At 56.6% G+C, this 218,439-nt stretch carries 192 protein-coding genes, 5 tRNA genes, 1 other RNA gene, 3 pseudogenes and 1 riboswitch (1 of these 202 running past the window's edge); of the genes and pseudogenes, 90 read left to right on the forward strand and 111 right to left on the reverse strand.

Translation table 11 applies throughout. The features are described from left to right. The 5 genes from eno to rlmD all read right to left on the reverse strand — a co-directional run. Positions 1–1,270, reverse strand: partial view of a phosphopyruvate hydratase gene (gene eno / locus BV390_RS09175; RefSeq protein ID WP_004124327.1) — the 5' portion only. 29 nt of this gene lie to the left of the window's left edge; only the first 1,270 of its 1,299 coding nucleotides appear in the window; its start codon is at positions 1,268–1,270; its stop codon lies beyond the left edge, outside the window. A gap of 80 nt (positions 1,271–1,350) precedes the next feature. Beyond that, a complete protein-coding gene (pyrG, locus tag BV390_RS09180) occupies positions 1,351–2,988 on the reverse strand; it encodes a glutamine hydrolyzing CTP synthase (protein ID WP_032690952.1) in 1,638 nt (545 codons plus the stop codon). 223 nt (positions 2,989–3,211) lie between these two features. Further along, positions 3,212–4,003: a nucleoside triphosphate pyrophosphohydrolase gene (mazG, locus tag BV390_RS09185; RefSeq protein WP_032690951.1), complete on the reverse strand. Its 792-nt coding sequence runs from the start codon at positions 4,001–4,003 to the stop codon at positions 3,212–3,214. Between the two features lie 137 nt (positions 4,004–4,140). Then, positions 4,141–6,378, reverse strand: a complete 2,238-nt coding sequence (relA, locus tag BV390_RS09190) for a GTP diphosphokinase (protein WP_032690950.1) — start codon at positions 6,376–6,378, stop codon at positions 4,141–4,143. 109 nt (positions 6,379–6,487) lie between these two features. Then, positions 6,488–7,792, reverse strand: a complete 1,305-nt coding sequence (rlmD, locus tag BV390_RS09195) for a 23S rRNA (uracil(1939)-C(5))-methyltransferase RlmD (RefSeq protein WP_032690949.1) — start codon at positions 7,790–7,792, stop codon at positions 6,488–6,490. A gap of 167 nt (positions 7,793–7,959) precedes the next feature. Here rlmD and barA point away from each other — a divergent pair, with 167 nt between their 5' ends. Next, on the forward strand, positions 7,960–10,713 hold the full coding sequence (barA, locus tag BV390_RS09200; RefSeq protein ID WP_032696754.1) for a two-component sensor histidine kinase BarA: 2,754 nt from the start codon (positions 7,960–7,962) through the stop codon (positions 10,711–10,713). A gap of 89 nt (positions 10,714–10,802) precedes the next feature. Here barA and BV390_RS09205 read toward each other — a convergent pair whose 3' ends face one another. From BV390_RS09205 to syd, 8 genes are all read right to left on the reverse strand, one after another. Continuing rightward, a complete protein-coding gene (locus tag BV390_RS09205; protein WP_032690947.1) occupies positions 10,803–11,942 on the reverse strand; it encodes a glycerate kinase in 1,140 nt (379 codons plus the stop codon). 70 nt (positions 11,943–12,012) lie between these two features. After that, on the reverse strand, positions 12,013–13,353 hold the full coding sequence (gene gudD / locus BV390_RS09210; RefSeq protein WP_032696753.1) for a glucarate dehydratase: 1,341 nt from the start codon (positions 13,351–13,353) through the stop codon (positions 12,013–12,015). A 15-nt stretch (positions 13,354–13,368) separates the two neighbouring features. Next, the gene (locus tag BV390_RS09215) at positions 13,369–14,724 is read right to left on the reverse strand and encodes an enolase C-terminal domain-like protein (protein WP_032696875.1); all 1,356 of its coding nucleotides are present in this window, start codon (positions 14,722–14,724) and stop codon (positions 13,369–13,371) included. Between the two features lie 2 nt (positions 14,725–14,726). After that, positions 14,727–16,079: a galactarate/glucarate/glycerate transporter GudP gene (gene gudP / locus BV390_RS09220; RefSeq protein ID WP_032690945.1), complete on the reverse strand. Its 1,353-nt coding sequence runs from the start codon at positions 16,077–16,079 to the stop codon at positions 14,727–14,729. Positions 16,080–16,569: 490 nt separating this feature from the next. Then, positions 16,570–17,013: a flavodoxin gene (locus BV390_RS09225; RefSeq protein ID WP_032690944.1), complete on the reverse strand. Its 444-nt coding sequence runs from the start codon at positions 17,011–17,013 to the stop codon at positions 16,570–16,572. A 2-nt stretch (positions 17,014–17,015) separates the two neighbouring features. Then, positions 17,016–17,810 (reverse strand): tRNA pseudouridine(65) synthase TruC, encoded by a 795-nt coding sequence (truC, locus tag BV390_RS09230; RefSeq protein ID WP_032690943.1) that lies wholly within the window; start codon positions 17,808–17,810, stop codon positions 17,016–17,018. Then, the gene (locus BV390_RS09235) at positions 17,810–18,139 is read right to left on the reverse strand and encodes a YqcC family protein (protein ID WP_032690942.1); all 330 of its coding nucleotides are present in this window, start codon (positions 18,137–18,139) and stop codon (positions 17,810–17,812) included. The genes truC and BV390_RS09235 overlap by 1 nt, the downstream gene beginning before the upstream one ends. A gap of 804 nt (positions 18,140–18,943) precedes the next feature. After that, positions 18,944–19,489: a SecY-interacting protein gene (syd, locus tag BV390_RS09240; protein WP_032696751.1), complete on the reverse strand. Its 546-nt coding sequence runs from the start codon at positions 19,487–19,489 to the stop codon at positions 18,944–18,946. Between the two features lie 68 nt (positions 19,490–19,557). Between syd and queF the strand changes: the two genes are divergently transcribed. The 5 genes from queF (at position 19,558) to BV390_RS09265 (ending at position 26,249) form a co-directional block, all read left to right on the forward strand. After that, on the forward strand, positions 19,558–20,403 hold the full coding sequence (gene queF / locus BV390_RS09245; protein WP_032690940.1) for an NADPH-dependent 7-cyano-7-deazaguanine reductase QueF: 846 nt from the start codon (positions 19,558–19,560) through the stop codon (positions 20,401–20,403). A gap of 111 nt (positions 20,404–20,514) precedes the next feature. Further along, complete coding sequence (ppnN, locus tag BV390_RS09250; RefSeq protein ID WP_004867006.1) at positions 20,515–21,882, forward strand: nucleotide 5'-monophosphate nucleosidase PpnN; 1,368 nt, start codon at positions 20,515–20,517, stop codon at positions 21,880–21,882. Positions 21,883–22,443: 561 nt separating this feature from the next. Continuing rightward, positions 22,444–23,733 (forward strand): HAAAP family serine/threonine permease, encoded by a 1,290-nt coding sequence (locus BV390_RS09255; RefSeq protein ID WP_032690939.1) that lies wholly within the window; start codon positions 22,444–22,446, stop codon positions 23,731–23,733. 55 nt (positions 23,734–23,788) lie between these two features. Further along, positions 23,789–25,156 (forward strand): L-serine ammonia-lyase, encoded by a 1,368-nt coding sequence (locus BV390_RS09260; protein ID WP_032690938.1) that lies wholly within the window; start codon positions 23,789–23,791, stop codon positions 25,154–25,156. Between the two features lie 154 nt (positions 25,157–25,310). Continuing rightward, positions 25,311–26,249 (forward strand): aliphatic sulfonate ABC transporter substrate-binding protein, encoded by a 939-nt coding sequence (locus tag BV390_RS09265; protein WP_032690937.1) that lies wholly within the window; start codon positions 25,311–25,313, stop codon positions 26,247–26,249. Positions 26,250–26,289: 40 nt separating this feature from the next. Here BV390_RS09265 and BV390_RS09270 read toward each other — a convergent pair whose 3' ends face one another. The 8 genes from BV390_RS09270 to ssuD form a co-directional block, all read right to left on the reverse strand. After that, complete coding sequence (locus BV390_RS09270; RefSeq protein WP_032696749.1) at positions 26,290–27,513, reverse strand: acyl-CoA dehydrogenase family protein; 1,224 nt, start codon at positions 27,511–27,513, stop codon at positions 26,290–26,292. Positions 27,514–27,523: 10 nt separating this feature from the next. Beyond that, positions 27,524–28,945: an MFS transporter gene (locus BV390_RS09275; RefSeq protein ID WP_046853509.1), complete on the reverse strand. Its 1,422-nt coding sequence runs from the start codon at positions 28,943–28,945 to the stop codon at positions 27,524–27,526. Between the two features lie 171 nt (positions 28,946–29,116). Continuing rightward, positions 29,117–29,995 carry a MetQ/NlpA family ABC transporter substrate-binding protein gene (locus BV390_RS09280; RefSeq protein WP_032696747.1) on the reverse strand — a complete coding sequence of 293 codons (879 nt, stop codon included), beginning with the start codon at positions 29,993–29,995 and terminating at the stop codon, positions 29,117–29,119. Next, entirely contained in the window at positions 29,992–30,690 is a 699-nt protein-coding gene (locus BV390_RS09285; RefSeq protein WP_032690933.1) for a methionine ABC transporter permease, read from the reverse strand. Before BV390_RS09285 ends, BV390_RS09280 begins: the two co-directional genes overlap by 4 nt. Then, on the reverse strand, positions 30,687–31,706 hold the full coding sequence (locus BV390_RS09290) for a methionine ABC transporter ATP-binding protein (protein WP_032696746.1): 1,020 nt from the start codon (positions 31,704–31,706) through the stop codon (positions 30,687–30,689). The genes BV390_RS09285 and BV390_RS09290 overlap by 4 nt, the downstream gene beginning before the upstream one ends. Next, on the reverse strand, positions 31,703–33,109 hold the full coding sequence (locus tag BV390_RS09295; protein WP_032690931.1) for an LLM class flavin-dependent oxidoreductase: 1,407 nt from the start codon (positions 33,107–33,109) through the stop codon (positions 31,703–31,705). Before BV390_RS09295 ends, BV390_RS09290 begins: the two co-directional genes overlap by 4 nt. Positions 33,110–33,181: 72 nt before the next feature. Continuing rightward, positions 33,182–34,579: an FAD/NAD(P)-binding protein gene (locus BV390_RS09300; RefSeq protein WP_032696745.1), complete on the reverse strand. Its 1,398-nt coding sequence runs from the start codon at positions 34,577–34,579 to the stop codon at positions 33,182–33,184. A 46-nt stretch (positions 34,580–34,625) separates the two neighbouring features. Further along, positions 34,626–35,798 (reverse strand): FMNH2-dependent alkanesulfonate monooxygenase, encoded by a 1,173-nt coding sequence (gene ssuD / locus BV390_RS09305; protein ID WP_032696744.1) that lies wholly within the window; start codon positions 35,796–35,798, stop codon positions 34,626–34,628. 271 nt (positions 35,799–36,069) lie between these two features. Between ssuD and BV390_RS09310 the strand changes: the two genes are divergently transcribed. Then, on the forward strand, positions 36,070–38,013 hold the full coding sequence (locus tag BV390_RS09310; protein WP_085396853.1) for a sigma-54-dependent Fis family transcriptional regulator: 1,944 nt from the start codon (positions 36,070–36,072) through the stop codon (positions 38,011–38,013). 120 nt (positions 38,014–38,133) lie between these two features. After that, positions 38,134–38,895 carry a flap endonuclease Xni gene (gene xni / locus BV390_RS09315; protein WP_032690927.1) on the forward strand — a complete coding sequence of 254 codons (762 nt, stop codon included), beginning with the start codon at positions 38,134–38,136 and terminating at the stop codon, positions 38,893–38,895. Between the two features lie 44 nt (positions 38,896–38,939). Here the strand turns inward: xni and fucO are convergent, their stop codons facing one another. Further along, a complete protein-coding gene (gene fucO, locus BV390_RS09320) occupies positions 38,940–40,088 on the reverse strand; it encodes a lactaldehyde reductase (RefSeq protein WP_032690926.1) in 1,149 nt (382 codons plus the stop codon). Between the two features lie 25 nt (positions 40,089–40,113). After that, complete coding sequence (gene fucA / locus BV390_RS09325) at positions 40,114–40,761, reverse strand: L-fuculose-phosphate aldolase (RefSeq protein ID WP_032690925.1); 648 nt, start codon at positions 40,759–40,761, stop codon at positions 40,114–40,116. Between the two features lie 602 nt (positions 40,762–41,363). Here fucA and fucP point away from each other — a divergent pair. The 5 genes from fucP to fucR all read left to right on the forward strand — a co-directional run bounded on the left by fucP (position 41,364) and on the right by fucR (position 47,193). Beyond that, on the forward strand, positions 41,364–42,674 hold the full coding sequence (gene fucP, locus BV390_RS09330) for an L-fucose:H+ symporter permease (RefSeq protein WP_032690924.1): 1,311 nt from the start codon (positions 41,364–41,366) through the stop codon (positions 42,672–42,674). 30 nt (positions 42,675–42,704) lie between these two features. Further along, positions 42,705–44,480: an L-fucose isomerase gene (gene fucI, locus BV390_RS09335; RefSeq protein ID WP_032690923.1), complete on the forward strand. Its 1,776-nt coding sequence runs from the start codon at positions 42,705–42,707 to the stop codon at positions 44,478–44,480. 97 nt (positions 44,481–44,577) lie between these two features. Then, the gene (gene fucK / locus BV390_RS09340) at positions 44,578–45,996 is read left to right on the forward strand and encodes an L-fuculokinase (protein WP_085396855.1); all 1,419 of its coding nucleotides are present in this window, start codon (positions 44,578–44,580) and stop codon (positions 45,994–45,996) included. Between the two features lies 1 nt (position 45,997). Further along, entirely contained in the window at positions 45,998–46,420 is a 423-nt protein-coding gene (fucU, locus tag BV390_RS09345) for an L-fucose mutarotase (protein ID WP_049266565.1), read from the forward strand. A 56-nt stretch (positions 46,421–46,476) separates the two neighbouring features. Next, on the forward strand, positions 46,477–47,193 hold the full coding sequence (fucR, locus tag BV390_RS09350) for an L-fucose operon activator (protein ID WP_032690920.1): 717 nt from the start codon (positions 46,477–46,479) through the stop codon (positions 47,191–47,193). A gap of 56 nt (positions 47,194–47,249) precedes the next feature. On the opposite strand, the gene rlmM is transcribed toward fucR, so the two are convergent. The 3 genes from rlmM to gcvA are packed head-to-tail and all read right to left on the reverse strand — an operon-like array spanning position 47,250 to position 49,675. Continuing rightward, entirely contained in the window at positions 47,250–48,350 is a 1,101-nt protein-coding gene (gene rlmM, locus BV390_RS09355) for a 23S rRNA (cytidine(2498)-2'-O)-methyltransferase RlmM (RefSeq protein ID WP_004867036.1), read from the reverse strand. After that, positions 48,343–48,738 carry a DUF423 domain-containing protein gene (locus BV390_RS09360; RefSeq protein ID WP_032690919.1) on the reverse strand — a complete coding sequence of 132 codons (396 nt, stop codon included), beginning with the start codon at positions 48,736–48,738 and terminating at the stop codon, positions 48,343–48,345. The genes rlmM and BV390_RS09360 overlap by 8 nt, the downstream gene beginning before the upstream one ends. Before the next feature lie 19 nt (positions 48,739–48,757). Next, the gene (gcvA, locus tag BV390_RS09365; protein ID WP_015585849.1) at positions 48,758–49,675 is read right to left on the reverse strand and encodes a glycine cleavage system transcriptional regulator GcvA; all 918 of its coding nucleotides are present in this window, start codon (positions 49,673–49,675) and stop codon (positions 48,758–48,760) included. Between the two features lie 443 nt (positions 49,676–50,118). Between gcvA and csdA the strand changes: the two genes are divergently transcribed. Together csdA and csdE are read left to right on the forward strand one after the other, a co-directional pair. Next, positions 50,119–51,324, forward strand: a complete 1,206-nt coding sequence (gene csdA / locus BV390_RS09370; protein ID WP_064793921.1) for a cysteine desulfurase CsdA — start codon at positions 50,119–50,121, stop codon at positions 51,322–51,324. Beyond that, positions 51,324–51,755, forward strand: coding sequence for a cysteine desulfurase sulfur acceptor subunit CsdE (gene csdE / locus BV390_RS09375; protein WP_032690917.1), 432 nt, complete (start codon positions 51,324–51,326; stop codon positions 51,753–51,755). The genes csdA and csdE overlap by 1 nt, the downstream gene beginning before the upstream one ends. Positions 51,756–51,849: 94 nt before the next feature. Here the strand turns inward: csdE and tcdA are convergent, their stop codons facing one another. Together tcdA and mltA are read right to left on the reverse strand one after the other, a co-directional pair. After that, the gene (gene tcdA, locus BV390_RS09380; protein ID WP_032690916.1) at positions 51,850–52,668 is read right to left on the reverse strand and encodes a tRNA cyclic N6-threonylcarbamoyladenosine(37) synthase TcdA; all 819 of its coding nucleotides are present in this window, start codon (positions 52,666–52,668) and stop codon (positions 51,850–51,852) included. Between the two features lie 133 nt (positions 52,669–52,801). Continuing rightward, complete coding sequence (mltA, locus tag BV390_RS09385) at positions 52,802–53,899, reverse strand: murein transglycosylase A (RefSeq protein WP_032690915.1); 1,098 nt, start codon at positions 53,897–53,899, stop codon at positions 52,802–52,804. 215 nt (positions 53,900–54,114) lie between these two features. Between mltA and BV390_RS09390 the strand changes: the two genes are divergently transcribed. The 4 genes from BV390_RS09390 to BV390_RS09405 all read left to right on the forward strand — a co-directional run bounded on the left by BV390_RS09390 (position 54,115) and on the right by BV390_RS09405 (position 54,564). After that, positions 54,115–54,191: transfer RNA gene (locus tag BV390_RS09390), tRNA-Met, on the forward strand. Between the two features lie 50 nt (positions 54,192–54,241). Further along, a tRNA-Met gene (locus BV390_RS09395) sits at positions 54,242–54,318 on the forward strand. Between the two features lie 46 nt (positions 54,319–54,364). Further along, positions 54,365–54,441 (forward strand) — tRNA-Met (locus BV390_RS09400). 46 nt (positions 54,442–54,487) lie between these two features. Next, positions 54,488–54,564, forward strand: a tRNA-Met gene (locus BV390_RS09405). A 243-nt stretch (positions 54,565–54,807) separates the two neighbouring features. Here BV390_RS09405 and cobS read toward each other — a convergent pair. The 6 genes from cobS to amiC form a co-directional block, all read right to left on the reverse strand. Then, the gene (cobS, locus tag BV390_RS09410; protein WP_032696739.1) at positions 54,808–55,551 is read right to left on the reverse strand and encodes an adenosylcobinamide-GDP ribazoletransferase; all 744 of its coding nucleotides are present in this window, start codon (positions 55,549–55,551) and stop codon (positions 54,808–54,810) included. Beyond that, positions 55,548–56,093: a bifunctional adenosylcobinamide kinase/adenosylcobinamide-phosphate guanylyltransferase gene (cobU, locus tag BV390_RS09415; RefSeq protein WP_032690907.1), complete on the reverse strand. Its 546-nt coding sequence runs from the start codon at positions 56,091–56,093 to the stop codon at positions 55,548–55,550. The genes cobS and cobU overlap by 4 nt, the downstream gene beginning before the upstream one ends. Further along, on the reverse strand, positions 56,087–57,610 hold the full coding sequence (locus BV390_RS09420; protein ID WP_032690906.1) for a cobyric acid synthase: 1,524 nt from the start codon (positions 57,608–57,610) through the stop codon (positions 56,087–56,089). The genes cobU and BV390_RS09420 overlap by 7 nt, the downstream gene beginning before the upstream one ends. A gap of 95 nt (positions 57,611–57,705) precedes the next feature. Continuing rightward, positions 57,706–58,665: an adenosylcobinamide-phosphate synthase CbiB gene (gene cbiB / locus BV390_RS09425; protein WP_032698867.1), complete on the reverse strand. Its 960-nt coding sequence runs from the start codon at positions 58,663–58,665 to the stop codon at positions 57,706–57,708. 157 nt (positions 58,666–58,822) lie between these two features. Beyond that, a riboswitch (cobalamin riboswitch) is annotated at positions 58,823–58,984 on the reverse strand. Positions 58,985–59,067: 83 nt separating this feature from the next. Continuing rightward, positions 59,068–60,153 carry a threonine-phosphate decarboxylase CobD gene (cobD, locus tag BV390_RS09430; RefSeq protein ID WP_085396856.1) on the reverse strand — a complete coding sequence of 362 codons (1,086 nt, stop codon included), beginning with the start codon at positions 60,151–60,153 and terminating at the stop codon, positions 59,068–59,070. A 14-nt stretch (positions 60,154–60,167) separates the two neighbouring features. Further along, positions 60,168–61,421 (reverse strand): N-acetylmuramoyl-L-alanine amidase AmiC, encoded by a 1,254-nt coding sequence (amiC, locus tag BV390_RS09435; protein ID WP_032690903.1) that lies wholly within the window; start codon positions 61,419–61,421, stop codon positions 60,168–60,170. A 227-nt stretch (positions 61,422–61,648) separates the two neighbouring features. Between amiC and argA the strand changes: the two genes are divergently transcribed. Continuing rightward, positions 61,649–62,980: an amino-acid N-acetyltransferase gene (gene argA / locus BV390_RS09440; RefSeq protein ID WP_004867060.1), complete on the forward strand. Its 1,332-nt coding sequence runs from the start codon at positions 61,649–61,651 to the stop codon at positions 62,978–62,980. Positions 62,981–63,142: 162 nt separating this feature from the next. Here argA and recD read toward each other — a convergent pair whose 3' ends face one another. The 12 genes from recD to rppH form a co-directional block, all read right to left on the reverse strand. After that, positions 63,143–64,981 carry an exodeoxyribonuclease V subunit alpha gene (recD, locus tag BV390_RS09445; protein ID WP_032690902.1) on the reverse strand — a complete coding sequence of 613 codons (1,839 nt, stop codon included), beginning with the start codon at positions 64,979–64,981 and terminating at the stop codon, positions 63,143–63,145. Next, positions 64,978–68,526: an exodeoxyribonuclease V subunit beta gene (gene recB / locus BV390_RS09450; RefSeq protein ID WP_085396858.1), complete on the reverse strand. Its 3,549-nt coding sequence runs from the start codon at positions 68,524–68,526 to the stop codon at positions 64,978–64,980. The genes recD and recB overlap by 4 nt, the downstream gene beginning before the upstream one ends. Then, positions 68,523–71,408: a pitrilysin gene (ptrA, locus tag BV390_RS09455; protein WP_032696733.1), complete on the reverse strand. Its 2,886-nt coding sequence runs from the start codon at positions 71,406–71,408 to the stop codon at positions 68,523–68,525. Before ptrA ends, recB begins: the two co-directional genes overlap by 4 nt. A gap of 123 nt (positions 71,409–71,531) precedes the next feature. After that, entirely contained in the window at positions 71,532–74,903 is a 3,372-nt protein-coding gene (recC, locus tag BV390_RS09460; RefSeq protein ID WP_064384418.1) for an exodeoxyribonuclease V subunit gamma, read from the reverse strand. A gap of 12 nt (positions 74,904–74,915) precedes the next feature. Continuing rightward, a complete protein-coding gene (locus BV390_RS09465; RefSeq protein WP_249807876.1) occupies positions 74,916–75,182 on the reverse strand; it encodes a prepilin-type N-terminal cleavage/methylation domain-containing protein in 267 nt (88 codons plus the stop codon). Positions 75,183–75,223: 41 nt separating this feature from the next. Beyond that, entirely contained in the window at positions 75,224–75,631 is a 408-nt protein-coding gene (locus BV390_RS09470) for a DUF2509 family protein (RefSeq protein WP_032690897.1), read from the reverse strand. Beyond that, positions 75,628–76,185, reverse strand: coding sequence for a prepilin peptidase-dependent protein (locus tag BV390_RS09475; protein ID WP_228304925.1), 558 nt, complete (start codon positions 76,183–76,185; stop codon positions 75,628–75,630). Before BV390_RS09475 ends, BV390_RS09470 begins: the two co-directional genes overlap by 4 nt. Then, on the reverse strand, positions 76,182–76,649 hold the full coding sequence (locus BV390_RS09480; protein ID WP_032696730.1) for a prepilin peptidase-dependent protein: 468 nt from the start codon (positions 76,647–76,649) through the stop codon (positions 76,182–76,184). The genes BV390_RS09475 and BV390_RS09480 overlap by 4 nt, the downstream gene beginning before the upstream one ends. A 187-nt stretch (positions 76,650–76,836) precedes the next feature. Next, complete coding sequence (gene thyA, locus BV390_RS09485; RefSeq protein WP_032690892.1) at positions 76,837–77,631, reverse strand: thymidylate synthase; 795 nt, start codon at positions 77,629–77,631, stop codon at positions 76,837–76,839. A gap of 6 nt (positions 77,632–77,637) precedes the next feature. After that, the gene (lgt, locus tag BV390_RS09490; protein WP_032696727.1) at positions 77,638–78,513 is read right to left on the reverse strand and encodes a prolipoprotein diacylglyceryl transferase; all 876 of its coding nucleotides are present in this window, start codon (positions 78,511–78,513) and stop codon (positions 77,638–77,640) included. Between the two features lie 264 nt (positions 78,514–78,777). Beyond that, complete coding sequence (ptsP, locus tag BV390_RS09495; RefSeq protein ID WP_004867094.1) at positions 78,778–81,024, reverse strand: phosphoenolpyruvate--protein phosphotransferase; 2,247 nt, start codon at positions 81,022–81,024, stop codon at positions 78,778–78,780. A 12-nt stretch (positions 81,025–81,036) separates the two neighbouring features. Further along, positions 81,037–81,567: an RNA pyrophosphohydrolase gene (gene rppH, locus BV390_RS09500; protein ID WP_004867097.1), complete on the reverse strand. Its 531-nt coding sequence runs from the start codon at positions 81,565–81,567 to the stop codon at positions 81,037–81,039. Positions 81,568–82,020: 453 nt separating this feature from the next. On the opposite strand from rppH, the pseudogene BV390_RS09505 reads away from it, so the two are divergent. The 5 genes and pseudogenes from BV390_RS09505 to BV390_RS09525 form a co-directional block, all read left to right on the forward strand. Continuing rightward, a pseudogene (locus BV390_RS09505) lies at positions 82,021–82,161 on the forward strand (hypothetical protein); the annotation flags it as partial. 88 nt (positions 82,162–82,249) lie between these two features. Then, entirely contained in the window at positions 82,250–82,945 is a 696-nt protein-coding gene (gene mutH / locus BV390_RS09510) for a DNA mismatch repair endonuclease MutH (RefSeq protein WP_032698877.1), read from the forward strand. Positions 82,946–83,008: 63 nt separating this feature from the next. Continuing rightward, positions 83,009–83,722 (forward strand): TerC family protein, encoded by a 714-nt coding sequence (locus BV390_RS09515; RefSeq protein WP_032690888.1) that lies wholly within the window; start codon positions 83,009–83,011, stop codon positions 83,720–83,722. A 123-nt stretch (positions 83,723–83,845) separates the two neighbouring features. Beyond that, on the forward strand, positions 83,846–84,064 hold the full coding sequence (locus BV390_RS09520) for a YgdI/YgdR family lipoprotein (protein ID WP_004867116.1): 219 nt from the start codon (positions 83,846–83,848) through the stop codon (positions 84,062–84,064). A 235-nt stretch (positions 84,065–84,299) separates the two neighbouring features. After that, positions 84,300–85,340, forward strand: coding sequence for an NADP(H)-dependent aldo-keto reductase (locus tag BV390_RS09525; RefSeq protein ID WP_032690887.1), 1,041 nt, complete (start codon positions 84,300–84,302; stop codon positions 85,338–85,340). Between the two features lie 124 nt (positions 85,341–85,464). Here the strand turns inward: BV390_RS09525 and lplT are convergent, their stop codons facing one another. Further along, positions 85,465–86,661: a lysophospholipid transporter LplT gene (gene lplT / locus BV390_RS09530; RefSeq protein WP_032690886.1), complete on the reverse strand. Its 1,197-nt coding sequence runs from the start codon at positions 86,659–86,661 to the stop codon at positions 85,465–85,467. Further along, positions 86,654–88,813, reverse strand: coding sequence for a bifunctional acyl-ACP--phospholipid O-acyltransferase/long-chain-fatty-acid--ACP ligase (gene aas / locus BV390_RS09535; RefSeq protein ID WP_032690885.1), 2,160 nt, complete (start codon positions 88,811–88,813; stop codon positions 86,654–86,656). The genes lplT and aas overlap by 8 nt, the downstream gene beginning before the upstream one ends. A gap of 706 nt (positions 88,814–89,519) precedes the next feature. Here aas and galR point away from each other — a divergent pair. Continuing rightward, a complete protein-coding gene (galR, locus tag BV390_RS09545) occupies positions 89,520–90,536 on the forward strand; it encodes an HTH-type transcriptional regulator GalR (protein ID WP_004867133.1) in 1,017 nt (338 codons plus the stop codon). Here galR and BV390_RS09550 read toward each other — a convergent pair. After that, complete coding sequence (locus BV390_RS09550) at positions 90,497–90,976, reverse strand: GNAT family N-acetyltransferase (RefSeq protein ID WP_047663441.1); 480 nt, start codon at positions 90,974–90,976, stop codon at positions 90,497–90,499. The two genes, galR and BV390_RS09550, sit on opposite strands and share 40 nt — an antisense overlap. A gap of 218 nt (positions 90,977–91,194) precedes the next feature. Between BV390_RS09550 and BV390_RS09555 the strand changes: the two genes are divergently transcribed. Continuing rightward, complete coding sequence (locus BV390_RS09555) at positions 91,195–92,193, forward strand: LacI family DNA-binding transcriptional regulator (RefSeq protein ID WP_162180069.1); 999 nt, start codon at positions 91,195–91,197, stop codon at positions 92,191–92,193. Here the strand turns inward: BV390_RS09555 and lysA are convergent. Next, positions 92,190–93,452 (reverse strand): diaminopimelate decarboxylase, encoded by a 1,263-nt coding sequence (gene lysA, locus BV390_RS09560; protein ID WP_032690882.1) that lies wholly within the window; start codon positions 93,450–93,452, stop codon positions 92,190–92,192. The genes BV390_RS09555 and lysA overlap by 4 nt on opposite strands. Positions 93,453–93,587: 135 nt before the next feature. Between lysA and BV390_RS09565 the strand changes: the two genes are divergently transcribed. Further along, positions 93,588–94,514 carry a LysR family transcriptional regulator gene (locus BV390_RS09565; RefSeq protein ID WP_032690881.1) on the forward strand — a complete coding sequence of 309 codons (927 nt, stop codon included), beginning with the start codon at positions 93,588–93,590 and terminating at the stop codon, positions 94,512–94,514. Here BV390_RS09565 and BV390_RS09570 read toward each other — a convergent pair. Beyond that, positions 94,501–95,193, reverse strand: a complete 693-nt coding sequence (locus BV390_RS09570; protein WP_032690880.1) for an aspartate/glutamate racemase — start codon at positions 95,191–95,193, stop codon at positions 94,501–94,503. The genes BV390_RS09565 and BV390_RS09570 overlap by 14 nt on opposite strands. 139 nt (positions 95,194–95,332) lie before the next feature. Between BV390_RS09570 and BV390_RS09575 the strand changes: the two genes are divergently transcribed. The 6 genes from BV390_RS09575 (at position 95,333) to BV390_RS09600 (ending at position 101,568) form a co-directional block, all read left to right on the forward strand. After that, the gene (locus tag BV390_RS09575; protein ID WP_032690879.1) at positions 95,333–95,653 is read left to right on the forward strand and encodes a cupin domain-containing protein; all 321 of its coding nucleotides are present in this window, start codon (positions 95,333–95,335) and stop codon (positions 95,651–95,653) included. Positions 95,654–96,148: 495 nt separating this feature from the next. Continuing rightward, positions 96,149–97,039, forward strand: a complete 891-nt coding sequence (locus tag BV390_RS09580; RefSeq protein ID WP_004115132.1) for a carbohydrate ABC transporter permease — start codon at positions 96,149–96,151, stop codon at positions 97,037–97,039. After that, a complete protein-coding gene (locus BV390_RS09585) occupies positions 97,032–97,934 on the forward strand; it encodes a carbohydrate ABC transporter permease (RefSeq protein WP_032690878.1) in 903 nt (300 codons plus the stop codon). The genes BV390_RS09580 and BV390_RS09585 overlap by 8 nt, the downstream gene beginning before the upstream one ends. Positions 97,935–97,946: 12 nt before the next feature. After that, positions 97,947–99,074 carry an ABC transporter ATP-binding protein gene (locus BV390_RS09590; protein WP_032698860.1) on the forward strand — a complete coding sequence of 376 codons (1,128 nt, stop codon included), beginning with the start codon at positions 97,947–97,949 and terminating at the stop codon, positions 99,072–99,074. Positions 99,075–99,090: 16 nt separating this feature from the next. Then, positions 99,091–100,377, forward strand: coding sequence for an ABC transporter substrate-binding protein (locus BV390_RS09595; RefSeq protein WP_032690876.1), 1,287 nt, complete (start codon positions 99,091–99,093; stop codon positions 100,375–100,377). A gap of 63 nt (positions 100,378–100,440) precedes the next feature. Next, positions 100,441–101,568 carry an oligogalacturonate lyase family protein gene (locus BV390_RS09600; RefSeq protein WP_032690875.1) on the forward strand — a complete coding sequence of 376 codons (1,128 nt, stop codon included), beginning with the start codon at positions 100,441–100,443 and terminating at the stop codon, positions 101,566–101,568. A 397-nt stretch (positions 101,569–101,965) separates the two neighbouring features. Here BV390_RS09600 and BV390_RS09605 read toward each other — a convergent pair whose 3' ends face one another. The 3 genes from BV390_RS09605 to BV390_RS09615 form a co-directional block, all read right to left on the reverse strand. Further along, a complete protein-coding gene (locus BV390_RS09605; protein WP_085396859.1) occupies positions 101,966–103,309 on the reverse strand; it encodes a carbohydrate porin in 1,344 nt (447 codons plus the stop codon). A gap of 124 nt (positions 103,310–103,433) precedes the next feature. After that, positions 103,434–104,867: a glycoside hydrolase family 32 protein gene (locus tag BV390_RS09610; RefSeq protein ID WP_085396861.1), complete on the reverse strand. Its 1,434-nt coding sequence runs from the start codon at positions 104,865–104,867 to the stop codon at positions 103,434–103,436. A gap of 18 nt (positions 104,868–104,885) precedes the next feature. Beyond that, positions 104,886–106,127 (reverse strand): MFS transporter, encoded by a 1,242-nt coding sequence (locus tag BV390_RS09615; protein WP_004867177.1) that lies wholly within the window; start codon positions 106,125–106,127, stop codon positions 104,886–104,888. Between the two features lie 244 nt (positions 106,128–106,371). On the opposite strand from BV390_RS09615, the gene BV390_RS09620 reads away from it, so the two are divergent. After that, a complete protein-coding gene (locus tag BV390_RS09620) occupies positions 106,372–107,367 on the forward strand; it encodes a LacI family DNA-binding transcriptional regulator (RefSeq protein ID WP_032696717.1) in 996 nt (331 codons plus the stop codon). Here the strand turns inward: BV390_RS09620 and araE are convergent, their stop codons facing one another. Together araE and kduD are read right to left on the reverse strand one after the other, a co-directional pair. Then, positions 107,368–108,786 (reverse strand): arabinose-proton symporter AraE, encoded by a 1,419-nt coding sequence (gene araE / locus BV390_RS09625; protein WP_032696716.1) that lies wholly within the window; start codon positions 108,784–108,786, stop codon positions 107,368–107,370. It lies immediately after the preceding gene. 378 nt (positions 108,787–109,164) lie between these two features. Further along, a complete protein-coding gene (gene kduD / locus BV390_RS09630) occupies positions 109,165–109,926 on the reverse strand; it encodes a 2-dehydro-3-deoxy-D-gluconate 5-dehydrogenase KduD (protein ID WP_085396862.1) in 762 nt (253 codons plus the stop codon). A 537-nt stretch (positions 109,927–110,463) separates the two neighbouring features. On the opposite strand from kduD, the gene BV390_RS09635 reads away from it, so the two are divergent. After that, positions 110,464–111,639: an oligogalacturonate lyase family protein gene (locus tag BV390_RS09635; RefSeq protein ID WP_085396863.1), complete on the forward strand. Its 1,176-nt coding sequence runs from the start codon at positions 110,464–110,466 to the stop codon at positions 111,637–111,639. 283 nt (positions 111,640–111,922) lie between these two features. On the opposite strand, the gene BV390_RS09640 is transcribed toward BV390_RS09635, so the two are convergent. From BV390_RS09640 to BV390_RS09650, 3 genes are all read right to left on the reverse strand, one after another. Then, positions 111,923–112,618 (reverse strand): oligogalacturonate-specific porin KdgM family protein, encoded by a 696-nt coding sequence (locus BV390_RS09640; protein ID WP_032690868.1) that lies wholly within the window; start codon positions 112,616–112,618, stop codon positions 111,923–111,925. Positions 112,619–112,871: 253 nt separating this feature from the next. After that, a complete protein-coding gene (locus BV390_RS09645) occupies positions 112,872–114,050 on the reverse strand; it encodes an acetyl-CoA C-acetyltransferase (protein ID WP_004867193.1) in 1,179 nt (392 codons plus the stop codon). Positions 114,051–114,155: 105 nt separating this feature from the next. Then, a complete protein-coding gene (locus BV390_RS09650; protein ID WP_032690867.1) occupies positions 114,156–115,037 on the reverse strand; it encodes a LysR family transcriptional regulator in 882 nt (293 codons plus the stop codon). Positions 115,038–115,177: 140 nt separating this feature from the next. On the opposite strand from BV390_RS09650, the gene BV390_RS09655 reads away from it, so the two are divergent. The 6 genes from BV390_RS09655 (at position 115,178) to mrkJ (ending at position 120,530) form a co-directional block, all read left to right on the forward strand. Continuing rightward, positions 115,178–115,639 carry a multidrug/biocide efflux PACE transporter gene (locus BV390_RS09655; protein WP_032690866.1) on the forward strand — a complete coding sequence of 154 codons (462 nt, stop codon included), beginning with the start codon at positions 115,178–115,180 and terminating at the stop codon, positions 115,637–115,639. 135 nt (positions 115,640–115,774) lie between these two features. Beyond that, entirely contained in the window at positions 115,775–117,004 is a 1,230-nt protein-coding gene (locus tag BV390_RS09660; protein ID WP_032690865.1) for an amino acid permease, read from the forward strand. A gap of 116 nt (positions 117,005–117,120) precedes the next feature. Beyond that, positions 117,121–117,987, forward strand: coding sequence for an aldo/keto reductase family oxidoreductase (locus BV390_RS09665; RefSeq protein ID WP_032690864.1), 867 nt, complete (start codon positions 117,121–117,123; stop codon positions 117,985–117,987). A gap of 415 nt (positions 117,988–118,402) precedes the next feature. Further along, positions 118,403–119,098: a flagellar brake protein gene (locus BV390_RS09670; RefSeq protein ID WP_032696715.1), complete on the forward strand. Its 696-nt coding sequence runs from the start codon at positions 118,403–118,405 to the stop codon at positions 119,096–119,098. Between the two features lie 4 nt (positions 119,099–119,102). Beyond that, positions 119,103–119,678 (forward strand): helix-turn-helix transcriptional regulator, encoded by a 576-nt coding sequence (locus BV390_RS09675; RefSeq protein ID WP_085396864.1) that lies wholly within the window; start codon positions 119,103–119,105, stop codon positions 119,676–119,678. A 135-nt stretch (positions 119,679–119,813) separates the two neighbouring features. Then, positions 119,814–120,530: a cyclic-di-GMP phosphodiesterase MrkJ gene (mrkJ, locus tag BV390_RS09680; protein ID WP_032696714.1), complete on the forward strand. Its 717-nt coding sequence runs from the start codon at positions 119,814–119,816 to the stop codon at positions 120,528–120,530. Positions 120,531–120,576: 46 nt separating this feature from the next. On the opposite strand, the gene BV390_RS09685 is transcribed toward mrkJ, so the two are convergent. The 8 genes from BV390_RS09685 to BV390_RS09720 all read right to left on the reverse strand — a co-directional run bounded on the left by BV390_RS09685 (position 120,577) and on the right by BV390_RS09720 (position 128,023). Continuing rightward, positions 120,577–121,164, reverse strand: coding sequence for a fimbrial protein (locus BV390_RS09685; RefSeq protein ID WP_077267060.1), 588 nt, complete (start codon positions 121,162–121,164; stop codon positions 120,577–120,579). Positions 121,165–121,241: 77 nt separating this feature from the next. After that, positions 121,242–122,234 (reverse strand): fimbrial protein, encoded by a 993-nt coding sequence (locus BV390_RS09690; protein WP_032690860.1) that lies wholly within the window; start codon positions 122,232–122,234, stop codon positions 121,242–121,244. Then, complete coding sequence (locus BV390_RS09695; RefSeq protein ID WP_047663447.1) at positions 122,225–124,711, reverse strand: fimbria/pilus outer membrane usher protein; 2,487 nt, start codon at positions 124,709–124,711, stop codon at positions 122,225–122,227. The genes BV390_RS09690 and BV390_RS09695 overlap by 10 nt, the downstream gene beginning before the upstream one ends. A gap of 11 nt (positions 124,712–124,722) precedes the next feature. Next, positions 124,723–125,424: a fimbrial biogenesis chaperone gene (locus tag BV390_RS09700; protein ID WP_032690859.1), complete on the reverse strand. Its 702-nt coding sequence runs from the start codon at positions 125,422–125,424 to the stop codon at positions 124,723–124,725. 93 nt (positions 125,425–125,517) lie between these two features. Continuing rightward, positions 125,518–126,126: a fimbrial protein gene (locus BV390_RS09705; protein WP_004867230.1), complete on the reverse strand. Its 609-nt coding sequence runs from the start codon at positions 126,124–126,126 to the stop codon at positions 125,518–125,520. Between the two features lie 480 nt (positions 126,127–126,606). Continuing rightward, positions 126,607–127,308 (reverse strand): ArsR/SmtB family transcription factor, encoded by a 702-nt coding sequence (locus BV390_RS09710; RefSeq protein ID WP_032690858.1) that lies wholly within the window; start codon positions 127,306–127,308, stop codon positions 126,607–126,609. A gap of 6 nt (positions 127,309–127,314) precedes the next feature. Beyond that, on the reverse strand, positions 127,315–127,704 hold the full coding sequence (locus BV390_RS09715; protein ID WP_064384424.1) for a hypothetical protein: 390 nt from the start codon (positions 127,702–127,704) through the stop codon (positions 127,315–127,317). Further along, positions 127,697–128,023 carry an antibiotic biosynthesis monooxygenase family protein gene (locus BV390_RS09720; RefSeq protein WP_032690856.1) on the reverse strand — a complete coding sequence of 109 codons (327 nt, stop codon included), beginning with the start codon at positions 128,021–128,023 and terminating at the stop codon, positions 127,697–127,699. Before BV390_RS09720 ends, BV390_RS09715 begins: the two co-directional genes overlap by 8 nt. A 384-nt stretch (positions 128,024–128,407) precedes the next feature. Between BV390_RS09720 and BV390_RS09725 the strand changes: the two genes are divergently transcribed. After that, positions 128,408–128,620: a YdgH/BhsA/McbA-like domain containing protein gene (locus tag BV390_RS09725; protein WP_015585822.1), complete on the forward strand. Its 213-nt coding sequence runs from the start codon at positions 128,408–128,410 to the stop codon at positions 128,618–128,620. 95 nt (positions 128,621–128,715) lie between these two features. Here the strand turns inward: BV390_RS09725 and BV390_RS09730 are convergent, their stop codons facing one another. Continuing rightward, positions 128,716–129,588 carry an EamA family transporter gene (locus BV390_RS09730; RefSeq protein WP_032690855.1) on the reverse strand — a complete coding sequence of 291 codons (873 nt, stop codon included), beginning with the start codon at positions 129,586–129,588 and terminating at the stop codon, positions 128,716–128,718. A gap of 81 nt (positions 129,589–129,669) precedes the next feature. On the opposite strand from BV390_RS09730, the gene BV390_RS09735 reads away from it, so the two are divergent. Next, positions 129,670–130,176, forward strand: a complete 507-nt coding sequence (locus tag BV390_RS09735; protein WP_085396865.1) for a MarR family winged helix-turn-helix transcriptional regulator — start codon at positions 129,670–129,672, stop codon at positions 130,174–130,176. Here the strand turns inward: BV390_RS09735 and BV390_RS32085 are convergent. Next, a pseudogene (locus tag BV390_RS32085) lies at positions 130,176–130,268 on the reverse strand (hypothetical protein); the annotation flags it as partial. The gene BV390_RS09735 and the pseudogene BV390_RS32085 sit on opposite strands and share 1 nt — an antisense overlap. 232 nt (positions 130,269–130,500) lie before the next feature. Between BV390_RS32085 and BV390_RS09740 the strand changes: the two are divergent. From BV390_RS09740 to BV390_RS09795, 12 genes are all read left to right on the forward strand, one after another. Next, on the forward strand, positions 130,501–130,971 hold the full coding sequence (locus BV390_RS09740) for a MarR family winged helix-turn-helix transcriptional regulator (protein WP_032698841.1): 471 nt from the start codon (positions 130,501–130,503) through the stop codon (positions 130,969–130,971). Between the two features lie 360 nt (positions 130,972–131,331). Further along, positions 131,332–132,501: an amidase gene (locus tag BV390_RS09745; RefSeq protein ID WP_032698840.1), complete on the forward strand. Its 1,170-nt coding sequence runs from the start codon at positions 131,332–131,334 to the stop codon at positions 132,499–132,501. Positions 132,502–132,642: 141 nt separating this feature from the next. Next, positions 132,643–133,809: an acyl-CoA dehydrogenase family protein gene (locus tag BV390_RS09750; RefSeq protein WP_032696708.1), complete on the forward strand. Its 1,167-nt coding sequence runs from the start codon at positions 132,643–132,645 to the stop codon at positions 133,807–133,809. Between the two features lie 19 nt (positions 133,810–133,828). Next, positions 133,829–134,173 (forward strand): IacB protein, encoded by a 345-nt coding sequence (locus tag BV390_RS09755; protein WP_077267059.1) that lies wholly within the window; start codon positions 133,829–133,831, stop codon positions 134,171–134,173. Positions 134,174–134,176: 3 nt separating this feature from the next. Beyond that, positions 134,177–134,704, forward strand: coding sequence for a nuclear transport factor 2 family protein (locus tag BV390_RS09760; protein WP_047663449.1), 528 nt, complete (start codon positions 134,177–134,179; stop codon positions 134,702–134,704). Positions 134,705–134,765: 61 nt separating this feature from the next. Then, positions 134,766–136,073, forward strand: a complete 1,308-nt coding sequence (locus BV390_RS09765) for an aromatic ring-hydroxylating oxygenase subunit alpha (protein ID WP_032698838.1) — start codon at positions 134,766–134,768, stop codon at positions 136,071–136,073. Continuing rightward, entirely contained in the window at positions 136,070–136,549 is a 480-nt protein-coding gene (locus BV390_RS09770; protein ID WP_032698837.1) for an aromatic-ring-hydroxylating dioxygenase subunit beta, read from the forward strand. The genes BV390_RS09765 and BV390_RS09770 overlap by 4 nt, the downstream gene beginning before the upstream one ends. A 7-nt stretch (positions 136,550–136,556) precedes the next feature. After that, the gene (locus tag BV390_RS09775) at positions 136,557–137,297 is read left to right on the forward strand and encodes an SDR family NAD(P)-dependent oxidoreductase (protein WP_064384425.1); all 741 of its coding nucleotides are present in this window, start codon (positions 136,557–136,559) and stop codon (positions 137,295–137,297) included. A 24-nt stretch (positions 137,298–137,321) separates the two neighbouring features. Continuing rightward, positions 137,322–138,290 carry a PDR/VanB family oxidoreductase gene (locus BV390_RS09780; protein ID WP_064384426.1) on the forward strand — a complete coding sequence of 323 codons (969 nt, stop codon included), beginning with the start codon at positions 137,322–137,324 and terminating at the stop codon, positions 138,288–138,290. 11 nt (positions 138,291–138,301) lie between these two features. Continuing rightward, positions 138,302–138,796: a flavin reductase gene (locus BV390_RS09785; RefSeq protein ID WP_032696699.1), complete on the forward strand. Its 495-nt coding sequence runs from the start codon at positions 138,302–138,304 to the stop codon at positions 138,794–138,796. Between the two features lie 158 nt (positions 138,797–138,954). Beyond that, positions 138,955–140,223, forward strand: coding sequence for an MFS transporter (locus BV390_RS09790; protein WP_064384427.1), 1,269 nt, complete (start codon positions 138,955–138,957; stop codon positions 140,221–140,223). Between the two features lie 218 nt (positions 140,224–140,441). Further along, positions 140,442–140,687: a hypothetical protein gene (locus tag BV390_RS09795; protein WP_032696696.1), complete on the forward strand. Its 246-nt coding sequence runs from the start codon at positions 140,442–140,444 to the stop codon at positions 140,685–140,687. Positions 140,688–140,796: 109 nt separating this feature from the next. On the opposite strand, the gene BV390_RS09800 is transcribed toward BV390_RS09795, so the two are convergent. Continuing rightward, complete coding sequence (locus BV390_RS09800) at positions 140,797–141,270, reverse strand: Lrp/AsnC family transcriptional regulator (RefSeq protein ID WP_032696695.1); 474 nt, start codon at positions 141,268–141,270, stop codon at positions 140,797–140,799. Positions 141,271–141,421: 151 nt separating this feature from the next. On the opposite strand from BV390_RS09800, the gene BV390_RS09805 reads away from it, so the two are divergent. The 13 genes from BV390_RS09805 to BV390_RS09865 all read left to right on the forward strand — a co-directional run bounded on the left by BV390_RS09805 (position 141,422) and on the right by BV390_RS09865 (position 156,553). Next, complete coding sequence (locus BV390_RS09805) at positions 141,422–142,033, forward strand: LysE family translocator (RefSeq protein WP_032698833.1); 612 nt, start codon at positions 141,422–141,424, stop codon at positions 142,031–142,033. A 1,062-nt stretch (positions 142,034–143,095) separates the two neighbouring features. After that, entirely contained in the window at positions 143,096–143,701 is a 606-nt protein-coding gene (locus BV390_RS09810; protein ID WP_032698832.1) for a tyrosine-type DNA invertase, read from the forward strand. A gap of 537 nt (positions 143,702–144,238) precedes the next feature. Beyond that, on the forward strand, positions 144,239–144,835 hold the full coding sequence (fimE, locus tag BV390_RS09815; protein ID WP_032690843.1) for a type 1 fimbria switch DNA invertase FimE: 597 nt from the start codon (positions 144,239–144,241) through the stop codon (positions 144,833–144,835). A 495-nt stretch (positions 144,836–145,330) separates the two neighbouring features. Then, positions 145,331–145,879 (forward strand): type 1 fimbrial major subunit FimA, encoded by a 549-nt coding sequence (gene fimA / locus BV390_RS09820; protein WP_032690842.1) that lies wholly within the window; start codon positions 145,331–145,333, stop codon positions 145,877–145,879. A 72-nt stretch (positions 145,880–145,951) separates the two neighbouring features. Then, positions 145,952–146,491, forward strand: a complete 540-nt coding sequence (fimI, locus tag BV390_RS09825) for a type 1 fimbrial minor subunit FimI (protein ID WP_032690841.1) — start codon at positions 145,952–145,954, stop codon at positions 146,489–146,491. Between the two features lie 35 nt (positions 146,492–146,526). Next, entirely contained in the window at positions 146,527–147,252 is a 726-nt protein-coding gene (locus tag BV390_RS09830; RefSeq protein WP_032696874.1) for a fimbria/pilus periplasmic chaperone, read from the forward strand. A 73-nt stretch (positions 147,253–147,325) separates the two neighbouring features. Further along, complete coding sequence (locus BV390_RS09835) at positions 147,326–149,962, forward strand: fimbrial biogenesis usher protein (protein WP_032698831.1); 2,637 nt, start codon at positions 147,326–147,328, stop codon at positions 149,960–149,962. Between the two features lie 10 nt (positions 149,963–149,972). Next, on the forward strand, positions 149,973–150,503 hold the full coding sequence (gene fimF / locus BV390_RS09840; protein ID WP_032690839.1) for a type 1 fimbrial adaptor subunit FimF: 531 nt from the start codon (positions 149,973–149,975) through the stop codon (positions 150,501–150,503). Positions 150,504–150,515: 12 nt separating this feature from the next. Then, a complete protein-coding gene (gene fimG / locus BV390_RS09845; protein ID WP_032690838.1) occupies positions 150,516–151,019 on the forward strand; it encodes a type 1 fimbrial minor subunit FimG in 504 nt (167 codons plus the stop codon). A 17-nt stretch (positions 151,020–151,036) separates the two neighbouring features. Further along, a complete protein-coding gene (locus tag BV390_RS09850) occupies positions 151,037–151,942 on the forward strand; it encodes a fimbrial protein (protein WP_032690837.1) in 906 nt (301 codons plus the stop codon). Positions 151,943–151,970: 28 nt separating this feature from the next. Next, positions 151,971–153,419, forward strand: coding sequence for an EAL domain-containing protein (locus BV390_RS09855; protein ID WP_085396875.1), 1,449 nt, complete (start codon positions 151,971–151,973; stop codon positions 153,417–153,419). Between the two features lie 488 nt (positions 153,420–153,907). Continuing rightward, positions 153,908–155,131 (forward strand): MFS transporter, encoded by a 1,224-nt coding sequence (locus tag BV390_RS09860; protein ID WP_085396866.1) that lies wholly within the window; start codon positions 153,908–153,910, stop codon positions 155,129–155,131. Between the two features lie 183 nt (positions 155,132–155,314). Further along, positions 155,315–156,553 (forward strand): MFS transporter, encoded by a 1,239-nt coding sequence (locus tag BV390_RS09865; RefSeq protein WP_085396867.1) that lies wholly within the window; start codon positions 155,315–155,317, stop codon positions 156,551–156,553. 162 nt (positions 156,554–156,715) lie between these two features. On the opposite strand, the gene BV390_RS09870 is transcribed toward BV390_RS09865, so the two are convergent. Further along, a complete protein-coding gene (locus BV390_RS09870) occupies positions 156,716–156,988 on the reverse strand; it encodes a GNAT family N-acetyltransferase (protein WP_004867312.1) in 273 nt (90 codons plus the stop codon). An 11-nt stretch (positions 156,989–156,999) separates the two neighbouring features. After that, a complete protein-coding gene (gene yjdI / locus BV390_RS09875) occupies positions 157,000–157,230 on the reverse strand; it encodes a 4Fe-4S mono-cluster protein YjdI (RefSeq protein ID WP_015585797.1) in 231 nt (76 codons plus the stop codon). A gap of 241 nt (positions 157,231–157,471) precedes the next feature. Here yjdI and BV390_RS09880 point away from each other — a divergent pair, with 241 nt between their 5' ends. From BV390_RS09880 to BV390_RS09895, 4 genes are read left to right on the forward strand one after another with little or no spacing between them, the layout of a single operon-like run. Continuing rightward, a complete protein-coding gene (locus BV390_RS09880) occupies positions 157,472–157,771 on the forward strand; it encodes a YtcA family lipoprotein (RefSeq protein WP_369804306.1) in 300 nt (99 codons plus the stop codon). Positions 157,772–157,777: 6 nt separating this feature from the next. Further along, on the forward strand, positions 157,778–158,806 hold the full coding sequence (gene mdtN, locus BV390_RS09885; RefSeq protein WP_015585795.1) for a multidrug transporter subunit MdtN: 1,029 nt from the start codon (positions 157,778–157,780) through the stop codon (positions 158,804–158,806). A gap of 9 nt (positions 158,807–158,815) precedes the next feature. Next, positions 158,816–160,753, forward strand: coding sequence for an FUSC family protein (locus tag BV390_RS09890; RefSeq protein ID WP_085396868.1), 1,938 nt, complete (start codon positions 158,816–158,818; stop codon positions 160,751–160,753). A 5-nt stretch (positions 160,754–160,758) separates the two neighbouring features. Next, the gene (locus BV390_RS09895; RefSeq protein ID WP_172619927.1) at positions 160,759–162,231 is read left to right on the forward strand and encodes an MdtP family multidrug efflux transporter outer membrane subunit; all 1,473 of its coding nucleotides are present in this window, start codon (positions 160,759–160,761) and stop codon (positions 162,229–162,231) included. 28 nt (positions 162,232–162,259) lie between these two features. Here BV390_RS09895 and BV390_RS09900 read toward each other — a convergent pair whose 3' ends face one another. Continuing rightward, a complete protein-coding gene (locus tag BV390_RS09900; protein WP_085396869.1) occupies positions 162,260–164,989 on the reverse strand; it encodes a LuxR C-terminal-related transcriptional regulator in 2,730 nt (909 codons plus the stop codon). Positions 164,990–165,186: 197 nt separating this feature from the next. Between BV390_RS09900 and BV390_RS09905 the strand changes: the two genes are divergently transcribed. The 3 genes from BV390_RS09905 to BV390_RS09915 all read left to right on the forward strand — a co-directional run bounded on the left by BV390_RS09905 (position 165,187) and on the right by BV390_RS09915 (position 168,009). Continuing rightward, complete coding sequence (locus tag BV390_RS09905; protein WP_032690828.1) at positions 165,187–165,966, forward strand: acetoin reductase; 780 nt, start codon at positions 165,187–165,189, stop codon at positions 165,964–165,966. 201 nt (positions 165,967–166,167) lie between these two features. Then, entirely contained in the window at positions 166,168–166,806 is a 639-nt protein-coding gene (locus tag BV390_RS09910) for a TetR/AcrR family transcriptional regulator (protein ID WP_049266593.1), read from the forward strand. Between the two features lie 27 nt (positions 166,807–166,833). Next, positions 166,834–168,009 (forward strand): TCR/Tet family MFS transporter, encoded by a 1,176-nt coding sequence (locus tag BV390_RS09915; protein WP_064384432.1) that lies wholly within the window; start codon positions 166,834–166,836, stop codon positions 168,007–168,009. A gap of 76 nt (positions 168,010–168,085) precedes the next feature. On the opposite strand, the gene BV390_RS09920 is transcribed toward BV390_RS09915, so the two are convergent. The 3 genes from BV390_RS09920 to BV390_RS09930 all read right to left on the reverse strand — a co-directional run bounded on the left by BV390_RS09920 (position 168,086) and on the right by BV390_RS09930 (position 171,216). After that, on the reverse strand, positions 168,086–169,639 hold the full coding sequence (locus tag BV390_RS09920; protein WP_032690824.1) for a peptide MFS transporter: 1,554 nt from the start codon (positions 169,637–169,639) through the stop codon (positions 168,086–168,088). Between the two features lie 571 nt (positions 169,640–170,210). After that, entirely contained in the window at positions 170,211–170,648 is a 438-nt protein-coding gene (locus BV390_RS09925) for an HNH endonuclease (RefSeq protein ID WP_223306633.1), read from the reverse strand. A gap of 181 nt (positions 170,649–170,829) precedes the next feature. Continuing rightward, positions 170,830–171,216, reverse strand: a complete 387-nt coding sequence (locus BV390_RS09930) for a VOC family protein (protein ID WP_032698821.1) — start codon at positions 171,214–171,216, stop codon at positions 170,830–170,832. Positions 171,217–171,307: 91 nt separating this feature from the next. On the opposite strand from BV390_RS09930, the pseudogene BV390_RS31920 reads away from it, so the two are divergent. Next, positions 171,308–171,406, forward strand: a pseudogene (locus tag BV390_RS31920) (type VI secretion system tube protein Hcp); the annotation flags it as partial. A 409-nt stretch (positions 171,407–171,815) separates the two neighbouring features. Here the strand turns inward: BV390_RS31920 and BV390_RS09940 are convergent. Both BV390_RS09940 and actS read right to left on the reverse strand, forming a co-directional pair. Beyond that, positions 171,816–171,889: transfer RNA gene (locus tag BV390_RS09940), tRNA-Gly, on the reverse strand. 80 nt (positions 171,890–171,969) lie between these two features. Continuing rightward, complete coding sequence (gene actS, locus BV390_RS09945; RefSeq protein WP_064384448.1) at positions 171,970–172,692, reverse strand: amidase activator ActS; 723 nt, start codon at positions 172,690–172,692, stop codon at positions 171,970–171,972. Positions 172,693–172,923: 231 nt separating this feature from the next. On the opposite strand from actS, the gene idi reads away from it, so the two are divergent. Next, a complete protein-coding gene (idi, locus tag BV390_RS09950; RefSeq protein WP_032690820.1) occupies positions 172,924–173,478 on the forward strand; it encodes an isopentenyl-diphosphate Delta-isomerase in 555 nt (184 codons plus the stop codon). 117 nt (positions 173,479–173,595) lie between these two features. Here the strand turns inward: idi and lysS are convergent, their stop codons facing one another. The 5 genes from lysS to xerD all read right to left on the reverse strand — a co-directional run bounded on the left by lysS (position 173,596) and on the right by xerD (position 179,715). After that, complete coding sequence (gene lysS / locus BV390_RS09955; RefSeq protein WP_085396871.1) at positions 173,596–175,113, reverse strand: lysine--tRNA ligase; 1,518 nt, start codon at positions 175,111–175,113, stop codon at positions 173,596–173,598. A gap of 9 nt (positions 175,114–175,122) precedes the next feature. Next, positions 175,123–176,221, reverse strand: a protein-coding gene (gene prfB / locus BV390_RS09960; protein WP_099001586.1) for a peptide chain release factor 2 whose coding sequence is annotated in 2 segments (ribosomal slippage) — positions 175,123–176,145 and positions 176,147–176,221 — 1,098 coding nt in all. Because the reading frame shifts where the segments join, the coding sequence is not laid out codon by codon here. Between the two features lie 122 nt (positions 176,222–176,343). Further along, a complete protein-coding gene (recJ, locus tag BV390_RS09970; protein WP_032696678.1) occupies positions 176,344–178,077 on the reverse strand; it encodes a single-stranded-DNA-specific exonuclease RecJ in 1,734 nt (577 codons plus the stop codon). Positions 178,078–178,082: 5 nt separating this feature from the next. Continuing rightward, the gene (gene dsbC / locus BV390_RS09975) at positions 178,083–178,796 is read right to left on the reverse strand and encodes a bifunctional protein-disulfide isomerase/oxidoreductase DsbC (RefSeq protein WP_032690818.1); all 714 of its coding nucleotides are present in this window, start codon (positions 178,794–178,796) and stop codon (positions 178,083–178,085) included. A 22-nt stretch (positions 178,797–178,818) separates the two neighbouring features. Then, positions 178,819–179,715 carry a site-specific tyrosine recombinase XerD gene (xerD, locus tag BV390_RS09980; protein WP_085396872.1) on the reverse strand — a complete coding sequence of 299 codons (897 nt, stop codon included), beginning with the start codon at positions 179,713–179,715 and terminating at the stop codon, positions 178,819–178,821. Positions 179,716–179,893: 178 nt separating this feature from the next. Between xerD and fldB the strand changes: the two genes are divergently transcribed. Beyond that, entirely contained in the window at positions 179,894–180,415 is a 522-nt protein-coding gene (fldB, locus tag BV390_RS09985; RefSeq protein WP_032690816.1) for a flavodoxin FldB, read from the forward strand. 7 nt (positions 180,416–180,422) lie between these two features. On the opposite strand, the gene BV390_RS09990 is transcribed toward fldB, so the two are convergent. Next, a complete protein-coding gene (locus BV390_RS09990; protein WP_032690815.1) occupies positions 180,423–180,833 on the reverse strand; it encodes a protein YgfX in 411 nt (136 codons plus the stop codon). Beyond that, positions 180,814–181,080 carry an FAD assembly factor SdhE gene (gene sdhE / locus BV390_RS09995; RefSeq protein WP_004867358.1) on the reverse strand — a complete coding sequence of 89 codons (267 nt, stop codon included), beginning with the start codon at positions 181,078–181,080 and terminating at the stop codon, positions 180,814–180,816. Before sdhE ends, BV390_RS09990 begins: the two co-directional genes overlap by 20 nt. A 296-nt stretch (positions 181,081–181,376) precedes the next feature. On the opposite strand from sdhE, the gene ygfZ reads away from it, so the two are divergent. Beyond that, the gene (gene ygfZ / locus BV390_RS10000; protein ID WP_032690814.1) at positions 181,377–182,360 is read left to right on the forward strand and encodes a tRNA-modifying protein YgfZ; all 984 of its coding nucleotides are present in this window, start codon (positions 181,377–181,379) and stop codon (positions 182,358–182,360) included. Between the two features lie 109 nt (positions 182,361–182,469). On the opposite strand, the gene trhA is transcribed toward ygfZ, so the two are convergent. After that, positions 182,470–183,129: a PAQR family membrane homeostasis protein TrhA gene (gene trhA / locus BV390_RS10005; protein WP_004867362.1), complete on the reverse strand. Its 660-nt coding sequence runs from the start codon at positions 183,127–183,129 to the stop codon at positions 182,470–182,472. A gap of 161 nt (positions 183,130–183,290) precedes the next feature. Beyond that, complete coding sequence (yqfB, locus tag BV390_RS10010; RefSeq protein ID WP_004867365.1) at positions 183,291–183,602, reverse strand: N(4)-acetylcytidine aminohydrolase; 312 nt, start codon at positions 183,600–183,602, stop codon at positions 183,291–183,293. Between the two features lie 49 nt (positions 183,603–183,651). Between yqfB and BV390_RS10015 the strand changes: the two genes are divergently transcribed. The 6 genes from BV390_RS10015 (at position 183,652) to BV390_RS10040 (ending at position 189,588) form a co-directional block, all read left to right on the forward strand. After that, positions 183,652–184,380, forward strand: a complete 729-nt coding sequence (locus BV390_RS10015) for a MurR/RpiR family transcriptional regulator (protein ID WP_032690813.1) — start codon at positions 183,652–183,654, stop codon at positions 184,378–184,380. A 119-nt stretch (positions 184,381–184,499) separates the two neighbouring features. Then, positions 184,500–185,933, forward strand: a complete 1,434-nt coding sequence (locus BV390_RS10020) for a 6-phospho-beta-glucosidase (protein ID WP_032690812.1) — start codon at positions 184,500–184,502, stop codon at positions 185,931–185,933. Positions 185,934–186,067: 134 nt separating this feature from the next. After that, on the forward strand, positions 186,068–186,427 hold the full coding sequence (locus BV390_RS10025) for a hypothetical protein (protein WP_032696676.1): 360 nt from the start codon (positions 186,068–186,070) through the stop codon (positions 186,425–186,427). Positions 186,428–186,474: 47 nt separating this feature from the next. Then, positions 186,475–188,484: a protein-disulfide reductase DsbD family protein gene (locus tag BV390_RS10030; RefSeq protein WP_064384450.1), complete on the forward strand. Its 2,010-nt coding sequence runs from the start codon at positions 186,475–186,477 to the stop codon at positions 188,482–188,484. 2 nt (positions 188,485–188,486) lie between these two features. Further along, positions 188,487–189,098, forward strand: a complete 612-nt coding sequence (locus tag BV390_RS10035; protein WP_085396874.1) for a DsbA family protein — start codon at positions 188,487–188,489, stop codon at positions 189,096–189,098. Continuing rightward, complete coding sequence (locus BV390_RS10040; protein WP_032690808.1) at positions 189,088–189,588, forward strand: protein disulfide oxidoreductase; 501 nt, start codon at positions 189,088–189,090, stop codon at positions 189,586–189,588. The genes BV390_RS10035 and BV390_RS10040 overlap by 11 nt, the downstream gene beginning before the upstream one ends. A 106-nt stretch (positions 189,589–189,694) precedes the next feature. On the opposite strand, the gene BV390_RS10045 is transcribed toward BV390_RS10040, so the two are convergent. From BV390_RS10045 to BV390_RS10080, 8 genes are all read right to left on the reverse strand, one after another. Further along, entirely contained in the window at positions 189,695–190,438 is a 744-nt protein-coding gene (locus BV390_RS10045; RefSeq protein ID WP_032690807.1) for an SDR family oxidoreductase, read from the reverse strand. Positions 190,439–190,498: 60 nt separating this feature from the next. Beyond that, positions 190,499–193,372: an aminomethyl-transferring glycine dehydrogenase gene (gene gcvP / locus BV390_RS10050; protein ID WP_032690806.1), complete on the reverse strand. Its 2,874-nt coding sequence runs from the start codon at positions 193,370–193,372 to the stop codon at positions 190,499–190,501. A gap of 114 nt (positions 193,373–193,486) precedes the next feature. Next, positions 193,487–193,876, reverse strand: coding sequence for a glycine cleavage system protein GcvH (gcvH, locus tag BV390_RS10055; RefSeq protein ID WP_004867393.1), 390 nt, complete (start codon positions 193,874–193,876; stop codon positions 193,487–193,489). A gap of 24 nt (positions 193,877–193,900) precedes the next feature. Next, on the reverse strand, positions 193,901–194,995 hold the full coding sequence (gene gcvT / locus BV390_RS10060; protein ID WP_032696673.1) for a glycine cleavage system aminomethyltransferase GcvT: 1,095 nt from the start codon (positions 194,993–194,995) through the stop codon (positions 193,901–193,903). 435 nt (positions 194,996–195,430) lie between these two features. Then, a complete protein-coding gene (gene ubiI, locus BV390_RS10065) occupies positions 195,431–196,633 on the reverse strand; it encodes an FAD-dependent 2-octaprenylphenol hydroxylase (RefSeq protein WP_046853471.1) in 1,203 nt (400 codons plus the stop codon). Between the two features lie 10 nt (positions 196,634–196,643). Next, positions 196,644–197,822 (reverse strand): 2-octaprenyl-6-methoxyphenyl hydroxylase, encoded by a 1,179-nt coding sequence (gene ubiH / locus BV390_RS10070; protein ID WP_032696672.1) that lies wholly within the window; start codon positions 197,820–197,822, stop codon positions 196,644–196,646. Continuing rightward, on the reverse strand, positions 197,819–199,135 hold the full coding sequence (gene pepP, locus BV390_RS10075; protein WP_046853469.1) for a Xaa-Pro aminopeptidase: 1,317 nt from the start codon (positions 199,133–199,135) through the stop codon (positions 197,819–197,821). Before pepP ends, ubiH begins: the two co-directional genes overlap by 4 nt. Before the next feature lie 23 nt (positions 199,136–199,158). Beyond that, entirely contained in the window at positions 199,159–199,737 is a 579-nt protein-coding gene (locus BV390_RS10080) for a YecA/YgfB family protein (protein WP_015585772.1), read from the reverse strand. A gap of 166 nt (positions 199,738–199,903) precedes the next feature. Between BV390_RS10080 and zapA the strand changes: the two genes are divergently transcribed. The 3 genes from zapA (at position 199,904) to BV390_RS10100 (ending at position 201,179) form a co-directional block, all read left to right on the forward strand. Beyond that, positions 199,904–200,233: a cell division protein ZapA gene (zapA, locus tag BV390_RS10090; RefSeq protein ID WP_004867406.1), complete on the forward strand. Its 330-nt coding sequence runs from the start codon at positions 199,904–199,906 to the stop codon at positions 200,231–200,233. A 41-nt stretch (positions 200,234–200,274) separates the two neighbouring features. Beyond that, positions 200,275–200,458: non-coding RNA, 6S RNA (gene ssrS, locus BV390_RS10095), on the forward strand. Between the two features lie 121 nt (positions 200,459–200,579). Then, the gene (locus BV390_RS10100; RefSeq protein ID WP_032696670.1) at positions 200,580–201,179 is read left to right on the forward strand and encodes a 5-formyltetrahydrofolate cyclo-ligase; all 600 of its coding nucleotides are present in this window, start codon (positions 200,580–200,582) and stop codon (positions 201,177–201,179) included. Position 201,180: 1 nt separating this feature from the next. On the opposite strand, the gene BV390_RS10105 is transcribed toward BV390_RS10100, so the two are convergent. From BV390_RS10105 to rpiA, 3 genes are all read right to left on the reverse strand, one after another. Further along, positions 201,181–201,795: a DUF2238 domain-containing protein gene (locus BV390_RS10105; protein ID WP_032698811.1), complete on the reverse strand. Its 615-nt coding sequence runs from the start codon at positions 201,793–201,795 to the stop codon at positions 201,181–201,183. 33 nt (positions 201,796–201,828) lie between these two features. Further along, positions 201,829–203,061, reverse strand: coding sequence for a phosphoglycerate dehydrogenase (gene serA / locus BV390_RS10110; protein ID WP_032690800.1), 1,233 nt, complete (start codon positions 203,059–203,061; stop codon positions 201,829–201,831). Positions 203,062–203,328: 267 nt separating this feature from the next. After that, complete coding sequence (rpiA, locus tag BV390_RS10115) at positions 203,329–203,988, reverse strand: ribose-5-phosphate isomerase RpiA (RefSeq protein WP_004867416.1); 660 nt, start codon at positions 203,986–203,988, stop codon at positions 203,329–203,331. Between the two features lie 167 nt (positions 203,989–204,155). Between rpiA and argP the strand changes: the two genes are divergently transcribed. Next, entirely contained in the window at positions 204,156–205,049 is an 894-nt protein-coding gene (gene argP, locus BV390_RS10120; protein ID WP_004867418.1) for a DNA-binding transcriptional regulator ArgP, read from the forward strand. 52 nt (positions 205,050–205,101) lie between these two features. Here the strand turns inward: argP and BV390_RS10125 are convergent, their stop codons facing one another. The 13 genes from BV390_RS10125 to BV390_RS10185 all read right to left on the reverse strand — a co-directional run. Beyond that, a complete protein-coding gene (locus BV390_RS10125; protein WP_015585769.1) occupies positions 205,102–205,863 on the reverse strand; it encodes an oxidative stress defense protein in 762 nt (253 codons plus the stop codon). Positions 205,864–205,948: 85 nt separating this feature from the next. Then, positions 205,949–206,590 (reverse strand): arginine exporter ArgO, encoded by a 642-nt coding sequence (gene argO / locus BV390_RS10130; protein ID WP_032690799.1) that lies wholly within the window; start codon positions 206,588–206,590, stop codon positions 205,949–205,951. Between the two features lie 149 nt (positions 206,591–206,739). After that, positions 206,740–207,597 carry a small-conductance mechanosensitive channel MscS gene (mscS, locus tag BV390_RS10135; RefSeq protein ID WP_032698022.1) on the reverse strand — a complete coding sequence of 286 codons (858 nt, stop codon included), beginning with the start codon at positions 207,595–207,597 and terminating at the stop codon, positions 206,740–206,742. A gap of 188 nt (positions 207,598–207,785) precedes the next feature. Then, the gene (gene fbaA / locus BV390_RS10140; RefSeq protein WP_004867428.1) at positions 207,786–208,865 is read right to left on the reverse strand and encodes a class II fructose-bisphosphate aldolase; all 1,080 of its coding nucleotides are present in this window, start codon (positions 208,863–208,865) and stop codon (positions 207,786–207,788) included. A 195-nt stretch (positions 208,866–209,060) separates the two neighbouring features. Further along, positions 209,061–210,224 (reverse strand): phosphoglycerate kinase, encoded by a 1,164-nt coding sequence (pgk, locus tag BV390_RS10145; protein WP_032690798.1) that lies wholly within the window; start codon positions 210,222–210,224, stop codon positions 209,061–209,063. Between the two features lie 77 nt (positions 210,225–210,301). Next, entirely contained in the window at positions 210,302–211,321 is a 1,020-nt protein-coding gene (epd, locus tag BV390_RS10150) for an erythrose-4-phosphate dehydrogenase (RefSeq protein ID WP_015585767.1), read from the reverse strand. A gap of 287 nt (positions 211,322–211,608) precedes the next feature. Beyond that, positions 211,609–212,319, reverse strand: coding sequence for a nucleoside/nucleotide kinase family protein (locus BV390_RS10155; RefSeq protein ID WP_032698024.1), 711 nt, complete (start codon positions 212,317–212,319; stop codon positions 211,609–211,611). Next, complete coding sequence (locus BV390_RS10160; RefSeq protein WP_016154381.1) at positions 212,316–212,825, reverse strand: MltR family transcriptional regulator; 510 nt, start codon at positions 212,823–212,825, stop codon at positions 212,316–212,318. The genes BV390_RS10155 and BV390_RS10160 overlap by 4 nt, the downstream gene beginning before the upstream one ends. A 15-nt stretch (positions 212,826–212,840) precedes the next feature. Beyond that, the gene (glpX, locus tag BV390_RS10165; RefSeq protein ID WP_032698809.1) at positions 212,841–213,812 is read right to left on the reverse strand and encodes a class II fructose-bisphosphatase; all 972 of its coding nucleotides are present in this window, start codon (positions 213,810–213,812) and stop codon (positions 212,841–212,843) included. Further along, entirely contained in the window at positions 213,809–215,086 is a 1,278-nt protein-coding gene (locus tag BV390_RS10170) for a zinc-binding dehydrogenase (protein WP_032698808.1), read from the reverse strand. The genes glpX and BV390_RS10170 overlap by 4 nt, the downstream gene beginning before the upstream one ends. A gap of 24 nt (positions 215,087–215,110) precedes the next feature. Then, positions 215,111–216,490, reverse strand: coding sequence for a PTS mannitol transporter subunit IICB (locus BV390_RS10175; RefSeq protein ID WP_032698807.1), 1,380 nt, complete (start codon positions 216,488–216,490; stop codon positions 215,111–215,113). 27 nt (positions 216,491–216,517) lie between these two features. Then, complete coding sequence (gene cmtB, locus BV390_RS10180) at positions 216,518–216,961, reverse strand: PTS mannitol transporter subunit IIA (RefSeq protein ID WP_032698028.1); 444 nt, start codon at positions 216,959–216,961, stop codon at positions 216,518–216,520. Positions 216,962–217,270: 309 nt separating this feature from the next. After that, positions 217,271–218,439, reverse strand: a 1,169-nt coding sequence (locus BV390_RS10185; RefSeq protein ID WP_304442478.1) for a transketolase-like TK C-terminal-containing protein, incomplete at its 5' end; no start/stop codon positions are given.

Below are 218,439 nucleotides of genomic sequence, written 5' to 3' on the forward strand. Positions count from 1 at the left end.
CGTTGTACGGTGCTTTTTCGCCCAGCGCTTCTTCGATACGAATCAGCTGGTTGTATTTAGCAACGCGGTCAGAACGGCTCATAGAACCGGTTTTGATCTGGCCTGCAGCGGTACCAACAGCCAGGTCAGCAATGGTCGCGTCTTCAGTTTCGCCAGAACGGTGAGAGATAACGGCAGTGTAGCCAGCGTCTTTCGCCATTTTGATCGCAGCCAGAGTTTCGGTCAGAGAACCGATCTGGTTGAATTTGATCAGGATGGAGTTAACGATGCCTTTCTCAATACCTTCTTTCAGGATCTTGGTGTTGGTTACGAACAGATCGTCACCAACCAGCTGGATTTTGTCGCCCAGGACTTTAGTCTGGTATGCGAAGCCATCCCAGTCAGATTCGTCCAGACCGTCTTCGATAGAGACGATCGGGTACTGTTTGGTCAGCTCTTCCAGGAAGTGAGTGAACTCTTCAGAGGTGAACGCTTTGTTGCCTTCGCCAGCCAGAACGTATTTACCGTCTTTGTAGAATTCAGACGCTGCGCAGTCCATCGCCAGAGTGATGTCTTTGCCCAGCTCGTAACCTGCTGCTTTAACCGCTTCAGCGATAACAGCCAGAGCTTCTGCGTTGGAACCCAGGTTCGGCGCGTAGCCGCCTTCGTCACCAACTGCAGTGTTCATACCTTTCGCTTTCAGAACTTTAGCCAGGTTGTGGAACACTTCAGAACCCATACGTACGGCTTCTTTCAGGGATTTAGCGCCAACCGGCTGAATCATAAATTCCTGGATGTCGACGTTGTTGTCAGCGTGCTCACCACCGTTGATGATGTTCATCATCGGAACCGGCATGGAGTATTTGCCCGGAGTGCCGTTCAGCTCAGCGATGTGTTCGTACAGCGGCTGGCCTTTAGAGGCAGCGGCTGCTTTGGCGTTAGCCAGGGACACAGCCAGAATTGCGTTCGCACCGAAGTTAGATTTGTTTTCAGTACCGTCCAGGTCGATCATGATTTTATCGATGCCAGCCTGATCTTTGGCGTCTTTGCCAAGGATAGCCTGAGCGATCGGGCCGTTGACAGCGCCAACAGCTTTCAGTACGCCTTTACCCATGAAACGGGATTTGTCGCCATCGCGCAGTTCCAGCGCTTCGCGGGAACCAGTAGAAGCACCTGACGGAGCTGCTGCCATACCAACGAAACCACCTTCCAGGTGTACTTCGGCTTCAACAGTCGGGTTACCACGGGAGTCGATGATTTCACGACCGATGACTTTAACGATTTTGGACATTAGGTTTTCCTCAGTACAAGTTAAACTAAAACTCCAGACAAACAATGCACCCGAATGGGTGCATTGCCGTTCTAACTCTTTTACTTCGCCTGACGCTTTTGATACTCGCTTGCCGCTTTCACAAAACCTGCAAACAGCGGATGGCCATCACGCGGCGTCGAAGTAAACTCCGGATGGAACTGACAAGCAACGAACCACGGATGATTCGGTACTTCGATGATCTCGACCAACTGATCATCCCCGGAACGGCCCGCAACACGCAGGCCCGCATTTTCAATCGGTTTCAACAACATGTTGTTGACTTCATAGCGGTGACGATGTCGTTCAGTGATGGTCGGCTCGCCGTACAGCTGGCGAACCAGGCTCGCGTCGTCCAGCTGGCACTGCTGCGCGCCCAGGCGCATGGTGCCGCCGAGGTCACTCTTCTCAGAGCGCACTTCAACGTTGCCTTCTTCATCACGCCATTCAGTAATGAGTGCCACTACCGGGTACTTACAGTCTGGCACAAATTCTGTGGAGTTGGCGTTTTCCATCCCCGCTACGTTGCGCGCGAACTCAATCAGCGCAACCTGCATACCCAGGCAAATACCCAGATACGGAATATTATTTTCACGCGCGTAGCGCGCAGTGGCGATCTTGCCTTCAACACCGCGGTAGCCGAAGCCGCCAGGGATCAGGATAGCGTCCAGATTCTTCAGAATTTCGACGCCGCGCGTTTCCACATCCTGCGAATCGATCAGCTTGATGTTAACGGTCACGCGGTTTTTCAGACCACCATGTTTCAGCGCTTCAATCACGGACTTGTACGCGTCCGGCAGTTCAATGTACTTGCCGACCATACCGATCGTGACTTCACCTGCCGGGTTAGCTTCTTCGTAAATCACCTGCTCCCATTCGGCCAGGTTCGCTTCCGGACAGTTTAAGCTGAATCGTTTACAAATATAATCGTCCAGCCCCTGAGATTTCAACAGGCCTGGAATTTTATAAATGGAATCGACATCTTTCATTGAAATAACGGCTTTTTCTGGCACGTTACAGAACAATGCAATTTTTGCACGTTCGTTAGCCGGGATCGCACGATCGGAACGGCAAACCAGAATGTCAGGCTGAATACCGATAGACAGCAGCTCTTTTACCGAGTGCTGAGTCGGTTTGGTTTTGACTTCACCAGCAGCTGCCAGATAAGGCACCAGGGTCAGGTGCATGAACAGCGCGTGTTCACGACCGATATCCACTGCCAGCTGGCGAATCGCTTCCAGGAACGGCAGGGATTCGATATCACCGACGGTACCACCGATTTCAACCAGCACCACGTCGTGACCTTCGCCACCCGCCAGAACGCGTTCTTTGATCGCGTTAGTGATATGCGGAATAACCTGTACGGTTGCGCCCAGATAGTCACCGCGGCGCTCTTTACGCAGAACGTCGGAGTAAATACGCCCGGTGGTGAAGTTGTTGCGGCGGCTCATTTTGGTACGAATGAAGCGCTCGTAGTGACCCAGGTCCAGATCGGTTTCAGCGCCGTCTTCAGTAACGAACACTTCCCCGTGTTGGATTGGGCTCATGGTGCCCGGATCGACGTTGATGTACGGATCCAGTTTCATCATGGTTACGTTAAGCCCACGGGCTTCGAGAATAGCGGCCAGGGAGGCTGCGGCAATGCCTTTACCCAGAGAGGATACGACCCCGCCGGTCACAAAAATATAGTTCGTTGTCATGCTGAACCTGAGAAGTTAGGGTGAAACGATGGAATAACCAAGACGGGAAAGTAGTATACCCGAACACGACGAGCGCCACAAACTTTCATTCTCCGTCTCCTTTCCAGGTCATGACAAACATAAGGAGTGAGAAAATAGCCCCTTTTGGGTAAATGTTTTTGACGCAAATCAAGCGCTTGTCATTTAAAAAATCACACAAATAGCGCTTGATCGCAAAATTTCGTTAGAGATCAGTTTCCTGGCGTTTTACCTCTTGCCACACTTCTTCCATGATATCGAGGTCTACGCCGGTCATCTCCAGTCCGCGGGCGGCGACAATTCGTTCAACTTCCCGGAAACGACGTTCGAATTTGAGGTTCGCTTTCTGCAAGGCGACTTCAGCTTTTACCCCTAAATGGCGGGATAAATTGACCGTTGCGAACAGCAGATCGCCCATTTCCTCCTCCAGTTTAGCTTCATCTACGACCGCCTGCTGCGCCTCGTGCATGACCTCATCGATCTCTTCATGCACTTTATCCAGCACCGGGCCGAGCGAGGTCCAGTCAAAGCCGACTGCCGAGCAGCGACGCTGAATTTTATGCGCGCGCATCAGCGCCGGCAGGCTGTGCGGAATATCGTCCAGCGCGGAATGCTGCGCCTTTTCCGCACGCTCAGCGCTTTTTATTTGCTCCCAGCGCGCCAGCACTTCGGCGCTATTGCCGGCAGTAGCATCGCCGAAGATATGCGGATGACGGCGCTCGAGCTTGTCGCTGATGGCGGCACAGATGTCGTCAAATGCGAAGCGGCCCTCTTCCTGCGCCATCTGGGCGTAGAACACCACCTGAAACAGCAGGTCACCCAGCTCTCCGCGCAGATCGTCAAAATCTTCACGGGCGATGGCATCCAGCACTTCGTACGTCTCTTCAAGGGTATACGGGGCGATGGTGGCGAAGGTCTGCTCTTTGTCCCACGGACAGCCGTTTTCCGGATCACGCAGGCGTTTCATAATGGCAAGCAGGCGATCGATTTGAGTCATAGTGATTCCTTGCAACATATTGGTTTTATTTATCTTCCCCGGATAAAACACGGGGAAAAATCAGCGAGGTTCGCGGAGAAACGACGCGCAAAACCCTCTCTCCGTCGGAGAGGGGGTCAGCATGGGAGGAAAAGCGGTTAGCCGCCGTGCAGGCGGCGGGCATCAATCACATCCGGAACCTGATTCAGTTTCCCGAGCACGCGGCCGAGAACCTGCAGGTTGTAGATTTCAATGTTCATATCGATGGTAGCCAGCTGTTGTTTGGTGTCACTGCGGCTGGCTACGCCAAGCACGTTCACTTTTTCGTTGGCCAGAATGGTGGTGATATCGCGCAGCAGGCCGCTACGATCGTTTGCCACCACGCGGACGACCAGCGAGTAGCCCGCGGAGTAGCTTTCTCCCCAGACCGCGTCAACGATACGCTCCGGGGCATGCGATTGCAGCTCAGCCAGCTGATCGCAGTCCGCCCGGTGAACGGAAATTCCGCGCCCCTGGGTGATGAAACCGACGATCTCGTCGCCTGGAATCGGCTGACAGCAGCGGGCGATGTGGTGCATCAGGTTGCCCACGCCCTCCACCACAACGCGACCATTATCTTTGCTGCGATTCTGCGGCGCCCAGGTTTTCTGCTGCAGTTGTTTCAGCGCCGCCGCATCCTGCTCTTCGGCGCTCGGCTTATTGAACTGTGACTGCAGGAAGTTGACCATCTGGTTAAGGCGGATATCTCCGCCGCCAATGGCCGCCAGCAGCTCATCCAGCTCATTGAAGTTGTAGCGCGGCAGCAGATGCTTCTCTGCCTCCTTGAGGCTAATTCCCAGATGCTCAAGCTCATCATCGAGAATCTGCCGCCCGGCGAGAATATTCTTGTCGCGATCCTGCTTACGGAACCAGGCGTGGATTTTGGAACGTCCGCGGCTGGTCGTGACATAGCCGAGGTTGGGGTTCAGCCAGTCGCGGCTAGGGTTTGGCTGTTTCTGGGTAATGATTTCAATCTGATCGCCCATTTGCAGCTGATAGGTAAAGGGGACAATGCGCCCGCTGATTTTGGCGCCGATGCAGCGGTGGCCGACATCGCTATGGATATGGTAGGCAAAGTCGAGCGGCGTGGAGCCAGCAGGTAAATCGACCACATCGCCTTTTGGCGTAAAGACGTACACCCGATCGTCAAAGACCTGGCTGCGCACCTCATCGAGCATTTCGCCGGAGTCGGCCATCTCTTCCTGCCAGGCGATCAGCTTACGCAGCCAGGCGATACGATCTTCATAGCCACGTCCGCCGCCTGCCGCCGCTCCGGCGCCTTCTTTGTACTTCCAGTGCGCGGCGACGCCCAGCTCCGCATCTTCATGCATCTGCCGGGTACGAATCTGGATCTCCACCGTTTTACCACCCGGCCCCAGCACCACGGTATGAATCGACTGATAGCCATTTGGTTTTGGGTTGGCAACGTAATCATCGAACTCATCCGGCAGATGGCGATAGTGAGTGTGTACTATCCCCAGTGCGGCATAGCAGTCCTGCAGGCGCTCCGCGACAATACGTACCGCGCGCACATCAAACAGCTCATCAAAGGTGAGGTGTTTTTTCTGCATTTTCCGCCAGATACTGTAGATGTGCTTCGGTCGGCCGTAGACTTCAGCCTTCACGCCTTCGGTTTTCATTTCTGAACGCAGATGACCGACGAACTCATCAATGTAGTGTTCACGATCGATGCGACGCTCGTGCAGCAGTTTGGCAATACGCTTATATTCGTCGGGATGCAGGTAACGGAAGCAATAATCTTCCAGCTCCCATTTCAGTTGGCCAATGCCTAAACGGTTGGCCAGCGGGGCGTAGATATTGGTGCACTCTTTGGCCGCCAGCACGCGTTCGTCTTCGGGCTCATCTTTGACTTCCCGCAGGTGGGCGATACGTTCAGCCAGCTTGATGACCACGCAGCGGAAGTCGTCGACCATCGCAAGCAGCATGCGGCGAATATTATCGACCTGCTCGGATGAGACCGAGTCGGTATGGGTGGCTTTAAGCTGGCGAATCGCCGCCATATCGCGCACGCCGTGAATCAATGTCACGACGGACTTACCGACGCTCTCCTGCATCACCTCTTCGGTGACGACATTGCCATCCGCCAGCGGGAACAGCATCGCGGCCCGCAGCGTATCGATATCCATGCTCAGCGTAGAAAGGATTTCCACCATCTCGACGCCGCGCCATAAGAGCAGATCCGCTCGAGGATGTCCCTGCGTTTTCTCGCGACAATAGTCCCAGGTTTCGGCTAAGCGTTCACACGACTGCTGGCTGGAAATTCCCAGACTCGCGATCCATTTCTTCGGGTCAAATTCACCAGCTTTATTTAAATGTGCACTTCTTACCGCAACCATTGTCCTCTCCTTAAGGGACCTGGCCTGCCGAAGTCGGCAAGCCTCAACGTTGACACTTCATCCTTCAGTACGCCGGGGGGTTGGCTGCCTCGGCCTGATCCGAACGATTCTATGTATCTCTGTGCTCAAACAACACCATTGATTCCAGATGTCCGGTATGCGGGAACATGTCCAGCATCGCCAGGCGTTGAATCTGATACCCCGCCTGTAGCAGCAGGTCGCTATCGCGCGCCAGGGTCGCCGGATTACAGGAGACATAGACGACGCGACGCGGGGCAAGTTTTATAATGTGTGACATAACGCCCGGCGCTCCGGCTCGCGCCGGGTCGAGTAATATTTTATCAAAACCATGCTGCGCCCAGGCCTGGCGGGTCACATCTTCTTCCAGATTTTCATGAAAGAATGTCACGTTGTGCAACTGATTGAGCGCGGCATTTTCCCGCCCTTTCTCGACCAGCGCCGGGACGCCTTCAACGCCCACGACATTGGCCGCGCGCGTAGCCAGCGGCAGAGTAAAATTCCCCATGCCGCAGAACAGATCGAGGACCCGGTCCTGAGGCTGAATATCCAGCCACGCCAGCGCCGTTTGCACCATCAGCTGATTGACGCCATCGTTCACCTGGATAAAGTCGCGCGGGCTAAACATTAAGCGTAGCCCGTCTGAGGTATACCATGGGGCTTCCCCACTAATATGTTCCAGTATCTCGCTTTGCGGCGCCAGGTACAGCGCGAGACCGTGAGATTGCGAAAATCGTTCCAGTTTTTCTCTATCGCCGGCCGGTAACGCTGCCGTGTGGCGCAGGACCATCAACGGGCCATTGTCCGCCAGCACCAGCTCAACATGCCCGAGCTGACGCGGCGATTTCAGACCGGACAAACACTCGCGCACCGCCGGCAGCAACGCCTCAAGATCGGGCGCCAAAATGGGGCACTGCACCACGTTGATAATGTCGCTGGAGCCCGCCTGACGAAAGCCCATCTGTAATTGTTGGGTCTTTGGCTGATAATTCAAGCTCAGACGTGCGCGCCGACGATATCCCCACGGCGAAGCGGCTATAATGTCGTCGACATCCCGTTTCATCAGCCGGGCAAGCGCGGCGCGTTTACTTTGCTGCTGGAGCTCAACGCTGGCATGCTGTTGCTGGCAGCCGCCGCAGGTACCGAAATGCGGGCAGCGCGGCGCCTGGCGCTGCGGGCTGTCATTAAGACGGCGTTTAACCTGCGCCCGGGAGTACTGTTTTTTGTCTTCAACGACGACAACTTCAGCCTGTTCCTGGGGCAATAAGCCATTAACAAATAGCGCTTTACCATGGTGACGAGCAACGCCCTGACCAAAGGGATCGAGGTCATTGACTGTAACGGTTATGATCTGGCGCGTCGTCACACGCCGTTTTGCAGAGTAGAATTGCGCCATCGTAGAGATTTGTCTCAATCAAATAAACTGACTCTATACACGAGTCCATTCAAGGTGCATCTGGGCAGCCAGTAAGCGTTCCGGCGGCGAAGATCGGCCCGTCGCTGAAACCGCCAACGCAGAAGCACTTGATGGATGAAGAGTATATTCTCCCATAACGGAACCGCATGACCAACTACAGCCTACGTGCCCGCATGATGATTCTTATCCTGGCGCCAACCGTACTCATCGGTTTGTTGCTCAGTATTTTCTTCGTCGCGCATCGCTATCACGACCTGCAGCGTCAGCTGGAAGACGCCGGGGCCAGTATTATTGAACCCCTGGCGGTCTCCAGTGAATATGGCATGAATCTGCAAAACCGCGAGTCTATCGGCCAGCTGATTAGCGTGCTGCATCGCCGTCATTCCGATATCGTACGCGCTATTTCCATTTACGATTCGCAAAACAGGCTGTTCGTCACCTCCAATTTTCAGCTCAATCCCAGCGAGCTGCGTCTGGAAAATGGGGAAAAATTTCCTCGCCAGCTGAGCGCGGTGCGCAAGGGCGACGTTATGATTTTGCGTACGCCTATCGTCTCGGAAAGCTATTCACCCGATGAATCACCGATGACCGATGCCAAAATGCCCGGCAACATGCTGGGCTATGTCGCCCTCGAACTGGATCTCAAATCGGTGCGGCTGCAGCAGTACAAAGAGATTTTCATCTCCAGCGTCATGATGCTGTTCTGTATCGGCATCGCGCTGATCTTCGGCTGGCGCCTGATGCGCGACGTCACCGGGCCGATCCGCAATATGGTGAATACCGTCGACCGCATTCGTCGCGGCCAGCTCGACAGCCGCGTCGAAGGGTTTATGCTCGGCGAACTGGATATGCTGAAAAACGGCATCAACTCCATGGCCATGTCGCTGGCGGCCTACCACGAAGAGATGCAGCACAATATCGACCAGGCAACCTCCGATCTGCGCGAAACCCTTGAGCAGATGGAGATTCAGAACGTTGAGCTGGATCTGGCGAAGAAGCGCGCCCAGGAAGCGGCCCGCATCAAATCAGAATTCCTCGCCAATATGTCTCATGAGCTACGAACGCCGCTCAATGGCGTCATTGGCTTTACCCGCCTGACCCTGAAGACCGATTTAAATACCACTCAGCGCGACCACCTCACCACGATCGAGCGCTCGGCGAACAACCTGCTCGCTATCATTAACGACGTGCTGGACTTCTCGAAGCTGGAAGCGGGTAAACTGATACTTGAGAGCATCCCGTTCCTGCTGCGTAATGCGCTGGATGAGGTCATGACTCTGCTGGCGCACTCCGCTCACGATAAGGGGCTGGAGCTGACGCTGAACATCAAAAATGATGTTCCGGACAATATTATCGGCGACCCTCTGCGCCTGCAGCAGATCATCACCAACCTGGTGGGCAATGCCATCAAGTTTACCGAACATGGCAATATTGATGTTCTGGTCGAACAGCGCGCGTTGAGCAACACCAGCGTACAAATCGAAATTCAAATCCACGATACCGGGATCGGCATTCCCGAGCGCGATCAGTCCCGCCTGTTCCAGGCATTCCGCCAGGCCGATGCCAGCATTTCCCGCCGCCACGGCGGCACCGGGCTCGGGCTGGTGATAACCCAGCGGCTGGTAAGAGAGATGGGCGGCGATATCTCATTCCACAGCCAGCCGAATCGCGGCTCCACGTTCTGGTTCCATATCAACCTCGACCTCAATCCCAACGCGGTTCAGGAGAGCCCGTTAACCCATGGTCTGGCGGGCAAAACGCTGGCCTACATCGAGGCCAATGCGGCGGCGGCGCAGTGCACCATGGAGCTGCTGACGACCCTGCCGCTGGAGGTGGTCTACAGCCCGACGTTTTCCGCGCTGCCGGAAGCCCACTACGATATCCTGCTGGCCGGTCTTCCGGTATCGATGCGTGACCTGAGTCAGCAAAAGGATAACCTGGCGAAAGCCTGCGCCATGGCCGACTACTTACTGCTGGCGCTCCCCTGCCATGCGCAGATCAATGCCGAAACCCTGAAGCAAGACGGCGTTGCCGCCTGCCTGCTCAAACCGCTGACCGCCACGCGGTTAATCCCGGCGCTCACCGCCTCCTGCCGCGCCAGGACACCGATCGTCCTGCCCCATTCTGACAGCAGTAAGCTACCGATGACGGTGATGGCGGTAGATGATAATCCGGCGAACCTGAAGCTTATCGGCGTGCTGCTGGAAGATCTGGTCCAGCACGTCACGCTGTGTGATAGCGGCCAGCGCGCCGTAGAGCAGGCTAAGGAGATGCAGCTGGATCTGATTCTGATGGATATTCAGATGCCGGATATGGACGGCATTCGCGCCTGCGAGCTGATTCGCCACCTTCCTCATCAGCAACAAACGCCGGTGATCGCCGTCACCGCCCACGCGTTTGACGGGCAAAAAGAGAAGCTGATGAAGGCCGGGATGAACGACTACCTGGCGAAGCCCATCGAAGAGGATAAGCTGCACAGCCTGCTACTGCGCTATCAGCCGGGAAAGCATAGCGCGCCGCTACGGGCAGCGGAACCTGTCGAACCGCCCATCGACTACAACGTGACCCTCAACTGGCAGCTGGCGCTACGCCAGGCCGCCATGAAACCGGATCTGGCGCGGGAGATGCTGCAAATGCTGATCGCCTTTATGCCAGAAGTGCGTAATAAAGTGGAAGAACAGCTGGTTGGCGAAGAGCCTGAGGGGCTGCTGGATTTGATTCATAAGCTCCACGGCAGCTGCAGCTATAGCGGAGTGCCGCGGCTGAAAAAGCTGTGCCAGACCCTCGAAAGCCAGCTGCGCGGCGGAACCGCCGCCGAAGAGCTGGAGCCGGAGCTGCTGGAACTGCTGGATGAAATGGATAATGTCACGCGGGAAGCGTGCAAAATGCTGGGCATATAAATCCTCTTCCCCGGATAGCCCGGCGCCTGTCCGGGCGTCCATGTAAACGGTATCGCCCCGGCAGACATCACGCGACCGGGGAAACCATCTTACAGCTTGCGTCCCATGTTCAGTACCGCGGCAACATTCCTCGCCGTCATGCGCACGTTTTCTGCTGCGTTCTCCAGCGCCTCCTCCAGAGTACAGACTGAATAGATCACGCTGAATACCGCATCCAGCCCGTGCTGGTGAACAATCCCCACATCAGCGGTCAGGCTGCCGGCAATAGCAATAACCGGTACGTTATAGCGCTGCGCAACCTTTGCCACTCCCACCGGCACCTTGCCATGGATCGTCTGACTGTCAATACGCCCTTCACCAGTAATCACCAGATCTGCGTCCGCCACCAGCTCCGCCAGATGCAGCGCATCGGTCACAATCTCGATCCCTGGACGCAGTCGCGCGCCACAGAAAGCATACAGGGCGGCGCCCATACCGCCTGCCGCACCACCGCCCTCAAGATGAAGTACGTCGACGGCTAAATCGCGTTGAATGATGCGCGCATAGTGCGCCAGCGCGCGGTCGAGACGGACAATCATCTCTGCCGTCGCCCCTTTTTGCGGCCCAAATACCGCCGTAGCGCCTTCCGGACCCGTTAGCGGATTGGTCACGTCGCAGGCCACATCGATGCGGCAATCGGCCAGCCGGCTATCCAGTTCGCTCAAATCGATTCGCGCCAGCTGTTCCAGCGCGCCGCCGCCGGAGGCAATCTGTTGATTATCCGCCGTCAGTAACTTTCCGCCCAGCGCCTGTACCATGCCGGCGCCGCCGTCATTCGTCGCGCTACCGCCGATACCGATAATAATCTGCTGTACGCCGGCATCCAGCGCGTGGCGAATCAGTTCCCCGGTGCCCCAGGTGGTCGTTAACAATGGGTTACGGCACGCCGGCGGGACGCTTTCCAGTCCGCTGGCCGCCGCCATTTCAATAAAAGCGCAGCGTTCATCGCCGGAAAGGCCGTAAAAAGCGTCTACCGGTTGGTTCAACGGACCGGTAACCGTAACCTGCACCAGACGCCCCTGAGTGGCGGCAACCATCGCTTCGACGGTCCCTTCGCCGCCATCGGCAACGGGCAACTTGACATACTCCGCATCAGGATAAATCTCCTGAAACCCCGCTTCTATCGCCGTCGCAACATCCAGGGCACTCAGGCTCTCCTTGTATGAATCCGGTGCAATCACTATTTTCATCCGCTGTCCTTAATATGAACAAACACCCGGTAGCAAAACCATTCCGGTTCCCGCAGGAACCGGATTTTCCTTAGCGCACCATACACGGACGCTTGTTATCAAACGTCCAGTTCGGGATCAGATACTGCATGGCCATCGCATCGTCACGCGCGCCCAGCCCGTGCTTTTTGTATAGCTCATTTGCCTGCATCACGCGGTCCATATCCAGCTCAACGCCGAGGCCCGGTGTGGTGGGCACCTGCACCATACCACCTTTGATCTCAAAAGGTTGTCGGGTCAATCGCTGATTACCTTCCTGCCAGATCCAGTGGGTATCGATGGCGGTAATGTTGCCCGGCGCCGCCGCCGCAACGTGGGTGAACATCGCCAGCGAGATATCGAAATGGTTGTTGGAGTGTGAGCCCCAGGTCAAACCAAATTCATGGCACATCTGCGCCACGCGAACCGATCCCTGCATGGTCCAGAAGTGCGGATCCGCCAGCGGAATGTCCACCGATTGCAGAGACAAAGTATGTCCCATCTGACGCCAGTCGGTGGCAATCATATTGGTCGCCGTCGGCAGGCCGGTGGCACGGCGGAACTCCGCCATCACTTCCCGGCCCGAGAAGCCCTGTTCAGCGCCGCAGGGGTCTTCCGCATAGGCCAGCACGCCTTTCAGCTGTTTGCCAATTTTGATGGCTTCATCCAGGCGCCAGGCGCCGTTCGGGTCAAGCGTCACGCGCGCCTGCGGGAAACGTTTAGCCAGCGCCACAATCGACTCGGCCTCTTCTTCACCCGCCAGCACGCCGCCTTTGAGTTTGAAATCGTTGAAGCCATATTTTTCGTAGGCCGCCTCCGCCAGACGCACGACGGCATCTGGGGTCATGGCCTCTTCATGACGAAGCCGGTACCAGTCGCACTTCTCATCGCCCTGACTTTGATAGGCCAGCGGCGTGGCGTGACGGTTACCCACGAAGAACAGGTAGCCCAGCATTTCGACTTCGCTACGCTGTTGGCCCTCGCCCAGCAGAGAGGCGACGTTGACGCCCAGATGCTGTCCCAGCAGATCCAGCAACGCGGCTTCAATCCCGGTGACAACGTGAATGGTGGTACGCAGATCAAAAGTTTGCAAACCGCGGCCGCCGGCGTCACGGTCGGCAAAGCGGCTGCGTACTGCCCCAAGGACGTTTTTATATTCGCCGAGCGTTTTCCCGACAACCAGTTCAGCGGCCTCTTCCAGCGTCTGGCGGATTTTCTCTCCGCCGGGGATTTCCCCTACGCCGGTATGGCCTGAGTTATCTTTGATAATCACAATATTGCGGGTGAAATACGGGGCATGAGCTCCGCTAAGATTCATCAGCATACTGTCGTGGCCGGCAACCGGAATAACCTGCATAGCGGTGACGACGGGGGTAGAAAACTGCGTGGTCATGATGAAATCCTTTTGTTATTGATTGGCGACAGCGGTGCGGCCGAACACGGGACGCTTGCGGTCAAATTTCCAGCCGGGGATCAGATACTGCATCGGCGCCGCGTCATTACGCGCCCCCCCCGGCAGCGCCTTATAGGCTTGATGGGCTTTTTGCACCTGCTCCCAGTCCAGCTCGATACCCAGGCCAGGCGCATCCGGTACGGCAATCTTGCCGTTCTCAATTTGCAGCGGATTTTTGGTCAGACGACAGTCGCCTTCCTGCCAAATCCAGTGGGTATCGATAGCCGTCGGATTGCCCGGCGCGGCGGCGCCGACGTGAGTAAACATCGCCAGTGAAATATCGAAGTGATTGTTCGAGTGGCAGCCCCATGTCAGCCCCCAGTCATCACACAGCTGGGCGACTCGCACCGCGCCGGAGAGCGTCCAGAAGTGCGGATCGGCTAATGGAATGTCTACCGCGTTGAGCATCACCGCGTGCCCCATTTCCCGCCAGTTGGTGGCAATCATATTGGTGGCGACCGGTAGCCCGGTGGCGCGACGAAATTCCGCCATCACCTCCCGCCCGGAGAAGCCCTGCTCGGCGCCGCACGGATCTTCCGCATAGGTCAACACATCCTGCAGGCCCTTGCACAGTTCAATCGCCTCATCCAGCAGCCAGGCGCCGTTCGGATCGACGGTAATTCGCGCGTCCGGGAAACGTTTCTTCAGCGCGCGAGCGGTGTCAATTTCCTGCTCGCCCGGCAATACGCCGCCCTTAAGTTTGAAGTCTTTAAAGCCGTAGCGATCCTGCGCGGCCTCGGCAAGACGCACCACGGCGTCACTGTTCAGCGCTTCCTGATGGCGCAGGCGATACCACTCATGATTGCCTGGAGTGCTCTCCAGGTACGGCAGGTCGGTTTTTTGGCGATCGCCGATATAGAAGAGATAGCCCAGCACGGTAACCGCATCACGCTGTTTACCCGGCCCCAGCAGTTCGCAAACCGGGACATTGAGCGCTTTGCCTAGCAGATCCAGCAGCGCGGCCTCCAGCGCCGCCACCGCGTTGACCCGCAGCTCAAAGGTCCAGGCGCCTTTACCAAAGGTGTCGAAATCCGCCGCCTGATTACCTTTGTGAACCTGTTGAACCACCTTATTCAGGCGCGCAATCTCCTGCCCCAGCACCTGCGGAATGGCATCGACCAGCGTCTGATAAATCACCTCTCCGCCGGGCGCCTCGCCGATACCGGTATTGCCCGCGCTGTCGGTCAGAACCACGATATTGCGGGTAAACCAGGCACTATGCGCCCCGCCGATGTTCAACAGCATGCTGTCGTGGCCGGCCACCGGGATAACTTTCATATCGGTGATAACGGGTGTGGATTGAGTACTCATCATTAACGCTCCGTAACAGGTTTCAGTTCAATGCGTTTGATATCGCCCACCAGCACCAGATAGCTCAGTACCGCTACCAGCGCATGCACCCCGACGTAAATCAGCGCGCCGTTGAATGAGCCCGTGGTCCCGACGATGTAACCAATCGCAATCGGCGTGACGATGCCGGAGATATTGCCGAACATATTGAACAGGCCGCCCGACAGGCCGCTGATCTCTTTCGGCGCGGTATCGGCCATCACCGCCCAGCCCAGCGCGCCAATCCCTTTGCCGAAGAAGGCCAGCGCCATGAAGCCGATAATCATCCACTCAACGTTAACGTAGTTACAGAACACCATAACCATCGACATCAGCATGCCTGCCACAATCGGGGTTTTACGGGCAATATTGAGCGAGCCGGTACGGCGCATTAGCCAGTCGGAGATAATCCCACCCAGTACTCCGCCGGCAAAACCGCAGATTGCCGGCACCGAGGCGACAAACCCGGCTTTCAGAATCGACATGCCGCGCGCCTGCACCAGATAGACCGGGAACCAGGTGATAAAGAAGTAGGTCAAAGCGTTGATGCAGTACTGACCAATGTAGATCCCGACCATCATGCGCGAACCGATCAGCTGTTTAATCTGGCCCCATTTTTCACTGAACGGCACCTTCTGCACGCTTTTCTTCTGATCCATGTTGATCAGCGCACCGCCTTCGGCAATGTACTCCAGCTCTTTCTTGTTCACGCCGGGATGCTGATTCGGTTCATGGATGACTTTAAGCCATACAAAACTGATGATAATCCCCAGCCCACCCATAAAGAAGAAGACGTGCGACCAGCCCACTTCATGGGTTAACCAGCCCATGATGGGCGCGAAGATAACGGTGGCAAAGTATTGCGCGGAGTTGAATATCGCCACCGCGGTTCCCCTTTCCTGCGCCGGGAACCAGGCCGCTACGATGCGACTGTTGCCAGGAAACGAAGGCGCTTCCGCCAGCCCGACCAGAAATCGCAGGGTAAACAGCGCGATAATAATACCGAAGCCGCTAAAGATATCGACGAAGCCCTGTAACAGGGTAAACATCGACCAGATGAAGATAGACCAAAAATAGACCCGTTTTGAACCGAAACGGTCAAGCAACCATCCGCCGGGGATCTGACCAATAACGTAGGCCCATGAGAACGCGGAAAAAACGTAGCCCATGCCCACCGCGTCCAGGCCAATATCTTTGGCCATTTCCGAACCGGCTATCGATAGCGTTGCGCGGTCACCGTAGTTGAAAGATGTGACGATAAACAGCATCACCACAATCCAGTAGCGGGCATTGGTGCGTTTTTCCGCGCCGCTCGCCGCCTGACTTAATGTACTCATTGTTGCACTCCTGAATCATAGCCGTTAGCTACGTTCATTCTGAATGGCACAACCTGTAGGGTAGTCAGAATGACGCGTTTGAGTTTTTCATTGTTTTCGTTATATCTGGCGTGCTGCCTTTTTAACTGGCAGGGAAAGTATAAAAAGAGGACCTGACCGGCTCACCGTGCATACACACAGCTTTAGCGGAGATTTAGAAATAGATTTATGGCTTATGCCTGACTGGATGGGGGGTAGTTCACGGAAATGAAAAGCTGGCGCGAGGAACAGCGGAAATGGCGGGACAAACAGCAGGAGTGTGAAACGTCTCTCTTGACCCGGTGGAAAGCACCGGAAAAAACCGCGTAAGATGAAGGGTTGTAGGGCAAATGCCTGAAGCCTGGGCCAGGCAGAGTTGATAAACTCTCTTCGATCGTTTATCTGGCACTGGTATCGATAAGGAACGCCCTCTACGTAGGGAGAGGGCGCAACTTTTAGCTAATGTATTTGTTTATTCGAGCAGAGTCGCCCACTGTTCAACCCATGGGTTCGACACGCTCTCGGGTTCAGGGTCTTCGCTGGCATCGATCATAAGCATGTCGCCGATACGTCTGGCGCCCTGCTCCTGCAGCAAGGCATCGAACGTCTTACCGCCGCCGCAAAAATTCGCGTAGGTGCTATCGCCAAGAGCGATAATCCCGTAGCGCAGGTGCGGCTGATACATGTCTTTCATCCCTTCATACAGCGGGACGATGCTGTCCGGCAGATCGCCCTGACCGGTGGTGGAGGTGACTACCAGCACATATTTGCCGCTATACGGCTCCCAGTCCTGAATCTCCGGGTCTTCGAACACCTTTGCTTTATGCCCCAGACCGCTCAGAATGGCTTCAGCCTCTTCGGCTACCAGCAGCGCGTTTCCATACATCGTGCCTACAAAAATACCGATATCTGCCATGATTATCTCCCTGAATTGACCTCAATCTCTTCATCCTGACCGCTGTCGTCAGCAAACTCAACCCTTTCATTTAGCGGCAGAAGACCGCGCCAGCCAAACTGCGACAGCGCCCGCATCCAGACGTCGTCCAGGCCCGCACGGATAGCCAACGGCTCGCCGGTAAAAGGATGCGTTAACGATAGCTGGCTGGCGTGAAGCATCAAGCGGTCAACGGAAAAATGCTCTGCGGCGCTACGGTTTTGTCGCAGATCGCCATGTTTACTGTCGCCGATAATCGGGTGACGTAAATGCGAAAGATGGCGGCGCAGCTGGTGTTTACGTCCGGTTTTGGGCTCCAGCTCAACCAGGCTGTAGCGCGTTGTCGGATAACGTCCGGTCGCCACCGGCATTTCGACTGTCGCCATTCCGCGATAGTGCGTGACCGCCGGCTGGGGCTCTTTATCGTCGCGGGCAAATTTATCAGCGATCTTATCCAGCTCTTCGACCAGCGGATAATCCAGTACCGCTTCGTCGGTCAGCCAACCGCGCACCACCGCGTGGTAGCGCTTTTGCATCTGATGCTGTTCAAACTGCTGAGACAGGCGCCTTCCCGCTTCGCTCGACAGCCCCATCAGCAGGACACCCGATGTCGGGCGGTCAAGGCGATGGGCGGTAAACACGTGCTGACCAATCTGGTCGCGTACGGTTTGCATCACCACCACTTTTTCATCGCGGTCCAGCCAGCTGCGATGAACCAGCCAGCCGGAGGGTTTGTTCACCGCCACCAGCCATTCATCCTGATAGATAATCTCCAGCATCAGGCGTCATCACCGGCAAACAGCGTATCCAGCAGCAGCAGCTCCGCCAGCACCCGCTCGCGCAGCGGATGTGCGGCATCGAGAGCCATTTCATAATAGGGCGCGACGGCGAAATTCTGCGGCAAGGGCTGCTCGCTATCGAGTAAGTGATGCATACGAGGAATCAGGACCCACTGCAGCCACTCCAGCGGTTCAAGCGTGTCCATACAGAAAGGCTGTTGGCTGGCAAACGCGCGACTTTCCGGCGCATTGTCTTGCCAGTGGTCCGTTTCGCGCAGCAGCGCTTCAAGGGCGTGCAAACGCTCGCGCACGCTATGGTGAAGAGTCATGGGAAACCTCGATGAGTTGTAAACCGGACGCAGGATAGCAAATACAGCAGCGAAAACTACTCAAAATCATGGCGCCGTCTCCCCTCCAGTCATGACCATGGGTGTGCAGCCATGCGCCAGAGTGGTATGGGCCAGACACATTGCCCCAGCCTGACCTGAAGCACGACCCAGGCGATTTGGCCTTCGTTCAAATGCCCCAGCCAAAGGTAATGCGATAAAAAGAGGCATAAAAAAAGGGAGCACTGTATAAACAGTGCTCCCGGTTCGTTTCGCAGCAATCCAGCTACATTGGTGCTCCCTGCTCGTCCATGAAAACTTTTCCTGAGGTCTCCTGACCATGTTCATCCGTAAACTTGTGCATCCTGCTTCCACACCACCCCGATGTGAAATCACTTATCCTTAAGTCTGTCCCGATCTTCCTGATCCACCGTTCATCATGAGCGGCTCACGTTCTCCATCCTGGAGGTGTCCTTTACGCGTTCCTGCGTTATCCTGCGCTTCATCCTGAAGCCTGTCCTTGCAACGCCTTCCCGGCGGGTCCTGCATGAAGAGTCATCATCCTGATGTTCACTTCATTTCGCGACTCCCTGTCGACACACATAGGATCACTGATTCCGCTTCGTCTTACAAGCCTTCTTAAGAGAATCTCTTAAGGTTAATCCCTGGTCAAACAGGCAAAAAGAAGAATAACCCACTGAATTATATTGACTTACAAGAAATAAAGCCGCGAAAAATTGGCTTAAATGATGACGATCTCTTACAGGTCTTGTAAGAGATCTCTCACAAACGGGTGGGAAAAATGGATTACAGCACCGGATCAAGCTGCTCAAGGAAGCTTGCCAGAGAAGGCGAAAGGATTGTCCGTTTACGCGTGCCGAGCGTCTCTTTGAGCACTTCGCCGCTCAGGTTGCACACCGAAATGACCTCCAGCTCGCTCTCAAGCGTGGCGATAAAAAGCGTTGGCGACAGCTTCAGCCGTTTTTGCACCACCAGGTGACCGATTAAATTCTCCTGCACGCGCCGGAAGTCATCCGGACTCCAGGTTTGCAGCAGCAGCATCGTCTCACCAGCAAAGCGCGCGGCCATATCGCCGGCGAACTGAGTGGTATAATAACTATGAATCGGCTGTTGTATCACAATATCCAGTGCCCGTTCAACCGCGCTGATATTTTGTTCTGCGCTAAAGGGCTGCGGCTGCCAGAAAACGGCGTCGTCGTCCGTCGCGCTGATACAGGGTGACGGCACGCCATAAAGCTCTTCGCTACGCGGCAGGCTGCCGCGCTGCTGCTGCCAGGCAGCGCAATAACGTTGGGTGAAGGCTTGCAGCGCTTCTGCGGTTTGATAGTCCACCGGTTTCTCTCTTCACGTCAGACAGGATACACTTAGCGTATAGTGTACCCGCTTTACTATGGTGAAACATGTCTTCTTACGATAATCATCAGGCGCTTGCCGGCCTGACGCTCGGTAAATCAACCGATTACCGCGATACTTACGATGCCTCGCTGCTACAGGGCGTACCGCGCAGCCTGAACCGCGATCCGCTGGGCCTGCACGCGGACAATCTGCCTTTTCACGGCGGTGATATCTGGACGCTGTACGAACTCTCCTGGCTCAACGCTAAAGGGCTACCGCAGGTCGCCGTAGGCCATGTTGAACTCAATGACACAACCGTGAACCTGGTAGAGTCGAAGAGCTTTAAGCTCTATCTCAATAGCTTTAACCAGACCCGCTTCGCCGACTGGCAGGAGGTCGAGGCGACGCTGGCGCGCGATCTCAGCGCCTGCGCGGAGGGGGAAGTTAAAGTGTCGTTGTATCGTCTTGATGAACTCGAAGGCCAGCCGGTAGCACATCTGCACGGCGCCTGTATCGACGATCAGGATATTGAAATCGATAACTACCAGTTCAGCGCCGACTATCTGCAGGATGCCGCAAGCGGCAAAGTCGTCGAGGAGACGCTGGTCAGCCATCTGCTGAAGTCCAACTGCCTGATCACCCATCAGCCGGACTGGGGTTCGGTGCAAATTCAGTATCGCGGCGCCAAAATCGATCGCGAAAAGCTGCTGCGCTACCTGGTGTCGTTCCGCCACCACAACGAATTCCACGAGCAGTGCGTAGAGCGCATCTTCAACGATATTCTACGTTTCTGCCAGCCGGAAGCCCTTTCCGTTTATGCGCGCTACACGCGACGCGGCGGTCTGGACATCAACCCGTGGCGCAGCAACACCGATTTTGTTCCGGCCATCGGTCGCCTCGCTCGTCAATAGTCAACATTTTCACAATTTGCGTGCGTTAACCCGCGCGCAAGGTTGTGAAAACGCCATCAGCAAGGCTATTGTAATCACAGGAAGACGATAATCGTCCTGTAAGGAGTTCACTTGATTACACATGTTAGCCCGCTTGGTTCAATGGATATGCTGTCACAGCTGGAAGTGGATATGCTTAAACGCACCGCCAGCAGTGACCTCTATCAACTCTTTCGTAACTGCTCGCTTGCTGTACTCAACTCGGGGAGCCTGACCGATAACAGCAAGGAGCTGCTGTCTCGTTTTGAAAACTTCGATATCAACGTGCTGCGTCGTGAACGCGGCGTGAAGCTGGAACTGATCAATCCCCCGGAAGAGGCCTTCGTTGACGGGCGTATTATCCGTTCCCTGCAGGCCAACCTGTTCGCCGTGCTGCGCGATATCCTGTTCGTTTACGGGCAGATTCACAACACCGTGCGCTTCCCGAATCTCGATCTTGAAAGCTCAGTGCATATCACCAACCTGGTGTTCTCTATTCTGCGTAACGCCCGTGCGCTGCACGTCGGCGAAGCGCCGAATATGATTGTCTGCTGGGGCGGCCACTCGATTAACGAAAACGAATATCTGTACGCCCGTCGCGTCGGGACCCAGCTGGGTCTGCGCGAACTGAATATCTGCACCGGCTGCGGTCCGGGTGCGATGGAAGCGCCGATGAAAGGCGCCGCGGTCGGCCACGCCCAGCAGCGTTACAAAGACAGCCGCTTTATCGGCATGACCGAGCCATCAATTATTGCCGCCGAACCGCCTAACCCGCTGGTTAACGAGCTGCTGATCATGCCGGATATCGAAAAACGTCTTGAGGCGTTTGTCCGTATCGCCCACGGCATTATTATCTTCCCGGGCGGCGTCGGCACCGCGGAAGAGCTGCTTTATCTGCTGGGGATTTTAATGCACCCGGCCAACACATCGCAGGTCCTGCCGCTGATCCTCACCGGTCCGAAAGAGAGCGCCGACTATTTCCGCGTGCTGGATGAGTTCATCGTCCATACGCTGGGCGAGTCGGCGCGTCGCCACTATCGCATCATTATCGACGACGCCAGCGAAGTGGCGCGCCAGATGAAGAAAGCGATGCCGCTGGTGAAAGAGAGTCGCCGGGAAACCGACGATGCCTACAGCTTTAACTGGTCGATTCGTATCACCCCGGATCTGCAAATGCCCTTCGACCCGACACATGAAAACATGGCCAACCTCAAGCTTTATCCCGATCAGCCGGTCGAGATGCTGGCGGCAGACCTGCGGCGCGCGTTCTCCGGTATCGTGGCCGGCAACGTCAAAGAGGTGGGTATCCAGGCGATTGAAAAATTCGGTCCTTACAAGCTGCACGGCGATCCGCAGATGATGCGTCGGATGGACGACCTGCTGCAGGGCTTCGTCGCCCAGCACCGCATGAAGCTTCCGGGCGGCACTGCGTATATTCCTTGCTACGAAATCTGTTCCTGATAGCTAATCTGTCATTCCGGGTTACGGCGCGTGCTGTCGTAATCCGCTTTCCCCCTCTTCCCGTATTAAACTCCCTTTAACCTCCTTTGACCTCTCTTAACCTCTTTTAAACTTCTCAGGCCCGCTTTCCCAATAATTCATTTATTTTAAGAATGCTTTGTAACATTTTAACAAAAGCCAATCGTTTGCGTTTCCATAAGAAGCAATAAATATCACTGATAAAAAGGCATTTAAGCGCGAAAACATCGTCAGTATCTCATTTTTACAGTAAAAACATCGTTATTAAGCCTGCCTTCTTTTATCTCATATCCTGTAAATGGTAGCCTTCGCGCCACAAATACCTGGCTGATCACCAGAAACAGACTGTTGAACTAAAAATACCCACCTCGAAAGTGGATTATTGCAATTGGGATCGCGATCACTGATGCATTTACCAGATAAATGTATCTTTCCGCCCCACTTGTTGCGGAGAAAATCATTAAAAAACCGTAATCAAACACATTTAATATTACTTAATTGATTTTAATCATTATATTTGGTCGCTTCCTCCAGGAGATACAGATGGAAACCACTCAAACCAGCACTATCGTATCGGGCGAAACCCGTAGCGGATGGCGCAAAACAGATACCATGTGGATGCTGGGACTGTACGGTACGGCAATCGGTGCGGGCGTGTTGTTCCTGCCGATTAATGCCGGCGTCGGCGGGATGATCCCCCTGATCATCATGGCAATTCTTGCTTTCCCGATGACCTTTTTCGCCCACCGCGGAATGACCCGTTTTGTCCTTTCCGGTAAAAATCCGGGTGAAGACATCACGGAAGTGGTAGAAGAGCACTTCGGTGTCGGCGCAGGTAAACTGATTACTCTGCTCTACTTCTTCGCCATTTACCCGATTCTGCTGGTTTATAGCGTGGCTATCACCAATACCGTCGAAAGCTTTATGACCCACCAGCTGCAGATGACCGCGCCGCCGCGTGCGATCCTGTCGCTGATTCTGATTGTGGGCATGATGACCATCGTGCGTTTCGGCGAGCAGATGATTGTTAAGGCGATGAGTATTCTGGTGTTCCCGTTCGTTATCGCTCTGATGATCCTCGCACTGTACCTGATTCCTCAGTGGAACGGCGCGGCGCTGGAAACCCTCTCCCTGAACAGCGCTACCTTTACCGGTAATGGTCTGTGGATGACTCTCTGGCTGGCGATTCCGGTAATGGTGTTCTCCTTTAACCACTCGCCGATCATCTCCTCCTTCGCCGTGGCGAAGCGTGAAGAGTACGGTCAGGGCGCAGAGAAGAAGTGCTCCAGCATCCTGGCTCGCGCTCATATCATGATGGTATTGACCGTGATGTTCTTCGTCTTCAGCTGCGTACTGAGCCTGTCTCCGGCCGATCTGGCAGAAGCAAAAGCGCAGAACATCTCGATTCTGTCTTACCTGGCGAACCACTTTAACGCACCGGTCATTGCCTGGATGGCGCCGATCATCGCGATGATCGCCATCACCAAATCCTTCCTCGGCCACTACCTGGGCGCACGTGAAGGCTTTAACGGCATGGTGATTAAATCCCTGCGCGGTAAAGGCAAATCCATCGAAATCAATAAACTGAACAAAATCACGGCGCTGTTCATGCTGGTGACCACCTGGATTGTGGCCACGCTGAACCCAAGCATTCTCGGCATGATCGAAACCCTTGGCGGCCCGATTATCGCGATGATTCTGTTCCTGATGCCGATGTATGCCATCCAGAAAGTCCCGGCCATGCGCAAATACAGCGGCCACATCAGCAACGTCTTCGTGGTGATTATGGGCCTGATTGCTATCTCCGCGATTTTCTACTCTCTGTTCAGCTAATCTCTCCCCCGCGCCGCCAGCAGGCGGCGCGCTCCCCGACAGTACTGGATGCAACATGATCAGCGTATTCGATATTTTTAAAATCGGCATTGGCCCTTCCAGCTCCCATACCGTTGGACCAATGAAAGCGGGCAAGCAGTTCACGGACGATCTTATCGCGCGCGGGCTGCTTGCCAACGTCACCAAAGTCGTTGTCGATGTTTACGGCTCCCTTTCCCTCACCGGTAAAGGCCACCATACCGACATCGCCATTATTATGGGTCTTGCGGGCAACCTGCCTGACAGCGTTGATATCGACGCCATCCCGGCATTCATTCAGGACGTCAACACCCACGGCCGCCTGATGCTGGCGAACGGCCAGCAGGAAGTTGAATTCCCGGTCGACCAGTGCATGAATTTCCATGCCGACAACCTGTCGCTGCATGAGAACGGTATGCGCATTACCGCCCTGGGCGGCGACAAGGTGCTCTACACCCAGACTTACTACTCCATCGGCGGCGGGTTTATTGTCGATGAAGAACATTTCGGCCTGACCAATGAAGCGCCGCCGGTGGTGCCTTATCCGTACAAAAATGCGGCCGACCTGCAAAGACACTGCCGCGAAAGCGGGCTCTCGCTTTCCGGCCTGATGATGCAAAACGAACTGGCATTGCACAGCAAAGAGCAGCTGGAGCAGCACTTCGCCGCCGTCTGGGAAGTGATGAGCAGCGGTATTGAGCGCGGCATCACCACCGAAGGCGTACTGCCGGGCAAGCTGCGGGTTCCGCGTCGTGCCGCCGCCCTGCGCCGGATGCTGGTTAGCCAGGACAATACCAACAGCGACCCGATGGCGGTGGTTGACTGGATCAACATGTTTGCCCTGGCGGTCAACGAAGAGAACGCCGCCGGTGGACGCGTGGTGACTGCGCCCACCAACGGCGCCTGCGGCATCGTGCCGGCGGTACTGGCCTATTACGACAAGTTTATCCGCAAGGTGAATGCTAATTCGCTGGCGCGTTACCTGCTGGTAACCAGCGCGATCGGCTCGCTGTATAAGATGAACGCCTCGATTTCCGGCGCCGAAGTCGGTTGCCAGGGCGAAGTCGGCGTGGCCTGTTCGATGGCGGCGGCCGGTCTCACCGAGCTGCTGGGCGGTAGCCCGGGTCAGGTGTGCATCGCGGCAGAGATCGGTATGGAACACAACCTCGGTCTGACCTGCGATCCGGTTGCCGGCCAGGTACAGGTTCCCTGCATCGAACGTAACGCCATCGCCGCCGTCAAAGCGGTCAATGCCGCGCGAATGGCGCTGCGCCGCACCAGCGAACCGCGCGTGTGTCTCGATAAGGTCATCGAAACCATGTATGAAACGGGCAAAGATATGAACGCCAAATACCGCGAAACCTCGCGCGGCGGCCTGGCAATGAAAATCGTCGCCTGCGATTAACGATACCTGCCCGGCAGCCGATTCTGCCGGGCAGCTTCCCCGCAATCTCTTCTCCCTCGCCAGATATTTCAGTTATATCAATTACAATTTAGTTATTTATTGGTTATAAGGACAATTTGTTACCTTACGGCAAACCGCCAAAGGAGAACACATTATGTCCAAAAGGTTGCATCTGGCCGCGCTGCCGCTGCTGCTCGGGCTGTCTGCGTCCGCGCTGGCTCAGGCGCCGGAAACCGTCAACATTGGCTATCAGAAGGCCAATATCTTCGCCCTGCTCAAATACCGCGGTTCCCTCGATGAGACCTTCAAAAAACAGGGCATCGCCGTGCGCTGGGTGGAATTCCCGGCCGGCCCGCAGATGCTGGAAGGGCTGAACGTCGGCAGTATCGACCTGGCGGCCACCGGCGATGCGCCGCCGGCCTTTGCCCAGGCCGCTCAGGCGGATCTGGTCTACCTCGCGCACTCACCGGCCAACCCCAAAACTGAAGCGATCGTGGTGCCGGAAAACTCAACGATTCACAACGTGGCCGATCTGAAAGGCAAGCGCGTGGGGCTGAATAAAGGCTCCGACGTCAACTACCTGCTGGTGGCCGCGCTGGAAAAAGCCGGGCTGAGCTATAAAGATATCACCCCGGTCTATCTGCCCCCGGCCGATGCCCGCGCCGCCTTCCAGCGAGGCGCCATTGATGCCTGGGTTATCTGGGATCCGTACCTTGCCGAAGTCGAAACCAACGCGAAGGCGCGGCAGATCAGCAACGCCGAAGGGCTGGTGCCGCACTACACCTTCTACCTCGCCAGCCGCAAATTTGCCGAAAACCACCCGGATACGGCAAAACAGGTGGTGGATGAGTTAAGTCAGCTAAGCGACTGGGCGAACGCCCATCAGGACGATGCCGCCGGGATCCTCGCCACGTCAACCGGGCTGGATAAGGCTATCTGGTTGAAAGCGCTTGCCCGCCTGCCCTATGGCGCCGAACGCATGACGCCTGCGGTCTATAACGAGCAGCAGGCGCTGGCGGATACCTTCACCCGTATCGGCCTGCTGCCGGTGAAGGTGGACGTGCGCAGCGCCACCTGGTCGCAGGATAAATAACCGTTGTCGGCGACGGGCCTCCCCGTCGCCTTCTCTCTTTTTAGCCCTGCGCCTTTTCGCCATCGCCAATCTGCCAGATAAAGGTCGGCGCCTCGCCGTTGACCAGCCAGTTGCCAATATTGCGCGCTTTGTAGATAACCGGGTTATGCGAGGCCACCGTGCGCGCGTTGCGCCAGTGCCTGTCGAGCGCCTTACCCGCCCGGGTGTCCGACGCGCCGAGGGCGTTAAACAGCTCGGTCGCCGCGCGCGGCACCCACTCGCTGGCAACCACCTGCGCCTGCGCCGCTTCGACTTCCGCCAGCCGATTGCGCTGTTCAATCAGCGCTTCATCGCCGCTGGCATGAACGACATAGGCCTGCTGTAAAGACTCCGCCGCCTGCAGCACCGCCGCGCGGGTCGCCCACGCCCAGCTGCTGATTTGCCCCACCACCTGCAGGACCTGCGCATCCTCACGCGGGACCGCGGCGTTGCCATGGCTGTACATGCGGGTGCGTTTTTTCACCCCCTCGGCGGCATCGCGTTCCACCGCCAGGCCGATCCCCGCCAGCGTCGCCAGTAAGATATGCTGATAGAAGGCGGTCTGATACCGAAAGCGTTCAGCAAAATCATAGACATGTTCCTGCTCAACCTGCGCCTGCTTAAAGCGGGTGGTACCGCTGCCGGTCAGACGCTGACCAAAGCCATCCCAGTCGTCTTCGCGTTCCACCGCGCTCTGCCGGGTGCTGACCAGCGCAATAACGTCGCCCTGGTTGTCGCTGCGGCGGGCAAAGACATCAATCCAGTCGGCGTACAGCGTCCCGGTGCTGTAAAACTTCTCGCCGTTTAACCGCCAGCCGCGATCGTCCGGCGTCACCTGGGTAATCACCTCCCCAAGCTTGACCCCGCCGGTTTCGGTCCAGCCGCTGCCCACCAGCTCCCCGTCGAGAAAACGTTGCAACCAGCGATCGCGCTGCGCGGAGTCGGGCTGATTCAGGCGATCTTCAACAAAGGCAAAATGGGCGCGCAGCGCCTGCGGCAGGTTGGAGTCGGCCTGGGCCAGCTCAATCAGCAGGGCAATCAGCTGCGGCAGCGACGCGCCCCAGCCGCCCTTTTCCCGCGGAATGCGAACCGTGCCGAACCCCGCTTCCTTCAGCCAGCGAATCTGCTCGTCGGGCAAAATACGGTGCTGTTCGCGGTTCGCGGCTCCCTGCGCAATGCGCGAGAAAATCGGCCGGAAAGCCGCGGCCAGCTGTTCATAATCGGTACCGGTAGAGAGTAATGTCATCATCTGTTCCTTAATGGTGGCTGTCGTCAATATCGTGACGCGTCGGCTCGTGGCGGACCGCAAGCAGGAAGAAAATCGGAATAATGGCGGCCAGCGACACCACCCAGAACATCTGAGTGCCGAGGGAGGCCTGCAGCAGCGGCAGCACGAACAGCGCCAGCGCGCTGCCGATACCGGAGAGCGCCCGGCTGAAGCCGACGCCGGTGGCGCGAATCGCGGTAGGATAGGAAAGCGCCGGATAGATCATCAGCTGCGCGCCGGGGCCGAAGCCCTCGGCAAACAGCCACAGGCCGAGCATCGCGATCGCCAGCACGACCCCGACGGTGGCCTGCGGCTGGCCGACCAGCGCAAGGACGATCAGGGCGATAAACTGCAGCGCGAAGCCGGCAATCGCCACGTGGCGCGACGGGTATTTCCACGCCAGATGCATCCCCAGCAGCCCGCCGGTAAAGGCAAACAGCGCATTCAGCCCCAGCGAGGCGGAGATGGTTTCAAACACCCCGGCCCCGAGAAACCGGGCAAGGATCGACGGCAGGAAAAAGGCGATGGCGGTGTACTCAAAGGAGATACAAATATTCATCACCCCGGCGACGATGGTGCGCTCGCGATACGGCTTTTCAAACAGCACGCGGAAGCTCACTTTCGGCGGCGGCGCGGGACGTTCGGTCGGCGCTTCATGGGCGACAATGCCGTATGAGTCGCGCAGAATGCGCACCGCCGAAGTCAGGTCCCCCTGGTTTGCCGCCCACAGCGGCGATTCATTCATAAATTTACTGCGCACGGCGATAATCAGCAGCGCCGGGACGGCGCCAAACAGCAGCGAGGCGCGCCACAGCCAGTCGAGGTGCGCCTGCGGCAGCAGGAAATAGAGACCGAAGATAATCAGGAAGCAGACCGTCGAGGCGGCGTACCACATCGGGCACCAGGCGGCGAGGCGCGCGGCCTTATTGCCTTTGCCGGTAAAACGGGAAAACTCAGCGAGGTAGGACATGGCGACCGGCAAATCGATACCGACGCCGATCCCCATCAGGAAGCGCGCGCCGATCAGCACCCAGACGTTGGGGGCCAGACCTGCGGCAATGGCCGAGACGACGAAAAACAGCATGTCGGCCATAAACACCGAATAGCGGCCATATTTATCCGTCAGCCAGCCGCCGATTAAGTTGCCGATAATGGTGCCAACCATAATGGATGAGGTGACCAGCCCGGTCAGCAGCGGCGAGAGCTGGAATTCACGCACCACATCGTCGATGCCGTAGGAGAGCGTGGTTAAATCATAGGCGTCGAGAAAGACGCCGCCGAGAGCGAGGAAGACAATCATCCGCGCATATTTAGCCTGATCCTTGCCCGAATTAATCAACCGCGCCACATCCCCGACGCTACTCACCGGTGCGGAGGCCACGCCGGGATTATCAACAGACAGCGTACTCATGTTTTCACCTTATTATGTTGTGCAGGTGATCGCAGTTATAGGCCGCCCGCTGATAAAGTGGAACCAACAAATACGCATATAAAAATCAATATATTCAATAAGTTAATTAAATAAAACACCAAAATCAGGACGCGCTTTCGCCCGTCCTGCGAGATCGATCATCAGCGCAGATTATTCCGCGGAAACCGGCACCAGTACGTCTTTCACCAGCGGGTCGTCGGTGGTTTTCAACCAGCTCTGAATGCGCGGGTCGGAAAATGCCTGCTGCAATTTGACGATATTCTCCTGCGATAAATAAGGCGTCCCGATAACCAACTGCGACGCAAAAGTCCGCGGCGCCGGCGGGAATAAGATCCCCTTATCGCGCGATACTTTCCCGGCATCAAACTGCGAGACATAGCCGATGGCCGCGTCCACCGAATTGAGCGCCCGCGGCATGGTTAACAAGTCCAGCTCTTTGAAATTAAACTGATGCGGGTTGCCGACGATATTTTTCAGCTTTGCCGTACGCGGCTCCACCTTCGGGTCGAGCGTAACCAGGCCGATGCGCTGCAGCAGCCACAGCGCCTGCCCCTGGTTGGCGCCGTCATCTGGCACCACGATCGTCGCGCCGTTCGGCAGATCCTTGACCGATGTATAGCGATCGGAGTAAATCCCAAAGGCCCACTGGAATACCGGTACCGTGGTTGAAAGCGCGAAGCCATTGGCGTCCACCACCTGCTTCAGCCACCATTGATGCTGATAGATGGTTCCGGCGTATTCCCCTTGCGCCACCGCCCGGTCCGCCTGCACCGGATCCTGCACGCCCACCGCCTCCAGCTTCAGGCCATAATCCGGCGCAATATGCTGGCCGATGTACTCGATAATTCGCTGTTCGCCGGCCATCGCCGGTTCATAATGGATTTTCAGGGTGGTGCCAAACACCACCTGCTGCGACCGGGCCTCTCCCCGCCACCACCAAAAGGCGACGGCCAGCGCCACAATCACCACCAGCGCCGCCAGCCACGGCCAGCGGCGGGCCTTACGTAACTCAAATTGTTCTGTTGTCATGAAGCGATCCCCTGCGTGTGGCGAAGTTTGTTGACCAGACGGTCACCGAAAAATTGAATCAGCTGAATCGTGGCGATCAGCGCGATAATGGTGGCGATCATGATGTGGTTGTCGAAGCGCTGGTAGCCGTACACCACCGCCAGATAGCCGATGCCTCCCGCGCCGATGGTGCCGGCAATCGCGGAATATTCGATCATCGACACCAGGTTGAGCGTCACCGCCGCCACTAACGCCGGCAGGGCTTCGCTCAGCTGGGCGCTGCGGATGATCTGCCAGCGCGAGCCGCCGCACACCACCCCCACGGCGGTGACCTCGGCCGGCAGTTCGCGCAGCGCGTTTTCCACCAGCCGGCCAAAAAACGGCACCCCGGCGGCGATCATCGGCACCACCGCGGCAGGAATGCCGATCGTTGTCCCGGTGAGCCAGAAGGTGAAGGGAATAATCGCCGCCATCAGCACCAGAAACGGCAGAGAGCGCCCCATATTCACCACCCAGTTCAACACCCGGTACAGCGCGGCATGCGGGAATAATCCGCGCGCTGAGGCATTGAATAGCACCACCCCGACCACACCGCCCAGCGTCACCACAAACAGCATCACGATGGCCACCATCAGCCAGGTCTCAGCGTAGGCGGGCAGCAGCAGCGTATGGATCTCGCTCCAGGGAGTATCCTGACTGATTACCGTTGGCTTCATACCGCCTCCTTGAGTTCCGGCGCGTCGTCAAGGACCTCCGCCGCGATACCGAGCTGGGCCAGCAGCGCCAGCACCCGCGACGGCGGCAGACGCTCCCCCTGGAACCGCACCCCCACCTGTAGCCTTCCCGCCAGCCGGCCGTTGATCACCTCAACGTGGCCGCCGAGCAGATCGATCTGCAGCGCAAACTGCTGGCTCAGGCGGCTGATCCAGTCGGTCGCCACCGGGACATCCCAGCGATAGCTCAGGCGCAGCAGCAGGTCGCTGTGAGCCGCGACCGGAGAGAGCGGCAGCAGCTGCTGGCCCAGCAGTGAATCCGGGCGCGCCAACAGCTCTTTCACCTGACCGAATTGCACAATTGCGCCATCGCGAATTTCTGCCACCGCATCCGCCGCCGCGCGGACCGCATCCATCTCGTGGGTGATCAGCACGATCGCCAGACGGTATTCATCGCGCAGACGTTTGAGCAAATTCAGCACCGTTGCGGTAGCCTGCGGATCCAGCCCCGAAGTCGCTTCATCCGCCAGCAGCACCGACGGGCGTAGCGCCAGCGCGCGCGCAATACCAATCCGCTGACGCTGGCCGCCGGAAAGCTGGGCCGGCCAGGCATCCGCCTTATGGCTCAACCCGACGCTTTCCAGCAGTTCGCCGACGCGGGCTTTAATATCGCGCTCGACCACCCCGAGATATTCCAGCGGCAGGGCGATATTTTGCCAGGCCGTTTTACGGCTGAGCAGCGCGGAGGACTGAAAAACGGTACCGATCGTGCGCCGCTCGCGACGCAGCGCCTCGCCGCTGAGCAACGACAGGTCGTTGCCGTTCACCCGAATACTGCCGCTGTCGGGGCGCTCCAGCAGGCTGATAAGGCGCGCGAGGGTCGATTTTCCCGCACCGCTCGGCCCCACGACCGCGGTGATGGAGCGGGTCGGTACCCGCAGCGACAGCCCTTTCAGCACCTCGCTGACCCGCCCGTCCGCCGCGCGGTAGCTTTTATGCAGGTTATCTATCTCGATCATGTCACCTTCTCCCCTGCCGCGACGTCGATGCGTGCGCCGCGACGATACCCCGCCCCCGGATGCGGCGCGACCAGACGCGGCCCGGCGCCGAACAGTTTTTCGCGCAGGGTGCCTTCGCGATACTCCTGCTTAAAGACGCCGCGTTTTTGCAGTTCGGGAATGAGCAGATCCACGACATCGCGGAAGGTTTCATGGGTGACGGCATACGCCAGGTTGAAACCGTCAACATCGGTCTCCTCAACCCATGACTGCAGCTCATCGGCGACGGTTTGCGCACTGCCGACAATCAGCGGGCCGAAGCCGCCAATGCCGACCCAGTCGGCCAGCGCCTGTACCGTCCACTGGCGATCGGGATCGGCGGTGGAAAAGGCTTCAACCGCCGACTGAATCGCGTTGGTATGCAGGTATTTCAGCACCTGATCCGGCTGATACTGGCCGAAGTCGATCCCGGTCCAGCCGGAGATCAGCGCCAGCGCCCCTTCATAGCTGACGTACGATTTATACTCCTGCCATTTGGCCTGCGCCTCGCGGTCGGTTTCGCCGACAATGACCGTTTGCAGGTTGAAAATCAGAATGCTGCGCGGGTCGCGTCCGGCTTCGGCGGCGCGGCGGCGAATATCCGCCACCGTCTTTTTGAGCAGCACTTTCGACGGCGCGGCGACAAAAACGCACTCGGCGTGACCGGCGGCAAACTGTTTACCGCGGCTGGAGGCACCGGCCTGATAAAGCACCGGCGTGCGCTGCGGCGACGGTTCGCAGAGGTGGATCCCCGGCACGGTGAAGAAGTTGCCCTGGTGATTGATCGGATGAATTTTTTGCGGATCGCTGAAGATCCCGCGCTCGCGATCGCGCAGCACCGCGCCATCTTCCCAGCTCCCTTCCAGCAGCTTATAAACCACGTCGAGATACTCATCGGCGTAGTCATAGCGCGCATCGTGATCGGTCTGCGCCTGATGGCCAATGTTGCGCGCCCCGCTTTCCAGATACGAGGTAACGATGTTCCAGCCCACCCGGCCCTTGGTCAGATGATCGAGGGTTGAGAGACGGCGGGCAAACGGGTACGGATGCTCAAACGACAGTGACGCGGTCAGGCCAAAGCCCAGATGCTCCGTCACCAGCGCCATCGGGGTAATCAACGCCAGCGGATCGTTCACCGGCACCTGCGTCGCCTGGCGAATCGCCGCATCGCCGTTGCCGTTCAGCACGTCGTAGATGCCCAGCACGTCGGCAATAAACAGGCCGTCGAACTTACCGCGTTCCAGCAAACGCGCCAGGTCAACCCAGTAATCCAGGTCCTTATACTGCCAGGAGCGGTCGCGCGGATGGGTCCACAGCCCCGGCGACTGGTGACCGACGCAGTTCATATCAAAAGCATTCAGGCGAATTTCACGTTGTGATGACATAGCGCTCTCCACGGTGCATTCCGTCAACGGAACGCACGCTTAACACATCAAGGAATAAGGGGAATGGGGGGGTTAGATCGTGGGACATCGGGCGGATTGCCCAATCCCCAGCGCCTGTAAAGCTTCAGCGGCGACGGCGGCGGCATGATCGGCCACCTGCGGCAGCCCCATCAGTTCGCCAAAATAGCCGCGAGCCGCCGGGCCAGAGATCAGCAGGTTGGGTATCGCACGCCCGTCGCGGCCAATCGCCCGGGAATGAGCATCCACGTCCAGCCCAAGACCCAGCTTATCGGCGCGAATCAGGCCACGACGGGCCAGTTCGCGCAGCAGCGGCTGGCTGTCGATCAGCCCGCCGTGGGCCGGGCCGGTGGTCAGAATCAGGTGGTCGACGGTCAGCGCAATGCGCTCACCCGCGCGCGGCGCCAGGGTGAGGCTCAGCGTACGGGAATCGCCTTCCAGCGCCGTCAGCCGTGCAGCCAGCACCTGCAGGCTCCCCTCGCGCTGCCGTTGCTCGAGCACCTCGGCAATCTGCGGCGCAATGCGATAACGATGCACATCCCAGTAGCGCCGCAGATGACGCAGGAAGCGCTGGCGGTCGGCAAACGTCAGCGCCTGCCAGATGCTCTGACCCTGATGACGCACCGCATCCAGCACCACCTGCCAGGGAAGCCCCTGCTCTGCGGCACGCCTGATATCGCTGCGAACCTGCCGCAGCCGCTGGCGCAGCGTGCCGTGGCGATACTCGCCCGGCCATTGCGCCGCCGCGCTGCTGACGTTCCCGCGGGACAACAGGCCGTGGCGGGAAAAGGCGGTAATTGGCCCACGGTGGCCGAGCCGGGATAAGGTGGCGATGCAATCCGCCATCGTCAGCCCGGTTCCCATCACCGCCACCCGCGCGTCGGGGGCGATTGCCGTAAGGCTGTCCGCACGCCACGGGTTGGCAATCAGCGCCGGGTGGTCATGAAAAGGCGCCGCCAGCCGCGGCAGCGCCGGCGGCGGATGGCTCACTGCCAGGATCAGCAGATCGCTTTGCAGCCGACGACCGCTCTCGGTCGTGATACCGCTTTCGTCAAAGGTCAGCGCCTGTTCGCGCAGGTGAACCAGTCGCCCGGCGCTCACCCGTACCGCCTCGGCAAAACGCTGGCTGACGTAGCGCCCGAACTGGCCGCGCTGGGGGTACAGCGAGCCATCTTCACGCCACGCCTGCGGATCGTCGGCAAAAGCAGGTTGACTACGGTACCAGCGGTCAAAAGCGCCCTCCTCCTCACCGGCCAACTGCATCCGCGAGGCGGGCACGTTGATGCGGTGGCTGGGTTCGGCGGTGGAATAGGCGACGCCGGCCCCGGGCACGGCGCGCGGCTCCAGCAGCGTCACCCGTACCCCTTCCGGCATCAGGTCAAGCAGATGAATAGCCACCGCCGCGCCGCTAAAGCCGCCGCCGACGATCGTGATATGAGGTTCAGTTGGCATAGGCCACCGCCTTATGAAAGAAGAAGCGAAACATTGCGACCTCCGCTCAGCTGGCGCTGACCTGTTTTACCGGGCGCTTATCGCCGCCGATGGTTTCACCGAACGGCCCGGTATTAACACCGCGCGCTTTTGGCTGGGCGTTGCTGGCCAGCGGCAGCAGCGGCATCACCAGCTCGGCAAAGCGGTGCGCCTCTTCCAGATGCGGGTAACCGGAGAAGATAAAGTTGGTGATCCCCAGCGCCTGATATTCACGGATGCGCTCCGCCACCTGCTGCGGATTGCCGACCAGCGCCGTCCCCGCCCCGCCGCGTACCAGCCCGACGCCGGCCCACAGGTTTGGCGCAATACGCAGATTGTCGCGCGAGCCGTTGTGCAGAGCGCTCATCCGCGCCTGGCCTGCGGAATCCATACGCGAGAAGATCTTCTGCGCCTGAGCAATGGTGTCATCATCCAGGTGGGCAATCAGTCGGTCAGCGGCGGCCCAGGCCTCCTCTTCCGTTTCACGGACGATCACATGCAGGCGAATACCGTATTGCAGGGTACGCCCGCGCGCCGCAGCGCGTTCACGAACGATAGCCAGCTTCTCCGCCACCAGCGCCGGCGGCTCTCCCCAGGTCAGGTAGCTGTCGATTTGCTCAGCGGCAACGTCGATGGCCTCCTCCGAAGAGCCGCCAAAGTACAGCGGCGGGCCGTTTTCCTGCACCGGCGGAAACAGCACTTCCGCCCCTTCAACGTGAATATGCTCCCCGTGATAGTCCACCTTTTCGCCTTTCAGCAAACGAGAGTAGACATCGAGAAATTCGCGGGTCACCTGGTAGCGTTCACTGTGGTTGAGGAAGATCCCATCGCCTTTGTTCTCCACCGGATCGCCGCCGGTCACCACGTTGATCAGCAGCCGCCCCTCCGACAGCCGGTCGAGGGTGGCCGCCATCCGCGCCGCCAGCGTCGGCGGCTGTAAACCCGGACGCACCGCCACCAGATAGCGCAGGCGGCGGGTTAACGGCGCCAGCGCCGACGCCACCAGCCAGGAGTCCTCGCAGCTTTTTCCGGTCGGAATCAGCACGCCGTAGTAGCCGAGGCTATCGGCGGCCAGCGCGACCTGCTGGAGATAAGGCAAATCCACCGGGCGACCGCCTTCGGTGGTCCCGAGATAACGGCCGTCACCGTGGGTGGGCAAGAACCAGAACACATTGATCGTATCGCTCGCTTTCTGCGTCATTATCCATTTCCTATATAACCATATTCGATATTCATCGAAGAGATGTTTTAATTTGGTTATATGAGTGTTAGCGATAATCATGCCAAAGGTGAATAAAAAATTAATTCAATAAAATCAATTAATTACAATTTCACCCTACCCATTTTGCTGTTGCAAATGCGCCAGTTCATGTGCGCCCGCTGTTGAGTTTGCAACAGCCTGACGTCGCGACCCTCTGGTTTCTGTCGCTGGCAAAGGATAAGTTCAAGGCGTCATTTACCGGAGGTCCACCATGCTCAATCCTGAATCCCTGTCCGATACGCCCGTGCTGGTCGACCCGGCGTCGAAAGCGTTTCAGAGCCTGCTGGATAAGCTGGCGCCAACGGAAGCCACCGTACTGATCGTCGGCGAAACCGGCACCGGTAAAGAGGTGGTGGCCCGCTATCTTCATCATCACAGCACGCGTCGTCACCAGCCGTTTCTCGCCGTTAACTGCGGCGCGTTGACCGAAAGCCTGGCGGAAGCTGAACTCTTCGGCCATGAAAAAGGCGCCTTTACCGGCGCGGTGCAGAGCCACCCCGGCTGGTTTGAAGCCGCCGAGGGCGGGACTCTGCTGCTCGATGAGATCGGCGAACTGAGCCTGCCGCTGCAGGTCAAGCTGCTGCGCGTGCTGCAGGAGCGGGAAATTACCCGCGTCGGTTCGCGCAAGGCCATCAAAGTGAATGTGCGGGTCATCGCCGCCACCCATGTCGATTTAGCTCAGGCGATCCGCGAACGCCGCTTCCGCGAAGACCTCTACTACCGTTTGAATATCGCCATCGTGCCGCTGCCGCCGCTGCGCCAGCGCCGCCAGGATATTCCCCAGCTGGCCAATCACTTTTTAACGCTGTATGCCCGCCGGCTGGGTCGTCCGACCCGCCGCCTGGCGCCGGAAACGCTGGCGAGGCTGATGGACTATCCGTGGCCCGGCAATATCCGCGAACTGGAAAATACGTTACATAACGCGGTTCTGCTCAGCAAAGAGGAGGAGATTACGCCCGCGCAGCTGCGGCTGAGCACGTTGTACGATACGCCGACGACAACCACCGATAATGAACTGGATAGTTTTATCTATCAGCAGCTTAACCAGCCAGGCGAGGCACTGTGGGAGCGCATCACCGGGGCGCTGATCCGCGGAGCGATGGCCCACTGCGATGACAACCAAAGCCAGGCGGCGGCGCTGCTGGGCATCAGTCGCCATACCTTACGTACACAGCTGGCCAACATTGGACTGATTAAAAGCCGTCGGCGGGTAGAGACCACGCCGCGCCCGCTGTCGGCCGCCGTTTCCGCCGACCGCGAGTTACGTATCGGCTATCAGCGTTTTGGCAATCTGGGCATTTTAAAGGCCCGACAGAGCCTGGAAAGCGCCTTCGCCCATCTCGGGGTCAGCGTGCTGTGGAGCGAATTCCCTGCCGGGCCACAGCTGCTGCACGCCCTCGCCTGTCACGAAATTGATTTTGGCACCACCGGCGAAGCGCCACCGGTCTTTGCCCAGTCCGGCAACAGCGAGCTGGTGTACGTGGCGTGGGAACCGCCCGCGCCGCAGAGCGTGGCGATGGTTGTCCCGCAACATAGCGCAATCCGCACGATTGCCGACTTGCGCGGGAAGCGTATTGCGTTGAACAAAGGGTCAAACGTGCACTGGCTGCTGTTGCAGATTCTCGAGGAGGCAGGGCTGGGCTTAAATGACGTCAGGATTGTCTACACCCCGCCCAAATACCCGCTGACCGCCAGCGACTATCTGGCGGTGGATGCCTGGATGATGTGGGATCCGCTGTTAAGCGACGCCGAACACACCGGGGAGTTGCGGGTGGTAGCCAACGGCGAAGGTCGGGTGCACAACCATCAGTTCTACCTGTCGCGCCGCGACTACGTGACGCGTCATGGCGATATCATGCAGCGCCTGCTGCACGAGCTGACGCAAACCGGGCAGTTTATCGATCGGCGACGGGATGAAGCCGCCGGGCTGCTGGCGGCAGAGCTGGGGATTAACGTCGCCTCGCTGTCCCTGGCGTTGGCCCGCCGCAGCCATCGCCCGCGGATGATGGACCTCAAAGTGATCCGCGCGCAGCAAACTATTGCCGACCGTTTTTATGCGCTGGGCCTGATCGGCAAGCCGGTTGCGGTCCGCGAAGCGGTCTGGTACGGCGAGGCCACCCACAGCGAACCGGGCCTGCTGCTGCACGCCGATTAAGCCTCTTTGCGGCGCATCTTCCCGAATCTCCCCGTGCCGATAGCCTCTCCGCCACGGCAATGATACCCTTAAGGTTCTGTGAATAAGGGCCTGTTTCGACAGGCTCGCCAGGAGGTATCTGTGGCCGTTCATCTGTTAATTGTCGACGCACTCAATCTGATCCGCCGCATTCATGCGGTGCAGGGGTCCCCCTGCGTTGACACCTGCCTGCACGCGCTGGAGCAGCTCATCGTTCATAGCCAGCCAACCCATGCCGTGGCGGTTTTTGATGACGAAGATCGCGCCCACGGCTGGCGACACCAGCGCCTGCCGGAATACAAAGCCGGGCGCGCGCCCATGCCGGAAACCCTCGAAGCCGAAATGCCCGCCCTGCGCGCGGCCTTTGAGCAACGCGGGATCCGCTGCTGGGCTTTAGCGGGCAACGAAGCGGACGACCTCGCCGCCACGCTGGCAATCAAAGTCGCCCATGCCGGACATCAGGCGACGATCGTCTCTACCGATAAAGGCTATTGCCAGCTGCTGTCGCCGACGATTCTGATCCGCGACTACTTTCAGAAACGCTGGTTGGACGCCCCTTTCATCGCCAAAGAGTTCGGCGTCACGCCGGAGCAGCTGCCTGATTACTGGGGGCTGGCGGGGATCAGCAGTTCAAAAGTTCCGGGCGTGGCGGGGATTGGCCCAAAGAGCGCGGCGCAGCTGTTAACGGAGTATCAGGATCTGGAGGGCATCTATGCTCAGCTGGCTAAGGTGCCTGAAAAATGGCGTAAAAAACTGGAAGAGCATAAAGAGATGGCCTTTACCTGCCGCGAGATAGCCCGCCTGCAGACCGATTTACAGCTCGACGGCAATTTACAGCAGCTGCGGCTGGCCCCTCAGGCATAAACAAACCGACAGGGCGACGCTGGCATCGCCCTGTGCATGAGGCACTACCACGCAGTATGATACAGGGTCATGATCTCCTCCAGGCTGGCCTCACGGGGGTTCCCCCCGGTACAGACATCAGCAAAAGCCGCCTGTGCCAGCGCCGGAATATCCTCTTTACGTACCCCAACGTCACGCAGATTTGGGGGAATACCGACATCGCGGTTAAGACGGAAGACGGCATCAACGGCGGACTGGCGCGCCTGCTCCAGACTCACGCCATCCACGTTCTCCCCCATTGCGCGAGCGATATCGCGGAACTTCTCGCCGCTGAAGTCGGCGTTGTAGCGCATCACGTGGGGTAACAAAATCGCATTCGCCACGCCGTGCGGGGTGTTGTAAAACGCCCCTAAAGGATGCGCCATACCGTGCACCAGCCCCAGCCCGACGTTGGAAAACCCCATGCCGGCAATGTACTGCCCCAGCGCCATCGCTTCGCCTGCCTGACTATCGCCGGCTACCGAATCTCGCAACGCGCCGGCAATCACCTCAATGGCTTTAATATGTAGCGCATCGGTCAGCGCCCATGCCGCCCGGGTGATGTAGCCTTCAATCGCATGGGTCAACGCATCCACGCCGGTCGCAGCTTTTAACGCCGGCGGCATGCCGTCCATCATATCGGCATCGATAAAGGCCACCTGAGGGATATCATGCGGGTCGACGCAGACGAATTTACGCCGCTGCGCTTCATCGGTTATCACATAGTTAATGGTCACTTCCGCCGCGGTTCCTGCGGTGGTCGGAATGGCCATGATCGGTACCCCCGGATTGCGGGTCGGCGATAGCCCTTCCAGGCTACGCACGTCGGCAAACTCCGGGTTAGCGTGGATAATGCCGATCGCCTTACAGGTATCCTGCGGCGAACCGCCGCCAATCGCGATCAGGTAGTCGGCGCCGCTGCGTTGAAACGCTCCGAGCCCCTCCTGCACCACGGCAATCGTCGGATTAGGGATCGCGCCGGAAAATATCTCCCAGGCCAGGCCCGCGTCATCCATCCTGCGCGTCACCTTGTCGACCACGCCGCATTGCGCCAGATTGTTATCCGTCACTATCAGCGCCTTGCGATATCCCCGACGGGTCACTTCATCGGTTAATGCCGCCACCGCTCCCCGACCGAACCATGCCGTCTCGTTTAAAATCATTCTGTTCGCCATCGTCGCCTCCCGCTCGCTTTGCGAATCACTCTTCGATACGTAACCCATAGGTTTTGAATTTTTCCAGTACGATGGCAATGGCCTCGTCGTCCAGCACCGGTACAGGATCGACGATCGCCAGGGTACTGAGATAGAGTTGAGCCAGAACCTCGACTTCATGCGCCAGCCACAGCGCTTTTTCCAGATTCTCTTCACAGGCAATCAGGCCATGGTGCTGCAGCAGCGTCGCTTTGCGATGCTTTAACGCCACGGCGACAAACTCTGACAGTTCGCGAGTCCCAAAGGTGGCGTACGGCGCACAGGGAATGGAGTTCCCCCCGGCAGCGGCAATCATGTAGTGGATCGCCGGGATCGGGCGATTGAGGATCGACACCGCCGTGCAGTGCACCGCGTGATTATGCACCACGGCCTGCGCATCGGGCCGGGTCTGGTAGGCGGCTAGATGAAAACGCCACTCGCTCGACGGCAGTTTCCCCTGCTCGTGCTGGCCGTTGGCATCGATCCACACGATGTGAGATTCAGTGAGTTTTTCATAAGGAATCCCCGTCGGCGTAATCAACATCCCCCCGTCATAACGCACGCTCACGTTCCCGGCGGTGCCCTGATTCAGCCCCAGTCGGGTCATTTCCAGGCAGGTATCAATAATCTGCCGCGCCAGTCTGTTCCGTTCCATTTATTTACCTCTCTCAGCGATTCAACACCGGGCCAACAGAAGCGCTTTCGCGTTGCATTCCGGCCCTGTTGAGTCAGTTTTATATTTACTGGCTATCATCATATTGAATAATCAGAAAGGAATTTACATTCACGTATTCTGTGACCGCCATCAATTAATTTCCCTGGTTTAATCAGGCCGCAATATTTTTCAGCCGTGAAAAATGACCGTTATTATTTTTCTCGTTCTAAACGGGCAATTTAGCTTGTCATTTAACAACTGACCGTTTTCACCACAATAAATTAAATCGGGCAACCATCCTGTGGCTTTTAAATTAATTTCACTCAAACGGTCATTGTTTTACAGAAATTAAAGTGATAGCAATCACATAAAACCACCGTTATTGGGTGAAGTGTGACCGTTATCATATTAAAAGACCTTTTTTATTTGAAAATGACCTCATGAGTTCATTCACACCCCCCTAATTATTCAAGAGACGCTCTCGCGGCGGGATGAGAATAACGAGGACGTCGGCACAGGAACTCACCCGGTTGCCGGTCTGGTGAGTCATACCAACCGCACGCCTGAGATGCTGAACACGCTTCTTAACTGATGAGGATGCTATGGGAAATACAACAATACAAACGCAGAGTTTTCGCGCGGTGGATGTCGGTCAACGTCAGCGCTACATTATTCCATTCGCCTTGCTGTGCTCATTATTTTTTCTTTGGGCTGTCGCCAATAATCTCAATGATATTTTACTGCCCCAGTTTCAACAGGCCTTTACATTAACCAACTTCCAGGCTGGTCTGATTCAGTCGGCATTTTATTTTGGCTACTTTGTCATTCCGATCCCCGCCGGAATACTGATGAAGAAACTCAGCTATAAAGCCGGGATCATTACCGGGTTATTTTTGTATGCTTTCGGCGCTGCGCTATTCTGGCCCGCTGCTGAAATCATGAATTATACGTTATTTCTCATCGGGCTTTTTATTATTGCCGCCGGTCTCGGGTGTCTTGAAACGGCAGCAAACCCTTTCGTCACGGTATTAGGCCCGGAAAGCGGTGGTCACTTCCGTCTTAATCTGGCGCAAACCTTTAACTCTTTCGGCGCCATTATTGCAGTTGTATTTGGGCAAAGTCTTATTTTGTCTCATGTGCCACATCAATCTCCGGAGGTGCTCGATAAAATGGCGCCTGACCAGCTCAGCGCCTATAAACACAGCCTGGTCCTGTCGGTCCAGACCCCGTACATGATTATCGTCGCCGTGGTGCTGCTGGTCGCTCTGCTGATTATGCTGACAAAATTTCCGGCTCTGCAAAGCGACGACCACAGTGAAAGCGAACCCAGCTCCTTCGTGGCCTCATTCAGCCGCCTCGCCCGCATTCGCCACTGGCGCTGGGCGGTACTGGCGCAGTTCTGCTACGTCGGCGCGCAAACCGCCTGCTGGAGCTATCTGATCCGCTACGCCATTGAAGAGATTCCCGGCATGACCCCAGGTTTCGCCGCCAACTACCTGACCGGCACGATGGTGTGCTTCTTTATTGGCCGCTTTAGCGGGACCTGGCTTATCAGCCGCTTTGCCCCGCATAAAGTCCTTGCCGCCTACGCCCTGCTGTCGATGGCGCTGTGCCTGATCTCCGCCCTGAGCGGCGGGCATATCGGCCTGCTGGCCCTGACGCTGTGCAGCGCGTTCATGTCCATTCAGTACCCGACCATTTTCTCTTTGGGGATCAAGAGCCTGGGACAGGACACCAAATACGGATCGTCGTTTATCGTCATGACCATTATTGGCGGCGGGATCGTCACGCCGGTGATGGGCTTTGTCAGCGATGCCGCCGGCAACATCCCCACCGCAGAACTGGTTCCGGCACTGTGCTTTGCCATCATCTTTATTTTTGCCCGTTTCCGCTCACAAGCGGTAACGAACTGAACATTTTCCGAATAACGTGAGGAGTCTGTAATGAAAAGAATCAGCTTACCCAAAATTGGTATTCGCCCGGTGATTGACGGACGTCGTATGGGAGTACGCGAGTCGCTGGAAGAGCAGACCATGAATATGGCAAAAGCCACCGCCGCGCTGATTAGCGAGAAACTCCGTCATGCCAGCGGCGCGCAGATTGAGTGCGTGATTGCCGACACCTGCATCGCCGGCATGGCGGAATCCGCCGCCTGCGAGGAGAAGTTCAGCAGCCAGAACGTCGGCGTGACGATCACCGTGACTCCTTGCTGGTGCTACGGCAGCGAAACCATCGACATGGATCCGCTGCGCCCGAAGGCCATCTGGGGATTTAACGGCACGGAGCGCCCCGGCGCCGTCTATCTGGCCGCCGCGCTGGCCGCCCACAGTCAGAAAGGGATCCCGGCGTTCTCGATCTACGGCCATGATGTCCAGGATGCCGACGACACCACCATCCCGGCCGACGTTGAGGAAAAACTGCTGCGTTTTGCCCGCGCCGGGCTCGCCGTTGCCAGCATGAAAGGGAAAAGCTATCTCTCCGTGGGTGGGGTTTCGATGGGCATCGCTGGCTCCATCGTCGACCATAACTTCTTTGAGTCCTGGCTGGGGATGAAGGTCCAGGCGGTTGATATGACCGAACTGCGCCGCCGTATCGACCAGAAAATCTATGATGAAGTCGAGCTGGAAATGGCGCTGGCCTGGGCGGATAAAAACTTCCGCTACGGCGAGGACCAGAACGCGCAGCACTATAAGCGCGATGAAGAACAGAGCCGCGCGGTGCTAAAAGAGAGCCTGCTGATGGCGATGTGTATTCGCGACATGATGCAGGGCAACAAGAAACTGGCAGAAAAAGGGCTGGTCGAGGAGTCGCTGGGCTACAACGCCATCGCCGCCGGCTTCCAGGGTCAGCGCCACTGGACCGATCAATATCCGAACGGCGACACCGCCGAGGCGCTGCTCAACAGCTCCTTCGACTGGAACGGCGTACGTGAGCCTTTTGTCGTCGCTACCGAGAACGACAGCCTCAACGGGGTAGCGATGCTGATGGGCCACCAGTTGACCGGTACCGCGCAGGTATTTGCCGATGTGCGCACCTACTGGTCGCCGGACGCGGTTGAGCGCGTGACCGGCCAGCCGCTCACCGGGCTGGCGGAACATGGCATTATTCACCTGATTAACTCGGGCTCCGCCGCGCTGGACGGTTCCTGCAAACAGCGGGATGAAGAGGGCAAACCAACGATAAAACCGCACTGGGAGATTTCGCAGAAAGAGGCGGATGCCTGCCTGGCGGCAACCGAATGGTGTCCGGCGATTCATGAATACTTCCGCGGCGGCGGCTACTCCTCACGCTTCCTGACCGAAGGCGGCGTGCCGTTTACCATGACCCGGGTCAACATCATCAAAGGTCTGGGACCGGTGCTGCAAATAGCCGAAGGCTGGAGCGTCGAGCTGCCAAAAGCGATGCACGACCAGCTGGATGCCCGCACCAACTCCACGTGGCCCACCACCTGGTTTGCCCCGCGCCTCACCGGCAAAGGCCCGTTTGCCGACGTCTATTCGGTGATGGCCAACTGGGGGGCTAACCATGGCGTGCTGACTATCGGCCACGTCGGCGCTGACTTTATTACCCTGGCGGCCATGCTGCGGATCCCGGTCTGCATGCATAACGTGGAAGAGGGCAAAATCTACCGTCCGTCCAGCTGGTCCGCCCACGGCATGGACACGGAAGGCCAGGACTACCGCGCCTGTCAGAACTACGGCCCGCTGTATAAACGTTAATGGCTTTGCCCGGTGGCGCAAGCTTACCGGGCCTACGGGCACGTCAGCCGTAGGCCGGATAAGCGCAGCGCCATCCGGCGACGTTTATGGAGTTAATATGAAAAATGAAGTCATCCTCGTCCTCGACTGCGGCGCCACCAACGTGCGGGTTATCGCTGTCGATCGTCAGGGTAAAATTGTCGCCCGGGCCTCAACCGCCAACGCCAGTGAGCGCGCCGCGGAGAACCCCGCGTGGCACCAGTGGTCGCTGGAGGCTATTCTGCAACGCTTCGCCGACTGCTGTCAGCGCCTCTCGGCCGAACTGGCCGCGTGCCGGATTCGCGGCATCACGGTGACCACCTTTGGCGTTGACGGCGCGCTGGTCGATGAGCACGGCACGCTGCTCTACCCGACGATCAGCTGGAAATGCCCGCGCACGCTCGCAGTGATGGAGAACATCGGACAGCTGATCGCCCCGCAGCGCCTGCAGGAGATCTCCGGCGTCGGGGCATTCAGCTTCAATACCCTGTATAAACTGGTGTGGCTGAAAGAGCATCACCCGCAGCTGCTGGCAAAGGCCCACGCCTGGCTGTTTATCTCCTCGTTGATCAATCACCGTTTAACCGGCGCCTTCACGACCGATATCACCATGGCGGGCACCAGCCAGATGCTGGATATTCATCGGCGGGATTTCAGCCCCGAGATTCTGGAGGCTACCGGGATACCGCGTCGTCTGTTCCCGACGCTGGTCGAAGCGGGCGACAGGATAGGTTCGCTGCGCCACGATGCCGCTGCACAGCTGGGGCTTCCCGCCGGCCTGCCGGTGTTCTCCGCCGGCCACGATACGCAGTTTGCGCTGTTTGGCGCCGGTGCTCAGCAGGATGAACCGGTGCTCTCCTCCGGTACCTGGGAAATCCTGATGGTACGTAGCGGCGAGGTCAACACCGCCTTGCTCAGTCAGTATCCCAGCTCAACCTGCGAGCTGGACAGTCTGGCCGGGCTGAGCAATCCCGGGATGCAGTGGCTGGCCTCCGGGGTGCTGGAGTGGGTTCGTCAGCTGCTCTGGACGCCCCAAACGCCCTGGCAAACGCTGATTGATGAGGCGCGGTTGATTCCCGCCGGCGCAGAAGGCGTGAAGATGCAGTGCGACCTGCTGGCCTGCCAGCATGCGGGCTGGCAAGGCGTCACGCTCAATACGACCCGCGGCCATTTTTATCGCGCGGCGCTGGAGGGGTTAACCAGCCAGCTGAAAAATAACCTGCGCACTCTGGAAAATATCGGCCATTTTAAGGCCAGAGAACTGCTGCTGGTCGGCGGCGGCAGTCGCAATGTGCTGTGGAATCAAATCAAAGCCAACATGCTCGATATACCGATTAAGGTGCTGGATGACGCCGAAACCACCGTGTCAGGGGCTGCGATGTACGCCTGGTCTGGCGCCGGCGAGTTTGCCAGCGCCGGGCAGGCCCGATCGCAGGTCCACTATCAGTACCGCTACTTCTACCCGCAAACCGAACCCGAACTGTCAGAGGGAGTATGAAATGTTAAAAACAATCTCTCCGCTCATTTCCCCTCAACTCCTCAAGGTCCTCGCCGAGATGGGTCACGGGGATGAGATTATTTTTTCTGATGCGCACTTCCCGGCCCACAGCGTCGGGCCACAGGTGCTGCGCGCCGATGGCCTGCAGGTGAGCGATCTCTTACGCGCGGTAATTCCGCTGTTTGAGCTCGACAGCTATGCGCCGCCGCTGGTCATGATGGCGGCGGTCGAAGGCGATACGCTCGACCCGCAGGTGGAAATGCGCTATCGCGACGCCCTCTCACCACAGAGTCCATGTCCGGATATCGTCCGTATCGACCGCTTTGCCTTCTATGAGCGGGCGCAAAAAGCCTTTGCGATCGTTATCACAGGCGAACGCGCTAAGTACGGGAATATTCTTTTAAAAAAAGGGGTAACGCCGTAATCTCATGCCGGAGCGTCCGCCTGATGCGGACGCTCATCGAATGACAGGGTGAGAACATGAAAGCGGCACGCCAGCAAGCGATAATAGACCTGCTGATCAACCATAGCAGCCTGACGACGGAAGCCTTATCGCTACAGCTCAACGTCAGTAAAGAGACGATTCGTCGCGATCTGAGCGAGCTGCAGTCGCGGGGAAAAGTGCTGCGTAACCACGGTCGGGTCAAAATCATTCATCGGGAAAGCCAGGACAGCGGCGATCCTTTCCATATTCGCCTCAAAAGCCACTATGCCCATAAAGCGGATATCGCCCGCGGCGCCCTGGCCTGGATTGACGAAGGGATGGTGATTGCCCTCGACGCCAGCTCCACCTGCTGGTATCTGGCCCGCCAGCTGCCGGATATCAACCTGCACGTCTTCACCAACAGCCAGCCGATTTGCCAGGAGCTGAGCAAACGCGAAAACATTCAGCTCACCTGCTCCGGCGGCACGCTCCAGCGCAAATATGGCTGCTACGTCAGCCCTTCGCTGATCTCACAGCTCAAATCGCTGGAGATCGATCTGTTTATTTTTTCCTGCGAAGGTATCGATAGCCACGGCGCGCTGTGGGATTCAAATACGGTGAACGCCGATTTTAAATCGCTGCTGCTCAAACGCGCGGCGCAATCGCTACTGCTGATCGACAAAAGTAAGTTTAATCGTTCGGGGGAGGCCAGGATTGGTCATCTGGATGATGTGACACACATTCTTTCTGACGCGCAGATAGCGGCAAAATAACCGGCGGGACAAGAGAACCCGGATAACGCTGCCGTTATCCGGGACACGACGCGAGCTTAGCGTTCGTCGCGGCGACCGCCAACGGCCGCCCACAGGCGACGGACGTGAACGGTCACCTCTTCACGATCGTGATACAACTGACGCGCCTGGATCTGGGCATTAATCCCGTGTTCATCCAGCTGTTCCTGGATATAGGCAAGGTTGCGCGACAGCTCCTCATAGCGCTTTTTCATCGGCAGCTTAAGGTTAAAGATGGTTTCCCGGCACCAGCCGTTCACCAGCCACTGCGCCATCAGCGCCGCTACTTTCGCCGGTTTCTCCACCATATCGCACACCATCCACGAGATGTTGTTGCGCGTTGGCCGATACTTGAAGCCATCTTCACGCAGCCAGGTCACCTGCCCGGTATCCATCAGACTCTGCGCCATCGGGCCGTTATCCACGGAGGAGACCCACATATTGCGTTTCACCAGCTGATAGGTCCAGCCGCCGGGGCAGGCCCCCAGATCCACCGCATACATCCCGTTGCCCAGACGCTCATCCCACTCATCTGCCGGGATAAAGACGTGAAACGCCTCTTCCAGCTTCAGCGTAGAACGGCTCGGCGCATCAGACGGGAACTTCAGACGCGGGATCCCCATATAGAACGGCGAGTTGTTGGTGGTGTACGAGTAACCGGTATAGCAGCAGCCGGGGGCAATAAAGAACACATGCACCACCGGACGCTTCGGCGTTTCATAGTTGGTGAGCACGCCCGCTTCACGCAGCGCCGCGCGCAGCGGAACCGTCAGTTTACGGCAGAACTTCATCAGCTCTTTGCTTTCATTGGTATCGGCCACTTCCACCCGCAGATCGCCGCCCTTCTCGACCACGCCCTGCAGCATCCCGACAATCGGCGTGATGCGATCTTCCGGCGGCAGGTCGCGCAGCAGTTCGCCGGCCACAAACATCTGACGGGCGAAAACCAGCGAGCTGAACGGCAGTTCACGCACCAGTTTGTCACCATCTTCCATCTGATAGCATTCAAAAATGACATAGCCAGAGTCTTCTTTCACTCGGGCAAAACCAAACACCTCAAGGCGGGAGGCCTTATCAGTAATTTCTGCTGCGCACTCCTTCTCAAACCCGGGGCGACAATAGAGGACAACCTTATTCATGAACAACGCCCTTACGTTTCAGACGAATTGCACCAATTAACATTAAAACCCAACCGGCGAGGAAGCTCACGCCTCCGACCGGCGTCACGAACGCCCACAGGCGTAAATGCGACAGCGCCAGGCAGTAGAGACTGCCGCTGAACAAAACGGTACCGAGCGCCATAAAGACGCTACTCCAGTAGAACCAGATACTGATACGGCGCTGCATCGCCACCGCCAGACCAAAAATAGCCAGCGTATGGAAGGCCTGGTACTCAAGCCCGGTATGAATCCAGGCCATTTCCGCCGCGCCTAACGACCGGCTTAATACATGCGCGCCAAAGGCGCCCAGAGCAACAAAGACGAAACCGCTTATCGCGGCAAATATCAGCATAAATCGGCTGGTCATGTTTTTACCCTACAATCATTTATTGTTCGTAACGAAAACGAAATTTTTCTTGTTCGCTCGCCGCTTTCGCCAGTATCCATTGCCGGAAGGCGGCTATTTTACCCAGTTCAGCCTGACTGTCATGACAAACGAGATAAAACGCATTCTTACTGACCAGAACATCATTAAACGGGCAGACCAACCGGCCGGCCTCGATTTCGGACTGGGACATCACATTATTGGCCAGGGCGACACCTTGCCCGTGAATAGCCGCCTGCAGCACCATCGCGCTGTGGCTGAAAATAGGCCCCTGCTGCACATTAATATGGCTTAGACCAAGCTGACGGGTATAAGTTTGCCAGTCGCGGCGGGAAGCATCGTGCAACAGCGTATGTTGCGCCAGATCCGCAGGTGTTTTCAATGCCTTGTCACCGGTCAGCAGTGCCGGAGAACAGACGGGCAGCAGATATTCGGCGTACAATTTTTCGACGCGCAGACCTGGCCAGTTGCCGCGGCCATAGAAAATCGCCACGTCGACGTCATCCGCCAGTTTGTCCTCCTGACGGTCCACGGCCTGGATTCTGACATCAATCCCCGGATAAGCTGAGTTAAAGCTTGAGAGTCGCGGCACCAGCCACTGGATCGCAAAACTGGGCAGTAAACTCACCGTTAAGGCCCCTTTCGCGCTTCGGGCCTGTAGTTTACGCGTCGCCTCGGTCAGCTGCGAAAAAATCTCTTTAATATCCTGAAAATAGCTCTGGCCTTCTTCCGTCAGCAGCAGCGATCGATTGCGGCGGCGAAACAGCTTCAGCCCTAGAAAATCCTCTAGTGACTTGATTTGGTGACTTACTGCGGCCTGCGTCACAAAAAGCTCATCTGCTGCGCGAGTGAAGCTTAAGTGACGTGCGGCTGCATCAAAAACACGTAATGCATTCAGGGGCGGTAATCGCTTTGACATGGTTATTCTGGCTTAGATGTTAAGGCGTTTTAACAAACAGGAAACAACAGTTAACCTATTAGTTTTTTTTATCTGAGCCATTATAATTTGTCCGTTGAGGTTCTACCAGCAAATACCTATAGTGGCGGCACTTCCTGAGCCGGAACGAAGAGCTTTTTTTGGAATGCGTGTTCCAACAAGCTTTTGGCTTACGGTTGTGATGTTGTGTTGTTGTGTTTGCAATTGGTCTGTGTTTGCAGACCATGGTAGTAAAGCTACCCTTTTCACTTCCTGTACATTTACCCTGTCTGTCCATAGTGATTTAATGTAGCACCGCAACATGCGGTGCTTTTTTTTGCCTGTCTGCCGCCGCGCTGACCTGAATCTCCTCCTCTCTTCCTTTCGCCAGCCTTGCCCTGATGACTAAATTGCGCGACGATCGTCGTATTGCAACGAGGAATTCCATGAACGCATTCAATCCTGCTCACTTTCGCGCCCAGTTTCCTGCGCTGGCCGATGCCGGCGTTTACCTTGATAGCGCAGCGACTGCGCTGAAGCCGCTCGCCGTCATCGACGCCAGCGACCAGTTTTACCGCCTCAGCGCAGGCAACGTTCATCGTAGCCAGTTTGCCGCCGCACAGCGCCTGACTGAACGCTATGAAAATGCCCGCGAGCGCGTGGCGGCGCTGCTCAATGCCCCGTCCGCGAAAGATATCGTCTGGACGCGCGGCACCACCGAAGCCATCAATATGGTGGCGCAGAGCTATCTTCGCCCGCGCCTGCGGCCCGGCGATGAAATCATCGTCAGTGAAGCGGAGCACCATGCCAACCTGGTTCCCTGGCTGATGGTCGCAGAGCAAACCGGCGCCCGGATCGTGAAGCTGCCCGTCGCTGCCGATCGCCTGCCCGACGTCGCCCTTCTGCCTTCTCTTATTACGCCGCGCAGTCGGCTGCTGGCCATCGGCCAGATGTCCAACGTGACCGGCGGCTGCCCGGACCTGGCGACGGCAATCCGCCATGCGCATGACGCCGGTATGGTGGTGATGGTTGACGGTGCTCAGGGGGCGGTTCATTTTCCCGCCGACGTTCAGCGGCTGGACATCGATTTTTATGCGTTTTCCGGCCATAAGCTGTACGGACCAACGGGTATTGGCGCGCTGTACGGCAAAAGCGCGCTGCTGGATGCCATGTCGCCCTGGCTCGGCGGCGGCAAAATGATTACCGAGGTCACCTTCGCGGGGTTTGCCACTCAGCCGGTTCCCTATCGCCTGGAAGCCGGGACGCCAAATATTGCTGGCGTCATTGGCCTGAGCGCCGCGCTGGAGTGGCTGGAGGAGACCGATATCGCCCTGGCCGAAAGCTGGAGCCGTAGCCTGGCGACGCTGGCGGAAGATGAGCTGGCGAAGCGGCCTGGCTTTCGTTCCTTCCGCTGTCAGGAGTCCAGCCTGCTGGCGTTTGACTTCGCCGGAGTACATCACAGCGACATGGTAACCCTGTTGGCGGAGTCGGGTATTGCGCTGCGTGCCGGACAGCACTGCGCCCAACCGCTGCTGGCGGCACTGGGCGTTAGCGGTACCTTGCGCGCCTCGTTTGCCCCCTATAATACTCAGGATGATGTTTACGCGCTGGTGCATGCCGTTGACCGCGCTCTGGAAATACTGGTGGATTAATGACGACTTCTCATCCTTTTGGTACCAGCATCACCGAAGAGACCTTACGCCAGACGTTTATTCCGCTCAGCCAGTGGGAAGATAAATACCGCCAGCTGATTTTATTGGGTAAGCGGCTGCCTGCGCTGTCGGATGACCTGAAAGAACGGGCCAAAGAGATTGCCGGATGTGAAAACCGCGTCTGGCTGGGCTATACCGTTGATGCTGACGGTAAGCTGCACTTCTTCGGCGATAGCGAAGGCCGGATTGTGCGCGGTATGCTGGCGGTGCTGCTCACGGCGGTAGAAGGGAAAAGCGCCGCCGAGCTGCTGGCTCAGGATCCGCTGACGCTGTTTGATGAGCTGGGGCTGCGCGGTCAGCTGAGCGCCTCGCGCAGCCAGGGACTGAGCGCGCTGAGCGAAGCGGTGCTCGCCGCCGCTCGCGAGGCTTAATTTCTCTTTTAACCTCCCCCGGTGGCGCTGCGCTGACCGGGGCTACAGTCAGCGCCGTATCGTAGCCGGGCAAGGAGTTCGCCGCCCGGGAGAATTACCCGGCAGAAGCCGCTTCACGCTCCGCCTTCGCCAGCATTTTCTTCAGCGCATGGGACACGGCGACAAAACCGAAGGTCGCGGTGACCATCGTCGCGGCGCCAAATCCGGAGGCGCAATCCATCCGTTTCGGGCCCTCGGCAGTGCTCTTCATGGCGCAAACGCTGCCGTCGGCCTGCGGATAGACCAGCGCTTCGGTGGAAAAAACGCAATCCACGCCAAGCTTACCTTTGCTGTTCTTCACCACCCCGAACTGACTCTTCAACCGCTCGCGCAGCTTTGCCGCCAGCGGATCCTGGATGGTTTTCGCCAGATCGGCGACCTGAATCTGCGTCGGGTCGATTTGCCCGCCCGCGCCGCCGGTGGTTACCAGCGGCACCTTATAACGGCGACAATACGCGATTAACGCCGCCTTGGGACGTACGCTGTCAATCGCATCGATCACATAGCTGAAGCCGACGCCGAGATACTCAGCAACGTTTTCCGGCGTGACAAAATCGTCCACGACCGTTACCCGACACTCGGGGTTAATCAGGCGAATACGCTCGGCCATCACTTCGGCTTTCGCCAGCCCGACGTTGCCCCCCAGGGCATGAACCTGTCGGTTAGTGTTAGTGACGCAGACATCATCCATATCAATCAGGGTAATCGCGCCAATTCCGGTTCTTGCCAGCGCTTCCGCCGCCCAGGAGCCCACGCCGCCGATACCGACGACGCAAACATGCGCATCGGCAAAACATTGCAGCGCTTTTTCACCATATAAACGCGCCGTGCCGCCAAAGCGTTGACGCCAGGCATCGCTGATTACAACAGACATAAAACCTCAGAATGCATCGGGGCCTGCCAGCGCAAGCCCCATAGTGCGAATAAAAGATCAATGCGACCGCCAGGCGACCCCGGAGACGGCGCGTTGCGCCGCTCCGGGCGACTAACTATCAGACGGTAGCGCGTTAACCGCTAAAGACGTTACCGGCGCCCGGCGCATTTTTCAACACCCAGACGCGACCATAGTGGTTATACCAACCGGCACGATGACCGGCGTCTGCTCCGATCCCCTGGTAGATATCAAAGTGCTGGCCTTTAATCGCCCCACCCACATCCAGCGCGACCATCAGACGCAGCTCGTACTGCCCGTTAAACTTGCCGCTATTATCCAGCAGAGGCACTTCCGCCAGCAAGGTCGTTCCCGGCGGAATAATACTGCGGTCGGAAGCCACCGAGGCACGACCAATCAGTGGCACCGCGCTGGCGCCTTTTACCGGGGCAAAAGACTGTGGTTTAAAGAAGACGAACGACGGGTTCTGTTCAAGCAGCTCGCGAACTTCGGCTTCACTGTGTTTCTCACCCCATTCACGGATCGCCTGCATCGACATATCTTCTTTCTTCACTTCACCGCGATCTATCAGGACTTTACCAATGCTGCGATATGACCAGCCATTTTTCCCGGCATAGCTAAAGAAGTTCAGCGGAGAGCCGTCGCCAAAATCAATATAGCCGCTGCCCTGCACGTCCATAATAAAGTTGTCCATCAGCGAGTTGCTGTAGGCCAGAATATAGTCGTCGCTCAGGGCGCCGGCATAAATGCTGGCGCGGGACGGCAGCTTACCGCGCTTCGGCGGCATGCGATAAATCGGGTACTGGAATTCGCCCTGGCGAGTATGGCGCGCCTGCACCACCGGAGTGTAGTAACCGGTGAACTGAACGTTGCCATAGCTATCGGCGCCCTGCATCTGCCAGGCATCAATGCCGAACTGGCTCAGAGTGCGGGTATCGCCACCGGCGCGCAGCCACTCCTGCAGCGCGTTATAGACGTTGCTCTGGCTATTATAAAGGCGCGGTGAGGCGCTGCGAATCTGACGGACCTGCTCGGAGAAGTCCCCGGCGTTAATTGGCGAACCAACCGCATCAGGCTGGTTAACCAAAGAGAACGGTTGGGTCAACTTCCCTTCATTATACTGCTGACCGCGATCGGTCGGTTTTGAGGAACAGGCGGCGAGCATCGCCAGCATTGCTCCTGTCGCTATATACTTTGCCCAACATCCTTTCATGGTATCTCTTCTTTATGCTGCTTAGTCGCGGTTCGTGATGAGGGAAGATAACAAACCCCCAGGGCTATTGAAATGCGCGAAAGCACCACAAATACAATCTTGCTCAAAAAACAAGCCGAAAATGGTTCTTTATACACCGTTTATTACAAATTTGATGATTTTACTGAAAAAGGGTTGCATCAAAACGCGAGCGGAGTATAGTGCGCTTCCACGGACGCGGGGTGGAGCAGCCTGGTAGCTCGTCGGGCTCATAACCCGAAGGTCGTCGGTTCAAATCCGGCCCCCGCAACCAATTAAAATCAGATAGCAGTAAGCTTTACTCGATGGAAGAGTAAAGACGGACGCGGGGTGGAGCAGCCTGGTAGCTCGTCGGGCTCATAACCCGAAGGTCGTCGGTTCAAATCCGGCCCCCGCAACCAATTTAAAATCTGATGCATAATTTACTCGATGAAGAGTAAAGACGGACGCGGGGTGGAGCAGCCTGGTAGCTCGTCGGGCTCATAACCCGAAGGTCGTCGGTTCAAATCCGGCCCCCGCAACCAATTTAAAATCTGATGCATAATTTACTCGATGAAGAGTAAAGACGGACGCGGGGTGGAGCAGCCTGGTAGCTCGTCGGGCTCATAACCCGAAGGTCGTCGGTTCAAATCCGGCCCCCGCAACCAACACAATGAACACCCTGACGGGTGTTTTTTTGTTTCTGCGCACCGCGTACGGTCGCGCCAGCGCAATGCCCCGCCCTCTCTGACAGACTGACCCGGCGCCAATCCGGCGCGATTTCTCCCTGTCCGCATCAATACGCGCCTTTTCTTGCCCGCATGATGCCAGACGCGCCATCGCCTCCCCTTGCGGAGCAGACATGGCGCGCGATGCCCCATCGCCCGCTACAACTTATCGCGTAGCCTGACTCATAGCAGAGCCAACAGGAAAACCAGCTCGCCCAGTTCAATCGCCGCCCCGAGCGTGTCACCGGTTTGCCCACCCAACGTACGTTTCAGCAGCTGTCCGAGGATAAAAATGGCCACCATGGTGATCCCCAACGCCGCCACGCCGTGCATGCCAGGCAGCAGCATGGCGGCGATAATTACCGCTAACCCTAGCGTCACGCAGGTTTGTCGGCCGCTCACTTTGCCGATAAATACGTTACCCAGTCCTTCTTCGCGGGCGTAGCGATGGCGGTACATCAGCAGCACGGCGACGCCACGCCCGGCGGCACAGGCGGCCGCCAGCGCGGCCAGCACCGACGTTCCACGCAGCGCCAGCTCGCTGACAACCAGCACTTTTGCCAGTAAAACAAAAATAAGCGCCAGCCCGCCATGGGTCCCCAGTCGGCTGTCACGCATAATCTCCAGCATCCGTTCCCGACGACGGGCGGAAAAGACGCCGTCGCAGGTATCGGCGAGGCCATCGAGGTGAAAACCACCGGTCAGCAGCGCCAGCGCTAAAATGCAAAACAGCGCCGCAAGCGGAAGACCGCACCAGGACTGAACGGCAAGAAATACCAGCCCGCTCAAACCTCCCAGCAGCGCCCCGACCAGCGGAAAAGTGACGATCCCCCGGACATACCGATCGATCTCAAGCCCCTGAGACCAACGATCCGGCACCGGTAAGCGGCTGAGAAAAGAGAGCGTTGCCCAGAATAATTTGATCATTTAATTTTGACTCCAATACCTGATACCACCAGCCAGACCTCATCTGCCGCCGCCGCCAGGCGCTGGTTAACCCGGCCGGCAATATCGCGAAAATGCCGCGCAAGGCGGTTTTCCGGGACAATCCCCATCCCCACTTCATTGGTGACCAGCACCACTTTTGCCGGGCAGCGCTGGCACGCCACAATCAGCGAATGAATCTCATCGTCTATCATCCGCTCCATTGCCGCATAATCCCAGTCGTCCGGAGAGATCTCGCCCCCCTGAGCAAACAGCATGTTGGTCACCATGGTCGTCATACACTCCAGCAGCACGGCTTCTTGCGGGTCGTTACGCGGCGTAATAACCTCATCGAGATGGTGCCAGCGTTCGACGGTGCGCCAGTGCGCCGGGCGGCCATCGCGGTGATGCTGGATCCGCTGCGCCATTTCGTCATCCACGATTTGCGAGGTCGCGAGATACAAAACCTGCGGTGAATCGGCGACGAGCGCCTCGGCGTGGCGGCTTTTCCCGCTGCGGGCACCGCCGGTAACCAGAATCAGCATGATGGCTCCTGATGCTGCTGCATGATGTGATAAATCTTTTCGATATCAATATGCTGGCGCATGGCGGCGGCCAGGATATCGAACTGTTGCGATTTGTATTGCGCATAGTGAAGGGCGGTATCCAGCGCATCCAGCCCTTTGCGCCGACGCAGGCCGTTGACCAGCGCGCGGGTGAAATCATCGCTGTCGAACAGGCCGTGCAGATAAGTCCCGAATACGAGTCCATCATCCGTCATTGCGCCATCCGCCACCAGCTCGCCATCTTTCTCCAGCTGCATCAACGGACGGCAGCTCCCGTTAAGGGTCGTTTCCCCCATATGAATTTCGTAACCTCGCACCCGCAGGGCAGACGCGCCCGCCAGCCAGTCCGGCAGCGCGCTCGCCATTGTCGCGTCGACCTGAGTGGTGGTTTTATGTCGGGCAAACTGCGTCACGGTATTGAGCAGACCGAGGCCGGGCTGCGTCCCCAGGCCGGATTCCACCTCATCGACAATCGTCTCACCCAGCATTTGATAGCCGCCGCAGATCCCCAACAGCGGAATCCCCTGCTGACGTGCCTGCAAGACGCCCGCCGCCATCCCAGAGTCGCGCAGCCACAGCAGATCGCCCAGCGTATTTTTACTGCCGGGCAGGATAACCAGATCGGCCTGCGCCAGCTCCTGCGGGTGCCGCACGTAGCGCACGCGGACATCCGGCTGCGCCGCCAGCGCGTTGAAATCGGTGAAGTTTGAGGTATGGGGAAGCTGAACGACCGCGATGTCGATCTCGCGCTTCGCGGTGCTCAGATACTTCCCTTTCTGCAGCGCCACGCTATCCTCATCCTCCAGATCGACCTCCAGCCACGGCAGTACTCCCAGTACGGGGACGCCGGTTAATGCTTCGATCTGTTCGATTCCGGAATAGAGCAGCGCAATGTCGCCGCGGAATTTATTGATAATCACCCCTTTCACCCGGGCGCGCTCCTGCTCCTCAAGCAGCGCCAGCGTCCCGTAGATCGCGGCAAAGACGCCCCCTCTGTCGATATCGGCAACCAGGATCACCGGGCACTGCGCCATCTCCGCCATCCCCATATTGACGATATCGCGATCGCGCAGGTTGATCTCCGCCGGGCTACCGGCCCCTTCCAGGACCAGCACATCATACTCCTGCGCCAGGCTGCGATAGACCGAGAGGATCTGTTCGCGCAGGCGCGGTTTATACTCGTGGTAACTCACCGCATCCATATTCGTCGCCACTTTGCCCATCAGCACCACCTGAGCTTTCAGGTCGCTGGTGGGTTTCAGCAAGACAGGGTTCATCCGCACGTCGGGTTCGATACCGGCGGCCTCGGCCTGAAAGATCTGCGCCCGGCCCATCTCTTTGCCGTCCGCCGTGATCCCCGAATTGAGCGCCATATTCTGCGATTTAAACGGCGCCGTACGCCGGCCATCCTGATAGAAAATGCGGCATAAACCGGCCACCAGCACGCTTTTACCGACATCGGACGCCGTCCCCTGCAACATAATTGCCTGCGTCATGAGGCCTCCTCGTTCGCGTTTTCTCGCATTATTTTCCCATCCTGTTCTGTTATGTTGCCACTGCCCCGCTGCCAGAAGGTGATGCGGATTTCTCCTCAGGCCATCCCTGTCCATAGATACCGTGCGGCCATAAACATCACCAGCGCCAGCGTCGAGGCGACCCACATCAGGCGCAGGGCACGGGGAATATCCTCGGGCGAAATATCGCGTACGGCGTCGCCAATCCAGGGTTTGTCCACCCGCTGGCCAAAATAGTCATTCGGGCCGCCGAGCCGGATGCCTAACGCGCCGGCGACGCTGGCTTCCGACCACGCGCAATTGGGGCTGCTGTGCTGATAGCGATCGCGCCAGCCGATACGCAGGGCGCCCGCGGCGTCGTAGCGACATAACCACGCCGCAAGGCTGAACAGCAGCCAGCTCAGACGCGCGGGAATACAGTTCGCCACATCATCAAGGCGGGCGCTGACCATACCAATGGCGCGGTATTTTTCATGTTTATACCCCACCATGGAGTCGAGGGTGTTGACCGCTTTATAGGCCATCGCCAGCGGCGCGCCGCCCAGCAGCAGGAAGAACAGCGGCGCAATAATGCCATCGACGGTGTTTTCTGCAACCGTCTCCACCACCGCGCGATTGATCTGTTCAGGTTGGAGCTGCGCGGTTTCGCGCCCGACAATCCAGGAGAGCTTTTCCCGGCTGAGCGCCACATCGCCCGCGCGCAGCGGACGTTCGACTTCCCGGGCGGAATCCGCAAGGCAGCGCCCGGCCAGGAGCGTAAAGATCATCCACACTTCAACTCCCCAGCCCAGCCAGGGATGGAGGCTTGCCGCCAGTTTCAGTAGGCTCCAGGAGAGGAGCCAGGTCAGGCCAACCACCGTCAGCCACATCAGCGCGCCGCCAACGCGCAGCGCACGGTCGCTATGGCAATACCGGCGTACGATACGTTGAGTCAAGGTGATGAGATTGCCGATCCAGCGTACCGGATGCGGCCAGCGCGGCGGGTCGCCGATGAAAAAATCGAGAATCCAGGCCACGCACCAGGCAAGTAACGTCATTGCCAGGGCCTCGTTGCCGCCCGCCAGCGGGCGCCAATGGATGAATGGAGTCGTACCGCCATACCCTGTTCCTGTTCAGGGTGGTCGGGGTGTAAAGGTGCGCCTGACGCCGTCTTGCGACGGCACGCATCTGAGCAACCCACTTCCCACCGAAGTTGTTGGTAATGACCGACAGGCAGGTTTTCTGGCTTAGCGTCATCCTCGCCCGCCCTTCCCGGATTCGCGGCCGGTGGTATTTACGGGGTCGTCAGCATCACAGCAGCGGGGGCTGCGGAGGCGTTTCACCCCCTTCCCTTGCACCTGTTGGTTATCCTGCGGCTGCATCCGGACGCTCGTCAGACCGGGTATCTGAAGCAACAGGCGGCCTATTATGCCATACGGAGAAGCCGGTCGCTTGTGCAGTCAGAGGGGGGCGGCAAGGATGGCGCAGAGCGCCGTAAGCAGCAGTTGATTCTCCTCAGGGCTGCGAATCGCTACGCGGTAATAACCGTTTCCCAGTCCCGGATAGTTAGCGCAGCTGCGAATCAAGATATGCTGCTGCAGCAACGCCTGCTGCAGATCGAGCTCCGGGAGATGGCAACGTAAAAAGAGATAGTTCGCCCGCCCCGGATAGACGCTCAGGCCGGGAAGCTGACGGAGGGCCTGATAGAACCGGCTTCCCTCCTGCGCCAGCCATCGCCAGGTGGCCTGCTGATAGGCGCGATCCTTGAGTGCTATTTCCCCCGCCAGAGCGGCAAACGCGTTGATCGACCACGGCATTTGTTTCTCGCGCAGTCGGGCCACCGCCCGTTCATCGCTGTTAACCAGGTAGCCCAGACGCAGGCCGGGAATGGCGTAAAATTTGGTCAGCGAGCGAAGCACCCAGATATGCGGATTGTTTTGCAGAAAGGGGATAAATCCCGGCTGGTCAGGAATGAAATCGATAAACGCTTCATCAAGAATCAGCGCGATACCGGCGTCCCGGCAGCGGGCGGCAATCGCCTCAAGTAGCGGGCGCTCCGGCAGCAGGCCGGTCGGATTATTGGGCGTACAGAGGAACAAACAGTCCAGCTCTGGCGTCAGCGCCTCGAGAATCGCGTCGGTCAACTGCCAGCCATCCTCTTCACGCAGCGCGAACTCGAGGATAGTGCAATCGACCGTCTGCAGCGCGCGGCGATATTCCGCAAAACCGGGTTTCACCACCATCGCCGTGCGCGGCTTTAGCCCGTGAACGAGCGTAAAAATGGATTCGGTTTCGCCATTGCCTGCCAGGATCCACGATGCGGAAATACGGTGGTGTTCCGCCAGCGCAAGGTGCAACTGCGGGTATTCAACGTCAGGGTAGCGCTCCGCCAGGGCCAGATTATCGATAAGCGCGCGTCTGACGCTTTCCGGCATGCCAAGAGGATTAATATTGGCGCTGAAATCCCGCAGCTGGTGCGCCTCAATGCCCAGCAGCGCAGCGGCTTCCCGGGTATTACCGCCGTGCGCGCTCTTCAGTAGCGCCATCTCCCGCTCCCGTATTATCCGCGCCTTGCCAGCGTGGCGCCATCGGCGAAGTAGGCTTTAATCCCCGCCAGAATCGACTCAGCCACCTGCTGCTGGAAGGTCGCCGTTTTCAGCTTACGCTCTTCTTCTACGTTACTGATAAACGCCGTCTCCACCAGGATCGACGGAATATCCGGCGCCTTCAGCACCGCAAAGCCCGCCTGCTCCACCTGATTTTTATGCAGATTATTGATTCTGCCCATTTTTTGCAGCACCGCTTTACCAAACTTCAGGCTGTCGGCGATGGTCAGCGACTGCACCATATCGAACATCGTATGGTCGACATAGCGATCGCCGCTCTTGCTGACGCCCCCGATCAGGTCAGAGGCGTTCTGGGTCTGCGCGAGGAATTTTGCGGCGGTACTGGTGGCGCCTTTGGTCGACAGGGCAAATACCGATGAGCCTCGCGGCTGTCGGCTGGTGAAGGCATCGGCGTGAATCGACACGAACAGATCGGCGCGCTGCTTTTGCGCTTTGGCCACGCGAACCTTCAGCGGAATGAAGACATCTTCATTGCGGGTCATGTAGGCCCGCATGTTGCCCTCTTTTTCGATGAGCGCCCGTAGCCGCCGGGCAATCTGCAGCACCACATCTTTCTCACGGGTATGGTATTTGCCGATCGCGCCGGAGTCTTCACCGCCGTGGCCCGGATCGAGCATGATCACAATAGGTCGGTCGCGCCCGGCTTTACCCGGCTTCGGCCCGCTTTCTGCAGGAGGGACCTGACGTTCGAGATCGCCCTTGTTGTAATCTTCCAGTAACGCCAGCAGCGGATCCTGAACATCGGTGGCGGTCGAAGGATAGAGATCCATCACCAGACGCTCCTTAAAGCCGGCCACCGGCGCCAGGGCAAAGAGCTGCGGTTTGATGTTCTGCTTGAGTTCAAAGACCATGCGCACGGTTTGCGGATCAAACTGGCCGACGCGCGCGGACTTAATATAAGGGTCATCATCGCGAATACTCGCCCCCATGCCTTTTAGCACGGAGTTAAGATTGACGCCTTCCAGATCGACCACCAGCCGTTCCGGATTGCTCAACGCAAACTGCCGATATTTCAGCACATGACTGGATTCTACCGTAACGCGCGTATAGGTTGACGACGGCCAGACGCGTACGGCGACGACCTGCGCGGCGGCCGCTAAACCCAGCGGGCTGACGCTCATTAACCACATTGCGCCCGCCCCCTGTAAAAAACGACGACGGCTTAATCCTGACTTGTATCCCGGCATGCCACTCCCAAGCAATAAAACGTATTGGTACTCAAAACAGACAGATTGACCGGAAACTTTAACGAAAGCTGCATAACCTGTCATCAATAAAAGGGTAAACAATCTTAGGCAGCGCGCATTTGATCACAGATTTTTATCAGTTTCGTCGCAAATTTAGACTTGCGTTTAACCACGAAACAGAATAAAAATACACTAATTACGAATAATCATGCATTGAGGGTTGAGTCATGGTGAAGGAGCGTCGCACCGAACTGGTAGAAGGATTCCGCCATTCTGTCCCCTATATTAACGCTCATCGGGGAAAAACGTTTGTCATCATGCTCGGCGGCGAAGCAATTGAGCATGAGAATTTCTCCAGTATTGTCAATGACATTGGCCTTTTACATAGCCTGGGCATCCGCCTGGTGGTGGTCTATGGCGCGCGCCCGCAGATTGATGCCAATCTGGCAGAGCATCACCACGAACCGGTTTACCATAAACAGACCCGCGTCACCGACGCCAAAACCCTCGAGCTGGTGAAACAGGCTGCGGGCATGCTGCAGCTGGAAATTACCGCGCGTCTGTCAATGAGCCTGAATAACACCCCGCTGCAGGGCGCCCATATCAACGTGGTGAGCGGCAACTTTATTATCGCTCAGCCGCTGGGCGTCGACGACGGCGTGGATTATTGCCATAGCGGACGCATCCGCCGTATCGATGAAGAGGCGATCCATCGCCAGCTGGATAACGGCGCTATCGTGCTGATGGGTCCGGTTGCCGTTTCCGTCACCGGCGAAAGCTTCAATCTGACCTCGGAAGAGATTGCCACCCAGCTGGCCGTGAAGCTGAAGGCGGAAAAGATGATCGGCTTCTGCTCTTCGCAAGGGGTTTACAACCAGGATGGGGTGATTGTTTCCGAACTGTTCCCTAACGAAGCTCAGGCGCGCGTGGAAGAGCTGGAGGCGGAAGAGGATTACAACTCCGGCACGGTGCGTTTTCTGCGCGGTGCCGTCAAGGCCTGCCGCAGCGGCGTGCGTCGTTGCCACCTGATCAGCTATCAGGAAGACGGGGCGCTGCTGCAGGAGCTGTTCTCTCGCGACGGTATCGGCACCCAGATCGTCATGGAAAGCGCCGAGCAGATTCGCCGCGCCACCATTAACGATATCGGCGGTATTCTTGAGCTGATTAGCCCACTGGAGCAACAGGGCATTCTGGTGCGCCGCTCCCGCGAACAGCTGGAGATGGAAATCGATAAATTCACGATTATTCAGCGCGATAACACCACGATTGCCTGCGCCGCGCTCTATCCGTTCCCGGAAGAGAAAATCGGCGAAATGGCCTGCGTCGCGGTGCATCCGGACTATCGCAGCTCATCGCGCGGTGAAGTGCTGCTGAACCGCATCGCCACCCAGGCGAAGCAGATGGGATTGAGCAAATTGTTTGTCCTGACCACCCGCAGTATTCACTGGTTCCAGGAGCGCGGCTTTACGCCGGTCGATATCGATCTGCTGCCGGAAAGTAAGAAAGAGATGTACAACTACCAGCGTCGTTCCAAAGTGATGATGGCCGACCTCGGCTGATGTCACCGCCCCGGATAACGGCGTAAACGCCTTATCCGGGCGCCCCTCCTCTGCCCCCCTGAGTCAGCACATCCCACATGTAGCCCGGCTAAGCACAGCGCCAGCCGGGGAAAACGCTGACGCTTGAGTCGGCAATCCCCGGCGGGCAGAGGAAGGTTGAGATTACGCGCCGCTGGCGAAGATGTCCGCCAGCCCGCTGCGCCGCTCGGTACGGGCGACGATGGACTGGGTTAGCACCTGTTCATCGGCATAAATCGATAGCCGCTGTTTTGCCCGCGTGATCGCGGTATAGACCAGCTCGCGGGTGACCAGCGGTACGATTTTGGCGGGCAGAATCAACGCCGCATGGTCAAACTCTGACCCCTGCGATTTATGCACCGTCATCGCCCAGGCGGTGTCGTGCTCCGGCAAACGACTTGGCTGCACCGATTTAATGCTGCCATCCGGCATCGGGAACCAGACGCGCAGCCCCTCTCCTCGCTCCAGTGCAATACCGATATCGCCGTTAAACAGCCCCAGCGCGCTGTCGTTGCGCGAAATCATCACCGGACGCCCTTCATACCAGCGTGAATGCCTCGGCAGCGTTATCGCCCGCCGACGGTTAAGCATCTGCTCCAGCTGTTCATTCACCCCGCTGACGCCGTATGGGCCGTCGCGCAGGGCGCACAGTAACTGAAATTCACCAAAGGCGGCGATCAGGGCCTCCGGCTCGGCCCGCTCGCGCAGTAGCTGCAAATAGCGACCGTACCCCGCCTGCGACTGCTCTAGCATGGCTTCATATTCTTCAGTCGTACTCAGCGGATGCAGCACAATATCCTCGAAGGCCTGGCGCAACGTCGCTCTGACGCCGTGGCGATCGCCGTTGTTCACGGCGCGAGCCAGGCTACCAATGCCGGAATGACTGCCAAAACGATAGCTTTTTTGCAGCAGGCACAGGCTGTCGCGCAGCGCGCCGGCAACATCACTTTCGCCCGCCGGTACCGGGTGGCCGGTCAACCTCTCCAGCTGCGCCGCTCGTCCGGCGGTATAGCCGGCATTGACCCAGGCACAAATATCCCCGAGTACCGCTCCGGCCTCCACCGACGCCAGCTGATCGCGGTCGCCGAGGAAAATAACCCGCCCGTGTTCCGGCAGGGCATCAATCAGCCGCGCCATCATCGGCAGGTCAATCATTGAAGCTTCATCCACCACCAGCACATCGAGGTGCAGCGGATTGCCGGCGTGGTAGCGCATCCGTTGGCTACCGGGCTGAGCGCCCAGCAGACGATGCAGCGTGCTGGCTTCGGTAGGTAACAGCGCCTTCTGCTCATCGGTTAGCGGCAGGCGACGCAGCGCCTCGCCCAACGATTCCGTCAATCGCGCCGCCGCTTTCCCGGTCGGCGCCGCCAGTCGGATGCGGCAGCGCGGTTGCCGGGTTGTCTGAATCAACGCCGCCAGCAGCCTGGCGACGGTGGTGGTTTTCCCGGTGCCGGGACCGCCGGAAATCACCGAAATACGACGGGTCAACGCCACTGCGGCGGCAACCTTTTGCCAGTCGATCTCATCGCTGGCGGGGAAAAGAGCGTCCAGCGTTTGCGCCAGCAGGGCCTCATCAACGTCCACAACCTGGTTAGCTTCGTTGAAGAAGCGGGCAACGGTCAGTTCATTACGCCACATCCGGTTGAGATAGAGTCGGTCGCCGCACAGGACGATCGGCGTCGGACGTTCGCCGTCGCTGACGGCTTCCGAAGCAAGCAAAAGCGCAGACCAGTCATCGGGTACGCCCGCCTGGGCCAGCAGCTGTTCACGCAGTTCATTGGTTTTACCGCTCAGAAACTCGTCCGTCCGCAGACGCGATATCGGCAGACAAACGTGCCCCTCGCCAGCATCACGGCTGAGCACCGCCGCCGCCAGCTTCACCGCCGGATGCGCCTCTTGCGCCACCATCAGGGCAAACTGGACATCTAACGGGCGCAGCAGGCGCTGACTGGCCGCTTCCAGCAGCAGTTCATCCATCGTCATGACAGAACCTCCAGGACGTCTCCGGCAAACAGCGCATCGAGACCGTCAATCAGCGGCTGCACGGGACGGGTAGTGAAAATGCCCTGCTCGCCGCTCTGCCCGTCCATGCCGCGTAAAAAGAGATAAATCACGCCGCCAAAATGGCGTTCGTAGTCGTAGTCCGCAATGCGGTGACGCAGGTAGCGGTGCAGCGCCAGACTATAGAGCTGGTACTGCAGATCGTAGCGGTGCGCCCGCATCGCCTGTTCCATCGCCTGTCGGGTATAGGCCTCGCGGTCCGCTCCCAGCCAGTTCGATTTATAATCCAGCAGGTAATATCGGCCGTTATGGCGGAAAACGAGGTCAATAAAGCCTTTTAACATCCCGCGAACCTGGCGGAAGTCGAGGGGCGGGCAATCCACGGAGAGCGGATCGTAGCGGCGAATCAGCGCATCCAGACGCAGCGGTTCCAGCGGGCGTTCGATAGGCAAATAGAAGGCCATTTCGACCTGCTTATCATTCGTGGAAAGTTGGTTCAGCGCAATCCCGGCACCCGGCAACGGAGTACGTAGCACATCATCCAGCCACTGCGTCAGCACCGGCGTCCACTGCTCGCCGAAGCCGCCGGACTGCAGCTTTTCCGCCATCCAGTCAGCCGGGACCGGTTGGGTAAAATCGAGATCTTCAAACAGGCTATGCAGGAATGTCCCCGGCGATGCGCCGCGCGGAAACTGATGTGGCGTAAGCTGCGGCTCCGCGGCGACGTCACCGACGCCGGCGGCATCAACGTCAAGGCGCGGCAACAGATCCTGAGCCGCGCTCTGACCATGCTGCTGTAATCCGGAATAGCTGGTCACCCGCCAGTCATCGCTAACCTGACGCACAAGGCTCCTGGCGGACAGCGGCGGCAGCGTTTCCTGCGGCGCCTGCCAGGGCGTTGCATCCGGAGCGGTAGGCATTTGCAGCGCGATATCCTCGCCGCAGAAGGCTTGCAAACGCGCGGCCAGCCCAGCGGCATCCATGGCTTCGCCGCCCTGTAGCAGACGCCCGAGCGCGCTGTGATGAAAATCGCTGGCGCCGGGTTTATCGCTGCGTCGGGTACTCAACGGGGCCACGCCGAGGCTACAGTGCCAGACCGCGCGGGTCAGCGCGACGTACAGCAGGCGCAAATCTTCCGCCAGGCGCTCCGCTTCCGCCAGCTCCAGACTGCCCTCATCCTGACCAAGATCGAGCACCGCGGCAAACGAGTCGCGATCGTGATAAAACGCCTGATCCTGTTTGCGGAAACGAGCAATAAACGGCAGCCAGACCAGCGGGTATTCCAGCCCCTTCGATTTGTGGACGGTGACGATTTGCACGAGGTGCTTATCGCTTTCCAGGCGCATCTGCTGACTGGACGCATTGCTGTCCGGTTCGGCGATATGCTGCGTCAGCCAGCGCACCAGCGCATGTTCGCTTTCCAGCTGGCTGGCTGCCTCCTGCAGCAGTTCGCTGATATGCAGGATGTCGGTTAAACGGCGTTCACCGCCGACCGTCACCAGCAGATTTTCCGCAATCTGCCGCGCGCTCATCAGCGCACGCAGCATCGGCATCACCCCGCGCTGGCGCCAGATTTGCCGGTAGATGCTGAACTCTTCAACCAGCGCGTCCCACGCTCGTTCATCCTGGTTGAGGCGTTCAATATCCAGCGCATTCAAGCCGAATATCGATGTTGCCAGCGCACTGCGTAGCGTATTTTCTCGTTCGGGAGCCAGTACCGCCTGCAGTAGCCATAAAATCTCCTGCGCTTCCGGCGTGTCGAAAACGCTATCGCGATTAGAGAGATACACCGACGGGATCGCCAGCGCCCGTAAGGCATCCCGGATCAACGAGGCTTCCTGACGGTTACGTACCAGAACCGTGATATCGGAGGCCTGAACCGGCCGGGCTGCTTTGTCATTACGCCAGAGCAACGCGCGCCCCTGTTGACCGGCGCTTAGCCAGTCGCGAATTTGCGCCGCGCACAGCTGCGCCATATACGTCTGATAGTCACCGGATCCCACGGCCTCGCCCGGCATCAGCCAGATGTTCATTGCCGGAACCGCGTTGTTATCCACGGTAAAGCGCAGCCCGTGGTTTTTCCCGGCCGGTTTGACCGGCAAGAAAGGGATCTCCCGGAACATAAAGGGGTTATCGCTCAGGCTGAACAGGCGGTTAACGCTTTCAACCACCCCGGGAGCAGAGCGCCAGTTGGTATCCAGCGTATAATGAGCCGCCACATCGCCACGCGCTTTCATATAGGTGAAAATATCCGCGCCGCGGAAGGCATAGATGGCCTGCTTGGGGTCGCCGATAAGCAGCAGCGCCGTCTCCGGCTGCTGCCGCCAGATACGGCGAAAAATTCGGTACTGCTGCGGGTCGGTGTCCTGAAATTCATCAATCATCGCCACCGGGAAACGCTGACGAATGGCGCTGGCCAGCGCTTCTCCGCTCTCGCCGCGCAGCGCATCATCCAGCCGACTGAGCATGTCATCAAAACCGAGCTCGCCGCGCCGACGCTTTTCCCGGGCGACCGCTTCGCGGATCTCCACCATCGCCCTGGCGATAACCAGATCCGTCAGCGTCAGCGGAGAAGAGAGCAGCTCTTCAACCACACTGAACAGCGGATGCACCGGCGGCTCACCGCCGGCTTTAGTTCGTTCATGTAAGAAGGCCTGCGAGAATTTCTCCAGCGCGTCAGGAAGCTGATAACCGAGCGTCTCTTCCTGCGCCCAGGCGTTGATTTTCTCTATCCACTTTCCCTGGTTGCCGCGATTGAACTTACGGCGGTCGAGACCGGAGTTCTCCAGTACCCCCTCAATCTCAGCAACCTGTTCCCGCCACTGTGTTTTCATGGCGTTAATGCGCGCAATAATGTGCTGATGGCGTTCGGCCAGCGTCTCTTCCGCTGCCGGCGGGGATTTGAGCTGCGGAGCTTCGCCCTGCAACCAGCGATCGAGGGATTTCAACAGATCGCGCGGACCTTTCCACGCCTCATGAATGACGGCGGCGATCTCCCGCGGCAGCGGATAGCAATGTCGACGCCAGAAGTCTGCGCAGGCCTGGTAACGCAGCCGGGATTCATCTTCGATCAGCTGCTGCTCAAAGAGCATGCCGGACTCAAAGGCATTGAGACTCAGCATCCGCTGACAAAAGCCGTGAATGGTAAATACCGCCGCTTCGTCCATCTGTCGTTCCGCCAGCAGCAGCGTATTCGCCGCCTGGTTCTTATCCGCAATTTCAGCCAGCAAAGCGCTATAGAGGGGATCGGTCGCGCTGTCGCGCAGGCAGGCAATGCGCAGCTCGTGGATATTGCTGCGAATACGGCCGCGCAGTTCTTCGGTGGCTGCTTCGGTGAAGGTCACCACCAGCAGCTCTTCCACGCTGACCGCACGAGGAAAGGCGGATTCCCCGCCAAGTCCCAGCAGTAGCCGCAGGTACAGTGCGGCGATGGTAAAGGTTTTTCCGGTGCCCGCAGAGGCTTCTATCAGGCGCTCACCCGTCAAGGGCAAGCGCAGGGGATCCAGAGACTCGGCGGTTTCGGTCATTCGTTCTCTCGCATCAGGGGTAAGGATTTCTGCAATGCGCTGACGTTTTCCCAGACTTTGCCACCTTCAGGATGGACGTAATCGGTCTTGCCATTCTGGCTGCCGGAAATCTGGGACAATATCGCCATGCCTTGCGGAACCACCACCGTCTGATGGAAGAAGTCGGCAAGTTTTTGCGGCGTCAGCAGTTTTATCTGAGCCACTACTTTATCACGTGAATCGAAGCGCATATTACCGCGATCGAAATCTTTGCTCAGCTGCGAGGCTTCGCCGCCCAGGGTTTGCGGCGCCTGAGTCATCTGGCTTATCACCGCCTGCTGGATTTGCGCAAACTCTGCCGGGCTCATCGCCCGCAGTTTAGCTTCCGCGGTCGGGAAGAACGCCTGGAAGCGCTGCCAGAGGAAAGCAGGCTGTTTATCGCTGCTTTGCAGCAGGAAGCCCATCCCCCACTGGCGCCCGACGTTCATCGGGAAAGCAAAGACCGCGTAGCCAAGCTGCTCTTCGGTGCGCAGCTGGTTATAGAACCACGGCTGAATAATCTGCCCGAGCAGGGAGCTGGCGGCGGAGCTGCTGTATTCATCCACGTTCGGCGGGGCGAAGACGGCGGCCAGCGCTGAATCGGTGCTGTTACCGGTTTTTTCAAAAATCGCCAGTTGCTGACTGTTGATCAGGACGTCTTTGTTGCGACACCACTCATTGCCATCAGATCCCAGCTGCTGCTGGATCTGACGCGCCATGGCGGTGGACTGTTCAGCGGTGAGGTTGCCGATCACCAGCAGCTCCGGGCGCCCTTTCGCTTTCAGGTTGTCGCGATAGGCCAGTACCTCTTGCAGGCTAATTGACGGCAGCAGCGCCCGGCGCTCCTCGCGCTGGAAATAGGGCACCTGGGACAACATCTGAACCGGCATGATCGCCTGGTCGTAGGCTTTACCTTTGTCCGCCGAGTCCATCATCTGCGCATACCAGGATTTGGCCTGCTCCAGCTGCTCTTCGGTCGGCGTATAGCTGAAATAGCCGTCCAGCAACGCGGTAAACAGCTGCGGCAGCCGCTGGGTGTAGCCGTTGGCATTGACCATTAATCCGTTATTGGCGCCGGTTGAGAAGGAGATGCCGCCCACCGCTGCCTGGTTGCTGAGCTGATCGAGAGCGATGCCTGCCAGATAGTCATTCAGCGCGAACATGACCTGGCTACGAGCGCTGTCCATGGCCTGCGGATTACGCAGCACCAGAGAAACGTCAGCCTTTGGCTCGCTGGCGAAGAACTGACTGGGCGCATAGACCACCCGCAGCGTCGGCTCATCAACGATCAGCTGCGGATGCGGGTAGGCTTTATCGCTTTTAATCAGCGTAAAATCGTCAGGAATATAAGGGTTCAACACCGGCAGCTTCAGGTCGATAGCGCTCGCCTTCTGCTGCCAGTCGCTAAAGGTCTGCGCGCTGATCTTGTCGACTTGATACGGCGCATTCACAAAGTAAGCGGTTTTGTTATGCGGCTCTTGCGGGCTGATATACCAGACGCGTGCATTTTGCGGCGTCATCATGGCCAGCCGGTCTTTAATCGCCTGCGGATCGTAGCGATCGGCGATGTTGACCACGTCCAGCGCATGCTCCACCGGTACGCGAATCATGGTGTCCGCCAGCCATTCCACGTAATCCATATCGCGGCTGATCGACGGATAGCGGAAATCAAGCGCCAGAACATGGGACAGCTCATCGAAATAGCGTTTGTCGATGCCCTGGCTACGCAATAGGTTGAGGTAACTGAAGATCGCCGCCGCCACTTCATCACGGTGCGCCAGACCTTTGTCGGTCAGGGTCGCCGAAATCGCCAGCACGCCGCTGTTGCCGTTGACCGCCGGATCGGAGTCCGCGCGAATCCCCTCGACCAGGCCTTGCTGCTGCAGCCAGTCAGATAAGGTTCCCGGGCTGCGGTTGCCGATCATGTAGGTCACCAGCTCGTCGGTTTTGCTGCGGAATTGCTCGCTGTTGTTATCAATACGGAATTCAACGCGCAGCACTTTGCGCGGCATTGCCGGGACGTAGTGAATGATGATGCCCTTTTGCGCATCGGTCACGACCGGGACGGTGATTTCCGGTTTGTTGATATTGTGGTTTGGCACCCGGCCATAGGTTTTCGCCGCGATGCTCGCCAGTTCTGGCAGCGGTTTGTTGCTGTAAATGACCGCCTTCATCAGGTTCGCCGAGTACCAGCTGTCGCGGAAAGTATGCAGGGCGTCGAGCACCGGTTTACCGGGCTTGTCGCTAAGCGTCTCAAGGTTACCGCCGGAAAAATGCGAAGCCGGGTGCGCCGGGTTAATGGTTTCGGCACTCACCTGGGCCATGCGCATCCCGTCACGGGTGCGCGCCATGGTCAGCTCGGCGTTGACCGCATTGCGCTCGCGATCGGCATATTTCTTATCCAGCAGCGGAGCGGCAATGGCATCAGCCAGACGATCGACCGCGCCGTCAAGGGCATCGTTTTCGACTTCAAGATAGAAGGCGGTGCGATAAGGCGCGGTACTGGCATTATGGCTGCCGCCGTGCATTTTCAGAAATTCGGCGAGGCTGTCCGGCTGCGGATAATTTTGCGAGCCCATCAGCGTCATGTGCTCCAGAAAATGCGCCAGCCCCTGATGATCGACGGGATCCTGCAGCGACCCCACGGGCACCACCAGCGCAGACAGGGATTTCACCGCCTGCGGATCGGAAACCAGCAGGACCACCATGCCATTATCCAGGCGAATGGCCTGATACTGTCGGGGATCTTTTTCGCTTTTACGAATGGTTTCCTGAATCGGTTGCCATCCGGTATCTGCCTGACTTAACGGCGCCCAAAGGGCAGCCAGTACTAAAATAACCTTGAACCATACACTGCGGGGCATTCACGAACCTCATCATTAACAAACTTTGCGCTGACTGCGTCAGCGTTATGCACATCAGTCCGTGATTGGTTGCGCATGATAATTGAACACCTTATTCTGCGCAATTTTTATACTATTACAAATTTATTCGGACTGATGGAAACGAAATATCGGCAACAGGTAGCGCTGTGTTTGCGTGATAATTTCTTCATAATAAGCCGGTTCAAGCGTGCGCCAGAGGCGTTGATACCACACATCCGTCCCTTCGCCACTGACCACCATATTACCTTCATAGACCTGAAGAAATTTGCTACGCGCTTTTTGTTGCGTCTCTTCATCCGTTAACATGACATCCTTTTCAGCGTCATAACAGACTTTTAGCCATGCACCGCCGCTTTCCGGCAGTAACAGCAGCGGTCTGGACATGCCTTGCAGGTAGCCTTCTACCAGCTGATCAAGGTACGCTTTGGCCTGTTCCTGCGCCAGCGGCGGGAAACGCCACTCGCCCTCTTTGCGCACCAGCAGTCGGCTTTCACCGGTTCCGCCGCTAGCACAGTAGACAAGGTGTTCCAGCCAAAGTTGCATCCCCTGCGCGACGCTCAGCAGCGACGGTCGCCAACGCAGCAGACCGTCAGATTGTACCTGCTGTAGCCACCCCGTAATGTTGACTCCGTGACATTGCAGATCGATTTCCATGCTCTGCCCCGGCTGACGGCTGGCAATGACCCGCTCCGCAAGGTTCTGCATCTCCTGACGCTGCGTCTCCCAGGCCAGCTCACCAAAAGCGCCAAAGGGCAGCTCTCCCGCGGCGCGGAAGCGACGATACATCGTCGACGCATCCTGTTGTTCAATCAGCGTATTCAGCAACTGCTGGTTCAACTGATAACGGCTAAGTCCTTCGAGGGTGAACGGCTCGTCATCGGGAATTTCACTCTCTTCAGAACGGAAGTTAACCCGCAGGCGCTGCTGGAAAAAGGCGCGTACCGGGTGTTGCCAGAATCGCAGCAGCTGTTCAAATGACAGCGTTTCGATAACCGGCGCCGGCAACGGCTGGATAAAGTCGCCATGCGCCTCTCCCTGCTGGCTGGCAGCCGCCAGCCACTCCCGGGCGTAGCTCTGATATTCATCATCACGGAAATTGGCCGCATCAAAGGGCATGCGCGTATGCAGATGGGTGATATGTGCTTTGACGCGTCGCTCGCTGGCGTCACAATCCAGCGCCTCATCCCCGGCCAGGCAGTGGCTCTGGCCAATATAGTCCGCCAGTTCTTGCACCAGCACCGAAGGATAGCGTTCGCTATTGTCCTGAATCGAGCGGCCGATGTAGCTGATATACAATGTCTGTTCGGCGGACATCAGCGCCTCCAGGAACAAATAGCGGTCATCATCACGACGGCTGCGGTCGCCGCGCTGCGGTTTCTGACTCATTAAATCGAAGCCCAGCGGCGCCAGCGTCCGCGGATAAACGCCGTCGTTCATCCCGAGCAGGCACACCACTTTGAACGGTATGGAGCGCATCGGCATCAGAGTACAGATGTTGATCGGCCCGGCGAGGAAGCGCTGGCTGATACGCTGCTGGTCCAGCCGCTGCGCCAGCTCATCGCGCAATAAAGACAGAGGAACGGACTGCTCATATTGTGCCTGGGCACCTTCGCCAATCACCGTCTGCCATTGCTGTTCAATCAGCGCCAGCGCCGCTTCGGTGTCGCCGTCGGGCAGGAAAAAGTCATTGAGCAGTTCGCGACAAAGCGGCAGCCATTCCGCCAGCGGACGTTCCTGCGCCAGCTTCCGGCGCCAGAGGTTGAGCTGCATCAGCAACGAAGCCAGATTACCCACCAGTTCAGCGATCAGCCCGCTGGATTCATCATAGGGCAGGACCGACTGCCATTCGCCCTGGCTGCTGTCCATCGCATAGCCCAGCAGCATCCGCGTCAGGCCAAAGCGCCAGGTGTGTTGCCCGGTGGCAGGCAGATCCAGTTCGCGCACATTATCGTCATCCATTCCCCAGCGCACGCCGGATTCATTAACCCACTGACGCAGATAGCGCAGCCCCTCTTCGTCAATGTTAAAGCGCGCGGCGAGCACCGGAACATCCAGCAGAGCCAGGACATCTTCGCTGGCAAAGCGGCTGTCGGGCAGAGCAAGCAGCGTAATAAATGCCTGCAGAGCCGGATGCGATTCTGTGGCGCGCCGGTCGGAAATCGCCCACGGTAGCCAGCGTTCGCCGCTGGCGCTGCCGAATACCGCCTGAATGTAAGGGCTGTAGCTGTCGATATCCGCCACCATCACGATAATATCGCGCGGCGTCAGTTCAGGATTCGCCTCCAGCATCGCCAGCAGCCGGTCATGCAGCACCTCGACCTCACGCTGCGGACTATGGCAGACGTGGAGGGTCAGGCTACGATCGTCGAGTGCCAGCGGGCGTTTGCCGTGACTGTGGGCAAACTCTTCGGCGCTTCTTCCGGCCACTGCGGTATTGCGCAGTTCGAGGATATCCGCCTGCAAATTGTGCAGCAGATTATCCGGCGTAATATCGACAAAGGCATCCAGCTCTTCATAACGATCCAGCCCGGCCAGCAGATAGATGTAGTCGCGACCCAGCTTCCCCCAGGAAGCGAGCAGCGGATTACCGACGTCCTGTTCCCCTGCATCGTTAAACAATGCTGGCGCCTGCCCGGTATCGCGAAACAGCGGGAGTTCGCGCGGTTCACGATGATGACGGCGCTGGCGTGACAGCAGTTTCGCCAGAAAGGCCGGGTCTTTAATATCGCCCCAGTAGTAACGACAGGGGTTGGTGAACAACACATACACATCGACGTGCTTGCCCAGCGCCTGAAGCGCCTGCAGGTAAACCGGCGGCAGCGCCGAAATTCCACAAATAAAAACCCGCGAAGGTAGCCCGGCCGGAGGTTCATCCGCCGCTTCCAGCGTGCTGATAAAGCGCTGGTACAGATTGGCACGATGCCAGAGCGGCTGCCCCAGCGCAGCGGTATGGTCGACCAGCGCCTTCCATAACGGCGCCTGCCACTGCTGGGCGTCGCCGAGGCCATCGACGCGCTCATTGGCCTCCCAGCGCATCAGCCATTCCGGGCGATAGACCAGATACTGGTCATAGAGGTCGGCGACCCGGGCTGCCAGCTGAAACAGTTTGCGCTTGTCGCTATCGTCGCTGAGATAGTGGCGTAACAGCGTAAAAGCCTCATCGTCAAGATGTTGCGGCAGGAGGGTCATCAGTTTCCAGCTCATGCTCTGCTTACTGAAGGCGCTTTCCCCGGGTATATCCGACAGTACGCGGACAAACATGTCCCAGATAAAGCTCGCCGGCAGCGGGAAGTCGATATTGGCGGCAATGCCAAACCGTTTTGCCAGCGTCATCTGTAGCCACTGCGCCATCCCGGTACTTTGCACCAGCACCATTTCCGGCATGAAAGGGTCATCCAGCCGCTGGCGCTCGACGATAAATTCCATCAACGCTTCAAGAACATCCAGACGGTTTGAGTGGTACACCCTTAACATATTCGCTCCTGACTACTGACTGACCGGGCAATGCAGCCGGGTCATCTGCACCCGTTTATCCACGGGCATGGTGATCGTTACCGTGATGCTGACACATCTGGCCGCCGATGTCTGCAAGCGGGTAACGGACCCGCCGGGTGGGATCTCCGGAGGGTTCATCTGACCATAGCGCCACGCGTCGCGCCACAGCTGGCGATATTGATTTAACTGGATAAAACCATTGGCCAGCCCACGCTGGTAGCCGCCAAGGGCGGTCACCACCATAACCAGTAACGTCATCGCCAGCAGCGTTTCCGGCAGGCTAAACCCTTGCTCATGGTTCACGGCATCCGACACAGATTCGCCTCCGTTAGTGGACAAAAGTCGCTCCAGCCGTGGGGAGAAAAGCGCACCACGCCCTCTTCAACCCGACCAGATTGCCACAGCAAAATGCGACCGCCGCTGGCGATTAACAGGGCGGATGCATCGTCAAAAATGCGCAGGCAGGCGCGCCAGCCCCCGGCAGCAGAATCACGGCAGGCGTTGGCATCGTGTACCGTCCACGCCAGAGTTTTTCCCCACTGCAGCGCGGAGTGCGCACCGGCCGTTTCGCGGATCGCCTGAGTTTCACCCGCGGTTTGCGCCAGCAGGGAGCGCTGCTGCTGGTTCAGCCCTTGCAATAACATACTGCCAAGCGCCAGCAGCAAAAGCACCATCAGCAACGAGGAGGCTCCCCGCTGGCGGTTCATAAGTTATACCCGGTCACGCGATATTCCGCCTGAGCCGAAATATGGGGATCCGCAACCGCATGCGCCGCCAGCATGACGGTAAGCTCCGGAGCAAATCCGGCGATATCCTGGCGGGTAACCTGAAAATGGGTCACGTTGAGTGCTCCGGGATTCGTCATTTTTTCCCATCCCCCGTCACTGCAGCTGGTCACACCGCGCCGCGTTTCCAGCGCCCCGTTGTTCAAACGAAATCCTGTCGCATCAGACATTGCTTCCGGCGTGGCATCCCACGCGCCGTTGCTATTACTATCCCAGCGGACGATCGCACAGCGACCATCGCTGGCGATAAGCAACGGTTGTCCCACGCACTCCCCGGCGCAATAGCCCGCACGCTGCAGATGTTTTGCTACCGTATACACGCGCTGCCAGAGTTCGTTATCCAGAGACTGCTGCTGCGTCTGCCGCAGTGTCTGCCGTTGCAGAGCAGGCAGAAAACGCGATGCGCCCATCAGTAAAATCGCGCTGATGGCCATTGAGATAAGCGTCTCGGCCAGCGAAAAACCTCGGGGAATCAGAGGCACGATGCGTTCTCCTCGTTGCGGCACAGGCGAATTCGCCCCCAGCCAGATACGATAATATTCCAGCTCCCCCCCGCGCTTTGCAGCCGGATATGTCCGGCCCAGGCGCTGTTACGCAACCCGTAAAAACCTAATCCCGGCGTGATGTGGCTGAGCGCCACTTCCGGCCAACGCGGCTGCAGCGTAAACGGCGTTACAGCCGCACACTCCGCCAGCGTATCTTCGGCGCTCAGACACCAGACGCCGCCGCTTTGCCCCACGCTCACCAGCCGGTTGCGGTTATGCCAGTTCGCGTCGTCGCGTAGCAGCACCAGGTAGTCGCGCACCTGGCTGGCGGTTTGCCATAAGCGCTGTTGTTGCTGCCAGCTCTGCCAGCCGTACAGCCCTCCTGCGCTGAGAATAAGCACCAGCGTCAGCGTTATCAGGGTTTCAATCAGGGTGTAGCCACGTTGTCTGTTCATGGCGCGAGTATGGGGAAAAAACGGCGCGGAGACGACGGGCAAAATAGCCTTTCGCGAGGCGTGCCGAAGCCAGGCATCAGGTTTGCAGACGATTACAGAAAATCAGGAAGCGAGTTTGCGCAGGCAAAAAAAACCGGCGCCTCAGGCACCGGTTTTTATCTCTTTACGACATCCTGTGCCGGGCGAATTAAATCGCCACCGGCGCTTTAATCCCCGGATGCGGGTCATAGCCTTCGATGTCGAAGTCTTCAAAACGGTAGTCGAAAATCGACGCTGGTTTCCGTTTGATGATCAGCTTCGGCAATGGACGAGGTTCGCGGCTCAGCTGCAGATCCGTCTGTTCAAGGTGGTTGCTGTAGAGGTGAGTATCCCCACCGGTCCAGACAAAATCACCGACTTGCAGATCGCACTGCTGGGCGACCATGTGCACCAGCAGCGCATAGCTGGCGATGTTAAACGGCAGGCCGAGGAACACATCGCAGGAACGCTGATACAGCTGGCAAGAGAGTTTGCCGTCCGCGACGTAGAACTGGAAAAACGCGTGGCACGGCGCCAGCGCCATTTTATCCAGCTCGCCGACGTTCCACGCAGAAACGATGATGCGACGTGAATCCGGATCGTTTTTCAGCTGTTCCATCACCGTGCTGATCTGGTCGATATGGCGGCCGTCCGGCGCAGGCCAGGAACGCCACTGTTTGCCGTAAACCGGCCCCAGATCGCCATTTTCATCCGCCCACTCGTCCCAGATAGTGACGTTGTTTTCATGCAGATACGCGATGTTGGTGTCACCCTGGAGGAACCACAGCAGTTCATGGATGATGGAGCGTAAATGACAGCGCTTGGTCGTCACCAGCGGGAAGCCTTCCTGCAGGTTAAAACGCATCTGATGGCCGAAGATGGACAGAGTGCCGGTACCGGTGCGGTCATTTTTTTGCGTGCCCTCGGCGAGCACTTTCTGCATCAAATCAAGATACTGTTTCATGGTTCCTCAAGAAGTTTGTTGCTGCGGACGACGACGGTACGCCCAGACCATCATAATGATACCCGCAAGCACCATTGGGATCGAAAGAATCTGCCCCATGCTGATGTACTGTACCCATTCACCGGTGAACTGCTGGTCTGGCTGGCGGAAGAACTCCACGATAATGCGGAACAGGCCGTAGCCAATCAGGAACAGACCGGATACCGACCCGGTCGGACGCGGTTTACGGATAAACAGGTTCAGAATCAGGAACAGGACGACCCCTTCCAGCGCCAGCTCGTACAGCTGCGAAGCGTGACGCGGCAGCGCGCCGTAGGTATCAAACAGCGATTGCCATTCCGGATGAGACGGCAGCAGCGCCAGATCTTCCGCGCGCGAGCCGGGGAAAATCATCGAATAATGGAAGCTCGGATCGACGCGGCCCCACAGTTCACCGTTGATAAAGTTGCCCAGACGCCCCGCCCCGAGGCCAAAGGGGATCAGCGGCGCGATAAAATCGGCGACCTGGAAGAAAGTGCGTTTAGTGCGTCTGGCAAAAATGATCATCACGAGGATGACACCAATCAGGCCGCCGTGGAACGACATGCCGCCATCCCAGACGCGGAACAGATACAGCGGGTCCTGCAGGAAAACCGGCAGATTATAGAACAGGACATAGCCGATACGGCCACCGAGGAAAACGCCAAGGAACCCGGCATACAGCAGGTTTTCGACTTCGTTTTTGGTCCAGCCGCTGCCCGGACGGTTGGCCCGACGGGTGGCTAGCCACATCGCAAAAACAAAGCCGACCAGATACATCATCCCGTACCAGTGGAGGGAGACCGGCCCAAGGGAAAATATGACCGGATCAAAATCCGGAAAATGCAGGTAGCCACTATTCATCTGTCACCATAAAGACTTGTTATTCCGCCGAAAGTGGACAGCGGTGATCATACACGCCCGACCTATACGGGTGCTCCAAGGGGGCGAATAATAGCATAAGGTTAATTCGCTGGCCGTGCCGTTGTTGTAAAAGATATGTATACGGATGCTAACGGCACACGGGAGTTTTCCCGGAGGCGGTGCCGATCACCTGTCCGGGTTACCTGACTGAGCCGTTATTTTGCCGGGGGCGCTACGCTTACCCGGCCTACCGCTCTCTAACGGCTAACGGCCGCCGCGGATCAAGCCACCCAGACCGCGTCGTTCCATGAAGGCCGCCACCTGATGGCGAACCTCGGTGGCCATCTGCGCTTCAAGGCTCCGACGCGACAGTTCCTGAGCTTCGGCAATATCGATACGTCGCAGCAGGTATTTGACCCTCGCCACCGAACGACCGTTCATGGACAGGTGGCGATAGCCAAGACCAATCAGGATCGTCACGCACATCGGATCGCCCGCCATTTCACCGCACAGCCGCAGGTCAATACCGAAGCGTTCGGCATCATGCGCAATCATCGCCAGCGCCCGCAGCACCGCAGGATGCAGGCTGTCATACATGCTGGCAACCCGGGTGTTGTTGCGATCGACGGCGAGGATATACTGAGTCAGGTCATTGGTCCCTACCGAGATAAAATCCACGCGGCTGGCAAGATTCGGCAGCATAAAGACCATCGAAGGCACTTCCAGCATCACGCCAAGACGCGGGCGAGGAATAGCGTAGCCAATCATCTCTTCGACTTCACGGCTGGCGCGATCGATCAGACGGCGCGCCTCATCCACCTCATCAAGACTGGTCACCATCGGCAGCAAAATACTCAGGTTGCCGGTGGCGGCATTGGCACGCAGCATGGCGCGCACCTGGATGAGAAATATTTCCGGCTGATCGAGAGTAATGCGGATGCCGCGCCAGCCGAGGCACGGGTTCTCTTCGCTAATCGGCATATACGGCAGCTGTTTATCGGCGCCGATATCCAGCGTACGCAGGGTCACGGGCTTTTCATTAAACATCTGCAGCATGCCCTGATACTGGGCGACCTGCTCCTCTTCCGACGGGAAACCGCTTTGCAGCATAAACGGGATTTCGGTCCGGTACAGGCCGATGCCGTCGATAAAGTTGCCAAGCTTTTCTTCATGTTCCAGGCTCAGGCCAGCGTTCAGCATGACCTTCACCCGCTCGCCGCTTTTCAGCTCGGAAGTGTGTTCCAGATCGTCTTCCGCCAGCCGGCTGAGTTCGTTCTCTTCGCTGACCAGACGCTGATATTCTTGCAGCAGCGCCGGTTCCGGGTCGACCAGCAGTTCGCCGCGGTAGCCATCCACCACCAGCATGTGGCCGTGGAGCAGCGAAGGCTGGATATCAGCCCCCATAACCGTCGGGATCCCCAGCGCCCGCACCATAATGGCGGCGTGGGAGTTGGCTGCGCCATCGCGGACGACGACGCCCGCCAGCCGGTCCTGCGGAACTTCCGCCAGCGTCGTCGCTGACAGCTCGTCGGCCACCAGCACAATACGCGCCGGCCAGGTATTAGGCCCCTGAATCGTATCATCGAGATGGAAAAGCAGGCGCTGACCCAGCGTACGCAAATCGCCGGCCCGCTCTTTCAGATACCCGTCGCTCAGCGCGGCAAACTGTTCGGCGAACTTCTCGATGATCTTCTTCACCGCCCATTCTGCCACCGCGCCTTTGTCGACTTCCGCAAACAGCTCGCGACGCAGACGCGCGTCGGACAGGAGGTGTGAATAGAGATCGAAGATCGCCGAAGTCTCTTTTTGCGCCCCGGCGGCATAACGCTTGCTGTAGCGACGAAACTCGTTCGCCGCCTCTTCCAGCGCACCGGTCAATCGTTCGCGTTCGGAAGCGGTATCAAGCGTCGATGCCTCATACACCTGTTCCATGAGCGGCAGACTGATGTCCATCCAGCCTTCGGCAATGGCCACCCCGGAGGAGGCGGGCAGCGCGCGAATACGCGTCTGTCGATACTGGCCAAACAGCGCGGTCAGTTGAGACTGGGAAAGAATGGCGGCCATTTGCGTCGCCAGGGTGACGAGAAACGACTCTTCGCTTTCATCAAACTGACGCAGCTCACGCTGCTGCACCACCAGCACACCCAGCAGCTGACGCCGCTGGATAATCGGGACGCCAAGAAAAGCGCGGAAGCGATCCTCTTTGACGGCAGGAATATATTTAAAGCTGGGGTGTTTTTGCGCATCGGCAAGGTTGATAGGCTCCGCAAGGCGCCCGACCAGGCCAACGAGGCCTTCGTCAAACGCGAGCGCAACGGTACGCCCGCGAGGTTTTTTCAGCCCGCGAGTGGCCATAAGGTAATAACATCGTCGGTCGTGATCGGCCAGGTAAACCGAACAAACTTCCGTTTCCATCGCTTTGCAGATATCGGTGACCAGGATATCCAGCGCCTCGTTTAAACGCGGCGCACTCGCGACCTTCTCGACGATTTCTCGTAACCGAGTGAGCATAATATGCGTGGCTTAACCTCTTTTACGTCGATAAGCAGGCGCGCTTTGCGGTTTAGGTGCACTTTCCGCCAGCGACATGGTCACGCTGGCAAACTCTTTCATCACCCGGCGGTACACGTCGCGCTTAAACGACACCACCTGACGAACCGGGTACCAGTAACTTACCCAGCGCCAACCATCAAACTCAGGTGTACTACTGGTTTGCATATTGATTTCCGCATCGCTGCCGATCAACTGCAGGAGAAACCACTTCTGTTTCTGGCCGATACAAACCGGCTTTGTGTCCCAACGCACCAAACGTTTAGGCAACTTGTAACGCAGCCAGTTACGGGTTGAGGCCAGGATTCGCACATCTTTACGACTTAACCCAACCTCTTCGAACAATTCCCGATACATTGCCTGCTCGGCTGATTCCCCTGGATTAATGCCCCCTTGCGGGAACTGCCACGAGTGCTGACCATAGCGCCTGGCCCACATAACCTGGCCCTGGCGATTACAGATTACAATACCGACATTTGGGCGGTAGCCATCGTCATCAATCACCGGACTACCTCAAAATAATCTTCAATGTGAATGATTGTTTCACACTCGCTGTAAACGGTAAACCACTCTGTTGTCACTGTGCGATCGAATAACATTTGAATAACTCACAGTAATCAGCAGAGTTATAAACAACGAAAGCGATCGAGAGCCCATTTTATTCACTTTTTCTGTGGATAGAGTTGTGAAGAAGTATGGAATTACCCAGGGAAAACCCAGAGTAGTCCGAAGTGCTTACGAATAGCATAATTTAATAATGGCATTATATTCATGATGTTATCACATATATCTTTCAGTAATTACAGTTAAACGTGATGATCATCACATATGCGATCCTGGAACTGATGAAAGATCGAACAATGTCGATTTTATCCACAGATTATCCGAGTCCACTGGGCACATTTTGTCTAAAAATTCGATTTTCGTCGCACGTCAAGGCTGTAAATGGAAACAGTAGTGCCGCTTTTCCCCAGTTATCCCACTTTTCTGTGGATAACATGGTGTAAGATCCTGTTCATTGCCAGTGACCAGTTCTGGAAAACCCGCTACCACTCTTTTCACAACGACAAAAAAATGAAAAAAAAACCATACGAATCATCAAATTGTCATAGTTACCCAGGAAAAGGTAAACTCTATCCACAACGCACTGAATTACCGTTCATTTTTTAACCAGAGGTTTTGCCGTATGCCTGCCATCGCGCCGTTAACGTCCCCACCGCAAACCCAGCAGCAGCTCCTGGCCCAGGCGCAGGGGCTGGCAGGCTACTCGCTGGGCGAACTGGCGGCGCTGGCAGGGATTCCCATTCCACGCGATTTAAAGCGCGATAAAGGCTGGATCGGTATTCTGCTGGAGATTTGGCTGGGCGCCAGCGCCGGGAGTAAACCCGAGCAGGATTTCGCCGCGCTGGGCGTCGAGCTGAAGACCATTCCTGTCGATAGCCAGGGCCGTCCGCTGGAAACCACCTTCGTTTGCGTTGCCCCGCTCACTGGTAACAGCGGCGTGACCTGGGAGAGCAGTCACGTGCGCCATAAGCTCAAACGCGTTCTGTGGGTGCCGGTGGAAGGGGATCGCGCCATTCCGCTGGCGGAACGCCGCGTCGGCGCTCCGCTGCTGTGGAGCCCCAGTGAAGAAGAGGATCGCCAGCTGCGAATGGACTGGGAGGAGCTGATGGATCTGATTGTGCTCGGCCAGGTGGAGCGCATCACCGCCCGTCATGGCGAGGTACTGCAGTTGCGCCCGAAAGCCGCCAACAGCAAAGCGTTAACCGAGGCGATTGGCGCCCGCGGTGAGCCGATTCTCACGCTGCCGCGCGGCTTCTACCTGAAGAAAAATTTCACCGCCGCCCTGCTGGCCCGTCATTTTCTCCTCGGCCACGATTAATTTTTTGTTCTGCCTGCCAGGTTGCATATAATTGCGACTTTCTTTTTTGCAGGACTTTGAACAATGTTATTTGCATGGATAACCGATCCCAACGCCTGGCTGGCGCTCGGTACACTGACGCTGCTGGAGATCGTGCTGGGGATCGATAATATTATTTTTCTCTCTCTGGTTGTTGCCAAACTGCCCACCGCCCAGCGTGCTCACGCAAGACGTATTGGGTTGATGGGCGCGATGCTGATGCGTCTGGGGCTGCTGGCCTCTATCGCCTGGGTCGTGAAGCTGACCAATCCGCTGTTTACCGTTTTCGACCAGGCAATCTCGTTTCGCGATTTGATCTTACTGCTCGGCGGTCTGTTCCTGATCTGGAAGGCGAGTAAAGAGATCCACGAGTCGATCGAGGGCGAAGAGGAAGGGCTGAAAACCAACGTCCATTCATTTATGGGCGCCATCGTGCAGATCATGATACTGGATATCATTTTCAGCCTCGACTCGGTCATTACCGCCGTTGGGCTGTCGGATCATCTGTTCATCATGATGGCTGCGGTGGTGATTGCCGTCGGCGTAATGATGTTCGCCGCCCGACCGATTGGCGACTTTGTTGACCGTCATCCGTCGGTGAAAATGCTGGCCCTGTCGTTTCTGATTCTTGTCGGCTTCACCCTGATGCTGGAAAGCTTCGAGATCCATATTCCGAAAGGCTACATCTACTTCGCGATGTTCTTCTCGATTGCCGTCGAAAGCCTTAACCTGCTGCGTAATAAAAAAAATCCGCTGTAAGCCACAAAAATGCAGCCCAAACCTGGGCTGCAAACTTTTTTAAGACTTTACTGCTTTTTATGTCTCACAAATCAGGCTATTAATACACTGGTGTGAGGTGCGACCATTCAAGAGGTAATGACGATGAAAAAATGGGCAGTATTGATTTCCGCCGTGGGACTGGCGTTCTCGGTTTCCGGTTGCAGCAGCGATTACGTGATGGCGACAAAAGACGGACGCATGATCCTGACCGATGGTAAGCCAGCCGTTGATGATGATACCGGCCTCATCAGTTACGAAGATCAGCAGGGCAATAAAATGCAGATCAACCGCGACGATGTTTCGCAGATTATTAAACGTTAAGACTTTTCGTCGGCCAGCCGCCTGCCAGCACTCGCCTGGCGAGGCCGCCTTCCCCGACAGCGGACCCTCTTAATAAAGAGTCGGGATCCTCTGAAACCTCCGCAGCATCGCGTCTTCGGATTCTGAACCCCCGGCTTTTTTGATTTTTTTACTTCCTCTTTTTCTCCCCCTCTGCCATTTTGATACTCCTTTGTCGGGGAACTCCTGACCTTGTTAATAAAAAAGGAAGCCGGCTATGCAGTATCACCGTATCCCACACAGTTCTCTTGAAATCAGCACGCTCGGGCTGGGCACTATGACTTTTGGTGAGCAGAATAGCGAGGCCGACGCGCACCAACAGCTCGACTACGCTGTCAGCCAGGGCATTAACCTGATTGATGTCGCTGAAATGTATCCCGTACCGCCGCGCCCGGAGACCCAGGGGCTGACGGAAACCTACGTCGGCAACTGGCTGGCGAAACGCGGCAATCGCGAAAAGCTGATTATCGCCTCCAAAGTCAGCGGCCCTGCGCGTAATAACGACAGCAGCATTCGTCCGAACCATGCGCTGGATCGTAAAAATATCCGTGACGCGCTGCACGACAGCCTGAAGCGCCTGCAAACCGATTATCTCGATCTCTACCAGGTTCACTGGCCACAGCGCCCGACCAACTGCTTTGGCAAACTGGGCTATAGCTGGACCGACACCACGCCGGTCGTCACCCTGCTGGATACACTTGAAGCGCTCACCGAATTCCAGCGTGCCGGTAAAATCCGCTATATCGGCGTCTCCAACGAAACGGCCTTTGGCGTCATGCGTTATCTGCACCTGGCAGATAAACACGACCTGCCGCGCATCGTCACCATCCAGAATCCCTACAGCCTGCTGAACCGCAGCTACGAAGTGGGTCTGGCGGAAGTCAGCCAGTATGAAGGCGTTGAGCTGCTGGCCTACTCCTGTCTGGCATTTGGCACCCTGACCGGCAAGTATCTTAACGGTGCAAAACCGGCCGGCGCGCGTAATACGCTTTTCAGCCGCTTCACGCGCTACAGCAGTGAGCAGTCGCAGAAAGCGGTAGCGGCCTACGTCGATATCGCCAGACGGCATAACCTCGACCCGGCGCAGATGGCGCTGGCCTTTGTCCGTCGTCAGCCGTTCGTCGCCAGCACCCTGCTGGGCGCCACCACGCTGGAGCAGCTTAAAACCAACGTTGAGAGCCTGCATCTTGAGCTGAGTGAAGCGGTATTAGCGGAAATTGAAGCGGTGCATCAGGTCTATACCTACCCGGCACCGTAAGCGTCAACCCCTCCCGGATAGCGGCTGACGTCTTATCCGGGCTACCGCAAAGACTAAACAGTAGCCCGGCTAGCCTACTGCGAGCCGGGGATTCCCGGGTGACGCCGTAAACGGTTTACCCGGGCTACGACTGACGTCGGCCCCACAGCCACAGCGCGGCGATAGCCAGCGCAAACACCGCGCCAAAGCCAATCCCGACGCCCACCACCGGAATACCGATTCTCACCGCCAGCGAATAGAGCCCCAGCATCAGCAGCATGGCCACGTTTTCGCCGAGATTTTGTACCGCAATCGCGTTACCTGCACCAACGGTATGCTTACCGCGTTCCTGCAGCAGCGCATTGAGCGGCACAATAAAGAAGCCGCCGAAGATACCGAGCAGCAGCAGCAGAGCAAATGCCGGTAAAAGCGCCTGCTGTAAGGTGAAAAGGATCACCGCGACGCCGATTAAAACCCCGGCAGGCATGCAGCGCGAGACGGTTTGTAGGGTGACCAGCTTCGCCGCCGCGCCGGCGCCCAAGACGATCCCGACGGCCACCATCGCATTGAGATAGGTCGGCATGGCGTTACTGGTGATGCCAAGCGCCGCCGGTACCCACAGCACCAGCAGGAAACGCAGCGTCACGCCGGCGCCCCAGAACAGGCTGGTTCCCATCAGGGAGAAACGCGTTTCGCCATTACGCCATAGTGTCTTACAGGCGCTAAAGAAGCTGTGAGTCATCGGAGTAAAACGCCACGACTGGCCGGGACGCGCCGCCGGCAGCTTCGGGATCCACAGGTTGGCGATCACCGCCCCGCCATACACCAGCGCACAGATGGCCAGCGCGGCCAGCACATGCCAGTCGGCCAGAATACCGCCGGCCATCGATCCCAGTAAAATAGCCGCAATGGTAGACGACTCCATCAAACCGTTAGCTTTCACTAACTTATCCCCGGTGGTCAGCTCGCCAAGAATGCCGTATTTGGCCGGCGAATAGGCCGCCGCGCCCACCCCCACCAGGGTATAGCCGATAAACGGGTTCAGACCAAAACAGATGCAGCCAGCGCCAAGCAGCTTCATGCCGTTGGCGACCATCATCACTCGCCCTTTGGCAAAGCTGTCGGCAAACTGGCCGACAAACGGCGCAAACAGTATGTAAGCACCTACAAACAACATCTGCATCACCGGCTGGCTCCAGTCCGGATAGAACTGCTGCTTCATCAGCGCCAGCGTGGCAAACAGCAGCGCATTATCGCCAAATGCCGAGAGGAACTGGGCGCAGATGACCGCCATCATCCCTTTTGAGTACAGCGAAGTGTTAGTGTGTACTGACTCACTCATCAGAATCTTCCGTCTGCTCAACCATACCTTTCAGGGTGACAAAGTCCGGCTTGCCGCTGCCGAGAACCGGCAGCTGCTTCAACCAGCGAATGTCGCGCGGTACCGCCAGCTCCGGCACCCCATGTTCACGGGCGTAGCGCAGCAGTTTTTCACGGTTCAGTTCATTATCGGTGGTAAAGAGCACCAGCGCCTCGCCTTTACCGGCATCTTGTTTAATCGCCGTGGCATGCATCTTGTCAGGTGAGACGCCCAGAGCCACCTGCTCAACCATTTCCAGTGACACCATTTCGCCGGCGATTTTCGCGAAGCGCTTAGCACGCCCCTGAATGCGCACATAGCCCTGCTCGTCAAAGGTGACGATATCCCCGGTGTCATACCAGCCGCTCTCCATTTCGCCATGCTGATTTTCCGCCGTCGGTGTTTCCAGCACGCCCGGGTTCTCCACCCGCAGATAGCCGTTCATGATGTTCGGCCCTTTTAACTGCAGGCGGCCGCCCTCTTCAATACCCGGCATCGCCAGCAGGCGCGCATCCATCCCCGGCAAAATACGCCCGACGGTTCCCACCTTCGCCGCCATCGGGACGTTAATCGATACCACCGGCGCACATTCGGTGACGCCATAGCCTTCGAGAATGCGCAGGCCAAATTTGTCCTGCCACAGTTGCTTCGTGCTCTCCTGCAGCTTTTCCGCCCCGGCGACCACGTAGCGAAGACGATAGAAATCGTACGGGTTAGCAAAGCGCGCGTAGTTCGCGAGGAAGGTCGACGTCCCGAATAGCACCGTACAGTTGCGGTCGTAAACCAGTTCCGGCACCACGCGGTAATGCAGCGGGCTGGGATAGAGGAACACTTCTGCGCCGGTAAACAGCGGGGTAAACAGACCGACCGTCAGCCCAAAGGAGTGGAACAGCGGCAGCGCCGACATAAAGCGATCGTTGGCAGTAAAGTCGGCAATGGTTTTAATCTGCTCGACGTTGGCCAGAATACTTTTATGACTATGCACCACCCCTTTCGGGTTGCCTTCGGAACCGGAGGTGAAGAGGATAATCGCCGCATCTTCCGGCTGCTGTTTGACCTGCGCCAGTTTCGGCGCCAGCAGATGGCCGAAGATCCACAACTTATCGCCGGTCGTAACGTCGCCTTTCAGGTCTTCAAGGAAGACCCAACGTACCTGAGTAAGCTGCTCCGGCAAATGCCAGAGTTTGCCTTTATCAAGGAAGGTACGGGAGGTAAAGATCGTCTTGATTTCTGCGGCGGTAATCGCGCTACTCAGCCCTTTAATCCCGGCGGTGTAGTTCATCATCGCCGGAATACGCCCGCGGGCAATAGCGCCAAAAATGACCGCCGCGCTGATGCCGGCGTTGGGTAACATCAGGCCGATTCTTTCACCCTGAGCGCTGTATTTTTCCAGGATGCGCGCCACAAAGAGGGTTTTGGTCAGCAGCTTGCGATAGGTATCGGGTTGAAAGTTAATGTCTTCCACGCAGTTTTTGCGCGCGCCGAACCGATCCTGCGCCGCCAGCAGCGATTCATACAGCGTTTCCCGTGGACGCACCGCCATGCGCGCTTCCATCATAATCTGGTGCAGCATTTCCCCGGCAATTTTGCGGCGATCGCGGGCGCGGGGAGCCTGAGGCATTTCAATGCGGGTTGGCGGCAGCAAATGCAGCTGGATCCGAGGGAACAGACGACGTTTGACCAGCCCCTTGAGGCGGCTAAACGGGGTCAGCTCCGCGCCTTCGATACGCAGTGGGATAATAGTGGCCTGCGACTTTGCGGCCACAAACGCCGCCCCGTCATAGATTTTCATCAGCGAACCGCTGACCGAGATACGCCCTTCCGGGAAGATAACCACCGGACGCCCCTGCTCAATCAACCGCACCAGGTGTTTTATCGACATCGGTTTCGTCGGGTCGAGCGGGACAAAGTCGATCAGCGGCGTCAGCACGCGCATAAACCAGCGCTGGCTGATAGAACTGTACACCGCAAAGACCGGTCGGACGGGCAGGAATAAGGCTAGCAGGATCCCATCGAGGAAAGAGACGTGATTCGGGGTGATCAAGACCTTTTGTTGTTGCAAGGGCTGCGTGTCGCCGGTCAGTCTGACCCGATACAACCCTTTGAACAACAGCCTGAAAAATGCCAACAGCATAACAACTCCATTTGACCGGTTATTAAGTCATTGCAGGTTACACGAGAAGGCGTTTGAAAGCAGTGCGGGGAAGAATGTTTGGCGTAAAAAAAAACCTGCGCATCTGCGCAGGCCGGTGCAAGATAATCAGTACGAAACGCGTACTTAAAAACTCACCTATCAATACCTCTGGGACCCTGATTGTCAGGTTTTTTGCCCCTGCCGCACCAGCGATAAAACGCAAGGGAATAAGCCTAAGTGCAACCAGTTATTGCCATTTTCGCTATCTGTAACAGCGGCGAGCGGTGAACAGGAAGAGGCTTATCCGATGCGGGTAGCGAGGGCATTTCGCGGGAGCGGGTCGCGGCATGTTCCGCCTGCGGGCAAAAAAAAACCTGCGCATCTGCGCAGGCTGGTGTAATTAGAGTGGCCAACGTAACGTTAGCTCCACCTATCAATACCTCTGGGATAGCCAGAATATCAATGCAATGAATGGATAAACCAGCGAACATTCGCAACAGCTAATCGCAAAGTGTAAGCAAAGGTGTGAATGTTCCCACCGCCGTTTCATTCGTCTCCGCCCCTGCGCTTGTCGTTGTGTAACTTTTTCACCATGAAGGCTAATCTGCATCACATTTGCGCGAAGCCAGGCGCCTCCAGCCTTGAATCTGCCACACTTTCCCGTAACATAACGGTATGTAAACGCTTACCCTATAAAAGGTCTGGTATGGCGACAATTAAGGATGTAGCCCGACTCGCTGGAGTGTCCGTCGCTACCGTATCCCGCGTGATCAACAACTCCCCCAAAGCCAGTGAAACCTCGCGCCAGTCGGTGACTGCGGCGATGGAAACGCTCAATTATCATCCTAATGCTAACGCGCGCGCGCTGGCGCAGCAGTCGACGGAGACCGTCGGTCTGGTGGTGGGTGACGTGTCCGATCCTTTCTTCGGCGCAATGGTCAAAGCCGTCGAGCAGGTGGCCTACAACACCGGTAACTTTTTGCTGATCGGCAATGGGTATCACAGCATTAAAAAAGAGCGCCAGGCCATTGAGCAGCTTATCCGCCATCGCTGCGCTGCGCTGGTCGTACACGCGAAAATGATCCCTGACGACGAGCTCGCCGGGCTGATGAAACAGATCCCTGGCATGGTGCTGATCAACCGTATTCTGGCGGGTTTTGAGCAGCGTTGCGTCGCCCTGGATGACCGCTACGGCGCCTGGCTGGCGACCCGTCACCTGATCCAACAGGGGCATACCCGTATCGGCTACCTCTGTTCCAACCACGCGATTTCTGATGCTGAAGATCGTCTGCAAGGCTATTACGCGGCGTTAACGGAGAGCGGTCTGCCCTGTAACGATCGGCTGGTGACATTTGCCGAACCTGATGAAAGCGGCGGCGAACAGGCCATCACCGAACTTCTGGGACGCGGCAGGAATTTTACCGCTGTCGCCTGCTATAACGACTCGATGGCCGCCGGCGCGATGGGGGTGCTGAATGATAATGGTATTGACGTTCCGCGCGAGATTTCGCTGATTGGCTTCGATGATGTGCTGATCTCTCGCTATGTTCGCCCGCGCCTGACGACGGTGCGTTACCCCATCGTGACCATGGCAACGCAGGCCGCCGAACTGGCGCTGGCGCTGGCGGATCAGCGCCCGGCGCCTGAAATCACCCATTTATTCAGCCCGACGCTGGTTCGCCGTCACTCGGTAATGGCGCCGTCGGAAAGCGATAAGTCGTAACGATACAGGCTGACGGCGGTGGCCGGGTAATCCAGCCCTTCACCAATATACTGCCAGCCAAAACGCTCATAAAAATCGCGGCAGGCGGAGTAAAGATACAGCTGCGGGTGCCCAAGCCGGCGGGCATAGTCGATCACATGTTGCTGCAGCTGTCCCGCGATGCCCCGTCCGCGCGCGTCCGGGGAGACGTACAGCGCCGCCATCCACGGGAACAGATCCTGACGGCTGATTAAGTCGCAGCGCCACAGCCCCACCGTCCCGATAAGCGTCTCGCCCTCGACGGCGATAAAGGTGAGCGGCAGCGCCTCCGGCGTCTGGCTGTGGGCAATGAGAGTGGCAAAAAAAGGCAGCGGCAGCGTTTCGCCGCCAAAGGCCTGCCAGAGCCACGTCGCCACCTGTTCGGCGTGCTGCGGCGCGGCGTATAATGGCTGAATATGCATAACCGATCCCCTGCTGAAAATCCTCTGGCTGCCAGTATACCGCGCCCGCAGCGGCCGGTGGCGAGAACGTCAAGGCGTAGAAGAGCCATTTTGCGGACACTTCCTGCAAAAAGCGTGATCGCGATAGTTCTTTGCGTCCGGTTGAGCGCATATCCCTCTGAATGTCTGTGATAAACTGCGGCTTATCACGTGAAATCAGGAATCGATGAATGGCTACAATGCTGGATGTCTCAATTCGCGCAGGCGTCTCTAAAGCGACGGTTTCCCGCGTGTTGAACGGCACAGGTCAGGTAAAAGAGAGCACCCGCCAACAGGTATTCAAAGCGATGGAAGAGCTGGGATACCGGCCAAACTTTCTCGCCCGTTCGCTGGCGAACCGTACCAGCAACAGTATCGGACTGGTGGTTTCTACCTTTGATGGTTTCTATTTTGGCCGCCTGCTACAACAGGCTTCGCGCCAGACGGAAGCCTGGGGAAAACAGCTGATCGTCACCGACGGCCACGATGCCCCGGAACGCGAAGAAGAAGCGGTGCAGATGCTCGCTGACCGCCAGTGCGACGCAATCATCCTCTATACCCGCCACATGAGCGAAAAGAAGATCATGTCGCTGATCGAATCCATCGATATGCCGCTGGTCGTGATTAACCGCGACGTCAGCCTGGCGCGGGAACGCTGCGTGTTCTTCGAGCAGGAAGATGCGGCCTTTCAGGCGGTCAATTATCTGATTACGCAAGGGCACCGGGATATCGCCTGCATGACCGTACCGATGCATACCCCTACGGGCAAAGCCCGTCTGCAGGGATACCGCAAGGCCCTGAAAAAGCATGGTATCGCGTGGGATGCGGCGAAAGTGAAATACGGCGATTCGACGATGACCCGCGGCTATGAACTGTGCCGTGAGCTGCTTGATGAGAAAACAACGTTCAGCGCGCTGTTTTCCTGTAACGATGATATGGCGCTGGGCGCCTCAAAAGCGCTGCATCAGGCGGGGCTGCGGATCCCGCAGGACGTTTCGCTGTTCGGCTTCGATGATGCCCCGAGCGCAAAATGGCTGGAACCCGGCCTGTCGACGGTCTATCTGCCGATCGATAACATGATCACCACCGCGATCGATCAGGCGATCAAGCTCGCCAACGACCAGCCGATCGAAACGATCCCGCCGTTTACCGGCACGCTGGTCTTGCGCGAGTCGGTTACGACGGGGCCCTATTTTTAGAACAGCTCTAAGGCCAGCAGCTCCTGAATCGTCTGCCGACGACGGATCAGCCGTGCGCTGCCGTTGTCGAACAGCACTTCCGGCAGCAGCGGACGACTGTTGTAGTTTGAGGACATCGACGCGCCATAAGCCCCCGTATCATGCAGCACCAGATAATCTCCCGGCGCGACTTCAGGCAGCAAACGCGTCTCCACCTTGCCCCCTTCCTGCTGAGTAAAGACGTCGCCCGATTCACACAGCGGCCCGGCCACGACGGTGTCGATAAGCGGCGCGGCGCTCAGGTTGCGGCCATCCGCCGCCAGGGCGGTAATATGGTGATAGCTGCCGTACATTGACGGGCGCATCAGATCGTTAAAACCGGCATCAATCAGGACAAAGTGGCGGCTTCCCATCTCTTTAACGCTACGTACCTGAGAGACCAGCACCCCGGATTCGGCCACCAGGAAGCGACCCGGCTCGATTTCCAGTTTCACCGGATGGCCGAGATGTCGGGCGATCTGCTCGCGCGCGGCGTTCCACAAGCCGTAGTAGTGATCGGTATCGATCGCCTCTTCACCTTCGCGATACGGGATCGACAGCCCGCCGCCGGCAGAGATCGCCTGCAGATCCTGCCCAAACTCCACCACCTGACGCACCATCGCGCCGCAAACCTGTTCCAGGTGGCCATAATCAACTCCGGAGCCAATATGCATGTGGATCCCCACCAGCTGGAGCTGATAGCGACGCATCACTTCCAGCGCCGCCGGCAGATGGCTGTACCAGATCCCGTGTTTGCTGTTTTCGCCACCGGTGTTGGTTTTTTGGCTGTGGCCGTGACCAAAGCCCGGGTTGACGCGCAGCCAGACGCGATGGCCTGGAGAGACTTCCCCCAGCTGGCTCAGCATATCGACTGAACCGGCATTCACCGGAATCTGCAGGGCCTTGACGCGCTCCAGCGTCGCCTCGTCAATCAGATCGGCGGTAAAAACGATATCTTCCGGATGCTGCTGCGGGTCATAACCTGCCGCCAGCGCACGTTCAATCTCCCCGAGGGAGACGGAGTCCACCTTAACGCCCTGTTCACGCATCAGGCGCAAAATATGGATATTGGAGCAGGCCTTCTGGGCAAAACGCACCACGTCGAACTGGCTGAGCTGGGCTATCTGGCGGCGGATAATCTGCGCGTCATAGACCCACACCGGGCAGCCAAATTCGGCAGGCAGGCGAAGCAGGTTCTCGGCAGTCAGGTCAGTATCGGTGGCGTAAAGCGAGCGTGGCATAATGAACTCCGGCGTTATCTGTGTTGTGCGCGTTTTTTTATGATTACGCCATAGCCTGAAGAGAATAAAAAATATCGTTTTATCGTGACTCTATGCAAAAATGATATGGATACTGCCAATCCGTCGAGAGCCGCCATGCCTGCCGTCAATTTACGCCATATTGAAATCTTCCATGCGGTGATGACCACCGGCAATCTCACCGAGGCGGCTCGTCTGCTGAATACCTCTCAGCCGACCGTCAGCCGCGAGCTGGCACGCTTTGAAAAGGTGATTGGGCTGAAGCTGTTTGAACGCACCCGCGGACGTTTGCAGCCGACGGTGCAAGGGTTGCGGCTGTTTGAAGAGGTTCAGCGCTCCTGGTACGGACTGGACCGCATCGTCAGCGCCGCCGAGAGCCTGCGCGAGTTCCGCCAGGGCGAACTGTCCGTCGCCTGTCTGCCGGTATTTTCTCAGTCGTTTTTGCCGCTGCTGCTGCAGCCCTTTCTGGCGCGCTATCCCGAGGTCAGCCTGCAGATTGTGCCGCAGGAGTCTCCCCTGCTGGAGGAGTGGCTCTCCGCCCAACGTCACGATCTCGGCCTGACGGAAACCCTGCACACGCCCGCCGGGACGGAACGAACGCCGCTGTTAACGCTTAACGAGGTTTGCGTGCTGCCGCAGAGCCACCCGCTTGCCAGTAAGCAGGAGCTTACTCCGGCCGATTTCCACGGTGAAAACTATATCAGCCTGTCGCGCACCGACAGCTATCGTCAGCTGCTTGATGCCCTGTTTGCGGATCATCAGGTGAAGCGCCGGATGGTGGTGGAGACCCACAGCGCGTCCTCGGTTTGCGCGATGGTACGGGCGGGCGTCGGGATCTCAGTCGTCAACCCGCTGACCGCCCTCGACTATGGCGAAAGCGGCGTGGCGGTGCGCCGCTTTAGCGTCGAAGTGCCGTTTACCGTCAGCCTGATCCGCCCGCTACACCGCCCGGGCTCGGCGCTGGTCGAGACCTTCATTCAGCACCTGCAAGGGAGCCTGCCGCGGATTCAAGGCCCGCTGGACGCGGTGCTCAAGAGAGCATAAACGTCACCGCGTCCGCGGCGTGAATCGCGGCGGTATCGAACACCGGCAGCGGGCTGCTCTCCACGGGTACCAGCAGGCCAATTTCGGTACAGCCGAAAATGACCCCTTCTGCGCCCTGCTCCGCCAGCGCTTCAATCACCTGCAGGTAATAATCGCGGGAGTCGTCGTTAAACGCCCCCAGGCACAGCTCATCAAAAATAATCCGGTTAATACGTTCACGATCGTCAGCGTCCGGAATCAGCGTCTCGATAGCGAACTGCGCCTGCAGGCGCCCACGATAAAAATCCTGCTCCATGGTATAGCGCGTTCCCAGCAGGGCAACCCGCTTTTGGCCTTTGGCGGTAATGGCTCGCCCGGTGGCATCGGCAATGTGCAGGAACGGCACCTCACAGCGCGTTTCGATGGCCTGCGCCACTTTATGCATCGTGTTGGTACACAGAACAATCCCTTCCGCGCCCGCCTGCTGCAGGCCAACTGCCGCCTGCGCCAGAATCTCGCCGGCGCGATCCCAGTCCCCTGCGGACTGGCAGGCTTCGATCTCATGGAAATCGACGCTGTGCAGCAGCAGACTCGCCGAATGCAGGCCGCCTAAATGCGCTTTGATACCTTCGTTGATCAAACGGTAATAGGGAATGGTGGATTCCCAGCTCATGCCGCCCAACAGGCCAATCGTTTTCATCATCCGCTCCTGATTATGCTTTGCTCCAGTGAAACAAACTTGTGATCAACTTTCCACTTCTCTTGTCGATCGTTTCTTTCCCGACGATTCTGCGATAAATTAAATGAAACATTGTTTCACTTAACAACAGGACTGCCGGATGTTTATTTTTCATAACGAGACCACCCTTGAAGATCTGGGCAATGGCGTGACCCGTCGTATTCTTGCGCACGGTGGCAACATGATGGCCGTGGAGGTCAATTTCGACAGCGGGGCCATCGGTCCAATGCACAACCACCCCCACGAACAGCTGACCTATGTGCTATCCGGCGAATTTGAGTTCACCATCGGTGAAGAGAAACGGGTGGTGCGCGCCGGAGATACGCTCTACAAAAAGCCGCATATTATGCACGGCTGCATCTGTCTGAAAGCTGGCACCCTGCTGGATACCTTTACTCCCGTTCGTGAGGATTTCCTGTAAACCGCGCTTCCCAGGGGCATATTCGTCATGCCCCTTTTATCCATTCTTACTTGCCGCCAGAATAATTTGTTAAAAAATATGTAACAGTAAAATGATTAGCCTGCCACTCATCTTGCTCATCCCTGCATAAGATCCCATCTTCAGCATTTTCTACAAACCCCTATCAATCCTGGAAAATGCTCGCCATCTCATTTTTTGAAACATCGTTTCGACTTCGATCACACTTCCGCTATGAATCGAATGACTCTGTAATAAATCGCAATAAAATAAAATTAAAACGGCGTTTTATAAAACTGATGTGCCGGACAAGTAAAAACCGAAACATTCAGGCTCAGCAGGGACGCTGCGAGCAAAAACCCATAACAAACACAAGGTTAAAAAGGAAGCCAACGCCAGCTGAGACACCCGATACCGATTCACTTTCTGGCCGCGACTGGGCGCAGAAAACCACGACACCGAATCCGTTTTACAAACTCGTAAGCCAGGTAGGTATGTATGAATGAAAACAAGATGCTGGGATTGGCATGGATATCGCCCTATATCATCGGGCTGATAGTCTTTACCGCTTTTCCCTTCGTTTCATCTTTCTTCCTCAGTTTCACTGAGTACGATTTGATGAGCCCGCCGGTGTTTAACGGCATTGAAAACTATCGCTACATGTTGACCGAAGATGGCCTCTTCTGGAAATCCATGGGTGTGACCTTTGCCTACGTCTTTTTAACGATACCGTTAAAACTGGCCTTCGCACTGGGTATAGCGTTTGTCCTCAACTTTAAGCTGCGCGGTATCGGCTTTTTCCGTACCGCTTATTACATTCCGTCCATTCTCGGTAGCTCGGTAGCGATTGCCGTCCTGTGGCGCGCGCTGTTTGCTATCGACGGCCTGCTGAACAGCTTTATCGGCGTGCTGGGATTCGACCCGGTGAACTGGCTCGGTGAGCCGTCGCTGGCGCTGATGTCCGTCACCCTGCTGCGCGTCTGGCAGTTTGGTTCGGCGATGGTCATCTTCCTCGCTGCGCTGCAAAACGTCCCGCAGTCACAGTATGAAGCGGCGATGATCGACGGCGCGTCTAAGTGGCAGATGTTTATGAAGGTCACCGTGCCGCTGATTACGCCGGTCATCTTCTTCAACTTTATTATGCAGACCACCCAGGCGTTCCAGGAGTTTACCGGTCCGTACGTCATCACCGGCGGCGGCCCAACCTACTCCACCTATCTGTTCTCGCTCTATATCTACGACACCGCCTTTAAGTACTTCGATATGGGGTACGGCGCGGCGCTGGCATGGGTGCTGTTCCTGGTGGTTGCGGTCTTTGCCGCCATCGCCTTTAAGTCATCGAAATATTGGGTGTTCTACTCCGCCGATAAAGGAGGCAAAAATGGCTGATATTCAACAAATCACCCCGGCAACGGAAATTGCGGAGCGTGAAGTTGCCCGCACCCTGCGCCGCGAAAAAGTCAGCCGGACCATCCGTTATGTCATCCTGCTGTTCGTCGGCCTGCTGATGCTCTACCCGCTGGTGTGGATGTTCTCGGCGTCGTTCAAACCGAACCATGAGATTTTCACCACCCTGAGCCTGTGGCCGGCCCACGCGACCTGGGACGGCTTTATTAACGGCTGGAAAACCGGTACCGAGTACAACTTCGGTCACTACATGCTGAACACCTTTAAGTATGTGATCCCGAAAGTCCTGCTGACCATTATCTCCTCGACCATCGTGGCCTACGGCTTTGCCCGCTTCGAAATCCCGTGGAAGAAATTCTGGTTCGCCACGCTCATCACCACCATGCTGCTGCCGAGCACCGTCCTGCTGATCCCGCAGTACCTGATGTTCCGTGAAATGGGCATGCTGAACAGCTATCTGCCGCTGTATCTGCCGCTGGCTTTCGCCACCCAGGGATTCTTCGTCTTCATGCTTATCCAGTTCCTGCGCGGCGTACCGCGCGACATGGAAGAGGCGGCGCAGATCGACGGTTGTAACTCCATTCAGGTGCTGTGGTACGTGGTGGTGCCAATCCTGAAACCGGCGATTATCTCGGTGGCGCTGTTCCAGTTTATGTGGTCGATGAACGACTTTATCGGTCCGCTGATTTACGTCTACAGCGTGGATAAATATCCGATCGCACTGGCGCTGAAAATGTCCATCGACGTCACGGAAGGCGCTCCGTGGAACGAAATTCTGGCAATGGCGAGTATCTCCATTCTGCCATCCATCATCGTGTTCTTCCTGGCACAACGCTACTTCGTACAGGGCGTTACCAGCAGCGGAATCAAAGGTTAAGAGGGAAATATCATGGCTGAAGTTATTTTCAACAAACTGGAAAAAGTTTACTCCAACGGCTTCAAAGCGGTACATGCTATCGACCTGAAAATCGCGGACGGCGAGTTTATGGTGATCGTCGGTCCATCCGGCTGTGCGAAATCCACCACCCTGCGTATGCTGGCGGGACTGGAAACCATCAGCGGCGGCGAAGTGCGTATCGGCGAGAAGATCGTCAACAACCTTGCGCCAAAAGCGCGCGGTATTGCGATGGTGTTCCAGAACTATGCGCTCTACCCGCACATGACGGTGCGTGAGAATCTCGCCTTTGGTCTCAAGCTGAGCAAGCTGCCGAAAGACCAGATTGATGCCCAGGTTAACGAAGCGGCCAAAATCCTCGAGCTGGAAGAGCTGCTCGACCGTCTTCCGCGCCAGCTTTCCGGCGGCCAGGCCCAGCGCGTGGCGGTTGGCCGCGCGATTGTCAAAAAACCGGATGTGTTCCTGTTTGATGAGCCGCTCTCTAACCTTGACGCCAAGCTGCGCGCCTCGATGCGTATCCGTATTTCCGATCTGCACAAGCAGCTGAAGAAATCCGGCAAGCCGGCGACCACCGTGTACGTCACCCACGACCAGACCGAAGCGATGACCATGGGCGACCGTATCTGCGTCATGAAGCTCGGGCATATCATGCAGGTCGATACTCCGGACAACCTGTACCACAAACCGAAAAACATGTTCGTTGCCGGCTTTATCGGTGCCCCGGAGATGAACATTCGCCCCAGCAAGCTGGTTGAACAGGCCGGTCGCCTGCACCTGACTATCGGCGATGAGCTGCTGCCGTTAAGCGCGGCCCTGCAGGATAAAGTCGGCAGCCATAAAAACCAGCCGCTGTTCTACGGCGTCCGCCCGGAGTTTGTCTCCATCGCCGATGAGCCGTTCGCCGAAGGCGGCTGCTCGGGCGAAATGGTGCGGGTCGAAAACATGGGGCACGAGTTTTTCGTCTACCTGAAAGTCGCCGACTATGAACTGACCGCCCGCGTCCCTTCTGACGAAGCGAAGCCGATGATTGATAAAGGGCTGCATCGCAAGGTGTGGTTCAAATTCGACATGAATAAGTGCCATCTGTTTGATGCCGCCACCGAACAGAACATCTCTCTGTAATCACTGGAGTATTAAAATGAAAAAAGTGCTTTTAAGCGCCGTAATCTCCGCCACTCTGGGCCTTACCGCGTTACCGTCTCTGGCAAAGGATGTCGATCTGCGTATGTCATGGTGGGGCGGCAACGGCCGCCATCAGGTCACCCTGAAAGCGCTGGAGGAGTTTCATAAACAGAATCCGGACATCAACGTTAAAGCCGAATACACCGGCTGGGACGGCCATCTTTCGCGCCTGACCACCCAAATCGCCGGGGGAACCGAGCCGGACGTGATGCAGACAAACTGGAACTGGCTGCCTATCTTCTCGAAGAACGGGGAAGGTTTCTACGATCTGAACAAAATGAAGGATGTCATCGACCTCAGCCAGTTCGACGCCAAAGAGCTGCAGTCCACCACGGTCAATGGCAAACTCAACGGTATCCCGATTTCCGTTACCGCCAGGGTATTCTACTTTAACGACGAAACCTGGAAAAAAGCCGGCGTTGCCTTCCCGAAAACCTGGGATGAGCTGATGGCGGCGGGCAAAACCTTTGAGAGCAAACTGGGTAAGCAGTATTTCCCGGTGGTGCTGGAGCACCAGGATACCCTGGCGCTGCTGAACTCCTACATGATTCAGAAGTACAACCAGCCGGCTATCGACGAGAAAACGAAGAAATTCTCCTACAGCAAAGAACAGTGGGTCGAATTCTTCCAGATGTACAAAAAGCTCATCGACAGCCACGTGATGCCGGACACCAAATACTATGCCTCGTTCGGCAAGAGCAACATGTATGAGATGAAACCGTGGATTCAGGGGGAATGGGCGGGGACATACATGTGGAACTCCACCATCAACAAATACTCCGACAACCTGAAGCCGCCGGCGAAGCTGGCGCTGGGCGACTACCCGATGCTACCGGGCGCCACCGATGCCGGCCTGTTCTTTAAACCGGCGCAGATGCTCTCCATCGGCAAATCGACGAAAAACCCGGAAGCGGCGGCGAAAGTGATTAACTTCCTGCTGAACAGCAAAGAGGGCGTGGATACGCTGGGCCTGGAGCGCGGCGTGCCGTTAAGCAAAGTGGCGGTGAAATACCTGACCGAAGACGGCACGATCAAAACCGACGATCCGGCCGTATCCGGGCTGAAGCTGGCGCAGTCGCTGCCGACAAAACTTTCGGTATCGCCTTACTTTGATGACCCGCAGATCGTTGCCCAGTTTGGCACGTCGCTGCAGTACATCGACTACGGGCAGAAAAGCGTCGAAGAGACGGCGGTGGACTTCCAGCGCCAGTCTGACCGCATTTTACGGCGCGCCATGCGCTAAGTGTTTGCCACCTCCCCTGCCCCGCAGCGCCCGCTGCGGGGTATTTTTTGTCAGGAGTGAACCATGAAGGGCAAGATTATCCCGTTGGATTTCCGCACCACGGAAGACAGCGAAACCGGACATCGGGTGATTCGGATGACGCCGCCGCACGTTATCTGCCACCGTAACTACTTCTATCAAAAATGCTTTACCCGGGATGGCAGCAAACTTATTTTCGGCGGCGGATTCGAGGGCCACTGGAACTACTATTTACTCGATATTGCCGCGCAGCAGGCCATTCAACTGACCGACGGGCCTGGAGACAATACCTTCGGTGGTTTTTTATCCGACGATGACCGCACGCTGTGGTACGTGAAAAACAATCAGCAGTTGCGCCGCGTGGATCTGGCTACGCGGGAAGAGCAGGTGGTTTACGAAGTGGATGACGACTGGGTCGCCTATGGTACCTGGGTGGCAAACAGCGATTGCAACAAACTGGTCGGCATCGAGATCAAAAAAAGCGACTGGCAGCCGCTCACCGACTGGAGTAAATTCCGCGCCTTTTATTTTACCCATCCCGAATGCCGCCTGATCAATATCGACCTGCATAGCGGCGAGCGCCGCGTTATCCTGCAGGAGAAACGCTGGCTGGGTCATCCGATTTACCGGCCGTTTGATGACCAGACCATCGCGTTCTGCCACGAAGGACCGCGCGATGCTATCGACGCCAGGATGTGGCTTATCAATGCTGACGGCAGCAATATGCGCAACGTTCGCCAGCACCAGCCGGGGGAGAGTTTCACCCATGAGTTCTGGGTGCCGGACGGCTCCGCGCTCTATTACGTCGCCCACCGGGAAAACGATCCGCAGCGCTATCTCTACCGTGCCGATCCGACCACGCTGGATAATCGTCGGCTGCTGACCATTCCCCCCTGCTCGCACCTGATGAGCAACCACGACGGCTCACTGGTCGTCGGCGATGGCGCACCGCATCATACCGGCGATATTCAGCTAAACGATCCGTTTATCTGGGTATTTGATGTGCAGTCCGGTACGCAGCAGGCCATCTGTCGCCACGACTCCAGCTGGAAAGTGCTCGACGGCGATCGTCAGGTTACTCATCCGCATCCGTCATTTTCGCCGGATAACCGCTGGGTGCTATTCACTTCCGATAAAGAAGGGATGCCGGCGCTGTATCTGGCGGAGGTGTAGTCATGCGGCATCGCCTCCGGGAAACCCCATCCAGACCAGCCTCTGGCGATCTCCCCCGCTGGCGGCTGACGCCTTAGCGGGGCTACGAGTTCACCGCCGTCCGCGGGCCGGCAGCCCGAACAGATGTGCAACATCGCCTCCGGGAAACCCCATCCAGACCAGCCTCTGGCGATCTCCCCGCTGGCGGCTGACGCCTTAGCGGGGCTACGAGTTCACCGCCGTCTGCAGGCCGGTAGCCCGAACAGATGTGCAACATCGCCTCCGGGAAACCCCATCCAGACCAGCCTCTGGCGATCTCCCCGCTGGCGGCTGACGCCTTAGCGGGGGCTACGAGTTCACCACCGTCCGCGGGCCGGTAGCCCGGGCGCGGCGTTTATGCCGCGACCCGGGAGCCCTGTCAGAAGAAATATTTGAAGCGAACGCGTGCACCGTAGCGGTCATCCGTACTGCCGGTTTTCGCCGCCGAAGAGTCCAGCCAGGAGGCATAGGCCCCGAGATAGATATTAAAGTTCGGCATATCCATAATATTCGGCAGTTGCCATGAGGTATGAATGGTGTGAATGTCATAACGTCCCGGCGCCAGAATCGCGCAGTCGCCGTCACATTCCCCGCTCACCCCAGACATATTGAACTGGTCGATTTTGTTATGCGCATAGATATAGCCCAGCTCTACACGATGCCATAATGCGTTGATACCGGCGCTGAAATCTTTCTCATCCGCCGCGTCAAGATAGGCGGTACTCAGATTCACCACCGCGCCATTTTCGGCATCGGTTTTCAGCGTGTTCCAGCTCATGGTCATCCCGTAACCGGTACGATTTGACTGGTCGACCCAGCCGCCATTTTGCTTGTCATAACCGTAGGCGTTATTCACCAGGTTGCTCTCCGCCGCAGCCGCCACCGACCAGGCGCCGGACTGCCAGGCCACCACCGGGCGAACATAGGCGACGTTTTTGCGATTATCCAGCGCGTTGCCGTGATAGCTGCGGTTGACGAACAGCGAGCTGCCGTCCTCCACCAGCGTATTCAGCTCAAAGTACCAGTTATCCAGCGTTTTGCTGAGCAGAAAGTTGCCGCCGCTGCTGCTACGCCCGCGTCCCTCTTTCATCATATAGATATAGCCGTAGCCGTCGCTGTACAGATCGTTGGCCGTATTACCGGAATACTCAATAAAGGTATCCTGATTCAGCGGGAACATATCATAGGCTTCAAAACGCCCCACTTTAATTTTCCAGTCATCCTGGCGGCCAAAGAAGAATACCGCATCATCGAGATTCATTTTCCCGGTCATATCCGCCAGCGGCTGCACGCTGAAGCCAGCATATTTCCCGTCAGCGCCTTTACGCAGGCCATCAAAGCCCAGCAGAATACGGCCGTTAATATCCCAGCGTTCTTTATCTCCCGGCGCCCAGTTTTTATTAGCACTGGTTTTCACCGACGTCAGGCTACCGGTGCGGCTGGCGCCATCCATATTAAATTCAACGTCGCCATAGAATTTTAATTCGCCATAATCATTAAGCTGTAAAGCCGGTTTAGCCGGTGCAACGCTGGCCACCGTTGCTGGCGCCTGCTGGCCTTTAAGCGTCTTAATTTCCGCCTCCGCGCTGGCCGCCCGCTGTTCGGTCGCCTTGAGCCGCTGCTCCATTTGCGCCAGCCGCTCCTCAAGAGATAACGGCGCCTGCGCATTAGCCAGAGGGGTAAATAAAGACGTCACAATACATCCGACCCAGATCTTTTTCATCGGTAAACCCTTTCTTATTATTTAATTAAATGAAATTTTTTATTTATGGATAAAACCGGCGACGACGATGACAATAATAACCCGCCCGTCGCCGCGGACGGGTTATTAACAACATTGAGTTTATTTATTCTAACTGCCAGGCGCCGCCCTCAGATAATAAAGCGGTACCGCTCCAGGCCAATAATGATAATTCCCGGCGGGAAGCGTCCGGATAAATACGGCTACTCAGGCAGGCCTCGCCATCATTGACGAAGACCTCAACCGAGGAGCTATCAAAGAACAGGCGCAGTTTCAGCGGCGCAGCGGCGGTGAGCGGTACGCTGCGTACGCCGCACAGGCCGTACTGCGGATAGTGGCGTTCGAGCACCAGACGCTGCATCTGCGCGTCAACGTAGACGCGTAGACCGTCGCCAAAGCTCAGTCCATATTGTTCGGCGGTGCTGTTGGCGCAGTCCCAGTGCAGGATAACCTCCATCGCATCGCAGTTTTCCACCATCAGCAACTGCTGATTCTTCACGGTGCTGACCGGCCACGGGAACCAGGCGCGACGCAAACACTCCACCTCTTTCGCCGGACGCATCTGCAGACGGTTGTCCTCACTCAGGCTCAGCTCACGCGGGAGAGAGAGCATTCCTGCCCAGCCGTCCTGCTGTTCCGGCATCGGTGATTCCCACATATCCAGCCAGCCGATGACGATACGGCGGCCGTCGGGCGTTTCGAAGCTTTGCGGAGCATAAAAGTCATGCCCGTGGTCCATTTCAACAAACTGACCTTCACGCGCAAAGCGCTGTCCGGACTGCCAGTCGCCGAGCAGGTAGCCGCTCTGGAATAAATTACGGTTCTCGTAGCCCTGCGCCGCCAGCCCCTGCGGAGAGAACATCAGCACGTGCTTATCGCCGAGGGTGAAGAAGTCCGGGCATTCCCACATATAGCCCATCTTCTCTTCCGCTTCGTCGAGGACCCCTTCCTCATGCCACTGATGCAGATCGTCCGAGCGGTACAGGCGCACCTGACCGGTATCGCCGACGCGGGCGCCGACGATCATGTACCAGCTGTCGCCGACGCGCCACACCTTCGGGTCGCGGAAATGATGCAGCCCCGGCGGCGTATCCAGTACCATCCCCTGACGCTCAAAGTGAATGCCGTCGCGACTGGTGGCCAGACACTGCACCTGATAGAGATTCTCTTCGTCGCTGGGATCGCCGTGGAATTTATGCCCGGTATAGATCAGCGCCAGCGTATCGCCGTCCACCACCGCCGAACCGGAGAAGCAGCCATCTTTATCCTCCGGCCCTTCCGGCGCCAGCGCCACCGGCAGGTGTTCCCAATGGACTAAATCCTTGCTGCGCGCATGACCCCAGTGCATCGGTCCCCACTGCGTGGAGTAAGGATGATGCTGATAAAAGGCGTGATACCAGCCGTCAAACCAGACCAGACCATTGGGATCGTTGATCCAGCCCGCACGGGCGGCGAGATGGTAGCGTGGGTACCAGCGCAGGTTTAACGCCTCGCGTTTCGCCTGCAGTTCCTGTTCAGCGTTAGCAACGGTATACATCATATTCTTCACTCTTTTCATTCAGATAGCGGAGGGTTGCGACATCATCGGATCCGAAGATGAGCGACTGGATCGCAACAAGAAAATGGAGATAAAGGTGGTGCAGAACACCAGCAGTCCCATAATCAGATAGGACTGGGCGAAGCCGTATTTCTCGTAGCTGTAGCCCGCCAGCGGCGACAGCACCGTGGCAATGACCGAGCTGGTGCAGGCAAAGCCCACCAGGTACAGCGTGGAAGAGAGGCGTTTATCAAAGTTTAAGCTGTTGTATTTAAAGATGGCGACCAGCAGTACCGGCAGCTCCACCGCATGGAGCAGTTTGGTGATGGAAATCAGCAGCGGCCCTTCCACCAGCCCGGAGGCCACCATACGTAATGCCATGACCATCCCGGCGAAAATCAGGCCGTTTTTCGCGCCAATACGGTTAACCAGCCACGGCGCGCAGAACATCCCGGCCGCTTCGAGGAACACCTGGAAAGAATTCAGGTAGCCGTACATCGCGTTCCCTTCCTGCAAGGTTGCGAACTGCGAGGAAAAGTAGACCGGGAACTGTTGGTCGTAGACGCCGTAAATGCAGGTCCCGACGACAAAAAAGACCAGCGCCCAGAAACGCGGCAGCGTCAGCAGACGCAGCGCATCCTCCAGCGTTACTTTGCCGCCCGAGATCGCTTCCTGCATGGCCTGCGGTGCGGAGGAGACCCGCAGCCGCGCCAGCAGAACAAAGAATACCAGGCCGGAACAGCTGGCGACCGCAAAGTTAAGTTTCGGATTGATGTTAAACAGCAGTCCGGCAAAAAAGGTCGCCACCGCCCAACCCAGCGATCCCCACATACGCGCCCGACCAAATTCAAACTGGCTCTGGCGCGCCACGCGTTCGGTATAGGATTCGAGAACCCCGATGCCGCCGTTAAAGGTTAAGCCGATATAGATCCCGCCAAAAATACTGCCGAGCAGCACGTTTATTTTCAGCAGATAACCAAACAGCAGATAGGCTGGCCCGGAGAGAATCAGTAGCACGGTGATATACCACAGCAGGTTTTTACGCAGCCCGAGCTTGTCCTGAATAAAGCCGTAACACACCTGGGCAAACAGCGCTGATACGGAAAGCACGGCGTAGATGATCCCGGTGTCCCCCGCCTTGAGCCCGACTTCCTGGTGCAACCAGATAGAGAGCAATGAGCCGGAAGAGGACCAGGTAACAAAAAAGAAAAACAGTAAGGCGCTGAGGAGCGGATAGCTGTGAGAGTGATGGGCTTTCATCATGACATTCTCGTGTAGGGGTAATGCATGCAATGGTAACGTTAACAAAAAACATAAATCATGCCGTTTTACTGAGATACATGATGTTAATCACAAAAGTTAACGTTAACATAACGAGGGTGCGATCGCGATCAAATAATCCGGCCCACGGAGAGAACACGGCATACGATAGAATATCGTATGATCCTTTTACATCAGCAACTTAGTTGTATAGCCTGTTGCATGCGGCAACGGTGGAGTGTGAAATATGGCATCCTTGAAAGATGTGGCAAAACTGGCAAACGTATCTCTGATGACGGTTTCACGGGCGCTGAACAACCCGGAACGTCTGAAACCCGAGACGTTGGCTCGCGTTCAGGCGGCTATCGAACAGACCAACTATGTCCCCGACCTGTCAGCCAAGAAAATCCGCGGCGCGCGCGCCACGCCGAATACCATTGGCGTACTGGCACTGGATACCGTCACCACGCCGTTTTCGGTTGAGATCACGTTATCTATCGAAGAGACCGCCCGCGCGCATGGCTGGAACAGCTTCGTGGTGAATATGTTTTCCGATGATAGTCCGGAAACCATCGTCGATCTGCTGCTCTCCCACCGTCCTGACGGTATCATCTACACCACCATGGGGCTGCGCCAGGTCCCCGTTCCGGCCAAGCTGCTGACGCTCCCCTGCGTCCTCGCCAACTGCGAAAGTCTTAACGACCCGGTCGCCAGCTATATTCCTGATGATGAGCAGGGTCAGTACGCTGCGGTAAAAGCGCTGCTCGCCGCAGGCTACCGTAACCCGCTCTGTTTACATCTCCCGGCCAACCATCTTGCCACCGTGCGCCGCCGCCACGGGCTGGAGCGCGCCTGCCGCGAAGCCGGTATCGATCCGGATACGTTGGTGCACAGCTATATGACCTGGGGCGATCAGCACTATCAAGATATTCCCGCCGTGGTGCAGGCCCATCTCCGCCGGGGGAAACCGTCGTTCGATTCGATTATCTGCGGCAACGATCGTATCGCCTTTATGGTCTATCAGACGCTGCTGGCGCAAGGATTGCGGATTCCGCAGGACGTTGCGGTGCTGGGCTACGATAATATGGTCGGCATTGGCGATCTGTTTTTACCGCCGCTATCGACGGTGCAGCTGCCGCACTATGACATCGGGCGCCTGAGCGCCTTGCATATTATTCACGGTGATAACCATCGGGAAACGGTACGCGTAGCCAGTCCGTGGCTGCCCAGAGCATCCTTGTGATTAATTACCGATATTGCGCAGCTTTTCGCCGGACATCAGTCGGCGCTCAATATGTTCGAGCGTGACGTTTTTGGTTTCCGGAATCAGCCAGAACGTCACGCCGATAAACGCCACGTTCAGCGCGGTGTAGAGCCAGAAGGTCCCCGCTGCGCCAATCGTATCCAGCAGCGTCAGGAAGGTGGCGCCGATAATCATGTTCGACACCCAGTTGGTGGTGGTCGAACAGGTGATGCCAAAGTCGCGGCATTTCAGCGGCTGAATTTCCGAACACAGGATCCACACCACCGGCGCGGCGCTCATCGCATAGCCTGCAATGCACATCATGGTCATGCCGACGGAAAGCCAGGACAGCCCGCTGGAGGCGGTACCGTTATCAAACTGCATCAGGCAGTAGCCCAGCACCAGCGTTCCGATAGCCATCACGCTAAAGCCGATTTTCAGCGCCGGTTTACGCCCCGCTTTATCGACGGTAAAGACCGCGATAAAGGTCGCAAACATAAAGGTCAGGCCCACTACCAGCGTGGCAACCATCTGCTGCTCGGTGGTGGTGAAGCCGGCCATTTTAAAAATACGCGGCGCGTAGTACATGATGATATTCATGCCGGTAAATTGCTGCATCGCCTGTAACAGCATGCCAAGGAAGACCGCGCGGCGGACGTTGCGATTGATCTTAAACAGCGCCCAGCCGCCTTGCTTAAGCTTCAAGCTTTCGCGGATTTCATTGAGCTCATCACGGGCTTTTTCCGAAGTATCGCGCAGCATACGCAGCACCTCTTCCGCTTCGACGTGGCGCCCCTTTTCAGCCAGCCAGCGCGGGCTATTCGGCAGGAAAATCACCAGAACCATCAGCAGGAGCGCCGGCAGCGCCAGAACGCCCAGCATCGCCCGCCAGTTACCGCTGTAGCTGAATGCGGTGTCGGACAGGAAGGCCATGACGATCCCCAGCGTCACCATCAGCTGATACATACTGATCATCTTACCGCGCACATTTTCACTCGCCATTTCAGAAAGATACAGCGGCGCGGTATACGAGGCGATCCCCACGGCGATACCGAGAATGATCCTTGCCGCCAGCAGCATTTCGACACTCGCGGCAAACGCCGATCCGACCGACCCGGCCACAAACAGTACCGCCCCCGCCATCAGACTGTATTTACGTCCCAGTCGGAAGGAGAGCCAGCCGTTGAACAGCGCGCCAACCGCCGCCCCGAGCATCATGCTGCTGACCACCCACTCCTGCAGCCGGCTGGATAAGACAAAATGGTCGGTAATAAAGGGCAGCGCCCCGGCAATCACCCCTATATCGAGGCCAAATAGCAATCCAGCCACCGCAGCGGCAATAGAGACAAACTGGTTCATGCGTCGGGTATCACGCTGGCTACGCGCCAGGACCGTCGTGCCGTCACTGATTGAGGTCATTTTTTTCCTGCCTGAGCAAAGTAAGACGTTCAGTGAAAGTACGCGATCGACGCGACAAAGTGTCAGGGAGGAGACGTCAAAGATATGGATTAAATAGCTGGAAGGAGTTGTTTTGTGATGGACATTAAACTTTCTATTATTGCCGTTTCATCAATCACTGTTTATTAACTCCCTTTATTTATTGGTATATAGCTGAAAGCATGACGAAATGATATGGACGATCTTCAAATTAAGAGCCATCTAAATATGGATAATTAATGTTCATTTTTTATCGCTGTTGCGCCGGTTGCCGCATGGTGAAGTGACCTGGCCCACCGCCGCCAGGCATAAAAAAACCCTGCCGTCACAGCAGGGTTTATCGCCTGTCGCCGCGCGAGCTTAGCGCGCCAGCCAGCCGCCATCGACCGCCACGGTGTAGCCGTTAATGTAATCCGATGCGCTGGAGGAGAGAAAGACCACCGGCCCTTTCAGATCGTCCGGTAAGCCCCAGCGCCCTGCCGGAATGCGGTCAAGAATTTCCGCGCTACGCTGTTCATCGGAGCGCAGCTGCTGGGTGTTGTTGGTCGCCATATAGCCCGGCGCAATCGCATTGACGTTGATGTTGTACTTCGCCCACTCGTTCGCCAGCAGACGGGTCACCCCCATCACGCCGCTTTTTGATGCGGTGTAGGACGGTACGCGAATACCGCCCTGGAAAGAGAGCATCGACGCGATGTTAATGATCTTGCCGCCGTTACCCTGGGCAATAAAGTGCTTCGCCGCCGCCTGAGACATAAAGAACACGGTCTTGATGTTCAGATCCATCACGTCATCCCACTCTTTCTCACTGAATTCAAGGGCATCCTGACGACGAATCAGACCGGCGTTGTTGACCAGAATATCGATATGACCGAATTCGGCAACCGCACGCTCAAGCAGTTGAGGAATACCGTCAATCTGGCGCAAATCGGCGGTCAGGCTCAGGAAACGACGTCCCAGCGCGGTAACACGCTCAATCGTTTCCACCGGCTCAACAATATTAATGCCGACAATATCGCAGCCCGCTTCGGCCAGACCGAGCGCCATACCCTGACCCAGACCGGTATCGCAGCCGGTGACAACAGCCACTTTACCCTGTAGAGAGAATGCATCAAGTATCATACTTTGTTCCTTAATCTTTCAGAGCCCGTACAACACAGGCAAGGTTCTATTTGTCCGATCCGCATCCCTCACGGTTGCTTACGCCAGGGAAAACGCTCTGGGTATTACCCACCTTAAAAATAAAACATAGTTTCGTTTTACTGGTGTCGACATCTTACCCCCGAGGAAAGGTGTTTTCAATTTTTATTAAAACAACGTTTCATATTTTCACCATCTATTTATCAAAAATGCAAAACCGATCACGGAGCGATGCGCAAGAAAAGATATAAAAATAATAAAATACAATGAGTTAATTTAACTTTGAAAAAGGACGGCAAAACGCAAAAAGTGGGCATGAAAACAAAGATCGCCTCGAGATGCCAGGTGACAGAGCGGTAAAACCGCGATCCAGAGCAACATTTTATGGCGAATTGCGCTCGTCATCACAAATAATGAAACGATGTTTTGATAAATTAACACTCATCTTTTAAATCAACCTCACCTGGCTACACGTCCCCTGCAGACAGGCGACATCGCGGGAAGGAAAAGGAGTACATCATGGCTAAAGGCATGCGGGTAAAATTGAATTATGCAGTCAGTCGCGATCCGGATACCGGCGCGGAGATCACCCGCTTAACCCCTCCGGAAGTAACCTGTCATCGTAACTATTTCTATCAGAAGTGTTTTTTTAATGATGGCAGCCACCTGCTGTTCGCCGGCGAGTTTGATGGCCACTGGAACTACTATCTGTTAAATATCGCGACAGCCGAGGCCGTTCAGCTCACCGAAGGCGCCGGCGATAATACCTTCGGCGGTTTTCTCTCACCGGATGACTCCGCGCTCTATTACGTTAAAAACGACCGTACGCTGCTGGAAGTCAACCTTTCAACCCTCCAGGAACGTCAGGTCTACCGCGTCCCGGATGAGTGGGTCGGATACGGTACCTGGGTCGCCAACAGCGACTGCAGCAAACTGGTCGGTATTGAGATTGCGAAAAGCGACTGGACGCCGCTCAACGACTGGCAGATTTTCCACGACTTCTTCCATAAAGGTCCGCACTGCCGTCTGCTGCGCGTCGACCTGCAAAGCGGCGAGAGCCGCGTTATTCATGAAGAGAAAAAATGGCTGGGTCATCCTATCTACCGCCCGTTCGACGACAACACCGTCGCCTTCTGCCATGAAGGGCCGCACGATCTGGTCGACGCCCGGATGTGGATGGTCAACGAAGATGGCAGCCACGTACGGAAAGTCAAAGAGCATGCCGAGGGTGAAAGCTGTACCCACGAATTCTGGGTCCCGAACGGTTCTGCGCTGATTTATGTCTCTTATCTGAAAGGTCAACAGGGACGGACGATTTATCGCTTCGATCCGGATACCGGCATCAATACCGCGCTGATGTCGATGCCCGCCTGCTCGCATCTGATGAGCAATTTCGACGGCACGCTGTTAGTCGGGGATGGCTCTGGTACGCCGGTGGATGTGAAAGATACCAGCGGTTACACCATTGATAATGACCCTTATCTCTATGTCTTTGATGTCGCGAAACAGGCTTACTTCCGCGTTGCCCGGCATGATACCTCCTGGGCGACGGTCGCCAATAGCCGCCAGGTCACCCATCCGCATCCTTCGTTTACGCCGGACGATGGCGCAATCTTGTTCAGCTCGGACAAAGACGGAAAACCGGCTATCTACATCGCGAAACTGCCAGCGCATCCGGAGATGCTGCAGGCGTAATATCCGTATCGTTTTTGAGTGTGTTTCTGTAACTGGCCTTGCCCTCCTTCGCGGAGGGCTTTTTTGTTTCATTACCGCCCGGCGGCGTATCTGAGGCAGGCAAAAGCCATTTTCTGCTCACCTTCTGTTGCACCCGTGCCGGTGAAATTTTCCGCGGCTCCTCTCAACAGCGCGAGCGGCAAACCTGCTTTCGCCAGAATCAGTGCTAAAGGACGCGCTGCCGGACGACAGCAACAGAAAACCCCGGCTAACGGCTCCGGGGTCATGACGGAAGAGGGTTTTATCAGAAGCTGTAAGCCACCCCGACGCGGAAACGGGTCTGGCGATCGCTGCGGTCATTCACCCCAACGTTGCCCACTTCACCATACGGCGCCCAGTTTTTGTCCAGCTTATAGGCCAGCTTCACGTTGTACTCCTGGGAGTAAGGCTTGTTGTCGTTGCGGTTCACCCCCTCGGAGCTGCGGGCATAAACATAGTTCAGCTCGGTACGCCAGTTGCCCATCACAAAACCGGCCCACGCATCGCCACGGTTCACTTTATCGTCTTCTTTGCCGGCGCTCGCCGGGTAGCGGGTATAGTCGTAGCGGTAACGGGCCGCCACGTAGAAACCATTATCGAAGCTGTATTGCACCCGCAGATTGGGTTTGTAGATTGAGCGGCTATCGTTGCTCTCAATATTAAACCCCGGCGTCACGGAGAAGTTCTGATTCGCCTTCCACTGCCAGCTAATGGTCTCTTCGTGGCCGTTGCCGACAAAATCTGAATACGGTTGCGAGGTATTATCGCCGCCTGACTTCCACTTTGCCTCAACGGAGAAGCCGAATCCGTTGGCAAAGCGATGGGAGACCGAGACGCGGTCGGCGTTGGTTTTATCTGTTTTACCTCCATCAATGAATTCATGACGCAAATCAACGGTGACAGCGGAAGCGGAAAACGCTGCGGCACAGAGAGAAGCAAGGGCCAGAGATCTTGCAAACATAGGGTACCCCTCAAAATTAAAATTATGTTTCTATTTTATGAAACTGCATTTTATTTTTTAAGGACGCATGTTTTAGTGATCGAGATCGTAATTATTTGTTTCAAAAAACATGGCACAGCAGGACGTGACAAAGCTCAACAAAAAAGGCCTTTATCACCCCTGTTTCGCTGAATTTTGCCGGGATCTGCGGGGAGAAAAGCCAATAAAAAAGCCTCCGCAAGGAGGCTTGAGAAGCAGGTAAAGCAAAGCGGGACTATGCGCGTTCTACCGCCAGCGCAACGCCCTGACCACCGCCGATACAGAGCGTAGCCAACCCTTTGCGGGCATCGCGTTTAATCATCTCGTGCACCAGAGAAACCAGAATACGGCAGCCGGATGCCCCAATAGGATGGCCCAGCGCAATCGCCCCGCCGTTGACATTGACCCGCCGCTCATCCCATTCCAACACTCGTCCCACAGAAATCGCCTGGGCGGCAAATGCCTCATTGGCCTCGATAAGATCGACCTCATCCAGCCGCCAGCCCGCTCTTTCCAGACAGCGGCGCGTCGCGTGTACCGGCGCGATCCCCATCAGGGCCGGATCGACGCCGACGCTGGCAAAAGCGCGGATCCGCGCAAGGATCGGCAGACCGAGCTCCTGCGCTTTCGATTCGCTCATCATCATTACCGCCGCCGCGCCGTCATTGATGCTGGAAGCGTTGCCTGCGGTCACTGAACCCAGCCGATCGAAGGTGGGTAGCAGACTGGCCAGCCCTTCGGCGCTGGCATCGACCCGCGGCTGCTCATCGGTATCAACGGTGCGCGGCGCCCCGTTCAGCTCGGTGGTCACCGGCACAATCTCATCACGAAAGCGCCCTGAATCAATCGCCCGCCGGGCCTTTTGCTGCGAACTCAGCGCCCAGGCATCCTGCAGCTCGCGGCTGATACCATATTCACGCGCCAGGTTTTCCGCCGTGACTCCCATGTGATAGTCGTTGAAAGCATCCCACAAACCATCGTGAACCAGGCTGTCAATCAGCTGGCTGTTACCCAGCTGAGCGCCGGTGCGGCTATCGGTGAGAACGTGCGGCGCCCGGCTCATATTTTCCTGACCGCCGGCAATCACCACGTCGGCTTCACCGCACTGGATTGCCTGCGTCGCCAGATGCAGCGCCTTCAGTCCGGAACCACACACGTCGTTAATCGTAATGGCAGAAACGGTATTCGGTAGACCGCCGCGGATCGCCGATTGACGGGCCGGGTTTTGCCCGGTCCCCGCAGTCAGCACCTGCCCGAGGATCACTTCATCAACACTTTGCGGGTCGATACCGGTACGTTCCACCAGAGCCTTGACCACGAGACTCCCCAACTCTACCGCGGAGTGGCGCGACAACGTTCCCTGAAAACACCCTATCGGGGTGCGCAACGCACCAACGATCACGACATCTTTCATCCTCTACCTCTGCCCTGCCTGTGCGCAAAGAAACAGCAACATAGTAGAGAATTGTTATCAAAAAATTTCGCAATTGTTTAAAAAAAGTGAGGCAAATCACAAAGATTAGCCCCGCGTTGCGGGTTCCTGGCGCTGTAAATGCTGACGCAGCCAGCTCCCGGCTTTCCCCGGTGGCGCCTTCTTATTCCACAGTAAATCAACGGAAATCGCCCGCGGCCAGCCGGGAATGTTCAGCGCCACCAGCGTGCCTGACCCGGCAAACTCTTCAACCAGCGCACAGGGTAAAATGCACCATCCCAGCCCCTGTACCGTCATGCTGAGCAGCAGTAAATAGTTCGGCGCCGACCAGACCTGGCCTTTCGCAGGCTCCAGCGAGCTGGCCAGAAAAGTGCTCAGGCGCAGTTCTCGCCAGCTATGCAGCTCATCCCAGGTGACCCGCCCCTGTGCCGCCAGCGGATGCGCGGGGGCCACGTAGATAGCCATCGCCGTTTGTAACGGCAGCCGGGTGCTGCCAATCTCCGTCGGATAGCTATCCCGGGCCTCAATCAGCCCCACCTGCGCGCGCTCCTTCTGCAACAGGTCAATGACATCCTCATCTTCCCCTATCAGGCATTCAAACTCGGTGTGGGGAAAACGACGATCGAACTGCTGCAGCAGATCCTCCAGCACATCCGGGTGCAGCGTGTCGGAGAGAACAAACGTCAGGCGCGCTTCCGTTTCATCAGACAGTGAAATAGCCAGCTCATCCAGCCGATCGCTGGCCGCCAGAATCGCTTTGACGTAACTCAGCACCTGTTCACCCTGCGGCGTCAGCGTGGGATGGCGGGTCGCGCGGTCAAACAGCGCGACGCCCAGATCGGCTTCAAGGTTTGAAATGGCGGTGCTGATGGTGGACTGGCTTTTGCGCAGCCGGCGGGCGGCGGCAGAAAAAGACCCGCAGGCCACGGCTTCAACAAATGCGGTGAGAGCTTCGGGAGAATAGCGCATGAACTATCTACTTTATCGATGGAATCTATCTTTTGTTTATCATATTTATCCATAAAATGCGGAGTAATTTCTCAGAATCTGTTCCCTCCCTGTCGCAGAGGAACCGGTCAGAGCAACGGCTTTTTCGGAGGTAGCAAGCCATGCAACAGAACCAATTTCAGCGTAAGACGCTGACAGAGCGCGTTATCCATGCGGTCAGTTTTGAAGGACTCGCCACATTAATTCTTGCCCCGACCGCCGCCTGGCTGATGCAGCGTTCGGTTCTTGAAATGGGTGGGCTGAGCGTGCTGCTCGCGACGCTGGCCATGGTATGGAACCTGATTTATAACGCCGCTTTTGACCGCCTGTGGCCGGTATCTCGCGTGGTGCGAACCCTGAAAGTCCGCGCGCTGCACGCCATCGGCTTTGAGTCCGGGTTTATTCTTATCGGGGTCACCGCCGTGGCACTGATTCTCGGGATCCCGGTGATCCAGGCGTTTATGCTGGAAATCGGCTTTATGCTGTTCTTCCTGCCCTACACCATGCTGTTTAACTGGGGATGGGATACCCTGCGCGAACGGGTACTGAAATATCGCCAGCAGCGGATCCTGGCACGCAGCTAACTGCTCTTCATCGCCGGGGAGGATGCCCGGCGATCCCCTGCCTTATTTGTCATCCGAAAGTATCGCAACGGCACATTCATTGTTGTGGTAAATTACACTCCTTTTTTTTGGTCTTACGGTTGATAAATTCACACAATGTCTAAAATTTGGTCTAAAGAAGAAACTCTTTGGAGTTTTGCCTTATATGGCACTGCCGTAGGCGCTGGCACTCTGTTTTTGCCGATCCAGCTGGGGTCTGCTGGCGCCATTGTTCTGTTCATCACCGCGCTGGTCGCCTGGCCGTTAACCTACTGGCCGCATAAAGCACTGAGTCAGTTCATTCTCTCCGCGAAAGTTGCGCCCGGCGTCGGGATCACCGGGGCGGTTAACCATTACTACGGCAAGAAAGTGGGTAATCTGATCACCGCACTCTATTTCCTCGCCTTCTTCGTGGTAGTTCTGATTTACGCCGTGGCAATCACCAACTCGCTCGCCGAGCAGCTGGCAAGGCACATGCCGATTACGCCCGCCGTTCGCGCCATGCTAAGTCTGGCCGTGGTCATGGTGTTGAACCTGATCTTTTTGATGGGCCGCCATATCACAATTAAGGTGATGGGTTTTTTGGTGTTCCCGCTGATTGCCTGCTTCCTGTTCTTGTCGATCTATTTAATCGGCGACTGGCAACCTGAGCACCTCACCAGTCAGTTGCAGCTGACCTCACATACGTTCCACCAGGTCTGGATCTCGATCCCTGTGATGGTTTTCGCTTTTAGCCATACGCCAATCATTTCAACTTTTGCTATCGATCAGCAGGAGAAATATGGTGATCTGGCTATGGGTAAATGCAAAAAAATCATGAAGGTGGCCTATACCATCATCTGCGCCAGCGTGCTGTTTTTTGTCTTCAGCTGCCTGCTGGCGATACCGGTCTCCTATATTGAAAGCGCACGCAACGAAGGGGTGACCATTCTCTCCGCGCTGTCGATGATGCCAGGCTCCCCGGCGTGGCTGGCGATAACAGGCATCGTGGTCGCCGTCGTGGCCATGTCGAAGTCATTTCTCGGCACCTATTTTGGCGTGATTGAAGGCGCCAGCGAAATCGTGAAAACGTCGCTGAATCAGGTCGGCATTCGTAAAAGCCGCGCCTTTAACCGCGCGATGTCGATTCTGCTGGTCTCAACGCTGACGTTCATAGTTTGCTTCATCAATCCAAACGCCATTTCCATGATCTATGCCATCAGCGGTCCGCTGATCGCCATGATCCTGTTCATCATGCCGACGCTGTCGACCTACATTATTCCCGCACTCAAACCCTACCGTTCAGTGGGTAATTTCATCACCCTGGTGGTCGGCCTGCTGTGCGTTTCGGTCATGTTCTTTAGCTAATTTTCCCCTCTGCGGCGGCGGTTATCACCGCCGCCGCACGTTCTGCCAATATTCCTGCCATCCGGACTTCCTCGCCAGGTTTACACTTAGGGTTTGCACACCAGTGGGGAGTCGCCATGTCCAGCGTAAAACTATCCGGAAACGGAACATTAGGTCATCGCCAGGTCTATCGCCTGGGTTACGGGGCCATGCAGTTAGCCGGCCCCGGCGTATTTGGTCCGCCTGCCGATCCGGACGCCGCTATCCGTGTCCTGCGCGCAGCGGTAGAGGCGGGGGTCAATCATATTGATACCTCCGATTTTTACGGTCCGCATATTACTAACCAGCTGATTCGCAAAGCGCTCTACCCTTATGCAGACGATCTCTGCATCGTGACGAAAGTCAGCGCTCGTCGTGATGAAAAGGGCAACTGGCTGCCGGCGATGTCGCCGGAAGAGCTCACCCAGGCGGTGGAAGACAACCTGCGTAATCTGGGGCTCGATGTTCTGGAGATCGTCAATCTGCGCAGCATGCTCGGCACCCACGGTCCGGTAGAAGGCTCACTGGAAGCGCCGCTGACCACGCTGCTTGAACTTAAAGAACGTGGGCTTATTCGCCACATCGGCCTCAGTAACGTCACGGCGAAGCAGGTGGCCGATGCGCAAAAACTGACGCCGGTTGTTTGCGTGCAAAACCAATATAACGTCGCCAATCGCGGAGACGATGCGCTGATTGATGAGCTTGCCGCACAAAATATTGCCTACGTCCCTTTCTTCCCGCTTGGGGGATTTACCCCGCTACAGGCACAGGAACTGAATGATGTTGCCGCCGCGCTGGAGGCGACACCGATGCAGGTTGCGCTCGCCTGGCTGCTGCAACGTTCGCCTAATATTCTGCTGATCCCGGGCACCTCTTCGCTCCAGCATCTGCAGGAAAACCTGGCCGCTGGCGCATTAACCCTGCCTCCTGAAGCCATCGCTACATTAGCGAAATTGCAGAGCTGACGGTCTTCGGTACACCTGTGCGTTTCCTTCCGCACAGGTCCTTGCCGGGCGCCCTTTTCCCCTCCTATTATTTGGCTGGAATTAGCCCAACGCTGCTGGCACTATATATCCTACAAATGGGTATATGCTTGCACTAATCTGCACGAAACAACCCTATATACAGCATTGATTTATACTAATTTGACAAGTCTCCTTATTGGGGACTTCTGTCGTTTTTGCCTTCCCCAAAATTCTTTACAACTCTTGATTACAGGAAAAACAACATCTGATTCGACGTTTATACAAATCAATTTAGCGACAAAGATAGCTAATAACATCAAATGCTCATAAAAACATCTGGTTAATGCAATCAGAATGTTGGCATTGCCATAAGAAAAATTAACTACACACAATAAATAATCAACAAGGATTTTACATGACAGAGGGAACAATAAAGACCAGCAGGTATGAAATCATTGCTATTTTCAGGGAGGAACTTCGAAAGCAATCCGAGATAGAAATTTTCTTTAATAACAAAAACATCATGACCCGACTTACCCGGGTCGATTTTGCTGAGTTCCATATCGTCACCCATAGCAAAATCCCCCCCGGGCATAAATATAAATTCATCCTGCATAGTGATTCAGGAAAGATTGAGTTCTGTTCATCGTTAAAGAAAAGTTATAACTCCGACGCGGAACACGGCAATAAAGTCTCTTTTGCCTTACCCGAATGCATTCATGTGGTGCAACGACGTCGCGACCCTCGCTTTCGTTTGCATCACCGTTATGACTTTTTTTGTCGTGGTCGACACAGAAATGGCGAAAACTATCTTTTCGATATTAAAGACATTTCAGATGGCGGCTGTGCGCTGATCGCGAAAAGCCCGAATCTGAAGTTTCTCACGCATAATTCAATCCTCAAAAATTCAGTTCTGTCTCTGGCTGAGCATGGTGAAATCACTATTGATTTAGCGATAAAAAATGTTGTTGAAGTGACATTTGATGAAGACAGTGAAAGCTATCACCAGGTTTCCTGTCAGTTTAAATTCCGCAACCGCGAAGATAAGACCAGAATAGAGAAAATGCTGCTCGATTTGATTCTGGAAGCTAAGCGAAAAAAGAGAGTCTGACCCCTTGGACAGGATATTTCTGTATACCGATGATAATTTAATCGGTCAATCAATTCATCGGTATCTGGTTGATAACAATAAAAATATCACCATCTTCCGTTATCAGGATATCACTCGGGGGGCGATCGCCCCCCTGTCTGGGATCGTTATTTTCAACGCCATTCATAAGGACTTTTCTGCTGCCGACACGATGTTATTGCTCAACGATATGCGCTGGCGTCTTCTGCACTGCGCCCGGCTAATTATGGTGGTCAGGAGCGATATTGCCAGCCTGTTCAGAGAACTAATAAACATAGATAACACAATGATTCTTACAGAAAAAACACCACTACGCGATTTTTATCGCGCCGTCAGCGCGCCGGCAGACGACGGCGATTTTTCACTACCGAAGAAGCTCTCCGCCAGAGAGCGCCAGGTGCTGGAGCTGACCCTGACCTGTCACAACAACAAAAAAATTGCCACCCTGCTGAATATTGACCATAAAACCGTACACAGCCACCGGATTCATATCATGCAAAAACTTGGCATGCATAATTCGCGAGCAATGCACAATAAAATAGTCGATATGTATCAATGCTAGAAAAAAAACCGCCCCCAATCGAAACCGGATAATTAATTGAAAAGTTACTTTTAATAAACATTCCAAACTGCAGAAAGGTCACTTATAATAATTTCACCCTGCAGCGATGTTCTGTAAAGTGCCTGACACGAGAAAATGAACGCTAACCTATTTTCTGACTATAACTTATCCCGTGGCGATATCTCTGTTCGTTATGTTTTTCAAAAAATGTTCTCACCGCGGGACACTCTCGTGGCAGTGGAGTGTTTAAGCCGCTTCGATTCTATTCCTGTGGCGCCGGAATTTTTCTTTCGCCATGCCAATGCGGCACTTCGTGAAAGTATTTTCATGGAACAACTGGCATTGATTGAAAAACATCAGGCATGGTTTATTGATAATGGTATTTCCGCGACAATCAATGTTGACGATCATATTCTCGGGATGTTGCGCCAGCCACAACTCGAAACCTACATTAACCATCTGAAGTGTGTACATTTTGAGGTTACGGAAAATGCCAACAGCCTGCTTAATAACGCCTTGGCCAGCTGGAAAACTCCCCAGACGTCGACACTGTGGCTCGATGACTTTGGTTCTGGTTATGCCGGTATTAATGCTATTCGTGGATACCATTTTGATTATGTCAAAATTGACAAAGATTTTTTCTGGCATCTCATGCAGAAAGAATCCGGGCGGCCGCTGATGGATGCCCTGGTGACATTCCTGTCACGTAATAACCACAATGTCATTATTGAAGGTGTCGAGAGCGAAGCGCATAAAAACTGGCTTAAGGGAATGGAGTGGTTTGCTATTCAGGGTCATTACTGGAAAGAAGTCAGCATTGAACAACTGGTGCAGGAAAGGGTTAGCGCATAAAAATATCGCAATCATGCGGTATTTTTATACGCTAAATAACACGCGCTTAATTATACACGAGTTCCCAGGTTGCCCAGCTGGTCAGCGGGCCGGTTGTCGCTTTTTCCGGGGACGGCGTGACATAGCCGATATAATAAGTAAATACACCGCCATTAACCGATTTTTCAACAAGCGGTACCCGATTTTGTTGCGGATCGGCGGGGACAATTTTATTACTCTTATCCAGCGTATTATTATCATTGGTTGACAGCGCCAGATAGATATTACGCGCCCCATCCGGTAGCGTATTCGCCAGATAGCCCGCATTTTCGTTCGCGACAGCATCGATCATAAATCCATCAATCCAGCGCACATTCACCGCGCGAATCTCATTTTTATCCGCCGCGCCGCCATCATGGCGGAGCTGACAATTCGACAACTCAAGAGTGAAGGACTGCGGCTTCATAAATGCGCCGGCCCCGCGGCCGTGGACTTCCGCCAGACTCACCGGCGCCAGCCAGACATTGCCGCTCCCGGCATTATTCGCGCCGTTAAGCGCAACGCTGCAGGAGATATCCGTCACCCGGCCGACAAAATCAACGCGTCCGTTATCATAATTGGTCATAAAACCGTAGGCCGACGAGGCGGCCAGCATCGCGCCAGCAACGGCCAGTCTGATGCATTGCCGGCCATATGTGCCACATCCATATTGCTTCATGCCCGCCTCCTGAATTAATCGTACGTCAGGTTAAAGATCATGTGCGATTCCACCTCGCCGGTACTGGTTGTCGGCAGGTATTGATAAAATCGCGCATGATAAGGTTGCGTAAAGTAACGCGTCTCCTGAGAACGCAACGTGCCTACGCTGTACTTCTTGTTAAATTCCAGCGGTACGCCATCCTTCAGTACCTGAATCCCGACCCCTTTGGCGGCGGAACTCCCGGCTTTTTCATTGAGCAATGCCCCTTGCTTAAGCGTGGTGCTGGTTGCCAGAGTTCCGGAAAAAGAGGTCTGGATATTGGCATATCCCGACTCGCTTAATCCGCCGCTGCACTGCAGCTCAATATTAAAATCCCGACCGCCTGCCGTTGTTCCGACCCCCTGCAGATCGCTACGCTTAATGCTGCCCACATCAACGTTCATATTCTTCCCGCTCAGTACCGTACAGGAAGGTGAGACAACGGTGATCGCATTGGCGCTCAGGTAGGTTTCCAGAATTGGGTTATTCCCCCTTTCCCAGTCATAGGAGGTATATTTCCCCGTTGCCAGCGTACCGCTGCCGGTCACCGCCGCGGTTTTGATCAGCTCAAGAGTAAAGCGCGAGCCTTCCAGAGAGTAGTTGGTCCCTCTGCCGCCGTTCGATGTAAAGGTGCCTGGATAAATAATATTAACCGTGGCACCGCCGCGGCTAAAACGCATGCCAATCCCTGGAACGCTAGTGGAATAGACCTTATTACCCAGATCCCGAACGCCAGTGGCGATAATATCGGCCTTAAAAGTGTTGCTGTTGGTACAGTAATAGCTGACGCCATTTCCCGCCGGCATGGTCCAGTCCTGCTTCGCGATAACCGCACCAACCGGCAGATCCGGTGATACCACTACCCGTCCCATGGCCATATCCAGCCTGACCGTGCTTGCCGCTCTACGCGAACAGTCCGCCCAGACCGTCGAGGTTCCAAGGGCCAGCAGGCCAACCGCCATCATCAATCGTTTACTCAGCGACATACCGTTTCCTTTAATTTTGCCTGGCCCAGATCCACCGCACATTGTCCGCCGCTCCACTTGACGATCGCCTGCTTAATCCCGGCATCGCTGATAAACATCATGCTTCCCTGACCAACAACCCCAATATCCTTACCAGACGGGTCCAGAATGGTGGCGGCAAACGGCAGCGGTTGGCCATTGGCCTGGCGCGCCTGAAGCGTGAGGGTGTTCTGTACCGTGGTATCAAACGAGACTTTCACCACGCTGCCTTCCCACGGAACGACCTGAGCCACAGTCCGCTCAAAGGCGATATCCTCCTGGCTGCCTTTCGGATCGATCTCGACGGCGTTGATCCGGTAAGGTCGCAGATAGGGCAGGATGGCGTAGCCGTTACTGTCGACTCGGGTCCCAGGTGAACCCGGCAACATGGCGCCCGCCGCATCTTTGGCTTCAATCAGCGCCATGGTATTGCCGCTCTCCGGTGAGAACACCACGCCATGACGATGGGCGATCAGCGTCCCGCTGGCGCCCAGCCCGCTCTGCCGGTAGCCTTCGCCCTGGCTGTAGCTGCCGTTAAGCGTGGTCCACGGCGTACGGTAGCTGCCGTTTAAGGCGACATCATGCTGACCACCGGTCGCTGCGGTCGTTGAAATGCCGTAGTTGAGGTTGTTCTCGCTATCCAGCGAACCGTTAACCCCAATCTGCGAGCTGCCGAAATGCGAATTGTTGAAGGTGGTGTTCGACGTCAGGTTGGCGGTGCGGTTCTCGCCAAACCACAGCGGATAGCTGAAGTTCAGCGAGATGCGATCGTCACGACGATGGCCGGAGTTATCCGGCGTATACACGCGCTGCGCGCTGGCTGACCATGAGAGGCGGCCGAACATATTGTTGTAGCTAAGCTGGTACTGCTTCTCGGTACCCGAACGGTTCCAGTAATCGGCAATCTGGCCACTCAGATAAAAACCGCCCCAGCCGTCCGGCAGGTTCTGGTTAACGGTGAAGGTCATGCCGTTTTTCTGCCGCCACAGGGTATAGTTGTTATTGCGGTTCTTCTCCTGATCGACGGCGTACAGCGCGTCATTCAGGTTATAGTAGCCTTTCGTGGAGTAGCGGTATGCCGCCAGCACGATGCTGGTCTGGGTATCGGTAAACATCCGGTTAAAGGTGGCGCGATAGCTCTGCCCCTTTTCATCCAGGGTATCGCTCTTCAGTCGCGACTGGGTAATGTCAAATGACAGGGCGCCAATACCGGTATTCATCCCGGCCCCCAGCAGAAACGCCTGATAATCATCAAAACCGGTCACGCCGGTATAGCCGGTAAACATGTTGCTCAGGCCACGCTGCCAGGTGGCCTGGTAGAGCATGGGCTTATTGCGCAGCGAATTGTCATCGACTTTACCGGCCGACAGCGCATAGCGGGTCATGCCAGGACGCAGCAGCTGTGCCACCGACGCATACGGCACGCTGAAGACCTGCACCGATCCATCGGCCTCTTTTACCGACACCTCAAGGTCATTACCGTACCCGGACGGGTAAACATCCTGCAAAGTAAACGGCCCCGGCGGTACCGAGGTCTGATAAATAATATTGTTGCCCTGACGCACCGTTACCAGGGCATTGCTCTGCGCCACGCCGCGAATTTCCGGGGCATAGGAGCGCATTCCGTCCGGGAACATGTTGTCATCGGTCGCCAGGTTGACCCCACGCAGACCGATGGTGTCGAAGAATTCGCCGTTGGTAAATATCTGCCCGCCGCTGACAATCGAGTTGATTTGCGGGATCGGGCGCTGAAGATAGGTTTGATTACTGTTCCAGTGCGCCTTCCCCTGCTGCTGCTGCCAGTCGAGGTTACCGATGTGCTTGAGGAGCCAGCCGTCCCAGGAGAAGCCGGCGTTAACGCCGAGATAGGCGCTGCTGTTGTCGGAGCCGTTGGCGGCAGAGGTATGGCTGGTCCAGGTGTTCGCCATCCAGCCAAGATTCAGCGCCGCAATGCCTTTATCCCAGAACTCCGGGCTGACAAAATTTTTCAGACGCTGATCTTCGTAGATTTGCGGTACAGAAACTTCCAGCCGCAGCGAGGACTGTATCAGGTTATCTTTAACGTTTTCTTCGTTACGCCACTCCTTCAGACGTCCACAGTAACCTGCCTGCTGACTCAGCTGAGGATTGAGTTTTTCCGCCGCAATACCATAGCGCTCAAGCATTTCACGGGTGTAGCAGATCCCCATGTTGCCGTCTTTATCGCGGGTGACGTTCAGTTCATAGCGCCCTTTCCACTCATTGTTGGTATACACATCGAGCGAATAGGTCCCTTCCGTGATAGCACTGGCGGAGAAGCGAGACAGATCGACCTTTTCCCGGCTACCAACGATAAAACCATCATTAAACTGGTATACCGTTCCCGGGCTTTCCTGTCCGCTGGAAACTGGCGGAAAGCAGAACAGCGCCATCGCTACCGCTGTACTTAATCTTCCCGGGCAGATAGACCTCTGCTTCATGATCGTGTCCCTTATTTAACGGCTACTTTCACTGCCACATCTGCGCCATAGTCATTGATATTATTGATGGTCAGGGTCTCGCCTCGGCTCACGGAGGAAGAGAGGGACACGGTCTGACTGGACTGCGGAGCCAGCATCACCGTTTTGCTGTTCAGGGCTTTACCGCCATCGCGGGAAATACGGCTGACGGTGAGATAAAATGGCGTAGGGTTGCTGATTGACAGGCTGCTACCGCTGGCTGAAAGCGCTAATTTCTCCGGCGCCGCGTCGCGGTTACCCAGTCCGGCGGGACGGTAGATAAACTTAAAGCGCGAACGGATCGCCAGCTGGAGGACGTTCTGCCCTTCATTTTTCTGGTTGGCCACCACCGGCGGGATTTCCAGAAGATTCAGCCACCACAGCGTCTCTTTATTTTGTGCCAGTCCGGCGGCGCTACCCAGTTTAATACGTAAAGTCTGGCCGCTCTTTGCATCGACGCGTGAAATCGGGGGCGTAATAATAAACGGCGTGGTAATGGTATCCGGCGTCGCATCGGCATTGCCGTTATCCAGCCAGGCTTGCGCCAGCGCCGGACGGTCTGCGGTATTAGAAAGCTGTACCGTTATTTCTTTTTCATTTCCAGGATAAATAAAGCGGGTGCCGTTGACGATAATATTGTTGGCGTTGGCCGCAACACTAAAAATGAAACAGAAAAAAAGGACAATATGCTTCATGCTGACCTCAGAAGAAAAAAATAAGCGGCAGCAACTGCCGCTTTATCGTTGTTTTAAACCGCCGTTCGCGGCGGTTTTATTTTCTGGCGATAATTACTGGTAAGTAATTTCGTAGGTCGCGTAGCTGTTAACCACACCGGTGGTAACAGAAGCCGGGGTGTTGGTTGCATAGCCAACGTAGTAAGTGAAGCGTGCGCCATCCTGAACTGCGGTTGCGTCGCCTTTCGCTTTCGGCTGAGTGCTCACGCCTGGGATGATTTTGTTGGTCAGCGCAGTCGCGCTATCGGTGGACAGAACCAGCTGAATATCTTTCGCGCCAGAGGCTTCGGTGTTTGCCAGGTAGCCCTGCTGCTCAGTCGTTGCGCCAGCCAGCAGGTTACCACCGGTCCAGTTCACACCCAGTTTGCTCACGTCGTCTTGTTTGTCGCCGTTAGCAGCCTGGCAATCAGAGACGTCAATGGTGAAAGATTTAGGCTTCAGGTAGGTATTAGCCGCCGCTGCTTTAACTTCGGTCAGGGTAACCGGTGACAGGTAAACGTTAGCATCGCTGCCCTGGCCGTTAACGGAAACAGTACAGGATACATCGGTAACTTTACCGAAGAAATTAACCTGGCCACCGCCAACATTCGTATCAGCTGCGTTCGCTGCAGTCATACCGAAAAATGCTGTTGCCATAGCTGCAGAGAGAAGAACCTTTTTCATTGCCATTTCCTTGTCAGAGTGAGTTTTATATCAATAAACCAACAGTAAACCTGCACAAAAGTCAGAAGCGTTATGCGATGCTCACTTGTGCAACTGTGAATAGAAACTTCGACTGACCGGAAGCCGCAATATTTAAGGCGTCAGGACGCGAACTCTGTTTAAAGAATTCGTTAATGCTGTCGGCGTCAAAGAATGCTATTTTTCGCCAACAAATATACATTTGCTTATAACTTGTTACATCGGGCTTAAGATAGATTTCAGCTATTGATAAATAATAAACAATAGACAAAAACAAGCATCAAGTTATTTACATCAGAAGGGACAAGGCGCAGGCAATATATTTTGCAGAGGGATTATCATGGCAAATAATACGATTCCATGACTATAGCGAACATTCTGAATAATACTGAGAGGCGGGTTGCTGAAATAACATAAACCGGTTAAAAAATTTCCCCCTGCTATCTGACGTGTAGCTGCCCGCTACAGCTGCAGATGGAAGTGCTGGCGCAGCGCGAGCCTGCCTGTTCGGGTGATACTCACTTCACGAAATCCCGGCGTCAGGGTGAACCAGCCTTTGCGCTGACCATGCTCTAACAATGCGGCCCCGACGGCACCGCCGGGATGGAAACGCCGCTCGCTCCAGTCCAGACAGGCGCAGCATACCCTGCGCCGGTTCCCGGCCGGCAAGGTAATGCCCAAACGGGCAAACTGCGCCTCGCCGCTCGCCGTCAGCGCGCTACCGTCCGGCACAATCCACGCCTCACGCAAGAGAAAAGCATAAATCGCCACCGCCACTTCACCGGCAAGGTGATCGTAGCAGGTTCGCGCCGTACGCAGACCCACCGGGGTCCGGGTGGTCAGCACGATGGCGCTTTTTCCGGCCATCGCCATCATATTTTCCAGCAGTCCGGCAACATCGGCACTCGCCAGCCGGTAATAGCGATGCCGTCCCTGCGCCAGACAAACCAGCAAATGAGAGCTGACCAGACGGCTGAGATGGGCGCTGGCGGTTGAGGCCGAGACCTCGGCTACCGTCGCCAGCTCCGTCGCGGTCCACGCGCGCCCGTCCATTAATGCACAGAGCATTTTCACCCGTGAAGCATCGGCCATGGCGGACGCCAGCGCGGTGATGGCCACGGCCAACGATTCATCATCCTCAATAACATGAGCGGGTTTTAGCATAACGCCTCACAAGGTGGTGGCCCAGGAACGCGTGGCTTCCTGCGCCAGTGGAAAGTTATCGGTCACCAGAATCAGGCGGTTAGCATGATCGCTGTACTGGATCAGGATATTCACCCCGCGTTCGGCCAGCGCGTGAGCTATTGCGCCCAGCTCGCCGGGCTGTTCCTGTTTTAATCTGCGAATAAGCGGCAGGTAGACGCCCGCTACCGGGATCCCCGCCTGCTCCAGCACCGTTCTGGCCCGCTCCCCTTCAGCGACCAGAAAATGGGCGTGGCATTGATTGCCGACGGTGAAAACCCCGCCTCCTTCAAGCCCCACGCCATGTTTCCCCAGCGTTTGGCCTAACCGCGACAACTGGCCAGGACGATTTGGCAGAATGACATGAATATCATACATCGCCGTGCCCCTCCTGCATTTCTGAACCCCAGGCGCGAATGACCTGCACAATGCGAATCTGGTAAGAGGCAAAAATAGTCGCCTTGCCCTCCTCCTGGGCCGCCTGATGGCAGAGATTGTTTTTCCAGGCCCGCACCGCCTCTTCATCGCGCCACCAGGACAGGGACAGGATCTTGCCCGGCGTGGTCAGGCTTTGAAAACGTTCAATGCTAATAAAGCCGTCGAGCGTAGCAAGCAATGGCTTCAGCTCCGCCGCCAGCGCCAGGTAACGGGCCTGTTTTGCCGGGGTGACATCGGCTTCAAAGAGTACCGCAATCATCGTGTCGTCCTTCCTCAATCAACAGTGACGCCACTTTATCGTATCCATAAAGCCCGATACTTCGCCGCTAAACGAAGTATGCCCTGCGCAAAAACAGGGCAAAAAGCCCGCCCGCGCCTTCACTCAGGCAGTCCGTTGCGACGGTTTTCAAAAAAACGCATGGCAATAGTCATTTTTTTTTAATTCATGAGGGTCGCAAGAAAACGATCAATGCATTGTTTTTTAATCAAAAAATAAAAACACCCTTAAAACTTCGTCATCTTACTGCCATAAAAGTGTGATCTAAATCGCACTTTTTGCAACGCTGGTTATAGTTAGCAGGCTTATTATAAACCCATCGAAAGCACAACGCTTTCCACCTAAAAAGTTAAAAGGAAAAACACCATGAAAAACGTAAAATTACTTGCCGCTGCCGGTATGCTCTCTCTGGTTTCTTTCGCCAGCTTCGCTCAGCACCCGGTCAGCGTAACGGCTGATACCCTGGATAGCGCAGAAGCTAAAATTGCGACCATCGCTAAAGATCAAGGCGCGTCTTACCACATTACCGAAGCCTATACCGGTAACCAGGTTCATATGACCGCTGAGCTGTCCAAATAAGAGAATGGTTGCAGAGGGAGCTGCCGGACAGGCCGCCTTACGGCGGCTCGTTTCGCTCCCGCTTCACGATAACCATGCTGCAATGTCGGGCCCCTTTATGGGGCTTTTTTTGTTAATGCGCGCTGTATTGACAGTACGCTCAGCAACACCACGATTAACCCCACCAGCGCCCCCCCTTCTATCTTCTGCCCAAGAAAGATCCAGCCCAGAAGCACTGCTGTCACCGGACTCAGCAGGCTGAGTGCTGAGACAGCGACCGATGGGAGACGGCTAATCCCGCGGAACCACAGCCCATAGGCCAGCATCGCACCGGCCACGCAGAGCCACAGATAGCCAACCGCCTGGGTCAACGTCACCCCCTGTAGCGGCGGATCCACCAGCCATGCAACGGGAGCCAGTACCACGCCGCCAATCAGCAATTGCCAGCCGGTCAGCGCCACCACCGGTAGCGAAATCGCCCAGCGGCGAGACAGCCAGGTCCCCAGCGCCATGCTGACCGCGCCTGCAAACGCCGCCATGATCCCCAGCGGATCCAACACCGTATGCGGCGACAGCAGCAGCAGCGCCATGCCGATAATGCCAGTGACTGCCGAGAGCACCGCCACCCACGGCGAGCGCTGCCTGTCGACACACCACGCCAGCATCATGACCAGCAGCGGCTGAATTGCCCCAATCACTGCCGCCAGCCCCCCTGGTAACCGGTAAGCGGCAATAAACAGCAGCGCCTGAAAAGCGCCAATATTGAGGATCCCGGTAGCAATAAGCTTCCACCACTCATTGCGCAGAGGAAAACGGCGGCACCAGATAAGCAGCGCAATCCCTGCGGGCAGCACCCGCAGCAGCGCGGCAATAAAAGGTCTGTCCGGGGGTAAAAACTGGGAGGTGACAATGTAGGTCGTCCCCCAGATGGCCGGAGCCAGGGCGGTCAACAGCAAATCAATAACGGGAGAGCGTGAGAAAAAGGTCATGATTTTATCTTCACATCAAGGTAAATTAGTCGCCAAAGTATGTAACGACAGATGTCTTGATATCAAGATAAGTGGGCACAATTGGACAAATCATCTCAGGCTGACGCCGTCGATCGTATTCTTGAACAGTGGAAACGTGAGCGCCCGGATCTGGACTGCAGCCCGATGGGCCCCATCGGACGCCTGAAGCGCTGCGCTCTGCTGCTGGAGCCGCGCGTAGAGTCCGCCTTTATCCGTCACGATCTGGTGCGCTGGGAGTTTGACATGCTGGCCATCCTTCGTCGGGCAGGTTCGCCGTTTATCCTCTCCCCGACCCAGCTTTTCTCTACGCTGATGATCACCTCTGGCACCATGACGCATCGGCTTAAGGCGCTGGAAAAACGCGGCTTTATTACCCGTTTACCGGCCCCTGACGATGCGCGGAGCCTGCTGGTCGCCCTGACCGAAGCGGGGCGCGAGCGGATCGATGAGGCTGTGGAAAGCCACGTGGAAAACGAACGCCAGCTGCTGGCCGGACTCTCCACGGAGCAGCGCCAGCAGCTGGATCGGGCGCTGAAGGTCTTTATGCGCCTGCTGGAAGAGCCCTGACAACCGGCAGCAATATAATCGCCGTTGGCGCTCATCGGGATCACGGTCAGAAACAGCACGCAGGCAAAGAGAATCAGAAGGACGCCGCCGGCAGCAGCCATTTCAGGCGACCGTCATCCCAGGCAAACGGGCCGATCGCCCGTTCACGCGGGTAGCGTGCGAGTTGTCATCATTTCTACCATTAAATGAATCTGAATTTCCGCCTGGCGGTAGCGGTGAGCATCGCCGCCAGCCTGCTATATTGTCCGCAGATTGCATTTTGCAATGCCCGTCAAATACGCATACCATCTGCCCATTCTACCGTCGTCGGGCAAGGAGAGGCTTGTGGAACATAATAACGCATCAGCGCAACCAGACAGCCACGAGAGCCGCTTTCATAAAGAAGAGTTCCCCTTCTTCTGGGTGGTCAATGTTTATGCAAAGTATACGCAGCTGATGGAAATCGAATTAAAAAAAATCGACATCGATCTTTCCCGCTTCCGGGTATTGATGCTGGTCCATCAGTACCACAGAGCCAGTATCTCCCGCATCACCGAATACGCCGTCAGTAAAATGCCCACCGTCACCAAAATCGTGGGGCGCCTGCGTGAAGATGGGCTGCTGACGACCCACGTCAGCGCCAGCGATGGTCGGGTCACGGAAGCGGAACTCACCCCCGCAGGCCAGGCAAAGGTCGCCGAGGCCAAAGTACTGAGTCAAAAAGTGTTCGCCCGGGCATTTAAGGGCATTACCCCCGCGCAAGAAAAGAAAATGAACCACGTTCTCTCCCTGCTGCTGCACAACCTCAATGACTGATCGCCCTCTTCCGCAGGCACGCTAATAGCCTTTTTAAATAAAAGGCTATTAGCGTTTTCTCCCCCTACCCTTCGTTTTTCGCACGCTTTTTTATCATTTTTTTAACTTATATTTTGCGGTTTATTTTGTGAGCTCCCTCAAGAGATTAAAATATAGACATTTAAAAATAAATATAAAAATCAATAAATTAAAATTTTTTATTTGTTTATAAAATGTTCTTATAGCCCAAAATGATGTGAAAAATACGTTACAAATTACTTGAAGTTTCAAGTTTTAATGACAAGATTATCTCAGATTCAATTCAGTCTGTTTTTTATACATTCGTCCTTCACTCGTCATCGTTAAACGGAAAAGTGAACCATGGCTAATGAACATCGTGCAGGCATGACATCCGCCCGTTCCGGGTTTATCTCGCGCTTTACGCTGGGTAGCGGCGCGCTGACGTTTGCCGCCAAAGATACTCTCGATATCGCCGGCTATCCCACTCGAGCCGGCAGCCCGGTGCTGCAAGATGCCCCGGAGGCGACGGCGCATGCGGCGGTGATTCAACAGCTGCTCGATAGCGGTTGTCAGCTGCGAGGGAAAACGACGCTCCATGAGCTGGCCTTTGGCGTGACCGGGATCAACGCCTGGAGCGGAACGCCGATCAACCCGCGCTACCCGGCGCTGATTCCCGGCGGTTCGTCGAGCGGTTCGGCAACCGTGGTGGCCGCCGGAGAGGTCGATTTTGCAATTGGCACCGATACCGGGGGTTCCGTGCGGATGCCTGCCGCCTGCTGCGGCATCGTCGGCCTGAAGCCGACCTGGGGGCGAGTGAGCCGTCAAGGGGTGATGCCGACCGACAGTTCGCTGGACTGCGTGGGATTTTTCAGTCGCGATGTCACCACGTTACGGCAGGTGCTGGCGCGGCTCCCAGGCGAAATCACCCCGGCCGTCAGCGCGTGCCAGACGGCCACGGCCTTTCTCTTCGGCCACGCCACGGCGGACATTGAACAGCTGATTCGCGCCCGTCTGGCGCAGGCGGGAATTTTTCCCGCAGACGCGACGCTGCCGGCATTCGCCGAGGCGCATCAGGCAGGGCTGACGATCATCTCCCAGGAGAACTGGCAGGCGTTTCAGTCTCTCGCTGAGAAGCCCGAACTGGCCGAAGATGTCGCCGTGCGCCTGCGCGCCGGAGCGGAAATCAGTCCGCACCAGCGCCAGGCGGCAGAGCGCATTCGTCAGACCTTTACCGAGGCTGTCGATGCGCAACTCGCCCGCACGCCGTTTCTTTTACTGCCGACGCTGCCGGCCTGCCCGCCGACGCTGGAAGAGGCGGCTAATCCACTCAATGTAGTGAACCTGACCCGGCTGGTGCGTCCGTTCAATTTAAGCGGTCATCCGGCGCTGACGCTTCCCGTTGGCGAGTTAAACCAGCGGCCGGTCGCCCTGCAAATAGTTGCCGGGAAAAATAAAGAATATGAATTACTCTGTTTTGCTGAATCTCTGATGGCAAAACTGCAATACCCGTCAGACTCGCAGAGCAAATAAAATAATACATCCTGAATAATCTGCTTTACCGTGCCGCGGCCACTCCATGGCTAAGTGAAATAAATATCGCCCGCGCACCGGCAATCAGCAATATGACGGAGATAAATATTTATTCTATTTAACTGGAAGAGGCACAGTCGCATGTTAAACCCATCTGCAACTCTGCGTGCGGAAAAGACCCCGTACGCCAGTAATAGTGAATTCAGCGCATTGCTCGGCGAATTAAAAAAGCGCAGCGAGGAGTTCGAACAACAACGCTATATCTCTGACGATATTATTTCGCATTTTAAACAGGCTGGAGTTTATCGTGCGCTGGTGCCCGCGCAATATGGCGGCGATGAAATCTCGCCTGCCGAGTTCTGTCAGTTGATTGAGACCATCGCCACCGCCGACGGTTCCGCCGGATGGGTCGCCAGCTTTGGCATGAACCCCTTCTACCTCGGCGGCCTGCCGCTCAGTACGCTGGATGAGATCTATCGCCACGGCCCGGACGTGGTGTTTGCCGGCGCTATTTTTCCCCCGCAGAAGGCCATCGCTCAGGACGGCGGTTTTCAGGTCAGCGGGCGCTGGAGCTTCGCCAGCGGCTGTACCGGCGCCGAACTGATTGGCGTCGGCATTCTGCCTGACGACGGCTCCGCTCGCCCGCTGCCGCGTATCGCGGTCCTCCCCGCCGGTCGCTTCACCATCGATCCGGTGTGGAATACCGTCGGTCTGGCGGGGACCGGCAGTCATGATGTGGTGCTCAAGGAGGCGTTTGTCCCCGAGGAGTGGACCTTTATTCGCGGCGGCGAACTCAATCTCGACGGCGCCCTCTACCGCTACCCGGTGCTGTCGCTGGCGACGCAGGTACTCTCGGTGGTGGCGCTGGGCATCGCCCGCGCCGCGCTGTCCGAAATCTATACCATCGCCGAACGTCAGAGTTCGGTCACCGGCGCCCCCTGTCTGGCCGATCGCCAGTTTGCGCAGATGGATATTGCCCACTGTGAAGCGGAGCTGCGCTCGGCCCGCTGCTGGTTTTACGATGCCATCGACGATGTCTGGCAGGTCATTTTACGCGGCGATGAGCCCGATGCAGGGATGATCAACGCCCTGCGCCTGTCATCGACGCACGTGACCCGCGTCTCTTCATCGGTGACCACCCGCGCGCTCAGGCTGGCCGGAATGCCCGGTATTACCATGCGCAGCCCGCTCCAGCGCTACGCCCGCGACACCATGGTCATCACTCAGCACGCCTTTATGGGCGAACTGACCTATATCAACGCCGGAAATATGTTCTTCGGCCACCCGCCGCTGCCCGGCTATTTATAACCCTTTAAGGAGTATGACGATGATCCGCGTTCTGTTTTGTATTGGCGTAAATCAAAACTTTTTCGATGCCACCCCGGAGGTCGGCAAACAGGTCTGGGCCGCGTTTGGCGAGATGATGAAAGGTATCGAACACACTGACGGTATTCAGGTGATCGGCAATATGGATGACGATCGGGTGATGGTCGGGCCGTCTACCGGCTGGCCGTGGACCACCTACGTCCTCGCCGATGCGCATGATTTTGACGCCGTCACCGCCGCCTGCAATCTGTTCCGCAGCATTCAGGTCGGCCCGGGGCCAGACCGGTTGTGGAAATATTGCAAAGTTGAAGCCCGAACCGGGCGCGAATTAATTATTCAGGCGTAACTCATGAATCTGGAAAAGTGTCTGCAGCGTCTGGATAAACTCGAAGCGGCCAATCAGATTCGCAACCTGATGAGTCAATATATGCATTTATGTGACGATTTATCTTATCCGGATATCGCTCAGGAAATTGCGGACTTATTTTGTGAAGATGCTATCTGGGAAGGCCTCGGCAGTTTATACCAAAACAAACTGGGGCGTTATTCCGGGCGAAAAAACATTGCCCAAATGATGGCCCGTTATATTAGCGAGCCCGCACACTTTGCCATCAACGTTCATTATTTAACGTCCGAACATATTGATATTGGTGCGGAGAATGAGGCCATTGGGCGCTGGAAAATGTTGCAGGTTTCCACCTTTCGCGCCGGAGGGTCGCATCTCAACAGCGCAGAGTTGGTGATTCGCTTTAAAAAAGCAGGCGAACGCTGGCTCATAGACCATTTCACCACCCGTAACTTATTGAGTCGCCCGGTGGATTACTGGCACTCGCCGGTGGATTTACCCGTACCCGACGCTACGCGGTCCCCGGAATGATTCAGCGCGCAGCCGATACATCTGCCCACTGAAGCATCACCGAGACTCAGGAGATTAAGCAATGTCTGAATGTATTCCGGTAAAAAATATTGAGAGCGGCTACGACGCCGCCACGCTAGGCGCCCTGGTTCAGTCCGACCGGGTTCATACCTCGCTATACACCTCCGGCGACATTTTCGCCCTGGAGATTGAGAAGATTTTTAACCAGACCTGGGTCTGGGTCGGGCACGAAAGTGAAGTCCCCGACGCGGGCAGCTTTAAGTCCTCCATGGTCGGAACGCAGCCGGTCATCGTGGTACGCGATCGCAAAGGCAATATCAACGTCCTGCTGAACCGCTGTCGCCACCGCGCCGCCACCGTCTGCGAACACCGCAGCGGCAAAACCAACAGCTTTGTCTGCCCGTATCACGGCTGGGGTTACGGTCTCGACGGCGCCCTGCGCGGCGTACCGCATCCGGAAAGCTACGGCGATACCCTGGAGAAAGAGCAGCTCGGCATGGTGCGCCTACGCAGCGAAAGCTACGCGGGGATGATTTTCGCCACCTTCAACCGACAGATGGAACCGCTGACCGATTTCCTCGGACCGGCCATGAAGTGGATGGATCTGTTTATGAAACAAGGGGCCGGCTACCCGCTGCAGGCCACCACCGCCCACCGCTTCCGCTTCCCCGGCAACTGGAAGATTCAGCTGGAAAATACCACCGATGGCTATCACTTTCCCGTCGTACATAAGTCCTTCCTGAGCTCCGTCGATAAGCAGACGGAAGAGATGCTCAACTTCGTTGACGGCAAAGGTTTTGTCGAAGACCTCGGGAACGGCCACAGCGTAATGGTGATGATCCCGGAACTGATTGACCTTGAAGAGAATCTCGATGCGCCGGTGCCGGATCGCTTCCTTGAACTGGCTCAGGCGCTGCGCGAAGAGGGCCACGAAGAGCAGCAGGTACGTCGCATCGTCCGCGCAGTGGGCGGCAGCGGCTTCAACCTGAACCTGTTCCCCAACGTTGCCTGCTCGATGGCGTTCTTTCGCGTGCTGCAACCCGTCTCGGTGCAAGAGACCGAAATCCACCACGTGGTGCTGACGATGAAAGATGGCCCGGCGATTGCCAACCAGGCGCGACTGCGGATGCATGAACACTTCCAGGGGCCAATGGGCTTTGGCACGCCGGATGATTCTGAAGCCTGGGAGCGCGTCCAGCGCGGCGGCGGCGCGGGCAACGATCTGTGGATCATGCTCAATCGCGGCCTGCCGGGAGAGACGCGCACCGCCGATGGGCTGCGCAGCGACGTCAGCGCCGAAACCGGCATGCGTGCCGCCTATCAGCAGTGGAAAAAGTACATGACCGCAGAAAACCGGGGGCAAAAATGAGCGCACAACGGACCTTAACCGCCGCCATTCACTTTATTAATCAGGAGGCGGACCTGCTCGACCAGGGCGAATTCCGCGAGTGGCTGGCGCTGTGGCAGCCGCAGGGAATGTACATCATTCCTGTCGATCGGCAGACGACCGATTTCGCCAACGCGCTGAATTACGCCTATGACAACCAGGCCATGCGCGAGAAGCGCGTCCATCGTCTGTACAGCGGCGAGTCGATCTCGACGACGCCCCGCGCACGTACCATCCGCATGACCGGCCGCCACCGCCTGATCGAGGCCAGCGACCAGCGTGTCGAGATCCGCTGCGCCCAGTTTCTGTATGAGTACCGCAAAGGCAAAGAACACCATTACGTCGCCGACCTGAGCTACACCCTGGTGCCGCAGGGCGAGCGCTTTCTTATCGCGCAGAAGGTCATCCGGCTGATTAACGGCGACGATTATCTGCATAGCATTGGCTACATCCTGTGAGGCTGCAATGACAAGAACCGTACTCATAACCGGCGCCGGCAGCGGCCTCGGGCTGACGATTAGCCGCCATCTGTGGCAGCTGGGTTATCAGGTGGCGATGGCGGATATCGCCATCGACGCCGCGGGCGAGGGCGCCCGGCAGATCGATGCCGAGGGGCAGCGCCTGCTGCCCCTGGCGCTGGATATCCGCGAACCCGAACACTTTCACGCTGCGCTGGCGCGGATCGACGAACGATTTGGCGGGCTGGATGTGCTGGTTAACAACGCGGCGCTCACGCTGACCACGCCGATCATGGAGATCTCCGTTGAGGAGTTCGATCGCGTCACCAGCACCAATCTGCGGGGCACCTTTCTCGGCTGTCAGATTGTCGGCCGTTATTTTAGTCAACGCCGACAGGGCAACATTATCAATCTCGCCTCGCTGGCGGGACAAAACGGTGGCACCGCCTCCGGCGCCCATTATGCGGCCTCGAAAGGCGGCATCCTGACGCTGACGAAAGTGTTTGCCCGCGCGCTGAGCGCCGCCGGGGTCAGCGTCAACGCCATTGCCCCCGGCCCGCTCGATTTACCGTCCGTTCATGCGGCGGTGCCGGAAGAAAAAATGCCGGCGCTGCTGGAAATGATCCCGATGAAACGCCTGGGCGATCCGCTGCTGGTCGCCCGCGCGATAGAACTCCTGGCCGATCCGTCCGCCACCTTTATCACCGGGGCGACCTGGGATATCAACGGCGGCATCTATATGCGTTAAGCCCTGTCAGGGTGGAGAAGAAAGATGGCTGAAACACTGACCGTACGCGTCGCAGAACGCGAAATCCAGGGCACCGATGTGGTGGTCCTGACCCTGACCTCGCTGGACGGCGCCCCCCTGCCGCCATTTAGCGCCGGGGCGCATATCGATCTCTATCTCGGGGAGGAGATCGTCCGCCAGTATTCACTGTGCGGCAGCCCTCATCACCCGCAGCAGTATCGCCTGGGCATTCTCAAGGATCGGACATCGCGCGGAGGATCGTTGGCGGCGCATCGGCTCCAGGTCGGCGCCACGGTGACCATCGGCCCGCCGCGCAATCTGTTTGCGCTTGAGATGGATGCCAGCCACAGCCTGCTGATTGGCGGCGGGATCGGGATTACGCCGATGCTGGCGATGGCGGATACGCTGTTCCGCGCCGGAAAATCTTTCGCTATCCATTATTGCGGGCGGCGCCGCGACGGGATGGCCTTTTTGCACGAGCTGGCGGATTGCCCTTTTAGCGACCGCGTCCATCTGCACATCAGCGAGGAAGGGCAAAAAATCCGTCCTCACGAGGTGCTGGCCCCGCACCACGCCGCCGCTCACGTTTACGTCTGCGGCCCGGAAGGGTTTATGGACGGGATCGCCGATGCGGCGCGCGGCTGCGGTTATCCGCCCGAACGACTGCATCAGGAGTTTTTTAACCGGGAAGTGGAAACCGGCGGCGCCAGCTTTACCGTCGATGTCCCCGGGCTGGGCGTCACCGTTACCGTCGGGGAGGACGAAACCATTGTCGCCGCGCTGCAGAAAGCGGGGATCAAGGTCAAAGTCTCCTGCGAACAGGGGGTCTGCGGAACCTGTCTCGCCAATGTGTGCAGCGGCGTGCCGGATCACCGCGACGAGTATTTAACCGATGAAGAACGCGAAGATAACGACCAGATTCTGCTGTGCTGTTCGCGGGCCAAAACGCCCCGGCTGGTTATCGAAAGCTTCGAATACGTCAAACTGAAATAACGGATACCGCTATGAACCTGACATCTGATTTCCGTAACGCCATGGCACAGCTGGGCAGCGCCATCACCATTATCACCACCGATGGCCCGGCAGGCCGCTTTGGCTTTACCGCCTCCGCCGTATGCAGCGTCACCGATTCCCCCCCCACGCTACTGGTCTGTATGAACCGTTCTTCTTTCGCCCATGCCAAATTTAAAGAGAACGGCGTGCTGTGCGTCAACGTGCTCTCTGGTCAGCATCAAAACCTGTCGGCTATCTTCGCCAATAGCCAGCTACGTTCGGAAGAGCGTTTTTTACACGAGCAGTGGCTGACGCTGGAAACCGGTTCGCCGGTGCTGGCTACTGCCGTCGCCAGCGTCGACTGCACCCTATCCACCAGCCATGAAGTGGGCAGTCACAGCGTGTTTTATTGCGAGGTCAGACAGATTCGTCATCACCAGGCCGGCGACGGGCTGGTGTGGTTCAATCGCCAGTTCCATACCCTTAGCGCGCAGCCGTACCGCTAAGGTTCACCCTAACGAAAAATACCCTATCGCATAATGCCGCCCCATAAGCTTCGGGTTGCATCATGGCGCCAGCTCGTCGGCGCCCTCTTTTCACCTGTACTGGAGTAGATGTGATGTCTGGAACTGCAAGCGATACGCCGGTGAGCACTCCCCAATCAATGCGCAAATTGATTATCGGCTCTTTTCTGGGTAACTCCCTGGAATGGTATGACTTTTTCCTTTACGGCACGGCGGCGGCGCTGGTCTTCGGTCCCCTGTTCTTTCCGGCAACCGATGATCCGCTGCTCGGGGCCTTTCTGGCCTTTTCCGGTTTTGCCATCGGCTTTATCGCCAGGCCGCTGGGCGGCATCGCCTTTGGTCATCTCGGGGATAAATACAGCCGTAAAATGACCCTGATCATCACCCTGACGTTAATGGGCGCCAGTACCTTTCTGATTGGTCTGCTGCCAACCTATGAACACATCGGTATTCTGGCGCCGATCGCCCTGATTACCTTGCGTTTTATCCAGGGCGTCGCCTCCGGCGGCGAATGGGGCGGCGGCGTCCTGATGCTGAGTGAGAATGCCCCGGCGCAGCAAAAAGGCTACTACACCGCCTGGAGCCAGGTGGGGGTGTCCGGCGGATTTGTACTCTCTTCGCTGGCTTTTTATCTGGTGCAGCTGCTGCCGCAGGACGATGTGCTGGCCTGGGCGTGGCGCATCCCTTTCCTGCTGAGCCTGTTTATCTTTCTGGTCGGCGTCTATATCCGGCGCAACATTGAGGAAAATGCCGAGTTTGTCGCCCGAAAAAATGAGTCCACGGAGATACAGCTGCCGGTGCTCAGCGCCTTTAAACATCACCCGAAAGCGATCTTGCAGGCCATTGGTCTGCGGCTGGCGGAAAACGGCGCGGTCTACATCTTTTTCACCTTTTCCGTGGTCTATTGCAAACATATCGGCATTGAGACCAGCCAGGTGATCGCCGCCGTGACCATTGCCATGACGGTGGAGATCGCCACGATTCTCGGCTGGGGCTGGCTGTCGGACCGTATCGGCAGGAAAACGCTCTACTATATTGGCGTGACGGGCATGGCGCTGGTCGCCTTCCCGTTCTTCTGGCTGCTACACATGCATAGCTTCCCGGCGATTTTGCTGGCGATGCTGCTGGCGCTACCGATATGTCACGGGGCGATGATCGCCGCCCAGCCGTGCATGATGGTGGAACTGTTTCCGGTAGAAGTCCGTTATACCGGTCTGGCGCTGGGCCACGAGATTGGCGCCGTTATCTCCGGCGGGATAAGCCCGATGCTGGCGGTCGCATTTTTAATGAAATGGGACAGCTACGTCCCCGTGGCGCTGATGCTGCTGGCCTTTGCATTGCTGGCCCTGGTGGCGCTGTTCAGTATTCGTCAGCCCGCGACGCCGCGCCAACAGCAGCCAGCGCTGTAAACATCCGCGGATCGGTCCGCAGGGATGCGCGCTGATCCGGCAACTCGAACCGCCGGCTGAGGCTAACGCCTGCCGCCGCTCTGATAAATTTAATTTTAAACAAAACAATGGATAAACAGGCACTTATTGCCGAGAGATAAAAAATATATCCACGCCACAATAACGCCTAATTATTATTCATATATCAGTATGTTTGGTTTATCAGAAAGGCAATATTTATGAAAAAACTCATTCTCACTCTGGTTACCGCAGCGCTGTTGCTGCCGACCCTCTCGGCTCAGGCGACTTACCGCAGTGATAACCGTCAGGACTCACGCGACATCCGCCAGGATTCACGCCAGGGCGGACGCGATGCCAAACAGCAGTGCGTCAGAGATAACAATCAAAGCAACGCCAGCTGCCGCCAGGATAAACGCGATAACCGCCGCGATGGCCGCCAGGATGCGCGCGACGAAAAATGGTAAGTTAAGCGCGAACGGGCAGGCGTGGTTACCGCGCCCGCCTTCCCCTGCCCTTGAGATTCAGCGCAACGCCCCCCCCCTTATCAGCAATGCCGGCCTGCCTGCGGGCGGATCAACGCGTCAGGTTTAAGCTTTCCAGGGGAAAGGGGCGATCCTGGACCACGGTTTTCATCACCAGCGTCGATCGCAAATGCTGCACGCCGGGCATCGCCGAGAGCTTGTCATCATAGAGTTTTTGAAACGCCGGGAGATCCCGGGTGACCACGTGCATCAGATAGTCCGGATCGCCAAACAGCCGCTGAGCCAGCACGATCTGGGGGATCTCTTCAACCGCCTCTTCAAACGCGCTCACCGCTTTTTTATCACCCTCTTTTAAGGTCGCAAACACGATGGCCAGGAAATTAAAGCCCATTTTCAGGGGATCGAGGTTGGCCCGATAGCCGGTAATAACCCCATCCTGCTCTAACGCCCGCAGCCGTCGATGACAGGGAGAGAGGCTCAAATTGACCCGTTCAGCCAGCTCGGTAATCGACAGACGACCATCGGATTGCAGCTCAGCAATAATTTTTCGATCTATGCTATCCATTTGGAAGATTTTCTCTTAAACAGGAGGTTTTAAGCATAACATTGAAAACTTATTTCCCGGAAATCCCGATATTCTTTTCCTCTACAGCACACGGATACGGACGGGAGATCGTTATGCGCAATACCTTGAAACACGGTGGAGAGAGCCGGTCATGGAGATGAGTTTTATCGCCGGGTTCTGGGTTGTCTCCTTCCTGCTGATCATCACCCCCGGTGCCGACTGGGCCTATACCATTAGCGCCGGCATCCACGGACAACGGGTGCTTCCTGCGGTGATCGGACTGATGTCCGGGCATCTGCTGGCGGCCATTATCGTGATCGCCGGGATCGGCGTAGCCGTCACCGGCCACCCGCTGGTGCTGTCGCTGATCACTCTGCTGGGCGCAGCCTATCTGCTGTGGCTGGGGATCGCGATTTTGCGTCACCCCGCCACGCCTGGCGCCGCAACACAGCAGGCCGGAAGCTGGAACCGTTGGGCGCTAAAAGGGTTATGTATTAGCGGGCTGAATCCAAAAGTCTTTCTCTTATTCCTCGCCCTGTTGCCACAATTTACCGATCCTGCAGGCCGCTGGCCGGTCGCGCTGCAAATGTCGGCCCTGGGGAGCATTCACCTGTTGACCTGTACACTGATCTATTTCCTGGTTGGCTACGGGTCAAAAAGGCTATTAACCCACCGGCCAGAGGTGGCAAGAAGAGTCAGCATGACCTCCGGAGCGATGATGGTGGCGATAGCCATCCTGCTATTCTGCAGCCAGCTGAAATAACGCCGCCGACGCCGGATGAACAAAATAGATTCACGCCGGTTTAAGTTATTTGTGCCCTCTCGACAGGGGGCCATCGCTCTGTCTGAATATTTCGCGGCAAGGATTTGAATCTATTCGCCGTGGAAAACATCGTTTCCCTCAGATACCGGGGAAAGACTCCAGATAACTCCAGTAATCCTCATAACCCCCCAAAACACCGGCTTAACAAACAACAAGATAGCCAAAATCCCCAAGCAAAAGGCGTTAAATAACTCCAGTAAACCCCTGACCTCCGCCATTTTCAGCGCGCTACGCTTACGAAATCGCCCTCCGGCCCTGTGCCGAAATTAAGCCCCGTGGTGAGGGGACGCTGGTGTCTCCGGGCTTATTATTACTATTCTCAAACATAATTTTGCAGTATGGTTTAATCGCTGTTGTAGTGATGCGGTGAATGCTACCCAGGCGAGTATATCGTTCTTCGCGTTCTGCGAAGTGCTTCGCGGAATATTCACCAGGCCAGAGCCGAATTCACTTTTGTGAGGAATGGCAGCGGTTAACGGGCATTTAATTATTACCAGACCAGACACAAAAATCATTCAACCTGCGCTGAAGCGACAAGGGAGAACCCGGAGATGATTTATCCATTCCCGGCTGCTGAGAGATCCGCCAATCGTGATAGCTCATGGCAGCGCGGCATGTATCAGGATGTCGATATCCGTTGGGCTAGCGCCAGAGCGATGCCCTGCGCCCCTGTATCCCCGGCGTGCGCAACCAGGAGGAATGAAGGATGATCGGGACATGCTCCCCCCCAGGAACAGCGTCATTGTTTAACAAAAATAGATTTAATTCATTGCATTACATGAAGTCATTGGTTCCAGAGCATGGAGATACTTCATGATTCAACTAAATACCTGCCTTCTGATGACCCGGTTCAGCTTGATACAAGCTGGAGTACGTTACACGTTTTAAAAGCACCTGGCGCGATGGCGAAATATAAGCGAAAAGATGTTCAATCGGACAACAATACTGGCCTGACGACAACGAATAGTTCGTAATGCACGCCTGCAATTAAAAGGGAATATAATGAAGAATAATGCCGATATCAAAAAAAGGAACTTCCTTACTCAGAATGAGATTGAGTCGCTTCTTAAAGCAGCGAACACCGGGGCACATGCTGCCCGAAACTATTGCCTGACCTTACTCTGTTTTATTCATGGATTTCGCGCCAGTGAAATTTGTCGCCTGCAAATCTCTGATATTGATTTACGTTCTAAGTGTATTTACATCCATCGTCTTAAAAAAGGTTTTTCCACTACCCATCCTTTACTCAATAAAGAAATACAGGCATTGAAAAACTGGCTGGATATTCGAAAAGCCTATCCGCATGCCGACAGTGAATGGCTGTTTTTATCGCGCAAAGGTAATCCTCTTTCCCGCCAACAGTTTTACCAGATTATATCCTCCTCCGGAGACACCGCCGGATTAACGATTGAAATTCATCCCCATATGCTTCGCCATTCATGCGGATTTGCGCTGGCGAATATGGGTATCGATACCCGCCTTATTCAGGACTACCTTGGCCACCGAAATATCCGCCATACCGTCTGGTATACCGCGAGCAATGCCGGGCGTTTTTACGGCATCTGGGACAATGCAAAAGAGAAGCAGCGTCACAGCATTTTGCAATGACGGTCCGGGCGTCAAAAGGAGTTGACGCCTGATACTCGCGATGGCGTGAAAATGACCAGCTGTCGCTGAACACATTAATAAATATTAACCATGCGTTAGTTACGATTATTGTTCCCACAAGTTCTTACTTCATTCATAATACGTTTCCTGCTGATATCCTTGTAAATATTCAGGATTTCAATTCGTTATTTATTGTTTGGTTAAACCATTCAGCATTATATTTTCCGTCCAAAGCCATCTCTTCATTAACTTTTTTCCCTGTGATTTGATGTACCTGGCGAGAAGCCTTGATGCCGCTATTGTGATATGCCATAAAATCTATAAAAATAAGAATTGTCGTGTAGCTATATTTTAACTATGTGTAAATGTAATGTGACCATCTATTTTTGCAGCGCCAACATCATGGCAACGTGAAGAATGAACTGTATCTGTGCCTTCATATAATACGCCTTTAACACTGCGGATTATTTTTTAACCGTCCTGATAATTGCTTCAGGGCGCTGTCTTTGTGCAAATTAATTTCAGGAGCATTGTATTGTGAATCGACGTCGTTTTCTTACCGCCAAAGAAGTTCAGGCAATGATGCAGGCGGCACGGCAGGGTCCAACCGGAGAGCGGGATTATTGTCTTATCCTGCTGGCCTTTCGCCACGGGATGCGCATCAGCGAACTGCTCGATCTGCACTATCGCGATCTTGACCTCAATGAGGGTCGCATCAACGTCCGTCGGTTGAAGAATGGATTTTCGACCATCCACCCGCTGCGATTCGACGAGCTGGAAGCCATTGCGCGCTGGACCCAGGTTCGCGCCGGCTGGAAGGCGGCACAAAAAACCAATGCGATTTTTATTTCCCTCCGGGGCACTCAGCTTTCCCGCCAGCAGGCCTATCGGATTATTCGTAGCGCCGGCGAAGAGGCCGGAACCGCCACCCATACTCACCCGCATATGCTGCGCCATGCCTGCGGCTATGAACTTGCGGAAAGAGGCACAGATACACGTTTAATTCAGGATTATCTGGGTCATCGCAATATTCGGCATACAGTGCGTTATACCGCCAGCAATGCCGCGCGTTTCGCAGGATTGTGGGAAAGAAATAACCTGCTTGAAGAAAATTCTCACGGCACAAAGAAATGACATATTCATTTGATAAATAAGGATAAATTTAAAAATGAACAAGTCAATTGGGGCCAAACTGTTTATATCATAAAAATGTTTTGCAAACTTTTGCAACCGGCAAGTACATATATTCTCACAAATTAAATTCATCTAATTGATTATTATCACATTTTACCATTAAGAAACTTTACTTATCTCTTCATCCTTTCCGCTTACCCGTCATCTCATCCGCCCTGACCTCGCCCGATGACCGCCCTTCTTAAAAACAAAAAACCAGACAATAACCCCAACAAAAACCAATAAAACAGACCAATACACCAATAAAAATCTCAAAAAACCAAAAAATCAGTCATTTATCTCAATGAGTCAAAATGGCCCCAATTGACTCATCAGTTGGGCGAAAACTGCGCAGAGCCGGCAGTCGAACCATTCGGCTGATATATGGAATGCCTGGAAGGCACGACGACTGCCAATTTCGGTTCGTAATATCGACATTGTTTAAAGGAAAACAGCATGAAAATCAAAACACTGGCTATCGTTGTTCTGTCAGCCCTGTCTCTGAGTTCCGCGGCGGCCCTGGCTGACACCACCACGGTTAATGGCGGCACAGTGCATTTTAAAGGGGAAGTGGTCAACGCGGCCTGTGCCGTTGATGCTGGCTCTATCGATCAGACCGTTCAACTGGGCCAGGTTCGTTCAGCCAAACTCGCTACTGCAGGCAGCACCAGCTCTGCGGTCGGTTTTAACATCCAGCTGGATGATTGCGATACTACCGTCGCAACCAAAGCTTCCGTTGCCTTCTCCGGTACTGCCGTAGACAGCACCAACACCACCGTTCTGGCACTGCAGAACTCTGCGGCCGGTGGCGCGACGAACGTCGGCGTACAGATCCTCGACAGCACCGGGACTCCGCTGGCGCTGGATGGTGCAACCTTCGGTGCAGCAACCACGCTGAACGACGGCACCAACATCATTCCTTTCCAGGCTCGCTACTACGCGACTGGCGCGGCAACAGCAGGTACCGCTAACGCCGACGCGACCTTCAAAGTGCAATACGAATAATTCACTCATCACGCAAGGACGCAGCTCGGGCCAGGATGGCCCGTTATCCACAACAGGACTGGGGTGATAACGATGCAAGGAATGAAATCTGGCCTGCTGTTTTTTTTACTGTCGCCGCTCGCGCTGGCCGGAAACCACTGGAATGTGACGTTACCCGGCGGAAATATGCGCTTTCAGGGCGTCATTATTGCCGAATCCTGCCGCGTTGAAGCAGGAGACCAGCAGTTGACGGTCAACATGGGACAGATCAGCAGCAATCGGTTTCATTCGCCAGGGGAAGATACTGACCCTGTTCCTTTCGATATTCATCTCCAGGATTGCAGCACCGCCGTCAGTCAACGGGTTGGTGTCGCCTTTCATGGCGTCGCCGATGGCAAAAATCCGGACGTGCTCTCGGTTGGCGAAGGCCCCGGCATCGCAACCGGTATCGGCGTCGCGCTGTTCGACAAAGAAGATCGCCTGATTCCGCTCAACAGCCCAGCGGGCGCCTGGTCACGACTGTATACCGGCCCCACCACGCTCCATTTTGTCGCTAAATATCGGGCGACCGGACATCAGGTTACCGGCGGAGCCGCAAATGCTCAGGCCTGGTTCTCTCTGACCTATCAGTAATTAACCAGCAGGCATACCGGATGCAGGACATAACGGTGAGTATAAAAGGGGAAAACGTGAGAAAAACACTGGGGATGACACGCTGCTTACTGGCGGGCTTATTGATGATAGCGACCGCCGGTTTCGCTGCGCGTGCCGAAGCGGGCGTGGCGCTGGGAGCCACCCGAGTTATTTATCCCGCCGGACAAAAACAGGTTCAGCTGGCGGTGACCAACAATGACGACAACAGCACCTATCTGATTCAGTCGTGGGTCGAAAACGCCGACGGTCAAAAAGACGGGCGCTTTGTGATAACCCCACCGCTGTTCGCCATGCAGGGCAAAAAAGAGAATACGCTGCGCATAATCGATGCGACCAACGACAAGCTGCCGCAGGATCGAGAAAGTTTGTTCTGGATGAACGTGAAGGCCATCCCCTCGATGGATAAATCAAAGCTTAGCGATAACACGCTGCAGCTGGCGATTATCAGCCGCATCAAGCTCTACTACCGCCCGGGGAAACTCGCGCTGTCGCCGGATCAGGCGGCGGAGAAGCTGACGTTTCGCCGTAGTGCCAACACGCTGACGCTGATCAATCCCACGCCCTACTACCTGACGGTGACCGAACTCAATGCCGGCACCCGGGTGCTGGAAAATGCGCTGGTCCCACCGATGGGGGAAGCCTCGGTCAAAATCCCGTCCGACGCCGGACGCGACATCACCTACCGGACGATTAACGACTACGGCGCACTGACCCCACGGATGAAGGGCGTACTGCAATAACCACGGGGAAATAGCGTTATCCCCTGAAATATAAAAAGAACTGACAGCCGGGCGACTTCGGACCGGAGGGACTATGTCACATCTGAAATATGGATCGGACCGCCTGGGTGCCCGGCATGCGCGGCGCCGCGCGTCGGGATCGGCTCGCGTATTTGCCCGGTTCCCTTTGGCCCTTTTGCTTGCTATGCAGGCCTTTTCCGCGCAGGCGGAACTTTACTTTAACCCGCGTTTCCTCGCCGATGATCCTGCCGCAGTGGCGGATCTGTCGAGTTTCGAAAAGGGTCAAGAGGTGCCGCCGGGCACCTATCGCGTCGATATCTACCTGAATAACGGCTTTATGACCACCCGCGATGTCACCTTTAAGAGCGGAGAGAACCACCACGGTCTGGCCCCCTGCCTGACCCGCGGCCAGTTGGCCAGCATGGGCGTCAATACCGCCGCCGTGGCCGGTATGAATGCCCTCGCGGCCGATGCCTGCGTGCCGATGGCGGAGATGATCAAAGAGTCGACCAGCCGTTTCGACGTCGGCCAACAGCGCCTGTACCTCACCGTGCCGCAGGCTTTTATGGGCAATCGTGCGCGCGGATATATCCCGCCCGAACTGTGGGATGACGGCATCACCGCCGGGCTGCTGAACTACAACTTTACCGGCAACAATGTCCATAACGATATCGGCGGCAGCAGCAACTATGCCTATTTGAATCTGCAAAGCGGCCTCAACCTCGGCGCCTGGCGCCTGCGCGATAACACCACCTGGAGCTACAGCAGCGGCGGCAGTTCATCGAGCAACGAGAATAAGTGGCAGCACGTCAACAGCTGGCTGGAGAGGGATATTGTCCCCCTACGCTCGCGCCTGACGCTCGGCGACAGCTATACCAACGGCGACGTGTTCGATGGCATCAACTTCCGCGGCGCCCAGCTGGCCTCTGACGACAATATGCTGCCGGATAGTCAGAAGGGGTTTGCTCCGGTGATCCACGGAATTGCCCGTGGCACGGCGCAGGTCTCGATCAAGCAAAACGGCTATGAGATCTATCAAAGTACGGTGCCGCCGGGACCGTTTACGATCGACGATCTCTATGCCGCCGGTAACGGCGGCGATCTGCAGGTCACCATCAAAGAGACCGACGGCACCCGCCAGGTCTTTACCGTGCCGTGGTCAACGGTGCCGGTGCTGCAGCGTGAGGGCCATTCGCGCTTCGCCCTGACGGCGGGGGAATATCGCAGCGGCAACGACCAGCAGGAGAAGCCGAAATTCTTCCAGGGGACGCTGCTGCACGGCCTGGCGGCGGGCTGGACGCTGTACGGCGGCTCCCAGCTTGCCGACCGCTACCGTGCCTTTAACCTCGGCGTCGGCAAAAACATGGGCGAGTTCGGCGCCGTATCGCTGGATGTGACCCAGGCAAACGCCACGCTACCTGACGACAGCAAGCATCAGGGGCAGTCGCTGCGTTTTCTCTATAACAAATCGCTTAACGAAGTCGGCACCAATATTCAGCTGGTCGGCTACCGCTACTCCACGCGGGGCTATTACAGCTTTGCCGATACCACCTATAGCCGGATGAGCGGCTACGACGTCGAGACCCAGGACGGCGTTATCCAGGTGAAGCCCAAATTTACCGACTACTACAACCTCGCCTACAGCAAACGCGGCAAGGTGCAGGTCAGCGTCACCCAGCAGCTGGGACGCACCGCCACGCTCTACCTGAGCGGCAGCCATCAGACCTACTGGTCAACCGGCAAAGCGGACCAGCAGCTGCAGGCCGGGCTGAACGCCGCGGTGGACGATATCAACTGGACGCTGAGCTACAGCCTGACCAAAAACGCCTGGCAGCAGGGGCGCGACCAGATGCTGGCGGTCAACGTCAACATTCCGTTCAGCCACTGGCTGCGCTCAGACAGCAAATCAGTCTGGCGCCACGCCAGCGCCAGCTACAGCATGTCGCACGATCTCGATGGCCGGATGACCAACCTGGCCGGGCTGTACGGCACGCTGCTGGAGGACAATAACCTGAGCTACAGCGTGCAGACCGGTTATGCCGGCGGCGGCAACGGTGGGAGCGGCGGCACCGGATACGCGGCGCTGAACTATCGCGGCGGCTACGGTAACGCCAACGTCGGCTACAGCCGCAGCGATGGCCTGAAACAGCTGTACTACGGCGTGAGCGGCGGCGTGCTGGCTCATGGCAACGGCGTCACCTTGAGCCAGCCGTTGAACGATACGGTGGTGCTGATTAAAGCCCCGGGCGCCGACAACGTGAAAGTGGAAAACCAGACCGGGGTACGTACCGACTGGCGCGGCTATGCGGTGTTGCCGTACGCCACCGAATATCGTGAGAACCGCGTGGCGCTGGACACCAACACGCTGGCGGACAACGTCGACCTGGATGATGCGGTGGTCAGCGTGGTGCCCACGCACGGCGCCATCGTGCGCGCAGATTTCAAAGCGCACGTCGGCATGAAGCTGCTGATGACGCTAACCCGTCATGGCAAGCCGGTCCCGTTTGGCGCCATGGTGACCTCAGCCAATAACCAGAGCGGCAGTATCGTGGCCGATAACGGGCAGGTCTATCTGAGCGGTATGCCGCTGGCCGGCAAAGTGCAGGTGACATGGGGTGAAGGCCCCGATGCCAGCTGCGTGGCCGAGTATCAGCTGCCGCAAGAGAGCCAGCAGCAGGCGCTGAGCCAGCTGTCCGCCGTCTGTCGCTAAGGAAGAAATAATGATGACCAAATCGCTGTATCTGCTGGGGGCCGTGCTGTCGCTGACCATCGCCAACGCTTTCGCGGCCGACAGTACCATTACCATCAGCGGATATGTCCGGGATAACGCCTGCGCGGTGGCGGGCGAGTCGAAAGACTTTACCGTCGACCTGATGGATAACGCCGCTAAGCAGTTCAACACCATCGGCGCGACAACGCCGGTGGTGCCGTTTCGCATCGTGCTGTCGCCCTGCGGCAGCTCGGTGACTGCGGTCAAAGTGGGCTTCACCGGCGTGGCGGATAACGACAACACCAGCTTGCTGAAGCTGGACAGCGGCGCGTCGGCCGCGGCGGGCATGGGGGTGCAGATTCTCAATGGTCAGCAGACGATGCTGCCGCTGAACGCCCCCTCAACGGCAATCGCCTGGACGACGCTGACGCCCGGGCAGACCAATACCCTGAACTTTTATGCGCGGTTGATGGCCACCCAGGTGCCGGTTACCGCCGGGCACGTCAACGCGACAGCGACATTCACGCTGGAATTTCAGTAACCGGAGGTTGAGATGAAATGGATTCCCCGAGAATGGCTTCTGGCGAGCGCGCTGATACTGGCCTGCTCTCCTCTGCAGGCGGCCGATATCACGATCACCGTTAACGGCAAAGTGGTCGCCAAACCCTGCACGGTCTCGACCACGAATGCCACCGTCGATCTCGGCGACCTGTATACCTTCAGCCTGGTCTCGGCAGGCGCCGCTTCGGCCTGGCACGGGGTGTCGCTCGATCTGAGCAATTGCCCCGTCGGCACCTCGCGCGTCACCGCCAGCTTTAGCGGCACCGCAGACGCCACCGGGTATTACAAAAACCAGGGCACCGCCGGCAATATCCAGCTGGAGCTGCAGGATGATGGCGGAACGACGTTGAACAACGGCGCCACTAAATCAGTCCAGGTCGATGACTCAACGCAGTCCGCCCGCTTCCCGCTGCAGGTCAGAGCCTTGACGGTCAACGGCGGCGCCACCCAGGGAACCATTCAGGCGGTGATTAGCGTCACCTACACCTACGCCTGAATCAGGAGAGTAAGTTGATGAAAAAAATGATTACCCTGTTGACCACGCTGCTGCTGTTGGGCTGGTCGGTTAATGCCTGGTCCTTTGCCTGCAAAACCGCGACCGGGGCGACGATCCCCATCGGCGGCGGCAGCGCGAACGTCTACGTCAACCTGACGCCGGCGGTGAACGTCGGGCAGAACCTGGTGGTCGATCTCTCCACGCAAATTTTCTGCCATAACGACTATCCGCAAACCATTACCGACTACGTGACCCTGCAACGAGGCTCCGCCTATGGCGGGGTGCTGTCGAGCTTTTCCGGCACCGTAAAGTACAACGGTACCTCCTACCCCTTCCCCACCACCACGGAAACCGCGCGGGTCATCTATGATTCAACCACCGATAAACCGTGGCCTACCGTGCTCTATCTGACGCCGGTCAGCACCGCTGGCGGGGTGGCGATCACCTCCGGTTCCCTGATCGCGGTGCTCATTCTTCACCAGACCAACAACTATAACAGCGACTCCTATCAGTTTGTCTGGAACATTTACGCCAACAATGATGTCGTGGTGCCGACCGGCGGCTGCGATGTCTCCGCTCGCGATGTTACGGTAACGCTTCCGGATTACCCTGGCTCTATGGCCGTTCCGGTGACGGTGCACTGCGCGCAAAACCAGAATCTTGGCTACTACCTTTCCGGCACCACCGCCGATACCGCCAATTCGATCTTCAGCAATACCGCTTCGACATCGGCGGCGCAGGGGATTGGCGTACAGATGACGCGTAACGGCAGCATCGTGCCCGCCAACAGCACGGTGTCGCTGGGTACGGTCGGTACTTCGCCGGTCAATCTGGGGCTAACCGCCACCTATGCGCGAACCACGGGTCAGGTGACGGCAGGTAATGTGCAGTCCATTATTGGGGTGACGTTTGTCTACCAGTAATGGCTGCGCGACGCAGGCCTCCCCGCCGGTGGACTATATTCTTTCGCCCTGTGCGATCGCCGCCGAGGGGCTCTCTTCCATGATGGACGACGGCGGTCTGCTGCGGCCCAGGCGCCTGTTCCCTCAGCTTCACGAGGCGCTGTTAATCCCCGATATTGTGACCGTCAGGCGTATCGTGGTTTTTTTACCCGACGATCCGTTCTGGCTGCTGCTCACTCTGCGACAGGCGGGGCTGCTGCTGAAACACAGCGCCGTTCCGCTGCCGATGCTGATCCTCAGCCGCAGCCCGGCCAACTGGCTGTGGCAAACGCTGTTACATCAGGTCGGCAAGCCGCGCCATCTGGCCAGGGTACGGGCCGTGGCCTCTGATTTACCCTGTCGACAGCTGGCGGCACTGCTCAGCCCCGACGCCGGACAAAGCTATCCCCTGCTGGCGCAGCTGGCGTCTCAGGAGAGTGTCATCTGCGCTAAACCGGCCGCCGGCGTGAGCAAACCGGAACTGAGCACCGCGCTGGACTGGCTGCGGGGATTCAGCATCAATCATCAGGCGCAACGTCGGGGGCTTAGCCACAAAACCCTCTACACCCAGAGAAGCTCAGGACTGAAAAAGATGGTGGAACATCATCCCCATCTGGCCAGCCGTTTTCCCGGCAGCCAGACCAAAGGACAGAAAACGAGCGCGGTTGCCGCGCTCTCCGCTTTTGAACGCGAGTTCATCCATGCCATTCACTGCCGGCAAGTTTTTCCTGTGTTTCAGCCCATTACCGATGGCCGCCTGATGTTACAGGGCATCGAAGTGCTGTCGCGTTGGCGACGCAATGGCGATGTGCTGTTGCCTGGAGAGTTTCTGCCGCAGATACGCTCGGAGTATGCCTGGCTGCTGCTCACGGCATTTGTCCTGCAGGAGGCCGTACAGAATATCAATCAATATCCGGGCGACTATTATTTCGCGGTTAACATCCCGCCGGTCATCGCCAACAACGCCAACATTATCCGGATGATGGAGGCGGCACGTCAGCAGCTGCAGGAACCGCAGCAGGGGGAGAGGCTGGTACTGGAATTTGCCGAAACTGTCGATCTCAATCGTCACAGTAAAACGGGCGACACGATCGCCCGCTTACAGCAGCAGGGCTTTCGCATCATGCTCGACGACTGCTTTTCGCGTAGCAGCGTCCTGTTTCCGGTCCGCACCGTGCGCTTTAATGAGTACAAGCTGGATATCAGTATCGTGAACGATCTGCAGCGGGATCCCCATGCTCTGGCGCTGATCAAAAGCCTGATCTACTACTGCCAGCTCTCCGGTAGCCGCTGCATTGCCGAAGGGGTCGATAGCCTGGAAAAATTTAATATGCTGAAGGCGTTGGGGATCGATCGCTTTCAGGGCTATCTGATCTCACCGCCGATCACCAGCGATAATCTGGCGGATCTTATTCAGCGTTTTTCGCCGGGGCGCTATCCCACCAGCATTGCCGGGTAAATCCCGCCCATTTTCAGCTCCGTCCTGCATGAAAAACCCCGACTATCCTGGTCGGGATTCTCCGTTAAGCCTCAGCCCCGATGCCGATTGAAACCGCCATTGGGATCGATGGCAGAACCCCTGGATTACGGGGGTAGTCCGCCAGCTCTTGATGAGCAGCAGCGGGCTATTGGTAGCGGGGCGAGGCTGCTCAGCCGTCTCCGTTTCTCAGTCTGGTTACGTATCAGGCCGCTCACCTTGTGAGATCGACGGCACATTTCAAAGAGGCATTTGACGGCAGAAGCAATGAGTCCGAGGGTAGGTTTGAGCGAGGAGTGGGTATTCAACTTCAAGGGCATTATCTGATTTTTTCTGTGCTAAAGTGTTATCTCCGTTTCCAGTAGCGTACCGTTTCCGATGTAACGATTTTCTCTTTTTAACAGTGCTTATCTTCCGCGTTGCCTGTCGGCTACGTGGGTTTCTGTTATTTAAGATGAGAATCTTTCTGCATGAACACGTTGCTGTTTGCGCTCATTAGCGCACTGCGTAGCCATCGCTGGCTACGCCTGCTTGGTTTTGCCTATATCCTGTCATCGCTGGGCAATGGGCTTACTCAGGTCATTATTTTCGGCCAGCTTTTACACTGGCAGGCTTCTTCTGCCACGCTTACCCTGGTGTATATGCTATCGATGCTGCCCAGCTTTGTTGGCAGCATCTGGGGCGAAATGCTGTGTAAGACAACCTCACCACTGCTGATCCTGATTTTTACTGAGATACTTGGTCTGCTTGCGCTTGTTTTTCCATTGTATGGTTTGCTGCATCATAACGTCCCGGCCCTGTTGGTCGTGCAGTGTGCGGAAGCACTGTTCAGCGGCATAAGCTACCCGGCGCTGACGTTATTGTTTAAACGCGGATTACGTCATGATCAACTCCCTGCTGCAACGGCCATGGAAACCATCATTTTTGCCTCACAGGTTTTGTTGGGTACCGGCTTGGGGGTTCTCCTGTTTGACTTGATTACGCCTGTGCATCTACTCGCCATTGATGCCCTCAGTTTTACGGCTTCAGTGGTTCTGCTTATGATGTCCGTTTCTACCTTTCGCGGAGCACAACCGCAACCTGCAGAGGCTACGTCTGGCCGAAAGAAACCGCTCTGGCACGCCATATCTCCCTTGCAAAAAAGAAGCATTATGCTGTTACCCGCACTTGCCGCTGTGGGATCACCAGCAATGGCGCTTTTACCTGCACTGGCACAAGAAATCCGGCCTGAGGATTCAGCCAGACTGGCATTACCGCTACTTTTTGCGCGCAGCCTGGGGCAGCTCTGCGGGCCGCTCATGCTTGATGCCCGTAAATTGCAGCGATTTAGCGCGAATAACGGCATATTGCTTATATGCCTGGGGACATTTATCGGAAGCTATTTTTTATTACCCCTATCCGCCGGATATCCCTGCGTCGGCCTAAGTCTGATCTTCAGTGCGCATATGGCATCGAATATTGTATTTTCTTTGGGTACTTTCGGTATTCTTAGAAACTTCCCGCAAACACACGTTGCGAAAGCCAGTGCGATGGCATGGCGCGGACAGGTACTGACCGCCGCTGTTTCCACCGGTATAACCAGCGTGATAGCGCAATACTTTGGCGCATTTAACGCACTCTACAGTGTTTCGTTGTTCAGTCTGGGAGCGGTCGGCATTTTGCTCTGGTTGAATCGAATGAGCAACACAAAATAAAGTCAACCTCGCCTTCAAGTTTACGCTAAGTCCAGGTGGCAAAGCGCACGCCTTGCCACTGCCCGAACTCACAAGATATCGCACCTTGTCAGGCGGTAAAAAAAATAAAAGTCCCTGACGGACTTCGCACCAGGCCGGTACGACGATGCTGGCCGGAATATTGGCTTTAAATGGGATAAGACTATGGGTTCACAGGTATCCGCAGCGGATGATTCACTGCTGCGGCACAGGGCGTTCGTCACCTTTTGGCTGGCGCGCACCTGTTCATCGTTCGGTTTTCAAATGTTTTCGGTGGCCGTAAGCTGGCAAATTTATGCCATCACCCATAGCGCGATGGCGCTCGGGATGATCGGTCTGATGCAATTCTTACCCTCGGTCCTGTTGGCTCTCCCTGCGGGACACCTTGCGGATCAGTTCGATCGGCGGCGGATTGTGCTGCTTGGCCAGTTCATTGAATGGGTAGCGTTACTCGGACTGGTCGCGCTGACGCTGCTGCATTGGGCGGACAAGATTGAGATTTGGGGACTGGTCTTTTTAATCTCGGTGGCAAAAGCGCTGGAGTGGCCGGCGATCACCTCGATGCTGCCAGCCCTGGTGCCGCCGCCGATCCTCGCGCGCGCGATGGCGGCCAGTTCCGTCGGAGGACAGGCGGCGGTCATTATCGGCCCAACGCTTGGCGGTCTGCTGTACGTGGCGGGTCCGGAAGTCGTGTATGGCGTATCTGCGCTGTTCTATCTGTTCTCTATTGTGCTGGTTAGCCAGCTGCGCTACGAGCGGCCGCCGCAAACCCGTCTGCCGATGAATCTCACTAACCTGTTTGCCGGCGTGCATTTTATCCGCGAGCGAAAAGATGTGCTGGGCGTGATCTCGCTCGATCTGTTTGCCGTCCTCCTTGGCGGCGCGACGGCGCTGTTACCGATCTTCGCCCAGGATATTCTCCATACCGGCCCCTGGGGACTGGGGATGCTGCGCGGCGCGCCCTCGGTCGGCGCGCTGTTGGTCGGCGTCTGGCTCAGTCGCCACAAGCTGGAAAAGAACGTGGGCCTGATCATGTTCGCCTCGGTGGCCGGCTTTGGCCTGGCGACGCTGGTGTTTGCGCTTTCTTCTCAGCTGTGGCTTTCCCTGCTGGCGCTGGCCGCGCTGGGCGGGTTTGATATGGTGAGCATGGTGATTCGCGGCGCGCTGGTGCAGCTGGATACGCCTGATGATATGCGCGGCCGGGTCAATGCGGTGAACGCCATCTTCATTAATACTTCAAACCAGCTTGGGGAGTTTGAATCTGGTCTGCTGGCAGCGTGGATGGGCGCCGTACCGGCCGCGGCGCTTGGCGGGATTGGCACGCTGGTGGTAGTGGCTATATGGATGACCATTTTCCCCCACCTGCGCAAAAGGCAGAAGCTGGAAAATGAAGGGCCGGGCTGACGACAGAAATGCTCCCGGTCGCGACTTCAGACGTCAGGCGGCATGCCGAAACCCTGCTGGCGCAAGAATATTATTCGCCATCATCGCCAATAACAGGCACCCCGGATGCAGGAGCCCTTCATCATCTAAAATTAAGCACCGGCTTAGACCGGTGCTTTTATTTCAGGCCCGGATATCATCGTACTCGCGGGTATTATCAAACTCATGTTTCGCGAACGGACATAGCGGGATAATTTTACGCTGTTCTCCGCGCATCTTTTCCACCACTTTCGCTACCAGCTGTTTGCCTACACCTTGTCCTTTCAGGCTCTCATCGACATCGGTATGTTCAATAATGCTGAGATGCTCGCCGGTGGGAACAAACACAATTTCCGCGACCTGATTCCCTGCCGCATCGTTGACGTAAAACTTGTTATGGCCTTCCAGTATTTCCATCATTTCCTCACTTATTTCTGGCGATACTTCAGGGCGCCGCTCGGGCAGGTGTCGATCACGCGCACGACGGTGGCAACATCCACTTCATCCGGGATGATCCACGGCTTACGCTTCAGGTTGAAGAGTTTTGCACTACCGCGAACGCAGTTCCCCGAGTGCTGGCAGATGTCCGTGTTGAAGTAGACATCAATCTTCTCGCCGGTGTATGCGCGGTAGCCCGCCTCCAGTAATTCCTTATCCATGACATTGCCTCAGTTATTTTTCTTGTTCAGCAGCTAAGCATAGCCCCGCCGCGGAACGCCAGCTATGGTGAGATCAAAAATCACCTTCATATATGTCATAAGATTTATCGCATTGATGCGAAATAAACGATTTTATATTCACTTTTCCTGCGGGAGCGGCGCTGACGTTCCCATAAAATAGACAGCCCGTCTCTTCCCTTTGCTTTTATTTCCCCGAAAGGGCGATTAAACTCACTCCACAATGGTACGAGCGCTCAGGAATTATCCTTTGAATTATCGAGTGAAGCTGGCACGTCCGGCGCTATTATTCATGTTCTTATTTCTCTCTGGTTGTTCATTATCACCAGCGATTCCGGTATTAGGCGCCGCATTTCCTGGCTGGTTTTTCTGTTTATTGGGCGGCGTGCTGTTACTCATTCCCTGTCATATCCTGATCGTCCGCAAAGGCTGGCAATCACGTTTTTCTCCGCTGGTATTCAGCTACCTGGCTCTGATGTTCCTGTTCGCCACGCTCCTGTGGTTCCTTTTCTTTGTTTACTAAGCCCCTATGACAAACTCCAGCCCAAGCGTATTACGGAAAAAGTGGCCTCTGCTGGCCCTCGTCCTCGCCGCGATCGTGGCGCTTATCCTGGTTATCTGGCAGCTTCAGACCTCGCCGGAAACTAACGACGCCTACGTCTACACCGATACCATCGACGTGGTGCCGGAAGTGAGCGGCCGGATCGTAGAGATGCCCATCCGCGACAACCAGCGGGTGAAAAAAGGCGATCTGCTGTTTCGTCTCGATCCGCGCCCTTATCAGGCGATGCTCGATGACGCCCGGGCCAGGCTGACCACGCTGGATGCGCAAATCATGCTGACCCGGCGCACAATTAAGGCGCAGGAGTACAACGCCCAGTCCGTCGCCGCCGCGGTAGAACGCGCGAAGGCGCTGGTAAAACAGACCACGTCGTCACGCACGCGTCTTGAACCGTTAGTCCCGCAGGGCTTTGCTTCACAAGAAGATCTCGACCAGGCGCGAACCGCCGAAAAAGCCGCCCGCGCGGAACTCGACGCCACTCTGCTGCAAGCGAAACAGGCTTCGGCCGCCGTTACCGGCGTTGATGCCATGGTTGCCCAGCGGGCGGGGATACTGGCGCAGATCGCGCTGGCGGAACTGCACCTGGAATTTACCGAAGTCCGGGCGCCTTTTAACGGCGTGGTGGTGGCGCTGAAAACCACCGTCGGCCAGTACGCCTCGGCGTTAAAACCGGTATTTACCTTAATGGATGACGACCGCTGGTATGTCATCGCCAACTTCCGCGAAACCGATCTTAAAAATGTCCGCCCCGGCGTAGCGGCCAGAGTCACCATCATGACCAATCATGATAAATCGTTCGCCGGCGTAGTCGATTCCGTCGGCTCCGGCGTGCTGCCTGAAGGCGGGAGCGTAATTGAAGGTCTGCCGATTATTCAGAAGAGCATCAACTGGGTTCATGTTTCGCAGCGTTTCCCGGTGAAGATCGCGGTGAAAGATCCTGACCCTGAACTCTTCCGTATGGGCGCCTCTGCCAGCGCCGTTCTTCAGCCTCAGTAAGGAGGCGCTATGCAGAACGTCTGGTCATTTTTGCACCGGGAACTCCGCGACGCGCCGGGGCGAGCAAACTACACCCTGCGCCTGACCCTGAGCTGCGCGGTGCTGATCGTCCTGTTTATGACCCTGCAGATCCCTTTTTTAGCCGTGGCGCTGATCGTGGTGTTTTACGTCAGCCAGCCTAATGTGTTGATGATAAAGCTGGTGAGCGTGGTCTTTTTCCTCACCGTCAGCGTGGCGCTGGGCTGCGTGCTGCTGATCATCAAATGGACTTATGACTATCCGCTGATCCGCCTGGTCGCCTCGGTAACGCTGTTTTTCGGCGCCATCTATCTGATGCGGGTGCTGGGCAAGCTGGGGCTGGCCTTTTTCGTGGTCGCCCTGGTCGTTATTTACGCACAGACTTTCCCTTCGATGACCAGCCAAAGTGAGATTCTGGTACGTCTGCTGCTCTGGCTATGGGTGGTCATCAACCTCGCCATCGTGGTCACGCTGCTGGTCAACGCCGGTTTTCAGCAGGCTTTTCCCGGCTATCAGTTCAAAGCGAGGATGGTATTCTTGCTCCGCCAGGTGGCGGTGCTTCTCGCTCGTCCGGACGCCCGTTCTCCGCCGACGTTCAAAGAAATTGCCGAACAGTTCGCCCAGCTTCAGTCTCTGTATCAGCAGGCGACCCGCTCCAGCCCCGAGATAGCCGATAGCCCGCAGGCGTGGCAATCCCTGATGGCCGCCACGCTTCACTGCTATCATCTGGCCGCGCTGCTGCAGCCGGAAGCATCCCCTTCCGCCGGGCGTCTGCAGCTTGCCGCCGCGCTCTCGACGCTGGCGCAGAATCTGGACGTCAGCACGCTTCCGGCAACCCTGCCGGAGGCCAGCGCGCGGGATACGGCGAACGGCGTAATTTTGCAGGAGATGGTCACCACGCTGAGCCGGCTGGCGCGCGGCGAACCGGTGCCGCTGCCGGCGGGCGAAGAGGAAAAAGCCCCCCTGCTGCTGCCTGACGCCTGGTCGAACCCCGCGTATTTGCACTTCGCGCTCAAAACGCTGCTGGCAACGCTACTGTGCTACGTTTTTTATACCGCCGCCGACTGGCAGGGGATCCATACGATTATGCTCAGCTGTGTGATTGTCGCCCAGCCGGGGCTCGGCGCAACGCTGCAGAAAACCTGGCTGCGAACAGGCGGCGCTCTGCTCGCTACCCTGCTGGCGCTGTTAATGATCGTCTTTATTCAGCCGCATACCGAATCACTCGTCGGCCTGCTGGCGATGACTCTGCCGGTGATGGCGCTGTCGGCCTGGATAGCTGCGGGGTCTGAACGCATCGCCTATGCCGGGATTCAGATAGGCTTTACCTTCTCGCTGGCGTTTCTCAGTTGGTTTGGCCCGCTGACCAATTTGACCGAGCTGCGCGATCGCGTCATCGGTATTTTACTCGGCGTGCTGGTCTCTTCGATTGTCCATCTCTACCTGTGGCCGGATAGCGAAGCCCCGCAGCTCAAATCGCGGCTGGCCGATCTCTACCGGCGGATTGCGGATGACCTGCGCGCCAGTCGCGATGAGGTAAAATTAGTGCCGCTGTTTCACGCCCTGAACAGCGCCGAAACGCTGATGCATCGGGTGGCGGCTGAACCGCTGAATGCTTATGCTCACCCGCATCCCGAGGCAAAAACCTGGCCGGTGAAGGCCACCTGGACGCAGGCCCTCGAAATCGTACGCTTCAGCGAAGGGTACCGGCTGTACGCTGCCCCGGGAGATACCTTTCTGCGCCACTGCGCCGGGTCGCTCGAGGCCTATGCCGATGATATCGACCAGCAGCGGGCGCCCGTGCCGTTCGGCGAGCTTCGGCCCGCCCCCGGTAATCCTTTTGGCCCCCCGCTGGTCACCCTGCTGACGACATTACCGAGCTGGTCGTCCGCACCTTCACCGCTTTTGCGACAGGCAGATAAGTCATGACAAAAATGGACACCGCAGCCCGCTTCCTGCGCTACTCACCGCTCGCCTTCGTCCTGACGCTGGTCACCGGCTGCGCGTTAATTCAGGACGATCCGGGCCAGGTCACTATCGTGAACCCGCAGCAGGCTGAACTCGCGCAGGTGATTCACCTGGCCAACAGCGGCTGGCCAGCAGCCAGATGGTGGGAGGGTTATCACGATGCCCAGCTTAATATGCTGGTCAACCGTGCGCTGCAAAACTCCCCGACCATGCAGGCCGCCCGGCTGCGGATTGCGCAATCGCAGTCCACCGTAGAACTGGCGCAGTCGGCAATGGGTGTCCAGGCCACCGCCGTGGCGGCCCAGAACCGGCTGCGGGTTACCAACAAGCAGTTCACCTGGCCCTACTCTTACTCGCTGCCGGTCGATAAAAACGGTCCGTGGTACACCCTGAACACCGTCGGCGTCGGTGCCACGCTGAATATTGATTTATGGGGTGCCGATCGCGCCCGCGTTGCCGCCGCCATTGGCGAGAAAAATGCGCGTCAGGCGGAAACGGCGGGAATCGAGCTGGATCTCGCCAGCAGCGTGGCGCAGCTGTACTTTGCCATGCAGGCCACCTTCCAGAAGATGACGTTGTTGAATCAGCTGGAAGAGATTGCCCGTCTCTCTGTGCAGGCCCATGAGCACCGTACCCAGCGCGGCGTTGAGGATAGCGTGGATATCGCCAATGCCCAGGCCGAGCTGCTGGCGGCGCAGCAGCAGGTCATTACGGCAAACGGGACGCTGACGCAGTACCGGGAAACATTGCGGGCGCTGATCGGCGCCGATGCGCACAGCATGCCGGAGATCCACCCGGTCCCCCTGCCGACGCTACAGGAAACGCTGCCCGACTCGCTCTCCTTTGAACTGCTGGCCCGCCGCCCGGATCTCCAGGCGCTGCGCGGCTATGTCACGGCGTCATTAAGCCAGGTCGATGCGGCGAAGGCGGCGTTTTACCCGCACTTTGATATCAAGGCCTTCTGGGGATACAACGCCCTGAGCGTCGGGGATCTGTTTAAATCGTCCTTCCAGCAGATCAACCTGCTGCCGGGGCTGTATCTGCCGATCTTCGACGGCGGCCGGCTGAATGCCAATCTGCAATCGGTCCGTACCGCCAGCAATATTCTGATCAAACAGTACAACCAGGCGGTACTGGATGCCGTGCGCGATGTGGCGATCGGCTCCAGCGAGCTGAACGATCTTAATCAGCAGGTGGTGCTGCAGAAGCTGAAGGTGACGGCCGCCATGGCCACCTCCCGCAGCGCCAGCGCCCACTATCAGCGGGGGCTGGTCAGCTACTATGCGGCTCAGGAAGCGCGTCGGCCCGTCATCGCCCAGCAATTGCTCCTGCTGGATATCGAGGCGCAGCGGCTGAGCAGCGACATTACGCTGATTAAGGCATTAGGCGGAGACTACCGCGGCCCGGCGCTGGAGAATCTGGGGAAAGAGACGCGCTGAGGCGCCCCTTGCGTACCGGCGAGCGGGGTCAGCTGAATAACTGCCACTCGCGCGCCTGGTTCACCGCCTGAATCCGGCCATTGACCTGCAGCTTTTCGTACAGCTGCTTGAGATGCCACTTCACGGTTTCGGCCGTAATTCCCAGGGCCCGCGCGATCTCTTTGTTGGAGTAGCCTTCGGCGATCAGCCCCAGCGTCTGCTGCTCCCGCTCGGTGAGGCGAAGCTGCGCGGGCGCCCGACGGCTGATGGTCGGCAAGATCCCGGCGGCGCTGAATCTGGCGAGATGCTGCGCCAGCGCGTCGCTGAAGACCTCGTCGTGCCCCCCGCGTTGCTGGATAGCCGCCAGTAATGAGGCCATCTCTTCTCCACCATCAAACAGGCTGCGCCACAGCTTCTGCTGAAAAGCGCGACGCAGCGTCGGGATCGCCAGCGTTATCGCCCTCTCCCGTTCCCCGGCGCGCCACAGGGCGACGGTCTGAATAAGCCGCAGGCGTACGGCAAACAGCCACTCGCCGCCGCGCTCCTGCTCAGCGGCCAGCGTATCGAGCTGCCGCGCCGCCGCCAGCGGTTGTCCGCCGGCCATCAGCATCCGGCTCTGACTGAGGGTTAAACAGGCGCTGACCACATCATTTTTCTCCGCGCCGAGGGTCAGCCCCTGAAGGCGAAGAAGCAAACTGTCGGCCGCCGTGCGATCGCCTGCGTGGAGCGCATTGGCAATACGCTCAGCCAGCAGCGGCGCCTGCGCCCGCAGCCATCCACGCTGAACCGCCAGGCCTTCGGCATGCAGCAGCAGCGATGTCATCTCATCCGTCTGACCATGACGTTGCGCCAGCCTCGCCAGCACGATATAGCAGCGGCTAAACCCATCCGGCGGACAAAAGTCATCGATCATCTCAAGACGTAGCGTCAGCAGAGTGGGGATGCGCTGCACTTCCCCCTGCTCCCAGGCGATTTCGGCCAGAATCGGCGCCAGGGTGGCGCCGCTGCTGGAGTGAGGGCCGGTCTGCTGTTCAGCATACTGGAGCGCCCGCCCCGCCTGCCGCTGCGCTTCGGCCAGATTGCCCTGACGCAGGTATCCCTGGGCCATCACAAACGCCCGGTAGACCTCCACGAACAGGTTGCGGTTCGCCACCCGCACACCCGACACCCGCTGCTGGACATCCAGCGCCTGTTGCGGCCGGGCGTTCGCCAGATGGCAGTAGCTGAGAATATTGCACACCAGGCCATCCACCCAGATATCGCCGCAGGGCACCTCGTGCAGCAGCGGTTCCACGATAGCAATACTCTGGGCAATATTGTCGGCGAAAGCTTCGCAGATCGCCCGAACGACGCGGAGCTTCACCCACGAACTGTGGGCCATCGCGCTGCGGTTGGCGACCGCCAGCGACTCAATGGCGTCCAGCAGCTGGCGGGCATCGTGGAAACGAAAGCGGTGCGCGAGCGCCCAGGCGAGGTTCGTTTGCAGCTCGATGCGGGAAGGGTCCAGATTTGCCGGCAGATAGCGGATCCAGCGCACCATCGTCTCGATATCGCCCTCTTCCGCCAGCGACTGCACGCCGGCCTCTGCATGCCCGGCCCCCGTTTTTCCGGCTTCCAGCGCATGGCGAATCGCCTCTGCCCACAGCTGCTGGCCGGCAAACCAGTTGCTGGCCTGTTCATGCAGCACGCGGATATCCACTTCCGCACTGTGCTGCAGACGATACAGCAGCGCTTCGCGCATCAGCGGGTGGTAGCGGAACCAGAACCCGTCGGCATCGAGGGCCGAGAGAAACAGATTGTGCCGGGCTATCCATTCCAGCATGGCTTCCCCGTTGCGTTTCCCGGTCACAGCATCGCACAGCGATGGATGCAGGCGGTTGAGTATTGAGGTTTGCAGAAGAAAGTCCAATACCCCGGCGGGCAATGGCGCAAAGATCACCTCTTCCAGATAGCGAAAGAGGGCGCGGGAGGTGGTATTCAGCTTGCCGTCGCTCGGGCAACAATGGGCGCTGCCGCTTGCTAAAGCCGCCATTTTCATACCGGCAACCCACCCTTCCGTGCGGGCAATCAAGCGCGGAATCTCCTGCGGGTCCGGTGCCGGGGAGATCGACGTTGCAAAATAGGTTCTGGCCTCCTCAGCATTAAACCGCAGCGCATGGTCATCGATCTCCACCAGCCGATCCTCCATGTGCAGGCGACTCAGCGCCAGGTGCGGCTGGCTGCGGCTGGAAATAATCAGATGCAGAGACGGCGGCGCATGGTTCAGCAGCCAGTTCAGACCATCATCAATCTCCGGGTGAGCAATATTCTGGTAATCATCGAGGATCAGAGACAGCGAAATCGGATAACGGTGCAGCTGGTTGACGAGCCCGGCGAGAAACAGCCGGAAGTCGTCTCCGGGGGCGCTTTCCGGCAGAGTATTCGCCGCTTGCCAGAGCGGTCGCAGCGCCGCCTGCAGATAGCGCATAAACAGCAAGGGCGTGCTGTCATCTTCGTCAAGGCTCAGCCAGGCCAGCGTATCGCCCTGCTGCTGCCGATGCTGATACCACTGGGCCAGCAGCGTGGTTTTGCCGAACCCGGCGGGTGCGCATACCAGCGTCAGCGTGCTGGTGAGCGCGGCATCCAGCCGCTGCAGCAGACGATCGCGCGGCTGCAATACCCCCGGTGAGCGCGGCGGCGTAAAGCGAGTCGCGATAAGCGGCAAGGTGCGCGCAAGGCGGAACGGTTCTTGATGAACAAACCCGCTCAATGCGTCATCCCTCGGGGGTAATAATTCCATAGCGCCATAACCTCCTCATCCCGTGCATACGCCATTATCCCCCCCAACCGGGGGGTAGGCCACGTTTATCCATACCTATAAAGTAGTTTTATCCTTTGCCGCTGATGGGCAGTACGCCAGGCCTGCGCCTGCGTGCAGCGAACCTTTTCTCCATCAGGCATCCATCGTTTCTTAATCAGTACAAGGTATGTACAGAAATGGCTATCGAAAATAAAGTTGCATTAGTCACCGGCGCCGGTCAGGGCATTGGCCGCGGTATTGCTTTACGTCTGGCCAAAGAGGGTGCGTCGTTGATGCTTGTCGACGTGAACCCGGAAGGGATTGCGGCGGTCGCCGCCGAAGTTGAAGCGCTGGGCCGTAAGGCCGCCACCTTCGTGGCGAATATTGCTGAACGTGACCAGGTGTATGCCGCCATTGATCGGGCGGAAAAAGAGCTGGGCGGCTTTGATATCATCGTGAACAACGCGGGGATTGCCCAGGTGCAGGCGCTCGCCGACGTGACCCCTGAAGAGGTCGATCGCATCATGCGTATCAACGTTCAGGGGACGCTATGGGGCATTCAGGCCGCGGCGAAAAAATTCATCGACCGTAAGCAAAACGGCAAAATCATTAACGCCTGCTCCATTGCCGGACACGACGGTTTTGCTCTGCTGGGGATCTATTCCGCCACTAAATTTGCCGTTCGCGCCCTGACCCAGGCGGCGGCGAAAGAGTATGCCAGCCGCGGGATCACCGTGAACGCCTACTGCCCGGGGATTGTGGGGACCGGCATGTGGACCGAAATCGATAAGCGTTTTGCCGAAATTACCGGTGCGCCGGTCGGTGAGACCTATAAAAAATATGTTGAAGGGATTGCGCTCGGCCGTGCGGAAACGCCGGACGATGTGGCGAGCCTGGTCTCCTATCTGGCCGGCCCGGATTCCGACTATATTACCGGTCAGTCGATCCTGATCGATGGCGGGATTGTTTACCGTTAATCCTCGACCCGGGTTGTCATTTGTGCCAGCCCGGTCAACCGCCCACTCCGTTTTGTCTCCTCTCTTCTCTTAGCATTCGTAACCGTACTCGCCCTGTGTCAACGCAGCAGCAAAAGTGCTGGATTTAATTTTATACCGATCATAAACTTTTACCAGGTAAAAATTAAATCGCCAGCAGAGACCTGTTGAGGGAGCGCATCAATGAGTACCCGGCAAAAAGCGGAAGGATTGCGTGAGCAAAAAAAGCGCCTTACGCGCCAGCAGCTTTCCAATACCGCCACCGAACTGTTTATCAAGCAGGGCTTTGATAACGTCACCGTAAGCGATATTGCCGCCGCGGCGAAGGTATCGAAAATGACCGTATTTAACTACTTCCCACGCAAGGAAGAGCTCTACTTCGATCGCATCGACGAAATCCACCAGTTACTGCAGGACGCCCTGGAACGTCACCGTACGCTGGCGCCGGTGGCGGTGTTCAGGGCCCTGACCCGGGAACTGATTGAGCAGGAGCATCCGCTTATCAGGATCGATCGGCGGGTTGCCGACTTCTGGCAAGGAGTGGCCGCAAGCCCGGCACTGCGGGTATATGCCCTGGAACAGTTTGCCGAACTGACGCAGGCGCTCAGTAACATGCTCGCTGCGCGCCTCTCTGCGCCTGAGCACAATCCCGTTGCCGCTCTGATTGCCAGCATCATCCTGAATAGCTGGCGTATCGCTTTTAGCGACGCACTGCGCCAGCCCGAACATCTTGCCCCCGCCGTTCGCCAGCGCTTTCTGACACTGCTGGAAAACGGATTTCGCGCCGCTGAAGCGGCGGCCCAGGATACGCCCTATGCCTGAGCCACGCGGCAAATACTGAACGCCATTATGAACAGAACCCTTAGCGTTATTTTTATGACCATCTGGCTCGATGCTGTGGGCATCGGGCTGATTTTTCCGATTCTGCCACAGTTGCTCAAAGAGGTGATGCATACCGCGGATATCGCCCATTACATGGGGATCCTGGCGGCGCTGTATGCCCTGATGCAGTTTATCTTCGCCCCGCTGCTTGGCGCGCTAAGCGATAATTTTGGCCGACGGCCGGTGCTGCTGGTCTCCCTGGCCGGAGCGGTGGTTAACTACCTGATAATGGCCTTTGCCAGCCATCTGTGGCTACTGTTGCTCGGGCGGGCCATCGCCGGACTGACCAGCGCGAATATCGCGGTGGCGATGGCATGGCTGACGGACATTACGCCCGCCGGGAAACGCGCCAGCCGTTTTGGGCTATTTAACGCCACGTTTGGCGCAGGCTTTATTATCGGCCCGGTGCTCGGTGGCGTACTGGGAGATTACGGTGTCCGGCTGCCCTTTTTCGTCGCCGCGGTGCTGAACAGCGCGAACGTTCTGCTGGCCCTCTTCGCCTTACAAGAGTCGCGCCAGCCGGCCAGGCAGAAAATGGCGCTTGCCGGGCTTAATCCCCTGCGCCCCATGCGCTGGCTCTTCTCCGTCAAAGGACTGCTGACTATCGCGCTGGTGTTCTTTTTCCTCAGCGCCACCGGCGAGGTCTATGGCATCTGCTGGGCGCTGTGGGGCCAGGATATGTTTCACTGGAACGGTTTATGGATCGGCCTGTCGCTCGCGGCCTTCGGGGTGTGTCAGACCCTGGCGCAGGCATTTTTACCTGGCCCGGCAACCCGTCTGCTGGGAGAGCGCGGGGCGATACTGGGCGGGATAGCCTGCTCCAGCACGGCATTAATAGTCCTGTCGCTGGCCCAGCAGAGCTGGATAGTTTTCGCGGTGATGCCGCTGATTGCCCTCGGCGGTATCGGTACGCCGGCCCTGCAGGCGCTGGCCACCCGCCAGGTACAGGCCGACAACCAGGGGCAGCTTCAGGGGGTGCTGGCGTCAACCGTCAGTCTGGCCTCGATTGTCGCCCCGCTGGTGTTCTCAAGCTTATATTTTGGCTTTCGTACCTGGTGGCCCGGGGCTATCTGGTTATCGGTAGTGGTTCTCTACGTCTTCGCGGTACCGTTGATCTACCGCTGTACCCGCGCGCCGTCCTGACTGGCCTGGCAACCTCAGACGAAAAAAAAGCTGGCGCATTACGCGCCAGCTTACCGAGTGCCCGTTTCCGTTGCCGTCAGGCGTGGGTAACCGGTTTTTGTGCGGTTTTGTTCTGAGTGTTTTCCAGCATCCGGCGCACCGGTACGATCAGCACGCAGAGTACGGCGGCACAGATCAGCAGCGCAATCGAACAACGCGCGAAGAGATCCGGCAGCATATCCAGCTGGTCAGCTTTTACATGACCGCCGATCAGGCCGGCCGCCAGGTTACCCAGCGCACTGGCGCAGAACCACAGCCCCATCATCTGGCCGCGCATTCTTTCCGGCGCCAGCAGCGTCATGGTTGCCAGGCCAATCGGGCTCAGGCACAGCTCGCCCAGGGTCAGCATCAAAATACTGCCTACCAGCCAGAACGGTGATACGCCGGCCCCGCCGTTGTTCAGCACATTCTGTGCCGCCAGCATCATCAGGCCAAAGCCCGCTGCGGCGCAGAGAATGCCGATGACGAATTTGCTGATGCTGCTCGGACGGACGCCATTACGCGCCATGGCCGGCCATGCCCAGCTAAAGACCGGCGCCAGCAGAATAATAAACAGCGCGTTGATTGACTGGAACCACACCGCCGGGATCTCAAAGCTGCCGATCATACGGTTGGTATAATCATTGGCGAACAGGTTGAAGGAGGTCGGCTTCTGCTCAAATGCCGACCAGAAGAAGGCAGCGGAAACCAGCAGAATAAAGCACACCAGCAGACGGGCACGCTCTTTGCGACTCAGTCCGGCGAAGGCAAACAGATAGATGAAATAGAGAACGACCGAAGCGGCAATCACGTATACCAGCATGCTGGCAACGGCAACAGGGTTAACCACAATCACCCCCTGCGCAATCAGCGTGATAATCACTGCGGCACCCACCGCCAGCGCCAGTAGCCAGGCGCCCACGCCGTTCTTCTTCGCCACCGGGCTGTTCCAGGTTGAATCGAGGCCCACTTCGCTGTCGTAGCGCTTCATCGCCGGTACCGCGAAGACCCGGAAGATCACCAGCGCCACCAGCATCCCGATGCCACCGATGCCAAAGCCCCAGTGCCAGCCGTGCGATTTAATCAACCAGCCGGAAATCAGCGGCGCGATGAACGACCCCATGTTGATGCCCATGTAGAACAGCGAGAATCCACCGTCACGACGCGCATCGCCTTTCTTGTACAGCGTGCCGACCATAACCGAGATGCAGGTTTTGAACAGACCCGATCCCAGCACGATAAACATCAGCCCGATAAAGAACAGGTTGTCACCCAACACCGCTGACAGGGCAATCGACAGATGACCCAACGCGATGAGAATCGATCCGTACCAGACCGCCTTTTGCTGGCCCAGCCAGTTATCCGCCAGCCAGCCGCCCGGTAACGCCGCGAGGTACATACTGCCGGCGAAGATACCGACGATCGCCGAGGCATTTTCACGCGCCAGCCCCATGCCGCCGTCGTAAACGGTGGCGGCCATAAACAGTATCAATAAGGGGCGAATACCGTAAAACGAGAATCGCTCCCACATTTCGGTAAAGAACAACGAACCTAGCGGATAAGGATGACCAAAGAAGGTCCGGCTTTCATTTTTATTCACAGAGGAATGCATAACTTCTCCAGATAAGATGCACCGCAGTGCAGAGAGACCGCGGAAAGCGTGTTAGCCATGTTTACACTGGCCAATCATTTACATGAGGCGTGATATTTTTTAACTATTTGATAACCAGCTTCTGGTTTTGTCTAGCCCCTCAACCCCATCTTTTAGATGAAAAGTCGACAAACGTCTACTTTTATAGATTTAAACTTGGCTGACAACAAAATGTGATTGACATCTCAAATGATAATAATGAATACAATTATATGTTTATAAACAATATGTTAGCCAAACAGATATTCATGCTCATGGCGGATACGCATTGCAGATAAAACGCGATAAAAAGTAGGGTAAATACGAGGTTGGTCTTAACGACAGGAGAAAGTAGCGATAAGTCACGCTCTTGATTATTTAGTCACAGAGTGAGGTTCGCACAGGCAACCGATGGCGGGCTGGACAGAAGCCAGTATGACGCTGCCGCAGTATCAAACCTTACGCTTTGCACATATGTTCAGGGGGGAGCCAACGATTTCGCAGAGCCTCTGTCCCCGAACGGGGCGCTGAAAAAGAGCAGCAAAGTCCGCGGCTAACGCCATTTAATTTCGTCGCGGTTGCCTTTTGCAAGATTACAGTCGTGGCATAGCAGCTGGAGGTTATCCAGGCGTAGCGCCAGATGCGGGTATTTACTGCGGGGCCGAATATGATCGACATGGATGACCACCCCATGTTTTGCCGCTGAACGCCCGCAGGCGCTGCAGGCACCGCCATATTTTTTGAGCGCCTGATAGCGAAGCGCGCGCCACTCTCTGGACTGGTAGAACGCAGCAGAGGCACTCACGTCTTTTTCCTCTGCCGTGGCCTGTTGCCGCCGGTTGATCGACTGAAACAACCCCTCGTCATCTTCATCTTTCGTTGCGCGATTGACGCGACGGTACAGCGGACCTTCGCCTTCCTTGCGCCCCCAGGCATCGCGATCTGGTTTGGCGCTTATGGGTTCCGTTTTGTACAGAGTCCTGGCCAACATTTTCACGCCTTTATACAAAAGCCATATGACACAGGCGATGGCTATAAACGACCCCATTTCTCAATCTCTTCAATAACCTGACGCGGTACAGAATAGCAAATATCCGCACTCAGCGCATGGAGTACTGCCCGCCCTCGTCTGCGGACAGGGCCCGCCGTTCTGTCACGCAAGAGCCCCCAAGCTATGGCCAGTCCCGGTTCTGCAGCACCACCCGATAGCCGTCATTATCGACAAATGTTTTGCCGTTGGTATCCCAGTAGGGATTAAACGAACTCATCGCACGAAAACCCGCCTCCGTCATTCTGGCGCACGCCCGCTGCCAGTCTGCTTTATCGGGGTAATACAGCACGAGCAGGTCTTCATCGGTCGGTGCAGGTTGTCGCGGATGATCGTGGCAGTGGGTAAACTCAATATGCCAGGCCAGCTCCGGACGGCCCACCATGATCCCGCTAAAGCCGGCATGGTCGGTAAAATCAGCAATCCGTTGAAGCTCTAATCCCTGGCTGTACATGGCGCAAGCGCGCGCCAGGTCGGTGACGGGTCTGGCAATACGCATATGGCTGAACATGATAACGGGCCTCCCGCTGGTTAAAATAGGTTTCCGGAATGGACAACGCCGCCCCTACTGTACCCGGGTTTCAGATTGCTATTTGTCGAGAAAAGCCGTTGCCACTGGTCAAACGCTAAAGCGTGCTGAGTTCAAATGGTACAAGATCAACGACGCAGGCCAGGAAGCTGAATACTTCAACATGCTGTTATTTAGTCCCTTCAGAAGTTACCCAAGACGCTTTCCTGAAAGGTGTTGGAGATAAGTACCACTCCTTTTTATCAACAGCTGACGGGAGCGCAAAGGTAGACATAAGTGACGGAGCTATTCACCTGTTTACATGGCTCATAAGGCTACATATCGGGCTTAAATGCGGGTGAGCAGTCTGTCGATGAAATGACCATGCCCGGCCAGGCTTTTTCGTTCACGTGTTGCTATCGCGGTGTGACTCTGGAACTACCGCCGACGTTAAGTTAAACGTTCATCTAGCCGTTAACTTTCCGTGACAACTAACCGTGTATTTTTGAGGGGTGGAACGAGAGACTGACATGCTATAAGAGGTAAGAAACTTGTTTCAAAAACAGCGTCTTATTTAAGATGTGTGACCGCAAGAGAAATTCTGGAGCGGGCGAAGGGAATCGAACCCTCGTATAGAGCTTGGGAAGCTCTCGTTCTACCATTGAACTACGCCCGCTTTAAGGTGCGAGGGCCATTATAGACCTTACGCACCGTCTTACAAGACTGAATCACGCTAACTGCTGATAAAATAACCTCTTAGCACTTTGGCTTACTGCCCTGCGGCGGTAAATAGCGCTGTGGATCGATGGCCGTCGCCCGGTAGCGAATCTGGAAATGCAGGCGCACGGAATCGGCGTCGCTACTGCCCATCGTGGCTATCTGCTGACCAATCTTCACGTTCTGACCGTTATTGACCATCATTTTGTCATTATGGGCATAGGCGCTGATGTAATCCTCGCCGTGTTTAATCATGATCAGATTACCGTAACCGCGGAGCTGATTACCGACGTACACCACTTTACCCGCCCCGGCCGCATAAACCGGCTGGCCGCGCGTGCCGGCAATATCAATCCCCTTATTACCACCATCATTTGATGAATAAGGCAGGATAACTTTACCGCTGGTCGGCCAGCGCCAGCAGCGTTGCCCCACCGGTGGCCAGGAGACCGGCGGCAGCGTGGCCGGCGGCTTGCTGGCCGCGGTGCGCTTACCGGCGCTGCTCTTCCCGGATGCACCGCTCCTGGTGGAGCCCGAGGCCGGATTCAGCTTCAGACGCTGTCCAACCTCAATGGTATACGGTGGGGAGATATTATTCAGTCGGGCCAGATCTTTAATGCTGGTACCGGTCGTCCGGGAAATACGGTACAGCGTATCGCCGCGTTTAACGGTGTAGACGGAACCGGAATCAGATGAACTGGAACATCCTGCAATCACCAGGCTGCTGACCAACATCATCATGATAAAAAAGCGTTTTCTCATCAGGCGTCCTGCACTCAGCACAGCTCTCATCTCGTCACAACGGACGACTATCATACCAGCCCGCGGGCAGATCCCCAATCGATACGCGGGCGTTGTCGGATTCGGGTTCCTCCATCAGCAGCGCCAGAAGCGCGTTTTGGTAATGCCTTTCACGTGGTTATCGGCTACCCTAGTGGCGAGTGCGTGACCAGGCGAGTGTATGCCGGGTCATTTTTATTATCAGGAGTTGTCATGACCGGGGAACATGTCATTTTGCTCGATGAGCAAGATAAGCCTGTTGGCAGGCTGGAAAAATATGCCGCCCATACCCTCAATACCCCTTTACACCTCGCCTTTTCCTGCTGGTTATTTAACGACCACGGCCAGCTACTGGTGACGCGTCGTTCACTGGGCAAAAAAGCCTGGCCCGGCGTCTGGACTAACTCCGTCTGCGGACATCCCCAGAGCGGAGAGACCTTTGAACAGGCCGTGACGCGGCGCAGCCGTTTTGAACTGGGCGTTAACATTGCCAACATCGCATCCGTTCATCCGGCCTTTCGTTACCGGGCGGTGGCCCCCAACGGGATTGTCGAAAACGAAGTCTGCCCGGTTTACGCCGCACGCATTATCAGCCCGGTACAGGCTAATAGCGACGAGGTCATGGACTATCAGTGGTGTGAGCTGGAGGATTTACTGCAGGCGTTGGCGCTCACACCGTGGGCCTACAGTCCGTGGATGGTGCTCGAAGCGGCTGATGATAATGCCCGGCTCGCGTTGAGAAACTATGTCGCGCAGCTGCGCTATTAGCCGTATTGCCGGATAGCGGTTCTCCGCCGCCTGTCCGCATCCTCGCGCGCAGCGGGTGCGGAGGTACCAACAAAAAACCCCGGCCTGTAGCCGGGGTTGCGTTTTTGACGGTCGGTCTTATTTAACCGGTCGCATGGCCGGGAACAGGATCACGTCGCGGATGGTGTGGCTGTTGGTAAACAGCATCACCATCCGGTCAATACCGATACCCAGACCCGCAGTCGGCGGCAGACCGTGTTCCAGCGCGGTCACGTAGTCTTCGTCGTAGAACATGGCTTCATCGTCACCAGCAGCTTTCGCATTCACCTGGTCCTGGAAGCGCTGCGCCTGATCTTCCGCATCGTTCAGCTCGCTGAAGCCGTTACCGATTTCACGGCCGCCGATAAAGAACTCAAAGCGGTCGGTAATTTCCGGGTTCTGGTCATTACGGCGCGCCAGCGGAGAGACTTCCGCCGGGTATTCGGTGATAAAGGTCGGCTGAATCAGGTGCGCTTCCGCCACTTCTTCAAAGATCTCGGTCACGATACGGCCCAGACCCCAGCTCTTCTCAACGTGAATGCCGATAGACTCTGCAATCGCTTTTGCGGAATCGAAGTTATCCAGATCCGCCATCTCGGTTTCCGGACGGTATTTCTTGATAGCTTCACGCATGGTCAGTTTTTCAAACGGCTTACCGAAGTCGAAGGTCTGATCGCCATAAGGAACCGCGGTGTTGCCCAGAATATCCTGCGCCAGGGTACGGAACAGGGATTCGGTCAGCTCGATCAGATCTTTATAGTCCGCGTACGCCATGTAGAGTTCCATCATGGTGAACTCTGGGTTATGACGTACGGAGATGCCTTCGTTACGGAAGTTACGGTTGATTTCGAACACGCGTTCGAAGCCGCCCACAACCAGACGCTTCAGATACAGTTCCGGCGCGATACGCAGGTACATGTCCATATCCAGCGCGTTGTGATGGGTGATGAACGGACGGGCAGACGCGCCGCCAGGGATCACCTGCATCATCGGAGTTTCGACTTCCATAAAGCCGCGGCCCACCATGAACTGGCGGATACCGGCCAGAATCTGGGAGCGAACCTTAAAGGTCTTGCGGGATTCGTCGTTGGAGATCAGATCCAGGTAGCGCTGACGGTAGCGCGCTTCCTGATCCTGGAGGCCGTGGAATTTGTCCGGCAGCGGGCGCAGGGCTTTGGTCAGCAGACGCAGTTCGGTGCAGTGGATAGACAGCTCGCCGGTTTTGGTTTTGAACAGCTTACCGCGCGCCGCGATGATATCGCCGAGGTCCCATTTTTTGAACTGCTCGTTGTAGACGCCTTCCGGCAGATCGTCACGCGCGACGTACAGCTGAATGCGACCGCCGACATCCTGCAGAGTGACGAAAGAGGCTTTACCCATAATACGGCGGGTCATCATACGACCAGCAACGGAGACTTCAACGTTCAGTGCTTCCAGCTCTTCGTTTTCTTTCGCATCGAAGTCAGCGTGCAGTTGGTCAGAGGTATGGTCACGACGGAAATCGTTCGGGAACGGGATACCCTGCTCACGAAGCTTAGCCAGCTTTTCACGACGGGCTTTCAGTTCATTATTAAGGTCAATTGCCGCGTCAGCGCCCTGTGCTTGTTGTTCAGACATGTTGGTTCCTCATAACCCTGCTTTCAAACTTGCTTCGATAAATTGATCCAGGCTGCCGTCAAGCACGGCCTGAGTATTACGGGTTTCCACCCCGGTGCGCAGATCTTTAATGCGGGAGTCATCCAGCACGTAAGAACGGATCTGGCTGCCCCAGCCGATGTCGGATTTGGTATCTTCCATCGCCTGCTTCTCGGCATTTTTCTTCTGCATTTCCAGCTCATAAAGCTTGGCTTTCATCTGCTTCATGGCCTGGTCTTTGTTCTTGTGCTGTGAACGGTCGTTCTGGCACTGCGTCACTAAGCCGGTCGGAATGTGGGTGATACGTACCGCGGATTCCGTACGGTTAACGTGCTGACCACCCGCACCGGAGGCGCGGTAAACGTCAATACGCAGGTCCGCCGGATTGATTTCGATATCAATATCGTCATCCACTTCCGGATAGACAAACGCGGAGCTGAAGGAGGTGTGGCGGCGGCCGCCGGAATCGAACGGGCTCTTACGCACCAGGCGGTGGACGCCGGTTTCGGTACGCAGCCAGCCGTAGGCGTAATCGCCGATAATCTTGATGGTCACGGACTTAATGCCCGCCACTTCACCTTCAGACTCTTCAATAATCTCGGTCTTGAAGCCGCGCGCTTCGGCCCAGCGCAGATACATACGCGTCAGCATGCTGGCCCAGTCCTGCGCTTCCGTACCGCCGGAACCGGCCTGAATATCGAGATAGCAATCGGCGCTGTCATACTCGCCGGAGAACATGCGGCGGAACTCAAGCTGCGCCAGCTTCTCTTCCAGCACGTCAAGTTCGGCAACGGCTTCGTTGAAGGTCTCTTCGTCTTCGGCTTCGACAGCCAGCTCCAGCAGTCCGGAAACATCTTCCAGCCCCTGGGACATTTGATCCAACGTCTCAACGATGGCTTCCAGTGAAGAACGCTCTTTACCCAGCGCCTGTGCGCGCTCAGGTTCGTTCCACACGTCCGGCTGTTCCAGCTCGGCGTTTACTTCTTCCAGACGCTCTTTCTTAGCATCGTAGTCAAAGATACCCCCTAAGAACGTCAGAGCGCTCCGTGAGGTCCTGAATGCGGTTTTTTACCGGATTTATTTCAAACATGATCGATTTTCTTTTAATGGATTCGACAAAATGCGGTGATAAGAGCGGAATTGTACCGGATCCCCGCTCTCTTTTATATATACTTCGGCTTTCCGTGAGCCTGTTTGTTGACGGCTTTTTCGTCACACCGGCCAGAGATGGTCGATGATAAGCTGCAGGCTGCGGTTGCCACGGAACTCATTAATATCGAGCTTATAGGCCAACGTCACCTCACGCACGCCGTTATCCGGCCAAATCGAAGTATCAACGTTGAAGGCAATCCCGTCCAGCAGCGGGCCGCCGCCAACCGGTTCAACCATCACTTTAAGATGCCGTTCGCCCACCAGACGCTGCTGTAACAGGCGGAAACGACCGTCAAACAGCGGCTCCGGGAACATCTGTCCCCAGGGCCCCGCCTCGCGGAGCAGATGGGCAACTTCCATGCTCATCTCAGCAGCTTCCAGCGGGCCGTCAGAGACCACTTCCCCCTGCAACAGCGCCGGATCCAGCCACTCGGTGACCAGTTCGCCGAAACGCTGCTGAAACTCCTCAAAGCGCGCCTCTTCCAGCGACAGTCCCGCCGCCATCGCATGGCCGCCGAACTTGAGAATGAGCCCCGGATGCAGCGTATCAAGGCGCTCGAGCGCATCGCGCATGTGCAAACCCTGGATGGAGCGGCCGGAGCCTTTTAACAGTCCGTCGCCGGTTGGGGCGAAGGCGATAACCGGGCGGTGGAAACGCTCTTTAATCCGCGACGCCAGAATCCCGACCACCCCCTGGTGCCACTGCGGATGATACATCGCCAGCCCTCCGGGCAGCGTGTCGCCGCTACGTTCAAGCTGCTGGCACAGCGTGAGCGCTTCCGCCTGCATCCCTTGCTCAATCTCTTTGCGCGTCTGGTTCAGCGCATCCAGTTCATTGGCCAGCATCCGCGCTTCGCCGACGTTATCGCACAACAGCAGCGCCACGCCGACCGACATATCATCCAGCCGGCCTGCCGCATTCAGCCGCGGTCCGAGGGCAAATCCGAGGTCGCTGGCCGCCAGCTTTTGCGGATCGCGGTTGGCAATCTCCAGCAGCGCTTTGATACCCGGACGGCACTTACCGGCACGGATACGGCTCAGCCCTTGCCAGGTGAGAATGCGGTTATTGGCATCCAGCGGCACGACGTCAGCCACCGTCCCGAGCGCGACCAGATCCAGCAGCTCGGCAAGATTCGGCGGCGTGATGCCCCGTTCTGCAAACCAGTTTTTATCGCGCAGGAACGTGCGCAGCGCCAGCATCAAATAAAACGCCACCCCGACGCCGGCCAGCGATTTCGAGGGGAAATCGCAGTCGCGCAGATTGGGGTTCACAATCGCTTCCGCCGCCGGCAGCGTCTCACCCGGCAGATGGTGATCGGTCACGACCACCGGGATCCCCAATGCGTGGGCACGATCGACGCCGGCATGGGAAGAGATGCCGTTATCCACGGTCATGATCATCTGCGCGCCGCGGGCGTGGGCCTGATCGACCACTTCCGGGCTTAACCCGTAGCCATCTTCAAAACGATTTGGCACCAGATAGGAGACATTGCTGTAGCCCAGCGCGCGCAGCGCCAGCACGCTCAGCGCGGTACTGGTGGCGCCATCGGCGTCAAAATCCCCGACCACGACGATATGCCGCTCTTGCCGGAATGCGCCGTAGAGCATCTCAACGGCTTTTTCGATGCCATTCAGCTGCGTCCACGGCAGCATGCCTTTGACGCTGCGCTCCAGCTCCTGGGCATGCAGGACGCCGCGGCTGGCGTATAGCCGCTGCAGCAGCGGCGGCAGGTCGGCGGGGAGCTCAGCCCCTTCAACCACCTCACGGCGGCGTAGTTGTATCTGTGGTTTCACGCGAATTATTTACCGCTTGTCTGTTTTTGATGCTCATCAAGGAAGGCTTTCAGCTCTTTCGGCCCCTGATAGCCCGGAAGCACATAGCCGTTGCTCAGCACCATCGCCGGCGTGCCATTAACGCCGAACTGCACGCCAAGGGTGTAGTGTTTGCTGATATCGAGGTTGCAACTCGCCGTCGGTACGCCTTTGCCGGCCATGGCATCATCCAGCGCTTTGTTACGATCTTTGGCGCACCAGATGGCTTTCATATCCTGCTCGGTCTGGCTTTGCAGCCCCTGACGCGGGAAGGCCAGATAACGCACGGTGATGCCCAGCGCGTTATAGTCGCTCATCTCTTCGTGCAGCTTGTGGCAGTAACCGCAGGTGATGTCGGTGAAAACGGTGATAACGTGTTTTTCCTGCGGCGCTTTATAGATAATCATCTCTTTTTCCAGCGCGTTCAGCTTGCCCACCAGCAGCGCGTTGGTGACGTTTACCGGCTGTGCGCCGCCGACATCATACATCGGCCCCTGGATGACGTGTTTACCGTCATCGGTCACATACAGCACGCCGCTGTCGGTCAGTACGGTGCTCATTCCGGCAACCGGCGATGGCTGAATATCCGTACTCTGTACGCCCAGTTTAGCCAGCGACTGTTTGATAGCCGCGTTATCCGCATGGGCCGCACCGGACAGCGTCGCCGCCAGCAGAGTAAACATCAATAAACCTTTTTTCATACTCAGTCCTTTTATTCAGCACTCACGCCCGCGGGTGGTGCTGTTGATGAAGTTGTCTCAGACGCTCGGTCGCGACATGGGTGTAGATCTGCGTCGTTGAGAGATCGCTGTGTCCCAACAGCATCTGTACCACGCGTAAATCTGCGCCATGGTTAAGTAAATGCGTGGCAAACGCATGGCGTAAAACGTGCGGGGAGAGCTTCGCGCTATCTATCCCGGCCAGCACGGCATAGTGCTTAATCCGATGCCAGAAGGTCTGGCGCGTCATTTGCTGCGCGCGCTGACTTGGAAAAAGGACATCAGATGCCACGCCGTTCAGCAGCCAGGGGCGCCCGTACTCCAGGTAGTTCTCAACCCACAGCACCGCCTCTTCGCCAAGCGGGACCAGCCGTTCTTTATTGCCTTTGCCCACCACCCGCAGGACGCCCTGGCGCAGGCTGATGTCGCTCATCGTCAGGCCCACCAGTTCCGACACGCGCAGGCCGGTCGCGTACAGCACCTCAAGCATCGCTTTATCGCGGAGTTCCAGAGGCTGCTCGACCAGCGGCGCCTGCAGCAGACGCTCGACCTGAGCTTCACTGAGATCTTTCGGCAGCCGCTGCGGTAGCTTCGGCGACGCCAGCAGCGCGCTGGGGTCATCCGGACGAATTTTCTCCCGATAGAGGTGCTGGAAGAAACGGCGCACGGCGCTCAACAGCCGCGCGGTACTGGTGGCTTTATAGCCGCCCGTTTGTCTCTCGGCCAGCAGCGCCTGAAGATCCTCGCCGCTCACGCTAACCAGCGACGACTCGCGATGATGCAGCCATTCCACTACCATCGTCAGATCCCGACGGTAGGCGCTCAGCGTATTTTCCGCCAGATTGCGCTCCAGCCACAAGGTATCAAGAAACTGTTCGATTCGTGCGAGATCCTCTTTCACATCGCCCTCTTTGCTCGTTAAAACGGCTTCAGTATACCCAAATAAGTGGCCCGGCTGGGCAAAAACGGCTGCGCTGTTTTTCCCCGACTGGCTGGCCGCACAGCTTAAGTATGCGGCTGACGGCGGCTTTCTGATAAACTAGCCGCAAAATCACCGCATGAATTGAGATGTTTACGCCATGAACATAGGTCTTTTTTACGGCTCCAGTACCTGCTACACCGAGATGGCAGCGGAGAAGATCCGCGATATCATCGGCCCGGAATTAGTGACGCTGCATAATCTGAAAGATGATTCCCCTTCCCTGATGACTCAGTATGACGTGTTGATTCTCGGTATCCCGACGTGGGATTTCGGCGAAATTCAGGAAGACTGGGAAGCCGTCTGGCAACAGCTGGATACACTGGATCTGCAGGATAAAATTGTGGCGCTGTATGGCATGGGTGACCAGCTGGGTTATGGCGAATGGTTCCTTGATGCGCTGGGCATGCTGCACGACAAACTGAGCGCCAAAGGCGTTAAGTTTATCGGTTACTGGCCGACGGAAGGTTACGAATTCACCAGCCAGAAACCGATTATCGCCGATGGCCAGCTGTTTGTTGGCCTGGCACTCGATGAGACGAACCAGTATGACCTGAGCGACGATCGCATCCAGAACTGGTGCGAGCAAATCCTCGGCGAAATGGCTGAACAGTTCGCCTGACAGGCTCTTAATCCTGTGCCGGTTTTTGTAAAACCAACCGGCGCAGATCTCGCCACTCTTTGGCGTCCATACTGTCTGCAGCGACCCACAGATGCTGGCGGCGACGCGTTTGCATATCCTGCAGGCGCAGCAACATCCCGCTATTAATCACCCACGGCGTGCCGACAATCTCCCATTCCGCTTTTTGCCAACGCAAACGCGAATCGGTCATCAGCTTTATTTCACCCCGGCAGGCGTGGATCCGCCGCTGGCTGCGCACGCTGTCGAACACCACCAGCGACAGCAGCAATAGCCATAGCGGTGTGTAGCTCAGCGGCCAGGGCATCAGCAAGACAATAGCCGCCACAATGCCGTGCAGCAGCAGCGAGAACCACTGCGAGCGCCAGGAAATGCGTAAATCAGATTGCCACAGGACCACGTTCCCGATTCCGAGTCTGGATTAATTTTACCATCCGTTGCAGTTGTGCATCAGCCGGTTCGCCATGATTCATCAGCCAGTTAAACAGGTCCGGATCGTCGTTTTCTAACAGACGGATAAACAGCTGTTTGTCTTCATCGCTGAGCGTATCGTACTCATACTCGAAAAACGGCATGATGGAGATATCAAGTTCACGCATACCCCTGCGGCATGCCCAGTGGATGCGGGCTTTATTCGTAATGTCCATGTTGTCCTTCCAGCATAAAGAGAGTCTTACGCGCCCTTCAGGTCGCCGAAGGGCAGCCTGAAAAGACGTCGTTGATAGGTTAGTTTAACCCGTTTTTTGCACTTACTTTACAGCAATATCGAGAACAGAGAACGCCATTCCACAAAAACCATATTTAAAATATGGCTTTATCTTTCTCCTTTGTTTCCCCGTTTGTGCTTTCAGGGCACAAATGGCCTGCCAAAAGCGCTTGCATTGCACCATAGCTCTTTTACCATTAGCTATTCACTCTGCGTTAAGCTATTCAGGACATGACTATGGCTTTTACACCTTTTCCTCCGCGTCAGCCTTCTTCTTCCTCTCGTCTGCCGTTAACGCTGATGACGCTGGATGACTGGGCGCTGGCAACGATTACCGGTCAGGATGGCGAGAAGTATCTGCAGGGGCAGATTACCGCCGATGTCAGCGCATTAACCGACGATCGGCATCTGCTTGCCGCGCACTGCGATGCCAAGGGCAAGATGTGGAGCAACCTGCGGGTTTTCCGCCGCGACGGTGGTTTTACCTGGATTGAACGCCGCAGCCTGCGCGATACCCAGCTCGCTGAACTGAAGAAATATGCGGTGTTCTCTAAAGTGACCATTGCCGCCGATGATGAACACGTCCTGCTGGGCGTTGCCGGTTTCCAGGCCCGCGCCGCGCTGGCGCCGCTGTTCAGCGAACTTCCGGGCAGCGACAAACCGCTCGTCACCGACGGCGTGACCAGCCTGCTGTGGTTTGAACATCCGGCGGAGCGCTTTCTGCTGGTGACCGATGTAGCAACCGCCACCCGCGTGGCCGACGCGTTGCGCAGCGACGCGCAGTTGAACAACAGCCAGCAGTGGCTGGCGCTCAACATCGAAGCCGGTCTGCCGGTCATAGACAGCGCCAACAGCGCGCAGTTCATCCCGCAGGCAACAAACCTGCAGGCATTGGGCGGTATCAGCTTTAAGAAAGGCTGCTATACCGGTCAGGAAATGGTCGCCCGGGCGAAATTCCGCGGCGCGAACAAACGCGCGCTGTGGTATCTGGCCGGGAAGGCGAGCCGCGTCCCGGAAGCCGGAGAAGATCTTGAGCTGAAGATGGGTGAAAACTGGCGCCGGACTGGCACCGTGCTGGCCGCCGTGCTGCTGGATGATGGGCAGCTGCTGGTGCAGGTGGTGATGAATAACGATATGGAGCCAGACAGCGTATTCCGCGTACGCGATGATGCCGGCACCTTAAGCATCGTTCCGCTGCCCTATTCGCTGGAAGAGAGTTAAGCCTTAGCGCTGCCAGGCTCTCCGGGCGACAACATCCCGGACCGTGCGGCGCCGTAGCTCCGGCATGCGCCGCACCGCCGGGGAATTTCCCGCTGATGCGGCATCTTATTTACACCTGGCCGACGTACAAATAAATGGCCAGGAAGTGACATACGCTGCCGCCCAGCACAAAACCGTGCCAGATCGCATGGTTATAAGGAATGCGCTTGCAGACGTAGAAGATAACCCCCAGCGAATACACCACGCCACCGACCGCCAGCAGCGTTACTCCCCCTGCCGCCAGTTTGATCGCCAGCTGATATACCACAATCAGCGACAGCCAGCCCATCGTCAGATAGGTCACCAGAGAGAGGACCTTAAAGCGGTGCGCAATGGTGAGCTTAAACAAGATCCCCAGCAGCGCCAGGCTCCAGATAACCACCATCAGGCCGCGCGCGAGCGGTGAGTTGAGCCCGACCAGCAGAAAAGGCGTATAGGTTCCCGCAATCAGCAGATAGATGGCGCAGTGATCGAATTTTTTCAGCCACAGCTTAGCTCGCTGATGGGGAATAGCATGATAGAGGGTAGAGGCGAGGAACAGCATAATCATGCTGCCGCCGTACAGGCTATAGCTGGTAATCGCCGTTGCGCTGGCGTTACTGTCTACCGCCTGCACCAACAGGAGGACGAGGCCGACGATACCAAATACCAGTCCGATACCGTGACTGATACTGTTGGCCACTTCCTCTGCCAAAGAATAACCCTGTGTGATTAATGGTTTGCGAACCATATTTGACTCCGAAAACAAGAACGCTTTCAATGCTCACCTAGGGTAACTGAGAATGATTCCAGTGAACACCTGTTAGCTAAAATAAAAAGATGAATATTTGTAAACACTATAAAATCATAATGTTACATTAAAATTTCAACTAACAGTCGTTCGCTATTCCATCAAAGCCTTTTGAATTCAATAACATAAAACTGGTCTTCGCCAGGATAGATCTCCGCAATCACCTGCCGCAGCTGCGCCAGGGTCATATTCTCCTGTTCGGCGTGGCGTTCCGTGAGCGTATCGAGCGTCACCGTGGACGTCGCCACCACGCTTATCGTGCAAAAATAGCCGTCATCTTCATAGCGGCCAACGCGCAGCACGTCGCCGGTTTTAAAATGCGACTCGGCGGCATTACGAATGGTGATGGTTTTGCGCCCGGCGAGGATGTCGTCCTGAAAGCGCTGAAAAAAGGTTATGTCATTCGGCTGCATGATATAATTCCATCCTGGTCATTATGAATTGTGAGTTATTACTGTGAGTATGTTCTCCCACGCCGCGATCGCCAGTCTCAATAATCTTGAGATGATGGTCTACCACTACGTCATTAAGAATCGTGACAAAGTGATGTATATGACCATCCGCGAGCTGGCAGAAGCCGCCGGGGTCTCCACGACCACCGTCCTGCGCTTTTGTCGCAAACTGCAGTGCGAAGGCTACTCGGAGTTTCGCCTCCGCTTTAAATTATATCTCGAGCAGAACCAGCCTCAACAGGCAAATATCGGCGCCAGTGAAATTATGAGTTTCTTTAAAAGCGTCAACAATGACGAATTTGATAATTTACTCGAGCGCGCCGTCGATATTATTCTCGCATCAGAACGTATTATATTTGTCGGCGCCGGTACCTCCGGGGCGCTGGCAAAATATGGCGCACGGTTTTTCTCCAACGTTGGGAAATTCAGCAACCATATCGACGACCCTTATTTCCCGGTCACCAACGACATGGCGCGTAACGCGCTGGCGATCGTACTTTCCGTTTCCGGGGAGACCGAAGAGATTCTCCGCTTCGCCAGCCAGTTCAGCCTGCACAACTGCAAGGTGATGTCGGTCACCAGCCATGAGCACTCCCGACTGGCGAAACTGGCGGACTTCAACCTCTCCTGGCACGTCCCGCAAACGCGCATCGGCGGCGTTTATGATATTACCACCCAAATTCCGGTTATTTATATTCTGGAGTCCCTGGGCCGTAAATTAGCGCGTAAACTCGCCTGAAAATAACACCCTGTTTTTTCGATGTAACATATTCCAGCTGAGGGAAATTGTTATATCGTGACATTTATATTCCCTTTGTTAGACTCGCCAACAGATGCTATTTGATGAGACGAGCCAGGATGAAAAAAATTACCTTACCGAAAGACTTCTTATGGGGCGGCGCGGTTGCCGCGCATCAGGTTGAAGGCGGCTGGAATAAAGAGGGCAAAGGTCCAAGCATTTGCGATGTGCTGACCGGCGGCGCTCACGGCGTGCCGCGCGAGATTACTCGCCAGGTGGAAGCGGGTAAGTACTACCCGAACCACGAAGCCATTGATTTCCACGGCCGCTACAAAGAAGACATCAAGCTGTTTGCTGAGATGGGATTCAAGTGCTTCCGTACCTCCATCGCCTGGACCCGTATCTTCCCGCAGGGTGATGAAACTCAGCCAAACGAAGAGGGGCTGAAGTTCTATGACGACATGTTCGATGAGCTGTTGAAGTACAACATCGAACCGGTGATTACTCTCTCCCACTTCGAAATGCCGCTGCATCTGGTGCAGCAGTACGGTGGCTGGACCAACCGCAAAGTGGTCGATTTCTTTGTGCGCTTCGCCGAAGTGGTCTTCGAGCGCTATAAGCACAAAGTGAAATACTGGATGACCTTCAACGAGATCAACAACCAGCGCAACTGGCGCGCCCCGCTGTTCGGCTACTGCTGTTCCGGCGTGGTCTATACCGACTACGAAAACCCGGAAGAGACCATGTACCAGGTACTGCATCACCAGTTCGTTGCCAGCGCGCTGGCGGTGAAAGCGGCGCGGCGGATCAATCCACAGATGCAGGTCGGCTGCATGCTGGCCATGGTGGCGCTCTATCCGTTCTCCTGTAAGCCGGAAGACGTGATGTTCGCCCAGGAGTCCATGCGTGAACGTTATGTCTTTACCGACGTGCAGCTGCGCGGCTACTACCCGACCTACGTCCTCAACGAGTGGGAGCGCCGCGGTTTTAACATCGTTATGGCAGCGGGCGATGAACAGATCCTGCGTGAAGGCACCTGCGATTACCTCGGTTTCAGCTACTACATGACCAACGCGGTCAAAGCGGAAGGCGGCAGCGGCGATGCCATCTCCGGCTTCGAAGGCAGCGTGCCGAATCCGCACGTCAAAGCCTCCGACTGGGGCTGGCAGATTGACCCGGTGGGCCTGCGCTACTCGCTGTGCGAACTGTACGAACGCTATCAGAAACCGCTGTTCATCGTGGAAAACGGCTTCGGCGCCTACGATAAAGTTGAAGAGGACGGCAGCATCAACGACGACTACCGTATCGACTACCTGCGCGCGCATGTGGAAGAGATGATCAAAGCGGTGACTTACGATGGCGTCGAACTGATGGGCTATACCCCGTGGGGCTGTATCGACTGCGTCTCCTTTACCACCGGCCAGTACAGCAAACGCTACGGCTTTATTTACGTGAACAAACATGACGACGGCACCGGCGATATGTCCCGCTCGCGTAAGAAAAGCTTCAACTGGTATAAAGAGGTCATTGCCAGCAACGGCGAAAACCTCTGATTCCCTCTCCGTACCGCCCTCTCTTCGCCAGAGGAGAGGGCAATTGCCGGTCTTACAGACACTTCTTTACAGCTTTAACATTGCTAAAACGCGTTCGCCCGATAAGATAAGCCTCGTGAATCACAGAGGCGAAAATGATTAAGCAACAGCGAAAAGCCATTCTTCTTGTAGCCCTTGCCTGTCTGGTGGTGCTGGTATGCACCGCGCAGCGTATGGCCGGGCTGCATGCGCTGGTCATGAATGCCACCGCCGTGACGCAATCAGCCCAGCAGGGTCAGGATACGGCCGAAGCGCCGGTTACTCCCTGCGAGCTGAGCGCGAAATCACTGCTCGCCGCACCGCCGGTGCTGTTTGAAGGCGCCTTGTTTGCCGTCGCGCTACTGCTTACGCTGCTGGCGGCAATACCGCCGCGCATTGTCCGTCTCTGGCCTCCCCGCGTTATTTCCCCTCCCCGGCTACGGGTGCATTTGCGATTGTGCGTCTTCCGTGAATGAGGATTTCCTGACAGTTCAGGTTAATCAATCATTTACGGAGAAAATTTATGCTTATGGTATTCAGGCGACTGCTGGTCTGCCTGCTTTGGCTATGGCTGCCCGTCAGCCAGGCCGCCGACAGCGGCTGGCTACGCGCCGCCGAGAATCAACACGCCAGCGTCCGGCTGCGCGCACAACACGACGATGGCGGCACAACGCGCCTGCTGCTCGATGTGGCGCTGGAAAAAGGCTGGAAAACCTACTGGCGCTCCCCGGGAGAAGGCGGCATTGCGCCCGCTATCGCCTGGAAAACGCCGCTGGATGTCACCTGGCACTGGCCAACGCCGCAGCGGTTTGACGTCGCGGGGATCACCACCCAGGGCTATCACGGTAACGTCAGCTTTCCCCTGGACATCCGCGGACCGGTGCCACAGACCTTAAGCGGCGTGCTGACGCTTTCCACCTGTAGCAATGTCTGCATTCTGACCGACTATCCCTTTGCGCTGGATATGACCGTCCCTGCGGGAGATGGCTTTAGCTATGATTATACCCGCGCGCTGGGCACGCTCCCGCGCCCGGATGGCCTGACGTCCCGGCTGACCTCGTCCTATGGCGGCGGAAAGCTCACGGTGACCGCCGTTCGCGAAGCCGGCTGGCAACAGCCGTCGCTGTTTATCGACAGCGTGGAGAATGTCGATTTCGGCAAACCCACCTTCTCACTGACCGGCGATACGCTGGTCGCACAGATCCCGGTCACCGACAGCTGGGGTGAGGCGGCGCCTGACCTCAGCGGCAAACGTCTGTCGCTGGTCCTTGCCGACAGCGGTCTGGCGCAGGAGAGCGCGTCGATCGTTAGCGAAGGTCTCCCGGCGCAGGCGCCGGCTTTATGGTGGGTATTGCTGATGGCCCTTGCCGGCGGGCTGATTCTTAATGTTATGCCCTGCGTCCTGCCGGTACTGGCCATGAAGCTCGGTTCGCTGGTGCAGACCGGGACGCGCGAACGCGCAACCGTACGCCGGCAGTTTCTGGCCTCGGTTTGTGGCATCGTAGCGTCCTTTCTGGCGCTGGCGTTGATGATGACTCTGCTTCGCCTGGGGAATCAGGCGCTGGGCTGGGGCATTCAGTTTCAGAACCCATGGTTTATCGGCGCGATGGCGCTGGTGATGGTGCTGTTCAGCGCCAGCCTGCTGGGGCTGTTTGAGATTCGCCTCTCCTCCGGCGCCAGTACATTTCTGGCTACCCGCGGCGGCAAGGGTCTGATGGGCCATTTCTGGCAGGGCGCCTTCGCCACGCTACTGGCCACGCCGTGCACGGCGCCGTTTCTCGGTACCGCCGTCTCGGTCGCGCTGGTCGCGCCGCTGCCGCTGCTGTGGGGTATTTTCTTCGCCATGGGTGTAGGGATGAGTCTGCCTTGGCTGCTGGTTGCCGCCTGGCCAGGCCTCGCCCGGCATCTGCCGCGCCCTGGACGCTGGATGAACGTCCTGCGCGTGATACTCGGATTGATGATGCTGGGATCGGCCGTATGGCTGCTCGGCCTGCTGACGGTGCATATCGGTCGGATGCCGGTTATCGCCCTGACGGCACTTCTGGCCCTCGCGCTTCTGCTGGCGACGCTCTGGCGCTATCGCTGGCGCACGACGCTGAAAGCAGGCGCGCTAACGCTAGTTGTCGCCGGGGTCGTCGCTTTTCTGTCACCGCCTGACGGTCAGGCGTTACGACGCGACCGCGTGAACTGGCAGCCGCTGAGCGAACAGGCGATTAGCGATGCGCTGGCAAGCAACAAGCGACTGTTTATCGACGTCACCGCCGACTGGTGCGTCACCTGCAAGGCCAATAAATACAACGTATTGCTGCGCGATGACGTTCAGAGCGCGCTCTCTGAACCAGACGTGGTGGCCCTGCGCGGAGACTGGAGTCGCCCGTCGGCCACTATCAGCCGCTTTCTGACCACTCGCGGCAGCGCCGCCGTCCCCTTCAATCAAATTTACGGACCGGGATTAACGCAGGGCCGCGTGCTGTCTCCGCTGCTCAGCCGCGACGAACTCCTCGCCACTCTGTCCGCTGCAAAAGGTCAATAATCATGAAAATCATCGCTGCACTCCTTCTGCTGTGCGTTGCAACCTTCAGCCTTGCCGCTCCGGCAGAACAGCCGGAGGCATCCGCCAACGACCAGTTGGCAAAGCTGCTGTTTAACGATCCTGACAGCCCGCGACTGGGCGCCAAAGCGCCGCGCCTGACTATCGTCTCGTTTACCGATTACAACTGCCCGTATTGCAAGCAGTTCGATCCGATGCTGGAGAAGATCGTTGACGATAACCCTGATGTCCTGCTGATTGTAAAACTGCTGCCGTTTAAGGGGCAAAGTTCGGTCAACGCCGCCAAAGCCGCGCTCTCTACATGGCGCCAGCAGCCGGATAAATTCTGGGCGTTGCATCAGCGGCTGATGGCCAAAAAGGGCTACCACGACGATGCGAGTATTCTCGCCGCACAGCAGAAAACCGCCACCGATGGGGTGAAAACCGATGATAAAACAATGGACTCGCTGAAGATGAACCTGATTTTGTCTCAGGTGCTGAATATTCAGGGCACCCCGGCGACGATTATCGGCGATCAGATGGTCGCTGGCGCGATTCCTTATCAGGAGCTGGAGGGGCTGGTGAAAGAACAGCTGGCAAAAGCCGATGGCCAGTAAATTACGCCGCTGGCTACGCGAGCTGATTATCCTGCTGCTGCTTGCGGGCGCACTCATCGCAGGGATGGATTATCTGCGTCGGCCTGCGCTACCGCCGAACCTGACGACGACACCGCTGCAGACGCTGGAGGGTAACGTGGTCGATCTGCACGCCATGAGTCAGCAGCGTCCGCTGCTGATCTACGTCTGGGCTACCTGGTGCGGAGTGTGTCGTTATACGACGCCATCCGTAGCGGCGCTGGCAAGCAACGGCGGCAATGTGATGACCGTCGCGCTCCGTTCCGGGGACGATGCCACGCTGTCCAACTGGCTGGCGCATAAGAAAATGGCGCTGCCCACGGTGAACGACCCCGACGGCGGACTTTCTCGCCAGTGGGGCGTTCAGGTCACGCCAACGCTTATTGTCATCTCTCGCGGCGAGGTTAAGTCGGTAACGACCGGCTGGACCAGCGGTTGGGGAATGCGCCTGCGGCTGTGGCTGGCGTCATAACCCCCGACTGGCGCTGCGCTTAGCCGGGCTACGAGTGCCGTGGGGTAGCGGTTATTTACCGCCGGCCAGCGGTTGTAGCCCGGATAAGGCAGAGCGTTCGCACATCTTATTTGCCGCCCGCCAGCTCCAGGAAACTACCGGTCACGTAGGAGGCTTTGTCGCTCAGCAGCCAGGCGATGGCCTGCGCGACCTCCTCCGGCTGCCCGCCGCGCTGCATCGGCAGCCCCGCTTTCACCCGATCCACGCGTCCGGGCTCACCGCCCGACGCGTGCATTTCGGTATAGATAAAGCCGGGACGCACGCCGTTGACGCGAATTCCCTGCGCCGCCACTTCCAGCGACAGTCCGGTGGTCAGGGTGTCCACCGCCCCTTTCGAGGCGGCATAATCCACATATTCCCCCGGCGCGCCCAGACGCGATGCCGCTGATGAAACATTGACGATCGCCCCACCTTTTCCGCCGTGTCGATATGACATCCGCTTCACTGCCTCCCGGCAACAGAGGAAATAGCCGGTGACATTGGTACTCAGCACCTGATTAATCCGCCCGGCGGTCAGGTGTTCTACGGTGCTTTGCGCAAACAGGATGCCGGCGTTGTTAACCAGCGCGGTCAGCGGTTCCGCAAGACGGTCGATTCCGTCAAACATCGCCATGACCTGCGCCTCATCGCTGATATCGGCCCCCAGCGCAACGGCTTTGCCGCCAAGGACGACAATCTCATTGACCACCGCCATCGCCGCGCTGATGTTGTGATGATAATTGACCACCACGGTATACCCTTCCTGTGCCAACAGCAGCGCCGTCGCCTTACCTATTCCGCGGCTGGCGCCGGTAATCAGTGCTATAGCCATCCTCTTCCCCCAAAAAATAAAGGCGCCGAAGCGCCTTTAAAAGATAGTCCAGTCAGTGAATTACTGGTATTCGCTCATCGGTACGCAGGAGCAGAACAGGTTACGGTCGCCGTAAACATCGTCCAGGCGCTTCACCGTCGGCCAGTATTTATTCGCCAGACCTGCCGGGAATACCGCCAGTTCGCGGGTGTACGGATGGTTCCATTCGGCAACCAGCTCGCCCTGCGTGTGCGGAGCGTTAACCAGCGGGTTATCTTCCAGCGGCCACTCGCCCGCTTGCACACGGTCGATTTCACTGCGAATCGCCAGCATGGCATCGATAAAGCGATCCAGCTCGACTTTGCTTTCGGATTCCGTCGGCTCAACCATCAGCGTACCGGCCACCGGGAAGGACATCGTCGGCGCGTGGAAACCGAAGTCGATCAGACGTTTGGCAATATCCAGCTCGCTGATGCCGGTCTCTTCTTTCAGAGGACGAATATCCAGAATACATTCGTGCGCCACGCGACCGTCGCGGCCGGTGTAAAGCACCGGGAACGCCTCTTTCAGACGGGTAGCGATGTAGTTGGCATTCAGAATTGCCACCTGGCTCGCCTGCTTCAGCCCTTCGGCGCCCATCATGCGGATATACATCCAGCTGATTGGCAGAATGGAAGCGCTGCCGAACGGTGCGGCAGAAACCGCGCCCTGACGGGTCAACATCCCTTCGATCTGTACCACGCTGTGGCCCGGAACAAACGGTGCCAGATGCGCTTTGACGCCGATCGGCCCCATACCCGGACCGCCGCCGCCGTGCGGGATGCAGAAGGTTTTGTGCAGGTTAAGGTGCGAGACATCCGCGCCGATAAAGCCCGGAGAGGTAATGCCGACCTGGGCGTTCATGTTAGCGCCGTCGAGGTAAACCTGACCGCCGAACTGATGCACGATTTCGCACACTTCGCGGATCGTCTCTTCGTAAACGCCGTGCGTTGACGGGTAGGTCACCATGATGCAAGAGAGGTTCTCACCCGCCTGCTCCGCCTTGAGGCGCAGATCCGCGAGATCGATGTTGCCGTTTTTATCACAGGCAACCACCACAACCTGCATGCCGGCCATCTGTGCCGACGCCGGGTTGGTACCATGCGCAGAACTTGGGATCAGGCAGATGTCGCGATGGCCTTCATTACGGCTTTCGTGGTAATGGCGAATGGCCAGCAGGCCCGCGTACTCGCCCTGTGCGCCAGAGTTTGGCTGCATGCAGACGGCGTCGTAACCGGTCAGTTTTACCAGCCAGTCGGAGAGCTGGGCGATCATCTGATGGTAGCCTTCCGCCTGTTCCGCCGGGCAGAACGGGTGCAGCTCGGCAAACTCTGGCCAGGTGATCGGGATCATTTCCGCCGCGGCGTTGAGTTTCATGGTGCAGGATCCCAGCGGGATCATCGCCTGATTCAACGCCAGATCTTTACGCTCCAGTGAGTGCATATAGCGCATCATCTCGGTTTCGCTGTGGTAGCGATTGAACACCGGATGCGTCAGGATCGCGTCGTTACGCAGCATGCTTTCCGGGATCGAGCGGCTGTCGAGCGCCACGTCTTTATCCAGGGTATCGATATCCAGGCCGTGGTCGTCGCCAATAATAGCGCGGAACAGGTTCAGCACATCTTCGCGGGTTGTTGCTTCATCAAGGGTGATGCCAACGGCATTATGGATGTCGCTGCGCAGGTTAATTTCCAGCGCTTCGGCGCGTGCCAGCACCGCCGCTTTGTCGACCACTTCCACGCACAGAGTGTCGAAGTAGTGGGCATGGCGCAGCTTGAGCCCTTTTTTCTGCAGCCCGTCGGCCAGAATATCGGTCAGCCGGTGGATGCGGCTGGCGATGCGCTTCAGGCCCTCTGGCCCGTGGAACACCGCGTACAGGCTGGCGATGTTTGCCAGCAATACCTGGGAAGTACAAATATTGGAGTTCGCTTTCTCGCGACGGATATGCTGTTCGCGGGTCTGCATCGCCATACGCAGCGCGGTGTTACCGGCGGCATCTTTTGATACGCCGATAATACGGCCCGGCATCGAGCGTTTAAATTCATCTTTTGCGGCAAAGAAGGCCGCGTGCGGGCCGCCGTAGCCCATCGGCACGCCAAAGCGCTGGGCGGAACCGAAGACGATATCGGCACCCTGTTTGCCCGGTGCAGTCAGCAGAACCAGCGCCATGAAGTCCGCAGCGACGCTGACCACCACTTTGCGTGCTTTCAGCTCGGCGATCAGCTTGCTGTAATCATGAATTTCGCCGGTGGTCCCCACCTGCTGCAGCAGCACGCCGAAAACGTCCTGATGGTCGAGCGCTTTTTCCGCCTCATCAACGATGACGTCAAAGCCAAAGGTTGCGGCACGGGTGCGCACCACATCCAGGGTCTGCGGATGTACATCGGCGGCAACGAAGAAGCGGTTCGCATTCTTCAGCTTGCTGACGCGTTTGGCCATCGCCATTGCTTCAGCGCCGGCGGTCGCCTCATCCAGCAGTGAAGCGGAGGCGATATCCAGCCCGGTCAGATCGAGGGTCACCTGCTGGAAATTCAGCAGTGATTCCAGGCGACCCTGGGAAACTTCCGGCTGGTAAGGGGTGTAAGCGGTATACCAACCCGGATTTTCCAGCATATTGCGCTGAATAACCGGCGGCAGCTGCACGGCGGTATAACCCATGCCGATGTAAGACTTGAAGCGCTTGTTGCGACCGGCGATCGCCTTCAGTTCCGCCAGCGCGGCGAATTCGGTAGTCGCGTCACCCACCTGAGGGGGTGTCGCCAGCTGAATATCCTGCGGCACAATCTGGCCAATCAGGGCGTTAAGCGAATCGGCGCCGACGGTGTTCAGCATCTCCTGCTGTTGCTGAGCATCCGGACCGATGTGACGTTCAATAAAGGCGCCGCGGTTTTCAAGCTGACCTAAAGTCTGAGTCATGAGCGATGGTTCCTGAAACGTGCAGTGAATCGTATGTGTCTTTACTTACCTGAACAGGCAAAAATCATTCACGCTGCCGGCAGCAGATGCCCGCAGCGTGAAGGGACAAGATATTTACTCGTTTTCCAGCAGCGCCGCATAGGCATCCGCGTCAAGCAGGGCCGCAACCTGCGCTTCATCGCTGGCCTTAATTTTAAAGATCCAGCCGTCCGCGTACGGGTCGCTGTTCACCAGCTCCGGAGAGTCGTTGAGCTCTTCGTTCACCGCCACAATCTCGCCGCTAATCGGGGCATAAATATCCGAAGCTGCTTTTACCGACTCGGCAACCGCACAGTCGTCACCCGCTTCAACGGTTGCGCCAACGTCCGGCAGATCGACGAAAACCATATCGCCAAGCAGTTCCTGGGCATGTTCGGTGATCCCGACGGTGTAGGTGCCGTCAGCTTCTTTGCGCAGCCATTCGTGTTCTTTACTGTATTTCAGTTCTGCTGGTACGTTGCTCATCAATTAATCTCCAAAAAAGGGGAATCACACCACGGCTTTGCCGTTGCGTACAAAAACAGGTTTAGTCACTTTTACCGGCATTTCGCGGTTGCGAATCTGCACAATGGCCGTCTCGCCGATACCGGCCGGTACGCGCGCCAGCGCAATACTGTAGCCCAGCGTCGGGGAGAAGGTGCCGCTGGTGATAATACCTTCTTGCTGATTACCGTCTGCATCGCTAAAGCGCACCGGCAGACCGCCGCGCAGGACGCCTTTCTCGGTCATCACCAGCCCCACCAGCTGCTCGGTACCTTTTTCACGCTGCAGTTCCAGCGCTTCGCGGCCGATGAATGCGCGATCTGCGGGTTCCCAGGCGATGGTCCAGCCCATATTCGCCGCCAGCGGAGAGATGCTTTCATCCATCTCCTGGCCATACAGGTTCATCCCCGCTTCCAGACGCAAGGTATCGCGAGCGCCCAGACCGCACGGCTTCACGCCAGCGTCCAGCAGGCCACGCCAGAAATCAGCAGCCTGCTCATTCGGCATGGCGATTTCGTAACCGGCTTCACCGGTATAACCGGTGGTCGCAATAAACAGATCGCCGGCCTGCACGCCAAAGAACGGTTTCATCCCTTCTACGGCCTGACGCTGTGCGTCGGTGAACAGGGTTGCCGCTTTCGCTTTCGCCTGCGGCCCCTGTACGGCAATCAGCGAAAGATCGTCACGAACGGTCATTTCAAGACCATAGGGTTCAGCCTGCTGGGTAATCCAGGCAAGGTCTTTTTCACGGGTGGCGGAGTTAACAACGAGGCGGAAATAATCTTCGGTAAGGAAATAGACAATCAGGTCATCGATGACGCCGGCGGACGCGGTAAGCATGCCGGTATATAGCGCTTTGCCCGGCACCGTCAGCTTCGCGACATCGTTAGCCAGCAGATAGCGCAGGAACTCCCGAATGCGGCTGCCGTGGAAATCGACGATGGTCATGTGCGAGACATCGAACATACCGGCGTCGCCCCGCACCGCGTGGTGCTCATCAATCTGGGAACCGTAATGTAGCGGCATCATCCAGCCATGGAAGTCCACCATGCGAGCGCCGCACAGCGTGTGTTGTTCATACAACGGAGTCTGTTGAGCCATCTTTTCCTCATCGAATAAAACGGAACCAGCTACTGGGTTGGGCGATGTCATTGGGGCGATTTCGCCCCACGAAATCCGCCGTCGGCGCCATGTCCGGACGCCGACGCAAACGTTCTCTTTTGCCTGAACTTACCACCTAACCCGGCGCTAAACCATAAGCTAAATCAGGACATCACATTAGCTTATGACTAAAAGTCGCCAAAAAGACTACAGAGTTATTGACTGGAAAAAAGCGATTTATGCCACATAAAATTAACATCATGAACTGATAATACCGAGCATGATGGTATTTTATGCGAAAAAAAGGGCCTGTTTTCTGTTTCAAAAAAAGAGAGACATTAATAAAACTAATGCGAAAAAATGGGTGAGATTAGATTATTTCAAATGAGAGGAGAAAACCCGGCGCCGGGGCCGGGAGAGAGAAGTGTGACGCGCTTAACGTAACCAGGCAGGAAGATCGTTTAAGCCCATTGCCTGGCGAATCAACTGCGGTTTGACGCCGGGTAGTGTATCCGCCAGTTTGAGGCCAATATCGCGCAGCAGTTTCTTCGCCGGGTGGCTGCCAGAGAACATTTCGCGGAAGCCCTGCATCCCCGCCAGCATCATCGCAGCGCTGTGCTTGCGACTACGTTCATAGCGGCGCAGATACAGGTACTGACCAAAATCTTTGCCCTGCGCATGCAGACGACGGAGTTCATCGATCAGTTCCGCTGCATCCATAAAGCCCAGATTCACCCCCTGGCCGGCCAGCGGGTGAATGGTGTGCGCGGCATCGCCCACCAGCGCCAGGCGATGCGCGGCGAACTGGCGCGCGTAGCGACCGGTCAACGGGAAAGTCTGACGCTCGCTGGCAAGCTGGCACAGGCCAAGCCGGTTATCGAAGGCAATATTCAGCGCCTGATTAAACGCCGCTTCGTCGACCTGCTGCATCCGCTGTGCTTCCTGCGGCGACAGCGACCAGACGATCGAACACAGATGCGGATCGCTCAGCGGCAGAAACGCCAGAATGCCGTCGCCGTGGAACGCCTGACGGGCAATCGCCTGATGCGGCTCTGCGGTACGAATGGTGGCAACCAGCGCATGATGGCGATAGTCCCAGAACGTCAGCGGGATATCCGCTTTGTTGCGCAACCAGGAGTTTGCACCGTCGGCGCCGACCACCAGCCTGGCGGTCAGCATCTTGCCATCCTGCAAGCTGAGAAATGCTTCGTTTTCTCCCCACGCCACCTGCTGCAACTGCGCCGGGGCCAGCAGCGTGACGTCGGCGCAACGCTGCGCCTTTTGCCACAGCGCATGATGAACGACAGCATTTTCAATAATATGGCCAAGGTGGCTGAAGCCCATACTCTGGTCATCAAAGCTGATGTGGCCAAAGCTGTCCTTATCCCACACTTCCATACCGTGATAACAGCTGGCGCGCCGGGCGACAATCTCCGGCCAGACATCCAGCCGGTTAAGCAGTTTTTCGCTGGCGGCGTTAATGGCGGATACCCGCAGCGCCGGCGGCGCATCGGCGTTTAACGGCTGCGGCTCGGCTTGTTCCAGCACCGCAACCCGCAGCCCGCTCCCCTGCAAACCGCAGGCGACCGCCAGACCCACCATGCCACCGCCAACAATGGCAACATCAACACTTTGCACGTTCAACTCCTTAACGAGGAACCCAACCGAGGGTACGCTGCGCCAGCGCGTCGCGCGCCGGGGTAAATAATTCCATCGCCATCAGACCCACGTTACGCCCCGCCACCAGCGGCGCCCAACGATTAGCGAACAGATGCACCAGCCCATCGGTCACGCCGATGGTCGCGGCCTTATCATCCGCTCGCCGCGCCTGATAGTGACAAAGAAGTGAGTAATCGCCGGGATCCTGTCCGTTAGCGCCGGCCTGGGCCAGCGTTTCCGCCAGGCTCATCACATCCCGCAGACCGAGATTAAAGCCCTGCCCGGCGATGGGATGCAGCGTCTGCGCCGCATTACCGACCAGCACCAGGCGATGGGAAACCGGGCGCGTAGCGGTAGTCAACGTCAATGGATAAACGCTGCGCTTCCCGGTATGAGTGATGCGCCCCAGCCGCCAGCCAAATGCCTGCTGCAGCTGCTCGCAAAATTGCGCGTCGGACCAACCCAGAACCTCATCGCGCCGCGACTGCGGGTGACACCATACCAACGAACAGCGCCCGTGTGACATCGGCAGCATGGCCAGCGGACCATGTTCGGTGAAGCGTTCAAAGGCGCGCCCTTCATGGGGCAACGCCGTGCTGACGTTGGCAATAATCGCCAGCTGCTGGTAAGGCTGCTGCTGCCAGCTCATGCCGCAGCGAGCGCCCAGCGTGGAGCGCGAACCATCGGCGGCAACCAGCAGTCGGCCGGCGATCGTCTCGCCGCTGTCCAGGGTGATGCTGACGCCCTCCTCCCACCGGGTGACGTCTTCGACTTTCGCCGGGCAGTGTAAGGTAATGCCCGGCGCTTCGCGCAGTTGCGCAAACAATCGCTGGCCGACATCGTGCAGCTCGACCACCTGCCCCAGCGCCGCCAGTCCGTAGTCCTGCGCATCGAGCGTCACGAATCCCGCATGCCCACGATCGCTGACGTGAACACGCTGAATCGGCGTCGCGCAATCGGCAATGCCTTGCCAGATGCCGGTACGCGCCAGCTGCTGGCAGGTCCCCGCCGCCAGCGCAATCGCACGGGCATCAAACCCCGGATGCTGCGACGAGTCCGGCTGCGCGGCCTCGACCAGATGCACCGGGAGCGCGCCGTGGGTTAAGCGCGAGATAGCTAACGCCAGGGTTGCCCCGGTCATCCCTCCGCCAACGATCAGGATGCTCATGACCGCCGTGCCGCCGCCATCAGCGCCTCAATATCGTCGGCTTTTTTCACCACGCCGGCGGTGAGGTTTTCGTTGCCGTCTTCGGTGATGACGATATCGTCTTCAATACGCACGCCAATGCCGCGATACTGTGGCGGCACATCGGCGTCGACGGCAATGTAGAGACCCGGCTCAACGGTCAACACCATGCCCGGCTCAAGGAGACGCGAGCGATCGACATCGTAGTGGCCGACATCATGGACATCGAGTCCCAGCCAGTGGCTCAGGCCATGCATAAAGTACGGACGGTGGGCATTGTTTGCCATCAGCTCGTCGACATCCCCTTTCAGGATGCCGAGACGCACCAGACCGGTAATCATAATGCGCACCACTTCCTGGTTAACCTGCTGAATGGAGGTGCCAGGACGGTAAAGCTCCAGCGCGGTTTCCAGCGACTCGAGGACAATATCGTAAATCTCGCGCTGCGCCGGGCTGAATTTACCGTTCACCGGGAAGGTGCGAGTGATATCGCCCGCATAGCCGAGGTATTCGCAGCCGGCGTCAATCAGCACCAAATCGCCATCGCGCAGCTCGGATTCGTTTTCCGTGTAATGGAGAATACAGCCGTTTTCTCCACCGCCCACGATGGTGTTATAGGAGGGGAAACGGGCGCCGTGGCGGCTGAATTCATGCAGAATTTCCCCTTCCAGCTGGTATTCGAACAGGCCCGGACGGCATTTCTGCATTGCGCGGGTATGAGCCAGCGCGGAAATTTCGCCAGCGCGGCGCATCACCTCCAGCTCTTCCGGCGATTTAAACAGGCGCATCTCATGCACCATCGGCCGCCAGTCAATCACCGAACCGGGCGCCTGCAGATTCTGGCGCACGCCTTTACGCAGTTTTTCCAGCGCGTTGAAGACGATTTTGTCAGCATAGGCATATTCGCCCTGGGCAAAATAGATCGCATCAAGGCCGTTAAGCAGCTGGAATAGCTGCTGGTTAATTTCGCTGAACGCCAGAGCGCGGTCGACGCCCAGCTTCGATGGCGCGGCCTCCTGCCCCAGACGACGGCCGAACCAGATCTCTGCGGTCAGATCGCGGACGCGGTTAAACAGCACGCTATGGTTGTGGGTGTCGTCGCTTTTAATCAACACCAGCAGGGCTTCCGGCTCATTAAATCCCGTGAAGTACCAAAAATCGCTGTTCTGCCGGTAGGGGTATTCTGAATCTGCGCTGCGGACCGCTTCCGGTGCGGCGAAAATCAGCGCGGCGCTGCCTGGCTGCATCTGCGCCAGCAATGCCTGGCGACGAGAAAGAAATTCCTGCTGTGTCATGACGCCCCCTCAACAAATTATCGTTAGTGTAATGTTGGCTTGCGAACTTCCGGTGCGGTTGGCTGCTGGCGAGAAAAGGTTTCGTGGCACAGCAGCGCAGCGACGCGCACGTACTCGATAATCTCTTCCAACGACATCTCCAGCTCTTCCTGATCTTCGTCTTCGTCGTACCCCAGTTGCGCAATGTTACGCAGGTCGTCGATGGCTTCACCGGTTTCGTCTTTGATTTTATCCAGTTTAGGCTGCGTAACGCCCAGGCCGAGCAGGAAATGGTTAACCCAACCGGCCAGCGCGTCGGCGCGTTCAAACACGCTTACCGCGTCACCTTCCGGTAAATAGAGCTGGAACAAGAAACCGTCGTCTTCCAGCGAGTCGCTGGTCACGGAATGTATGGTGCGCAGAGACTCGGCCAGCTCGTGACCAAATGCGAGGCCTTCGTTTGTCAGGTCGTGCACCAGCGGCTGCCAGCTGCTGTCTTTATTGCCGCCGCACAGGATCCCACTGATCAAACCGTGCATTTCGGCCGGGGTTAAGCCCACGCCCTGTTGGTTCAGTAACTGGTCTACAGCGTTGTAACCAGGCATTTCGTTCTGTATAGACATGCGCATTCGTCATCGTTGGGAGGAATATTCATGGTATGCTACCACTTTGGACCCTGGTGAACCAGAATAGGGCTTGTACCTTCGCACCAGGGTAGCTATAGTGTCGCCCCTTTGCAGTCCCGGATTCGGGTGTGAAGGCCGCGCAGTCAATCAGCAGGAAGGTGGCATGTCTGCACAACCCGTCGATCTCCAAATTTTTGGCCGTTCACTCCGCGTGAATTGCCCGCCTGAACAAAGGGATGCCTTGAATCAGGCAGCTGATGACCTGAATCAGCGGTTGCAAGATTTAAAAGAACGCACTAGAGTCACAAATACTGAGCAGCTGGTCTTCATCGCCGCGTTGAACATCAGCTATGAGTTGACTCAGGAAAAAGCGAAAACCCGCGATTACGCCTCCAGCATGGAACAGCGTATTCGGATGCTACAGCAGACCATCGAACAAGCGCTGCTTGAGCAAGGTCGCATAAGCGAAAGAACCGGGCCGAAGTTTGAATAACACTTTGCAGTTAACTGTGTTAGAGTAAGCGCAAGAACAAAATTTCTCTGAGATGTTTGCAAGCGGGCCAGTCCCCTGAGCCGATATTTCATACCACAAGAATGTGGCGCTCCATGGTTGGTGAGCATGCTCGGTCCGTCCGAGAAGCCTTAAAACTGTGACGACGCATTCACCTTGAACCAAGGGTTCAAGGGTTACAGCCTGCGGCGGCATCTCGGAGATTCCCTTCTTTTCAGTTCCATCCCTCGTGCTTCCTTTTCGGTTTTTATCACCTTGTGTATTACACTACGCCTACAGGCAACTGACCCACGTATTATCGTGCTCATGCTAAATCAGGCGACCCGTCATGACTCAACTTTCTGACACGCAAACTACCCGACAGCTGATTCGTCAACAGATTCGCCAGCGACGACGCGCGCTGACGGCAGAACAGCAGGCGCAGTTCGCCCGCCAGGGTGCCGATCGCGTGATGGCATATCCGCCCGTCGCGCAGGCGCAAACCGTCGCCCTGTTTCTGTCATTTGATGGCGAACTCGATACCCGACCGCTGATTGATCGGCTGTGGCGGGCCGGCAAGCAGGTTTATCTGCCCGTACTCCACCCGTTCAGCCCGGGAAATCTGCTGTTTTTGCGCTATCACCCGCGCAGCGAACTGGTGACCAACCGGCTGAAAATCGACGAGCCGAAGCTCGATGTACGCGACGTCCTGCCGCTGGGCCGGCTCGATGTACTGATGGTCCCGCTGGTTGCCTTTGATACCGCCGGACAGCGGCTGGGGATGGGAGGCGGCTTCTACGACCGAACATTACAGAACTGGCAGGATTATTCCCTGCAGCCTGTTGGCTATGCCCACGATTGCCAGCAGGTCGACGCACTGCCCACTGAGCACTGGGATATTCCACTGCCCGCGGTGATTACCCCCTCGGCGCTGTGGCAGTGGCCATAAGCTATGGCGTACCGAGCTTCTTCAGTTGCCGGTTATGCCATCCGCTAAGTAACAAGATCGTCGTCAGCGCCCCCAGCAACGCGCAGAACATATCCGACTGCGTGTCCCACGGATCGCCCTGGGTGCCGAGAAAATCATCCGCCCCTTGCCCCATCGCCAGTGCCGCCCACCATTCGATAAGCTCGTAGGTGGCGCTGATCGCCAGCGCAATGCAGCACACCAGAAACGAGAGCATCTTGCGCCCGCGCACATAGCCGCCGCGCAGCAGAATTTCCCGCGCCGCCAGCGCCGGAACCAACCCCTGGAAAAAGTGGCCAAGCTTATCGTACGGATTACGACTTAAATTCAGCCACGCCTGCACATCAAATCCAATCGGCACTTTCGCATACGTATACATCCCCCCAACCATCAAAATAATGGCATGGAAGAAGATAAGCGTGTAGAGGAGCGGCGTGAGCGGGTAGCGTGAACGCGTCACAAGCAGCAGCGGAACGATGATAATGACCGGCGTCACTTCCATCAGCCAGGTGAGGCTATCGTGGGTGCCAAACCCCGTCCATGCCAGAATCAGCAACAGCAGGAAGACACCGGTATTCTGTAGCGATGTGCTCATCATGTAAAAGGATCCCCGCAGGGATCCTTGCGTCAATCAGAACAGCAGACGGGCGCGAATGGTGCCCGGAATCGCCTTCATGGCCTGCAGCGCCTGCTGGGCCACATCTTCTTCGGCCTCAATATCAATAACCACGTAGCCCATCTGCGGCGTGGTTTGCAGATACTGTGCTGCGATGTTGATGCTCTGCGCGGCAAAGATCTGGTTGATAGCGGTCAGCACGCCGGGACGGTTTTCGTGGATGTGCAGCAAACGACGACCGCCGTGCAGCGGCAGAGAAACTTCCGGGAAGTTCACCGCTGAAAGGGTCGAACCGTTATCGGAATACTTCGCCAGCTTACCGGCCACTTCCAGACCGATATTCTCCTGCGCTTCCTGAGTTGAGCCGCCGATGTGCGGCGTCAGGATCACGTTGTCAAACTCGCACAGCGGCGAGCTGAACGGATCGCTGTTGGTCGCCGGTTCGGTCGGGAACACATCAATCGCCGCGCCCGCCAGATGCTTACGCGCCAGGGCATCGCACAGCGCCGGGATATCCACGACCGTACCGCGCGAGGCGTTGATCAACAGCGCGCCGGGTTTCATCAGCGCCAGCTCTTGCGCGCCCATCATATTTTTGGTGGAGGCGTTTTCCGGCACATGCAGACTGACCACATCGCTCATATTCAGCAGGTCGGAGAGGTGCTGGACCTGGGTAGCGTTGCCCAGCGGCAGTTTGCTTTCGATATCATAGAAATAGACGTGCATCCCCAGAGATTCAGCCAGAATACCCAGCTGCGTACCGATGTGCCCGTAACCGATGATCCCCAGTTTTTTGCCACGCGCTTCAAAACTGCCTACCGCCAGCTTGTTCCACACGCCGCGGTGCGCTTTCGCGTTAGCTTCCGGTACGCCGCGCAGCATCAGCAGCAGTTCGCCAATGACCAGCTCGGCAACGGAGCGGGTATTTGAGAACGGCGCATTGAAAACGGGAATCCCGCGTTTCGCTGCCGCGTCTAAATCAACCTGGTTGGTGCCGATGCAGAAACAGCCGACCGCCACCAGTTTTTCCGCGGCGGCGAAGATCTCTTCAGTCAGATGAGTACGGGAACGCAGGCCAATGAAATGGGCATCACGGATCGACGCTTTCAGCTCTTCGCTGTCCAGCGCGCCTTTATGAAATTCGATGTTGGTGTAGCCCGCCGCGCGGAGATTCTCCACCGCTTTTTGATGCACACCTTCAACCAGTAGAAACTTAATCTTGTCTTTTTCCAGTGATACCTTAGCCATTTCCCCGTCCTGTTTTGTCTTATCTGATGTCGTGCTGAACGAAAGTTCTTCTCAGCAACATATCAAAAAAAACTATCGCGGCAATATGAACGTTTGCGTCGACGACCTGAAGAAATATCACGCAGAGGGAAATGGCAGGACAAAACACCAGAAAGAAAAGAAAAGGTAGATTGTTACTAAGCCTGGTTGCATAAATGTGACAGAAGTCACCAAATTTGGCCTGGAGAAAAAATATTTGCGAGGGAGCCATTCGCTCCCCCGATTATATTATTTTACGATGGTTTTTACGCCATCGGCGGTTCCAATCAGTGCCACATCCGCTCCGCGGTTGGCAAACAGGCCGACGGTGACGACGCCAGGAATACCGTTAATTTTGTTTTCCAGAGCGATGGCATCAAGAATTTCCAGGCCGAAGACGTCAAGAATCACGTTACCGTTATCGGTCACCACCCCCTGGCGATACTCCGGACGGCCGCCCAGCTTCACCAGCTCGCGCGCGACAGCGCTACGCGCCATCGGAATGACTTCGACCGGCAGCGGGAATTTGCCCAGAATATCCACCTGCTTGGAGGCATCGGCGATGCAGATAAACTTATCTGCTACCGAGGCGATAATCTTTTCGCGAGTTAACGCCGCCCCACCGCCTTTGATCATCTGCATATGGCCATTAATCTCGTCGGCGCCATCAACATAGATCCCCAGGCGGTCAACGCTGTTCAGATCGAAAACCGGAATGCCAAGGCTTTTCAGTTTTTCGGTGGAGGCATCAGAGCTGGAGACCGCGCCTTCAATCTGCCCTTTCATGGTGCCCAGCGCATCGATAAAATGCGCGGCCGTGGAGCCCGTACCGACACCGACGATGGTGCCCGGTTGTACATACTGCAATGCCGCCCAGCCTACTGCTTTTTTCAGTTCATCTTGCGTCATGATTATGGTCCGAGATGTGAATACCTGTGGCGCATTATAGAACACCGGGAGGGGAATTGTCCCTGCGACAGGGTCACACAACTGAACAGACCATTTTTCATCTTCATCAAAAACGAATTTATGTCATAGTGCGAGTTAATGAAAAGTGATAGGGGTACGCCAGAATAATGAAACGACCGGACTACAGAACACTACAGGCGCTGGATGCGGTGATAAGAGAACGTGGGTTTGAGCGCGCCGCGCAGAAGCTCTGCATTACACAGTCCGCCGTCTCTCAGCGTATTAAACAGCTGGAAAATATGTTCGGCCAACCGCTGCTGGTGCGTACCGTGCCGCCGCGTCCGACCGAACAAGGGCAGAAACTGCTGGCCCTGCTGCGTCAGGTTGAGCTGCTGGAAGAGGAGTGGCTGGGCGATGAACAGACCGGCTCTACACCGCTGTTGCTGTCGCTGGCGGTCAACGCCGACAGTCTGGCCACCTGGCTGCTGCCCGCGCTGTCTAATGTCCTTTCCGACTCCCCTATCCGCCTCAATCTGCAGGTGGAGGATGAAACCCGCACTCAGGAACGCTTACGTCGCGGTGAAGTGGTCGGCGCGGTGAGTATTCAGCCGCAGGCGTTGCCGAGCTGCCTGGTGGATCAGCTCGGGGCGCTGGACTATCTGTTCGTCGCCTCGAAAGAGTTTGCGCAACGCTATTTCCCTAACGGCGTCACCCGCTCAGCGCTGCTGAAAGCGCCGGTTGTCGCTTTCGATCATCTGGATGATATGCATCAGGCGTTTTTACAGCAGAACTTCGATTTGCCGCCTGGCAGCGTCCCGTGCCATATCGTTAACTCTTCGGAAGCCTTTGTGCAGCTTGCGCGCCAGGGCACGACCTGCTGCATGATCCCGCATCTGCAGATTGAAAAAGAGCTCAACAGCGGCGAGCTTATCGACCTCACGCCGGGACTGTTTCAGCGGCGGATGCTCTACTGGCATCGCTTCGCGCCGGAAAGCCGGATGATGCGCCGGGTCACCGATGCGCTGATCGATTACGGTCACAAGGTACTGCGCCAGGACTAAGCGCGGGTAATAAAAAAGCCACTTCATCTGAAGTGGCTTTTTATTTTATGGCTTACTGTGCCGCATCAGGCTGCTTAGCCGGCGCTGCGGGGGCCGGGGCTGGCTGAGCGGGCTGCAGTTCAAAAACAACATCGACCTGATCGTCAAACTGAATGGTCGCCTGCTCGTAGGTTTCCTGTGCGGAAACCGGGGCCGCATCGGCAGCCTTCATCATGCGTACCATCGGGCTCGGCTGGTAGTTCGACACATGGTAGCGAACGCTATAAACCGGTCCCAGCTTGCTGTGGAAACCTGACGCCAGCTCTTGCGCCTGATGCACCGCGTCATCAATGGCCGCTTTACGCGCTTTGTCTTTATAGGCATCCGGTTGCGCAACGCCCAGCGAAACAGACCGCACTTCATTCAGACCCGCTTTCAGCGCGCCATCCAGCAAACCGTTCAGCTTGTCCAGCTGGCGCAACGTCACTTCGACGGTGCGCACCGCACGATAGCCTTTCAGGATGCTTTTGCCATTCTGATAGTCGTAATCAGGCTGGGTGCGCAGGTTGGCTGAGTTAATATCTTTTTTGGCGATGCCGTTCTTTTCGAGGAAAGAGAGATACTGCGCCACGCGATCGTCGGCCTGCTTTTTCGCCGACGCGGCGTCTTTCGCGGCAACATTCACTTCAATTGCCAGGGTGGCGATATCCGGCACAGCGGCTACGCTGGCGGTCCCCGAAGTCACAATATGCGGGCCATTCGGCAATTCATTTGCCTGTACTGCCATCGCGCTCAATCCGATTGCTGCCGCCAGGGCCATGAGTTTTAACTTCACTGTCGTTTCTCCATCTTACATTGGGTCGCCCGTCTACGGACGCATGTCTGCAAGCTTAACGCGTCCGCGGAGAAAGTCCATCGGACTAAGCCTGGTAAAACAGAGCCTGGACATGCTGGAGACCGTCTTTCGCCAGCTGCAGCGCAATAAACCACATCACCAGGCCGACCAGCACATTAATAATCCGCTGCGCTCGCGCGGTACGTAAGCGTGGCGCCAGCCACGCTGCCAGCAGGGCCAGTCCAAAGAACCACAGGAATGATGCGCTAATGGTGCCTAAGGCAAACCAGCGCTTTGGCTCCACGGCCAGCTGCCCTCCCAGGCTGCCCAGCACGACGAAAGTATCGAGATAGACATGCGGGTTAAGCCAGGTAACCGCCAGCATGGTGACGATAATTTTCCAGCGTCCCTGCTTCATGACTTCCGCACTGGCCAGTTCCAGGTTGCTGCTCAGCGCCGTTCTCAAGGCGCCGAAACCATACCAGAGCAGAAAGGCCACGCCTCCCCAGGTGACCAGCGCCAGCAGCCACGGCGACTGCATCAGCAACGCGCTACCGCCAAAAATACCGGCGCAAATCAGCAGCAGATCGCTCAACGCGCACAGCAACGCGATCATCAAATGATACTGCCGGCGAATCCCCTGATTCATCACAAACGCATTTTGCGGACCGAGCGGCAAAATCATAGCCGCTCCCAGGGCAAGCCCCTGAAAGTAATACGATAACATGGTGTTTTTTCCGGTAGGTCGTTAATGCCGGGGAATATAGCGCGATAAAATCATTAGAGGAAATTGAAAATTTTAATCATTAATAAGTTTAACTAATACAGCAGTAGCAATAAAGGCCAGCATCGCTGGCCTCTGGATCAGCGGCTGAATTACTCCACTTTCTCCTGCGGACGAACCATATGAACATCCATCTGCGGGTACGGGAAGCTGATGCCGTTAGCGTCAAACTCGCGTTTAATACGCTCCAGCACATCCCAGTATACGCTTTGCAGATCGCTGCTCAGACTCCAGACGCGCACCACATAGTTCACCGACGACGCCCCCAGTTCATGCAGACGTACGGTCATTTCGCGATCTTTGAGAATACGATCTTCCGATTCGATAATACGGGTGAGCAGTTGCTTGACCTTGTCGATATCGGCATCGTAGGACACGCCGATAATAAATTCGTTGCGCCGCGCCGGCTCACGGGAAAAGTTAATGATATTACCGGCGATAATTTTACCGTTCGGAACCACCACAATTTTACCGTCTGCCGTACGCATGGTCGTAGAGAAAATCTGCACGCTCAGTACCGTACCGGCGACGCCGCCGAGATCGACATACTCACCCGCGCGGAACGGGCGGAACATCACCAGCAGTACGCCAGCGGCCAGGTTAGACAGCGATCCTTGCAGCGCCAGACCTACGGCTAAACCGGCGGCACCGAGGACGGCGATCACCGATGCCGTCTGCACGCCTACGCGGCCTAATGCGGCAATCAGGGTGAACGCGACAACGGCATAGCGTACCAGGGCGGACAGAAAATCGGCAACGGTCGCATCAATCTTACGCGCCAGCATCAGTCGGTTCACCGTATTAGAGATGACCCGTGCCACAATCATACCGACGATAATAATCGCGATAGCGGCAACGATATTGACGGCATAGCTCAGCAGTAATTCCTGATTGCGCACCAGCCAGGAACTGGCGTTGTGTAGGCTATCGCCAACGTTCAACTCTTCCATTTAATCTTCCTTATGAATACCCGTAGGGGGAATAAAAAACCCAACCTGTACAGCGACAGGTTAACTAAGGGTAAACAATATGCACATGATTTGCCAAGTTGATCACAATTCTCAGCGAGATATCGCGTTGTTCAGCCATAAAAAAAGCCCGCTATTCAGCGGGCTTTCTGGCAAGAAACAGACGTTTCTTACAGAACGTCGATCGCGTTCAGCTCTTTAAATGCCTGCTCCAGACGCGTCACCATGGACGTCTGTGCAGCACGCAGCCATACGCGCGGATCGTAGTATTTCTTGTTCGGCTGGTCTTCGCCTTTCGGGTTGCCCAGCTGGCCCTGCAGGTAAGCTTCGTTGGTTTTGTAGTACTGCAGGATACCGTCCCAGGTTGCCCATTGGGTATCGGTATCGATGTTCATTTTGATAACGCCGTAGCTTACGGAGTCTTTGATTTCCTGAGCGGAAGAACCGGAACCGCCGTGGAAGACGAAGTTCAGGCTGTTGTGCGGCAGGTTGTGTTTCTTAGAAACATATTCCTGAGAATCGCGCAGGATGGTCGGAGTCAGCACGACGTTACCCGGCTTGTACACGCCGTGTACGTTACCGAAGGAAGCCGCGATAGTGAAACGCGGGCTGATTTTGCTCAGTTCAGTGTACGCGTAATCAACGTCTTCCGGCTGAGTGTACAGGGCAGAAGCGTCCATGTGGCTGTTGTCCACGCCGTCTTCTTCGCCACCGGTGCAACCCAGTTCGATTTCCAGAGTCATGTCCATTTTGGCCATGCGCGCCAGATATTTAGAGCAGATTTCGATGTTTTCGTGCAGAGACTCTTCAGACAGGTCAATCATGTGAGAAGAGAACAGCGGTTTGCCGGTAGCAGCGAAGTGTTTTTCACCCGCGTCCAGCAGGCCGTCGATCCACGGCAGCAGTTTCTTCGCGCAGTGGTCGGTGTGCAGAATAACCGGCACGCCGTAGTGTGCAGCCATCTGGTGAACGTGATGTGCGCCAGAGATAGCACCCAGGATTGCTGCGCCCTGAGGAACGTCAGTTTTCACGCCTTTGCCCGCGATAAACGCTGCGCCGCCGTTGGAGAACTGAACGATAACCGGAGAACGAACTTTTGCAGCAGCTTCCAGAACGGCGTTGATGGAGTCAGTACCCACACAGTTAACCGCTGGCAGAGCAAAGTTATTTTCTTTAGCTACCTGGAACACTTTCTGAACGTCATCACCAGTGATCACGCCAGGTTTTACGAAATCAAAAATTTTAGACATGTTACGTAGTCCTGTATCTTCGGCCGTTTATGCTCGCCATCATTCGTGCGGCAGTCCTCTGGCTTACCTCGCTTACCCCGGTTACGTAAGAACCTGGCGTTCGCGCTGTCGCCACCTTCCGGCAACACGAATTATTTAGAGCAACAAATTGAATTTTATTTGCAAAACAGGCGGGATTTCCCCGCCTGATCAGACTTACTTCTTAGCGCGCTCTTCAAGCATAGCTACTGCTGGCAGGACTTTACCTTCCACGAATTCGAGGAATGCGCCGCCGCCAGTGGAGATGTAGGAAATTTTGTCCGCAATGCCGAACAGGTCAATCGCTGCCAGGGTGTCACCACCGCCAGCGATGGAGAAACCTTCGCTGTCAGCGATGGCGTTAGCCACGATTTCAGTCCCTTTACGGAAGTTCGGGAATTCGAATACGCCAACCGGACCATTCCACAGAATAGTTTTAGCGTTTTTCAGGATATCAGCCAGTTTCTGTGCAGAAACATCGCCCAGGTCCAGGATCTGCTCGTCATCTTTGATGTCGTTAACAGATTTCAGCGTCGCGGTCGCCGTTTCGGAGAACTCAGTTGCCACGCGAACGTCGGTCGGAACCGGGATATCGCAGGTGGTCAGCAGGCGTTTCGCTTCGTCAACCAGGTCAGCTTCGTACAGGGATTTACCCACGTTGTGGCCCTGAGCGGCAACGAAGGTGTTGGCGATGCCACCACCGACGATCAGCTGGTCAGCGATTTTAGACAGGGAATCCAGAACGGTCAGTTTGGTGGAAACTTTAGAACCACCTACGATGGCAACCATCGGGCGAGCCGGTTCTTTCAGCGCTTTACCCAGCGCGTCCAGTTCGGCGGCCAGCAGCGGGCCTGCGCACGCAACATCGGCGAATTTACCGATACCGTGGGTAGAGGCCTGCGCACGGTGTGCAGTACCGAAGGCGTCCATGACGAACACGTCGCACAGCGCCGCGTATTTTTTGGACAGCGCTTCGTCGTCTTTCTTCTCGCCTTTGTTGAAGCGAACGTTTTCCAGAACAACCAGTTCACCGGCTGCAACTTCAACGCCATCCAGGTAATCTTTAACCAGACGTACCGGGTTAGACAGTTTGTCTTTCAGGTAATTAACAACCGGCAGCAGAGAGAATTCTTCGTTGTACTCGCCTTCGGTCGGACGACCCAGGTGAGAAGTGACCATCACTTTAGCACCCTGTTTCAGCGCCAGCTCAATGGTCGGCAGAGAAGCACGGATACGCGCGTCGCTGGTTACTTTCCCGTCTTTGACTGGTACGTTCAGATCGGCACGGATAAAAACGCGTTTACCAGCCAGATCCAGATCGGTCATCTTAATTACAGACATGGTGAATCCTCTCAATGATTCTTAAAGTTTTGCAGACGCCATACGCTCCATCGCGAACAATGTTGCGCAGGGATGTCTCACCTGAAACCAATAACGGCCATCGCTAACGTCGTGTCGAGCATCCGGTTAGCAAAGCCCCATTCATTATCACACCAGACCAATGTTTTGATCAGATGAGCACCACTGACTCGGGTTTGGGTGCCATCAACGATGGCGCTATGCGGGTCGTGGTTGAAATCTATCGAGACCAACGGCAATTCCGTATAGTCAACTATACCATGAAATGCACCTTGTGCTGCTTTTTGCAGCAACTGGTTGACTTCATTAGCCTTTACAGGTTTTTTCACCGTCACGCTAAGGTCAATCGCCGTCACATTAATCGTCGGTACGCGGACCGCAATCGCCTCGAAACGATCATTAAACTGCGGGAAAATTCGCGTGATCCCCGCAGAGAGTTTGGTATCAACCGGAATAATCGACTGGCTGGCCGCGCGCGTACGGCGCAGATCCGGATGATAAGCGTCGATCACCTGTTGATCGTGCATGGCGGAGTGGATTGTCGTTACCGTTCCTGACTCAATGCCGTAGGCATCATCTAACAGTTTTATGACCGGGATAATGCAGTTGGTCGTGCAGGAGGCGTTGGAGACAATACGGTGCTCCGTACGCAACTCATCATGGTTCACGCCAAATACAACGGTCGCGTCGAGATCGCTGCTGCCGGGATGGGAAAAGAGCACTTTCTTTGCCCCTGCCCGAATATGGGCTTCGCCATGCTCACGGCTGCCGTAAACACCGGTGCAATCGAGAACAATATCAACCGCCAGCTCCTGCCAGGGCAGCGCCTCAATCGAAGGTTCATGCAGCAGGCGTATGGCATCATCGCCGACATACAGCTGCTCTCTCTCCTGGCGAACATCCCAGGCAAAGCGCCCATGGCTGGTGTCATATTTCAACAAATGCGCGATGCCCGCGGCATCCGCCAGCTCGTTGATTGCCACCACGGTAATTTCCGCACGACGCCCGGATTCATATAAAGCGCGAACCACGTTGCGTCCTATGCGACCGAAGCCATTAATCGCGATGCGTATGGTCATAGGTCTCCTGCAAGGTTGTCCCTGATTTGAGATGGCTGACAGAGTAATCCAGCCACGCCCGAAGGGAAACCTTACCCGTCGCAAACTGCGACTGATTGATTAATTGTCGAACATTTAATCGACTGAAACGCTTCAGCTAGAATAAGCGAATCAGGGAATAAAAGGAATGACTGTCCAGCCAAAGAAGACAGTTATCTGACGTACGTCACATTTTACCTACTGAGACGGGGGGCAATTATCCCAGTAAGTCGTAATAATCATTACGGCATAACTGGAATAATTTACCTTCACGCAATCCGATACTCACCTGATTCCAGCATCTCCAGCGTCAGGTCGCCAGGCCGGCTAGTTTCCAGGACCCGACGAACATTCGGTCCGTCGGTACGCTCATAAAATGCCTCAGCATCAGCTCGCGATAATCCACCAGCCAGTTTACGGCCCACCAGTCGTGTACGAAGCGCATTGGCTGGGGCGCGAATAAACAGCGAGTAATCACAAAACGCAGCTAACGCTCGCCATCTTTCGTCATCGCGCAATAACCAGTTTCCTTCCACAATCACAATCGGCGCCGTCACTGTGATGGCCGCTTCTACCGGATCATGCTTTTGCCGGTCATATTGCGGCCAGCATCCTTCCCCTTCCCTTATCTGGCGCAGATTCTGCGCAAGTTTCCCCACATCAAAGGTTTCCGGCGCACCTTTGTAGGCCCGCAGATTATGGGTATCCAGCCAGCTGTTATAATGATGGAAGCCATCCATCGGCAGCGTCTGGATCTCCGGCAAGCAAGGATCATGGCGAGAGAGGTATTCCCAGAAACTTGTCAGCGTCGATTTACCCGTCCCCGGCGGTGCGCTGAGAAAAACGATCGTTCGTCGCTGCGGGTTAGCGGCATGTATTTTTGACAGCTGCTGCAATAACGGTTTGTGAACGTTCTGTATCTCATCATCCTGGTAATGTGCTTCAACCTGGAGCCCATTCACCGTTAGTTCGATTTTCACGGCGTTAATTCCTTTAAAATCGCCGTCACTGCCAGCGTCATTGCCGTCTTGACCATTGCGCTAAAGCGCACTTCAGACCACGCAGCAAAGTCAGCAAACTTCATCGACTCCAGCGCACCATAAAGGGTCGCGTTGCGGGTGATACTGTTGACGTTGCTGACAAAATCCCAGGTAATGTCATCGGCAAAACCGGGGATATTATCCTGCTCGTTCAGGTACTGATAAAACTGAGAAAAATGAGTAATGTCGGCATAAAGCCACTTATCCATTTTCCCCAGCGCATAAATCAGACGTAACGCAACGTCGATATCGTCAAGCGGCCCACTCTGGGCGAGTAACGGCTTCACTGCATATTCCACGATCTCTTCATCGTTATTGACGAACAGCGACGGTAGAAAGCGCTTAATGCCCTGGAGCAAAATGTTATGTGCCGTCGTCATAAACGAGAGTAAATTATTTTGAGCATCCAGTTGCTCAAGCACATCGTCTTCTGTCAGCGTCGTCATTCGTTTCTCGATGAATCACCATGAATGCAGGGAGTCTATTATATTACACGTTCGATCCGCGCCGCCGATCAGTAAAGTTTGCGTGCGCACACCATTCGCAACCTGTTGGATCCCTTTAACAAGATCGCCGCCCGTGACCCCCGTCGCGCTGAAAAGGATCTCATTTCCCCCTACCAGTTCGTCGAGCGTATAGATTCGGTTGATCTCAACGCCCATCTCCGCGCAGCGCTGACGTTCCTGGGTTGCAATCAGACGATGATCTGCGCTATCCCCTTTCGCTTCGCAAAAATCGATCAGCTCAGCCTGCATATCGCCCCTCAGCGCTTTAACCGCACAGGCTGAAATAACCCCTTCAGGCGCCCCGCCAATGGTATACATCAGGTCATAGGGATTATCTTGCATACAGGCCAGCACGCTGGCGGCAACATCGCCATCGGGCAGAGCAAAAACCTTGACGCCAAGTCGTGTCGCCTCAGCAATCGCCGGTTGAAGGCGCGGTTTATCCAGCGTCACCATACGCAGTCGCTCCAGCGGTTTGCCCAACGCCTCTGCTACATTACGCAGATTGTCTGCCAACGGCAGCGCCAGATTAATCGCCCCTTTGGCGCAGCGATTAACAACCAGTTTTCTCATGTACATATCTGGGGCGTGTAACAAACTGCCACGGGGTGCAAACGCCATGACGGCCAGGGCGTTGCTTTGCCCCATCGCCACCATTCGGGTTCCTTCGATAGGATCGACGGCGATATCAACCTCAGGCCCGACGCCGTTTCCCACCTCTTCACCAATCCACAGCATCGGGGCTCGATCAATCTCCCCTTCGCCAATGACGATTCGTCCACGGATGCCAATACTGTTCAATGCTTCCCGCATTGCCGTCACGGCCAGACCGTCAATCTTGTTTTTATCGCCGCACCCGGTTTGTGGCCAGGCGGCCAGCGCAGCCTGCTCCGTGATGCGAAATAGCGGCCATGCCAGCGACATCATATCGCCGCCTCCCCGATATCAACGCCAAAGTGCGCCAAAAGGTATTTTTCTGCCTTTTCATTCCAGATACCGTGCGTCTCTTCCACCAGCTGCGCCAGTTCTTTGAATAATGGGTCAGTTTTCCCTTTCTCCGCAAAATCAGCAATGGCAGTCAACGGCATGGTAACGCCGTTATATATAAGCTTTTTACCCCCGGGGATCGCAGGTAAATTCAGTACGGTTTCCGGAACCGCATCAAGGCCGCCAATATGCGTCACCATAAACGACGGTTGCAGCTGGCCGGTTGCACTGAGCGCAATTGCCTCTTTCATATCATCCGTTGAACCACCGGATGTCCCGACAACGTGAGTACTGTTGTAGTGCACGTTATAAAAATTAAACGGCACTTTGAAGTGACTGTCCGTAGGGCCGGCAAAGAAGTTCAGACAACCATCTTCCGCGAGCAAATCATCAGCCATTTCAATGACTGCAGGTACTGCCGCATACACAAAGATATCATCAAAACCTATGTCATTGGTTAACGCACGCAGCATCGCTGTCGGAGAGTCCATGCCGGAAGTATTCACATAGATAAGCTCAATCCCCTTTTCTGCCGCCAGCTCAACCGGCAACAGTTTTTTAGCCTGCGCCAGTCGCGCTTCGTCAATATCGACCACCACCACGCGTGACGGCTGAATACTGCCGTTAATGGCATAATCTATTGCGCCAATACCCATCGGCCCGGCGCAGGCCAGAAGGGCAATGCTTCCCCCCGGCTTAATCCCCATACGATGCTCATAGACGTAAGGCGTCGTATGATAGTTTGCGTTATAGGCGCCAATAATGCAGCACATCGGTTCTGCCAGTGAGGCGGCGGCAAAGTAAGATCCGTGGTAAGGCAAAACGCATCCCAGGTTAATCGCGACCTCCGGGATAATCATATATGTCGCATTGCCGCCAAAATATTCATAGCTGTACCCCGCTGAATAGCCACTTGGCAATCCCATCGCGGGTTGCAAAACAAAACGCTGACCTTTCTTATATTTATCCGTCAGGTTTTTTCCAACCTCAACAATGATACCTGCACATTCATGCCCGGTAATAACCGGATGATTTTCCAGATCGTCCGGTACGCGTTTATGATCGCTCCCTAAGGCTGCCGCTTTCCAGGTGGATAAACAAACGCTATCGGATATTACGCTGACTAATAATTCATTATCTGTAATGGCAGGCAGTTCAAACTCGCGGATACGAATATCCTGCTTGCCATATATGGCAGCAACTTTCGTTTTCATATTCACTCCAATAATAGAATAGGGTTAGTTCGCAGTAATGCGTTTAAATAAATCGTCCAACAGTGGGTCACCAATATAATTTTTAATCAGCACTAATGGCTTGTCACTCACACGTTTAACACGACCTTCAAGACTGGCATGGGTGACAATAATATCGGCATCTTGCGGAACGTTTTCGATGGCGTAATGCGTTACATTAATATTCAATCCCGCTTTTTCCAGACGTTTACGAAACGTGGTTGCCCCCATGGCACTAGAACCCATTCCCGCATCACAAACAAAAGCGACGCGTTTAATATTTTTATAAGAAAACTTACCTTCCTGCTTCATTGCCTTGACGGTTCTGGCTGATTCAGCGAAGCCATCTTCACTTTCTGTTTCGACGTTCTTTTCCATTTTCAGGATTAAAGAGGTAATAACAAAGGTGACAATCGTTCCCGCGGTGACTCCTGCAATAGTTGCGAGGAAAGAACCTTTTGGCGTTAATGCCAGGTAAGCGAATATTGAGCCGGGGCTCGGTCCTGCAACCAACCCACCGTTCAGCAGATAGAACACCCACGTCCCGGTCATTCCCCCGGCAATCATACCAATCAGGGTCAGAGGCTTCATCAACACATATGGGAAATACAGTTCATGAATACCACCGAGGAAGTGGATAATCATAGCGCCTGGCGCAGATTTCTTACTCATCCCCTTGCCAAAGATGGCAAAGCCAAGTAACAAACCTAACCCCGGTCCAGGGTTGGATGCCACCATGAAAAAAATCGATTTTCCCGTTTCTGAAGCTTGCTGCATTCCCAGCGGATAATACACGCCCTGATCGATGGCATTGTTCAGAAAGAGGATTTTTGCAGGCTCATTGATCACGGACAGCAACGGCAGATAACCCGCATGAACCAACGCTTCAATACACTCCTTCACAAAATTATTGGCAATGAGAACCGCTGGACCAATGACTTCAAACCCCAGCAAGCATAAAAGCATCCCCGCAATACCAAGTGAGAAGTTATTGATAACCATCTCGAACCCTGCAGGAATGCGTTTTTCCAGCAGCTGGTCAACATGCTTAATCACCCAACCGCCAAGCGGTCCCATCACCATCGCGCCAAGGAACATCGGGATATCCGCGCCCACAATCACGCCAATAGACCCAATACCTCCCATTACCGCGCCACGTTTCCCCCCCACCAGATGCCCCCCTGTGGAGCCAATCATGACGGGCAGTAAATAGGTAATCATCGGACCGACAATTTTGGCGAAATGCTCATTCGGCATCCAACCGGTAGGAATAAACAATGCGGTTATAAAACCCCAGGCAATAAAAGCGCCGATGTTGGGGATGACCATTGCAGTCAAAAACCCACCAAAAGCCTGGACTTTGGCACGAGCAGACTTGTTTTCCATAATAATATCCTGAAAGGAAACGGTTAATTATGCGTGGGCGATAATATCCGCCAATTGTTTCTCTGATTTAGCCGCTAACAACGCGGTCAGTACTTCCTCTTCACATAATAATTCGCTTAAGGCCTGAATAGCGCCAATGTGTGAATCTGCATTTGCCGCCGACAATCCGATTAATAATCGGACACCTTCATCATCTTCGGCAAATTTAACTTCCTGTTTGAGGAGTGTTAATGACATCCCGGTTTTTAACGCGCCACATTCCGGACGAGCGTGTGGCATGGCGACGCCAGGCGCTAAAATATAATAAGGGCCATTGTTAATCGTTGAATCTTTAATGGCCTGAATATAACCTGAATTGACATAATGATTAGCGAGTAAGGAAGACATAGAAAAGTCAATTGCCTCCTGCCAGTTCTTTGCGGAATTTTTTATTGAGATAGATGCTTCTGGAAAGTAATCAATCAGCCGCATATATTTTCCTTATTTTTAGGGTACGAGTGAGCGTTAAAAACAAAATACTCGAGCGGCAAAATGAAATCAATCGAGGAGAAAAACACATACAGCGCAGGATGCTTTTACATGAAGCCTTTAAAAACAATTAGTTGTTAACAAAAATATAAAAAGCAATACAAATTATGTGACGCGCATTACAAAACTCAAACATTGCTAAATATCATATTTGTGATTCAGATCTACAATATTGGGTTGCACAGACTTAAATAAATTTAATCCCATAAAAAACGGGCCGCCTGAGCGACCCGTTTTCACCTGTAAACGTAATTACAGCAGCGCTTTTGCCTTCGCAACCACGTTGTCGACGGTGAAGCCGAACTCTTCGAACAGCTGCTCTGCCGGCGCAGACTCACCGAAGGTGGTCATGCCAACGATAGCGCCATTCAGGCCCACGTATTTGAACCAGTAGTCGGCGATGCCGGCTTCGACGGCCACGCGAGCAGAGACCGCTTTCGGCAGCACCGATTCACGGTACGCCGCGTCCTGCTTGTCGAACGCGTCGGTGGACGGCATAGAGACCACGCGCGCCTTCACCCCTTCGGCCGTCAGTTTATCCCACGCGGCCACCGCCAGTTCGACTTCAGAACCGGTGGCGATGAAGATAAGCTCCGGCTGACCGGCGCAGTCTTTCAGCACGTAGCCACCGCGGGCGATGTTCGCCAGCTGCTCTGCAGTACGATCCTGCTGTGCCAGGTTCTGACGGGAGAGGATCAGCGCGGTCGGGCCGTCATGACGCTCAACGCCGTATTTCCACGCCACCGCCGATTCCACCTGGTCACACGGACGCCATGTGGACATGTTCGGGGTCACGCGCAGGGACGCCACCTGCTCTACCGGCTGGTGCGTCGGGCCATCTTCGCCCAGACCGATGGAGTCGTGGGTGTAGACCATCACCTGACGCTGTTTCATCAGCGCCGCCATACGCACCGCGTTACGCGCATATTCCACGAACATCAGGAAGGTGGAGGTGTACGGCAGGAAACCACCGTGCAGAGAGATCCCGTTGGCGATCGCGGTCATACCGAATTCACGCACGCCGTAATGAATATAGTTACCGGCGGTGTCTTCATTAATCGCTTTAGAACCAGACCACAGGGTCAGGTTGGATGGCGCCAGGTCAGCGGAGCCGCCGAGGAATTCCGGCAGCCACGGGCCAAACGCTTCAATCGCATTCTGCGACGCTTTACGGCTGGCGATTTTCGCCGGGTTAGCCTGCAGCTTCGCAATAAACTCGTTCGCTTTGGCGTCGAAGTCTGCCGGCATTTCGCCCTTCATACGACGGGTAAACTCAGCGGCTTCCTGCGGGAAGGCTTTGGCATACGCGGCGAACTTCTCGTTCCAGGCCGCTTCTTTCGCCTGACCGGCTTCTTTGGCATCCCACTGCGCATAGATATCAGACGGGATGTCGAAGGCCGGGTGTTTCCAGCCCAGGGCTT

The organism is Klebsiella sp. YJ (assembly GCF_002108615.1).
In the GTDB taxonomy this organism is placed as follows: domain Bacteria; phylum Pseudomonadota; class Gammaproteobacteria; order Enterobacterales; family Enterobacteriaceae; genus Klebsiella; species Klebsiella planticola.

What these genes read in the sequence shown, in the direction of transcription:
- pyrG (WP_032690952.1), bottom strand. Translation starts at nt 2,988, where the DNA reads ATGACAACGAACTATATTTTTGTGACCGGCGGGGTCGTATCCTCTCTG.
- mazG (WP_032690951.1), bottom strand. Translation starts at nt 4,003, where the DNA reads ATGACTCAAATCGATCGCCTGCTTGCCATTATGAAACGCCTGCGTGAT.
- relA (WP_032690950.1), bottom strand. Translation starts at nt 6,378, where the DNA reads ATGGTTGCGGTAAGAAGTGCACATTTAAATAAAGCTGGTGAATTTGAC.
- rlmD (WP_032690949.1), bottom strand. Translation starts at nt 7,792, where the DNA reads ATGGCGCAATTCTACTCTGCAAAACGGCGTGTGACGACGCGCCAGATC.
- barA (WP_032696754.1), top strand. Translation starts at nt 7,960, where the DNA reads ATGACCAACTACAGCCTACGTGCCCGCATGATGATTCTTATCCTGGCG.
- BV390_RS09205 (WP_032690947.1), bottom strand. Translation starts at nt 11,942, where the DNA reads ATGAAAATAGTGATTGCACCGGATTCATACAAGGAGAGCCTGAGTGCC.
- gudD (WP_032696753.1), bottom strand. Translation starts at nt 13,353, where the DNA reads ATGACCACGCAGTTTTCTACCCCCGTCGTCACCGCTATGCAGGTTATT.
- BV390_RS09215 (WP_032696875.1), bottom strand. Translation starts at nt 14,724, where the DNA reads ATGAGTACTCAATCCACACCCGTTATCACCGATATGAAAGTTATCCCG.
- gudP (WP_032690945.1), bottom strand. Translation starts at nt 16,079, where the DNA reads ATGAGTACATTAAGTCAGGCGGCGAGCGGCGCGGAAAAACGCACCAAT.
- BV390_RS09225 (WP_032690944.1), bottom strand. Translation starts at nt 17,013, where the DNA reads ATGGCAGATATCGGTATTTTTGTAGGCACGATGTATGGAAACGCGCTG.
- truC (WP_032690943.1), bottom strand. Translation starts at nt 17,810, where the DNA reads ATGCTGGAGATTATCTATCAGGATGAATGGCTGGTGGCGGTGAACAAA.
- BV390_RS09235 (WP_032690942.1), bottom strand. Translation starts at nt 18,139, where the DNA reads ATGACTCTTCACCATAGCGTGCGCGAGCGTTTGCACGCCCTTGAAGCG.
- queF (WP_032690940.1), top strand. Translation starts at nt 19,558, where the DNA reads ATGTCTTCTTACGATAATCATCAGGCGCTTGCCGGCCTGACGCTCGGT.
- BV390_RS09255 (WP_032690939.1), top strand. Translation starts at nt 22,444, where the DNA reads ATGGAAACCACTCAAACCAGCACTATCGTATCGGGCGAAACCCGTAGC.
- BV390_RS09260 (WP_032690938.1), top strand. Translation starts at nt 23,789, where the DNA reads ATGATCAGCGTATTCGATATTTTTAAAATCGGCATTGGCCCTTCCAGC.
- BV390_RS09265 (WP_032690937.1), top strand. Translation starts at nt 25,311, where the DNA reads ATGTCCAAAAGGTTGCATCTGGCCGCGCTGCCGCTGCTGCTCGGGCTG.
- BV390_RS09270 (WP_032696749.1), bottom strand. Translation starts at nt 27,513, where the DNA reads ATGACATTACTCTCTACCGGTACCGATTATGAACAGCTGGCCGCGGCT.
- BV390_RS09275 (WP_046853509.1), bottom strand. Translation starts at nt 28,945, where the DNA reads ATGAGTACGCTGTCTGTTGATAATCCCGGCGTGGCCTCCGCACCGGTG.
- BV390_RS09280 (WP_032696747.1), bottom strand. Translation starts at nt 29,995, where the DNA reads ATGACAACAGAACAATTTGAGTTACGTAAGGCCCGCCGCTGGCCGTGG.
- BV390_RS09285 (WP_032690933.1), bottom strand. Translation starts at nt 30,690, where the DNA reads ATGAAGCCAACGGTAATCAGTCAGGATACTCCCTGGAGCGAGATCCAT.
- BV390_RS09290 (WP_032696746.1), bottom strand. Translation starts at nt 31,706, where the DNA reads ATGATCGAGATAGATAACCTGCATAAAAGCTACCGCGCGGCGGACGGG.
- BV390_RS09295 (WP_032690931.1), bottom strand. Translation starts at nt 33,109, where the DNA reads ATGTCATCACAACGTGAAATTCGCCTGAATGCTTTTGATATGAACTGC.
- BV390_RS09300 (WP_032696745.1), bottom strand. Translation starts at nt 34,579, where the DNA reads ATGCCAACTGAACCTCATATCACGATCGTCGGCGGCGGCTTTAGCGGC.
- ssuD (WP_032696744.1), bottom strand. Translation starts at nt 35,798, where the DNA reads ATGACGCAGAAAGCGAGCGATACGATCAATGTGTTCTGGTTCTTGCCC.
- BV390_RS09310 (WP_085396853.1), top strand. Translation starts at nt 36,070, where the DNA reads ATGCTCAATCCTGAATCCCTGTCCGATACGCCCGTGCTGGTCGACCCG.
- fucO (WP_032690926.1), bottom strand. Translation starts at nt 40,088, where the DNA reads ATGGCGAACAGAATGATTTTAAACGAGACGGCATGGTTCGGTCGGGGA.
- fucA (WP_032690925.1), bottom strand. Translation starts at nt 40,761, where the DNA reads ATGGAACGGAACAGACTGGCGCGGCAGATTATTGATACCTGCCTGGAA.
- fucP (WP_032690924.1), top strand. Translation starts at nt 41,364, where the DNA reads ATGGGAAATACAACAATACAAACGCAGAGTTTTCGCGCGGTGGATGTC.
- fucI (WP_032690923.1), top strand. Translation starts at nt 42,705, where the DNA reads ATGAAAAGAATCAGCTTACCCAAAATTGGTATTCGCCCGGTGATTGAC.
- fucK (WP_085396855.1), top strand. Translation starts at nt 44,578, where the DNA reads ATGAAAAATGAAGTCATCCTCGTCCTCGACTGCGGCGCCACCAACGTG.
- fucU (WP_049266565.1), top strand. Translation starts at nt 45,998, where the DNA reads ATGTTAAAAACAATCTCTCCGCTCATTTCCCCTCAACTCCTCAAGGTC.
- fucR (WP_032690920.1), top strand. Translation starts at nt 46,477, where the DNA reads ATGAAAGCGGCACGCCAGCAAGCGATAATAGACCTGCTGATCAACCAT.
- rlmM (WP_004867036.1), bottom strand. Translation starts at nt 48,350, where the DNA reads ATGAATAAGGTTGTCCTCTATTGTCGCCCCGGGTTTGAGAAGGAGTGC.
- BV390_RS09360 (WP_032690919.1), bottom strand. Translation starts at nt 48,738, where the DNA reads ATGACCAGCCGATTTATGCTGATATTTGCCGCGATAAGCGGTTTCGTC.
- gcvA (WP_015585849.1), bottom strand. Translation starts at nt 49,675, where the DNA reads ATGTCAAAGCGATTACCGCCCCTGAATGCATTACGTGTTTTTGATGCA.
- csdA (WP_064793921.1), top strand. Translation starts at nt 50,119, where the DNA reads ATGAACGCATTCAATCCTGCTCACTTTCGCGCCCAGTTTCCTGCGCTG.
- csdE (WP_032690917.1), top strand. Translation starts at nt 51,324, where the DNA reads ATGACGACTTCTCATCCTTTTGGTACCAGCATCACCGAAGAGACCTTA.
- tcdA (WP_032690916.1), bottom strand. Translation starts at nt 52,668, where the DNA reads ATGTCTGTTGTAATCAGCGATGCCTGGCGTCAACGCTTTGGCGGCACG.
- mltA (WP_032690915.1), bottom strand. Translation starts at nt 53,899, where the DNA reads ATGAAAGGATGTTGGGCAAAGTATATAGCGACAGGAGCAATGCTGGCG.
- cobS (WP_032696739.1), bottom strand. Translation starts at nt 55,551, where the DNA reads ATGATCAAATTATTCTGGGCAACGCTCTCTTTTCTCAGCCGCTTACCG.
- cobU (WP_032690907.1), bottom strand. Translation starts at nt 56,093, where the DNA reads ATGCTGATTCTGGTTACCGGCGGTGCCCGCAGCGGGAAAAGCCGCCAC.
- BV390_RS09420 (WP_032690906.1), bottom strand. Translation starts at nt 57,610, where the DNA reads ATGACGCAGGCAATTATGTTGCAGGGGACGGCGTCCGATGTCGGTAAA.
- cbiB (WP_032698867.1), bottom strand. Translation starts at nt 58,665, where the DNA reads ATGACGTTACTTGCCTGGTGCGTGGCCTGGATTCTCGATTTTTTCATC.
- cobD (WP_085396856.1), bottom strand. Translation starts at nt 60,153, where the DNA reads ATGGCGCTACTGAAGAGCGCGCACGGCGGTAATACCCGGGAAGCCGCT.
- amiC (WP_032690903.1), bottom strand. Translation starts at nt 61,421, where the DNA reads ATGCCGGGATACAAGTCAGGATTAAGCCGTCGTCGTTTTTTACAGGGG.
- argA (WP_004867060.1), top strand. Translation starts at nt 61,649, where the DNA reads ATGGTGAAGGAGCGTCGCACCGAACTGGTAGAAGGATTCCGCCATTCT.
- recD (WP_032690902.1), bottom strand. Translation starts at nt 64,981, where the DNA reads ATGACGATGGATGAACTGCTGCTGGAAGCGGCCAGTCAGCGCCTGCTG.
- recB (WP_085396858.1), bottom strand. Translation starts at nt 68,526, where the DNA reads ATGACCGAAACCGCCGAGTCTCTGGATCCCCTGCGCTTGCCCTTGACG.
- ptrA (WP_032696733.1), bottom strand. Translation starts at nt 71,408, where the DNA reads ATGCCCCGCAGTGTATGGTTCAAGGTTATTTTAGTACTGGCTGCCCTT.
- recC (WP_064384418.1), bottom strand. Translation starts at nt 74,903, where the DNA reads ATGTTAAGGGTGTACCACTCAAACCGTCTGGATGTTCTTGAAGCGTTG.
- BV390_RS09465 (WP_249807876.1), bottom strand. Translation starts at nt 75,182, where the DNA reads ATGACGTTACTGGTTATGGTGGTGACCGCCCTTGGCGGCTACCAGCGT.
- BV390_RS09470 (WP_032690897.1), bottom strand. Translation starts at nt 75,631, where the DNA reads ATGAACCGCCAGCGGGGAGCCTCCTCGTTGCTGATGGTGCTTTTGCTG.
- BV390_RS09480 (WP_032696730.1), bottom strand. Translation starts at nt 76,649, where the DNA reads ATGAACAGACAACGTGGCTACACCCTGATTGAAACCCTGATAACGCTG.
- thyA (WP_032690892.1), bottom strand. Translation starts at nt 77,631, where the DNA reads ATGAAACAGTATCTTGATTTGATGCAGAAAGTGCTCGCCGAGGGCACG.
- lgt (WP_032696727.1), bottom strand. Translation starts at nt 78,513, where the DNA reads ATGAATAGTGGCTACCTGCATTTTCCGGATTTTGATCCGGTCATATTT.
- ptsP (WP_004867094.1), bottom strand. Translation starts at nt 81,024, where the DNA reads ATGCTCACTCGGTTACGAGAAATCGTCGAGAAGGTCGCGAGTGCGCCG.
- mutH (WP_032698877.1), top strand. Translation starts at nt 82,250, where the DNA reads ATGCCTGCCATCGCGCCGTTAACGTCCCCACCGCAAACCCAGCAGCAG.
- BV390_RS09515 (WP_032690888.1), top strand. Translation starts at nt 83,009, where the DNA reads ATGTTATTTGCATGGATAACCGATCCCAACGCCTGGCTGGCGCTCGGT.
- BV390_RS09520 (WP_004867116.1), top strand. Translation starts at nt 83,846, where the DNA reads ATGAAAAAATGGGCAGTATTGATTTCCGCCGTGGGACTGGCGTTCTCG.
- BV390_RS09525 (WP_032690887.1), top strand. Translation starts at nt 84,300, where the DNA reads ATGCAGTATCACCGTATCCCACACAGTTCTCTTGAAATCAGCACGCTC.
- lplT (WP_032690886.1), bottom strand. Translation starts at nt 86,661, where the DNA reads ATGAGTGAGTCAGTACACACTAACACTTCGCTGTACTCAAAAGGGATG.
- aas (WP_032690885.1), bottom strand. Translation starts at nt 88,813, where the DNA reads ATGCTGTTGGCATTTTTCAGGCTGTTGTTCAAAGGGTTGTATCGGGTC.
- galR (WP_004867133.1), top strand. Translation starts at nt 89,520, where the DNA reads ATGGCGACAATTAAGGATGTAGCCCGACTCGCTGGAGTGTCCGTCGCT.
- BV390_RS09550 (WP_047663441.1), bottom strand. Translation starts at nt 90,976, where the DNA reads ATGCATATTCAGCCATTATACGCCGCGCCGCAGCACGCCGAACAGGTG.
- BV390_RS09555 (WP_162180069.1), top strand. Translation starts at nt 91,195, where the DNA reads ATGCTGGATGTCTCAATTCGCGCAGGCGTCTCTAAAGCGACGGTTTCC.
- lysA (WP_032690882.1), bottom strand. Translation starts at nt 93,452, where the DNA reads ATGCCACGCTCGCTTTACGCCACCGATACTGACCTGACTGCCGAGAAC.
- BV390_RS09565 (WP_032690881.1), top strand. Translation starts at nt 93,588, where the DNA reads ATGCCTGCCGTCAATTTACGCCATATTGAAATCTTCCATGCGGTGATG.
- BV390_RS09570 (WP_032690880.1), bottom strand. Translation starts at nt 95,193, where the DNA reads ATGAAAACGATTGGCCTGTTGGGCGGCATGAGCTGGGAATCCACCATT.
- BV390_RS09575 (WP_032690879.1), top strand. Translation starts at nt 95,333, where the DNA reads ATGTTTATTTTTCATAACGAGACCACCCTTGAAGATCTGGGCAATGGC.
- BV390_RS09580 (WP_004115132.1), top strand. Translation starts at nt 96,149, where the DNA reads ATGAATGAAAACAAGATGCTGGGATTGGCATGGATATCGCCCTATATC.
- BV390_RS09585 (WP_032690878.1), top strand. Translation starts at nt 97,032, where the DNA reads ATGGCTGATATTCAACAAATCACCCCGGCAACGGAAATTGCGGAGCGT.
- BV390_RS09590 (WP_032698860.1), top strand. Translation starts at nt 97,947, where the DNA reads ATGGCTGAAGTTATTTTCAACAAACTGGAAAAAGTTTACTCCAACGGC.
- BV390_RS09595 (WP_032690876.1), top strand. Translation starts at nt 99,091, where the DNA reads ATGAAAAAAGTGCTTTTAAGCGCCGTAATCTCCGCCACTCTGGGCCTT.
- BV390_RS09600 (WP_032690875.1), top strand. Translation starts at nt 100,441, where the DNA reads ATGAAGGGCAAGATTATCCCGTTGGATTTCCGCACCACGGAAGACAGC.
- BV390_RS09605 (WP_085396859.1), bottom strand. Translation starts at nt 103,309, where the DNA reads ATGAAAAAGATCTGGGTCGGATGTATTGTGACGTCTTTATTTACCCCT.
- BV390_RS09610 (WP_085396861.1), bottom strand. Translation starts at nt 104,867, where the DNA reads ATGATGTATACCGTTGCTAACGCTGAACAGGAACTGCAGGCGAAACGC.
- BV390_RS09615 (WP_004867177.1), bottom strand. Translation starts at nt 106,127, where the DNA reads ATGATGAAAGCCCATCACTCTCACAGCTATCCGCTCCTCAGCGCCTTA.
- BV390_RS09620 (WP_032696717.1), top strand. Translation starts at nt 106,372, where the DNA reads ATGGCATCCTTGAAAGATGTGGCAAAACTGGCAAACGTATCTCTGATG.
- araE (WP_032696716.1), bottom strand. Translation starts at nt 108,786, where the DNA reads ATGACCTCAATCAGTGACGGCACGACGGTCCTGGCGCGTAGCCAGCGT.
- kduD (WP_085396862.1), bottom strand. Translation starts at nt 109,926, where the DNA reads ATGATACTTGATGCATTCTCTCTACAGGGTAAAGTGGCTGTTGTCACC.
- BV390_RS09635 (WP_085396863.1), top strand. Translation starts at nt 110,464, where the DNA reads ATGGCTAAAGGCATGCGGGTAAAATTGAATTATGCAGTCAGTCGCGAT.
- BV390_RS09640 (WP_032690868.1), bottom strand. Translation starts at nt 112,618, where the DNA reads ATGTTTGCAAGATCTCTGGCCCTTGCTTCTCTCTGTGCCGCAGCGTTT.
- BV390_RS09645 (WP_004867193.1), bottom strand. Translation starts at nt 114,050, where the DNA reads ATGAAAGATGTCGTGATCGTTGGTGCGTTGCGCACCCCGATAGGGTGT.
- BV390_RS09650 (WP_032690867.1), bottom strand. Translation starts at nt 115,037, where the DNA reads ATGCGCTATTCTCCCGAAGCTCTCACCGCATTTGTTGAAGCCGTGGCC.
- BV390_RS09655 (WP_032690866.1), top strand. Translation starts at nt 115,178, where the DNA reads ATGCAACAGAACCAATTTCAGCGTAAGACGCTGACAGAGCGCGTTATC.
- BV390_RS09660 (WP_032690865.1), top strand. Translation starts at nt 115,775, where the DNA reads ATGTCTAAAATTTGGTCTAAAGAAGAAACTCTTTGGAGTTTTGCCTTA.
- BV390_RS09665 (WP_032690864.1), top strand. Translation starts at nt 117,121, where the DNA reads ATGTCCAGCGTAAAACTATCCGGAAACGGAACATTAGGTCATCGCCAG.
- BV390_RS09670 (WP_032696715.1), top strand. Translation starts at nt 118,403, where the DNA reads ATGACAGAGGGAACAATAAAGACCAGCAGGTATGAAATCATTGCTATT.
- mrkJ (WP_032696714.1), top strand. Translation starts at nt 119,814, where the DNA reads ATGAACGCTAACCTATTTTCTGACTATAACTTATCCCGTGGCGATATC.
- BV390_RS09685 (WP_077267060.1), bottom strand. Translation starts at nt 121,164, where the DNA reads ATGCTGGCCGCCTCGTCGGCCTACGGTTTTATGACCAATTATGATAAC.
- BV390_RS09690 (WP_032690860.1), bottom strand. Translation starts at nt 122,234, where the DNA reads ATGTCGCTGAGTAAACGATTGATGATGGCGGTTGGCCTGCTGGCCCTT.
- BV390_RS09695 (WP_047663447.1), bottom strand. Translation starts at nt 124,711, where the DNA reads ATGAAGCAGAGGTCTATCTGCCCGGGAAGATTAAGTACAGCGGTAGCG.
- BV390_RS09700 (WP_032690859.1), bottom strand. Translation starts at nt 125,424, where the DNA reads ATGAAGCATATTGTCCTTTTTTTCTGTTTCATTTTTAGTGTTGCGGCC.
- BV390_RS09705 (WP_004867230.1), bottom strand. Translation starts at nt 126,126, where the DNA reads ATGAAAAAGGTTCTTCTCTCTGCAGCTATGGCAACAGCATTTTTCGGT.
- BV390_RS09710 (WP_032690858.1), bottom strand. Translation starts at nt 127,308, where the DNA reads ATGCTAAAACCCGCTCATGTTATTGAGGATGATGAATCGTTGGCCGTG.
- BV390_RS09715 (WP_064384424.1), bottom strand. Translation starts at nt 127,704, where the DNA reads ATGTATGATATTCATGTCATTCTGCCAAATCGTCCTGGCCAGTTGTCG.
- BV390_RS09720 (WP_032690856.1), bottom strand. Translation starts at nt 128,023, where the DNA reads ATGATTGCGGTACTCTTTGAAGCCGATGTCACCCCGGCAAAACAGGCC.
- BV390_RS09725 (WP_015585822.1), top strand. Translation starts at nt 128,408, where the DNA reads ATGAAAAACGTAAAATTACTTGCCGCTGCCGGTATGCTCTCTCTGGTT.
- BV390_RS09730 (WP_032690855.1), bottom strand. Translation starts at nt 129,588, where the DNA reads ATGACCTTTTTCTCACGCTCTCCCGTTATTGATTTGCTGTTGACCGCC.
- BV390_RS09745 (WP_032698840.1), top strand. Translation starts at nt 131,332, where the DNA reads ATGGCTAATGAACATCGTGCAGGCATGACATCCGCCCGTTCCGGGTTT.
- BV390_RS09750 (WP_032696708.1), top strand. Translation starts at nt 132,643, where the DNA reads ATGTTAAACCCATCTGCAACTCTGCGTGCGGAAAAGACCCCGTACGCC.
- BV390_RS09755 (WP_077267059.1), top strand. Translation starts at nt 133,829, where the DNA reads ATGATCCGCGTTCTGTTTTGTATTGGCGTAAATCAAAACTTTTTCGAT.
- BV390_RS09760 (WP_047663449.1), top strand. Translation starts at nt 134,177, where the DNA reads ATGAATCTGGAAAAGTGTCTGCAGCGTCTGGATAAACTCGAAGCGGCC.
- BV390_RS09765 (WP_032698838.1), top strand. Translation starts at nt 134,766, where the DNA reads ATGTCTGAATGTATTCCGGTAAAAAATATTGAGAGCGGCTACGACGCC.
- BV390_RS09770 (WP_032698837.1), top strand. Translation starts at nt 136,070, where the DNA reads ATGAGCGCACAACGGACCTTAACCGCCGCCATTCACTTTATTAATCAG.
- BV390_RS09775 (WP_064384425.1), top strand. Translation starts at nt 136,557, where the DNA reads ATGACAAGAACCGTACTCATAACCGGCGCCGGCAGCGGCCTCGGGCTG.
- BV390_RS09780 (WP_064384426.1), top strand. Translation starts at nt 137,322, where the DNA reads ATGGCTGAAACACTGACCGTACGCGTCGCAGAACGCGAAATCCAGGGC.
- BV390_RS09785 (WP_032696699.1), top strand. Translation starts at nt 138,302, where the DNA reads ATGAACCTGACATCTGATTTCCGTAACGCCATGGCACAGCTGGGCAGC.
- BV390_RS09790 (WP_064384427.1), top strand. Translation starts at nt 138,955, where the DNA reads ATGCGCAAATTGATTATCGGCTCTTTTCTGGGTAACTCCCTGGAATGG.
- BV390_RS09795 (WP_032696696.1), top strand. Translation starts at nt 140,442, where the DNA reads ATGAAAAAACTCATTCTCACTCTGGTTACCGCAGCGCTGTTGCTGCCG.
- BV390_RS09800 (WP_032696695.1), bottom strand. Translation starts at nt 141,270, where the DNA reads ATGGATAGCATAGATCGAAAAATTATTGCTGAGCTGCAATCCGATGGT.
- BV390_RS09805 (WP_032698833.1), top strand. Translation starts at nt 141,422, where the DNA reads ATGGAGATGAGTTTTATCGCCGGGTTCTGGGTTGTCTCCTTCCTGCTG.
- BV390_RS09810 (WP_032698832.1), top strand. Translation starts at nt 143,096, where the DNA reads ATGAAGAATAATGCCGATATCAAAAAAAGGAACTTCCTTACTCAGAAT.
- fimA (WP_032690842.1), top strand. Translation starts at nt 145,331, where the DNA reads ATGAAAATCAAAACACTGGCTATCGTTGTTCTGTCAGCCCTGTCTCTG.
- fimI (WP_032690841.1), top strand. Translation starts at nt 145,952, where the DNA reads ATGCAAGGAATGAAATCTGGCCTGCTGTTTTTTTTACTGTCGCCGCTC.
- BV390_RS09835 (WP_032698831.1), top strand. Translation starts at nt 147,326, where the DNA reads ATGTCACATCTGAAATATGGATCGGACCGCCTGGGTGCCCGGCATGCG.
- fimF (WP_032690839.1), top strand. Translation starts at nt 149,973, where the DNA reads ATGATGACCAAATCGCTGTATCTGCTGGGGGCCGTGCTGTCGCTGACC.
- fimG (WP_032690838.1), top strand. Translation starts at nt 150,516, where the DNA reads ATGAAATGGATTCCCCGAGAATGGCTTCTGGCGAGCGCGCTGATACTG.
- BV390_RS09850 (WP_032690837.1), top strand. Translation starts at nt 151,037, where the DNA reads ATGAAAAAAATGATTACCCTGTTGACCACGCTGCTGCTGTTGGGCTGG.
- BV390_RS09860 (WP_085396866.1), top strand. Translation starts at nt 153,908, where the DNA reads ATGAACACGTTGCTGTTTGCGCTCATTAGCGCACTGCGTAGCCATCGC.
- BV390_RS09865 (WP_085396867.1), top strand. Translation starts at nt 155,315, where the DNA reads ATGGGTTCACAGGTATCCGCAGCGGATGATTCACTGCTGCGGCACAGG.
- BV390_RS09870 (WP_004867312.1), bottom strand. Translation starts at nt 156,988, where the DNA reads ATGGAAATACTGGAAGGCCATAACAAGTTTTACGTCAACGATGCGGCA.
- yjdI (WP_015585797.1), bottom strand. Translation starts at nt 157,230, where the DNA reads ATGGATAAGGAATTACTGGAGGCGGGCTACCGCGCATACACCGGCGAG.
- BV390_RS09880 (WP_369804306.1), top strand. Translation starts at nt 157,472, where the DNA reads ATGGTACGAGCGCTCAGGAATTATCCTTTGAATTATCGAGTGAAGCTG.
- mdtN (WP_015585795.1), top strand. Translation starts at nt 157,778, where the DNA reads ATGACAAACTCCAGCCCAAGCGTATTACGGAAAAAGTGGCCTCTGCTG.
- BV390_RS09890 (WP_085396868.1), top strand. Translation starts at nt 158,816, where the DNA reads ATGCAGAACGTCTGGTCATTTTTGCACCGGGAACTCCGCGACGCGCCG.
- BV390_RS09895 (WP_172619927.1), top strand. Translation starts at nt 160,759, where the DNA reads ATGGACACCGCAGCCCGCTTCCTGCGCTACTCACCGCTCGCCTTCGTC.
- BV390_RS09900 (WP_085396869.1), bottom strand. Translation starts at nt 164,989, where the DNA reads ATGGAATTATTACCCCCGAGGGATGACGCATTGAGCGGGTTTGTTCAT.
- BV390_RS09905 (WP_032690828.1), top strand. Translation starts at nt 165,187, where the DNA reads ATGGCTATCGAAAATAAAGTTGCATTAGTCACCGGCGCCGGTCAGGGC.
- BV390_RS09910 (WP_049266593.1), top strand. Translation starts at nt 166,168, where the DNA reads ATGAGTACCCGGCAAAAAGCGGAAGGATTGCGTGAGCAAAAAAAGCGC.
- BV390_RS09915 (WP_064384432.1), top strand. Translation starts at nt 166,834, where the DNA reads ATGAACAGAACCCTTAGCGTTATTTTTATGACCATCTGGCTCGATGCT.
- BV390_RS09920 (WP_032690824.1), bottom strand. Translation starts at nt 169,639, where the DNA reads ATGCATTCCTCTGTGAATAAAAATGAAAGCCGGACCTTCTTTGGTCAT.
- BV390_RS09925 (WP_223306633.1), bottom strand. Translation starts at nt 170,648, where the DNA reads ATGTTGGCCAGGACTCTGTACAAAACGGAACCCATAAGCGCCAAACCA.
- BV390_RS09930 (WP_032698821.1), bottom strand. Translation starts at nt 171,216, where the DNA reads ATGTTCAGCCATATGCGTATTGCCAGACCCGTCACCGACCTGGCGCGC.
- actS (WP_064384448.1), bottom strand. Translation starts at nt 172,692, where the DNA reads ATGAGAAAACGCTTTTTTATCATGATGATGTTGGTCAGCAGCCTGGTG.
- idi (WP_032690820.1), top strand. Translation starts at nt 172,924, where the DNA reads ATGACCGGGGAACATGTCATTTTGCTCGATGAGCAAGATAAGCCTGTT.
- lysS (WP_085396871.1), bottom strand. Translation starts at nt 175,113, where the DNA reads ATGTCTGAACAACAAGCACAGGGCGCTGACGCGGCAATTGACCTTAAT.
- dsbC (WP_032690818.1), bottom strand. Translation starts at nt 178,796, where the DNA reads ATGAAAAAAGGTTTATTGATGTTTACTCTGCTGGCGGCGACGCTGTCC.
- fldB (WP_032690816.1), top strand. Translation starts at nt 179,894, where the DNA reads ATGAACATAGGTCTTTTTTACGGCTCCAGTACCTGCTACACCGAGATG.
- sdhE (WP_004867358.1), bottom strand. Translation starts at nt 181,080, where the DNA reads ATGGACATTACGAATAAAGCCCGCATCCACTGGGCATGCCGCAGGGGT.
- ygfZ (WP_032690814.1), top strand. Translation starts at nt 181,377, where the DNA reads ATGGCTTTTACACCTTTTCCTCCGCGTCAGCCTTCTTCTTCCTCTCGT.
- trhA (WP_004867362.1), bottom strand. Translation starts at nt 183,129, where the DNA reads ATGGTTCGCAAACCATTAATCACACAGGGTTATTCTTTGGCAGAGGAA.
- yqfB (WP_004867365.1), bottom strand. Translation starts at nt 183,602, where the DNA reads ATGCAGCCGAATGACATAACCTTTTTTCAGCGCTTTCAGGACGACATC.
- BV390_RS10015 (WP_032690813.1), top strand. Translation starts at nt 183,652, where the DNA reads ATGTTCTCCCACGCCGCGATCGCCAGTCTCAATAATCTTGAGATGATG.
- BV390_RS10020 (WP_032690812.1), top strand. Translation starts at nt 184,500, where the DNA reads ATGAAAAAAATTACCTTACCGAAAGACTTCTTATGGGGCGGCGCGGTT.
- BV390_RS10025 (WP_032696676.1), top strand. Translation starts at nt 186,068, where the DNA reads ATGATTAAGCAACAGCGAAAAGCCATTCTTCTTGTAGCCCTTGCCTGT.
- BV390_RS10030 (WP_064384450.1), top strand. Translation starts at nt 186,475, where the DNA reads ATGCTTATGGTATTCAGGCGACTGCTGGTCTGCCTGCTTTGGCTATGG.
- BV390_RS10035 (WP_085396874.1), top strand. Translation starts at nt 188,487, where the DNA reads ATGAAAATCATCGCTGCACTCCTTCTGCTGTGCGTTGCAACCTTCAGC.
- BV390_RS10040 (WP_032690808.1), top strand. Translation starts at nt 189,088, where the DNA reads ATGGCCAGTAAATTACGCCGCTGGCTACGCGAGCTGATTATCCTGCTG.
- BV390_RS10045 (WP_032690807.1), bottom strand. Translation starts at nt 190,438, where the DNA reads ATGGCTATAGCACTGATTACCGGCGCCAGCCGCGGAATAGGTAAGGCG.
- gcvP (WP_032690806.1), bottom strand. Translation starts at nt 193,372, where the DNA reads ATGACTCAGACTTTAGGTCAGCTTGAAAACCGCGGCGCCTTTATTGAA.
- gcvH (WP_004867393.1), bottom strand. Translation starts at nt 193,876, where the DNA reads ATGAGCAACGTACCAGCAGAACTGAAATACAGTAAAGAACACGAATGG.
- gcvT (WP_032696673.1), bottom strand. Translation starts at nt 194,995, where the DNA reads ATGGCTCAACAGACTCCGTTGTATGAACAACACACGCTGTGCGGCGCT.
- ubiH (WP_032696672.1), bottom strand. Translation starts at nt 197,822, where the DNA reads ATGAGCATCCTGATCGTTGGCGGAGGGATGACCGGGGCAACCCTGGCG.
- pepP (WP_046853469.1), bottom strand. Translation starts at nt 199,135, where the DNA reads ATGACACAGCAGGAATTTCTTTCTCGTCGCCAGGCATTGCTGGCGCAG.
- BV390_RS10080 (WP_015585772.1), bottom strand. Translation starts at nt 199,737, where the DNA reads ATGTCTATACAGAACGAAATGCCTGGTTACAACGCTGTAGACCAGTTA.
- zapA (WP_004867406.1), top strand. Translation starts at nt 199,904, where the DNA reads ATGTCTGCACAACCCGTCGATCTCCAAATTTTTGGCCGTTCACTCCGC.
- BV390_RS10100 (WP_032696670.1), top strand. Translation starts at nt 200,580, where the DNA reads ATGACTCAACTTTCTGACACGCAAACTACCCGACAGCTGATTCGTCAA.
- BV390_RS10105 (WP_032698811.1), bottom strand. Translation starts at nt 201,795, where the DNA reads ATGATGAGCACATCGCTACAGAATACCGGTGTCTTCCTGCTGTTGCTG.
- serA (WP_032690800.1), bottom strand. Translation starts at nt 203,061, where the DNA reads ATGGCTAAGGTATCACTGGAAAAAGACAAGATTAAGTTTCTACTGGTT.
- rpiA (WP_004867416.1), bottom strand. Translation starts at nt 203,988, where the DNA reads ATGACGCAAGATGAACTGAAAAAAGCAGTAGGCTGGGCGGCATTGCAG.
- argP (WP_004867418.1), top strand. Translation starts at nt 204,156, where the DNA reads ATGAAACGACCGGACTACAGAACACTACAGGCGCTGGATGCGGTGATA.
- argO (WP_032690799.1), bottom strand. Translation starts at nt 206,590, where the DNA reads ATGTTATCGTATTACTTTCAGGGGCTTGCCCTGGGAGCGGCTATGATT.
- mscS (WP_032698022.1), bottom strand. Translation starts at nt 207,597, where the DNA reads ATGGAAGAGTTGAACGTTGGCGATAGCCTACACAACGCCAGTTCCTGG.
- fbaA (WP_004867428.1), bottom strand. Translation starts at nt 208,865, where the DNA reads ATGTCTAAAATTTTTGATTTCGTAAAACCTGGCGTGATCACTGGTGAT.
- pgk (WP_032690798.1), bottom strand. Translation starts at nt 210,224, where the DNA reads ATGTCTGTAATTAAGATGACCGATCTGGATCTGGCTGGTAAACGCGTT.
- epd (WP_015585767.1), bottom strand. Translation starts at nt 211,321, where the DNA reads ATGACCATACGCATCGCGATTAATGGCTTCGGTCGCATAGGACGCAAC.
- BV390_RS10160 (WP_016154381.1), bottom strand. Translation starts at nt 212,825, where the DNA reads ATGACGACGCTGACAGAAGACGATGTGCTTGAGCAACTGGATGCTCAA.
- glpX (WP_032698809.1), bottom strand. Translation starts at nt 213,812, where the DNA reads ATGATGTCGCTGGCATGGCCGCTATTTCGCATCACGGAGCAGGCTGCG.
- BV390_RS10170 (WP_032698808.1), bottom strand. Translation starts at nt 215,086, where the DNA reads ATGAAAACGAAAGTTGCTGCCATATATGGCAAGCAGGATATTCGTATC.
- BV390_RS10175 (WP_032698807.1), bottom strand. Translation starts at nt 216,490, where the DNA reads ATGGAAAACAAGTCTGCTCGTGCCAAAGTCCAGGCTTTTGGTGGGTTT.
- cmtB (WP_032698028.1), bottom strand. Translation starts at nt 216,961, where the DNA reads ATGCGGCTGATTGATTACTTTCCAGAAGCATCTATCTCAATAAAAAAT.